Origin of the sequence: Haloarcula salina, from assembly GCF_049603855.1 — an archaeon.
Taxonomy (GTDB): Archaea; Halobacteriota; Halobacteria; order Halobacteriales; family Haloarculaceae; genus Haloarcula; species Haloarcula salina_A.
Genome location: NZ_CP187146.1, coordinates 1,984,476 through 2,203,154 on the forward strand (window position 1 = coordinate 1,984,476; position 218,679 = coordinate 2,203,154).

Annotated in this window: 230 protein-coding genes, 5 tRNA genes and 1 other RNA gene (2 of these 236 running past the window's edge); 120 read left to right on the forward strand and 116 right to left on the reverse strand. The window is 65.5% G+C overall.

Going from position 1 to position 218,679, the window contains the following annotated elements:
• Positions 1-125, reverse strand: partial view of a formate/nitrite transporter family protein gene (locus ACOZ4I_RS10090; protein WP_423999101.1) — the 5' end (the start) only. Its footprint begins 727 nt before the window's first position; only the first 125 of its 852 coding nucleotides appear in the window; the start codon lies at positions 123-125; its stop codon lies off the left edge, out of view.
• A 321-nt stretch (positions 126-446) separates the two neighbouring features.
• Here ACOZ4I_RS10090 and ACOZ4I_RS10095 point away from each other — a divergent pair, with 321 nt between their 5' ends.
• Complete coding sequence (locus tag ACOZ4I_RS10095) at positions 447-989, forward strand: hypothetical protein (protein ID WP_423999103.1); 543 nt, start codon at positions 447-449, stop codon at positions 987-989.
• Between the two features lie 38 nt (positions 990-1,027).
• Here the strand turns inward: ACOZ4I_RS10095 and ACOZ4I_RS10100 are convergent, their stop codons facing one another.
• The 3 genes from ACOZ4I_RS10100 to gvpA form a co-directional block, all read right to left on the reverse strand.
• Positions 1,028-1,684 carry a helix-turn-helix domain-containing protein gene (locus ACOZ4I_RS10100; protein ID WP_423999105.1) on the reverse strand — a complete coding sequence of 219 codons (657 nt, stop codon included), beginning with the start codon at positions 1,682-1,684 and terminating at the stop codon, positions 1,028-1,030.
• A gap of 79 nt (positions 1,685-1,763) precedes the next feature.
• Positions 1,764-2,276 (reverse strand): gas vesicle protein GvpO, halophile-type, encoded by a 513-nt coding sequence (gene gvpO, locus ACOZ4I_RS10105; protein WP_423999107.1) that lies wholly within the window; start codon positions 2,274-2,276, stop codon positions 1,764-1,766.
• 23 nt (positions 2,277-2,299) lie between these two features.
• Positions 2,300-2,581 (reverse strand): gas vesicle protein GvpA, encoded by a 282-nt coding sequence (gene gvpA / locus ACOZ4I_RS10110; RefSeq protein WP_423999109.1) that lies wholly within the window; start codon positions 2,579-2,581, stop codon positions 2,300-2,302.
• A gap of 182 nt (positions 2,582-2,763) precedes the next feature.
• Between gvpA and ACOZ4I_RS10115 the strand changes: the two genes are divergently transcribed.
• The 9 genes from ACOZ4I_RS10115 (at position 2,764) to ACOZ4I_RS10155 (ending at position 8,997) form a co-directional block, all read left to right on the forward strand.
• Entirely contained in the window at positions 2,764-3,411 is a 648-nt protein-coding gene (locus ACOZ4I_RS10115) for a GvpL/GvpF family gas vesicle protein (protein ID WP_423999111.1), read from the forward strand.
• The gene (gene gvpG / locus ACOZ4I_RS10120) at positions 3,412-3,663 is read left to right on the forward strand and encodes a gas vesicle protein GvpG (protein WP_423999113.1); all 252 of its coding nucleotides are present in this window, start codon (positions 3,412-3,414) and stop codon (positions 3,661-3,663) included.
• Positions 3,664-3,685: 22 nt separating this feature from the next.
• Positions 3,686-4,534, forward strand: a complete 849-nt coding sequence (locus ACOZ4I_RS10125) for a hypothetical protein (protein WP_423999115.1) — start codon at positions 3,686-3,688, stop codon at positions 4,532-4,534.
• Complete coding sequence (gene gvpJ, locus ACOZ4I_RS10130; protein WP_423999117.1) at positions 4,527-4,946, forward strand: gas vesicle protein GvpJ; 420 nt, start codon at positions 4,527-4,529, stop codon at positions 4,944-4,946. The genes ACOZ4I_RS10125 and gvpJ overlap by 8 nt, the downstream gene beginning before the upstream one ends.
• Entirely contained in the window at positions 4,933-5,298 is a 366-nt protein-coding gene (locus ACOZ4I_RS10135; protein WP_423999119.1) for a gas vesicle protein K, read from the forward strand. Before gvpJ ends, ACOZ4I_RS10135 begins: the two co-directional genes overlap by 14 nt.
• On the forward strand, positions 5,291-6,148 hold the full coding sequence (gene gvpL, locus ACOZ4I_RS10140; RefSeq protein ID WP_423999121.1) for a gas vesicle protein GvpL: 858 nt from the start codon (positions 5,291-5,293) through the stop codon (positions 6,146-6,148). The genes ACOZ4I_RS10135 and gvpL overlap by 8 nt, the downstream gene beginning before the upstream one ends.
• Before the next feature lie 39 nt (positions 6,149-6,187).
• Positions 6,188-6,472, forward strand: coding sequence for a gas vesicle protein GvpM (gene gvpM / locus ACOZ4I_RS10145; protein WP_423999123.1), 285 nt, complete (start codon positions 6,188-6,190; stop codon positions 6,470-6,472).
• A gap of 104 nt (positions 6,473-6,576) precedes the next feature.
• Complete coding sequence (locus tag ACOZ4I_RS10150) at positions 6,577-8,058, forward strand: hypothetical protein (protein WP_423999125.1); 1,482 nt, start codon at positions 6,577-6,579, stop codon at positions 8,056-8,058.
• Between the two features lie 192 nt (positions 8,059-8,250).
• Positions 8,251-8,997, forward strand: a complete 747-nt coding sequence (locus tag ACOZ4I_RS10155) for a GNAT family N-acetyltransferase (RefSeq protein WP_423999127.1) — start codon at positions 8,251-8,253, stop codon at positions 8,995-8,997.
• A 604-nt stretch (positions 8,998-9,601) separates the two neighbouring features.
• On the opposite strand, the gene ACOZ4I_RS10160 is transcribed toward ACOZ4I_RS10155, so the two are convergent.
• The 3 genes from ACOZ4I_RS10160 to ACOZ4I_RS10170 are packed head-to-tail and all read right to left on the reverse strand — an operon-like array spanning position 9,602 to position 12,347.
• Positions 9,602-10,267, reverse strand: a complete 666-nt coding sequence (locus ACOZ4I_RS10160; RefSeq protein WP_423999129.1) for a PHP-associated domain-containing protein — start codon at positions 10,265-10,267, stop codon at positions 9,602-9,604.
• A 2-nt stretch (positions 10,268-10,269) separates the two neighbouring features.
• Complete coding sequence (locus ACOZ4I_RS10165) at positions 10,270-11,214, reverse strand: diacylglycerol/lipid kinase family protein (RefSeq protein WP_423999131.1); 945 nt, start codon at positions 11,212-11,214, stop codon at positions 10,270-10,272.
• Between the two features lie 8 nt (positions 11,215-11,222).
• Positions 11,223-12,347: a CBS domain-containing protein gene (locus ACOZ4I_RS10170; protein ID WP_423999133.1), complete on the reverse strand. Its 1,125-nt coding sequence runs from the start codon at positions 12,345-12,347 to the stop codon at positions 11,223-11,225.
• 358 nt (positions 12,348-12,705) lie between these two features.
• On the opposite strand from ACOZ4I_RS10170, the gene ACOZ4I_RS10175 reads away from it, so the two are divergent.
• The 4 genes from ACOZ4I_RS10175 to ACOZ4I_RS10190 all read left to right on the forward strand — a co-directional run bounded on the left by ACOZ4I_RS10175 (position 12,706) and on the right by ACOZ4I_RS10190 (position 16,689).
• Positions 12,706-13,032 (forward strand): amphi-Trp domain-containing protein, encoded by a 327-nt coding sequence (locus ACOZ4I_RS10175; protein ID WP_423999135.1) that lies wholly within the window; start codon positions 12,706-12,708, stop codon positions 13,030-13,032.
• A gap of 548 nt (positions 13,033-13,580) precedes the next feature.
• On the forward strand, positions 13,581-14,516 hold the full coding sequence (locus tag ACOZ4I_RS10180; RefSeq protein ID WP_423999137.1) for a CPBP family intramembrane glutamic endopeptidase: 936 nt from the start codon (positions 13,581-13,583) through the stop codon (positions 14,514-14,516).
• Positions 14,513-15,754, forward strand: coding sequence for a serine hydrolase domain-containing protein (locus tag ACOZ4I_RS10185; protein ID WP_423999139.1), 1,242 nt, complete (start codon positions 14,513-14,515; stop codon positions 15,752-15,754). Before ACOZ4I_RS10180 ends, ACOZ4I_RS10185 begins: the two co-directional genes overlap by 4 nt.
• A gap of 68 nt (positions 15,755-15,822) precedes the next feature.
• Positions 15,823-16,689, forward strand: coding sequence for a CPBP family intramembrane glutamic endopeptidase (locus tag ACOZ4I_RS10190; RefSeq protein ID WP_423999141.1), 867 nt, complete (start codon positions 15,823-15,825; stop codon positions 16,687-16,689).
• Between the two features lie 275 nt (positions 16,690-16,964).
• Here ACOZ4I_RS10190 and ACOZ4I_RS10195 read toward each other — a convergent pair whose 3' ends face one another.
• From ACOZ4I_RS10195 to ACOZ4I_RS10235, 9 genes are all read right to left on the reverse strand, one after another.
• Entirely contained in the window at positions 16,965-17,726 is a 762-nt protein-coding gene (locus tag ACOZ4I_RS10195) for a plastocyanin/azurin family copper-binding protein (protein ID WP_423999144.1), read from the reverse strand.
• Between the two features lie 20 nt (positions 17,727-17,746).
• The gene (locus ACOZ4I_RS10200; protein WP_423999146.1) at positions 17,747-18,055 is read right to left on the reverse strand and encodes a thioredoxin family protein; all 309 of its coding nucleotides are present in this window, start codon (positions 18,053-18,055) and stop codon (positions 17,747-17,749) included.
• 123 nt (positions 18,056-18,178) lie between these two features.
• Positions 18,179-18,532 carry an SHOCT domain-containing protein gene (locus ACOZ4I_RS10205; protein ID WP_423999148.1) on the reverse strand — a complete coding sequence of 118 codons (354 nt, stop codon included), beginning with the start codon at positions 18,530-18,532 and terminating at the stop codon, positions 18,179-18,181.
• A 6-nt stretch (positions 18,533-18,538) separates the two neighbouring features.
• Entirely contained in the window at positions 18,539-18,955 is a 417-nt protein-coding gene (locus ACOZ4I_RS10210; RefSeq protein ID WP_423999150.1) for a DUF302 domain-containing protein, read from the reverse strand.
• Between the two features lie 92 nt (positions 18,956-19,047).
• Positions 19,048-19,398, reverse strand: a complete 351-nt coding sequence (locus ACOZ4I_RS10215; protein ID WP_423999152.1) for an SHOCT domain-containing protein — start codon at positions 19,396-19,398, stop codon at positions 19,048-19,050.
• 62 nt (positions 19,399-19,460) lie between these two features.
• On the reverse strand, positions 19,461-19,757 hold the full coding sequence (locus tag ACOZ4I_RS10220; protein ID WP_423999154.1) for a hypothetical protein: 297 nt from the start codon (positions 19,755-19,757) through the stop codon (positions 19,461-19,463).
• A gap of 197 nt (positions 19,758-19,954) precedes the next feature.
• Positions 19,955-20,242, reverse strand: a complete 288-nt coding sequence (locus ACOZ4I_RS10225) for a hypothetical protein (RefSeq protein WP_423999156.1) — start codon at positions 20,240-20,242, stop codon at positions 19,955-19,957.
• A 7-nt stretch (positions 20,243-20,249) separates the two neighbouring features.
• On the reverse strand, positions 20,250-20,771 hold the full coding sequence (locus tag ACOZ4I_RS10230) for a DoxX family membrane protein (RefSeq protein ID WP_423999158.1): 522 nt from the start codon (positions 20,769-20,771) through the stop codon (positions 20,250-20,252).
• 82 nt (positions 20,772-20,853) lie between these two features.
• Positions 20,854-21,714, reverse strand: a complete 861-nt coding sequence (locus ACOZ4I_RS10235) for a cupredoxin domain-containing protein (RefSeq protein ID WP_423999160.1) — start codon at positions 21,712-21,714, stop codon at positions 20,854-20,856.
• 131 nt (positions 21,715-21,845) lie between these two features.
• Here ACOZ4I_RS10235 and ACOZ4I_RS10240 point away from each other — a divergent pair, with 131 nt between their 5' ends.
• Genes ACOZ4I_RS10240 through ACOZ4I_RS10250 form a run of 3 tightly spaced genes read left to right on the forward strand, consistent with a single transcriptional unit; the run spans position 21,846 to position 22,774 of the window.
• A complete protein-coding gene (locus ACOZ4I_RS10240; RefSeq protein WP_423999162.1) occupies positions 21,846-22,196 on the forward strand; it encodes an ArsR/SmtB family transcription factor in 351 nt (116 codons plus the stop codon).
• Between the two features lie 6 nt (positions 22,197-22,202).
• Positions 22,203-22,502 (forward strand): DUF7521 family protein, encoded by a 300-nt coding sequence (locus tag ACOZ4I_RS10245; RefSeq protein WP_423999164.1) that lies wholly within the window; start codon positions 22,203-22,205, stop codon positions 22,500-22,502.
• On the forward strand, positions 22,499-22,774 hold the full coding sequence (locus tag ACOZ4I_RS10250) for a DUF7521 family protein (RefSeq protein WP_423999166.1): 276 nt from the start codon (positions 22,499-22,501) through the stop codon (positions 22,772-22,774). The genes ACOZ4I_RS10245 and ACOZ4I_RS10250 overlap by 4 nt, the downstream gene beginning before the upstream one ends.
• Positions 22,775-23,285: 511 nt before the next feature.
• Here the strand turns inward: ACOZ4I_RS10250 and ACOZ4I_RS10255 are convergent.
• Both ACOZ4I_RS10255 and ACOZ4I_RS10260 read right to left on the reverse strand, forming a co-directional pair.
• The gene (locus tag ACOZ4I_RS10255; protein WP_423999168.1) at positions 23,286-23,882 is read right to left on the reverse strand and encodes a DUF7343 domain-containing protein; all 597 of its coding nucleotides are present in this window, start codon (positions 23,880-23,882) and stop codon (positions 23,286-23,288) included.
• Positions 23,883-24,013: 131 nt separating this feature from the next.
• The gene (locus ACOZ4I_RS10260) at positions 24,014-25,417 is read right to left on the reverse strand and encodes a permease (protein WP_423999170.1); all 1,404 of its coding nucleotides are present in this window, start codon (positions 25,415-25,417) and stop codon (positions 24,014-24,016) included.
• Positions 25,418-25,998: 581 nt separating this feature from the next.
• On the opposite strand from ACOZ4I_RS10260, the gene ACOZ4I_RS10265 reads away from it, so the two are divergent.
• Positions 25,999-26,196 (forward strand): CopZ family metallochaperone, encoded by a 198-nt coding sequence (locus ACOZ4I_RS10265; protein ID WP_423999172.1) that lies wholly within the window; start codon positions 25,999-26,001, stop codon positions 26,194-26,196.
• Positions 26,197-26,389: 193 nt separating this feature from the next.
• Here ACOZ4I_RS10265 and ACOZ4I_RS10270 read toward each other — a convergent pair whose 3' ends face one another.
• On the reverse strand, positions 26,390-26,629 hold the full coding sequence (locus tag ACOZ4I_RS10270; RefSeq protein ID WP_423999174.1) for a hypothetical protein: 240 nt from the start codon (positions 26,627-26,629) through the stop codon (positions 26,390-26,392).
• 33 nt (positions 26,630-26,662) lie between these two features.
• On the opposite strand from ACOZ4I_RS10270, the gene ACOZ4I_RS10275 reads away from it, so the two are divergent.
• On the forward strand, positions 26,663-28,651 hold the full coding sequence (locus ACOZ4I_RS10275) for a heavy metal translocating P-type ATPase (RefSeq protein WP_423999176.1): 1,989 nt from the start codon (positions 26,663-26,665) through the stop codon (positions 28,649-28,651).
• A complete protein-coding gene (locus ACOZ4I_RS10280) occupies positions 28,648-28,869 on the forward strand; it encodes a hypothetical protein (RefSeq protein ID WP_423999178.1) in 222 nt (73 codons plus the stop codon). Before ACOZ4I_RS10275 ends, ACOZ4I_RS10280 begins: the two co-directional genes overlap by 4 nt.
• Positions 28,870-29,289: 420 nt before the next feature.
• Here the strand turns inward: ACOZ4I_RS10280 and ACOZ4I_RS10285 are convergent, their stop codons facing one another.
• Entirely contained in the window at positions 29,290-29,784 is a 495-nt protein-coding gene (locus tag ACOZ4I_RS10285; protein ID WP_423999180.1) for a hypothetical protein, read from the reverse strand.
• A gap of 2 nt (positions 29,785-29,786) precedes the next feature.
• Positions 29,787-30,470: a nucleotidyltransferase domain-containing protein gene (locus ACOZ4I_RS10290; RefSeq protein WP_423999182.1), complete on the reverse strand. Its 684-nt coding sequence runs from the start codon at positions 30,468-30,470 to the stop codon at positions 29,787-29,789.
• Between the two features lie 266 nt (positions 30,471-30,736).
• On the opposite strand from ACOZ4I_RS10290, the gene ACOZ4I_RS10295 reads away from it, so the two are divergent.
• The 3 genes from ACOZ4I_RS10295 to ACOZ4I_RS10305 all read left to right on the forward strand — a co-directional run bounded on the left by ACOZ4I_RS10295 (position 30,737) and on the right by ACOZ4I_RS10305 (position 33,011).
• On the forward strand, positions 30,737-30,967 hold the full coding sequence (locus ACOZ4I_RS10295) for a hypothetical protein (protein ID WP_423999184.1): 231 nt from the start codon (positions 30,737-30,739) through the stop codon (positions 30,965-30,967).
• Positions 30,968-30,975: 8 nt separating this feature from the next.
• Complete coding sequence (locus ACOZ4I_RS10300) at positions 30,976-31,392, forward strand: PIN domain-containing protein (protein WP_423999186.1); 417 nt, start codon at positions 30,976-30,978, stop codon at positions 31,390-31,392.
• A 380-nt stretch (positions 31,393-31,772) separates the two neighbouring features.
• On the forward strand, positions 31,773-33,011 hold the full coding sequence (locus tag ACOZ4I_RS10305) for an ABC transporter substrate-binding protein (RefSeq protein ID WP_423999188.1): 1,239 nt from the start codon (positions 31,773-31,775) through the stop codon (positions 33,009-33,011).
• A gap of 427 nt (positions 33,012-33,438) precedes the next feature.
• Here the strand turns inward: ACOZ4I_RS10305 and ACOZ4I_RS10310 are convergent.
• Both ACOZ4I_RS10310 and ACOZ4I_RS10315 read right to left on the reverse strand, forming a co-directional pair.
• Positions 33,439-33,513: transfer RNA gene (locus ACOZ4I_RS10310), tRNA-Arg, on the reverse strand.
• Between the two features lie 131 nt (positions 33,514-33,644).
• Positions 33,645-33,917: a DUF5798 family protein gene (locus tag ACOZ4I_RS10315; RefSeq protein ID WP_423999190.1), complete on the reverse strand. Its 273-nt coding sequence runs from the start codon at positions 33,915-33,917 to the stop codon at positions 33,645-33,647.
• 79 nt (positions 33,918-33,996) lie between these two features.
• Here ACOZ4I_RS10315 and ACOZ4I_RS10320 point away from each other — a divergent pair, with 79 nt between their 5' ends.
• The 3 genes from ACOZ4I_RS10320 to ACOZ4I_RS10330 all read left to right on the forward strand — a co-directional run bounded on the left by ACOZ4I_RS10320 (position 33,997) and on the right by ACOZ4I_RS10330 (position 35,874).
• Complete coding sequence (locus ACOZ4I_RS10320) at positions 33,997-34,410, forward strand: DUF7548 family protein (protein ID WP_423999192.1); 414 nt, start codon at positions 33,997-33,999, stop codon at positions 34,408-34,410.
• 92 nt (positions 34,411-34,502) lie between these two features.
• Positions 34,503-34,815, forward strand: an RNA gene (ffs, locus tag ACOZ4I_RS10325) — signal recognition particle sRNA.
• A 336-nt stretch (positions 34,816-35,151) separates the two neighbouring features.
• A complete protein-coding gene (locus tag ACOZ4I_RS10330; RefSeq protein WP_423999194.1) occupies positions 35,152-35,874 on the forward strand; it encodes a hypothetical protein in 723 nt (240 codons plus the stop codon).
• Positions 35,875-35,942: 68 nt separating this feature from the next.
• Here ACOZ4I_RS10330 and ACOZ4I_RS10335 read toward each other — a convergent pair whose 3' ends face one another.
• Genes ACOZ4I_RS10335 through ACOZ4I_RS10345 form a run of 3 tightly spaced genes read right to left on the reverse strand, consistent with a single transcriptional unit; the run spans position 35,943 to position 37,398 of the window.
• The gene (locus tag ACOZ4I_RS10335; RefSeq protein ID WP_423999196.1) at positions 35,943-36,809 is read right to left on the reverse strand and encodes a mechanosensitive ion channel family protein; all 867 of its coding nucleotides are present in this window, start codon (positions 36,807-36,809) and stop codon (positions 35,943-35,945) included.
• Positions 36,809-37,057: a YhbY family RNA-binding protein gene (locus ACOZ4I_RS10340; RefSeq protein ID WP_162413104.1), complete on the reverse strand. Its 249-nt coding sequence runs from the start codon at positions 37,055-37,057 to the stop codon at positions 36,809-36,811. The genes ACOZ4I_RS10335 and ACOZ4I_RS10340 overlap by 1 nt, the downstream gene beginning before the upstream one ends.
• 53 nt (positions 37,058-37,110) lie before the next feature.
• Complete coding sequence (locus ACOZ4I_RS10345) at positions 37,111-37,398, reverse strand: ribonuclease P protein component 4 (protein ID WP_423999199.1); 288 nt, start codon at positions 37,396-37,398, stop codon at positions 37,111-37,113.
• A 94-nt stretch (positions 37,399-37,492) separates the two neighbouring features.
• On the opposite strand from ACOZ4I_RS10345, the gene ACOZ4I_RS10350 reads away from it, so the two are divergent.
• On the forward strand, positions 37,493-38,542 hold the full coding sequence (locus ACOZ4I_RS10350) for a glycosyltransferase family 4 protein (RefSeq protein ID WP_423999201.1): 1,050 nt from the start codon (positions 37,493-37,495) through the stop codon (positions 38,540-38,542).
• A gap of 21 nt (positions 38,543-38,563) precedes the next feature.
• Here ACOZ4I_RS10350 and ACOZ4I_RS10355 read toward each other — a convergent pair whose 3' ends face one another.
• A complete protein-coding gene (locus tag ACOZ4I_RS10355; RefSeq protein WP_423999203.1) occupies positions 38,564-39,889 on the reverse strand; it encodes an MFS transporter in 1,326 nt (441 codons plus the stop codon).
• A 113-nt stretch (positions 39,890-40,002) separates the two neighbouring features.
• Here ACOZ4I_RS10355 and ACOZ4I_RS10360 point away from each other — a divergent pair, with 113 nt between their 5' ends.
• A complete protein-coding gene (locus tag ACOZ4I_RS10360) occupies positions 40,003-41,106 on the forward strand; it encodes a glycosyltransferase (RefSeq protein ID WP_423999205.1) in 1,104 nt (367 codons plus the stop codon).
• Between the two features lie 17 nt (positions 41,107-41,123).
• On the opposite strand, the gene ACOZ4I_RS10365 is transcribed toward ACOZ4I_RS10360, so the two are convergent.
• Positions 41,124-41,456 carry a DUF7344 domain-containing protein gene (locus ACOZ4I_RS10365; RefSeq protein ID WP_423999207.1) on the reverse strand — a complete coding sequence of 111 codons (333 nt, stop codon included), beginning with the start codon at positions 41,454-41,456 and terminating at the stop codon, positions 41,124-41,126.
• Positions 41,457-41,728: 272 nt separating this feature from the next.
• On the opposite strand from ACOZ4I_RS10365, the gene ACOZ4I_RS10370 reads away from it, so the two are divergent.
• Together ACOZ4I_RS10370 and ACOZ4I_RS10375 are read left to right on the forward strand one after the other, a co-directional pair.
• Positions 41,729-45,583, forward strand: a complete 3,855-nt coding sequence (locus ACOZ4I_RS10370; protein ID WP_423999209.1) for a PAS domain S-box protein — start codon at positions 41,729-41,731, stop codon at positions 45,581-45,583.
• A 94-nt stretch (positions 45,584-45,677) separates the two neighbouring features.
• Positions 45,678-46,001 (forward strand): HalOD1 output domain-containing protein, encoded by a 324-nt coding sequence (locus tag ACOZ4I_RS10375; protein WP_423999211.1) that lies wholly within the window; start codon positions 45,678-45,680, stop codon positions 45,999-46,001.
• A gap of 17 nt (positions 46,002-46,018) precedes the next feature.
• Here ACOZ4I_RS10375 and ACOZ4I_RS10380 read toward each other — a convergent pair whose 3' ends face one another.
• The 4 genes from ACOZ4I_RS10380 to gatC all read right to left on the reverse strand — a co-directional run bounded on the left by ACOZ4I_RS10380 (position 46,019) and on the right by gatC (position 49,186).
• Positions 46,019-46,213: a hypothetical protein gene (locus tag ACOZ4I_RS10380; protein WP_423999213.1), complete on the reverse strand. Its 195-nt coding sequence runs from the start codon at positions 46,211-46,213 to the stop codon at positions 46,019-46,021.
• Between the two features lie 41 nt (positions 46,214-46,254).
• On the reverse strand, positions 46,255-47,397 hold the full coding sequence (locus ACOZ4I_RS10385; RefSeq protein ID WP_423999215.1) for a M48 family metallopeptidase: 1,143 nt from the start codon (positions 47,395-47,397) through the stop codon (positions 46,255-46,257).
• Positions 47,398-47,628: 231 nt separating this feature from the next.
• A complete protein-coding gene (gene gatA / locus ACOZ4I_RS10390; protein ID WP_423999217.1) occupies positions 47,629-48,906 on the reverse strand; it encodes an Asp-tRNA(Asn)/Glu-tRNA(Gln) amidotransferase subunit GatA in 1,278 nt (425 codons plus the stop codon).
• A 1-nt stretch (position 48,907) separates the two neighbouring features.
• Entirely contained in the window at positions 48,908-49,186 is a 279-nt protein-coding gene (gene gatC / locus ACOZ4I_RS10395; RefSeq protein ID WP_423999219.1) for an Asp-tRNA(Asn)/Glu-tRNA(Gln) amidotransferase subunit GatC, read from the reverse strand.
• A 226-nt stretch (positions 49,187-49,412) separates the two neighbouring features.
• Between gatC and ACOZ4I_RS10400 the strand changes: the two genes are divergently transcribed.
• The 3 genes from ACOZ4I_RS10400 to ACOZ4I_RS10410 all read left to right on the forward strand — a co-directional run bounded on the left by ACOZ4I_RS10400 (position 49,413) and on the right by ACOZ4I_RS10410 (position 51,447).
• Positions 49,413-50,387 (forward strand): transcription initiation factor IIB, encoded by a 975-nt coding sequence (locus ACOZ4I_RS10400; RefSeq protein ID WP_162413092.1) that lies wholly within the window; start codon positions 49,413-49,415, stop codon positions 50,385-50,387.
• Between the two features lie 55 nt (positions 50,388-50,442).
• A complete protein-coding gene (locus tag ACOZ4I_RS10405; RefSeq protein WP_423999222.1) occupies positions 50,443-50,919 on the forward strand; it encodes an NUDIX hydrolase in 477 nt (158 codons plus the stop codon).
• 117 nt (positions 50,920-51,036) lie between these two features.
• Positions 51,037-51,447 carry a universal stress protein gene (locus tag ACOZ4I_RS10410; protein ID WP_423999224.1) on the forward strand — a complete coding sequence of 137 codons (411 nt, stop codon included), beginning with the start codon at positions 51,037-51,039 and terminating at the stop codon, positions 51,445-51,447.
• On the opposite strand, the gene ACOZ4I_RS10415 is transcribed toward ACOZ4I_RS10410, so the two are convergent.
• The 6 genes from ACOZ4I_RS10415 to ACOZ4I_RS10440 form a co-directional block, all read right to left on the reverse strand.
• Positions 51,448-52,542, reverse strand: a complete 1,095-nt coding sequence (locus ACOZ4I_RS10415; protein ID WP_423999226.1) for an asparagine synthase-related protein — start codon at positions 52,540-52,542, stop codon at positions 51,448-51,450.
• Complete coding sequence (locus ACOZ4I_RS10420; protein WP_423999228.1) at positions 52,542-53,228, reverse strand: PHP domain-containing protein; 687 nt, start codon at positions 53,226-53,228, stop codon at positions 52,542-52,544. Before ACOZ4I_RS10420 ends, ACOZ4I_RS10415 begins: the two co-directional genes overlap by 1 nt.
• 257 nt (positions 53,229-53,485) lie before the next feature.
• On the reverse strand, positions 53,486-54,709 hold the full coding sequence (locus tag ACOZ4I_RS10425) for a TIGR04347 family pseudo-SAM/SPASM protein (protein WP_423999230.1): 1,224 nt from the start codon (positions 54,707-54,709) through the stop codon (positions 53,486-53,488).
• A complete protein-coding gene (locus ACOZ4I_RS10430; RefSeq protein ID WP_423999232.1) occupies positions 54,706-55,020 on the reverse strand; it encodes an Htur_1727 family rSAM-partnered candidate RiPP in 315 nt (104 codons plus the stop codon). Before ACOZ4I_RS10430 ends, ACOZ4I_RS10425 begins: the two co-directional genes overlap by 4 nt.
• 128 nt (positions 55,021-55,148) lie before the next feature.
• Positions 55,149-55,487: a DUF7521 family protein gene (locus ACOZ4I_RS10435; RefSeq protein WP_423999234.1), complete on the reverse strand. Its 339-nt coding sequence runs from the start codon at positions 55,485-55,487 to the stop codon at positions 55,149-55,151.
• Complete coding sequence (locus tag ACOZ4I_RS10440) at positions 55,487-55,834, reverse strand: transcriptional regulator (protein ID WP_423999236.1); 348 nt, start codon at positions 55,832-55,834, stop codon at positions 55,487-55,489. The genes ACOZ4I_RS10435 and ACOZ4I_RS10440 overlap by 1 nt, the downstream gene beginning before the upstream one ends.
• A 334-nt stretch (positions 55,835-56,168) precedes the next feature.
• On the opposite strand from ACOZ4I_RS10440, the gene ACOZ4I_RS10445 reads away from it, so the two are divergent.
• The 5 genes from ACOZ4I_RS10445 to ACOZ4I_RS10465 all read left to right on the forward strand — a co-directional run bounded on the left by ACOZ4I_RS10445 (position 56,169) and on the right by ACOZ4I_RS10465 (position 65,706).
• Positions 56,169-58,109 (forward strand): COG1361 S-layer family protein, encoded by a 1,941-nt coding sequence (locus ACOZ4I_RS10445; RefSeq protein ID WP_423999238.1) that lies wholly within the window; start codon positions 56,169-56,171, stop codon positions 58,107-58,109.
• The gene (locus tag ACOZ4I_RS10450) at positions 58,109-60,586 is read left to right on the forward strand and encodes an efflux RND transporter permease subunit (protein WP_423999240.1); all 2,478 of its coding nucleotides are present in this window, start codon (positions 58,109-58,111) and stop codon (positions 60,584-60,586) included. Before ACOZ4I_RS10445 ends, ACOZ4I_RS10450 begins: the two co-directional genes overlap by 1 nt.
• 266 nt (positions 60,587-60,852) lie before the next feature.
• The gene (locus ACOZ4I_RS10455) at positions 60,853-61,332 is read left to right on the forward strand and encodes an Lrp/AsnC family transcriptional regulator (RefSeq protein ID WP_423999242.1); all 480 of its coding nucleotides are present in this window, start codon (positions 60,853-60,855) and stop codon (positions 61,330-61,332) included.
• A gap of 464 nt (positions 61,333-61,796) precedes the next feature.
• Complete coding sequence (locus tag ACOZ4I_RS10460; RefSeq protein WP_423999244.1) at positions 61,797-63,284, forward strand: proton-conducting transporter membrane subunit; 1,488 nt, start codon at positions 61,797-61,799, stop codon at positions 63,282-63,284.
• Positions 63,274-65,706 (forward strand): DUF2309 domain-containing protein, encoded by a 2,433-nt coding sequence (locus tag ACOZ4I_RS10465; protein ID WP_423999246.1) that lies wholly within the window; start codon positions 63,274-63,276, stop codon positions 65,704-65,706. Before ACOZ4I_RS10460 ends, ACOZ4I_RS10465 begins: the two co-directional genes overlap by 11 nt.
• A 30-nt stretch (positions 65,707-65,736) precedes the next feature.
• Here ACOZ4I_RS10465 and ACOZ4I_RS10470 read toward each other — a convergent pair whose 3' ends face one another.
• Entirely contained in the window at positions 65,737-66,891 is a 1,155-nt protein-coding gene (locus tag ACOZ4I_RS10470; RefSeq protein ID WP_423999248.1) for a multicopper oxidase domain-containing protein, read from the reverse strand.
• A gap of 213 nt (positions 66,892-67,104) precedes the next feature.
• On the opposite strand from ACOZ4I_RS10470, the gene ACOZ4I_RS10475 reads away from it, so the two are divergent.
• The 3 genes from ACOZ4I_RS10475 to ACOZ4I_RS10485 all read left to right on the forward strand — a co-directional run bounded on the left by ACOZ4I_RS10475 (position 67,105) and on the right by ACOZ4I_RS10485 (position 68,139).
• A complete protein-coding gene (locus tag ACOZ4I_RS10475; protein WP_423999250.1) occupies positions 67,105-67,482 on the forward strand; it encodes a helix-turn-helix domain-containing protein in 378 nt (125 codons plus the stop codon).
• Between the two features lie 2 nt (positions 67,483-67,484).
• Entirely contained in the window at positions 67,485-67,784 is a 300-nt protein-coding gene (locus ACOZ4I_RS10480; RefSeq protein WP_423999252.1) for a DUF7521 family protein, read from the forward strand.
• A 61-nt stretch (positions 67,785-67,845) separates the two neighbouring features.
• Positions 67,846-68,139 (forward strand): DUF7521 family protein, encoded by a 294-nt coding sequence (locus tag ACOZ4I_RS10485; RefSeq protein ID WP_423999254.1) that lies wholly within the window; start codon positions 67,846-67,848, stop codon positions 68,137-68,139.
• Between the two features lie 4 nt (positions 68,140-68,143).
• Here the strand turns inward: ACOZ4I_RS10485 and ACOZ4I_RS10490 are convergent, their stop codons facing one another.
• Positions 68,144-69,463, reverse strand: coding sequence for a hypothetical protein (locus ACOZ4I_RS10490; protein ID WP_423999256.1), 1,320 nt, complete (start codon positions 69,461-69,463; stop codon positions 68,144-68,146).
• Positions 69,464-69,551: 88 nt separating this feature from the next.
• Between ACOZ4I_RS10490 and ACOZ4I_RS10495 the strand changes: the two genes are divergently transcribed.
• Complete coding sequence (locus ACOZ4I_RS10495; protein WP_423999258.1) at positions 69,552-69,836, forward strand: DUF2249 domain-containing protein; 285 nt, start codon at positions 69,552-69,554, stop codon at positions 69,834-69,836.
• The gene (locus tag ACOZ4I_RS10500; RefSeq protein WP_423999260.1) at positions 69,833-70,114 is read left to right on the forward strand and encodes a glutamyl-tRNA reductase; all 282 of its coding nucleotides are present in this window, start codon (positions 69,833-69,835) and stop codon (positions 70,112-70,114) included. Before ACOZ4I_RS10495 ends, ACOZ4I_RS10500 begins: the two co-directional genes overlap by 4 nt.
• 9 nt (positions 70,115-70,123) lie before the next feature.
• Here the strand turns inward: ACOZ4I_RS10500 and ACOZ4I_RS10505 are convergent, their stop codons facing one another.
• The 3 genes from ACOZ4I_RS10505 to ACOZ4I_RS10515 are packed head-to-tail and all read right to left on the reverse strand — an operon-like array spanning position 70,124 to position 71,088.
• A complete protein-coding gene (locus ACOZ4I_RS10505) occupies positions 70,124-70,435 on the reverse strand; it encodes a cupin domain-containing protein (protein WP_423999262.1) in 312 nt (103 codons plus the stop codon).
• Positions 70,432-70,665, reverse strand: coding sequence for a DUF2249 domain-containing protein (locus ACOZ4I_RS10510; protein WP_423999264.1), 234 nt, complete (start codon positions 70,663-70,665; stop codon positions 70,432-70,434). Before ACOZ4I_RS10510 ends, ACOZ4I_RS10505 begins: the two co-directional genes overlap by 4 nt.
• Positions 70,666-70,716: 51 nt before the next feature.
• A complete protein-coding gene (locus tag ACOZ4I_RS10515) occupies positions 70,717-71,088 on the reverse strand; it encodes a cupin domain-containing protein (RefSeq protein ID WP_423999266.1) in 372 nt (123 codons plus the stop codon).
• Positions 71,089-71,176: 88 nt separating this feature from the next.
• Between ACOZ4I_RS10515 and ACOZ4I_RS10520 the strand changes: the two genes are divergently transcribed.
• The 6 genes from ACOZ4I_RS10520 (at position 71,177) to ACOZ4I_RS10545 (ending at position 75,218) form a co-directional block, all read left to right on the forward strand.
• Positions 71,177-71,731 carry a hypothetical protein gene (locus ACOZ4I_RS10520; protein WP_423999268.1) on the forward strand — a complete coding sequence of 185 codons (555 nt, stop codon included), beginning with the start codon at positions 71,177-71,179 and terminating at the stop codon, positions 71,729-71,731.
• Positions 71,732-71,992: 261 nt separating this feature from the next.
• A complete protein-coding gene (locus ACOZ4I_RS10525; RefSeq protein WP_423999270.1) occupies positions 71,993-72,598 on the forward strand; it encodes a TasA family protein in 606 nt (201 codons plus the stop codon).
• A gap of 94 nt (positions 72,599-72,692) precedes the next feature.
• Positions 72,693-73,292 carry a TasA family protein gene (locus ACOZ4I_RS10530; protein ID WP_423999272.1) on the forward strand — a complete coding sequence of 200 codons (600 nt, stop codon included), beginning with the start codon at positions 72,693-72,695 and terminating at the stop codon, positions 73,290-73,292.
• Positions 73,279-73,818 (forward strand): signal peptidase I, encoded by a 540-nt coding sequence (locus ACOZ4I_RS10535; protein ID WP_423999274.1) that lies wholly within the window; start codon positions 73,279-73,281, stop codon positions 73,816-73,818. The genes ACOZ4I_RS10530 and ACOZ4I_RS10535 overlap by 14 nt, the downstream gene beginning before the upstream one ends.
• The gene (locus tag ACOZ4I_RS10540; protein WP_423999276.1) at positions 73,815-74,207 is read left to right on the forward strand and encodes a hypothetical protein; all 393 of its coding nucleotides are present in this window, start codon (positions 73,815-73,817) and stop codon (positions 74,205-74,207) included. Before ACOZ4I_RS10535 ends, ACOZ4I_RS10540 begins: the two co-directional genes overlap by 4 nt.
• Before the next feature lie 141 nt (positions 74,208-74,348).
• Positions 74,349-75,218, forward strand: coding sequence for a hypothetical protein (locus ACOZ4I_RS10545; protein ID WP_423999278.1), 870 nt, complete (start codon positions 74,349-74,351; stop codon positions 75,216-75,218).
• A gap of 1 nt (position 75,219) precedes the next feature.
• On the opposite strand, the gene ACOZ4I_RS10550 is transcribed toward ACOZ4I_RS10545, so the two are convergent.
• A complete protein-coding gene (locus ACOZ4I_RS10550) occupies positions 75,220-75,585 on the reverse strand; it encodes a hypothetical protein (protein ID WP_423999280.1) in 366 nt (121 codons plus the stop codon).
• Positions 75,586-75,827: 242 nt separating this feature from the next.
• Between ACOZ4I_RS10550 and purL the strand changes: the two genes are divergently transcribed.
• Positions 75,828-77,993: a phosphoribosylformylglycinamidine synthase subunit PurL gene (purL, locus tag ACOZ4I_RS10555; protein ID WP_423999282.1), complete on the forward strand. Its 2,166-nt coding sequence runs from the start codon at positions 75,828-75,830 to the stop codon at positions 77,991-77,993.
• Positions 77,994-78,017: 24 nt separating this feature from the next.
• Here the strand turns inward: purL and ACOZ4I_RS10560 are convergent, their stop codons facing one another.
• The 3 genes from ACOZ4I_RS10560 to ACOZ4I_RS10570 all read right to left on the reverse strand — a co-directional run bounded on the left by ACOZ4I_RS10560 (position 78,018) and on the right by ACOZ4I_RS10570 (position 80,696).
• Complete coding sequence (locus ACOZ4I_RS10560) at positions 78,018-79,235, reverse strand: sensor histidine kinase (RefSeq protein ID WP_423999284.1); 1,218 nt, start codon at positions 79,233-79,235, stop codon at positions 78,018-78,020.
• A 3-nt stretch (positions 79,236-79,238) separates the two neighbouring features.
• Positions 79,239-80,438 carry an FIST signal transduction protein gene (locus tag ACOZ4I_RS10565; protein ID WP_423999286.1) on the reverse strand — a complete coding sequence of 400 codons (1,200 nt, stop codon included), beginning with the start codon at positions 80,436-80,438 and terminating at the stop codon, positions 79,239-79,241.
• A gap of 66 nt (positions 80,439-80,504) precedes the next feature.
• Positions 80,505-80,696: a DUF7550 family protein gene (locus tag ACOZ4I_RS10570; protein ID WP_423999288.1), complete on the reverse strand. Its 192-nt coding sequence runs from the start codon at positions 80,694-80,696 to the stop codon at positions 80,505-80,507.
• A 132-nt stretch (positions 80,697-80,828) separates the two neighbouring features.
• Between ACOZ4I_RS10570 and hisF the strand changes: the two genes are divergently transcribed.
• From hisF to ACOZ4I_RS10585, 3 genes are read left to right on the forward strand one after another with little or no spacing between them, the layout of a single operon-like run.
• Positions 80,829-81,644 carry an imidazole glycerol phosphate synthase subunit HisF gene (hisF, locus tag ACOZ4I_RS10575; protein ID WP_423999290.1) on the forward strand — a complete coding sequence of 272 codons (816 nt, stop codon included), beginning with the start codon at positions 80,829-80,831 and terminating at the stop codon, positions 81,642-81,644.
• A 54-nt stretch (positions 81,645-81,698) separates the two neighbouring features.
• Positions 81,699-82,106, forward strand: coding sequence for a hypothetical protein (locus ACOZ4I_RS10580; RefSeq protein WP_423999292.1), 408 nt, complete (start codon positions 81,699-81,701; stop codon positions 82,104-82,106).
• Between the two features lie 55 nt (positions 82,107-82,161).
• Positions 82,162-83,010 carry a hypothetical protein gene (locus tag ACOZ4I_RS10585; protein WP_423999294.1) on the forward strand — a complete coding sequence of 283 codons (849 nt, stop codon included), beginning with the start codon at positions 82,162-82,164 and terminating at the stop codon, positions 83,008-83,010.
• 22 nt (positions 83,011-83,032) lie between these two features.
• On the opposite strand, the gene ACOZ4I_RS10590 is transcribed toward ACOZ4I_RS10585, so the two are convergent.
• The 3 genes from ACOZ4I_RS10590 to ACOZ4I_RS10600 all read right to left on the reverse strand — a co-directional run bounded on the left by ACOZ4I_RS10590 (position 83,033) and on the right by ACOZ4I_RS10600 (position 85,078).
• Positions 83,033-83,317: a DNA-directed RNA polymerase subunit L gene (locus ACOZ4I_RS10590; protein ID WP_423999296.1), complete on the reverse strand. Its 285-nt coding sequence runs from the start codon at positions 83,315-83,317 to the stop codon at positions 83,033-83,035.
• 64 nt (positions 83,318-83,381) lie between these two features.
• Positions 83,382-83,702: a C2H2-type zinc finger protein gene (locus tag ACOZ4I_RS10595; RefSeq protein WP_423999298.1), complete on the reverse strand. Its 321-nt coding sequence runs from the start codon at positions 83,700-83,702 to the stop codon at positions 83,382-83,384.
• Positions 83,699-85,078, reverse strand: a complete 1,380-nt coding sequence (locus ACOZ4I_RS10600; protein WP_423999300.1) for a hypothetical protein — start codon at positions 85,076-85,078, stop codon at positions 83,699-83,701. Before ACOZ4I_RS10600 ends, ACOZ4I_RS10595 begins: the two co-directional genes overlap by 4 nt.
• Positions 85,079-85,191: 113 nt before the next feature.
• On the opposite strand from ACOZ4I_RS10600, the gene ACOZ4I_RS10605 reads away from it, so the two are divergent.
• The 4 genes from ACOZ4I_RS10605 to ACOZ4I_RS10620 are packed head-to-tail and all read left to right on the forward strand — an operon-like array spanning position 85,192 to position 88,122.
• Entirely contained in the window at positions 85,192-86,055 is an 864-nt protein-coding gene (locus ACOZ4I_RS10605) for a cytochrome c oxidase subunit 3 (RefSeq protein ID WP_423999302.1), read from the forward strand.
• 43 nt (positions 86,056-86,098) lie between these two features.
• Positions 86,099-86,341: a DUF7385 family protein gene (locus ACOZ4I_RS10610; protein WP_423999304.1), complete on the forward strand. Its 243-nt coding sequence runs from the start codon at positions 86,099-86,101 to the stop codon at positions 86,339-86,341.
• 55 nt (positions 86,342-86,396) lie between these two features.
• The gene (locus ACOZ4I_RS10615; RefSeq protein ID WP_423999306.1) at positions 86,397-87,032 is read left to right on the forward strand and encodes a PGF-CTERM sorting domain-containing protein; all 636 of its coding nucleotides are present in this window, start codon (positions 86,397-86,399) and stop codon (positions 87,030-87,032) included.
• Between the two features lie 49 nt (positions 87,033-87,081).
• Entirely contained in the window at positions 87,082-88,122 is a 1,041-nt protein-coding gene (locus ACOZ4I_RS10620) for an NAD(P)-dependent alcohol dehydrogenase (RefSeq protein ID WP_423999308.1), read from the forward strand.
• A 51-nt stretch (positions 88,123-88,173) separates the two neighbouring features.
• Here the strand turns inward: ACOZ4I_RS10620 and ACOZ4I_RS10625 are convergent, their stop codons facing one another.
• The 11 genes from ACOZ4I_RS10625 to ACOZ4I_RS10675 form a co-directional block, all read right to left on the reverse strand.
• Positions 88,174-88,476 (reverse strand): DUF7562 family protein, encoded by a 303-nt coding sequence (locus tag ACOZ4I_RS10625; RefSeq protein WP_423999310.1) that lies wholly within the window; start codon positions 88,474-88,476, stop codon positions 88,174-88,176.
• A gap of 360 nt (positions 88,477-88,836) precedes the next feature.
• A tRNA-Thr gene (locus ACOZ4I_RS10630) sits at positions 88,837-88,911 on the reverse strand.
• A gap of 77 nt (positions 88,912-88,988) precedes the next feature.
• Positions 88,989-89,402, reverse strand: coding sequence for a universal stress protein (locus ACOZ4I_RS10635; RefSeq protein WP_423999312.1), 414 nt, complete (start codon positions 89,400-89,402; stop codon positions 88,989-88,991).
• A 3-nt stretch (positions 89,403-89,405) separates the two neighbouring features.
• Complete coding sequence (locus tag ACOZ4I_RS10640) at positions 89,406-90,155, reverse strand: ABC transporter ATP-binding protein (protein WP_423999314.1); 750 nt, start codon at positions 90,153-90,155, stop codon at positions 89,406-89,408.
• A gap of 2 nt (positions 90,156-90,157) precedes the next feature.
• Entirely contained in the window at positions 90,158-90,943 is a 786-nt protein-coding gene (locus tag ACOZ4I_RS10645; protein ID WP_423999316.1) for an ABC transporter ATP-binding protein, read from the reverse strand.
• On the reverse strand, positions 90,936-91,994 hold the full coding sequence (locus tag ACOZ4I_RS10650; RefSeq protein WP_423999318.1) for a branched-chain amino acid ABC transporter permease: 1,059 nt from the start codon (positions 91,992-91,994) through the stop codon (positions 90,936-90,938). The genes ACOZ4I_RS10645 and ACOZ4I_RS10650 overlap by 8 nt, the downstream gene beginning before the upstream one ends.
• On the reverse strand, positions 91,991-92,878 hold the full coding sequence (locus tag ACOZ4I_RS10655) for a branched-chain amino acid ABC transporter permease (protein WP_423999320.1): 888 nt from the start codon (positions 92,876-92,878) through the stop codon (positions 91,991-91,993). The genes ACOZ4I_RS10650 and ACOZ4I_RS10655 overlap by 4 nt, the downstream gene beginning before the upstream one ends.
• 5 nt (positions 92,879-92,883) lie before the next feature.
• Complete coding sequence (locus ACOZ4I_RS10660) at positions 92,884-94,224, reverse strand: amino acid ABC transporter substrate-binding protein (RefSeq protein WP_423999322.1); 1,341 nt, start codon at positions 94,222-94,224, stop codon at positions 92,884-92,886.
• 231 nt (positions 94,225-94,455) lie between these two features.
• Positions 94,456-96,003: an SLC13 family permease gene (locus ACOZ4I_RS10665; RefSeq protein ID WP_423999324.1), complete on the reverse strand. Its 1,548-nt coding sequence runs from the start codon at positions 96,001-96,003 to the stop codon at positions 94,456-94,458.
• A 52-nt stretch (positions 96,004-96,055) separates the two neighbouring features.
• A complete protein-coding gene (locus tag ACOZ4I_RS10670; RefSeq protein ID WP_423999326.1) occupies positions 96,056-96,307 on the reverse strand; it encodes a helix-turn-helix domain-containing protein in 252 nt (83 codons plus the stop codon).
• A 46-nt stretch (positions 96,308-96,353) separates the two neighbouring features.
• Complete coding sequence (locus ACOZ4I_RS10675) at positions 96,354-97,334, reverse strand: class I SAM-dependent methyltransferase (RefSeq protein WP_423999328.1); 981 nt, start codon at positions 97,332-97,334, stop codon at positions 96,354-96,356.
• Positions 97,335-97,409: 75 nt separating this feature from the next.
• Here ACOZ4I_RS10675 and dph5 point away from each other — a divergent pair, with 75 nt between their 5' ends.
• A complete protein-coding gene (gene dph5 / locus ACOZ4I_RS10680; RefSeq protein ID WP_423999330.1) occupies positions 97,410-98,189 on the forward strand; it encodes a diphthine synthase in 780 nt (259 codons plus the stop codon).
• A gap of 23 nt (positions 98,190-98,212) precedes the next feature.
• Here dph5 and artA read toward each other — a convergent pair whose 3' ends face one another.
• Both artA and ACOZ4I_RS10690 read right to left on the reverse strand, forming a co-directional pair.
• The gene (artA, locus tag ACOZ4I_RS10685; protein WP_423999332.1) at positions 98,213-99,214 is read right to left on the reverse strand and encodes an archaeosortase A; all 1,002 of its coding nucleotides are present in this window, start codon (positions 99,212-99,214) and stop codon (positions 98,213-98,215) included.
• A gap of 148 nt (positions 99,215-99,362) precedes the next feature.
• Entirely contained in the window at positions 99,363-102,068 is a 2,706-nt protein-coding gene (locus tag ACOZ4I_RS10690; protein WP_423999334.1) for a DUF7282 domain-containing protein, read from the reverse strand.
• 400 nt (positions 102,069-102,468) lie between these two features.
• Here ACOZ4I_RS10690 and ACOZ4I_RS10695 point away from each other — a divergent pair, with 400 nt between their 5' ends.
• On the forward strand, positions 102,469-103,116 hold the full coding sequence (locus ACOZ4I_RS10695) for a hypothetical protein (protein ID WP_423999336.1): 648 nt from the start codon (positions 102,469-102,471) through the stop codon (positions 103,114-103,116).
• Between the two features lie 128 nt (positions 103,117-103,244).
• On the opposite strand, the gene ACOZ4I_RS10700 is transcribed toward ACOZ4I_RS10695, so the two are convergent.
• The 4 genes from ACOZ4I_RS10700 to ACOZ4I_RS10715 form a co-directional block, all read right to left on the reverse strand.
• Complete coding sequence (locus tag ACOZ4I_RS10700) at positions 103,245-105,992, reverse strand: DUF7282 domain-containing protein (protein WP_423999338.1); 2,748 nt, start codon at positions 105,990-105,992, stop codon at positions 103,245-103,247.
• Between the two features lie 390 nt (positions 105,993-106,382).
• Positions 106,383-107,135 (reverse strand): VOC family protein, encoded by a 753-nt coding sequence (locus tag ACOZ4I_RS10705; protein WP_423999340.1) that lies wholly within the window; start codon positions 107,133-107,135, stop codon positions 106,383-106,385.
• A 72-nt stretch (positions 107,136-107,207) separates the two neighbouring features.
• Positions 107,208-107,648 (reverse strand): TIGR04206 family protein, encoded by a 441-nt coding sequence (locus tag ACOZ4I_RS10710; protein ID WP_423999342.1) that lies wholly within the window; start codon positions 107,646-107,648, stop codon positions 107,208-107,210.
• 78 nt (positions 107,649-107,726) lie between these two features.
• Complete coding sequence (locus ACOZ4I_RS10715) at positions 107,727-108,836, reverse strand: OBG GTPase family GTP-binding protein (RefSeq protein WP_423999344.1); 1,110 nt, start codon at positions 108,834-108,836, stop codon at positions 107,727-107,729.
• 138 nt (positions 108,837-108,974) lie between these two features.
• Here ACOZ4I_RS10715 and ACOZ4I_RS10720 point away from each other — a divergent pair, with 138 nt between their 5' ends.
• The 5 genes from ACOZ4I_RS10720 (at position 108,975) to rpl12p (ending at position 112,066) form a co-directional block, all read left to right on the forward strand.
• Positions 108,975-109,175, forward strand: coding sequence for a hypothetical protein (locus ACOZ4I_RS10720; RefSeq protein ID WP_423999346.1), 201 nt, complete (start codon positions 108,975-108,977; stop codon positions 109,173-109,175).
• A gap of 113 nt (positions 109,176-109,288) precedes the next feature.
• Positions 109,289-109,777, forward strand: coding sequence for a 50S ribosomal protein L11 (locus ACOZ4I_RS10725; protein ID WP_423999348.1), 489 nt, complete (start codon positions 109,289-109,291; stop codon positions 109,775-109,777).
• A 239-nt stretch (positions 109,778-110,016) separates the two neighbouring features.
• Entirely contained in the window at positions 110,017-110,655 is a 639-nt protein-coding gene (locus ACOZ4I_RS10730) for a 50S ribosomal protein L1 (RefSeq protein ID WP_423999350.1), read from the forward strand.
• A 1-nt stretch (position 110,656) separates the two neighbouring features.
• A complete protein-coding gene (locus ACOZ4I_RS10735) occupies positions 110,657-111,703 on the forward strand; it encodes a 50S ribosomal protein L10 (protein ID WP_423999352.1) in 1,047 nt (348 codons plus the stop codon).
• Positions 111,704-111,721: 18 nt separating this feature from the next.
• Positions 111,722-112,066 carry a 50S ribosomal protein P1 gene (gene rpl12p / locus ACOZ4I_RS10740; RefSeq protein WP_423999354.1) on the forward strand — a complete coding sequence of 115 codons (345 nt, stop codon included), beginning with the start codon at positions 111,722-111,724 and terminating at the stop codon, positions 112,064-112,066.
• Between the two features lie 150 nt (positions 112,067-112,216).
• On the opposite strand, the gene ACOZ4I_RS10745 is transcribed toward rpl12p, so the two are convergent.
• On the reverse strand, positions 112,217-115,984 hold the full coding sequence (locus ACOZ4I_RS10745) for a DUF7289 family protein (RefSeq protein ID WP_423999356.1): 3,768 nt from the start codon (positions 115,982-115,984) through the stop codon (positions 112,217-112,219).
• 513 nt (positions 115,985-116,497) lie between these two features.
• On the opposite strand from ACOZ4I_RS10745, the gene ACOZ4I_RS10750 reads away from it, so the two are divergent.
• Positions 116,498-117,496: a tyrosine-type recombinase/integrase gene (locus ACOZ4I_RS10750; RefSeq protein WP_423999358.1), complete on the forward strand. Its 999-nt coding sequence runs from the start codon at positions 116,498-116,500 to the stop codon at positions 117,494-117,496.
• Positions 117,497-117,507: 11 nt separating this feature from the next.
• Here the strand turns inward: ACOZ4I_RS10750 and ACOZ4I_RS10755 are convergent, their stop codons facing one another.
• On the reverse strand, positions 117,508-118,086 hold the full coding sequence (locus tag ACOZ4I_RS10755; RefSeq protein WP_423999360.1) for a hypothetical protein: 579 nt from the start codon (positions 118,084-118,086) through the stop codon (positions 117,508-117,510).
• A gap of 473 nt (positions 118,087-118,559) precedes the next feature.
• Here ACOZ4I_RS10755 and ACOZ4I_RS10760 point away from each other — a divergent pair, with 473 nt between their 5' ends.
• The 4 genes from ACOZ4I_RS10760 to ACOZ4I_RS10775 all read left to right on the forward strand — a co-directional run bounded on the left by ACOZ4I_RS10760 (position 118,560) and on the right by ACOZ4I_RS10775 (position 126,784).
• Complete coding sequence (locus tag ACOZ4I_RS10760; RefSeq protein ID WP_423999362.1) at positions 118,560-119,567, forward strand: tyrosine-type recombinase/integrase; 1,008 nt, start codon at positions 118,560-118,562, stop codon at positions 119,565-119,567.
• Between the two features lie 184 nt (positions 119,568-119,751).
• Complete coding sequence (locus ACOZ4I_RS10765; protein ID WP_423999364.1) at positions 119,752-121,611, forward strand: winged helix-turn-helix domain-containing protein; 1,860 nt, start codon at positions 119,752-119,754, stop codon at positions 121,609-121,611.
• A gap of 310 nt (positions 121,612-121,921) precedes the next feature.
• Positions 121,922-125,674, forward strand: a complete 3,753-nt coding sequence (locus tag ACOZ4I_RS10770; RefSeq protein WP_423999366.1) for an Eco57I restriction-modification methylase domain-containing protein — start codon at positions 121,922-121,924, stop codon at positions 125,672-125,674.
• A 42-nt stretch (positions 125,675-125,716) separates the two neighbouring features.
• The gene (locus tag ACOZ4I_RS10775) at positions 125,717-126,784 is read left to right on the forward strand and encodes a type I restriction enzyme HsdR N-terminal domain-containing protein (RefSeq protein ID WP_423999368.1); all 1,068 of its coding nucleotides are present in this window, start codon (positions 125,717-125,719) and stop codon (positions 126,782-126,784) included.
• Between the two features lie 635 nt (positions 126,785-127,419).
• Here the strand turns inward: ACOZ4I_RS10775 and ACOZ4I_RS10780 are convergent.
• Positions 127,420-127,491, reverse strand: a tRNA-Ala gene (locus ACOZ4I_RS10780).
• Between the two features lie 271 nt (positions 127,492-127,762).
• Between ACOZ4I_RS10780 and ACOZ4I_RS10785 the strand changes: the two genes are divergently transcribed.
• Genes ACOZ4I_RS10785 through ACOZ4I_RS10805 form a run of 5 tightly spaced genes read left to right on the forward strand, consistent with a single transcriptional unit; the run spans position 127,763 to position 131,022 of the window.
• Complete coding sequence (locus ACOZ4I_RS10785) at positions 127,763-128,257, forward strand: DUF7287 family protein (protein WP_423999370.1); 495 nt, start codon at positions 127,763-127,765, stop codon at positions 128,255-128,257.
• A 1-nt stretch (position 128,258) separates the two neighbouring features.
• Entirely contained in the window at positions 128,259-128,846 is a 588-nt protein-coding gene (locus ACOZ4I_RS10790; RefSeq protein ID WP_423999372.1) for a DUF7288 family protein, read from the forward strand.
• On the forward strand, positions 128,834-129,856 hold the full coding sequence (locus ACOZ4I_RS10795; protein ID WP_423999374.1) for a DUF7261 family protein: 1,023 nt from the start codon (positions 128,834-128,836) through the stop codon (positions 129,854-129,856). The genes ACOZ4I_RS10790 and ACOZ4I_RS10795 overlap by 13 nt, the downstream gene beginning before the upstream one ends.
• Complete coding sequence (locus ACOZ4I_RS10800) at positions 129,849-130,286, forward strand: DUF7266 family protein (RefSeq protein ID WP_423999376.1); 438 nt, start codon at positions 129,849-129,851, stop codon at positions 130,284-130,286. Before ACOZ4I_RS10795 ends, ACOZ4I_RS10800 begins: the two co-directional genes overlap by 8 nt.
• Positions 130,279-131,022, forward strand: a complete 744-nt coding sequence (locus ACOZ4I_RS10805) for a DUF7289 family protein (protein ID WP_423999378.1) — start codon at positions 130,279-130,281, stop codon at positions 131,020-131,022. Before ACOZ4I_RS10800 ends, ACOZ4I_RS10805 begins: the two co-directional genes overlap by 8 nt.
• A 12-nt stretch (positions 131,023-131,034) precedes the next feature.
• On the opposite strand, the gene ACOZ4I_RS10810 is transcribed toward ACOZ4I_RS10805, so the two are convergent.
• Both ACOZ4I_RS10810 and ACOZ4I_RS10815 read right to left on the reverse strand, forming a co-directional pair.
• Positions 131,035-132,828 carry a DUF7289 family protein gene (locus tag ACOZ4I_RS10810; RefSeq protein WP_423999380.1) on the reverse strand — a complete coding sequence of 598 codons (1,794 nt, stop codon included), beginning with the start codon at positions 132,826-132,828 and terminating at the stop codon, positions 131,035-131,037.
• Positions 132,829-132,900: 72 nt separating this feature from the next.
• Complete coding sequence (locus ACOZ4I_RS10815) at positions 132,901-134,652, reverse strand: DUF7289 family protein (protein WP_423999382.1); 1,752 nt, start codon at positions 134,650-134,652, stop codon at positions 132,901-132,903.
• Between the two features lie 295 nt (positions 134,653-134,947).
• Here ACOZ4I_RS10815 and ACOZ4I_RS10820 point away from each other — a divergent pair, with 295 nt between their 5' ends.
• The 5 genes from ACOZ4I_RS10820 (at position 134,948) to ACOZ4I_RS10840 (ending at position 138,004) form a co-directional block, all read left to right on the forward strand.
• Positions 134,948-135,418, forward strand: a complete 471-nt coding sequence (locus ACOZ4I_RS10820) for a 30S ribosomal protein S15 (protein ID WP_423999384.1) — start codon at positions 134,948-134,950, stop codon at positions 135,416-135,418.
• Positions 135,419-136,528, forward strand: a complete 1,110-nt coding sequence (locus tag ACOZ4I_RS10825; protein WP_423999386.1) for a hypothetical protein — start codon at positions 135,419-135,421, stop codon at positions 136,526-136,528.
• Entirely contained in the window at positions 136,525-136,755 is a 231-nt protein-coding gene (locus ACOZ4I_RS10830; RefSeq protein ID WP_423999388.1) for a KEOPS complex subunit Pcc1, read from the forward strand. Before ACOZ4I_RS10825 ends, ACOZ4I_RS10830 begins: the two co-directional genes overlap by 4 nt.
• Positions 136,748-137,389 carry a 30S ribosomal protein S3ae gene (locus tag ACOZ4I_RS10835; protein WP_423999390.1) on the forward strand — a complete coding sequence of 214 codons (642 nt, stop codon included), beginning with the start codon at positions 136,748-136,750 and terminating at the stop codon, positions 137,387-137,389. Before ACOZ4I_RS10830 ends, ACOZ4I_RS10835 begins: the two co-directional genes overlap by 8 nt.
• 132 nt (positions 137,390-137,521) lie before the next feature.
• Positions 137,522-138,004: a universal stress protein gene (locus ACOZ4I_RS10840; RefSeq protein ID WP_423999392.1), complete on the forward strand. Its 483-nt coding sequence runs from the start codon at positions 137,522-137,524 to the stop codon at positions 138,002-138,004.
• Positions 138,005-138,024: 20 nt separating this feature from the next.
• Here ACOZ4I_RS10840 and ACOZ4I_RS10845 read toward each other — a convergent pair whose 3' ends face one another.
• From ACOZ4I_RS10845 to ACOZ4I_RS10855, 3 genes are all read right to left on the reverse strand, one after another.
• Positions 138,025-138,468 carry a plastocyanin/azurin family copper-binding protein gene (locus ACOZ4I_RS10845; protein WP_423999394.1) on the reverse strand — a complete coding sequence of 148 codons (444 nt, stop codon included), beginning with the start codon at positions 138,466-138,468 and terminating at the stop codon, positions 138,025-138,027.
• 62 nt (positions 138,469-138,530) lie between these two features.
• Positions 138,531-139,676, reverse strand: a complete 1,146-nt coding sequence (locus ACOZ4I_RS10850) for a 5-(carboxyamino)imidazole ribonucleotide synthase (protein ID WP_423999396.1) — start codon at positions 139,674-139,676, stop codon at positions 138,531-138,533.
• A gap of 25 nt (positions 139,677-139,701) precedes the next feature.
• The gene (locus ACOZ4I_RS10855) at positions 139,702-141,675 is read right to left on the reverse strand and encodes a flippase activity-associated protein Agl23 (RefSeq protein WP_423999398.1); all 1,974 of its coding nucleotides are present in this window, start codon (positions 141,673-141,675) and stop codon (positions 139,702-139,704) included.
• A 142-nt stretch (positions 141,676-141,817) separates the two neighbouring features.
• On the opposite strand from ACOZ4I_RS10855, the gene ribH reads away from it, so the two are divergent.
• The 3 genes from ribH to ACOZ4I_RS10870 are packed head-to-tail and all read left to right on the forward strand — an operon-like array spanning position 141,818 to position 143,901.
• Positions 141,818-142,231, forward strand: a complete 414-nt coding sequence (ribH, locus tag ACOZ4I_RS10860; RefSeq protein WP_423999400.1) for a 6,7-dimethyl-8-ribityllumazine synthase — start codon at positions 141,818-141,820, stop codon at positions 142,229-142,231.
• On the forward strand, positions 142,228-143,388 hold the full coding sequence (locus tag ACOZ4I_RS10865) for a pyridoxal phosphate-dependent aminotransferase (RefSeq protein ID WP_423999402.1): 1,161 nt from the start codon (positions 142,228-142,230) through the stop codon (positions 143,386-143,388). The genes ribH and ACOZ4I_RS10865 overlap by 4 nt, the downstream gene beginning before the upstream one ends.
• A 48-nt stretch (positions 143,389-143,436) precedes the next feature.
• Positions 143,437-143,901 carry a hypothetical protein gene (locus ACOZ4I_RS10870; protein WP_423999404.1) on the forward strand — a complete coding sequence of 155 codons (465 nt, stop codon included), beginning with the start codon at positions 143,437-143,439 and terminating at the stop codon, positions 143,899-143,901.
• Between the two features lie 12 nt (positions 143,902-143,913).
• Here the strand turns inward: ACOZ4I_RS10870 and ACOZ4I_RS10875 are convergent, their stop codons facing one another.
• Both ACOZ4I_RS10875 and ACOZ4I_RS10880 read right to left on the reverse strand, forming a co-directional pair.
• Positions 143,914-144,342, reverse strand: a complete 429-nt coding sequence (locus ACOZ4I_RS10875) for an adenylyltransferase/cytidyltransferase family protein (protein ID WP_423999406.1) — start codon at positions 144,340-144,342, stop codon at positions 143,914-143,916.
• A complete protein-coding gene (locus tag ACOZ4I_RS10880) occupies positions 144,339-144,836 on the reverse strand; it encodes a Mov34/MPN/PAD-1 family protein (protein ID WP_423999408.1) in 498 nt (165 codons plus the stop codon). The genes ACOZ4I_RS10875 and ACOZ4I_RS10880 overlap by 4 nt, the downstream gene beginning before the upstream one ends.
• A gap of 93 nt (positions 144,837-144,929) precedes the next feature.
• Here ACOZ4I_RS10880 and ACOZ4I_RS10885 point away from each other — a divergent pair, with 93 nt between their 5' ends.
• Complete coding sequence (locus ACOZ4I_RS10885) at positions 144,930-146,843, forward strand: DHH family phosphoesterase (protein ID WP_423999410.1); 1,914 nt, start codon at positions 144,930-144,932, stop codon at positions 146,841-146,843.
• 18 nt (positions 146,844-146,861) lie between these two features.
• On the opposite strand, the gene ACOZ4I_RS10890 is transcribed toward ACOZ4I_RS10885, so the two are convergent.
• Both ACOZ4I_RS10890 and ACOZ4I_RS10895 read right to left on the reverse strand, forming a co-directional pair.
• Positions 146,862-148,520 (reverse strand): phospholipase D-like domain-containing protein, encoded by a 1,659-nt coding sequence (locus tag ACOZ4I_RS10890; RefSeq protein ID WP_423999412.1) that lies wholly within the window; start codon positions 148,518-148,520, stop codon positions 146,862-146,864.
• 42 nt (positions 148,521-148,562) lie between these two features.
• The gene (locus tag ACOZ4I_RS10895) at positions 148,563-149,834 is read right to left on the reverse strand and encodes a HEAT repeat domain-containing protein (RefSeq protein ID WP_423999414.1); all 1,272 of its coding nucleotides are present in this window, start codon (positions 149,832-149,834) and stop codon (positions 148,563-148,565) included.
• 129 nt (positions 149,835-149,963) lie between these two features.
• On the opposite strand from ACOZ4I_RS10895, the gene ACOZ4I_RS10900 reads away from it, so the two are divergent.
• Genes ACOZ4I_RS10900 through ACOZ4I_RS10910 form a run of 3 tightly spaced genes read left to right on the forward strand, consistent with a single transcriptional unit; the run spans position 149,964 to position 152,715 of the window.
• Positions 149,964-151,610 (forward strand): uracil-xanthine permease family protein, encoded by a 1,647-nt coding sequence (locus ACOZ4I_RS10900; RefSeq protein ID WP_423999416.1) that lies wholly within the window; start codon positions 149,964-149,966, stop codon positions 151,608-151,610.
• 6 nt (positions 151,611-151,616) lie between these two features.
• Positions 151,617-152,009, forward strand: coding sequence for a hypothetical protein (locus tag ACOZ4I_RS10905; RefSeq protein ID WP_423999418.1), 393 nt, complete (start codon positions 151,617-151,619; stop codon positions 152,007-152,009).
• Positions 152,010-152,058: 49 nt separating this feature from the next.
• On the forward strand, positions 152,059-152,715 hold the full coding sequence (locus ACOZ4I_RS10910; protein WP_423999420.1) for an AIR carboxylase family protein: 657 nt from the start codon (positions 152,059-152,061) through the stop codon (positions 152,713-152,715).
• A gap of 39 nt (positions 152,716-152,754) precedes the next feature.
• Here ACOZ4I_RS10910 and ACOZ4I_RS10915 read toward each other — a convergent pair whose 3' ends face one another.
• Complete coding sequence (locus ACOZ4I_RS10915; protein ID WP_423999422.1) at positions 152,755-153,291, reverse strand: cob(I)yrinic acid a,c-diamide adenosyltransferase; 537 nt, start codon at positions 153,289-153,291, stop codon at positions 152,755-152,757.
• Between the two features lie 187 nt (positions 153,292-153,478).
• Here ACOZ4I_RS10915 and ACOZ4I_RS10920 point away from each other — a divergent pair, with 187 nt between their 5' ends.
• Entirely contained in the window at positions 153,479-154,528 is a 1,050-nt protein-coding gene (locus tag ACOZ4I_RS10920) for a lysylphosphatidylglycerol synthase transmembrane domain-containing protein (RefSeq protein ID WP_423999424.1), read from the forward strand.
• Positions 154,529-154,566: 38 nt separating this feature from the next.
• Here ACOZ4I_RS10920 and msrA read toward each other — a convergent pair whose 3' ends face one another.
• Positions 154,567-155,235 carry a peptide-methionine (S)-S-oxide reductase MsrA gene (gene msrA, locus ACOZ4I_RS10925; protein ID WP_423999426.1) on the reverse strand — a complete coding sequence of 223 codons (669 nt, stop codon included), beginning with the start codon at positions 155,233-155,235 and terminating at the stop codon, positions 154,567-154,569.
• 89 nt (positions 155,236-155,324) lie between these two features.
• On the opposite strand from msrA, the gene ACOZ4I_RS10930 reads away from it, so the two are divergent.
• The 3 genes from ACOZ4I_RS10930 (at position 155,325) to ACOZ4I_RS10940 (ending at position 156,182) form a co-directional block, all read left to right on the forward strand.
• Complete coding sequence (locus tag ACOZ4I_RS10930; protein ID WP_423999428.1) at positions 155,325-155,495, forward strand: hypothetical protein; 171 nt, start codon at positions 155,325-155,327, stop codon at positions 155,493-155,495.
• Between the two features lie 70 nt (positions 155,496-155,565).
• Positions 155,566-155,775 (forward strand): DUF7511 domain-containing protein, encoded by a 210-nt coding sequence (locus ACOZ4I_RS10935; protein WP_423999430.1) that lies wholly within the window; start codon positions 155,566-155,568, stop codon positions 155,773-155,775.
• Positions 155,776-155,813: 38 nt separating this feature from the next.
• The gene (locus ACOZ4I_RS10940) at positions 155,814-156,182 is read left to right on the forward strand and encodes a response regulator (protein WP_423999432.1); all 369 of its coding nucleotides are present in this window, start codon (positions 155,814-155,816) and stop codon (positions 156,180-156,182) included.
• 170 nt (positions 156,183-156,352) lie between these two features.
• On the opposite strand, the gene gcvPB is transcribed toward ACOZ4I_RS10940, so the two are convergent.
• From gcvPB to ACOZ4I_RS10965, 5 genes are all read right to left on the reverse strand, one after another.
• Complete coding sequence (gene gcvPB / locus ACOZ4I_RS10945) at positions 156,353-157,771, reverse strand: aminomethyl-transferring glycine dehydrogenase subunit GcvPB (RefSeq protein ID WP_423999434.1); 1,419 nt, start codon at positions 157,769-157,771, stop codon at positions 156,353-156,355.
• A gap of 82 nt (positions 157,772-157,853) precedes the next feature.
• Positions 157,854-159,209, reverse strand: a complete 1,356-nt coding sequence (gene gcvPA, locus ACOZ4I_RS10950) for an aminomethyl-transferring glycine dehydrogenase subunit GcvPA (protein ID WP_423999436.1) — start codon at positions 159,207-159,209, stop codon at positions 157,854-157,856.
• A gap of 97 nt (positions 159,210-159,306) precedes the next feature.
• Positions 159,307-159,690, reverse strand: a complete 384-nt coding sequence (gcvH, locus tag ACOZ4I_RS10955; protein ID WP_423999438.1) for a glycine cleavage system protein GcvH — start codon at positions 159,688-159,690, stop codon at positions 159,307-159,309.
• A complete protein-coding gene (gene gcvT / locus ACOZ4I_RS10960; RefSeq protein ID WP_423999440.1) occupies positions 159,687-160,778 on the reverse strand; it encodes a glycine cleavage system aminomethyltransferase GcvT in 1,092 nt (363 codons plus the stop codon). The genes gcvH and gcvT overlap by 4 nt, the downstream gene beginning before the upstream one ends.
• A gap of 136 nt (positions 160,779-160,914) precedes the next feature.
• The gene (locus tag ACOZ4I_RS10965) at positions 160,915-161,580 is read right to left on the reverse strand and encodes an HD domain-containing protein (protein ID WP_423999442.1); all 666 of its coding nucleotides are present in this window, start codon (positions 161,578-161,580) and stop codon (positions 160,915-160,917) included.
• Positions 161,581-161,749: 169 nt separating this feature from the next.
• Here ACOZ4I_RS10965 and ACOZ4I_RS10970 point away from each other — a divergent pair, with 169 nt between their 5' ends.
• Both ACOZ4I_RS10970 and ACOZ4I_RS10975 read left to right on the forward strand, forming a co-directional pair.
• Complete coding sequence (locus ACOZ4I_RS10970) at positions 161,750-162,202, forward strand: NYN domain-containing protein (RefSeq protein WP_423999444.1); 453 nt, start codon at positions 161,750-161,752, stop codon at positions 162,200-162,202.
• Positions 162,203-162,277: 75 nt separating this feature from the next.
• Positions 162,278-163,123, forward strand: coding sequence for a TatD family hydrolase (locus tag ACOZ4I_RS10975; RefSeq protein WP_423999446.1), 846 nt, complete (start codon positions 162,278-162,280; stop codon positions 163,121-163,123).
• Positions 163,124-163,163: 40 nt separating this feature from the next.
• On the opposite strand, the gene pstB is transcribed toward ACOZ4I_RS10975, so the two are convergent.
• From pstB to ACOZ4I_RS10995, 4 genes are all read right to left on the reverse strand, one after another.
• Positions 163,164-164,042: a phosphate ABC transporter ATP-binding protein PstB gene (pstB, locus tag ACOZ4I_RS10980; RefSeq protein WP_423999448.1), complete on the reverse strand. Its 879-nt coding sequence runs from the start codon at positions 164,040-164,042 to the stop codon at positions 163,164-163,166.
• Complete coding sequence (gene pstA / locus ACOZ4I_RS10985; RefSeq protein ID WP_423999450.1) at positions 164,042-165,688, reverse strand: phosphate ABC transporter permease PstA; 1,647 nt, start codon at positions 165,686-165,688, stop codon at positions 164,042-164,044. The genes pstB and pstA overlap by 1 nt, the downstream gene beginning before the upstream one ends.
• Entirely contained in the window at positions 165,689-166,699 is a 1,011-nt protein-coding gene (gene pstC / locus ACOZ4I_RS10990) for a phosphate ABC transporter permease subunit PstC (protein ID WP_423999452.1), read from the reverse strand.
• Positions 166,700-166,784: 85 nt separating this feature from the next.
• A complete protein-coding gene (locus ACOZ4I_RS10995) occupies positions 166,785-167,831 on the reverse strand; it encodes a PstS family phosphate ABC transporter substrate-binding protein (RefSeq protein WP_423999454.1) in 1,047 nt (348 codons plus the stop codon).
• Positions 167,832-168,072: 241 nt separating this feature from the next.
• On the opposite strand from ACOZ4I_RS10995, the gene ACOZ4I_RS11000 reads away from it, so the two are divergent.
• Positions 168,073-169,071 (forward strand): PhoU domain-containing protein, encoded by a 999-nt coding sequence (locus ACOZ4I_RS11000; protein WP_423999456.1) that lies wholly within the window; start codon positions 168,073-168,075, stop codon positions 169,069-169,071.
• A gap of 82 nt (positions 169,072-169,153) precedes the next feature.
• On the opposite strand, the gene ACOZ4I_RS11005 is transcribed toward ACOZ4I_RS11000, so the two are convergent.
• Positions 169,154-169,525 (reverse strand): 30S ribosomal protein S8e, encoded by a 372-nt coding sequence (locus ACOZ4I_RS11005; RefSeq protein ID WP_423999458.1) that lies wholly within the window; start codon positions 169,523-169,525, stop codon positions 169,154-169,156.
• 96 nt (positions 169,526-169,621) lie between these two features.
• Here ACOZ4I_RS11005 and ACOZ4I_RS11010 point away from each other — a divergent pair, with 96 nt between their 5' ends.
• Together ACOZ4I_RS11010 and ACOZ4I_RS11015 are read left to right on the forward strand one after the other, a co-directional pair.
• Positions 169,622-170,062: a DUF2240 family protein gene (locus ACOZ4I_RS11010; protein ID WP_423999460.1), complete on the forward strand. Its 441-nt coding sequence runs from the start codon at positions 169,622-169,624 to the stop codon at positions 170,060-170,062.
• A complete protein-coding gene (locus ACOZ4I_RS11015; RefSeq protein ID WP_423999462.1) occupies positions 170,062-170,406 on the forward strand; it encodes a hypothetical protein in 345 nt (114 codons plus the stop codon). Before ACOZ4I_RS11010 ends, ACOZ4I_RS11015 begins: the two co-directional genes overlap by 1 nt.
• Here the strand turns inward: ACOZ4I_RS11015 and ACOZ4I_RS11020 are convergent.
• Positions 170,403-170,882, reverse strand: coding sequence for a hypothetical protein (locus ACOZ4I_RS11020; protein WP_423999464.1), 480 nt, complete (start codon positions 170,880-170,882; stop codon positions 170,403-170,405). The genes ACOZ4I_RS11015 and ACOZ4I_RS11020 overlap by 4 nt on opposite strands.
• Positions 170,883-170,996: 114 nt before the next feature.
• On the opposite strand from ACOZ4I_RS11020, the gene pyrF reads away from it, so the two are divergent.
• Positions 170,997-171,848, forward strand: a complete 852-nt coding sequence (pyrF, locus tag ACOZ4I_RS11025) for an orotidine-5'-phosphate decarboxylase (protein WP_423999466.1) — start codon at positions 170,997-170,999, stop codon at positions 171,846-171,848.
• 57 nt (positions 171,849-171,905) lie between these two features.
• On the opposite strand, the gene ACOZ4I_RS11030 is transcribed toward pyrF, so the two are convergent.
• Positions 171,906-172,106, reverse strand: a complete 201-nt coding sequence (locus ACOZ4I_RS11030) for a hypothetical protein (RefSeq protein ID WP_423999468.1) — start codon at positions 172,104-172,106, stop codon at positions 171,906-171,908.
• Between the two features lie 99 nt (positions 172,107-172,205).
• On the opposite strand from ACOZ4I_RS11030, the gene ACOZ4I_RS11035 reads away from it, so the two are divergent.
• Positions 172,206-173,309 carry a site-2 protease family protein gene (locus tag ACOZ4I_RS11035; protein WP_423999470.1) on the forward strand — a complete coding sequence of 368 codons (1,104 nt, stop codon included), beginning with the start codon at positions 172,206-172,208 and terminating at the stop codon, positions 173,307-173,309.
• A gap of 27 nt (positions 173,310-173,336) precedes the next feature.
• Here the strand turns inward: ACOZ4I_RS11035 and ACOZ4I_RS11040 are convergent, their stop codons facing one another.
• The 4 genes from ACOZ4I_RS11040 to ACOZ4I_RS11055 all read right to left on the reverse strand — a co-directional run bounded on the left by ACOZ4I_RS11040 (position 173,337) and on the right by ACOZ4I_RS11055 (position 175,425).
• The gene (locus ACOZ4I_RS11040; protein WP_423999472.1) at positions 173,337-173,987 is read right to left on the reverse strand and encodes a hypothetical protein; all 651 of its coding nucleotides are present in this window, start codon (positions 173,985-173,987) and stop codon (positions 173,337-173,339) included.
• Between the two features lie 87 nt (positions 173,988-174,074).
• Complete coding sequence (locus ACOZ4I_RS11045) at positions 174,075-174,317, reverse strand: hypothetical protein (RefSeq protein WP_423999474.1); 243 nt, start codon at positions 174,315-174,317, stop codon at positions 174,075-174,077.
• Positions 174,318-174,533: 216 nt separating this feature from the next.
• Positions 174,534-174,947 carry a hypothetical protein gene (locus tag ACOZ4I_RS11050; protein ID WP_424004803.1) on the reverse strand — a complete coding sequence of 138 codons (414 nt, stop codon included), beginning with the start codon at positions 174,945-174,947 and terminating at the stop codon, positions 174,534-174,536.
• Between the two features lie 40 nt (positions 174,948-174,987).
• The gene (locus tag ACOZ4I_RS11055) at positions 174,988-175,425 is read right to left on the reverse strand and encodes a pyridoxamine 5'-phosphate oxidase family protein (protein WP_423999476.1); all 438 of its coding nucleotides are present in this window, start codon (positions 175,423-175,425) and stop codon (positions 174,988-174,990) included.
• 176 nt (positions 175,426-175,601) lie between these two features.
• Here ACOZ4I_RS11055 and ACOZ4I_RS11060 point away from each other — a divergent pair, with 176 nt between their 5' ends.
• The 6 genes from ACOZ4I_RS11060 to ACOZ4I_RS11085 all read left to right on the forward strand — a co-directional run bounded on the left by ACOZ4I_RS11060 (position 175,602) and on the right by ACOZ4I_RS11085 (position 183,874).
• Positions 175,602-176,186 (forward strand): HalX domain-containing protein, encoded by a 585-nt coding sequence (locus tag ACOZ4I_RS11060; RefSeq protein WP_423999478.1) that lies wholly within the window; start codon positions 175,602-175,604, stop codon positions 176,184-176,186.
• 245 nt (positions 176,187-176,431) lie between these two features.
• Positions 176,432-178,486, forward strand: coding sequence for a hydantoinase/oxoprolinase family protein (locus ACOZ4I_RS11065; protein ID WP_423999480.1), 2,055 nt, complete (start codon positions 176,432-176,434; stop codon positions 178,484-178,486).
• Positions 178,483-180,198: a hydantoinase B/oxoprolinase family protein gene (locus ACOZ4I_RS11070; protein ID WP_423999482.1), complete on the forward strand. Its 1,716-nt coding sequence runs from the start codon at positions 178,483-178,485 to the stop codon at positions 180,196-180,198. The genes ACOZ4I_RS11065 and ACOZ4I_RS11070 overlap by 4 nt, the downstream gene beginning before the upstream one ends.
• Positions 180,199-180,575: 377 nt before the next feature.
• Entirely contained in the window at positions 180,576-181,352 is a 777-nt protein-coding gene (locus tag ACOZ4I_RS11075; RefSeq protein ID WP_423999484.1) for a glycosyltransferase, read from the forward strand.
• An 88-nt stretch (positions 181,353-181,440) separates the two neighbouring features.
• Positions 181,441-181,809, forward strand: coding sequence for a GtrA family protein (locus ACOZ4I_RS11080; RefSeq protein ID WP_423999486.1), 369 nt, complete (start codon positions 181,441-181,443; stop codon positions 181,807-181,809).
• A complete protein-coding gene (locus ACOZ4I_RS11085) occupies positions 181,802-183,874 on the forward strand; it encodes an ArnT family glycosyltransferase (protein ID WP_423999488.1) in 2,073 nt (690 codons plus the stop codon). The genes ACOZ4I_RS11080 and ACOZ4I_RS11085 overlap by 8 nt, the downstream gene beginning before the upstream one ends.
• A gap of 63 nt (positions 183,875-183,937) precedes the next feature.
• On the opposite strand, the gene ACOZ4I_RS11090 is transcribed toward ACOZ4I_RS11085, so the two are convergent.
• Positions 183,938-184,082, reverse strand: a tRNA-Met gene (locus ACOZ4I_RS11090).
• A 154-nt stretch (positions 184,083-184,236) separates the two neighbouring features.
• Here ACOZ4I_RS11090 and ACOZ4I_RS11095 point away from each other — a divergent pair.
• Positions 184,237-185,244, forward strand: a complete 1,008-nt coding sequence (locus ACOZ4I_RS11095; protein ID WP_423999490.1) for a DUF7115 domain-containing protein — start codon at positions 184,237-184,239, stop codon at positions 185,242-185,244.
• Between the two features lie 224 nt (positions 185,245-185,468).
• On the opposite strand, the gene ACOZ4I_RS11100 is transcribed toward ACOZ4I_RS11095, so the two are convergent.
• Positions 185,469-185,837: a DUF5830 family protein gene (locus ACOZ4I_RS11100; RefSeq protein WP_423999492.1), complete on the reverse strand. Its 369-nt coding sequence runs from the start codon at positions 185,835-185,837 to the stop codon at positions 185,469-185,471.
• A 74-nt stretch (positions 185,838-185,911) separates the two neighbouring features.
• Here ACOZ4I_RS11100 and ACOZ4I_RS11105 point away from each other — a divergent pair, with 74 nt between their 5' ends.
• On the forward strand, positions 185,912-186,574 hold the full coding sequence (locus tag ACOZ4I_RS11105; RefSeq protein ID WP_423999494.1) for a TVP38/TMEM64 family protein: 663 nt from the start codon (positions 185,912-185,914) through the stop codon (positions 186,572-186,574).
• Here ACOZ4I_RS11105 and ACOZ4I_RS11110 read toward each other — a convergent pair.
• Complete coding sequence (locus tag ACOZ4I_RS11110) at positions 186,549-189,089, reverse strand: PAS domain S-box protein (protein WP_423999496.1); 2,541 nt, start codon at positions 189,087-189,089, stop codon at positions 186,549-186,551. The two genes, ACOZ4I_RS11105 and ACOZ4I_RS11110, sit on opposite strands and share 26 nt — an antisense overlap.
• A 78-nt stretch (positions 189,090-189,167) precedes the next feature.
• On the reverse strand, positions 189,168-189,290 hold the full coding sequence (locus tag ACOZ4I_RS11115) for an HVO_2523 family zinc finger protein (protein WP_423999498.1): 123 nt from the start codon (positions 189,288-189,290) through the stop codon (positions 189,168-189,170).
• Positions 189,291-189,395: 105 nt separating this feature from the next.
• Between ACOZ4I_RS11115 and ACOZ4I_RS11120 the strand changes: the two genes are divergently transcribed.
• Positions 189,396-190,916: a molybdopterin-dependent oxidoreductase gene (locus ACOZ4I_RS11120; RefSeq protein ID WP_423999500.1), complete on the forward strand. Its 1,521-nt coding sequence runs from the start codon at positions 189,396-189,398 to the stop codon at positions 190,914-190,916.
• Between the two features lie 42 nt (positions 190,917-190,958).
• Entirely contained in the window at positions 190,959-191,249 is a 291-nt protein-coding gene (locus ACOZ4I_RS11125; RefSeq protein ID WP_423999502.1) for a DUF7526 family protein, read from the forward strand.
• A gap of 92 nt (positions 191,250-191,341) precedes the next feature.
• Here ACOZ4I_RS11125 and ACOZ4I_RS11130 read toward each other — a convergent pair whose 3' ends face one another.
• The gene (locus tag ACOZ4I_RS11130; protein ID WP_423999504.1) at positions 191,342-194,467 is read right to left on the reverse strand and encodes an adenosylcobalamin-dependent ribonucleoside-diphosphate reductase; all 3,126 of its coding nucleotides are present in this window, start codon (positions 194,465-194,467) and stop codon (positions 191,342-191,344) included.
• 526 nt (positions 194,468-194,993) lie between these two features.
• On the opposite strand from ACOZ4I_RS11130, the gene ACOZ4I_RS11135 reads away from it, so the two are divergent.
• Positions 194,994-195,182 (forward strand): hypothetical protein, encoded by a 189-nt coding sequence (locus tag ACOZ4I_RS11135; RefSeq protein ID WP_423999506.1) that lies wholly within the window; start codon positions 194,994-194,996, stop codon positions 195,180-195,182.
• Here the strand turns inward: ACOZ4I_RS11135 and trpG are convergent.
• Genes trpG through trpD form a run of 4 tightly spaced genes read right to left on the reverse strand, consistent with a single transcriptional unit; the run spans position 195,179 to position 199,078 of the window.
• Positions 195,179-195,802 carry an anthranilate synthase component II gene (gene trpG, locus ACOZ4I_RS11140; protein WP_423999508.1) on the reverse strand — a complete coding sequence of 208 codons (624 nt, stop codon included), beginning with the start codon at positions 195,800-195,802 and terminating at the stop codon, positions 195,179-195,181. The genes ACOZ4I_RS11135 and trpG overlap by 4 nt on opposite strands.
• Positions 195,799-197,445 carry an anthranilate synthase component I gene (trpE, locus tag ACOZ4I_RS11145; RefSeq protein WP_423999510.1) on the reverse strand — a complete coding sequence of 549 codons (1,647 nt, stop codon included), beginning with the start codon at positions 197,443-197,445 and terminating at the stop codon, positions 195,799-195,801. The genes trpG and trpE overlap by 4 nt, the downstream gene beginning before the upstream one ends.
• A complete protein-coding gene (locus ACOZ4I_RS11150) occupies positions 197,442-198,086 on the reverse strand; it encodes a phosphoribosylanthranilate isomerase (RefSeq protein ID WP_423999512.1) in 645 nt (214 codons plus the stop codon). Before ACOZ4I_RS11150 ends, trpE begins: the two co-directional genes overlap by 4 nt.
• Positions 198,083-199,078 carry an anthranilate phosphoribosyltransferase gene (gene trpD, locus ACOZ4I_RS11155; protein WP_423999514.1) on the reverse strand — a complete coding sequence of 332 codons (996 nt, stop codon included), beginning with the start codon at positions 199,076-199,078 and terminating at the stop codon, positions 198,083-198,085. Before trpD ends, ACOZ4I_RS11150 begins: the two co-directional genes overlap by 4 nt.
• 179 nt (positions 199,079-199,257) lie before the next feature.
• Between trpD and ACOZ4I_RS11160 the strand changes: the two genes are divergently transcribed.
• From ACOZ4I_RS11160 to ACOZ4I_RS11170, 3 genes are all read left to right on the forward strand, one after another.
• A tRNA-Val gene (locus ACOZ4I_RS11160) sits at positions 199,258-199,332 on the forward strand.
• A 586-nt stretch (positions 199,333-199,918) separates the two neighbouring features.
• Positions 199,919-200,662 carry a class I SAM-dependent methyltransferase gene (locus tag ACOZ4I_RS11165; protein ID WP_423999516.1) on the forward strand — a complete coding sequence of 248 codons (744 nt, stop codon included), beginning with the start codon at positions 199,919-199,921 and terminating at the stop codon, positions 200,660-200,662.
• A 58-nt stretch (positions 200,663-200,720) separates the two neighbouring features.
• Positions 200,721-201,080 (forward strand): hypothetical protein, encoded by a 360-nt coding sequence (locus tag ACOZ4I_RS11170; RefSeq protein ID WP_423999518.1) that lies wholly within the window; start codon positions 200,721-200,723, stop codon positions 201,078-201,080.
• Here ACOZ4I_RS11170 and ACOZ4I_RS11175 read toward each other — a convergent pair.
• Both ACOZ4I_RS11175 and ACOZ4I_RS11180 read right to left on the reverse strand, forming a co-directional pair.
• Entirely contained in the window at positions 201,077-201,568 is a 492-nt protein-coding gene (locus tag ACOZ4I_RS11175; protein WP_423999520.1) for an HTH domain-containing protein, read from the reverse strand. The genes ACOZ4I_RS11170 and ACOZ4I_RS11175 overlap by 4 nt on opposite strands.
• A 169-nt stretch (positions 201,569-201,737) precedes the next feature.
• Positions 201,738-202,070, reverse strand: a complete 333-nt coding sequence (locus tag ACOZ4I_RS11180) for a lycopene cyclase domain-containing protein (RefSeq protein WP_423999522.1) — start codon at positions 202,068-202,070, stop codon at positions 201,738-201,740.
• A gap of 107 nt (positions 202,071-202,177) precedes the next feature.
• Here ACOZ4I_RS11180 and ACOZ4I_RS11185 point away from each other — a divergent pair, with 107 nt between their 5' ends.
• A complete protein-coding gene (locus ACOZ4I_RS11185; protein ID WP_423999524.1) occupies positions 202,178-203,320 on the forward strand; it encodes a CBS domain-containing protein in 1,143 nt (380 codons plus the stop codon).
• A gap of 66 nt (positions 203,321-203,386) precedes the next feature.
• On the opposite strand, the gene ACOZ4I_RS11190 is transcribed toward ACOZ4I_RS11185, so the two are convergent.
• The gene (locus tag ACOZ4I_RS11190; RefSeq protein ID WP_423999526.1) at positions 203,387-204,400 is read right to left on the reverse strand and encodes an NADP-dependent oxidoreductase; all 1,014 of its coding nucleotides are present in this window, start codon (positions 204,398-204,400) and stop codon (positions 203,387-203,389) included.
• Positions 204,401-204,529: 129 nt separating this feature from the next.
• Positions 204,530-205,180, reverse strand: coding sequence for a YIP1 family protein (locus ACOZ4I_RS11195; RefSeq protein WP_423999528.1), 651 nt, complete (start codon positions 205,178-205,180; stop codon positions 204,530-204,532).
• A gap of 97 nt (positions 205,181-205,277) precedes the next feature.
• Between ACOZ4I_RS11195 and ACOZ4I_RS11200 the strand changes: the two genes are divergently transcribed.
• From ACOZ4I_RS11200 to ACOZ4I_RS11215, 4 genes are all read left to right on the forward strand, one after another.
• Positions 205,278-205,598, forward strand: a complete 321-nt coding sequence (locus ACOZ4I_RS11200; protein WP_423999530.1) for a hypothetical protein — start codon at positions 205,278-205,280, stop codon at positions 205,596-205,598.
• Between the two features lie 36 nt (positions 205,599-205,634).
• A complete protein-coding gene (locus tag ACOZ4I_RS11205; protein ID WP_423999532.1) occupies positions 205,635-205,892 on the forward strand; it encodes a hypothetical protein in 258 nt (85 codons plus the stop codon).
• Complete coding sequence (locus tag ACOZ4I_RS11210; protein WP_423999534.1) at positions 205,892-206,407, forward strand: stage II sporulation protein M; 516 nt, start codon at positions 205,892-205,894, stop codon at positions 206,405-206,407. The genes ACOZ4I_RS11205 and ACOZ4I_RS11210 overlap by 1 nt, the downstream gene beginning before the upstream one ends.
• Positions 206,408-206,501: 94 nt before the next feature.
• Complete coding sequence (locus ACOZ4I_RS11215; protein WP_423999536.1) at positions 206,502-207,860, forward strand: hypothetical protein; 1,359 nt, start codon at positions 206,502-206,504, stop codon at positions 207,858-207,860.
• A gap of 33 nt (positions 207,861-207,893) precedes the next feature.
• Here the strand turns inward: ACOZ4I_RS11215 and ACOZ4I_RS11220 are convergent, their stop codons facing one another.
• The gene (locus tag ACOZ4I_RS11220) at positions 207,894-210,119 is read right to left on the reverse strand and encodes a CDC48 family AAA ATPase (protein WP_162412924.1); all 2,226 of its coding nucleotides are present in this window, start codon (positions 210,117-210,119) and stop codon (positions 207,894-207,896) included.
• A gap of 261 nt (positions 210,120-210,380) precedes the next feature.
• Here ACOZ4I_RS11220 and ACOZ4I_RS11225 point away from each other — a divergent pair, with 261 nt between their 5' ends.
• A complete protein-coding gene (locus ACOZ4I_RS11225; RefSeq protein WP_423999538.1) occupies positions 210,381-210,797 on the forward strand; it encodes a universal stress protein in 417 nt (138 codons plus the stop codon).
• Between the two features lie 35 nt (positions 210,798-210,832).
• Entirely contained in the window at positions 210,833-212,152 is a 1,320-nt protein-coding gene (gene larC, locus ACOZ4I_RS11230; protein ID WP_423999540.1) for a nickel pincer cofactor biosynthesis protein LarC, read from the forward strand.
• Here the strand turns inward: larC and ACOZ4I_RS11235 are convergent, their stop codons facing one another.
• The gene (locus ACOZ4I_RS11235) at positions 212,153-212,935 is read right to left on the reverse strand and encodes a hypothetical protein (protein ID WP_423999542.1); all 783 of its coding nucleotides are present in this window, start codon (positions 212,933-212,935) and stop codon (positions 212,153-212,155) included.
• A 169-nt stretch (positions 212,936-213,104) separates the two neighbouring features.
• Between ACOZ4I_RS11235 and ACOZ4I_RS11240 the strand changes: the two genes are divergently transcribed.
• On the forward strand, positions 213,105-213,932 hold the full coding sequence (locus ACOZ4I_RS11240) for a hypothetical protein (protein ID WP_423999544.1): 828 nt from the start codon (positions 213,105-213,107) through the stop codon (positions 213,930-213,932).
• 41 nt (positions 213,933-213,973) lie between these two features.
• Positions 213,974-214,681 (forward strand): DNA repair and recombination protein RadB, encoded by a 708-nt coding sequence (gene radB, locus ACOZ4I_RS11245; RefSeq protein WP_423999546.1) that lies wholly within the window; start codon positions 213,974-213,976, stop codon positions 214,679-214,681.
• A gap of 207 nt (positions 214,682-214,888) precedes the next feature.
• Here radB and phoU read toward each other — a convergent pair whose 3' ends face one another.
• The 4 genes from phoU to trkA all read right to left on the reverse strand — a co-directional run.
• A complete protein-coding gene (phoU, locus tag ACOZ4I_RS11250; protein WP_423999549.1) occupies positions 214,889-215,569 on the reverse strand; it encodes a phosphate signaling complex protein PhoU in 681 nt (226 codons plus the stop codon).
• A gap of 104 nt (positions 215,570-215,673) precedes the next feature.
• A complete protein-coding gene (locus ACOZ4I_RS11255) occupies positions 215,674-216,000 on the reverse strand; it encodes a hypothetical protein (RefSeq protein WP_423999551.1) in 327 nt (108 codons plus the stop codon).
• Positions 216,001-216,054: 54 nt separating this feature from the next.
• Positions 216,055-217,590 carry a TrkH family potassium uptake protein gene (locus ACOZ4I_RS11260; protein ID WP_423999553.1) on the reverse strand — a complete coding sequence of 512 codons (1,536 nt, stop codon included), beginning with the start codon at positions 217,588-217,590 and terminating at the stop codon, positions 216,055-216,057.
• A gap of 88 nt (positions 217,591-217,678) precedes the next feature.
• Positions 217,679-218,679: the 3' portion of a Trk system potassium transporter TrkA gene (trkA, locus tag ACOZ4I_RS11265; RefSeq protein ID WP_423999555.1), read on the reverse strand. The gene runs 331 nt beyond the window's last position; 1,001 of the gene's 1,332 nt are visible here — the last part of the coding sequence; the start codon falls outside the window, past its right edge; its stop codon occupies positions 217,679-217,681.

The following is a 218,679-nucleotide window of genomic DNA, read 5'->3' on the forward strand; positions in this document are numbered from 1 at the left end:
TCCGCGGGCCGGTTGAGTTCACTCAGTCCCTCACGGATCTGCACGCGGAGGATGTTCTCCTGGTCCGCTCGCGTGTCGCTCGCCGCCCCCACATCCTCGACCCCCTCCGACCCGGTGTCCGTCATCGGTCCGCTCCCGCCTCGGTCGAGGGTCCTGTCACTGTCGCGAGCGTGCGCGGTCCTGACGAGTCAGCGTCCGGCCGGGACCACTGCGGGTTCGTTCCAGCCGCTCCGATCGTTTCGCGGCAGGCAACGATGACGGCGGGGCGAGTCGACGGCATCGGAGGGACGTACACCCGCGGGTGCCAACCCTCCCGTGGTTGCAGGCGCAAGCCAGTCACCCCGCCGCGGACGCTTCCCGGTCCCGGTGCGTTCCGGTCGGGCCGCGACTGCGTTGCACTCGAAGGCCACAGCAGTATCCGCGTGGCACTCCTCTGGTGTCTCGTAATGAGCGATTCCACTGTCGATGCGCGACTCGAACACGTCGAACGAACGCTCGATTTCGTCTTTGCGGCCGACGTGGCCAAAGAGGTCCTCAGCGCGGTCGATTTCGAGGCGATCCTGGCCGACGAGCCGGCCGAGAACCCCGTCGACGTCGACGCCCTCACGAAGGCGGTCGGTCGACCCGTCGGACGCATTATCGTGTCCCGGATGATCGACGGAACGGGTGTCGGGGGGCTCGCCAAGCGGACGCTCGGGAGCGAAGTCGGGAGTCGTGTCGCCAGCAAGACGTTCCGCGTGGCCGTCGAGACCGTCGACGTGAACGCCGCCACCGAGCGGCTCGTCGAACTCGACGAAGAGACTCTGCCCGGCCCTGCCCTACGAGAGACGCTCGAACCGGTGATCGGGGACAGCGACGTGTTCGACTCGGAACTCGGTGACGCCCCCGCGGAGGCCGGCGCGGACGGGACCGGTATCCGGGACGCGAGCGGTGACGATCACAGCGGCGCGGTGGACGGGACCGACTCACCGGACGGTTCGTCGTCCTGACGGCGAAGCGGCGTCTTCGCGACACTCGCCCGCTCCACTCACGTCGAGTCGGTGCCGACGAGGAGCGTGTCTTCGACGAGCGCCTCGGTGCCCCGGTGGAGCCGCTCGGAGAGGGCCTGGTGGGTGATGCCGAGTTCGTCCGAGAGGTCTTCGAGTGTCCGCTCCTGGGGCACCGAATAGTACCCCTCTCTCGCCGCCAGCACGAGCGCGTCGTACTGCCCCTCGGTGAGACCGAACCGGCCGGCCGGCTGACCGTCAAGCTCTCGAATCGAATCGATGTCGAACGTGAGCCCGTGCTCCGCACAGAAGTCGTGCGTCTCCGAGAACTTGTCCCGCGTCGGGAACATCACCCGGAGACACCACTCCTCTCGTTTGCCGTACGCGTCGAGGATCGTCGCTTCGCCGTTCGTGAGCATCCCCACCAGGAGCTGCACGTGGTCCACCCAGTCCATCCGGTAGAGGTACTCGTCGTCGAAGTCGGCGAGCAGTCTGACCCTGTCGACGGTCGAGTCCCCATCGAACGCGTCTTCCAGGGCCAGGCGGTCGACGTTGCGCGCCCACAGTAACGGCATGACCGCGTCTTCGCCGCTCTTGATGATTCGCTCGCACTCGAATCGGGTGTCCGGTTCCTTCTCGAGCGTGTGGACGAGGGCGAACTCTTCGGCCGGGATCGTTCCGGTAACGATTGTCGCCATTCGTTATCTCACCCCTCCGAACAGGTCCAAAACGCCGTTCGGTATCTATGCGTCGTCGGTCGGAGTGGTTGGCGTGTCGTCATTCGAATCCCTCCTGTCGATCGGTGTCGAGTCTGCGGTATCGCGAGCGGCGACGGTACCCGGTCACCGTTCCGTCGCTATCGAAGGTGAGTTCGTAACAGCCCAGGATGTCCTGGGTGTCCGGGACCGCGCGTCGCTCGACCACTTCGACGACCGCGATCCACTCGTCGTCGTCCTCGTAGGCCTCGACGACGCCGTCGAGCGGTCGCTCGATCAGTTCCGCGGCGACGGACTCCGCTTTTCGACGGATCTCGACGAGCGGTGCGACGTCGCTGATAGCGTCCGCCTCGTCTCCGCCAGTCGATTCGCCGTCCGCGGACGAGTCGTCGGTCTCGGACGAAGCCTCGCCGCGATCGGCTCCCTCGGCCGCCTCGTCACCGCTGTCGACGGTCGGATCGGACTCGTCGTGCTGATGGCAGAACGTACCGTCGGGTGCCGAGTGTTGACAGCGGTCGCCCTCGCTGGTGAGCGCGCGACACTGGTCGGTGGTCTCTGCATCTGTTTGTGACATGGGTTCAGGCTATCATCCGAGCGTTACTGGGAGGGCGCTTGCTGGTAGTTGTCCGGGCGAGCGGGCTTCTCGATCTCGATGTCTTTCATCTCCTCCAGGTCGCCGGACTGGCTCGCCTGCTCGATCTTCGTGATGTTCTCCGCGTAGTGGAGGAACGTGTCGACGGAGGCGGCGACGACGCGCGCCTCGACCGTGAGGATCTCGATACCCACGACGGAGATTCGCGCCCAGATGTCGACGACGAGCCCTTTGTCGAGGATTCGGTCGAGCACTGCTGCCAGGCTACTGGAATCGGGATTTGCCATACCACTCACGAGGAGAGAACCACACCTGTCACTGGCGCTTGCAGTTGCAGGCTCCTGACAGCACCAGAGAGGGGCGCTGTGGCGCGATTCGCTCAGTCAGTCAGAGAGGTGCCCCCTTCGACCACCAGGGCCTTGCGACTGCCAGCAGTAACGCTTCGTCACTATGAAGCGGTGTTCCGCACATGAGCGCCGACCAGTCCGTCGCCGAGGAAAAGCTGTACGTGTACGGGATTGTCGAAGACGAAGCGGTCGAGGTGTCGACAACGGGCGTCGAAGCGGCGAGCGACGTCTACACGGTCAGTCACCGGAACCACGCCGCCGTCGTCAGTGATATCGACACGCTCGACCCCGACGAGAGCGACGAGAACGCACGCGCTCACGACGACGTCCTTCGCGAGGTGATGACTGCTGGCGACGGTCGGCCGGTCGTCCCGATGCGCTTCGGGATGGTGTTCGACTCCGAGCGCGCGCTGAAGAACGTGCTCCGAAACAGTCGGGTCGAACTCACGGGGTCGCTCCGGCAGGCCGCCGACCGCGAGGAGGTCGGGATCAAAGTGCTCGTTCCCGAGGACGGCCTGACCGACCCCGAGGAGACGCGCGCGTCCATCGAGGCCGAACTCGACGACAGCGCCGAGGACGTGGCAGACGGCGACCTGTTCAGCGACCGACTGCTGGTGAACCGCGCCTACCTCGTCGCCCGCGACGACCGCGAGCAGTTCGACGATGCCGTCGACGCCGTCCGCGAGGCCCATCCCGACCTCACTGTCCAGTACTCCGGGCCGTGGGCGCCCTACAGCTTCGTCGACTTCACCATCGCGGCGGAGGCCTGAATGTTCCTCCTCGACGATCTGTTCCTCAGACCGATCACGTCCCTGCTGACGGTCATCCACGACATGGCGCTCCAGGAGCGCTACGACGTGGAACGGATCCGCGACGACCTCAAGGAGGTCCGTCTGCTCTACGAGGTCGGCGAACTGGACGCGGACGCGTACGACCGGCGCAAAGCGACCCTCGAATCCGAACTCGAAGTCGCCGAGACCGCCCGCGAGCGCCTCAGCGGGAGAGTCGAGGTCAAACGATGACGAAACCGACGGCGATCCCACAATGACACAGAACGCACACGGCCAGACGGCCGACGCGCTCCTCAGTCGTATCGACGACCTGCTATCGAGTGCCGAACGAGCCGCGGCCGGCCACGACTCGGTCGAGGGTGCGATAGATTCGCTCGACGACGCACACGACGTCGCCGACTCCGTCGAGGACCTGCTCGATACGGTCGATCTGACGGACCTCCTCGGCGAAATCGAGTGGGAGTCCCTCCCCGAAGCGATCGAACTGGAGAAGGTCCCCGATGCGATCGAGGACCGCAATCCAACGGCCGCGGTGAAGTTACGCAAACTCCTCTCGGTGACCGATATGTCGGAGGTCTGGGACACGGTCGACGCCAGAGCGTTCTGGCGGCAGTCCCGGGACCTCGACGACGAACTCGACGACTTCGACGAGGAGTCCGACGACGGGTTCTTCGAGGGGGTTTCGCTCGACGGTCCCTTCTCAGACGACGACGGCTCCGGCGACGAGACGGCCGACGAGGCGTCCGCCACCGACGGCCTGGAGGGGCTGGGTCCGAACGACGACGGATTCGACCCCGAATCCCTCGAAAACGCCATCCAGTCTCAGATCAGCGACTCGGTCGGGGCGTTCCGCGAGCGCATCCTCGAGGCCCGAGAGCGCCTGAAACAGCTGCGAGAGGCGAACATCGAACAGAGCGAGCAGCGACACTCGAAGACATCGAACTCGCGAAACCCGACGGCGGTGTCGACCATCTCGTCGCACCGCCCGCGATCCGGCCGCGCCGCGTTCTCGACGGTTCCAGAGGAGACGCGGTACTCGACCGCCCCGAACAGACGGCGTATCTACGGAAGCCGATTCGACGAGGAGGACAGCGATGAGTAGTCCGGGACCGACCCGCTCCTCCGCCGACCTCGCCGACGTCGTCGAGTTGCTGCTCGACAAGGGCCTCGTCATCAACGCCGATATCGCCGTCTCCGTCGGCGATACCGAGTTGCTGGGGATCCAGATTCGCGCCGCCGTCGCGTCCTTCGAGACGGCCGCGCAGTACGGCCTCGAATTCCCCGACGGGACCGACCAGGAACGGATCGAGCAGGTCGCCAACAGGAATCGGCTCGGGCCGGCACACGAGGGCCGATTCGAGAGCGGTGGTGACGGCGGCCGAGCCACGTCGCCGACCGACGTTCCCGACGGCGACCGGGCCGAGCGACCCGCCACCGAGGTGGCCGACGACCCGGGCGGCGATGGGGGCGCTGCGGAGCCGACGAACGGAGGTGCGGACGGTGACGACGATTGACGTCGACGGCGAGGACGCCGGCGACGGGCTCCTCGCGCTGGTCGTCGCCGTCGTGGAGTTGCTGGTCGAGGCGATGGAGCGGGAGGCGATCCGGCGGATGGAATCCGGCCGTCTGACCGACGAGCAGGTCGAGCGACTCGGCGGACAGCTACAGGCCATCGAAGCCCAGGTCGAGGAGATCAAGGCGACCGCCGGGATCTCGACGGAAGTCGATCGGATCCGCTCGGACCTCGACGGCCTGGTCGCCGACGCGCTCCAGTCCGTCGATCCCGAGAATCCGTCCGCCGGCGTCGCCGCAGAACCGGGTCCGGCGACCCAGCCGAGAGCCGACGACGGGGGAAGCCGTGACTGACGCCACCGAGACGGTCGGCGACGGCGAACGCACCGGTGAGGGCGCGGGGACGGGCCGGTATCTCTACTGCGTGGCCGATCTCACCGACGCGGGCGAGATGACGGACGGAACCGAATTGGGGACCGACGGTGTCGACGGCGAACGACCCTACCTCGTCCCCGTCGACGGGCTCGGGGCGGTCGTGCACCGCCGGGACGACCCGTACGACTCGAACGACGGAGCGACGGTGAAGCGATGGCTGCTCGAACACCAGGGCGTCGTCGACGCCGTCCACGACCGCTTCGGGACCCCGCTGCCGGTCCGGTTCGACACCATCGTCGAGGGCGACGACGAGGCGGTGGCGGCGTGGCTGGAGCGAACCGGTCCGACGCTTCGGTCGGCACTCGACGACCTCGCCGGACACAGCGAGTATCGAATCGAACTCCGCTGTGACGCCGATCCGTTCGGGGCGAGCGCGGTCGACGCGGACGCTCGCCTCGACGAGCTTCGAGAGGATGCGACCGGGGCCGACACCGGCACCGCCTTCTTGCGCGAGAAGCAGGCCCGGCAGCGTGAACGGTCGCTGGTCGCAACCGAGTGGCAGGAGACGGTGGCCGCGGTCCGCGAGTCCCTCGCGTCCCACGCGACAGAGGTCGAGTCCGTCGACCGAACCGTCTCCGCGCTCGTCGAGACGGACCGGGCCGACGACGCGGACTTCGAGACGACCTTCGCCGCGCTGGCCGACGACGCCGCGGCGAGCGCCATCGGAGAACGCCTCGACGAAGTCGCGGCGACCCCCGGCCTCGAAGTCCGGTACACCGGCCCCTGGCCACCGTACACCTTCGCACCGACGCTGGAGACCGACCCATGACTGCCGAACGCCGCCGTCACGGCGCCTTTCCAGTGACCAATGGACCCCACCCGTGAGGGCGACGCGGTCGTCGACCTGCTCGACGTGCTCCTGCGCGACGGTGTCATCGTGCAGGCGGACGTCGTCGTCACCGTCGCAGACGTTCCGCTCATCGGAATCAGTCTCCGTGCGGCGATCGCGGGCATGACGACGATGCGGGACTACGGCTACTTCGAGGACTGGGACGACGACGCGAGAGCGGCCATCGACGGGAGCGAGGCGGCCGACGGACGCGGTGACCGTCCGGGTTCGGGCCCGCCCGGAGACGGCGGGAACGGGCTGTAGCGGCAGGTCAAATCGGGCGCAAACGGGACTGAGGATCCTCCTGAGGCGAAGACCGCGTATATACAAGCTCTACACTCAGGGAGGTGGGCCGTCTGTAAATTACTATGCAGGAAACAGAACTGGCGTCACAGGTCGCCTCGCTCTGTACTCGCGATCCGACCGAATTCGACGACCGCGTTCGCGAGGAGGCCTCGTGGCTCGTCAGCGCTGTCGAAGACGGGGCGTTCGACAGCGAACTGGCGACGACCGGCCTGGAGTACGAATGTTACGTGGTCGATCGGGAGAACGCGCTCACGACGCTTCCGCGGTGCACGGACGAGATACTGGGCTGTGAGAAGGAGATCGGTCGCCACCAGATCGAGTTTCGGTCGTCGCCCCAACCCTTTTCGGCCACCGGGCTCCAGACCATCGAATCCGAGATGCGGGCGCGATTCGAGGCGGCGAGCGACGCGCTCCTCGACCCCGAGGAGCGACTGGTCAGCGACGGGTTCTGGACGATCTCGCCCCAGACTGAGACGGGGGTCGAGTACCTCACCGACCACACCACGACCGACGACACGGTGCTCGCGACGAACATGTGCGACACCGCGAGATACCACGCACAGGGGCAGTCCGCGGCCACCAGGATCGATGCCCCGAACGCGACGTACGAGGGCAAGACGGCACTGCTGAACAGCCTCACGACGTCGATCCAGCCCCACTTCGTCGTCGAGCAGGCGAGCGAGCTGCCGACGTACTTCCGGTACGCGCTCCGCGCCGCCGGGCCGATCCTCGCGCTCGGCGTCAACTCGCCGCTCTTCCCGCCGGCGTTCTACGACGACGTCGACGGCGAGACGATCGTGGACGCCGCCCGACTGGAAAACCGGATCGGGGTGTTCGAATCCGTGATGAACGACGACGACGGGCCCGCGAAGGTCGCGTTCCCGGAGGACGTCGAGTCCGTCGCCGACGCCGTCGAGTCCATCGCCTCGGACCCGACGATCGTCCCCAGGCTGTTCGACGATCAGTCGGCGCTGCGGCACTTCTCGCACAAACACGGCTGTTACTGGCGGTGGATCCGGCCGGTGTTCGACGCGGGGGCCATGGGAGAACCGAACGTCCGCATCGAATTCCGTCCGTTACCCGGTCAGCCCACGCTACAGGACACCATCGCGTTCGTCGGTCTCTTCGCCGGGCTGCTGACCGACTTCACCCGTCGGGACCACCCGGTCAGCAGTCTCGACTGGGCGGACGCACGGCACAATTTCTATGCGGCAGCAGCCGACGGGCTGTCGGCCGACCTCCGGTGGATCGACCGCTCGGGCGACCGAATCACCGACACCGACGCGCTCTACGCGGACCTGTTCGCGTGTGCACGCGCCGGACTCGAAACGGCCGGATTCGACGCCGAGTACGCGGACGACCTGCTCTCACCGCTCGAATCGCGCGCTCGAACCCGGCGGACCCCTGGCAAGTGGAAACTCGATCAGGTACGTGACCGACTCGACGAGGGGGAACCGTTCGACCGCGCGGTACGGGGAACCCAGCGACGCTACATCCGTCGACAGGCGGCGACCTTCGAGACGGACCGGTTCGCCGCGTGGTGACCGGAAGCCGGCAGACGAGGCGGTCGCCTTCGCTCGCCCAGTTGTCCCGCTCGTTCTGGCCGCCAGGGCCCCGCCGCCCGTGGGGCGAACCACCAGTCAGAAGCACCGACACACCGCGATCCGACGGCGTGACGGGGGCGCCCCTTCACCTGCAGGGACGCCGCCTATCACCACAGAAGACCGACACGTGGTATGGAGATACGCCCCGCGACGGCCGACGACAGCACCGCCATCGAATCGGTCGCCCGGCGCTCGTTCCGCGCCTCGTACGTTCTCAGTCCGGGGGAGATCGCGACCATCGTCGAAACCACGTTCGCACCGGACCCGGTCGGCGAGCGGATCGAGAACGAAGACGACGACTTGCTGGTCGCAGAAGAGTCCGGTTCCGCGGATGGGACTCGCCTCGTCGGGTTCGGCGAACTCGGTGACGGGACGACGATCGAGTGGCTCCACGTCCACCCGAAGGCCCGTGGCCGCGGGGTCGGTCGGGCGCTCGTCGAGGAACTCCGCAGCGAGGCGGAGACGACGGCGCCGCAGTTCACCGCCCGAGCGCTGGAGAGCGCCCGAGAGGGCGCACCGTTCCTGGAACGGTTCGGGCTCTACGCGAGCGAGCAGTACACCACCGAAGTCGGCGGCGAGCGGTTCACCGTCGAGGTGTACACGCGGCACAGAGCGAATCCCGAGCGCACCGAGCAAGTGGAGAGCGTCCCGGACGAGGCCACGCTCGACGGGGACCGACAGTCAGTCGCGACCGACGAGTCGCTCCAGGGGGAACGCGGGCCGTTCTACGCCGTTCGCGACGACGGCGGGACCCGCGTCGGCTTCCTCTGTTCGGTGTGTGAGAGCACGTCGGTGACCTCCGACGGACTCGAACGCCTCCAGTGTACGGACTGTGGAAACACGCACCGGCCGGACGAGTGGGATCCGGCGTACCTCTGAGGCGGCGGCGACGCCACGTCGACCATCCGCCACACCGGCCGACGCCGTTGTCTCACCCGACTCAGGGACACACCGATCGTACGACGGCAGTTCGATTGGGTGTGCAGTAGCAGTGGTCTTTTGACCTCGGCCGACGCGACTCTGCAGTGACAGTCGGTAGATACAGGTGGTGGACTCACCGCGTCACAGTACTTCGTCACCCCCATACCATCGCCACAGGTCGAGCCCACACCAGCAAGTGTACAGTAGCGAGAGCGGAGCGAGCAGAAAGAACGGGTCCACAATGGCGATAATTAGGTTCCACGAGTGAGTCCCGGGCGGAGTGTACAGGACCGCTCCAAGAAAGGTGACGGCACCAGCAACGACGTTGGTCAGATGCCAGAGCCATCCGTCAGCACGTATGATAGCATCCCCCGACTCCATACGATCAGTTCCAGACGGAACTGTATAACAACACTGTTCAGCGAGACGGTCTCAGACAAGGAGACCAGCGGCTACGCCAGAGAGTGGACGATAGAACCGAAGTCCGTCTTGCTGACTGCGGCCTCTGTCTGCGACACGTCGTCCGCGTCGAGCGACACGGGGCTTCACCGCAGTCGAGCCTTCAATCGCTCTGCTCGTCGTGGCCTTTCGCGCGGTGAATCCGAGCGTACACCTCGCGGAGGAGGCGATCCGAGAGGCGGTCGTCGACGCGCGGTTCCACGCGCCCGTCGCGGATGGCGTCCACGACGGCCCCGGGCGTCCGCTCGTTCGCGTCGACGACGGTGTACGCCCGTCCCGCCTCGATCGGGTAGTGGGCGTCGCTCCCGCCGACCAGCGGCAGGTCGAGTTCGGCCGCGAGTCGCTCGACTTTCGCCCGGCGCTGAGGGTGCTTGCCGTTGACCTCGACGGCGTCCAGTGCGGCATCGCTCTCGGCGACGGTGCTGTTCCGATAGGGGTGTGCGAGAATCGCCGCGCAACCGTGGTCGTGTGCCGCGTCGGCCACCGCCGCCGGCGTGTGTTTGTCGGGCACGGTGTCAGTCGGCGGGTCCGGGCCGACGACCAGAACGTGGCCGCGCGTCGTCGAGACTTCGATCCCGGGAAGCGTCACGAGCGAGGGTCCGGGGTCGTACGGTCGGTAGTAGTCGTGGTTCGTCAGCGCCATCCCGTCCAAGTTTCTGTGGCGTGCGGCGCGCCCGAGCAGGCGAGCGCCGAGCGGGTCGAACCACGTCGGCGATCCCTCGTTCCAGTGGAAGAATCGGGTGTGCGTGTGCAAGTCGAGTCTGAGCATCGCTAGTCCCCCGTCCCGTCCGGTGTCGGCTCGTAGCCCGGCCCGACGGCGACTTCGAGCGCCTGCTGGCGAGCGCGAACCGAGAGGGCCGTCCGCTCGACGACCTCCCCGTCGAGGCTGAACGCCGCGTGCTCGTCCGCGTGGACCTCGATGTCGAGCGACGGGACCGTAAAGCGGTGCGTGCGTTCGCTCTCCCGGGTGAAGAGTCGCTCGACGGTCCCGGTTTCAAGCAGGCCCACCGAGCCGTCACCCTCGACGACTGTGACGTCGAACCGGCCGTCCTCGACGTCGGCCGCCGTGCTGCCGCCCGGCGGGAACCGGCGGGCGTTTCCGATCAGGACGGCGATGGCCGACCCCGACCAGACCGACGGCTCGTCGGGGCCGTCCGAGAGCGTCACCGTCATACGGATCCCGTCGAACGACGGGATGGTCTTGAGCGTCGTGATCACGTAGGCCAGCGACCCGAACCGATCTTTCATGTCCGGGTCCGTCTCCGCGCTCGACTCCGCCGTCAGCCCGCCGACACAGGAGTTCACGAACGGCGCCTCGTCGGCAAATCCGAGGTCGATCCGTCGGCGCTCGCCCGTTTCGATGGCGTCGAATCCCTGCCCGATATCGCTGATGCCGACGTTCTCGGCGAAATCGTTGCCCGTCCCACAGGGGAGGACGCCGACGGTGACTGCGTCGAGCGCGTCCGCCTCGACGACGCCCCGGACCACGCCGTTTACGGTCCCGTCACCGCCGGCGGCGAGGATCTCGGTCGCGCCCGCGTCGATCGCCGTCTTCGTCATCGACACCGTGTCGCCCGCCGATTCTGTCTCGCTGACGCCGTAGCCACGCACGGCGGACTGTTCGCGGACCGGCTCGACGTGCGTGCCGTCGCCACTCACCGGATTGAGGACGACGACCGACTCGGCGCTCGTCTCGGACCCCGATTCGCGCACCATCGAACTGGCTAGGGCTTTCGGGGGACCGTCTCGTTCCGATCCCTATCGGTCTGTTTGCCTTTCAGTTCCAGCACGTTCTTTTCGAGCGTCTCGAGCGCCGCGTCGAACGCGTTGGCCGCTCCGTACTCCTCGCCGGTTCCCGCCACTCGGTCCTCGTCGGTGAACAGTCGTACCTCACACCGCATGAGCGACTCCCCGCGGTGGTTCTCCTCGTGTTTCTGGACTGTTACGCGAGCGTCGAAGACGTCCAGCTCCTGGTATTTCTCAGTGACGCCCTCGATGCGCTCGGTAATCGCCGTCCAGTCGATCTCCCGGAAGTACTCCGGATTGACGACCTGGACGTCGAGGTCGGGCGTGTCGGAGTCCGTGATCGCCCGAAGCACGTCCGTCTTCGTGAGGACACCGAGCGGGCGCTCCACGCTGGATCCGTCGGCGACGACGAGCCCGTCGTATCCCTTCTCGAACATCGTCTCCAGGGCCGATCCGACTGTCGCCGAAGGCGTCGTCGTCTCCGCCGGCCGGCTCATCACGTTCTCGACCGGGAGATCGACGAGGTGGCGCTTCTCACCGCGCCGGTCGCCCTTCGTCGCGGTGTCGGTCCCGCGAACGACGAACTCGACGAGGTCGTCCGTCGTCGCGATACCGACGAGTTCGTCGTCGTCGACGACCGGAACCCGAGAGATCCCGTTTTCCCTGACGATGTTGACGACCTTCCCCATCTTCGTCTTGCGGTCGACCGTGACCGGGTCCTGCGTGTAGATCGATTCGACGTTGATCGCGTCGAAATCGGTGTCGACCGCTCTGAGGAGACTGTCTCGGGTGACGATGCCCCGGACGCCCGCCTCGTCGACGAGGGGAGCGACCGTCGATTCGGACTCGACGAGCACGCGAGCGATTTCGCTCGTCTCCGCCGTCGGCGCTGGCTTCGGGACCGTCCCCATGACGGTCTGTGCCTGTGCGTCGTCGCTGAGGCGCGATCGAAGCAGGTCTCTGGGGAGGACTGCGCCCTCGATCTCGTCGTCGCCGACGAGGACCGCCGCGGTGGAATTGGTCTGCAGGTCGGATCTGAGTTTGCCTGCACGCGTCTCCGGCGTCACACTCTCGAACTCCTGTGTCAGTATCGATCGGTTCATCTGTCAATTCATGCGAGTGGACGGGCAATCAGCGACCGGCCTGCGACTACAGGCCCGAGGAGCGATTCGCCCCTGCGGCTTGCAACCCGACAGAGCGGTCACTCGCTCGTCGAAGAGATGCCACTCCGTGTCCGTAACGATACGGTCGGCCAGTGGCACGTCCAAGACGAGCGAGAGCGCCACCGCTATCGTACTCCGTTTCACGACCCTCTCACGTCCCCGGTTTCGGTTCTGGCTCTCCTCATTCGACCTGCACAGGCACGGCAAATGCGTGCGGTCGCCGACTCCGAATCACTCCGCTGGTATTTGCAAGCAGACACACGATAGCGTTGCGACACGAACACTGAACCGGTTCAGCATGACCACACTCGAATCAGAACGACAGATGACGCGCGACGAGATCGCAGACTACCTCCGCGAGTTCGCAGCGCAGCTAGACGGAGACTCGACGACGTCGGCCCCGACGCTCAGCGGCGGTTCGGACGAGGACGACACCCGAATCACGTTCATGGTCGGCAACGAGAGCCAGACGATCGACCCGCCCGAGGCGATGACGTTCGAAGTCGAGGTCGAATCGGACTCGTCGCTGGTCGGCACCGGAACCGAGAACGAGGTCGAGTTCGAACTTCGCTGGACGAGCGAGACGAGCGACGAGGACGAACGCGACGAGATGGAGATCAGGTAAGCTCGGTTTCGCCGGGGTAAATCTGAACGCCGGTGGCGAGCACTCTTTCCTGGCTCACCGGAAATTCGTATGCCCTGATCTTCGACTCACACCCCTCAGTCCTCGCTCTCGTAGGGCTCGCCGAGTGCACTGGGCATCCGAGTCGACCCCCAGACGGTGAGGACGAGAACGACGGCCGCGACGAACGGGCGACCAGCCCGATGATCCCGTCGATCAGTTACACCCGGCGGCGGTACACGGCACCTGGATGTCGCTGTCGACGATGCCTTGCTTGGCCACCTGGAGGCGTTGATAGACGACGTTGGACAGTTGGTCCTGGAAGGGCTGTCGATCACGCAGTCGATGGCTTGTCCGGCCTGACCGAGGAGGCGACGATAGATCGACTGAGTGACAATCTGCCGAGAGTTGCCCCAGCGAGCATCGGGACGCCCGCATCTGAGGGTCCCTCGTGGGCAAACCGTTCGTATCCACCGGGTCCGTCTCGTTGTGTGCCCTCGCAGGAGGAATCGACGGCAGATATTAACCGCCCCATTCAGTATTGTTGTCACATGGCGCTCTCCGTACGCGGGTGGATCGACCGCCACCGCATCGCGAGTTTCCTGGCGGTCACCTACGCCTTTACGTGGACGATACAGGGGATCGTCGCACTTTCGGGGATGACCGCATCGTGGACGATGTCGATCATCATCGGCTTCGGTGGCTTCGGTCCGCCCGTGGGAGCCGCCGTCGTCGTGTGGGCGTCGGAAGGCAGTCTCCGGTCCTGGGTCGGCCAGTTCTTCAGGTGGCAGATCGGCGCGAAGTGGTGGACGGTCGCGCTATTACTCCCGCTCGTCGTCCTCGCGATCGGCAGCGGACTCTACGTCGCACTCGGTGGCCCGATCGACCTCTCGGCGCTGCCGTTTCCGGGTATCTACCTGTTCGTCATGGCCTGGGGAACCGTCTGGGGCGGCGGCCAGGAAGAACTGGGCTGGCGCGGGTTCATGGTGCCGGTGCTCCAGGAGCGCTACAGCGCGCTGGTCACGAGTCTGCTCGTTGGGGTGGCATGGGCCGGCTGGCACCTTCCACTGTTCCTGAACGCCAACACCACCCACGGCAGCTGGCCGGTCTCCCAACAACTCATCTGGGGGGTGACAATCCTCGCGGGGTCAGTCCTCTGGACGTGGATGTACAACAACACGGGGAGTGTCCTCGCGGTCGCGGTGTTTCATGCCGGCATGAACAGCATCGGCGTCTATCACCCCGCGGACCGGGCGGCACTCGTCCCCGGCGGAATTCCAGATCCGTGGTTGAACTTCCTCGCGGAGGTCTCTTCGGCCGTCGTGCTGGTCGGGTTCGCCGTGGCCGTCGTCCTCGCGTTCGGGGCCGACCGCCTCTCGAAACACGAGGTGCCGGATACCAGCGTCCTCGGACTGGACGACGACGAATCGCGAGCAACCGAGACGGCAGGTCGAACGCCGGATGTCGGACAGGAACAGCAGGGATGAGCGACGGCCAGTCGAGCAGCGAGGCCCACAGACACACTCGGCGGCGTTTTCTCAAGACCGCCGGCGGCGCAGGAGTGGCCGGTGCACTCGGACTCGCTGGCTGGACGGGGCGAGTGCTCTACCTGCACGGCGAGAACGAGCGGACGAGCATCGAGACGGCCGATCCGGTTCAGAGTAGTAGCACAGGACCCAGCGAAGCTGACGTCCCCGCGGAGCGACTCCTGACCGTTCTCGACCGGTACAGTGCCGACCGTTCGAACGTCGGCCTCCAGGCGTGTGCAATCTTCGAGGACGGAACGCGGTGGTGCGGCGTCGCCGGAACTGCTGACCACGACGACGAGGTCCCGCTCTCGTTCGCACATCAGCTGTACGTCGGCAGCGTGACGAAACTCTACACGGCGACGCTCGTGCTGGGGCAGGTCCAGCAGGGCGCACTGGGGCTGTCGGATACCATCGACGAGTGGGTCGATATCGACGGCGCGAGCGAGGTGACCGTCGAGATGGTGCTGAATCACACGAGCGGCGTCCCGAACTACACGAGCGATGTGTGGTTCCTCGCGCGGTATCTGGGGTTCCCGACCCGAACGTGGGACCCGAGCGAACTGCTCGACGTGATTCGCGGCTCCGAACTCCGCTTCGAACCCGGCGCTCGACACGAGTACTCGAACTCGAACTACGTGTTGCTCGGGATGATCCTCGAGCGAGTGATCGGACAGCCATACGAGACGCAGATCCGCCGCCTCGTCCGCGAGGAATTCGGGTTCGACCGAACGTACTACCTCGACTATCCACGGGACGCACGTATCGCGAATGCCTACGACGAGTCCATCTTCAATCTCGGCCGGCGCAACCTGACTGGATTCCGTGATTCACTGGAGACGGGTGCCTACGCTGCGGGCGGCATCCTCTCAACCGCACCCGATGTTGCTGGCTTCGTTCGAGCACTGTTCTCCGGCGACGTGCTTTCCGAACGCATGATCGCCGAAATGCAAACCTTCGTTGATGCACCCGACACGGACGTTCCGGCACAGCGTGGCTACGGACTCGGTGTTCGGAACCTCGTCATCGACGGCCAGGAGCTCGTCGGCCACACTGGGACGATTCCCGGCTACTCCGCCATTGCGATGCATCACGACGACCCCGAATACACCATCGCGGTCCTCAGCAATCTCTCGACGATCGACCAGACGTTCGTGTTCGATCACCTCCAGCGGGTCGTGCTGGAGGAGTTTTACTGACTGATCGCGATTCCCTCCGGGAGAGAATCTTGACAATGTTGAAATGGATATGATTCCTCCTCTACACTATGGCGTTCCGCATCCGCAGACACATCAGTACGTATCCCGTGACGACATTCTTCGTCGTCGCGTACCTGCTCTCCTGGACAGCGTGGGTGCCGCTTGTCTTCAGCGACTGGTGGGCGACGTGGGCTCCGCTGGTGCTCGCCAACGACCTCCAGACGATGCTGTTCATCATGGTCGGCGGGTTCGGACCGCTCGTGGCCGCAGCACTGGTCACGTGGGCCATCGGCGACAGCCTTCGTGAGTGGGCTGGACAGCTCCTCCGGTGGAGGGTTCCCATCAGGTACTGGGTGTTCGCACTGCTGTTCCCCGCCATCGCCGTCATCGTGGCGAGTGCCATCCACATCGTCGTGTTCGATGGCCAGTTCGACCCCCCGTCCACCAGCGTTCTGCTGCTCTACCCAGTGCTGTTCCTCCAGGTGTTCCTCGTCGGTGGTGGCAACGAGGAACTCGGGTGGCGCGGATTCGCGCTGCCTCGCCTCCAGGAATCGTACTCGGCACTCGCTTCGAGCCTGCTCATCGGCGTCGGCTGGTTCGCCTGGCACCTGCCCCTGTTTCTGGTATCGGGGTCCTCACAGGCCGGCGACCCGGTCTACTACTACGCGCTCGCGGTCATCGCACTCTCTGTCGTGTTCACCTGGGTCTACAACGAGACCGGTGGCAGTGTCCTGGCGACCATGGTGTTGCACGCCTCCGTGAACACCAGTGGCATCCTGTACCTCGTCGGCGGTGGTACCGCGCTCCAGACCGCCCTGCCGAACGGGCTCCTCGCAATCGTGTTCTTCGTCGCGGCGCTGGTCGTCGTCGCCGTCTACGGCAGCGAGCGCCTCGCCGACATCGACACTCCGGAACGATCGCCCGGTGGCCAGTGAGTACGGGCGGAGACGTTCCGACCGACTGTCCGGGATCTCCGTCGATCACCGTCGATACCATGGTCGGTCATTCGGGGCGGTAGGAAAAGACGGTCGATGACTCGACGCCGTTGGGAAGGCGGTCTGAAACGAGGATCAACACGAGGAGGATCGACGTCGACGCGGTTGGCCTAGCACCATCGGATTTGCTGTCAGTAGCGGTGTCTCTCGGCGTTGGAATACGCTCTCAACGGGCCCCGAGCGAACAGCCACCTATAGAACGCCCGACGCGCGCCTTACCGAGGTTCGTCTTCTCCCCCAGTCTCCAGCCGTTCACGGCGACGCTGGAACTCCGCTTCGTCGACCTCACTTCGTGCGTATCGCCGTCGCAGGGTTTCCATGGCGGAATCGTCACTCTCGGGAGATGCATCACCTCGACCGAGTGCCCAGTAGAGGAGTCCGCCGACCAGGCCGAGCAGTCCGAGTGCCCCGCCGAGGAACGGCAGTCCGCCGAACAAGCCCCCGTTCCGGCCGTTCGTCATTCCGGGACCAGACCCCATCCCATGGCCCATCATTCCGCCACCGGAGTTCCCACCTCCTCCGGTGCTGGATCCATACGCTATCGCGCCCTGTTCGACGATTGCGTCGCTATCGGGCACGTCACCGTCTGGAATCGGACTCGCTTCGGCTGGCCCGCCAGGGCTGCCGACGACGATGCGACCGACCATTCCGACCGATCTGTGCGGGATGCAGTAGTAATCGTACGTGCCCGATTCTTCGAACGTGTACTCGAACCCGCCCGACGAGATGACCGCACTATCGAATGCGCTGGCGTCGGCCGGAAGCCGGTTCTCGTAGGCGGTCGCCGAGTGTGTTCCGGCCGCGATCTCGAACCGGACGGTCGTGCCGGGTTCGACGTGGAGGCCGATCGGGTCGAAGTAGTTGTTCCCCATCCTGACGACGGGCTGCTCCTGGGCAGTGGCTGTCCGGGTGAGTCCCGCTGTCGCGACTGTGCCAGCCCCGAGCGCTCCCAGAAACTGGCGTCTCCTGTAGTTCATTATCTGAGAATTTGTTTCCGTCATCCGCGGACGATGTTGGTGAGCCGTTGTGCGAGTGCTGCCGATTGCTGGTCGGTGTCTTCGATAGCCGTCTCCAGCTCGTCTCGATCGACGATGGCGATGAACTCGGCAGTCCGCTCCCCGTTCGCGTACACGAGCGTCGTCGGCGTCTTCCGGACGCCGTACTCCTCGGCCGTCTCCAGATCGGTCTGGATGTCGACCTCCCGGAACTCGACGTCCGGATACGCCCCCTCAATACCGTCGTTTTTCTCTCGCTGCGTCGCACATGCTCCGCACGTCTTTTGCGTGAAGAGGAGTACTTCGGTCATAGTAGCTTGTATGGTATTGTACTTTTAGCACATTCTCATTCATATCCGAAAGCTGTGGGAGGCTCAGTTTTCGGATTCCAAGGAAGCGTACGTGGCCAACCCCCGTGTTGGTGGTCGAATCGGTTACTCCGAACTTTCGAGCGTCTCCCGACGGGCCTCGAACTCGTCGTCGGTGAGATCGCCACGGGCGTACGCCATACGCAACGCTTCCATCGCGGGATTTCGAGGCGACTGCGAGTCCGTTACGCGGCGGAAGACGAGGTAGCCCCCACCGAGGAGCACGAGAAGGAAGACCAGCTGGACGAGCATCCCGACGAGTGGCCACCAGCCGCTGGTCGTCCCGTATCCGCCCATCATTCCGCCGTAGCCCGTCATCCCGCCGAATCCCATCCCCATCGTGAGCAGGGGAAGGACGATAATCGCCCCGAGGATGAGGAGGACGATGGTCGTCGTGTCGAGTTGGTTCGACGAGGGCATTGTCACTCAGGCCTCCGACGAGGATTCGAGGTCTTCGGTGATGCTGGCGAGAACACGCTCGAATCTGTCGTGGACCTCGGTCGCGATCGAGTCGAGCGCTTCGTTGTCGGCCATCCCGACGAGCTGTTGTGGGTCGACGGCACTCACCATGATCTCGCCGTCGTCGGTTTCGTAGACGATGACATTACAGGGGAGGAGCGCGCCGAGTTCGATCTCGTCGGTCAGCCCTTCGTGCGCGAGGGATGGGTTGCACGCTCCGAGGATGCGGTACTGGCGAAACTCTTCGCCGAGTTTCTCCTCGAGCGTCGCCTGCACGTCGATGTCACAGAGGACGCCGAAGCCTTCGTCTTTGAGCGCGTCGATAGTCGTCTCGACGACATCGTCGAACTCGCCGGATACTGACTGTTGTATTGTGTACTTCATGCAATATAATTCTGTATTGGTGGGGTTAAGGGTTGGGGTCCGAAGAGGTCGCTCCGAATGGGCTCACCAGCGTCGGAGGTCTCCGAGGGGACTCATCCAGCACGTTCCAGTTGTTCGCGGCGCCGTTCGAACTCGTCGTCCGAGAGTTCGCCACGCGCGTAGCGCTCTCGGAGGACTGCCAGCGGCCGTTCGTCGGACCGGTCTCCGTCACGTCCCGCGAGCGCGAAGACGAGATAGAGCGGGACTGCGATGAGCAACCCCATCCAGAGGAGCCCCCAGAGACCCATCGCGCCGCCGATGAGTCCCCAGCCGCCGCCCATCATGCCGCCGCCGTAGCCGCCGCCCATGGCGGCTGCCGTCCCGGTCGTCGCGATCAGCAGTGGGACGGCGAGTAGCGTGAGTCGACGGGCGATGCGTCCGACCTGCGTCGTGAATTGAGTCATGATCGTGAGTTGGGTGGTGTGTTTCAGTGTTCGTTCGATGCGTTCGGGACGGTCAGGGGCCGTCAGCAGTGGCCCTGTCCGTACATCCCGCCGTCGTAGTCGTCGTCAGCCATGTCCTGGGCCATCTCGTCGACGGTCACACCCATGTGCGACTCCATCCACTCGACGCTACCAGGGCCCATGTGCTCGGTCATGTGCCCCTCCATCCAAGCCGCCCAGTCGTCGGCGGTCCCATCGTACGGGGGCGCGTCGTCAACAGTCGTGTCAGTACCATGTGCGCTGACCAGAGGCGCGGCGAGCGCGAGACCGACGATCGCGAGCACCACGAGCAGCCAGCGTCCGATTCTGAAGTTGGTCATTGTCGTTCTCCTCGGTTACTCGTAGGACCGCTCGGGAGTTATCCCGCTGGGTGTGAATCCGCGCAGGAGAACGTTCGAGAACGTGTATAGAGCGTTCTAACCGTTTTTCATCAATAGGATCGTTCATCTGCACCGAATTCGGCAGTCGTGAGGGAAACGACGTCAAACTGTACGTGCATGCGGATGTCCGGATACTCTCACGGTTCGGCAGGTGATGCAATTATGGCACGACCCACACGGGAGACGCCCCACACGAGGAGGATGAGAAAGCCGAGCGCGATGATGTAGGCTCGGAGGTGAGGCGTGAACGAGGTGTGGACGATGACGACGCCGACTCCGGGGATGCGCTCGGTAAAGTGAGCGCTTCCGGCGAGCGTCTCGAAAAATCCCATCACCACCAGACCAAGAAGGACGAGCCCGAGGCCGGTGGCGAGCGCCGCGTCATCGAACCAGCCGTACGCTGAACGTGGTGGTAACATGTCCATTATCCCATCACCCGAGCAGATACCGCAGCCATGGTCTGGCTTGCACGAGGTCGGTCCGTTCGAGATACGAATCGATACCCCAGACGCGTCCGGCACCGAAGACGAGAATCGTCACGAACAGGACGAGTCCTAGCAGATCCCCGTTGACGAGCCCGCGTCGCCAGTGCTCGCCGCCGAAATAGAAGAAGAACATCATGAACGCGCCGAAAAAGGCGGCCGTTCGCGTCAACGCACCGAGGAGCAACCCGAAACCGATCAGTAGCTCGCCGATCGGGATGACAACGTTGACGGCCGCCTCCGTCGCACCGCCTGCAAACGCGTTGAGTACGGGCGATACGATCGTCCCTGTCTTCTCGAGAAACCAGCCAGCACGGAACGACCCCGGCGTGGCGTACTTGTTCAACCCTTCGTGGAGGAACAACCAGCCCACGAGCAACCGAAGGAATACGAGCCAGTAGCCCGTCAGCGTTCCCGATAGATCGAGCGTGTACTCTCGGCCAAGTACCGTCGTCGTGAGCTGTTGTACCATGGATAGCGCGGTCGTCATTCAGCGACAAAGAATCAGTCCAATCGTCCTGGGTAGTTCCGCATAGACTCGTACGTACTGCCGATTACTCGCTGTGAGTCTCCTCTTCGTGATGGCCGTCTTCGGTACTGGTGCTTTCCTCGTGGTGGCCCCCTTCCTCAGTGTGGGCCTCTTCTTCGTGGTGGCCGTCTTCGGTACTGGTGCTTTCCTCGTGGTGGCCCTCTTCCTCGGTGTGGGCCTCTTCTTCGTGATGGCCGTCCTCGGTACTGGTGCTTTCCTCGTGGTGGCCCTCTTCCTCTTCGTGGCTCCCACTCAAGATCTCTCGACACATCCCGTTGAGTTCCTCGAGTTTCTTTTGGACTTCCTCGGGCTTGTCGTCCGGGATCGTTTGGAGTGCCTGCTGATCCTCGAGGTGAGGTTCGCCCACGATGACGGTAGCCATCATCCCGAACTGCTCGTGGGGCGTACAGAGGTAGTGATAGACCCCCTCGGTCTCGAAGGTGTGCGAGAAGGTCTCGCCTTCTTCGGACATCGTTCCGCTGTCCCAGGCCTCCGTTCCCTCGGGGACCAGTCTGGGCTGGTCGTTGTCCGGGTGGTACGCAGTTGCAGTGTGCGTGCCACTCTCGAGCACCCACGTGACCGTCCCGCCGGGCTCGACCCACGTGACGTGGGGGTCGAAGTGGTACTCGGTCGACCCCTCGTTTCGCGCGGTGTTGACCGCTACCTCGCGTTCGGCTTTGGGTTCGCTCACCGTGTCGTGACCGTGCGCTTCGTCCCCGTGGCCAGCGTGGTCGTCGCCACCGGACTGTTCTTCGGTTTGTTGGCTGCCTCCGACTTGTTGCTGGCTCGATCCAGCCGGTGCGCCAGTGCACCCGGCCAGTCCAGCAACAGTCAGGCCAGCAGTTCCTGCAAGCAGTTCCCGTCGCGTGAGTCGTGATTCGTTCATAGCCCAGGTCACCGTACAGGTAGAGATAGGTGAGCCGGGGAAATAGGGGGGGTGCCTGTTTTGCACGCGACGCAAAACGATCTCTCTTTTAAGTGTCTTCGGGGACGTAGCTGGTAGTGCGAGGAACTGCCGTGTCCAACGACGACCACGCTGATGAACTCCTAGAACTGCTCGGACAGGAGCGAGTCCGACAGATCCTGGGCGCGACGAGCCGCGATCCCAGGTCGGCAAAGGAGCTCAGCGAGGAGTGTGACGTCGCCCTGTCGACGATCTATCGCCGGGTCGAGGACATGATCGAAAGCGACCTGCTCGTCGAACGGACACGGATCGAATCAGATGGGAGCCATCACAGTGTCTACGAGGCGAACGTCGACCACCTCGACGTCGATATCGAAGACGGAACTATCGACGTCAGCGTCCACATTCGAGAGGACGCCGCCCAGCGGTTCTCGCGTATCTGGAGCGACATCCGGGAGAGTTGAACAAGAATGCACATCGAACTCGTCATCGCGAAGATTATCACGGTCGGACTGGGGTTATTGATAACGTACCAGGCTTACAAGGGGTATCGTACGTATGGAAGTGAGCCGATGCTGTACGTCGCCATCGGCTTCCTGTTCATCAGTGTCGGTTCGGTCATCGAGGGAGTTCTGTTCGACGTCGTCGGCTTATCGATATTCCTGGCGGGGACCATCCAGACGGCCATCGTTGCCATCGGCATGCTCGTCATTCTGTACTCGCTATACGGCCAGATCCCACAGCAAGCGAACCGGGAGAAAGGTCCATGACCGGCCACTGGGATCTCGTGTTAGTCGGCGTTCGTGTCCTCTTGCTCCTGATGGGACTTGCGACGACTGTCATTAGTTTCCGTGCGTATCGCCGAGACAAAACCCGATATCTCCGTGACGCGACGATCGGATTCGGATTGATCACGATCGGTGTGTTGATTGAAGGGTTCCTCTATCAGTTCACTGGGTTAACGCTCACGCAGGTCCATATTGCCGAGTCCGTGGCGCTCGTCGTCGCGCTCGGTGTGCTTCTCCGGTCGTTCCTTGATTAGCCCGGCAGTCAGAAGTCGCCGTATGACGTATGCACCTTCCACTGAGGAGGACGCCAGCGACGAGCGCGTACACGCCTACCGTCGTTATTCGTGCGAGCGGGGTGGGTAACGGCTGGTTGCGCGACTCATCTCCGCCACTGTCGTCGAATGGATCGGAGTGGAGGGCGTCCGCTTCCATACGATGAGTGACGCTGGCGTGACTGATTGCAGTTATTCGTTCGAATCAGAAGCCGTCGGCCTCGAACGATTAGATACCCTACCCCGGATTTCGGGACTGCGAGTGAGGGCGACCTGGTAGGGTTTATCGAGCGAAGCGGCTTCTGAGTGTCGCGAGCAATCCACGCTGCGCTCTCGCCGTCTGTTCCGCATCGCGAGACGCAGATCCTTCGGTCCCCTCCTCTTCTTCGTCGAGCCTCGCCGCTTCGTAATCTGCAATCATGTGAGCGACGTGGCGATTGCACATGAACGGAGATACGATGTCCAGCTACAAAACTGTTCGACAGGTGCTAGCTTAGCTCTGCGTCTGTTTCAGGTCGTCACTCGGATAGATCCGGTACGTCCGTCCCTGCCGCTCACGATAGAGCAGGCCACGCTTCTCGAGGGCGCTGACCGTCTGGCTCACCTTGCTCTTCGAGAAGTCCGACCGGTCCCTGAGTTCGATCTGCGTGATGCCCGGTGAGGAGAGGACCGGTTCGAGGATGCGGCGTTCGTCGTCCGGCAACAGGTCCAGCACGCGGGCCCGTGGCTGGGTCTCTGGATTGATGCCGTCACTCGGGTGAGCGGTCTGAGTCGATGGTTCGGATTCAGAGCGGTCCTGGTCGGTTTGCTCCGAGGCTTCATTCCCTTGCCGCTCGACCGCCACCGTGTCGGTGATCTCGTCGCGAATCATCAGATATCCTCCGCCGATGACGACCGAGACGAGGATGGTTCCGAGGACGTACCAGAGTGGGTTCGTTCCGTGAACTGCTCCCATCGAGGTTCCCATCATCGATCCCATCTGCTCGAACGCTTGCTGTTGCTGGTACGCTTGCCAGCTGAGCGCACCCCCGATGACGACGACAGCCGCGACGATGAGACCGACGATCCCATCGGCTCGTCGTCGGTTCATTCGCCCCACCTCGATTCGCGGTGATACTCGTTCATGCCGGTGAATTGGCCAGACAGGGGTGTACCAGTTGTGATTGGGCTTCCCAAGAACCCAGAATCCGGCACACGCGACTCGATACCGAGATGCGGTGTTCAGTGATGCTCATGGCTCTGTGATGATCCCGCTCCGGCAACCTCTGGATGCTGGTGGGCGAACTCGGCTGGTTCCTCCTCGAACGAGCGCTTGCACCGCTTCGAGCAGAAGTAGTACGTCTCGCCGTCGTGGGTTATACTCGGCCCGCTCTCGTCAGTTCGCATTCCACAGACCGGATCGCGGTACTGCCCGGGCGCGCCGAGTCCACGTCGGTAGATGTAGAGGAGGAACCCGGAGAGGGCGAACGCGATTACGTTGAGGTAGAACGTGTAGTTGACCTCGAAATAGGTCTGTTCTGAGGCGGTCTGGCCCCCGGCGAGGTTCGGGACGATGCCGAGGGCGTTGAACAGTTCCTCCATGAGAAAGCCGGTGAAGGCCATCGTCACGAAGAAGATGCCGAGAATGTAGAGCATCACCTTCCAGCCGTAGTACTTCCGGTAGACGTTCAACACGGGAACCGTGATGAGGTCGGCGTAGACGAACGCGATGACGCCCGCGAAGCTGATGCCACCGCCCCACAGCGCGACGGCGAACGGGACGTTCCCCATACTGCCGACGAAGCTGAGGACCGCGATGGCCACGCCCATGATCGCATTCTCCGCGCTTACCAGGAGTCCCTCTCCCTGGAGGAAGAGCGCGTTCCACACCCACTGGGGGACGAACACGATGACGAAGCCCGAGATGAGAAAGCCCGCGATGACGTCCTTCCAGATCATCGACCACTCCTTGCGGTACTGGTTCCCGACCTTGTACCAGCCGCCCCACGACATGAGTTCGTCGCGCCAGCCGCCGCTACTGGCGGCTTCCTGCTGATAGGTCTCCATGCAACCCTCCGAACAGAACTTCAGCGTCTCGCCGCCGTCGGTCGTTAGCGAGTACTCGGCTTTGCCCTCCATCCCACAAGTCGGGTCCTCGGTGACACCGTGTTCCTGATCACGGTGATTCAGCTCCTGTCGAATCTCGTCGAAGAGGTTCTCTGGGAGCGTCAGGTGAACGAGCAGGGCCATCACTGCGATGAGGATGACGCCACCGAGGAGCTCGGCGACCAGGAATTCCCAGCCCAGCAAGATGAGGATCATCAGTCCGAGCTCGACGATGAGGTTCGTCGAAGCGAACATGAACGCGAGGACGTTCACCGCGTGAGCGCCCTTCTTGAACAGGCCCTTCCCGATGGCGACGGCCCCGAAACTACAGCCGGAACTCGCCGCACCGAAGACCGTCGCCTTCGTGAGCCCACCGAGGTCGTCGTCTCCGAGGACCTGAGCCATCCGCTCTTTCGAGACGTAGACCTGAACGAGACTCGTGACCATCAGTCCCATGATGATTGCCCAGGCCGCCGTCCAGAGGAAGCCGACACCGATCCGGAGGGATTCGAGGATTCCATCGACGAGGGCGGCTTGCATACCTAGACTATCGCTGGCATCTGTTTTGTTAGTTGTTCTTACGGTTCTGAGGTCAGGGTCCACGTTTAATTCGTATTCGAAAGTACCCTTCGACGGAGACGACAGCCGTCCGTTCAAAACCGGTGTGTCCGCTCATCGTTCCCCGAGCGGTTCTTGTTCCCCTCCGTGAACCGCTTGGCTTCTTCGAACGATCAGACACACAGGGGAGATGCAGCGTCGACTCGTCGATGTTCGAGGAGAAGACCGCGGAGGTGTTCGAAGGAGACGAGTGTTGGGAGGCGCTCGGCCTCGACGGTTCCGAGCGAAGCGCGATTCACGGACTTGACGACGGCCTGGACGTGAACGACAATCTCATAGTCGTTGCAGAACGTGCCGACGGTTCAACCGTCGAATTCCCGGTTCCATCAGTAACTGCAGAATTTCGAGATCGGTTTTCGTCGAGGTCGCGCGTGGGAGGACAATACGAGCAGAGAGCTAAAGCACGCGACGAGACAGAGATTCGATTCCAAAGTGTATCGCTTCAATTCCCGACGATCCAACGGAGAAATTCGCATAAGAGAGGGATGCGTACGTACTATCGTATGACGACGACCATCACCGTCGAGGGCATGACTTGCGGCCACTGTGAACAGACAGTCGAAGAGGCGCTTCGGGATGTCTCCGGCGTGACTGACGCCACCGCCGATCGGGACGCCGAGCAGGCGAGCGTCGAGGGTGATGCAGACGCGACGGCGCTCGTGCAGGCCGTCGAGGACGCCGGATACACCGCCGACGCCTGAGACGTTCACGGACGAGCAGCCCGCCGTTGTCTTCCGAGTCTGTTCCCTCACTGGGTAGTCCCGTGCCCCGGACAGAATAATGGGTGACGGTACCAACATGTAAGATATGAACAATTCAACCCACGATCATGCCGAAGCATCTCCGCCGGAAGGTCAGTCCGAGGAGACTGTCTCCTGCTGCCGAATTTGCCAGTTAGAAGCAGATGGCGGACGACGACCGACCGCTCACTCGCCCGAACAGAGAGGCCACGATTCGACCAGCGAGAGCGCCCCAGCGTCTGAACAGACAGCCGAACACGCACCCCACGAGCACGAGTCCGCGTCCGGGCACAGTCACGCCGACCATGAACACGGTCACAGCAGGGAGGGCGAGCACGACCGCGACGACCACGATCACGGTGGGCACGGCCACGAAGGAGAGCACGAGGATCACAAGGCCCACACCGACCATTCGGGGCACGAACAGATGTTTCGGCGGCGGTTCTGGGTCTCGCTCGTCCTCTCGGTCCCGGTCATCTACTTCAGCGAATTCATCCAGGGCGTCTTCGGGTACACGGCACCGACGTTCCCCGGAAGCGTCTGGATCACGCCCGTTCTCTCGGTGATCGTCTTCGCGTACGGTGGCGTGCCGTTCCTCTCGATGGCTCGCACCGAACTCCAGAACCGCGAGCCGGGGATGATGATGCTCATCTCGCTGGCGATCACCGTCGCGTTCGTCTACTCTATCGCCAGCCTGTTTCTCGAAGGGACGACGCCGTTCTTCTGGGAACTGGTCACGCTGATCGACATCATGCTGCTGGGCCACTGGATGGAGATGCGCTCGGTTCGGCAGGCCTCCGGCGCCCTCGACGAGCTGGCGAAACTGATGCCCGACACCGCCGAGCGCGTCACCGAAAGTGGGGATACCGAAGAAGTCCCCGTCGCCGAACTCTCCGAGGACGACGTCTTGCTCGTCCGTCCCGGTGCCTCCGTTCCCGCCGACGGCGAAGTCGTCGAGGGCGAGTCCTCGGTCGACGAGTCGATGATTACGGGCGAATCGCGGCCCGTCGACAAGGACCCCGGTTCGGAAGTCGTTGCGGGCACGGTCAACCAAGACGGCAGCCTGCGTGTCCGGGTAACCAAGACAGGTGACGAGACGACCCTCGCAGGCATCATGCGACTCGTCGACGAGGCCCGGAAATCGAAGTCCCGCACGCAGTTGCTCGCCGACCGCGCAGCTGGGTGGCTGTTCTACATCGCACTGGGAGTCGCCGCAATCACGGCCGTCGCGTGGGTCGTCGCTGTCGGATTCAGCATCGGCGTCCTCGAACGCGTCGTCACGGTCCTCGTCATCGCCTGTCCCCACGCGCTCGGCCTCGCGGTTCCCCTCGTCGTCGCAATCAACACCTCCACCGCTGCCCAGAACGGGATGCTCGTCCGCGACCGCATCGCCATGGAAGAGGCCCGAAACCTCGACACGGTGATGTTCGACAAGACCGGGACGCTCACGAAGGGTGAACAGGGCGTCGTCGGCATCCGCGTCGCGTCGGAGACGCGACAGGAAGGCGGTGAAACCGCCGGGGCAGATGAGTGGGACGAAGAGCGAGCGCTCGAGGTCGCCGCCGGCGTCGAGGGCGACTCCGAGCACATGATCGCCCGTGCTATCCGAAGTGCCGCCGAGGAACGGGGCGTGCAGCGAGCCAGCGTCTCGAACTTCGAAAACCTCCGTGGACTGGGTGTCGAGGCGACCGTCGACGGCGAGACAGTTCACCTCGGCGGGCCGAACCTGCTCGAGACACTCGGTATCGATCGACCCGACGACATCGCTACCTTCGCCGAGGAGGCCGGGGCGAACGCCCAGACCGTCATCTACCTCATCCGAGACGAATCCGAGGTCGTGGCGGCGTTCGCGCTCGCGGACGTGATTCGAGAGGAGAGCCGCCAGGCCATCGAGGCCCTCCACGGGATGGGCATCGAGGTGGCCATGCTGACGGGTGACTCCGAAGACGTCGCCCGCGCGGTCTCCGAAGAACTCGGTATCGATCAGTACTTCGCCGAGGTGCTGCCCGAGGAAAAAGACACCAAAGTGGAGCAGCTCCAGTCGGAGGGAAAACTCGTCGCGATGGTCGGCGACGGCGTCAACGACGCGCCCGCCCTGACCAGGGCTGACGTCGGTATCGCCATCGGTTCCGGGACCGACGTCGCCATTGAATCGGGCGACATCATCCTCGTCGACAACAATCCGCTCGACGTCGTGCGCCTCGTCCGCCTCTCGAAGGCGAGCTACCGGAAGATGCAGGAGAACCTCGTCTGGGCGACCGGCTACAACGTGATCGCTCTGCCGCTCGCCGCCGGGGTTCTCGCGCCCATTGGGATCCTGCTGTCGCCAGCGATCGGTGCGGTGTTCATGTCGCTGTCGACGATCATCGTCGCGATCAACGCCCGCCGGCTCAGAGGGGTCGATCTGTCCGCATGAGGGCGCTGACCGTCGGCGACTACGGGTCGGTCGACCACACGATTGCGGAGGAACTAGCCACAGCATTCGATGGACCGGGCTCGGTGGTCGTCGCTGGCCGTGATGGAACGAAGGCGAACGCCGTCGCGGCCGAATTCGGTGAGCACGTTTCCGGTGTTGCGTTCGACCTTCAGGAGACGAAGTCGTACGCTCGTGTCCTCGAAGACGTTTGGATGTAGATAACCGCCAGACAGCAAGTCGATGAGGCAAAATCGTTCGCCCGGTGAACGAAATGGATCGAGACCGCAGTAGCTATCGTAGCCACTGAAAGTCAGTGTACACCAGATCGGATTGCAGTGCGATCAGTGTGTAAACCGTTTCAATTGTTACTATAGTATATAACCACCACACTCCCGTCTGTCGAATTTACATCGTTCGGAAAACGAGCGGGCGCTGAGGGATGTGAACCACGGTCGGAGCAAGCTCCTCCCTGATTCAAATCCTCAGATGGCGAATTTGCGGCTCACGACCTGTTCGCCGCAAAATTCTACGGGCGCTGAGGGCGCTCGCTCGACTGGTGAACGAATCCCCTTGTTAGGCGTGGATTGCCCCAAATCGTGCAGTTCCATACGACTGCACTAGTTGTGTGAAGCGCTGTGTCAAATACAGACGCACTCGTGCCGAACGCCGACGAGGTCGACGACTAACGTATGTATTCGATTGGCGAGTGCGACCATCACCTCGGCACGCTCCCGTGTCGCCTTTCCGTCCTGGTAGTAGGTCTGTGCTCGGTTCTCAGTCCAGAGCTCTTCGAGTCGCTCGGCCGGTTCAGTACCGATAAATCCGACAGTCGCGCTGCGTTTGATAGCTGTCGTGTGGGACTGTGGTGGATTGGCCGGGTCTTGGTGTCCCTCTGCGATGAGCCAGAACATGAACGTCTTCTCTACCGACGTGAATGCGGCTTCGATAGCGAGCGTGTAGAATCCGTCAGCCAGTAGCTGGTCCCCACCAGTGAGGGACCGACAGGCCTTCCGTAGCTGTACGAATCCGGCATCTGAAACATCGAGTCCGTCTTCCGTCTCTTGTCCACCTCGTCGGAACGCTGTTTCGGCGTCCGATAGGAGTGGTTCGATATCGTCGAGGTCGAGTGGCACGTTCACGCACCTCCGTCAGTGGTTTCGTATGCCGAGTCTCGTATCTCGCGCAAGCGGTCGTTCTGTAGCAGGACGATGCCCTCGTCGAATATCTCTTTCAGATTTTCTGCACGAGACTTCGCACTACTGGGTGTTTCGACCAGAACTTCGAACTGATAGCGGTCACCGTCGAACGATTGGGTCTCCAGTTCCCGTGCGAGTTTCGTCCCGAGACGGCGACCGTGCGTGCCGTCGCCGTCAACGACGACCAGGAGGTCGATGTCACTGCTTCGGTCGGCATCGCCACGAGCGACACTACCGAAGAGAACGACCCCGACGACACCAGACATTTTGTCCGCTGTGTCGATTCGGTCGCGGAGTTCGTCGAGGAATTCACGGACAGGCTTTCTGAACTGCTGCTGTGGAATCGCAAACAGGGGGTCAGCCCGTTCAACGTGGTTCTGGTCGATACTGATCCGGGACGGGACGCCGTCTTCGATGGCAACGACACCGACCTTGTCGAGTAGATCGACCGCTCGGGAAACCGATGACACGTCTGCGCCAGTCATCGTGGCTAGTTCCTTTTGTGAGAAGCTTTCGAATGGATTGTTGACGAGGTGGTGAAGGATGTCCTGCATCGCCTGATACCGGAAGATACGCTCCGCTGGAAGCGGAAAGTCGAGACACACTCGCGCATCTTCTTGCATATTACGCAATATCTTGTGTAATGTGCAAAAAGATTGCGCAACGCGTGAGACCGTTCGGAGTTTGAACGAAAGTACTCTTCCACCTCTCTCGGATAGGAGATTAATCCGACGCTATCGGGCGGTTTGGAACGTAAAAATCCGCGACGGGGCTGAGGGCGCTTGCTCGACTGGTGAACGAATCCCTTTGTTGAGCCTGAGGAGACCGAATTCGAGCGTCCTATCATACACCGAAAGACACAGGAATCTGTGTACCTATAGGTTTCTGTATGCCTAGTATCACCGTCAATGTGGACGACGACCTCAAAGAGCGAATGGAGAGCCATCCGGAAATCAACTGGAGCGAGGTTACGCGACAGGCCATCGAAGAAAAAATAGAGGCACTCGAAGTGATGGACGAACTCACCAGCGAGAGTACTCTCACCGAGAGCGATGTACAGGAGATCGTTGACAAAATAAACGAGCGTGGACGGAAGCGCGTTGACGAGGAATCGGCGTAGACCGACGAATGATGCTGGTTATCGACGCCAACGTCGTCATCTCTGCACTCATCGCTGATTCGAAAACACGCGAGCTCATCGTCACGCTTGAACCCAATCTCCTGACACCCACCTTCGTCCAAGACGAAATCGAGAACTACGATGATCTGATTGCGGAGAAGTCAGGGATGGAGCCAGATCGAGTGGCACAATTCATGGACCTCCTCTTCCAGTATATCGAGGTTGTTCCTGCTGACGACTTCTATCCAGCTATCGAACGGGCCCAGGGAGCAATCGGTGACACCGACCCGGACGATGTTCTCTACCTGGCGTGTGCGATTGCCAACGATACAGCTATCTGGAGTGATGATTCCGACTTCGACGACCAGAATCTGGTCGAGACGTACTCGACGAGCGACGTGATCAACTCGTTCGATACCCGCTAAACGCGTGAGTACATTTCTCAGCGGCCGCGGTGATAATGGAGGAAAATCCCGGAAGGAACAAGTTCCGTTCCAGACCATTCGACTAGCGAACGAAAGCAACAACATTGCACTTAAGAGCAATACCGATCCTTCGCAGTCTGTCGATTTGCCCCTCAAAAATCCGCTACGGGCGCTGAGGGGCTCGCTCGTCTGTCGAACGAATCCCCTTGTTGGGCGTGAAATGGCTGAATTCGCGGGTTTGAGTTCTTCCAAATCTATCAGAATGCAGACCATATTTTTGACTCATGCTGAATATAGGGGGCGAGTCGGTCACGGAGGCGATCGGGTAAGGTTGTCTGGAGACCGAAGGAGTTTTGATTGTTTAGGTGTGCCTAAAACGTATGTCCGAAGATAGCGGTGGACACGAGGCACCGACGCGCAGAGACTACATGAAGTACGGCGGGGCGGTTGTTGGTGGAGGACTGCTCGCCGGCTGTGCGGGCGACAGCGATTCAGGCGACGAAGGTGAGGCGAAGAATACCCCAAGCTCGACCGAAATGCCGACTGCGACTCCGACGGAAGCGGACGCAACGGATACGTCGTACTCGGTGACGATGTCGCCGATGGGTACCGTCAATTTTGAGAGCCCCCCGGAGAACGTGTTTACGATCCTCGCACACCACGCCGACATGGTACTCGCAATGGGCCGTGGGGAGGATCTCAACGCGATATTCAATCCGGAACTGTTCGATGGTCTCTACAATCGAGTGCTCGAACACGTCGACGGGGTCAGCGTCGATTGGGCCGATCTGCAAGGATCCTGGAATCCGGCCAAAGAGTCTCTCTATGAACTCGAAAGTGACATTCACCTCGCCGATCCGGCGAACGTCGCGACGATGGGGAACCTGGACACGGCGGACATCGAGGAAGTCCGTGAAAATCTTGCCCCCTGGTTCGGAAACTCTCTGAGCGGGCCGCGCGACGAACCACCGGAGCAGTGGTCGAACGACTACCAATACTACGGCCTCTGGGAGATCTTCGAAAAAGTCGCACAGGTGTTCCAGGAAGAAGATCGGTACCAAGCGTTGGCTACGATGCACGCGAACGTGTTATCGACTATCGAGTCGAATCTACCGCCAGCAGATGAACGCCCGCGTGTCGCTCGTATCCTCATCTCCCCATCCGGTGTAGACGAGGGAATCTGGGCCTATAGTATGAACGACGAGGGATTCTATCAAGCGCATACGCGACCAATGCAGGCCGAAGACGCTTTTGGCGACATGGACATCGACGGACAGATCGACCTCGAAACGCTGGCCGAAGCAGCCCCGGACGTCATCCTCCGGACGGGTGGAATGTCCCCCGGAGCGAACTGGACGGAGATCAAATCCGAACTCCAAGAGGATCCGGTCGCAGGAGAAATACCCGCCGTCAAGAACGGACGAGTCCACCCTCTCGCCGTTCGATTCGGCGGTCCAATCATGAACCTATTCCAACTCGAGATGTCCGCGAAAGCGCTCTACCCCGAGCGGTTCGGTGCGTGGCCGATCTACGACGGCGGCGCTTATCCGGAGTTTTCGGACGCAGATCAGTTGTTCGACCGCCAGCGCGCCGCGGACATCATCAACGGCGATATCTGAGCGAGGAAGCCATTCGGAAGTTGAAATTTCACTGTCCGATATTTTCCGGCTTGCCTGATGTATACACGCCCTATATTCAGCACGAACTACTTGACGGAGTTTAGGAAGGTTCTTGAGCGTCGTAAGTTACCCGACACAAGCGATGGTAGCGTCGCAATTGGCGGTTGATTTCCCCGGTGAGGTCCGTGTAGAAGTACGCGAATCACCAGATGACACCGCTCCAACTCAGAACCGTTCGATTGTCGAACGAAAGAAATCGAGGTAATAAAATCATATTTGGGGTTTAAGCGCCTTTACGCGGAAAATTCGGATGGATTAAGCGATACGGGCGCTGAGGGATGTGAACCACGGTCGGAGCAAGCTCCTCCCTGATGCAAATCCTACAGCGACCGCTCTTTACTCGTCACGTCCGTTCCTCGCAAAATCACGGGCGCTGAGGGATTTGAACCCCCGACGGTTTGGTCCGAAGCCAAGCACTCTGTCCAAGCTGAGCTAAGCGCCCTACGTCTTCTGGTAAGTCGGCGTTGTGGTTTAAACCATCCGGTTCAGTCCGGCAGTGTCACGGTCTCGGATGGGACCGAGTGTCCCACCGAACGCCGGTGAAACCGAACGAGACCGAGCCGATTGCGGCGTCTACGCGTCCGTCTGGGTCCCCGACTCGCCGGTTTCCGTCGTCACGTCCTCGACGACCGCGTCAGTGTCGATGTCCTGTTGCTCGGCCAGCGCTTCGATGAGCGCGCGCTGTTCGGCCAGTTCCCGGTCCATTCCGTCGACGCGGTCGTTGGTCTCTTCGACCGTGTCCCGCAGGGCTTCGAGTTGCGCCTTCAGCTCGTTGACCTTCGTGTAGAGTTCGTCGGCGATCTCGGCGACCTTCTGGATCTTTTTGGCGGTCGAGCCCAGTCCCATGTGTCGGGCTACGGCGAGGCGACATTTCGTCGTTTCGCTCGAACGTCGGTGTTAAGACGCCGCCGGACGGAGCGCCGATATGGACGACTTGCGGCTCGCTCCGACCGTCGGTATCGTCGGCTGCGTTCTGTACCTCGCCGCGCTCGCCGTTCCGTACGCGCTCGTCGAGACGCCGAGCGCCGTCAGCGCCTACTACAGCGCCGGGGCGTTTTCCCCGCTCATCCCCGGCGTGTTCGCCCTGATCAGTATCATCGTCCTCGCGGCCGGCCGGGAGGGGCGGTCGGATCCGAGCGTCGCCGCCGGCGCGAGCATCGGCATCGGCGTGTTCATCGTCGCACTGAGCGCCGTCTGGGCGCTGACCGTCCCCGAGAGTCTCGTCCTCGGGCTGACCGAGTCGACGCTGATGGAACACCACCGCTGGGCGGTCGTCGCCGCCGGCTGTCCCATCCCGCTGGGATCGGCCTGGTTCGCCCGCGCGCTCGGACTGCTCTGAGCGGTGCGGGGCCGTCACGCCGCGGACTGGCTCGTCGTCCCGCGGTCTGGTGGCGCTTCCGAAAGGCCCTTATGGGGCGGCGGCGGACTTCGAGATGGACTAGGTCGGGGGGCTAGGCCCCCCTCCTCGCCCGCACTGTGGTCTTGAGCGGGGACCGAACATCGGGGGCGTCCGGTCAGACGGACGTGGACCCCGTGAGCCAACGTGGAAGCCTCGTCCCACGGGGACGGCGGTCCACGTGGTCGCACCTGCAGGGGTGCGCTCACGTGGTTAAACGGCGGCACTCCGTCAGGCACGGAAGTGAGCAGCGGACCGCCGAACACCCGTCGCTCGTGGGGTCGCGGGGTGGAGGAGGCAAACGGGATTACCCGCGCCCGAACGCCGGGCAATCCCGACTGTCCGTCTATTCATACCTCACCACCTTTTTCGACGGGGGGTTCGGCGAGCGCACCAGCGCTCGCCTCAACCCCCGCCCAAAAACCTGGACGAAAAAGAGCCGGACGCTCGCTTCGCTCGCGTCCGGTGAAACCGCTCGCCGACGGCGAGCGGTACGCTCGACTGCTCGGCCTGCCCTTCCCCGGGGAGTGACACAGAGGTCACTCCCGGCCGGAATTGCGTGCCAGTGATCGCAGTTCGGCAAAACTCGGCTATCGGCGCGATGCGAACTGGCTCCCGAAATTCAGTTCGCACTGGCACGGAGCGGTCATAACTGTCTTCACCGGCGATTCGGTTATTGCTAGTATGGCTGACGACTTTCGAGAAGCCCTCCCTGCCCTCCTTCTGGCTGTTGTCGTCCTTTCGGCCGGCTGTTCCGGGTTGCCTGCCACAGACCGCCAGACATCGACACCCAAACCGACAGTTGAGAACGCTTCGTATCCGTCGGGGTGGTCACAGGAAGGGATTTCAGACGTCTCTGTCGCGCTGCAGACACACCGTGCGACGGTGAATGGCACCTCCCGAAAGAGTCGAATGTCCGTCACCGCCGACGACAGGAATCGCACGGTAGTGCGGACAGTAGATCCCGACGCTGGAACCGCTTCAGTGCAATTGATCGACACCGAATTCGACACTGACGTCCACGTGTACTACAGCGCGGAGGGCGTCTTCGAGTACGACCGAACGACGGATGAACTGACCCGGAAGCCCGACCAGAATTGGACAGCGGTCCGCGTCGCCTCACACGAAGGGGTGCGTCGACCGTTGTCGAATCTCGAACTGAACGCCACCGAGGTCGTCATCGTCGAGGGGACGACCGGTGTCAGGTACACCGTGACTGGCATCAGAACCCCCGACTCGGTCCCGGCGAATACCGCGAGTGGGCACGTCATCGTCGCCGAGGACGGATTTATCGCGGAATACGACATCACAAGATCGAACGACGAGTTCACCCGGCAGACGAGATACGACGTGTCTGCGTTCGGAAACGCCACGGTGGCCCGGCCAGCGTGGATGCCAGAGGAATAACCAGGTCGCCTGTCGGAGTTACCGCGGCGAGGGACGGCCAAACAGTGTCGAAAGACGGGAAAACGCGCTCAGTCGTCGGCCGGTTCGACGAGGCCCTCGACGTTCGAGAGTTCGAGGCCGCCGCCGATGGTGCGGTTCGGGTAGGGGATGTTGATGTCCTCCTCGTCGAAGCGCTCCTTGACGGCCTTGACGTACTCGGCGCGGGTCTTGACGAAGTCGGCGCGGCTCGGGTCGGCGATCCAGATGCGCGACTGGAGGCCGACGGAGGAGTCGCCGAGTTCGACGAGACGCACGGACGGCGCGGGGTCGTCGAGGATCTCGGGGTGGGCGTCGGCCTCCTCGACGATGATCTCGGTGGCCTTGTCGATGTCGTCCTCGTAGCCGATGCCGAAGACGAACTTCAGGCGGAGCTGGTCCTTGGCGACGGGGTTCTTGATGACGCCGTCGGTCAGCTGCGAGTTCGGCACGGTCAGGAGTTCGTTGTCGAAGGTGCGCACGCGAGTGACGCGGAGACTGATGTCCTCGACGATGCCGGCGTTGTCGTCCCACTCGATCCAGTCGCCGATCCGGAACGGCTTGTCGGTGTAGATGAACACGCCGGCGACGAAGTTCTGGACCACGTCCTGCATCGCGAAGCCGATGGCGAGCGTGGCCGCGGCGGCGACGGTCGCCAGCGACTGAAGGAAGTTCCCGAACCCGGCCATGCCGAACGCAACGGCCACCGCAGCGAAGACGACGAGGATGCTGACCAGTTTCTTCAGCGGCTTTCGCGCGTGGGTGTCCAGGTCCCGCGACTTCAGCGAGCGGTCGACGACGGGGAGCAAGATCGCCTTGCCGGCGATGTAGATGAGGACGAAGACGACGACGAAGATGGCGGCCGAGACGACCGCCCCGGTGACGCTCCCGACCAGGTTCGGGAACGGTCCGACCTGCATCATTTCTCGAACACCGCGGTGTGCCCGCGCACCTGGACCACGTCCGCGCCGACGAGGTCGGCGAGGTCGTCGGCAAGTTCCTCGGCCGTCGTGCCGCCGCGGGACGAGCGGAGGAACTTGACCTTCACGAGGTCGGTGTTCTCCAGCTGTGTGTCGAGTTCGTCGGCGACGGACTCGATACCGCTTTTCCCGACGCGCAGCGTCGCGTCGAGGTCGTGGATCCGTTGCTGCCTAGAAGCGTCGCTCATACACACCGCGTAACGGCGTCGCGACCTTAAAACCAGTAGTCGTAAAGAAACGCCTACTCGTACGGATAGCGAGACTGCGCGCCGCAGTCGCAGGTGACGACGACGTGGCCCGACTGGGTCCGGGACCGGGCGTTGTACCCGTATCTGAGGTAGGTGTCACAGGCGTCGCACGTCGAGCGCTCGAACGAGCGCGGGAGGCGCAGGCGGTGGCGCTCGGCCACCCGGCGGGCGCGGCGGACGTACGAGCGGGCGCGGTCCTCCTCGCCGGCGGCGACGGCCTCGCGAGCCAGCGACTCGAGGCGCTCGATCCGCTCGCGGGCGATCGTCTCCCCGTCGGCCATCGTCGGTACTGGGGCGGCGGCGGGAAAATGCCTTCCGACCGAGCGCCGGGGGAAGTCGGTAGGGTTTTCGGCGCGGCCGAAGGAGCCACCGAACGTGCGCGTCCTGAACTACCTCGAACTGGCGTCCCGGCTGGATCGGTCGGGAATCGGCACGGCCGTGGACCACCAGCGGGCGGCGCTCGCCGACACGGCCGTCGAGGTTGAGACGACGCCGTGGCGCGACGGCCACCCGGGCTGGGCCGTCGGCGGCAACGTCGCCTTCGACGACCCGGTGTTCTCCGAGTTCGACGTGGCCCACTGCAACATGATCGGGCCGGGGTCGGTCGCCGTCGCCCGGCACGCAAAGCGCGCGGATATCCCACTCGTTCTCCACGCTCACGTCACGCGCGAGGACTTCCGGGACAGCTTCCGCGGGTCGAACCTCGTCGCGCCGGCGCTCGGCCGGTACCTGCGGTGGTTCTACTCGCAGGCCGACCTCGTGCTCTGCCCCTCCGAATACACGAAGGGCGTGCTCGAATCGTATCCGGTCGAGGCACCCATCCGGCCGATGACGAACGGAGTCGACATCGACGCGCTCGCCGGCTTCGAAGAGACCCGCGAGGAGTACCGCCGGCGCTACGACCTCGACGGCATGGTCGTCTTCGCCGTCGGGAACGTCTTCGAGCGCAAGGGGCTGACGACGTTCTGCGAACTCGCCCAGCGGACCGACTACGACTTCGCGTGGTTCGGACCCTACGACGCCGGCCCGCAGGCCTCGAAGACCGTGACGCGGTGGGTGAACGATCCGCCCGAGAACGTCACCTTCACGGGCTGGATCGAGGACATCCGCGGCGCGTTCGGGGCCGGCGACGTGTACCTGTTTCCGACGAAGGCCGAGAACCAGGGCATCGCCGTCCTCGAAGCGATGGCCTGCGGGAAGGCCGTCGTCCTCTCGGACATCCCGGTGTTCCGGGAGTACTACGAGGACGGCCACGACTGCCTCATCTGCGAGGACGAGGCCGAGTTCGAAGCGGCGCTGTCGCGACTGGCCGACGACCCGGACCTCCGCGATCGACTGGGCCAGAACGCCAGAGAGACGGCCCGCGAACACGGGCTGGACCGGGTGGGCCGGCGGCTCGTCGAGACGTACGAGGAACTGGTCTAGGGGACTGTTCTACGGTCGAGCTTATTGGGCCGAGAGCGATCCGTCCGCGAGCGACGCGGCCGACGAGCGTCGCCAGACGACCCCGACGAGGACCGCGCCGACGAGCACCAGCGCCCCGGCGACGGCGAAGGCCAGCAGGAAGCCGATGCCGCCGAGCCAGCCGCCGAGGACGGCCCCGACGCCGTTCGCCAGACCGGAGATGGCGGTGTACAGCCCCAGCGCCTCGCCGCGGATGGCTGCAGGCGCGAGGCGCGTGACGAGGCTCGCGGCGGTGACGGCGATGACCGCCCAGGCCACGCCGATGAGGAGGAAGAGGACGCCGTTGACGACCGTTCCGGCGAGGGTGGCCGGGAACCAGAGCCCGACGACGGCGACCGCCGGATGCAGGCCGGCGCGGGCAAGCAGGCCACCGACCTGCAGGCCGCTCGGGGAGTACCGCTCCGCGAGCGCCCCGGCGCGGTCGTAGAACAGCGCCGAGCCGACGCTGGAGACGAGGTAGAGCGCGAAGACGACGCTGGAGTCGAATCCAAGCGTTCGGGAGAGATACAGCGGGAGCGGCCCCCAGAACACGCCGAACCCGAGGAAGAACGCGACGACACCGGCGAAGTAGACGGTCAGCTTCGGCGAGAACCGGGCGACCACCTCCCGCGGGTGCATCGAACGAGTGAGCCAGTACAGCCGGCCGGGGCCGACGGGGAACGTGGCGCTTCGGACTGGGAGCCGGCGCGAGCGGGCGACGGCCCGGGCGATACGACTGCCGCGCGGCCGGTCGAGCGTCGGCGGGTCCGAAGGAAGCCACCCGCCCGCGAGCACAGCGGCCGCTGCGGTCGCGAGGGCACACACCCACAGGAGCGTCTGCTGGGCGACGAGCGGGCCCAGCGGTCCCGTGAGGAGCGTGGTCCAGAGGAGTCCGAGAACGAGACCGCCGGCCCAGCCCCACCCCTGGTAGCGGTTCAGGAGCGCGAATCGGGCCGACCAGTCCCGCTCGGCCGCCCCGACGGTCACCAGCAGCGTCAGGACCGGCGCGACGGCCCCGGAGGCGAACCAGAGCAGGCCGTTGCCGGCGATGACGAGCCACGCTCGCTCGGTGAGCGAGACGAGCACGAGCGCCGCGGTGGCGAGCCCCAGCGCGAGCAAGACGAGCGAGCGACGCCTCCCGGTGCGGTCGGCGACGCGGCCGAAGACGAGTGCGCCCGGCGCGCCAGCGGCGGCGGCCACGCCCGCGAGGACGCCGAGCATGAGCGTCTCGCCGCCGATGGCGACGAAGTACAGTGGGACGAGCAGCGACGCCGCCCCGAGGGCGACTGACGCGAGCGCCCAGGCCGACAGCCAGCGGGTTCCTGCCATTGTCTGTCCCTCACGCCAGCGGTCAAAAAGTCCCCTGACAGCGGACGGGCACGTTCGCCCCGCCGAGGGCGTAATGGCAAGGGTTTACCCACTGGTCGTGTTACGCCGCGGCGATGGCACTGCCGCACGTCGCGACGTTCACCGACACGTACCTGCCGACGGTCAACGGCGTGACCTACACGGTCAAGACGTGGCGGGACCGCTGGCGCGACCGCGGCGGCCGCATGGACGTGGTCTACCCCGAGAGCGACCACGACCCGACCTCGGACGAGTACCCCGTCCGGAGCCTCCCGTTCCCGTTCTACGAGGGGTTCCGGCTCGGGATGCCACAGATTCCGGCGGGCGTGCGGGACGCGGGCCTGGTGCACGCCCACACGCCCTTCAGCCTCGGGATGGCCGGCCAGCGTCTCGCCCGCAAGCTGGACGTGCCACTCGTGGCCTCCTATCACACGCCGACGAGCGAGTACGCCGAGTACGTCTCGTTCAACGGCGCGGTGGAGTCGGCGGTCCGGTCGAGCGCCGAGCACTACGAGCGGTGGTTCCTGAGCCGGGCCGACACCGTCATCGCGCCCAGCGAGCGGGCGGCGACGCACCTCCGCGAGTCGGTCGACATCGACACAGACGTCACGGTCATCCCGAACGGGGTCGACACGACCGTGTTCGAGCCGGTCGACGCGTCGGGCTTTCGCGAGCGCTACGACCTCCCGGACGGTCCAATCGTCGGCTACACCGGTCGGCACGGCTACGAGAAGTGCCTCGACGACGTCATCGCGGCCTGCGAGGGGCTCGACGTGACCGTCGTGCTCGGCGGCGACGGACCGGCCCGCGAGGCGCTCGAAACCACGGCCGAACACAGCGACGTGGACGTGCGCTTTCTCGGCTTTCTCGACCGCTCCGAGCTCCCGGAACTGTACTCGGCGCTCGACGTGTTCGCGTTTCCCAGCCCCGTCGAGACCCAGGGGCTCGTCGCGCTGGAGGCGAACTGCTGTGGGACGCCCGTCGCCGGCGTCGACGCGGGCGCGCTCAGCGATACGATCGACGACGGCGAGACGGGCTACACCTACGAGGAGGGCGATATCGACGGCTTCCGGCGGGCTATCGAGCGCGTCCTCGACGAAAACGCGGCGCTCAGAGACACCTGTCTGGCCCGTCGTGAGGTAGTGAGCGTCGACCACGCCATCGACCGGCTGATCGACGTGTACGAGAACGTGTTGTAGGGCAGCCCGACACCCAGTCAGGCGTTTCGGAGGGGCGTCAGCGAGGGATCGACGCGGTTCGCGTCGGCGTCGTACTCCAGAACACCGTGGTCGGCCATCTTCGGGAGATGCGTGTGGTGGAGAGAGACGGCGATGGTCCGCACGGTGCTGTCGTCGTCCGGGTCGGCCTCCGGTTCGAGGGCGGCGACGGATCGGGACAGGCTGTCGAGCGAGACCGGGCCGGAACGGTCCGCGAGTGCGTCGATCACCGTTCGCCGTCTGGACGACGACAGCACCTCGTATCTGTCACCGTCGGTCAGCTCAGTCAGTTCGGCTAGCTCGCCCGCATAGTCGATGGTCGCGTTGGACATGTGTTGTGGCACCAGTTGGCTCGTGGTCGCGTGTCGATACGGCTGGCCCCGTCAGAGGCCAGTGTCTACTACGACGAAACGTACCAGCAGGGGTAAGCTACATGCATAAAGACTTAGGCACATCCCTCAGATGTACAGCAGTCCGTCCGGTGCCATTTCCATTCATATAGATATATTTGAATTCAATTACGTACCAATTGGGCCCAGCTATCGCGACCAGACCAGCACTCCGCCGGCGGAGTCTTGATACGGCTCGGCCGATGAACGAGACTATGGCCAGCTCTTCGCTGACCGAGACGCTTCGTGAGACGCTCGCGGTCTTCGACGCGTCCGGGACGCCACTGACGACGAGCGAAGTCGCCGACCGGCTCAACCTTGGGCGACGGAGCACCTACGACCGACTCCAACGGCTGGCAGAGCACGACCTGGTGGCGACGAAGAAAGTCGGGGCGAGCGCCCGCGTGTGGTGGCGACCCGCCGACACAGAGCGAGAGGCCGTGGCAGACGCCGCCGTGACTGAGGGGCTCTTCGTCGCCGACCTGCTCGACGATGTCGGCGTCGTCGTCCTGGACGAAGACGACACGGTCGTCTGGACGAACGACGCGCTTGACCGGTTCTTCGGTCCGACCGCAGAGCAGTCCGTCGGCAGTGACCACCGCGAGTTCCTCGACGCCGTCGTCGCGCCGGCGGTGGCCGACCCCGAGACGGTCGTCGAAGGGGTACGTGCAGCGACGGACGCGGGGAGCGAGGGGCGCGTCCTGTGTCACGTCGAGGCCGACGGCGAGCGCCGGACCCGCTGGCTCGAACACCGGTGTAAGGCCGTCGACGGAGAGCCGCTCGCGGGCGGGTCCGTCCACCTGTACCGCGACGTCACCGAGCAACGTCGGTCGGATCCCTCCAGCCAGGAGTTCGATTCGCTCGTCGGGGCGGTTGAGGAGTACGCGATCTTCCGTCTTGACGCGGCTGGTCGGATCAGGACGTGGAACTCGGGCGCACAGGCGATCAAGGGATACGACGCCGACGAAGCGATCGGCGAGCACGTCTCGCTGTTCTACACTGACGGGGACCGAGCGGCCGGAGTGCCCGACGCGAACCTGGCGACCGCAGCGAGCGACGGGGTCGTCCACACCGAGGGGTGGCGCGTTCGCGCCGATGGGTCGCGGTTCTGGGCGAACGTCACGCTCCGGGCGCTCTACGGCGACGACGACGAGCTACGGGGCTACGTCAAGGTCACGCGGGACATGACCGAGCAGCGAGAGCGAGAGCGCCAGCTCCGTCGCGAGCGCGACCTCACCGAACTGTTCCTCGAAACCGCACCGATCCGAATGGCGGTCTTCAGCCCAGACGGGACGGCCGAGCGTATCAATTCGCGCGCTCGCGCCCAGCTCGGCATCGACGAATCGGCCGTCCCCGGACTCCACGTCTCGGAGCTCCCGATGCGAGACGAGGCCGGCGAGTCCCTCGGCGACGGCGAACACCCCGTCGAGACGGTGATTCGAACGGGGGAACCGGTTTCGAATCGGCTCCTCCAGCACGACGGTCCCGACGGCGGACAGCACTGGGTACGGGTCAACGCGAGCCCCGTGACGGACGACGACGGCCGTCTCGAATGCGTCGTCGCGACCGGCGAGGACGTGACCGAACTCCAGCGCAAGACCCGGGCCCTGGAGCGCCAGCGCAACGATCTCGAACGGGAACTCGACGACGTGTTCGACCGGATCGACGACGCGTTCTTCGCGCTCGACGACGACTGGCGGTTCACGCACGTCAACGAGCAGGCGGCGAGCGCTCTGGAGCGGTCGGTCGGTGACCTCGTCGGCCAGCCCATCTGGGAGGTCTTTCCCGAGGCTCGCGACACCACGTTCCAGGCGGAGTACGAGCGCGCGCTCCGAGCGCAGGAGACGGTCTCCTTCGAGGAGTACTTCGCGCCGCTGTCGACGTGGTTCGAAGTCACGGCGTACCCCTCGGAGAGCGGGCTCTCGGTGTACTTCCGCGACATCACCGAGCGAAAGGAACGCGAGGAGCGACTCAGGCGCTACCGGACGGTGGTCGAGACGATCGACGACGGCGTGTACATCGTCGACGGTGAGAACCGGTTCGTCCTCGTCAACGAGGCGTTGACGGACCTGACCGGCTACGACCGCGAAGAACTGCTGGGGTCCCACGCCTCGATGGTCACGACCGACGACGACCTCGGCCGCGCCGAGGACCGACGAGACGCGCTCGTGACATCGGACGCGACAGCGACGACCATCGAGACGGAACTGGTGACCAGCGAGGGGCAGACGGTGCCGATTGAGACGCGGTTTTCACTCCTCGATCTCGGGGACGACGACCCGGCTCGCGTCGGTGTCGTTCGCAACGTCGGCGATCGGAAAGAGCGCCAGGAGCAGTTACAGCGCCGGATGCGCCAGCAGGAAGTGATCACCGACCTCGGACAGCAGGCGCTGGAGCGGCCCGACCTCGACGCGCTGTTCGCCGCGGCGACGCGACTCGTCGCCGACACGCTCGGAATCGAGTACTGCAAGGTGCTCGATCTCGACGCAGACCGCGAGGAACTCCTGCTCCGGGAGGGCGTGGGCTGGCAGGAGGGACTCGTCGGCGAGGCGACCGTCTCGGCGGTCGAAGCGGACTCGCAGGCGGCCTACACGCTCTCGGTCGAGGGCCCGGTCGTCGTCGAAGACCTCACGACGGAGTCGCGCTTTAGCGGTCCCGACCTGCTCAGAGACCACGACGTTCGCAGCGGAATCAGCACGATCATCGGTCCGCGGTCTGAGCCGTGGGGCATCCTCGGGACGCACAGCACCGAGTCCCGGACGTTCTCGGAAGAGGACGCCCGGTTCGTACAGTCGGTCGCGAACATCCTCGCGACGGCGATCAACCGCCGCGACTACGAACGAAGACTGCTCGATCAGCGCGAGCAACTCGCGGCGCTGAACAGCCTCAACGCCGTGATCCGGGAGACGACGAGTGCGGTCATCGAACAGCCGACCCGGGAGACGATCGAGTCGACGGTGTGTGAGCACATCGCCAGTTCGCCGTCGTACCTCTTCGCTTGGATCGGAGACGTGGACCCCGAGACGGAGACGGTGAACCTCCGTACCGAGGCCGGCGTCGACGGCTACCTCGACGGGATCACCATCTCTGTCGACCCGGACGACGAGCGCAGCGACGGACCGACGGGTCGTGCCATCCGAACCGGAATGGTCCAGACGACGCAGGACGTGACGTCCGACTCCAGACACGACCCGTGGCGCGACCACATCGAGGGCCACGGCGTCCGGTCGTCCGCCGCGATTCCGCTCTCGTACGAGGGGACCACCTACGGCGTGTTGAACGTGTACTCCGATCGCCCGAAGGCGTTCGAGGGGCGTGAGGGGGACCTGCTCGGTCGGTTCGGCGAAGTCGTCGGCCACGCCATCGCGTCGACCGAGCGAAAGCGAGCGCTCCTGAGCGACGAGGTGGTCGAACTGCAGTTCCGCATCGACGACGTGTTCGGTGCGTTCGGCGTCGACGCCCGCGCTACCGGCCGGATCACGCTGGATCACGTCGTCCCGATCGACGACGAGCAGTTCCTCGTGTACGGAACGGTCGACGCCGACGCCAGAGCGGACCTGATCGCCCTCACCGAGACCGTCCCCGTCTGGGACGGAGTGTCGTTCCACGACGACGCGGGGACGACGAGCTACGAACTCCGCCTCACCGAGCCACCGATGCTCTCGGAACTGGCCAGCGTCGGTGGACTCGTCCACGAGGCGGTCATCGAAGACGGTGACCTCTCACTGACGGTCCATCTCTCCCCGAGTACAGAGACACGCCACGTCGTGGACGCCATCCAGGAGACCTATCCGTCAGTCACGCTCCTGAAACGGCGACAGCGATCGGCGACCAGCGACGGTTCCTGGGATCGGGACCCTCTCGAACCCCTGACCGACCGCCAGCGGACGACGCTCAGGGCCGCCTACCACTCCGGGTTCTTCGAGTGGCCCCGGGCCGCGACGGGCGAGTCGATCGCCGACAGCCTCGGCGTCGCTCCGCCGACGTACCACCAGCACCTTCGCGCCGCCGAGCGGAAGATCTTCGACTCGCTGCTCGGCGGGAACGCGAACCGGTTCACCGATACCTGAATACTGCCTGTTTCGTCATTCTGAGGCGGTCTGCCTGATAATTCCAGGGCGGCTAGCCATCAAACGTTTATCCGTGCAGTCGAAACGCTGACACATGGTCGAGGAGTCTTCGTCCGACGACGAGGCGCCCGAGCGTTCGCTCATCAAGCGGGAAGTGGAACCGGTAGAAGACGAGGCAAACTTCCGCGTCCTGGAAACGATCGCCGACGTGGAGGGCGTCGAGGTCACTGACCTCCCCCCGCTGTACGAGCGGATCGACCACATCCTGGACCATCTCTTCGACAACCCACCCGCGCCCGAGGCGCAGGTCGTCATCACCTTCTCGTACCACGGCTACCGCGTCAGAGTCGATCAGGATGGGCACGTCGAACTGGCGCGCCTCAACGGCGCTCCCGAGGAGTGGAACGGGCAGCACTGACCGGCCGCTCGCTCGGCTCAGCGCCGTCGTGAGCGCGACCAGCCGATACCGAAGGCCACCCCGTTGAGCGTCCCGAGAACCAATCCGAGATAGAAGTCGCCGAGCGTCACCGCCAGGACCAGCCCCACGCCGACGCCGAGCGCCAGGCTCTTCGCCATCGTGGGCCAGTGGACCCAGTCGAACCGACCGCCCGCTGTCGTCTCGTCGCTCATAGCTGGCCTCTGGGGGCCGGAGAGTAAACTGTTTGCGACCGTCACCGCGGGCCGCTCTCGGACCGCTCCATCGACGCCTGCTGTCCCCGGAGGGCGTCGATGCGGTCCTCGACGGACGGATGGGAGCCGGGGAGGAGTCGCTCGCTTCCGACGCGCCAGCGGCGTGCAAGTCGGTCGCCGCGGCTCGACGGCTCATGGTCGTCGTCTCGCTCCGCAATCGCGTTTGGAACCACGCACAGTTCGCGGACGCCGGTCTCAGCGGTTCGGATGTCCGTCTCGGGTCGGCGGTCCTCGGTGAGCGTCTCCAGCGCCCCGGCCAGCGCTGCGGGAGCGCCACAGATAGCGACCCCGCCCGCGTCCGCGGCGTACTCCCGGATGCGCGAGAGCAATCGGTAACAGGCCGTGCTGGCGAGGTACAGCGCCGCTGCCACGGGCATAGCGACGACTGCGAACAGGACGACCGCGATGCTGACCTGTCCGTTCCCGGCCCACGAACTGTCGTCGTCCGCGTCGAAGAACCATCCCAGCAGGATCGAACCGCGGACCGCCCGCCCGACCGCGCCGAGGAAGCGGGCGCTCACCGTCGGCAGGAACGCCGCCGCGGTCATCACGAACGCGTCGCCGTTCTTCAGGTGAGCGAGTTCGTGGGCGAGCACGGCGTCCAGTTCGTCGCCGTCGAGACGCTCGACGAGCGCCGTCGTCGCGAACAGCGTGCGCTCGCCGGGGCGGCTGGCGACGAAGCTGTTGGGCGTCTCCGAGTCGAGCACGGTCACGTCCGGCGGCGTCATGTCCGCCGTGTGCGCCAGTCGGTCGACCCGGGCGCGCAAGCGCTGGGCGGTCTCGCTGCGCTCGATCTTCCCGCGCATCTCCGCGACGCTGTCGGGGTCCGATTCCAGCGTCTCTTCGGAGAGCGCGTCACGGAGCGTCGTCCGGTAGCCGAAGACGGACTGGCCGACCAGGACCAGCGGCGTCCCGACGAGCACGACGGGCCACAGCGGGACGATGTCGAAGCTCATCGACCAGAACAGGTGCTCGTACTGGTAGGCCAGCAGGGGAACGAGGCCGGCGGCGACGTGTGCCAGCACGTAGGCGGCGGCGACGGCGACCGCGTCGAAGGCGACCAGCACCGCCACGAGGGCGACCAGCCGCAGGCGGCTGCGGGCAGAGGTGTGGAGGGCTGCCATATCCGTCGCTTCGTCGCACTGTTCAAAAAACGTGTTGGAGGGTCCAGATGCGGGTCAGAGCCCAGTGTCGTGAACGCCTACGCCAGCGCGCTTCCGGCGCGGATAATCTCGCGCTCGCCAACCACCTTTTTCTTCCTCGGGTGTCCTCGCTCACTGCGTTCGCTGCGGGCACCGTTCGTCGAAAAACGTGGGCGAAAAACCGCTCGCTTCGCCTGGCGCTCGCTCGCGTCCCTACGCCAGCGCGCTTCCGGCGCGGATAATCTCGCGCTCGCCGAAGGCCGGCCCGACGAGCTGGAGACCCACCGGGAGCCCGTCGTCGGTCTCGCCCGCCGGAACGGAGATGGCGGGGAGGTTCGCGAGGTTGACCGGGGTGGTGTTGGCGTCCGCGAGGTACATCGTGAGCGGGTCGTCGAGGCTCTCGCCGCGCTTCATCGGCGGGACGGGCATCGTCGGCGACGCGAGCACGTCGGCATCCGAGAGGGCCTCGTCGAAGTCCTGTTTGACCCACGCGCGAGCGTCCTGGGCCTTCTTGTAGTACTTGTCGTGGTAGCCCGCCGAGAGCGCGTACGTGCCCAGCAGGACGCGGCGCTTGACCTCCTCGCCGAAGCCCTCCTCGCGGGCGTTGGCGAACGACTCGTTCCAGTTGCCGTCGTAGCCGCCGGACTGCCCGTAGCGGACGCCGTCGAACCGGGCGAGGTTCGAGGACGCCTCGGACATGGCGATGACGTAGTACGCCTCGACGGCGTGCTCGACCGAGGGGAGGTCGACCTCGTGGTAGGTCGCGCCCTTCGCTTCGAGGTCCTCGATCGCCGCCCAGAACGTTTCGACGACGCTCTCGTCGGCCCCGTCGAGCAGTTCCGTCGGGACGCCGACGGAGAGCCCGTCCACGTCGCCGTCGGCGGCGTCGGCGTAGGAGCCGTCGGCCTCGGGGGCCTCCTGGGTCGTCGCGTCGCGCTCGTCGGGTCCGGCGATGACCTCCAGCAGTTCGGCGGCCTCTTCGACGCTCGGCGCGATGGGGCCGACCTGTTCGAGACTGTTGGCGTAGGCGACGAGGCCGTACCGGGAGACGAGCCCGTAGGTGGGCTTGATGCCGACGACGCCGCAGAACGCGGCCGGACAGCGGATGGACCCGCCGGTGTCGGTCCCGAGCGCCATGTCGGCGTCGCCGGCGGCGACGACGGCCGCAGACCCGCCGGACGAGCCGCCCGGGACGCGACCCTCGGCGACGGGGTTCTCGACGGGGCCATACGCCGATGTCTCGGTGGTCGTCCCCATCCCGAACTCGTCCATGTTGGTCTTGCCGGGGATGGTCGCGCCGGCGGCCTTCAGGCGCTCGACGACCGTCGCGTCGTACGGCGGCACGTAGTCTCCGAGCATGGCCGACCCGCAGGTCGTCCGCACGCCCTCGGTCGAGATGTTGTCCTTGACCGCGACGGTCCGGCCGGCGAGCGGGCCGTCGTCGGCCCCCTCGATTTCCTCCTCGGTGACGTAGCCGTTGTAGTCCGTCATCTCACGACACCTTCGGCCCCTTGAACTGGCCGTCTTCCGTGTCGCTCGCGTTCTGTAGCGCCTCCTCCTGTGAGAGGCTCTCACGGACTTCGTCCGGGCGCATGACGTTCGAGAGGTCGGCCTCCCGGTCGGTCTCGGGGACGTCGTCGAGCGCCTCGAAGGCGGCGAGGATCTCGCCGAACTGGTCGGTGAAGCGCTCGATCTCGTCGTCCCCGAGGTCCACACGGGCGAGATCGGCGACGTGTCGGACCTCCTCGGGATCGACGGCGGGGTCGCTCATGTCGGGCCGGAGTGCTGGCGACGCGGTAAGCGTTTCGAATCCCCTGACCCGAACCTATGGGGTGTGTTGACGCACTATGAACTTCTGTCGGGACTGTGGGGAAGTCTCGTTTTGCTATCGGAAAGAATGACTTTCGAAATTGGCAAAAGTTTTAAGTCGCCGTGGACACAACAGTATACTACAATCACGTTTTTCGGGTACGATACCCGGCTGTCCCCCCAACAAAATGACCGATACCAGCATCCGCCGATACTCGAACGAGCGCGAAACAGAGACCGAGCAGACGGCCGACGAGGAGAGCGAGACACTCGTCTGTCCCGAGTGCGGTGGGTCGCTGCACTCTGACAGCGAGCGCGGCGAGACGGTCTGTGAGGACTGCGGCCTCGTCGTCGAGGAGGACGAGATCGACCCCGGCCCCGAGTGGCGCGCGTTCGATTCGAAGGAGAAAGACGAGAAGTCCCGCGTCGGCGCGCCGACGACGAACATGATGCACGACAAGGGACTGTCGACCAACATCGGCTGGCAGGACAAGGACGCTTACGGCAACTCCCTGTCCTCGCGCCAGCGCGAGAAGATGCAGCGCCTGCGCACCTGGAACGAGCGGTTCCGGACACGGGACTCCAAGGAGCGCAACCTCAAGCAGGCCCTCGGTGAGATCGACCGCATGGCGAGCGCCCTCGGTCTCCCCGAGAACGTTCGCGAGACGGCGAGCGTCATCTACCGTCGCGCGCTCGACGAGGATCTGCTCCCCGGCCGCTCCATCGAGGGCGTCTCGACGGCGTCGCTGTACGCCGCAGCGCGACAGGCCGGCACGCCCCGCTCGCTCGACGAAATCTCCGCCGTCTCCCGCGTCGAGAAGGACGAAATCGCGCGGACCTACCGCTACGTCGTCCGCGAGCTGAGCCTCGAAATTCAGCCCGCCGATCCCGAGAGCTACGTGCCACGGTTCGCGTCGGACCTCGACCTCTCCGAGGAGGTCGAACGGCGCGCCCGCCAGCTCCTCCAGAACGCCAAGGAGGAGGGCGTCCACTCCGGGAAGTCGCCGGTCGGCCTCGCCGCCGCCGCCGTCTACGCTGCCTCGCTGCTCACCAACGAGAAGGTGACCCAGAGCGAGGTCAGCGAGGTGGCCAACATCTCCGAGGTCACCATCCGCAACCGCTACCACGAGCTGCTTGAGGCCGAGGACAACATCCACCCCTGAACGGCGGACGGACCGCATCGTAACCTAGACGGCCGACGACGCCTTCCGCGTCGGCATGGAAACGACTCGTCACTTCGTCGCGACTGTCTACGTCGTCAGCGACGGCGCCGTCGCGCTGCACGAACACGACAAACTGGAGATGTGGCTGCCCGCCGGGGGCCACGTCGACCGCGACGAACTCCCCCACGCCGCCGCGCTGCGCGAGACGCGCGAGGAACTGGGCCTCGACGTGGAACTGGTCGCGCCACAGGAAGGAATCGAGAGCGAGACCGTCCGGTCGATTCCCCAGCCCCAGCACTTCTTGCTGGAGGACATCAACGTCGACGCGGACGGCGAGGTGGGCCACCAGCACGTCGACTTCATCTTCTACGGGGAGGCATCGAGCCGCGACATCGACCCAGCGCCGGGCGAGCAACCCGCCGCAGACTGGTCGTGGTTCACGCCCGCGGAGCTCCGGGACCGGGCCGACCAGTTCCCGGCCGACGTGGTCGAGATCGGGAGACGGGCGATAGAGACTGTCAGCGAGCGGTAACGGCCGATTAACCGATCTATCGCGTCCACTCGCCCCCTCGCATTCCGAGTCGTATCGCTCTGCTTTCGCAGACATAGTTAATTGTTAACTATACCCATACGTCACGTACGTGCCGGTATGTACGAGGTGTTACTCCCGGTCGACGCGAGCGAGGAACGGGGCCGCGCACAGGTCGACGCGACGACGGCGCTCCCCCACGCCGAGGACTCGGTGCGGGCGACCGTCCTCCACGTCTTCGGCGACGAGGAGACGGCGGAGAAGACCTCGGTCGAGCAGACGCAGGCGGGGAAAGTCGTCGTCGAGGGCCTGCGCGAGACAGGTATCGCCATAGAGACGGAGACCCGCCACGGCGACCCCGAGGAAGTGATCGTAAAGGTCGCCGACGAGCGAGACGTGGACATGCTCGTCCTCGGCGGCCGCAAGCGCTCGCCGCTGGGCGCGCTCGTCTTCGGGAGCGTCAGCCAGAGCGTCATCCTCGATTCGGAGCGGCCCGTGGCGGTGACCGGAAGCGGCCACGCTCCCGAGTGATCAGTCGAGTAGTGACTCGACGTACTGCGTGACGTGGTCGTCCATCCGGCGCTTGTAGCCGGCCTGCCGTGCCAGGCGGTCGAGTTCGCGGGCCGCGAGCGAGCCGTACTGCGCGGCCTTCTTGTCCCGGGTCGCGACGGCCTCGGGGAGCGAATGACGGGCGGCCGCCCGCAAGGCGACCTTCCGCGTCTCGCCGTCGACGAGCAGGTCGCCGTCCAGTCGCAACGCGGCCGCGACGACGCGGTCGTGCAACAGCGGCGTCACCGGTTCGACGCCCGCGGCTCGCAGCGCGAGCACGTCCCGCTCTAGCTGGTCGGGGAGCGTAGCGACGACCTCTCGCTGTGCGCCCCGGACGGTATTGGCCTCGACGCGAGGGTCTTCAGGAGCCTTCGCGACCTTCGCGTAGCCGCCGAACAGCTCGTCGGCCCCCTGACCGAGCGCGAGGCGGTCGAAGCCGTCCGCCGCGACGCGTTCGGCGACCAGGGACAGCGGGAGCGCGATCTGCACGTCCATCGCGTTCGTCCGCCCCGTCGCGCGGGCGATTTCGGGCACGGCCCGCTCGATGGCGTCGTGGGTGAGTTCCACGACGCGCACGTCGGTCCCCAGCAGGTCAGCGGCCGACCGCGCCGCCGCCACGTCGTGGCTGTCCGGGAAGCCCGCGACGTACAGCGGCACGTCGATGCGGGCCGCGAGCAGCGCCGAGTCCACACCGCCGGAGAAGGCGATTGCGAGGCCGTCGGTGTCGACGGCGTCGACGCTGTCTTCGATGGCCGTGCGAACCGCCTCGATCGCGGTCTCGCGGTCGCCAAAGGGGTCGGGCGACGGCAGCGTCCAGCGGCGTCTGGTCCCGTCGCCGTCGCGGACGTGTCCGGCGGGGAACGACTGGGGGTCGGCCAGCGCCGTCGGGTCGTGGCTCCACTGTTCGGGGTCGAGCCGCTCGTCGTCAGAAGCGGCGCGCTCGACGAACAGCGGGTAGCGGCCGAGCACGTCCCGGACGAGCGTCCCGTCGAGGTCGCCGGCGAAGCCGCCGGTCCCCGGAAGCGGGTCGCCGCTGTCCAGCGCGTCGGCCACGACCGACGGGTCGGCCCCCTGCATCACTGAAAGAGGTCGGCGATGCCGTTCTTCACGCGTCGTTTCGCCCCGCCAGCGGCCTGTCGGAAACTGATGCGCCACGGCGTCCGCTTGCCCTCGACGGTGGTCCGCCCCTCGCGGATCGCGTCGAGGATGGCCGCCGCCGAGCGCTCGTCTGTGTCGACGTTCGTGACCGCCTGCCCCACCATCTCGGCGATGTGGGCGTCGCTCCCGGCGGTCATCGGGAGCCCCTCACGGCGCGCGAACCGCTCGGCCTGCCGGTTCGACCGGCCGGTCAGGAGCCGAGAGTTGTACACCTCGATGGCGTCGGCCGTCGCCAGTTCCGCCTTCGAGATGTGCTCGAGGACGCCGTGACGCGACTCCTGAAACGGGTGCGGGACGACGGCGAGGCCGCCCTGGTCGCGGATGCGGTCGAGCGTCTCACCGAACGGGAGGCCCCGCGGAATCGCCTCGTCGATCCCGAGTGCGAGGACGTGTCCGGCGGCGCACGTGACCTCCATGCCGGGAATGCCGACGAGGCCGTACTCGGGGGCCAGTTCGACCGCCCGGAGGCTGGCGTCGATCTCGTCGTGGTCGGTCACCGCCAGCGCGTCGAGGCCGACGGCGCTGGCCTGCTCTAAGAGGAGTTCGACCGGGTCTCGGCCGTCGTGCGACAGCGACGAGTGCGTGTGAAGCTCGACCGACTGCACGCTCACGAGTAGCGGGGGGCGAGGCAAAAGCGCCCCGATTCCGTCACCGCCGCTCCGCGTCACTCGAAACAGAGAACGGTTCGACCGCCTGTCCCCGGGGCGGTCGAACGCCCGAATATGCCACCTGTCTGTCCCACGAGACTGGAAGCGGGTCGATCGCACGGCCGCCAATCGACGGCCGCAAGTGAACGATGACGCCGGACGGGAATGAGCGACGGCCCCCAGCGTGACGGGCATTGAAGTGGGACTCGACGGAATCAGTCGGCCGACATCGGCTCGTCGCCCGCGCCGAACGGCGTCGGCCCCTCGATCTCGCCGTCCTCCAGGTAGCACTGCGGGTCCGGGGCGAAGAGGTCGTCCTCGACGGTGAGCGCGCGGAGGCGCGACGCGCCGCGACAGACCTCGGCGTACCGGCAGTCGGCGCACTTCCCGGAGAGGTGGTCGTCGCGGTTCCGGAGCGCCCCCAGCAGCGGGTTCGACTCGTCCTCCCAGATGTCGCCGAAGGGGCGGTCGCGGACGTTCCCCAGCGAGTAGCCCTGCCAGAACTGCGTCAGGTGGACGTTGCCCTGGTAGTCCACGTCGGCGACGCGCTCGCCGGTCGGGTCGCCCCCGTTGACCCGCAGGTACTCGTAGACGCGGCGGGCCTGGGCCTCGCCCATGTGCTCGCGGGCGTACTCGACGAGGTAGGCCGCGTCGGCGTAGTTCCCCACCAGCAGCGTCTCGATTTCCTCGCCGCTGTCGTGGTACTCTCGGGTCATATCGCAGACGCGCTTGACGGCGGTTCGACGGTCAGCGGGCGTGAGGTCGGCGTCGACGATTTCGGTCCCGCGCCCGCCGTAGTCCAGGTGGTAGAAACAGAAGCGGTCGACGCCCACGTCGGTCAGCAGGTCGACGACGCCCTCCAGGTCGGCGGCGTTGCGCTCGGTGATGGTGTAGCGCAGACCGGTCTTGAGCCCCGCGTCGAGGCAGTTCTCGATGCCCCGGACCGCGCCGTCGAACGCGCCCTCCAGCCCGCGGAAGTCGTCGTTTCGCTCGGGCAGGCCGTCGACGGAGACGCCGGCGTACTTCAGGCCGGCCGCCTTCAGCGACTCGGCGCGCTCCGCGGTGATGAGCGTCCCGTTCGTCGAGAGCACGGGGCGGACGCCAACGTCGTTCGCGTAGGCGATCAGTTCCTCGAGGTCGTTGCGGACGAGCGGTTCGCCGCCGGAGAACAGCACGACCGGCGCGCCGTAGTCGGCCAGGTCGTCCAGTAGCGCCTTCCCCTCGGCCGTCGAGAGCTCGCCGTCGGCGATGTCGGTGTCGGCGGCCGCGTAGCAGTGGTCGCAGTAGAGGTTGCACTGCTTGGTGACGTTCCAGACGACCACGGGCCGGCGCTGCTTCTCGTCGCGGATTTGGCGCTTCGTCGACTCGTCGGCCGCGTCGTACCGGAGACCGTCGCCCTCGGCGTCGAGGTCACAGAGCAGTTTCGAGACGGATATCATCCGTCCTCACCCCGAAGCGTCTCCGACTGCATCTCGGCGACGGACATCGTCGCGTCCTCGCCCGACGCGCCCGCGCCGAGCGTCGCCGCCTCGGTCTGATATCGTCGGGTCTCGTCGGCGGGACACAGCCACAGCGAGACGGCGGTCCGGCCGAACAGCGAGGCCGCCTGTTCGCGGGCCACATCCGCCGAAGGCGCGCTCACGCTGCCGACGTGCGTGAGCGGGTCCGCGGTGTCCTCGCGGACGAACACCTCCCACTCGCGACTCGTCGCTCCGCGCGGGGCGTCTACTTCGTGATCGAACGCTTCCATACGGCCCCATTAGTGGCCCCGAAAAAAACGGGCCCAGTGTGTTCTCAGTTGCTGGGAACCACGTCGAACTGAGCGGAAAATCTCACCGAGCGATGAGCGAATTATCGGTCAGCACTCGTCCTCACGTCTCACGAATGGCTCCGCAGGGAGAGCGAATAGATGATGACCGCGATACCGACGATTTTGATGATATTACTCACCAACGGCGCGTAAAACGTATAGACGATCAGTTCGAATTTGAGGGGGATCCCAATGGACGGGACGAGGAGCGATACCAGCGGTGAAATGACGGTGATGAGTGCGAGTCCGATCGCGAGGAACAGCATCTGTCGCCGGTCACTTCGACGGTATCCCTGGTACGCCTGGTAGACGAGAAACAGCCCCATCGCAGCGGCGAGTAACCCAACCAGTAGCAAAACGAGATAGTACGAGGGAATCAAGGAGGGATTAATTTGAAGCGGTTGCATCAGATTTCCCCCCACATGTTGGTGAACCGGTCCGCCATCTTCTCCGCTGGTCGTTCTTCGACGTCGATTGTGAGTTCATTGTTCTCCAGTTCGATCGTGAGTCGCTTGAGCCGCGCCTTGTAGACACTGTGGTGGTGGCCCTCGTCTTCGAGTTTGGTTTGCTCCTCGAGGAGACCGCAGTCGATCAGGCGCTCAGTGCGCCGGTAAATCGTCGGGAGCGACGCGTTACACTCGTCGCTGAGCTCCTTCGCGGATTTCGCAGTCGTCTCGGTCGACGTGAGGATCGCACGAGCGTACTCGTCGTCGAGGAGGGCGTAAATCTCGCTCGACTGTGGATCCTCACTCACACGTAATTATTCTCGCGGGCATGCTTGGTATGGTTGCCGATTTTCTGACTCTGAAAATGTGTTCGTACTATTTGCTCACTCAGAATACCAGCCATCTCAGCAGCTGTCAGCGTGAGTTCTCTCCGTTTGTGGTGGACTGTCAAACGAACGATTTGTGGGCCTCTTACGCAGTTTTTCTGGCGCAGAAAATCTGGGTCCCTGTTTACCACTCCTCTCTCCATCTGTTCTCTCGTGAAACGAGAACCATCGTGGCACACACCCCTCAGTCACCACCGACGTTTGCACTGTTTCTGCAGACTGCGAACCAGCTCACGGACCCACGGGAGGAGACGCAATGGAGCGTAGCAGTATCGCGAGCCTCCTCTTCGCTGCCGCCGTGGTTTCGGCCGCGAGTGGCACTGCCGTCGCCGCCGTGACCGGAAGCCCGGACATCGAGGTTGCACTCGCGGACAACACCGTCTCACCGGGCGAGGAGACGACGCTCGACGTCGTGCTCTCGAACAACGGTGAGCTCGATTCCGGTTCCAGTACGAACCCGAGTCTGAACAGCGAGGTGACTACCGCGCGTGGCCTGACGGTCGATGTCAAGGACGAAGACGCTCCGATATCGATAACGACCTCGCGGCAACTCACCGGTGATCTGGCCACGGGCTCACCGCGGACAGTGTCGTTCGACATCAGCGTCGACGACGACGCTAAATCCGACACTTACCGCGTTCCCGTCAGGCTGAAGTACGACCACTACAGCTACATCTCCGAGGGGACGAGCGCTCGTGATTACGAGAGCGCCTCCCGGACGAAGTACGTCACCGTCCGGGTGACCGACGACGCGACCTTCGACGTGGTAGACGTCGACTCCAGCGCGCGGGTCGGCTCGACTGGCAGCGTCGAACTCACCGTCCAGAACACCGGAGAATCTGCCGCCAGCGACGCCGCAGTGACGCTGCAGACCCAGAACAGCGAGTTCACCGTCGGCGACGGCGAGCAGAGCTCCCGGTTCGTCGACTCGTGGGCAACCGGCGAAAACCGCACGTTCCAGTACCGCATCGGCGCGAGCAGCGACGCCGAGCCCGAACCGTACAACTTCGAGCTCTCGGTGGCCTTCGACGACGCCGACGGCGTCCGAACGGAACCGGTCGGCAACACCGTCGGCATCGCCCCCGCACCCGAACAGTCGTTCGCGGTCGTCGACACCTCCAGCGCGGTGGCCGTCGGCAACACCGGTGAGTTCGAACTGACGCTGCGCAACGACGGGCCGGTCACCGTCGACGACGCGTCGGTGACGGTCACCGCACAGAGCAGCGACATCACCTTCGGCGAGGCCAGTTCCACCTCGCAGTTCGTCGGGGAGTGGAGTCCCGGCGAGGTTCGAACCGTGACCGTCGACGCGACGGCGGGTTCGAACGCCGAGGTTCGCTCGTACGCGCTGTCGGCGTCGGTCCAGTACGACGACCCCGAGGGCGACGCGGGCACCGACGACACCCTCTCGCTGGGCATCGAGACCGCGCCGAAACAGACGTTCTCGCTGTCGGACGTCTCCGGGACGCTGCAAGCAGGCCAGGACGGCACGCTCGAAGCCACGCTGGTCAACGACGGCCCCCGGACCGTCGAGAACGCCGTAGTCAACTGGGAGAGCGACCACGCCAGTCTCTCCCCGCAGGGAACGCAGTACGCCGTCGGCACCCTCGAACCCGGTGAGTCGACGACCGTGGATTTCGGAGTCGACGCCTCTGATAGTGCCCGCCAGGGAGCGCGTCAGTTCGACTTCACCGTCGGCTACGAGGACGACAACGGCGACCAGCAGACGAGCGACACGCTGTCTGTCCAGTCCGACGTCGCCGCAAGCGAGGACGAGTTCGACCTCGCGGTCGCAGACCGGACGATTGCCGTGGGGAACTCACGGGTCGTCTCGGTCGAAGTGACGAACAACCTCGACGAGACGGTTTCCGACGTCGAGGCGCGGCTGTTCGCCGACGACCCACTCAGCATCAGTGGGACGGACACCAGTTACATCGAGTCCCTGGAGCCCGGTGAATCCGCGACGCTGGCGTTCGAGGTGTCGGCGGCGTCCTCCGCGACAGCGGGGAGCACGTATCCGATGTCGTTCGACTTCCGGTATACGGATAGCGACGGTAACACCCACCTGTCCGATACGTTCAGGAAGCCAGTCGATGCGGCTCCGCAGACCGGCGGCGGGCTGCCTGTCCCACTCATCCTGGGGCTGGGAGCGGCTGTCATCGGTGGTGTCGCAGTCGTCTACTGGAGGCGCGACTGATGTCACTGGCGGAGCGAGTCGAAACGGCGACAGAACGCCTCAACACGACGATCGTGGACCGACCACGAGCGGTTATCGTCGTCTTTCTGCTCGTTACGGGGGTCTTCGTCGGCGGTTTGGGGTCTGTCCAAGTGAGCGCCGGAGGACTCGACGCGTTCACCGAGGGACTCCCGGAACAGGAGGCCGAAGACGAAGTCACCCAGAAGTTCGAAGGGGCCTTTCAATCGGACACGCAAGACACGACGCAACTCATTCGGACGGACAGCAACGTCCTGACCAAAGAAGCGCTCGTCCGTGACGCACGCCTGCTCGAACGCGTCGCGGAACGTGAGGACCTTCGGATGGAGTCGGCCAGTGGTCCGGCCCCAATTATTGCACAGCACCTGAACCCATCAGCGACGACCCCGGAAGACTACCGGCGAACGCTCGAACGTGCGCCCCGGTCCGAAATCAGACAGGCCGTTCGAGACCTCGAAGAGGAGTCACGACTGACCGGATCAGTATCGAATGACTTCAATCCCACGAGCGTCTCGGCGTCTGCGTCAATCACGACGATCTCGCATGATTTCCCCCAGAGTTTCGACGGTCTGACCGCTGTCCAGACGGACATTCAGGCGATCGCTGACGAGACCTCCGGCGACGTTCGCGCGTTCGGCTCGGGGACCACCGAATCGGAGATACGCCAGTCGATGTCGGATTCGCTTCTGGTTGTGATGCCAGTGGTGATACTCCTGTTACTGTTCTTCCTGGTGGTCGCGTACCGTGACCCCATCGACGTCCTGCTGGGGCTGGTCGCGCTCGTGATGACGATTATCTGGACCTTCGGATTCCTCGGGTACGCCCGGATTCCGTTCAGCCAACAGATGATCTCGGTCCCGGTGTTACTGCTCGCCGTTGGTGTCGACTTCGGTATCCACATCATCAATCGCTATCGAGAAGAGACGGCGCGCGGGTTCACCGCGGTCGAAGCGATGCGAGAAGCGAACAACCAGCTCATCGTCGCGTTCGTCATCGTGACCGTGACCGCAGTGTTCGGATTCGGTGCCAACGTAATCTCGACCCTGACACCGATTCGGAACCTGGGCATCGCCTCAGCAGTCGGTATTCTCTTTACGTTCCTCCTCTTCGGGATATTCTTACCCGCGGCCAAGTTGGTGAGCGACGACGTACGCACGCGCCTCGGCGTTCCGGAGTTCAACTCCACCCCGATTGCCTCGGAGGACTCGGCTCTCGGACGACTGCTCGCGTTTCCCGCACAGGTGAGCCAGCACGCTCCGGCGTTGATCGTCGTCGGGTTACTCCTGTCAGGCGGCGTCATGGGCGCGTACGGGTCGGGTGTCGGCACCTCGTTTGAGAACGAGGACTTCCTGCCGCCCGAGGAGATTCCGGCCTACCTCACAGAGTTGCCCGAGCCGTTCAGTCCAGGTGAGTACACCGTCACCTCGACCATCAATTTGCTCGATGATAAATTCGGAAGCAGTCAGGGGAGTACGGTGAAAATATACGTTCAGGGGAATCTCAAGCAAGATCACGCTCTCGAAGCCCTCGCCGCTCCGAACGACAATCCGCCGGAGTCTCTTGCAGTCGGACCCGGCGGGCAGGCAGAGGCACGGAGCATCGTCACTGTAATCAAATCCCACGCGAACCAGAACGAAGAGTTCGCCGCCCTGGTCGCCCGAAACGACCAGAACGACAACGGAATCCCCGACCAGAATCTCGAACTGATTTACGACGAACTGTTCTCGTCCTTGGCGAGTGACCGGGCCGAACAGTACCTCACTGACGACTACCGGTCCGCTCAGATCGAATATCGGACTGATCCCGATGCCACACAGACAGAAGTGACCGCTGGTGGTGCGAAACTGGCCGAGCGGCTCCAGTTCGAAGCGACGGCCACGGGGAGCGTCGTCGTCCTTGCGGCGGTAATGGACCGTATCTTCCAGTCGGCGATCCAAGGGCTCGTCATGGCGGTCGGACTGACCGCCGCGTTCCTCGTGATTATCTACGGCATCCTGGAACGGAAGCCGCTGCTCGGTGTGGTCAATATCTTCCCGATACTGGTGGCAATCGCGTTCTTGCTCGGGACGATGCGATACCTGAACATCACGCTGAACGCACTGACAGCGACGATCCTCTCTATCTCGGTGGGGGTTGGAATCGCCTATTCGGTACACACGACCCACCGGTTCATCGACGAGTACGATGCGAATACCAGCGCCCACGAAGCGATGATGGTGACGCTGACAGGCACTGGCGGCGCACTGTTCGGGAGCATGCTGACGACTGCGCTGGGCACTGGCGCGCTCGCACTCGCCATCACCCCGATCCTCGGCAACTTCGGGGTCCTGATTGGCCTGAGTGTCACCTACTCGTTCCTCGCGGCGGTGGTCGCACTCCCACCCGCAGTGTTGCTCTGGGAACGAATCCATCAGTGGGACCACGATATCGTGGCGCGTCTCCGTCCGACCATTCAATAGGACGGCGGCGAGCGTTCGCTTCGAGACCGTGACCCTCTGCAAAAAGCACCTCCTCCAGAGACACCCGACAGATTTCGCTGCTGCTACTCTGTCGGGCTTGATTCGTGCGGTCGCGTGCCGGCGAGTCGAACATTCGATATAGCGACTTAGTGTTTATCGAGACGGTGGGCGTCGATAGCCCCGAACCCGTGCTGACGCCGAATGTATGGGCGACAGCGCCGTCCGACGAGGTAAGGACCTTTACCGACGGCGGGAGACGGGCCACCATGGCCGAGGAAGCTATCGACGACGTGGACAAGGCGATCCTGTACGCCCTGCAGGAAGACGCCCGGAACATGTCGTCAGGCGACATCGCCGAGCGGACCGACACGTCCGACAGCACCGTTCGCAAGCGAATCCAGCGACTCGAGTCCGACGAGGTTATCAAGGGCTACAGCGCGGAGGTCGACTATCAGCAGTCTGGCTACCCGCTTCGGATGTTGCTGTTCTGCACCGCCTCGATCCCCGAACGCGGGAAGATCGTCCCGGACATACTGTCCATCGACGGGGTCGTCTCGGTGCAGGAACTGGTGACGGGCGAGCAGAATCTGCTCGTGACGGCCGTCGGTGAGACCGACGACGACATCACGCCGGTCGCACAGGCGCTCCTGGAGATGGGGCTGGAAGTGGCCGACGAGGTCCTCGTCCGAAGTCACGAGACGACGCCCTTCGACGGGTTCGACGGCAACCACACCGACGAGGCGTAGCGACTCCGAGAAAACCCGTCACGCGACCGCCGTCGGGTCGCCGACCGGGAATCGTGGACCCGCGCGGGCGAGTCGATCAACACAGGGTGTGGGAAGCCCCGACTCCACAGCTCCAGTCGGGTCTGCGGGGAAGCCAACGACCGATTCGTGCGCGTTCGGCTGATCACATCGCCCCGCAGTTGTGTTCTTTTCGTCCGCGAACGGCGTCGAAGCAGAGCAGGGAACGGTGACGAATCGACAGTATACGGTCTTCACACGGTCGTTCTTCGGAATCGGCTGTCGTCCCGGGGACCCATGCCAACGATAACCATAATGTTCTATAATCGGCGTCTTTTGGAACAATTTGGTAATTTAGACAGATTTAATAACCACTCTGTTCGTTATGGTGAGTGAAGACGACCGATACCGGCTCCGGCCCGTCCGAGCGGGCTGATCGTCGGTGATCGGTTGCAGAATGACAAACGATGACCGGACAAGAGCAGTCGACGACCGTTGGAGCGCTTCCAGAGCCGACGACCGAGGAATCGAGCGTGCCGAAAACGCTGACACGACTCGTGTGGCTCCTGTGGGCCGCGAGCCTCGGCACGCTGGCCCTGCGAGGCCTGGGCGGCGACCCGTGGACCGTCGACGGCGTCGTAGCCATCGACGGGCTGACGGCCGTGATGTGGGTCGCCGTCACGTTCTTCAGCGGCGTCGTCCACAGCTACTCCCGGCGCTACATGGCTGGCAGCCGGACGATGGACCGGTTCTTCGGCCGCGTGTTCGCGTTCACGCTCGCCGTGATGGTGCTGGTCGCGGCCGACCACCTCGTCCTGTTCGCGGCCGCCTGGCTGGCGATGGGGGTCGTGATGGCCGAACTGATCGGTCACGTCGACGGCTGGCCACAGGCCCAGGCCTCGGCCTCGCTCGCTCGCCGGTACTTCCTCCTCAGTAGCGCGCTGCTGTCGGTCGGTCTGGCGACGCTGTGGTGGGCCACCGGTGCGACGACGGTCAGCGGCGTCGCGGCCGCCATCGGAACGGTGTCCCCCACTGTCGCCCTGGTGGCCGCGGGGGCGCTGCTGCTTGCCGCGATGGTCCAGTCGGCACTGGTCCCGTTTCACACGTGGCTGCTCTCCTCGATGACGGCGCCCACGCCGGCCTCCGCGCTCATGCACGCGGGCTTCGTCAACGCCGGCGGCATCCTCCTGACGCGGTTCGCGCCGGTCGTCACCGTCGAACCTGAGTTCCTCCTGCTGATCCTGGTGGTCGGCGCGGGCAGCGCGCTGACCGGGAAGCTCCTGAAGACCGTCCAGACGGACGTCAAACGCAAACTCGGGTGCTCGACGGTCGGCCAGATGGGGTTCATGATCATGCAGGTCGGCCTCGGGTTCTTCGGGGCCGCGGTCACGCACCTCATCCTGCACGGCTGCTACAAGGCCTATCAGTTCCTCTCGACCGGGAGTAGCGTGGAACAGCGCGGGCCGACGGACGAGGGGGCGAGACGCTCGACGGGGGTCGTCGAAGTCGCCGTGACCGCCGTGACTGCCCTCGCAGGCGGAGCGGTGTTTGCCCTCCTCACCGGCAAGGGGACGGCGCTCGACGGCGGCCTCCTGCTCGCCGGCCTCGTCACGCTGACGACGCTGCACGCCGCCCGCGAGACTGTCTCCCGCACCGCGCTCCCGTCGACGGTTCGCTACGGGGCGGTCCCGCTGATCTTCCTGCCGGCGATCACGGCGTACGCGATGGTCTACCGCCTCATCAGCGCCCTCCTGGCCGGACTCCCTGCCGTCGGGACGCACGCGGCGCTGACCCCGGTTCACGGGCTCGTCGCCGCGGCGTTCGTCCTCGCCTACGTTGCCATCGAGACCGGCGTCTATCGCCACAGCCAGCGCCTGTACGTGGCGCTCCTGAACGCGACCCAGCCCCCATCTGAGACCCTGCTGACAGCCACGGAGGACTACAATGAGTACTGAGTCAGACATCGAGGAGCGCATCGAATCGGCGGCTGAAGCGGTCGGCTCCGCCTGGCCGCTGCACTCGTTCGTCACGTCGAACCCGCTCTCCGGGTTCGAAGACCGCCCGTTCCACGAGGCGGTCGCGGAGGCGGAACGGCTGCTCGGCGGCGATGGCTATCCGAGCGCCGACGTGTTCCGCCGCGCCTGGGAGACCGGACAGATAGACGACGACGTGCTCGCGACGCACCTGTCCGACCACGGGTTCGACGCGGACCCCGAGGCGGCCCTCGACCGCATGGCCGAGCGGGATTCGGCCGGGTCGACCGACGCCGAGGCGCCCGCGACCGAGCGCGTGGACGCCGTCGTGACGAAGTGGCTCGCGGCCTTCCTCGACCAGGGAACGGCGGAGTGGCCGATGCCGAACCGCGAGGCGGGGTTCTACGAGGCGTTCCGGACCGTCGCGCCGCACGACGGCGACATCCCCGACGGCGAAGCGATCGCTTCGCTCCCCGAGCGCCCCGTCGACGCCATCCGCGAGCGTCTCGACGGCTACCCCGACGAGCGGTGGACCGACATCTTCGAGCACCAGTTCGCGGCGCTCCCGGGCTGGACCGGCTACCTCAAGCAGCGCGCCGCCGACGAGGACGCCTGGCAGTCGACGTACCCGATCTCCCTGTCGGGCTACCTGGCGGTGCGGCTCGCGCTCGCCGACCTGTTCGACGCGCCCATCGCGCCGCCGAAGACCGACGAGGAGCGGACCGCGGCCGAGGCGGCCGACGTGCCGCTCCCCGAGGTCTGGCTGTCCGCCTGGGAGGCGACCTACCGCGAGGAACTGGTCGAGTCGCTCACCGACGCGAGCCGCGCGCTGGAGGAGACCGAGGACGAGACCCGGCCCGACGCCCAGCTCGTCTTCTGCATCGACACGCGCTCAGAGGTCATCCGCCGCCACGTCGAGGCGGCCGGGAACTACGAGACCTACGGCTACGCCGGGTTCTTCGGCGTGCCGATGCGCTACGAGGGGTACGAGTCCGAGGTGGCCGTCGACGCGTGTCCGCCCATCGTCGACGCGCAACACCGCATCGCGGCGCGCCCGTCCGAGGAGAAAGACGAGGACCCGGCCGCCTACGACCGCTGGAACCGCGTCGTAGAGGCCGGGCGCTCGGCGGTCGAGAGTCTGGAATCGAACGCCGCGACGGCGTTCAGTTTCGTGGAGAGCACCGGCGTCGGCTACGGGGCCGCGCTGGCCGCCCGGACGCTCCTCCCCGCTCGCGTCTACGACGCCGCGAAAGCGGCCGACGAGCGCACCCCCGCCGAACACGAGGTCTGCGAGCCGGAAGTCGATTACAACCCCGACGGCGTCCACGACCTCCGCGCGGGCCTCACGCTCGAGGAGAAGGCGGAGTACGCGGCGACGGCCTTCGAACTGCTCGGCATCGAACAGTTCGCCCGCGTCGTCGCCTTCACCGGCCACGCGAGCCAGACCACGAACAACCCGTTCGATTCGAGCCTCGACTGCGGCGCCTGTGCCGGGAACCCCGGCGGCCCGAGCGCCCGCGTCCTCGCGGCAATCTGTAACGACGAGGCGGTCAAAGCGGAACTCCGCGACCGCGGAATCGACGTGCCAGAGGACACCGTGTTCGTCGCCGGCGAGCACAACACCACGACCGACGAGGTGGAACTGTTCGCCGACGACGTGCCCGAGAGCCACGCAGCAGACATCGAGCAGCTCCGCGAAGACCTGGCTACCGCACGCGCCGGGGCGGCCGCGGAGCGGACCGGCGACGGAACCGCTGACGCCGAGTCGGCGCTCCGCGAGACCGAGCGCCGCGCCGCCGACTGGGCGGAGACGCGCCCGGAGTGGGGGCTGGCCGGGAACGCCGGCTTCGTCGTCGGCCCGCGCGAACTGACGGACGGACTCGACCTCGACGGCCGCTCGTTCCTGCACACCTACGACTGGCGGACCGACTCCGAGGACGGCGACGCGCTCGAGGCCATCATGACCGGGCCGCTCGTCGTCACCCAGTGGATCAACGCCCAGTACTACTTCGCGACGGTCGACACCGCGGTCTTCGGGAGCGGGTCGAAGGTGACCCACAACCCAGTCGGCAACGTCGGCGTCTACCAGGGCAACGGCGGTGACCTGATGACCGGGCTCCCGACGCAGTCGCTCAAGCAGACCGACGACGATCCGTATCACCAGCCGCTCCGCCTCTCGACCGCGATTCACGCCCCGGTCGAGCGCGTGACCAGAATCCTCGCCGATCACGCGGAGCTGACCGAACTGCTCGACAACGGGTGGCTGTCGCTGACGGTCGTCGACCCGGAACAGGACCACCGCGCGTTCCGCTACGAGTCCGACCTCAGCTGGTCGCCCGTCTCGGAGCCCGTGGACGCGAAGCCGCCGGAACCCGAGATGAAGGCGGCCGTGGCCGACGACTGATCCGGGCTCTGTCGATTCAGCAGGGGGCTTTCAGCCCTCGTAGCCCGCGTATTCCATCAGCTGTTTGAAGATGTCGGTGTCCATCGCCTCCTTGTAGACGACGGCCGACACCATTCCGCCGGGATAGGCGCGCCCGTTCATGACGTGGTTGACCTTGTGGCAGTGCATGAGGTAGATGCCGGGGTCGGCGTCGGCCTCGAACTCGAGCGTGTGGCGGCCCGCCGGCGGGATACTGGTCACGTCCTGGTCGTGCCGGGCGGCCTCGGGGATGACGCCGCCGTCCTTGGCGACGACCTGGAAGCGGTGGTTGTGGATGTGCATCGGGTGGTCCATGTAGCCGCCGTTGACCAGGTGGACGCGGACGGTGTCGCCCTGCTCGACGATGATAGGCGAGCCGTCCTCGGGGTGGAGCGTCCGGGGCGCGGACTTGCCGTTGATGGTGAACGTGTCGGGGTTGCGGTTGCGGGGGTCGTAGGTCGCGTCCATGCCGGCCATCTGGCGGTTCAGCCGGGAGTCCCACTCCTTCAGCGTCATGAAGTACTCCTTGTCGGCTGGCTCGTACCCCTTCGGGTCGACGCGGAAGATGCCGTACATCCCCATGTCGAGGTGCCGTGGCGTCTGGTAGTGGCAGTGATAGAGGTGGGTCCCCGGGACGTTCGCCGGGATCGTGTAGGTATGTTTCTCGCCGGGGTCGACGCGGATGCCGGTGGTCGTGGGGACGCCGTCGTCCTCCCACTTCTTCTGGACGGCGTGGAAGTGCAGCGTGTGCGGGCGCATCCCGCCCGTGTTGTCCAGCGTGACCTCCATGTCCTCGCCCTCCGTCGTCCGAAGGATGGGGCCGGGGACGCTCGGGTCGCCGTCGTCGGCCTTGAACGCCCAGACCTGCGGGAGTTCGACGGGGCCGCCCATCGACTCGCCGGGGTGAGCGTCGTGACGAGCGGGGAGAGAGGAGATGGTGACCTCGCCGCCCTGCTCGTCGACGTTGACGACCTCCGGCGGTGACGTGGTCGGGAGGTCGCTACTCTGGGCGGGCGTCGTTGCGCTGTCGCCCATCTGCTGTTGAGTTGAGCCGTCACCGGGTGCGCTACAGCCCGCGAGCGCGAGCGTGCCGCCGAGACCGGATGCTTTCACGAAGTCGCGACGAGAGATACCGGAGCCAGGTGCGCCGATCGGAGAGTCTTCCATGTGCAAGTGGACCTAATGACCCGCAGTATAAACCCCCGTGAGCGTGTTCTCAGGGAGGCAGAACCGTTCTCATCGGCTGGGAACGCGAGTATACGTTCTTCATAATAGCCCCGAATACTGGGGGCACCAGTCCGCTATCGGGCGGTGAAACGGTGAGCCAGAGAAGCCGAGTCGGTTAGATTAAAGGTGTCCGGCCGGCAGTTCGGGACAAGGATGGTCCGGGACCCGTTCGCTGACGAGGAGACGCCGGAGTTGCAGACGGTCCTCGACGCGCTCGACGACGAGGACTGCCGGGCTATCGTCAGCGTGCTCGACGAGCCACTGACGGCGAGCGAGATCTCCGAGCAGAGCGACGTACCGCTGTCGACGACCTACCGAAAGCTCGAACTGCTGACCGAGTCGTCCCTGCTGTACGAGGGCGTGGAAGTCCGCTCGGACGGCCAACACGCCAGCCGGTACGCCATCGACTTCGAAGAGGTCGTCATCGCCCTCGACGAAGAGCGCTCGCTCACCGTCGACATCACACACCGGGCCCGGACGCCGGACCAGCGGCTCGAGAACCTCTGGTCGGAGGTCCGAAAGGAGACCTAATCATGCCACACATCATCAGTTCCCAGGTCGGTATCGTCGTCTCGAAGACGCTCATCCTCATCCTCGGTGGGTTGATCACCTACTACTCCTACCAGGCGTACACCCGGACGGGGAGCCCACAACACAAGTGGCTGACGTACGGTTTCGGCGTGGTGACACTGGGCGCGGTCACCGGCGGTGTCCTCGACATCGCCGTCAGCCAGTTCGTCGGCCAGGACCTGCTCTCGATCAGCGTCTTCACGTCGAGCGCGCTGACGGCCATCGGGCTGGGCATCATCCTCTACTCGCTGTACGTTCAGTGAGCGTTCCCAGCGGCTGGTAACGCGCTGGTCCGTATATCCCGGATCCGGTCCGAGTCGCTGTATGCTGGGTGCGAACGCGGTTCTGCTGGTCGCCGCAAAGACGGTCACACTGTGCTGTGGGGCAGTTCTGACGACGATGACGTATCGAGCCTACAGACGGACGAAGGCACCGGCCATGCGGGCGCTCTGGGTCGGCATCGGACTGGTGACGGCCGGGGCGATCCTCGCCGGGACGCTCCACCAGGTCGTCGGCCTCCCGGTGACAGTGAGCGTCACGATCGAGTCGCTGTTCACCGCGGCCGGCTTTCTGGTGTTGACGTACTCGCTGTACACGGAACAGCCCGCAGCGGAGTGACCGGCTACGGGTCCTCGGCGTCGGCCGACCGGCCGTCGCCACCGATCAGCACCGACGCTAGCGATCGCGGGCTGTGTTCGACGAGAACGCCCACGAGGTTGCCGGCGAACAGCGCCACGCCGACGAAGGCTACCACACCAGTCCCCATCACGAGAGGTCCTCCGAGCCCGATCCACTGTTCTGCGAGCAGGAGCGCGTACGCCAGCGCGAGCGCCGCCCCGTCAGCGGCGGCGACGCGGCCGTCGTAGAGGTCGTCGATCATCGGCACGTCCTCGAAGCCCAGCCGGTCGCTGTAGCGGTGGACCCAGACGATGAACGGGACGACGTGGTACAGCGTCCCGAGGACGACGAAGCCGACGCCGCCGACGAGCAAGACGAGCGCCGGCCACCCGAACAGCCCGCCGTACGACAGCGGGTCCCGCCACCAGCGAAGTGCCGTCAGCGCCGCCCAGGCGAGCAGCGACACGGCCGCGACGGCGTACCGGGTCAGCATCGGCGTCCAGTCCACGCGCGCGCTGGCGAGCCGTCGTGCCAGGACGACCGCCACCACTGCGAGCCCGGCGACGACCACCACACCACCCACGCGGGCGAGGGCCTCAGTTCCGAGGAGCCGTCCGCCCGCGAGCGCCAGCACGCCGAGCGGGTAGGCGACCGTCTCAGCCCGCAGGAGGACGGACTCGAACCGTCTGTCCTCGGCCTGCGTGAACATCGGGGCGAGCTGGGCGAGCGCTCCGGCGACGGTCGTCAGGACGACGCCGAACACCGCGAGCGTGGCGTGAGAGAGGAGCAGACTGCCGCGAGAAAACCCAACAGCAGAGAGTAGCCCGGCCGCGTGATCCAGTGCGAGTCCGAACCCCGCAACAGTGACCAGCAGGAAGAACACGAGGGCCCAGCCGAAGTGCACCGTCGTCACGTCCAGATCGACGCCGAGCAGCGTCCGCCCGACGTTGTACGCGAAGGTCCACACACCGGCGAGCGCGAGCGCGCCGGCGACCGGAAGCAGTACCGGCCAGTCGCCGAGGAACCCCGCCGCCAGTCCGGCGAACCCGAAGGCTGCGAGCGGTAGCTGGACGACCGCGAGCCGTCGCGAGTGCAGCGCGACGCCACCCCAGACCGGCACGAACTGCGTCATCGCGCCCATGATGGTGAGACAGACCCAGCCGGCGAGCAGGAGGTGGACCTGCGCGAGGTGGCCCGCGCGGCCGTCGACCGCGCCGACAGCGACGCCGGCGACGAGGAACGCCAGCCCGACCACGAAGTGTCGCAGCGGGACGGTCATCGGCGGACCGCTCGACGCGTCGATGTCTCCGGGGATTCCGCTCATTACCGGGACGTACGCCGTCGAGATTGCTGGCAGTGCGGCCGAACGTGTTCGGGACAACGCTGGGCGCGCCCGAGTCCGAACTGCCGGTATGGCACCGACCCAGGGAGAACCGGCCGACGTAGCCTCCGTCATCGCCGAAACCGGCGCGCCGTCAGACGCCCCGGCCGACCGCCTCGACGTGCGGTCGCTGGGGCCGCCGGGACCGCTCAAGGAGACGCTCGAACGCCTCGCCGAACTCGACAACGACACCGTCCTCGTCCAGTACAACGACCGCGCCCCCCAGCACCTCTATCCGAAACTGGAGGACCGCGGCTACGACTCCGAGACCGTCGAGACCGACGAGGCCACTGTCACCGTCATCTGGTCCCGATGAGCGTGAACACCGAGCAGGTCGAAACGCGGCCGGACGTCGAAGAGGCTATCGCCCGGATCGACGAGCGTGGCGCGGAGATCAGCGCCGAACAACTGGAACAGGCCCTGTCGCGACTCGAAGCGACCAGCGAACTGACGCCGGAACAGCGTGCGGCGGTCGAACGACTCGCTGACCGACTGGTCGAGCGGTTGCTCGCTGTCCCCCACGAGAGCCTCCGCGACGCGGAGCAACGGGGCAACGGGGAGGCCGTCGCCACCGCGCTATCGTTGTTCGAGTGAAGCGGCGACCTACGCCGACGGCGCGAGGACGAGCAGCGCCTCGCTGTCGGCCGTCGCCGCCGGCGAGATGTCCTGCTCGCCGTCGAAACGGACGACCTCGCCCGCGGTGAGCGAGAGCGTCTCGTCGCCGAGCGTCAGGTCGACCGCACCCGAGAGGAGGTGAAAGGCGATGTCGCGGTCCGGGTGCTGGTGGCGGGGAATCGACTCGCCGGCGTCCAGCGACAGGTGAACCGTCTTCGGTTCCCCCTCGAACAGCCGCGTCCGGCCGCCCTCGCCGTCAGAGAGCGACGCCAGCTCTGTCCCCGTAGACTGCTCGCTCATTGTTTCGGGAGTTCGGCGACGTACTTCTGTGGCTCCTCCTGTCGACACTGGTAGTTCGCCGCGTCGAAGGCGTCGACCTCGGCCTGCATCTCGTAGAACAGCGGTTTGGGCTCGTGGTCGTTGACGATCTGTAGCGTCTCGCCGGAGTCCAGCGCGTCGAACGCACTGTGGATCATCGGGTGGCGCTCCGGCGGCGGAATCTCACGCAAGTCGAGAGTCGTCTCTGGCATCGTTTGACGATTCGACGGTGACGGTGGAGGGGATTGCGCCGAACACGTTCGCTACGCCGGGTCGAAGGTCCCCTCACGAAGCCCGCGGCGCACGGGGTCGTGCTCCGCGTCCGTCGGCGGCGGCGCGGTCACGAGCGTGGCTTCCAGGCGCTCTCCCTCCGCGCGGACGCCGCGCGCCTCGCCGGCGGGGACGGCCACCACGTCGCCCGGTCCCACGCTGTGTTCGTCCGCCCCGTCGCGTACGGTTCCAGTCCCTGAGACGACGGTGATCGCGACGGCGCTGTCCGGGCTGTGGACGGGGATGAACTGTCCGGGCTCGAAGTAGCCGAGCACCACTTTCTGTTCGTCCGTCTCGTGGATCGTCTGTGCGGAGAACCGCTCGTCGTCGTACGCGCGCTCCGCGTCGAGGCTGGTCGTGACCATGTCGTGACGGTCGCTCGGCCTGGTGGAGCCGTTTGCTCCGAACACGTTCGGGGACACGCCCCCGTGGCTGGCCGACGAACGCTCTCCTATGAGCTTCCTCTCCGGCCTGCGCGGCGGCACGGACGTCGGCTTCGACGGGTACGACGAGTTCGTTCCCGACCACCTCCCCGAACCGGGACCGTTCCTCACCGACGCGGACGTACTGACCGGGACCGACCACGCCGCGTTCCACCGGCTCACGATGGACCTGTTCGACGAGCGAGGGGTTTACGACATGACCTTCGGGTACAATCTGGCGCAACTGAACCTCGACCAGCGACACCCCGATTCCGGGTTCCGCTACGCCCGCGACGGCGACGTGCTCCGGGCGGCGTTCACGCCGACGACCGAGTTCTGCCCGCAGAGCGACACGCTCACCGTCGGCGCGTTCCGGGCCTGGAACGGGCTGTCGGACCGCCACGAGTACGACGTGGTGAGCGTCCGCGTCGACGCGATGCACCACCAGAGCGAGGCGATCAACGAGCGACTCATGGACCTCGAATCCAGGTACCGGGAGACGGGCGAACTCGTCGACGCCGAGAGCGACGCGGCCGCAGAGGGACCGCAGTCGGACGTCGATCCGAGCGACGACCTTCCGTTCTGACTGCCGTTGACTCGCGGCGAGTTCGAGAGTAATGACATCCTACCGTCCGATTTTGGCGTGGTGATTCTCAGTACCGGTCCGCCGGAGAAGTCCCGAAATCGGCCGTATCGCCAGTCGAAAAGCAATAAACACTTATACGACACCTCACAGTATCTTCAGTAGACCGAGCTTACTGGATGGGGGAATCCGATTGGGCTTGGTGGGCTGGTGGAGCCTCTCAATCTCCACGATGAGAGACATATGTCAGACAAGAATATCGCAGTGACACGACGCAGAGTACTGGGTGGTATCGTTACGGTCGGTGCGGCGAGCGCTGCAGTGGGTGCCGGGACGTTCGCGTTCTTCAGCGACACGGAGACGAGTTCGAACAATCAGGTGACCGCCGGGACGCTCGACCTGACCGGCGCTGCCAACGGCGCGATCAGTATCTCGAACGCCGCTCCGGGAGATACGCTCCCGAACACCGGCACCTACGAGATCAGCGCGACCTACGACGCCGACAGCACGATCGACCCGGTCGAGGTCGACCTGAGCGTCACCAACTCCGAACCGAGCAGCGAGCCGTCCGAGCCGAGCAACAGCACGGACCAGTCGGCGTCCGCGTTCGCCGAGCAACTGACCGTCGACACGGCGAACCTGCGCAAGGACGGGTCGGTACACGAGGATCTCACGTCGACACAGAGCGTGTCGACGGCGGACGACCTCGGCGGGCTGTCGCTCGACGACGCCTTCGGCGACGTCAGCCCGGGAACGACGGTCGGTCTCGAACTCGCGTTCACGTTCGACTCCGGCGCCGGCAACGCGTTCCAGGCCGACGGTCTGGCGATGGACGTGCAGTTCGTCGGCCAGCAGCCCGGCGAGGACTGACGCGGGCGTATCGCGAGCGAGACGCGACACGACCGACGTGGGGGGCCCGGCGGACCGAGCGTCCCCGGGAACACGTCGGGTGTAGCTACTACCGGTGGACGAAACACGACTCACGCGCAGGCGGGTGCTCGGCGGCCTCGTTACCGTCGGTGCCGCAAGCGCCGCCGCGGGGGCCGGGACGGCGGCGTACTTCACCGATACCGAGGCGAGTGCTGATAACGGGGTGTCGACCGGCACGCTGACCCTCGGCTTCGGCGGAACCGCCGCCTTCGATTTCAGCGCGTCGCTCGCGCCCGGCGAGACCACGCAGGGGACTGTCACGCTGGTCAGTCGCGGATCACTCTCGGGTTCGCTCGACGTAGACTTCGAATATACGAACAGCGACGCGCGGAACAACTCGAAGAGGACCGCCCGGGAGGTCGCAGAGCGACTCGACGTCACGACGCTTACCTACGACGGGATTGATCGACTCGGACAGATTACCGATGGCTCTCCGCCGACGTTGCACGACCTCGCGACGAACGACCTGAGCGGGGGCGAGACGACGCCAAACGACCTCCTCGACCTGCCGGACCCCGCCGGCGGGACGGACTTCACCGTCGGCTTCGAGTTGCAGAACGTCGGCAATCAGTTCAAAAAAGAGGGCGTTGCGATCACCGTCACTTTCCATCTCAATCAGCATGACTCACAGTAGCGAGACGGGCGTCGACTGGCGTCGAATCGGCAACTGGCTGGGCCTCTGTATCCTGGTGCTCGTCGTCGGCGTGTTCGTCGTCGCGGCCGTCCCGCAAGCAGTGGGCGCAGACGAGAGCTACGTCGTCCTGTCGTCGAGCATGTCGCCGACCATCGACGCCGGGGCGGTGGTGTTCGTCAGCAGCGTCCCGACGGACCAGGTTTCCGAGGGCGACGTGGTCACCTACGACCGCTCGCCCGGCGGAGAGAACACGCGGGTCACGCACCGGGTCGTCGACGTCGTCGAGCGAGACGGCCAGCGACGATTCGAGACGCAGGGCGACGCGAACGAGGACCCGGATCCGTCGCTCGTCGCGCCTAACGACGTCATCGGCATCGTCACGTTCAGCGTCCCCTACGTCGGCTACGTCATTTCGTTCTCGCAGACGAAGCTGGGCCTGCTGACGCTGGTCATCGTCCCCGCGCTGTTGCTCGTCGTCCTCGAACTGCGTGACTTGCTCTCGGCGACGGCCGGTGACGAGCCGTGACCGAACCGGTCTCGCGGCTCACCACCGTGGTCGTTATCTGGGTCTTTCTGGCCGGCACGTTCGGCGGCGGTTCCGCGTCCTACGCGCTGTTTACCGACGCGGAGACCACCGAGTCGGCGCCCATCACAATTGAGAAGACGACTGGTGGCAGCGGGAGCGACGGCCCGGTCGCGTTCAACACCCAGTGCGATAGGGTTGACGTGACCGTCTCGGGGTCGACGTACGAGTTCACTGTCACTACAGCGAACGGCGACAGCAGGCAGTTCTCCGGGGAGTCACCGAGCGACAACGAGGTGTCTATCAACGGGAACAACAAGAACAGGAACGGCTTCGGGCGGAAAGTGACGTTCGCGTCGGTGACTATCGACGGGACAGAATACACGTGTTAACATGAACCTGACTTCACCTGTGGTCGGCGAACACGCCCTGTCACTGGCCAACGGACCGACCAACACAGCCGTCCGAAGAGGTGTCCGGGGCGAAACGCGGGCCCCGGAGATCGACACCGGCTCCGACCGGGAGGATGGCTGATGCGCGACGAGGTCATCCGGGACGAGGACGGCGACTACAACAAACGCATACTGGCGTTTCTCGTCCTCATCGTGCTCGTCGTCATCGGTACGGGTGTCGGGACGCTCGGTCTGACGAGCGACGGGTCAGCACCACCGCCGACGCCGGAACAGCCGGTCATCGAAGCGACGCCGGTAGCGGTCGACGGCACACCGTCCCCGACGCCCACGCAGACGGTGTCCGATACCGGATCGAGCGGAGCGGAGACTGACGAGCCCGACGACACCGGCAAACCAGACTCGCGTGAGACGCCGACACCGACGCCGCTCCCCGACGATTCCGACGGGGCAGCCGTCGATGCGGGCCCAGTCCCCTCTGATGGTGGTTCGGCAGGTGGTTCATCGGGCGTCGACGGCGGCCGCGGTGCGGACTCGCTCGATCTCGCCGTCGACGGGGGTTCGGTGCTCATACGCGTCGCTGACCTCGCGCCCGGCGGCGGATCGACAGGCTCGGTCGTCGTCCGAAACAGCGGCACAATATCTGGGACCGTCGGCGTTTCGAACGCGTCCGTGTCCGACGACGAGAACGGACTGCGAGAGCCCGAACGGGCGGCGGGCGACACCAACGCGACCGGTGAGCTGTCCGCACACCTCCGCGTCCGCCTGTGGGCCGAGTACCCCGACGGGACGCGCGAGTACCTGTTCGGTTCGGCGAACTCGACCGTCAGCGCGTCGTCGCTAGCCGGGGCATCCGTCCGCGGGAGCGAGACGCTCGACGCCGGTAGTCAGGCGACGGTCGCGATAACAGTCTCACTCCCGGAATCGGCCGGCAACGAGGTACAGAGCGATCGGATGGATTTCACGGTCCCGATCGTCCTGCGGGAAGCGTGACTCAGGAGAACAGGAGCCCGAGGTTGAGCCACGTCACGGCCAGCCCCATCGCGGTCAGTAGCGCCGGCGGCCCGTAGTACAGCAACGGGTCCTCGTCGAGCACGCCGCCCCAGATGCTCACGCCGATACAGCAGTAGATGACGAGGAGCTTCAGCGCCAGGAATCCGCCGCCGCCGAAGGACTCGATCGCCCACCGGACCGCAGGGTTCGCCTCGGTGAACATCGGCACGAAGTAGACGATGGCGATCGTCGTGACGATGTCGCCGACGCCGTAGGTCCCCAGCGCGAGCAGCCACGCCCCCGAGAAGGATCGCTCCGAAAAGGAGCTTCCCTCCAGCGTCAGCCAGTTCACTTCCGCAGATGCCATTACGTGATTGTCGCCCGGCGACCACATATAGCTCTAGTATTCATTCTCGATTTTGATATTTTTGAGGTGGAGTCTGAGTCCAATCCTCCCGAGAAACCGACACTATGAGCAATATTGGCCCAAGATTCCGAGAAGAACTTGGTAGTATTTGAAATCGATATTAGTAAACGGAACCCGGACCGCTCGCACAGTCGAACGGCGCATGGAAAGGGACTTATCCGGCCGGTGGCCAGGGGGAGGTAATGAGCCTGTCCGACGCGGACCACGAGATCGTGGTCGACGAGATCGGTCGGGAGCCGACGCGAGCGGAGGCCGCTCTCTTCGAGAACCTCTGGAGCGAACACTGCGCGTACCGCTCCTCGCGGCCGCTGCTCTCGGCGTTCGACTCCGACGGCGACCAGGTCGTCATCGGCCCCGGCGACGACGCCGCCGTCGTCTCCCTGCCGGCCTCCGACGACGGCGAGGAGATGTACATCACGATGGGCGTCGAGTCCCACAACCACCCGTCCTACGTCGACCCGTTCGACGGGGCGGCGACGGGCGTCGGCGGCATCGTCCGCGACACCCTCTCGATGGGCGCGTACCCCATCGCGCTCGCCGACAGCCTGTACTTCGGCGACTTCGAGCGCGAGCACTCCCGGTACCTCCTCGAAGGGGTCGTCGAGGGCATCTCACACTACGGCAACTGCATCGGCGTCCCGACCGTCGCCGGCAGCGTCGCCTTCCACGAGGACTACGAGGGCAATCCGTTGGTGAACGTCTCCTGTATCGGCCTGCTGGAGCCCGAGCGAACCATCACCGCCGAGGCGCAGGAACCGGGCAACAAGCTCGTCCTCGTCGGCAACGCCACCGGCCGGGACGGCCTCGGTGGCGCGTCCTTCGCCAGCGAGGACCTCGCCGAGGACGCCGAGACCGAGGACCGGCCTGCGGTCCAGGTCGGCGACCCCTACGCCGAGAAGCTCCTCATCGAGTGCAACGAGGCGCTCTTGGACGAGGAACTCGTCGAGTCGGCCCGCGACCTCGGCGCGGCGGGCCTGGGCGGCGCGTCGTCCGAACTCGTCGCGAAGGGCGGCCTCGGCGCGCGCATCGAACTCGACCGCGTCCACGAGCGCGAGCCCAACATGAACGCCATGGAGTACCTGCTCGCCGAGAGCCAGGAGCGGATGGTGTACGAGGTCGCGCCGGAGAACGTCGACCGCGTGGCCGAACTCGCCGAGCGCTTCGACCTGGGCTGTTCGGTCATCGGCGAACTCACCGAGGCCGGAACGAACTACGTCTGCACGTTCGAGGGCGAGACGGTCGTCGACGTGGACGCGGCGTTCCTCGGCGACGGCGCTCCGATGAACGATCTCCCGAGCGAGGAGCCGACCGAACAGGAGCGCGACCTCCCGACGGTCGCGCTGGAGGAGGCCTTCGAACGGATCGTCGGCAGCCCGAACTGCGCGTCGAAGCGCTGGGTGTACCGCCAGTACGACCACGAGGTGCAGGTCCGAACCAGCGTCCTGCCGGGCGACGACGCGGCCCTGCTCGCCGTCCGCGAGGCCGGGACCGGTCTCGCCTTCTCGGCCGGCGCGGACCCCAACTGGACCGACGCCGCCCCCTACGAGGGCGCTCGCGCCGTCGCGCTGGAGAACGCCACGAACGTCGCCGCGAAGGGCGCGACGCCCCACGCGGCCGTGGACTGCCTGAACGGTGGAAATCCCGAGAAGCCGGACGTCTACGGCGGCTTCAAGGGCATCGTCGACGGGCTGGCCGACATGTGCGCCGACCTCGACGTACCGGTCGTCGGCGGCAACGTCTCGCTGTACAACGACTCCCAGACCGGCCCGATCCCGCCCACGCCGACGCTCGCGCTCGTCGGTGTCAAGGAGGGCTACGACGCCCCGCCGATGTCGCTCTCGGGAGAGGGGACGCTCGTCGTCGTCGGCGACGCCGCGCTCGAAGGCGAGGCCGACCCGTGCCTCGGCGGCTCCGAATACACCGCCCAGTTCGGCGGCACTGACCGCTTCCCGGAACTCCCGAGCGACCCGACGGCGCTCGTCGAGACCATCGCCGAGGTGGCCGACGCGGACCACGTGCTCGCCAGCCACGACGTGAGCCACGGGGGCCTCGCGGTGACCCTCGCCGAGATGGTCCACGAGGACGCCGGCGCGACCGTCGAGATCGAGACGGTCGAGCGCGGGACCAAGAAGCGCCTCCTGTTCAACGAGCGGCCCGGCCGCGTCGTGTTCGAGACGACCGACCCGTCGGCCGTCCGCGAGGCCTTCGACGGCGTCGCGCCGGTGACGGAACTCGGCGAGGCCAACGGCTCGAACCATCTCGATCTCACTGTCAACGACGAGCGGGTGCAGTACCACGCCGAGGAGATCGCCGACCTGCGGTCGGTCATCGACGACGAACTGGCCTGAAGACGGCCGGCCCGCCCGCGCGAGTCACCAGCGGATCTCGAACTTCGCCCCGCCGGACTCGCTCTCAGTGGCCGCGACCGACCAGCCGTGGGCCTCGGCGATGCTCTGGACGATGGAGAGGCCAAAGCCCGTGCCGTCAGAGTCCGTCGAGTACCCGTGTTCGAACACCCGTCCGCGGTCCTCCGCGGGGATTCCGGGGCCGTCGTCGGCGACGGAAAAGCCGTTTTGTCCGGCCGTCTCGGCGTCGGTGACCACGATTTCGCTGTCCGGGCCGGCGTGTTCGACGCTGTTCCGGTAGAGGTTCTCGAACAGCTGCTGGAGGCGGTCGGGGTCGGCCTCGACGGTCGCCTCAGCCTCGACCGCGAGCGTCGCCTCGGCGGTCTCGACCTGCTGCCACGCGTCGGTGGCGACCGTCGCGAGGTCGACCGTCGTCGGTTCGCCGACCACCTGTCCCTGCCGAGCGAGTGTCAGCAGGTCGTCGAGCAGGCGCTCCATCCGTTCGTGAGCGTCGGAGATCGCTTCGAGCCCCTCGCACACCGCGTCGTCCTCGGCGGTGTCGAGCAGGAGTTCGGCACGCCCCGAGGCGACGCTCAGGGGATTGCGGAGGTCGTGGCTGACGATGCTCACGAACTCGTCGAGCCGCTCGTTCTGGTGTTCGAGCTGCTGTTCTCGGCGCTTGCGCTCGGTGATGTCGGTGTAGATTCCGTAGCCTTCCACGTCACCGGTGTCGCGGCTGACGATGACGCTCCGAAACAGGTAGGTCCGCGCCTCGCCCGTGGCAGTCACCCGCGTCACCTCCGTCTCCGACTTCCCGGTGTCCCGAAACCAGTCGGCCGCGACGCCCCCCGGCTCGTAGTCGGGCGGCGCGACGAGTTCCCGGAGGCGCTCGCCGACCGCGGCGCTCCGGTCGTACCCGAACGCCGCTTCGAAGGCCTCGTTGACCGACGTGATGCGGGGGTCGCGCTGATCGAACTCGACGACGACGGCCGGGTTCGGGATGTTTTCGAGTAGCGCGTCGAAGCGCTCTTCTGCCGCTAGCCGGACGCGGAGCTCGCTGGCGACGAGCGCGATGTACCCCTCGCTATCGTGCTGGACGACCTCACAGACGTCCCGAGCGTCCGTGTTGGTCAGCGTCGTCTCGTCCGCGATGCCGATGTCGGCCATCGCCTCGTCGACGATAGCCGTCGCTTTCTCGACGCCGACCGTCTCCGCGAACTTCGAGACGAGTTCTGTCTTGTCCATGTGTCACTCGGGGAACGCGAACAGCACCGTCGACGTGTTGTGAAAGCCGCTCAACTGTCCCGTCTGCATACACAGTTCGCCGTAGGTCTCGAACCCGGCGAACGGGGCCGAGAGCGCGCCGTCGATGGCGTCGACCGCCTCCGGGAACGCCTCCTGAAGGACGAACTCGCGGCACGCACAGTCGTAGACGAACCCGCCGGCGATACCGCCGTCGCTCTGTTCGAGCGCGTCGCGCGCGGCCCGTTCCGCCGAGTCGACCTGGGCCGCTCGGCCGCCGTACATCACCCGGAGGACGGTCCCCTCGGGGATGTCGACCGCAAATTCGAGCGCGTCTTCCTCCCCGACCGCGACCCGCGGCCACCGGATCTTGTACGCGTCGCCCTGGTCGATGCCGAACTCGTAGGCTCCGAGCAGCATATTCAGCCGGTCGGACCCGGGTTCGAGCGCGTCGACGGAGAGGCCGAATCGCTCCGCGACAGGGTCACGCACGGCGTCTTTCCACACCGCGAACGCCGGCCGTCCGCCGAGTTCGCGGACGATGTTCCCCGACGCGTCGGTCACTTCCCAGGGCCCCGAGACCGGTTCGTGGCCGTGGTCGATGGAGATGATCGCCCGCTGTTCGCCAGAGACGAGCACCAGCACGAGGGCGTCATCGGCGACTGTCTCTCCGCAGAACACCGGCGTGGACTCCATCCGATAGTCGTCCGAGGCTGCGCCGCCTGCGATCCCGACGTGGGGTCCGAGTCGCCGCTGAAGCGCGAGCGCCAGTTGCTCGCCGATGCCGGACAGTCCGTCGTGGAGCGCGATGGCCGACTGGTAGGGGCACTCGACGTCGTCAGGGAGGGCGCGGGCCGCGTCTCTGACCGTCCCCTGAACGTTCTCACGGAGGCCGGTCGCCATCGCAGTATCGAAGCGAAACGCGTCGCTGCTGACGAGCGCGACAGCGACGCCGTCGTCCATGGTCCGTTCCTCGGTGAACGCCCCCGTCGCAGAACAGCCGACGACGGTCGTTTCCTCACCGACGACCTCGTTGACCGCTGCGAGGACCGCATCGGGATCGAGTGCCGCCGTGGCGAACACCTGACAGAAGTCGATTCGGTCGGCGGCGAGCCGGTCCCGGGCTGCGGTCGCCGCCTCGCGACCGGCACGGCGACCCGCTGTTGCCGTCGACGTTCCCGTCGAGACCGTCGTACCGGCTGACAACTCGGACGACACACTACTCGGCTTTTGTCACGGAGGAACTTATACATCCCTCCCAGAACTGGTAGTTCAGGCCAGCGCCAGCGCGATACCGAACGTCAGCGCCAGTCCCACGAGCGTCACGACGATGCCGGTCCCGACCTGCGACATCGTGAAGTCGCTCTGGGGGGCCGTCGAGCGCAGCGGCGGCTCCCTCGCGGGGAGTTCGACGTGTTCGGGGTCGTAGTCCGGGCGCTCCTCCTCGTGGTGGTCGTCTGCCATGCGCGAGGGTTTTCGAGCGACCTACCTGTAACTGTCGGATTTCACCGCACCACCGGGCGATCACGCGCTCGTGCCGCCGCTTGCGCCAGCCGAAACCGTCAAACGGCCCTGCGGCGAACCCACCGATATCAGATGACTCTCACCAAGCGCATCATCCCCTGTATCGACGTGGACGTGGACGAGAACGGGGACGCGGCCGTCTACACCGGTGTCAACTTCGAGGACCTGGAGTACACCGGCGACCCGGTCGAGATGGCCAAAGCCTACAACGAGTCCGGGGCCGACGAGTTCGTCTTCCTCGACATCACCGCCTCCGCCGAGGGCCGAGAGACGATGCTCGACACCGTCTCGGCGGTCGCCGACGAGGTGTTCATCCCGCTGACCGTGGGCGGCGGTATCCGCACCCGCGAGGACATCAAGGAGACGCTGCGGGCCGGCGCGGACAAGGTCTCGATCAACTCCGGGGCCATCGCCGAGCCCGACCTCATCGACGAGGGCGCGGCCGCCTTCGGCAGCCAGTGCATCGTCATCTCCGTCGACGCCCGCCGGCGCTTCGACGACGAGGGCGAGTACTACGCCGAGGTCGACGGCGAGTCCTGCTGGTTCGAGTGCACGGTCAAGGGCGGCCGCGAGGGGACGGGCCTCGACGTGGTCGAGTGGGCCACCGAGGCCGAGGGCCGCGGCGCGGGCGAACTGTTCGTCAACTCAATCGACGCCGACGGAACCAAGGACGGCTACGACATCCCGCTGATGAAAGCCGTCTGCGACACCGTCTCGACGCCGGTCATCGCCTCCTCCGGCTGTGGCAGCCCCGCCGACATGGAGGAGGTGTTCGTCGACGCCGGCGCGGACGCCGGCCTCGCCGCCTCCATCTTCCACTTCGGCGAGTACTCCATCGAGGAGACGAAAGAGTATCTGGACAGCAAGGGGATCCCGGTGCGGTTGTAGCCGAGACAGTTCGTGGCCGACAAGATTTAGGGTCGGTCGTGTCGATGATCGTGTATGAAGCAGTCTACCTATCGCTATCTCGGCCTCTTCGACCTGGCCCTCCTCGGCGCGTTTCTCGCCTTCTTCGGCGTCGGCGCGCTCGTCGTGAGTCCTGTCCTCGTCGGGATGCTAGTCGCTGGCGTCGGGCTCCTCCTCGCCGGCACCGTCGCGGCCGTGTCGGTCGGTCCGGTGACGGTCACCTGGCGTCTGTTCGTCAGCGTCTCGTACGCGATTTTCGCTCTCTCCTGGCCGGCGATGTACGGCCCGGCGGTGGTCGCCGGGACCGCCACGCAGACCGAAGTCGTCCTGTTCCTCGCAATGACAGTCGGTTCACTCTCGCTGCTGGCGTACGGCTACGACATGTTCCGCGACGGGCAACACTTCGACGTGGACGCCGACGTCACGCGGACCGTGGAGGTGTGACCGTGGCGGGGTCGGTATCGGGCAGGCTTTGTGTCCGCGTCGTCGAGTTAGCACAATGAAATGGCGGTGCGAGTGGTGCGGCAAACCACACGAGGAGAACGACCCACCCTGTGACAACTGCGGGCACGGAACCTTCGAGGAAGCGGTCACGCAGGTCAATCACGAGGTGGTCGAGGGCGGGCCCCGGTGGGTCTGTCTCGACTGCGGGCGCCAGCACCAGAAGAACTCGCCGCCGTGCAACCGCTGTGGTGGCAGCAACTTCGAGCGCCGGACGGGACCGCCCGAGGACGACCCCCTCGACGAGATCAAGACCGGCTGGCTCGACGTGCTCGAAGCCAAGTACGTCCTCGGCTACGTCACGGTCGCGCTGGTCATCGGCATCGTCCTCCTCGGACTCGTCGCCGGCGTGCCGCTCCCGGGCTTCCAGAGCGAGACGCCCGCCGGCCCGCCGCCGATTCCAGACGCCCCCGGACAGGCCGACACCGTCAACTCCCTCTCGCTCGCCGAGGTGGAAGACATCTACGTCGAAGTGTACAACGTCCGGCGGTCGAGCATCAGCGGTGGGACCGTGACCCGGAACGCCACGGCCGACGACGCCGCGACCTACTACAACAGGGGCCGGGTTGCGGCCCACTACGAGAACGCGGATCCGCCGACTCGTGACGGCGTCTCGCGGTTCGCGCTGTCCTGTGACCGGCCCGCGACCGTCCACTACGAGGTGGCCTACGACCGCACGCCCATGTCAGTCGAACAGTTCGGGAACGAGACCGCGTTCGCGACGGCGCTCGTCGACAGTTACTTCGAACGCGGACAGCCGGTTCGCCAGACCGACGACAGAACGATCGGCGTCGACGTGCACGTCGGCCCGGACGGGCGCGTGTTCGTCACGCACGTACTGTGCTGAAAGAGACCGAAAGCGGAGCGGCTTACGCGGCGGACTCGAAGGCCGCTGAGAAACTGTCGGCTTTCTCGATGACGCGATCCGTCCCGTCTTCCAGCGCGTCGAGCGCGTCGACGTCTTCCTCGGTCTTGATCGTCAGCACCGGGTCCGTCTGGCCGCCGGACTGCTCCGGGTTCACGTCGTAGGTCGCCGCCGTGACGCCGTCGGTCTCCAGCAGCGCCCCCTTGATGACGTTCATGAACGTGTGGTCCTCGCCGGCGATCTCGATAGAGAGTTCCGTGTCAGACTTGTCGATGACGCGAAGGTCCATACCCACTGTTTGGTCGCCTGCGCTCCATCAACGTGTCGCTTCCGAGCGCGGGACGCGGGCGCTCTCAGACGAGGGCGTAGACCATCAGCAGGCCGAAGTAGAGCAAGACGAGCGCGCCGAGCGCCCGCAGGCGGAAGGTGGCGAGCGCCTCCTCCTCGGCCTCGTAGGCGGTTCGGAACGCCTCGACCTCGTCGTCGTCGAGGTCGCCGGGGTGATCGAGGCCGCGGTGAAGCTCGAGCCGAGACTCGGTGGCGAACGGGCGGCCGCAGTACCGGCAGTCGTACGTCTCCGCACCGGGGGGAACGTCGTAGTCGCCGGACGGTGCATCGGCCGTGGACGGTGACTTCCGCTCTCGGTCGGTCGTCGCGGGTTCGGTGTCGGTCATAGGTGTGGGAGTGGCACCTCCGGTCGGGAGACGACCCAGAGGCTCGTCATCGTGTAGAACACCATGACGGCGATGAACGGGTACTGCGAGCGCACGGCCTGCAGGCGCTCCGGAAAGAGGTCGTAGGCGGCGGCGTGAGCCACCCAGATGGCGACGAGGTGGCCGACGATCACCGACGCGAGCGCGACGCCGCCGAACCAGCCCGGGAGGTCGACGACTGGGACCGTCGCCGGGTTCGAAAACGGTGCAGAGAGCGCGACGGCGAGCGACGGCGCGAGGACGAGGAAGTAGCCCAGGTAGTGCGCGAAGTGGTAGCCGACGGCGATGGCGATCAGCGGCGGTGCGAACCGCTGGGCGAGCACCGACGGGGCGAGGAACGTCTCGGCGGCGTCGCGCGAGCGGCGGACCGCGAGCCGGTACACCCCCAGGAAGCCGGCGAAACCGACGACGAGCGCGACCGGATAGATGAGGTGCGCCGGGACGCCCGCCTCGACGAGCGGCGTGGTCAGATCCCGCCAGGCCGGCGTCGTGACGAGGCCGTCGTAGGTCGTGACCCACAGCAGGGCGACCACGAACGCCACCTCGTCCGGGCCGTCGACGAGCCGCGGCGTCGAGAGGTCCATCCCCGGCAGGCGGAGTCGGAGCCCGTCCTCGGTTCGGCCGATCGGCGCGAAGCGGCCGTAGTAGCGGAACACGCGCTCGACGGGGTCGGCGCGGTCGAACCACGCGTCGGGACCGAACACGACCGCCCCGGCGAGCGTCGCGACGGAGTAGCCGACGACTGCCGTCGCGAGCAAGCGCGGGTCGTCCGCCAGCGGGCTGACGACTTCGAGCCACACCAGCGCGAGCAGGCCGACGACCGCCGGCCACGCTCCGACGCGGTCGGGGTAGGGCCGGTCGAGGGTGGGCAGCAGTCGCGCCAGCGTCTTCAGCGGATTGAGCGTCGCCCAGGCGTTGCCGACGAGGTACGTCGTCATCGCCAGCCCGGCCCACCAGCCGACCCAGACCAGCAGTATCGCGAGGTTGGTTCTGGCGGTCGTCGGGCCGGCGAAGCCGACGACGAAGACCGCAGCGAGACCCACGAGACCGAGGAGGCGGCCGGCCAGCGCGAGCGCGCCGGTCCCGTCCTCGACCAGCGGCCTCCCCCAGCCGTGGACCCGCTCGACGAAGGCCCGGTCCGTGACGAACGAGGCCAGCAGGAAGGACGCGCCGACGGCCGCGCCGCCGGTCGAAAGGAACAGCCACGTCGGAATCGTCAGCGACTCGCGGCCGCCCCCGGCAAGACTGCCGCCGTGGGCGCTTGCGGTCCCCGTCATCGCGAGCCAGACCAGCGCGCCCAGCGCCAGCGCGGCCCCGCGGCGTCTCCCGGATGTCATCGTCGGGGGTTGGAACTTCGCCCCCGTGTAGCTTCCGGGATCGGTCGACGAGCGGGCCGCGGGCCCGCGACGAATTGGATGGGCTTTTAGTATTCGACTCGTAAGCGTGCTGTATGAGTCTCTCCGACGAACACGCGGACGACGGGCACGGGGACCACCACCTCCCGGCGACGGAGGACTGGCCCCACGGATTCGGCGAGGCCAGCTGGTGGCCGTTCGTCACAGCAATCGGCGCCTCGGGAATCTACGTCAGCATGGCGCTGTTCGTCCTCTCGATGGGCGAAAGCGCGCTCGTCAGCCAGACCGTCGGCGCGGGAGCGCTGGTCGGCAGCGTCGGTATCTTCCTCGCCGGACTGTACGGGTGGCTGTACCACGCCTTCGTCTCCGACTTCTGGGAACGGGGCACCGACCACCACTCTGGCAAGACGCTGAAGTTCGCCATGCTGCTGTTCCTCGGGACCGAACTCGCGACCTTCGGGGCCGGGTTCGTCTACTACTTCATCGTCCGCGGCGGCGAGGTCTGGACGCAGGCGTCCATCCCGCACGTCTTCGGCTCGCTCGTCATCGTCAACACGATCATCCTCGTCATCAGTTCCGTGACGCTGCATATGAGCCACGCCGCGCTCCGTAACGGCGACCGCGGCCGCTTCATGCAGTGGCTCGCGGCCACGCTGCTGCTCGGAATCGTCTTCATCGGCGGCCAGGTCTACGAGTACTACGAGTTCATCGTCCACGAGGGCTTCACCATCACGGGCGGTATCTACGGCTCGGCCTTCTACGGCCTGACCGGTCTCCACGGCCTGCACGTCACCATGGGCGCAGTCCTGCTCGGCATCGTCTTCGTGCGCGGCTACTACGGCCAGTACTCCGCCGAGCGCCACACCTCGGTCTCGACTGCCTCGATGTACTGGCACTTCGTCGACGTCGTCTGGATCTTCCTCGTCGTCGTCCTCTACATGGGCGCGAACCTCGTCTGAAACCGGCCGACGTTTTTTACCCCACCGACGTCCTGTCGTCCCCATGGAACACCTCGACGTGAGCGGGCGCTTCGACGTCCACGAGTACCGCCACGGGCTCAAGCTGCTGAAAGACGACCGCGAGACGATGACGCTGTCGAACCGCAAGGGATTCGCCTGTCCGGCCTGCGGAGACGAGTTCGACACGCTCCTCGTCAGCGAGAAACGCACCAACACGTTCGGAAACCCCGGCACGCCGTTCTGTGTCGTCCGTACGGACGACCAGCTCCTCGTTCTGACACATTGACTCGGTCCCGTCGTGGACGACAAAGCTTATTGCAACCAGTCGGCGCGTAATACTAATGACGCGCACACTGCCGGCGGTGGCACTCGCCGCCCTGATCGTCCTCTCAGGCTGTATGACAGCATCCGTCGACGCGACGGTCGGAGGAGACGGGACCGTCACGTCGTACGACCTCTCCCTCCAGATGTCGCCGACGGTGTACGACGGACTCCAGGCACAGGCCGAGGACAGCGGCTACGACTCCGTCGAGGGATACCTGCTTTCCGACGTGAACACGAGTCGAATGGCGAATCACACCTACGAGCAGTCGCTGGACGGCGACAACGTCACGATCAACGTCTCCTTCACCGACTGGAATCCCGGGCCAGAGAGCGCCGTCTCGACGAACGTCTCCGACGGGAACGTCACCTTCGAGGACCGGACGTTCGTCACCGTCCAGGAGAACGACGGCGCGGCCCTCGGAGACGGCGTCGCCGTCAGGTACGAACTGACGATGCCGGCCGACATCACCGAGTCGAACGCCGACCTCGTCAGGAACGACACCGCCGTCTGGGAGTACGCCGCTGACGAACCCGTCGAGGAACCGATGCGTGCGACCAGTCTGGCCCCGTCCGGCGTGTTCGGCCCCGGGTTCGGCGTGACTGCCGCCGTCCTCGCCCTCCTCTCGATGGGCGTCCTCGCCCGCCGGTCGTAGCCGTCGCCGCGCCGAGTCTTTTTGCCCCAGTGTCAGGTACTAGCACGGGATGCGCGCAGCCAGACTCCACGAGTACACCCACGACATGGCGAACGGGCTCTCGATCGACGAGGTGGACGCACCACAGATCGCCTCGGACGGCGACGTGATCGTCGAGGTCGAGGGCGCCGGATGGTGCCAGACGGACAACCACATCATCGAAGGGATGTGGACGGAGTACGTCGACCAGGACCTGCCGCTGACACTCGGCCACGAGAACGCCGGGACCGTCGTCGAGACGGGCGCCGAGGTCGACGTGGTCTCCGAGGGAGACCAGGTCATCTGTCACCCGGTCCAGGCCTGCGGGACCTGTCGGCCCTGTCGCCAGGGCGAGACGATGTACTGCGAGAACGACGCGTTCAACGGCCTGACGACCGACGGCGGCTTCGCCGACCAGTTGCTGACCAGCGAGCGCGCCGTCGTCCCGCTGCCCGACGGCGTCGACCCGGCCGACATCGCGCCCCACGCCGACGCCGGCATCACCGCCTACCACGCGGCCAAGCGCGCCGTCGACGGGGTCAATCCCGGCGACACCGCCGTGGTCATCGGCGTCGGCGGCCTCGGCCACATCGGCCTCCAGTGCCTCGACGCGATGTGCGCCGCCGACATCGTCGCCGTCGACCTCAAGCAGTCCGCCTGCGACCTCGCCGCCGACCTTGGGGCGCACTACACCATCGACCCCGAGAGTGAGGACGTGGCGAGCGTAATCGAAGACATAACCGACGGGGCCGGGGCCGCGCAGGTGCTCGACTTCGTCGGGGCCGACGAGACCACCGCGCTCGCGCCGGACATCTGTGCCGCCGGCGGCGATCACCAGATCATCGGCTACGGCGGCCACATCCACGAACCCGCGCAGGCACTGGTCAACGGCGAGTTCGCCTATCAGGGCAACATCGTCGGCCGTTACACCGAACTCCAGGAGCTGGTCGCGCTGGTCGAACGCGACGCGGTCTCGCTCCACACGACCCGCTACGACCTCGACGAGGTGAACACCGTCGCCCGGAAGCTCGAAGCCCGAGAAATCGACGGCCGGGCAGTCATCACGCCCTGAGCGGTGCGGCAATCCGAGCGGCCGAACGGGCGTCCCGAACAGGCGCGCCGGTCAGCGCCGCTCGGTCCGGGTGCGTTCCCCGTCGGCCAGGTCGTGATACCGTCGGAGGAACTCGCCTCGGCTCACGGTCCCGGCCCCGGCCGCAACGAGGCGGTCTTCCAGCCCGGCCCGGTCGAAGTGACAGTACTCCCCGTAACAGGGCTTACAGAGGTACTCGAAGGACTTGTCGTCGCGGTCCCAGCGGTCGCCGTGCTTGTCGTACTCCCGCGCGTCCGACCGTGAGACGGTCTCGCCGCAGGCGATGCACTCCACCGCCGCGTCGGCGTCGCGATGACAGCGGTCTCGAAAGCCCATCACCGATCACCGCCGCTAGCGAGCGGGAAGGCCGGTCGCCGAGCGATCCGTCGCCGTGTCGGGAGCGCACTGTCGCGTGCCAGCATCGTGTACGGTCGAGTCTTGGCCTCGCGTCGCCGAGGCGGTGTCGCCCCATCAGTGAGGATCGTTTATTACGTCATCAGAAGTGCGAGCCCCTGGATTCCGAGTGTTGGGACAGAAATGGTCGACGACGTTCGCTCTTCACGTCCGCTCGTCACAGAACGCCGGTGGAGTGAGTGTGAACCACGTGAACACGGTCACTCGCCACGCTCGCGCTGCGCGTTCTCTCGTTCAAATCCCACAACAGCGTTTGCTGCTCACGATTTGTTCGCAGCAAAAAGCCGGTGGAGGGATTTGAACCCTCGGCCTAATCCTTACGAAGGATTCGCTCTAGCCAGTCTGAGCTACACCGGCGCGCGGTTCGCGTACTTCGTTCTTGGACCGATAACCGCAATAAGGATTGCGAATCGGACCCGGCGAGGGAGTGCCTCTCACTCCTCGCGAGCGCCGACCACGGTGACCGGCACGTCGGCTTCGAGCAGGACCTGCTGTGAGACGCTGCCGAAGACGGCCTTGCCGGTCGGAGACCGCTTTCTGGATCCCATCGCGATGTGGTTGGCGTCGAACTCCTCGGCGAGGGAGAGGATCCCGTCGGCCGGGGGCTGTTGCCCCTCCGCGAGCCGGACGTCGACGTCGCGCTCTTCGAGGTAGTCGCGGACGAGGCGGACCGTCGCAATCCGCTCGACGTTGCGGATCTCCTCGGGCGCGTCCACCTCTTCGCCGGTGAGCGCGTGGGTGATCACGGCCTCGATGTCGGTATCGGCGGCCGGCAGTTCAGAGACGAAGGCGGCCTGTCCGCGGGCGCGATCTTCGTCGGCGTCGACGGGGACCAGTATCGTGTACATCAGTCAACCTCCCAGGTAGAGTCGTCCGACTTCCTCGTCGTTAAGCAGTTCGGTCCCGGTGCCGGTGAACTTGATCTCGCCGCTTGCGAGGACGAAGCCGCGGTCGGCGACGGACAGCCCCTTCTCGGCGTTCTGTTCGACCAGCAGGATGGTCGTCCCGAGGTCGTTGAGCTGTTCGATGCGCTCGAACACGTCGTCGATAAACCGGGGTTCGAGCCCGATAGACGGCTCGTCGAGCATCATCACGTCGGGGTCGACCATCAGCGCCCGGGCCAGTTCGAGCAGGCGGCGCTGGCCGCCCGAGAGCGTCCCGGCCTTCTGGCCGCGGATGTCGCCGAGCACCGGGAACTCGTCGTAGAGTTCCTCGGCGCGTGCGGCGGCCCGGTCGTCGTCGTTGAACACGTAGCCCCCCATCAGCATGTTCTCGTGGACGCTCATCCCCGGGAAGACGCTGGCGTCCTGCAGGACGTAGCTCATCCCGTTGGCGAGGTTGTCCTGCGGGGAGCGGCCGGTGATGTCGTTCCCGCGGAGCGTGACCGTCCCGGACTGGACGTCCGCGAAGCCGTAGATGCTCTTCATCAGCGTGGACTTCCCGGAGCCGTTGGGGCCGATGAGGCAGGCGATCTGTTCGTCCTCGACGGCGATACTCACGTCGTGGAGCACGGTCGTGTTGCCGTAGCCGGACGTGACGTTCTCCATCCGGAGGATGGGATCCGTCGTCGTCTCGACGGCGTCGTCTGGTGTCGTCGCCATGCTCATTCCCTCCCGAGGTAGGCGTCGAGGACGCGCTGGTCGTTCTGTATCTCCGCGGGCGTCCCCTCGGCGATGCGTTCGCCGTGTGCCAGGACGTAGATTCGGTCTGCGATCTCCATGACGAAGTCCATGTTGTGTTCGATGAGGAAGATGGTCGTCTCCTCGTCCTCGTTGGCGTTGCGGATGTAGTCGATGAGGTTCTCCAGCATCGATGGGTTGATTCCCCCGGCCGGCTCGTCCATCAGCAGGATCTCCGGCTCGGACATCAGCTCCATCGCGAACTCCAGCAGCTTCTGCTGGCCGAAGCTCATCCGGCCGGCGCGGGTGTCCGCGAGGCCGGCGAGGTCGACGTAGTCGAGGAGTTCGTCGGTCCGGGAAAGCAGCGAGTCGTCCGGGCGACGCAGGAGGTTCCCCACGTCGGCCCCGCCTTCCTGGGCGGCCAGCAGCAGGTTCTTGCGGACGGACATGTCCCCGAAGATACGCGTCTCCTGGAACATCCGGCCGAGGCCGGCCCGGGCGATCTTGTGCTCGGGCCAGGCCGTCACGTCTTCACCCTGCAGATAGACATGCCCCTCGTCGGGGGTCAGCGTCCCGGTGATGCAGTTGAACAGGGTCGACTTCCCGGCCCCGTTCGGGCCGATGAGGCCGACGATCTCACCGCGGTGGATCTCCACGTCCACGTCGCTGACGGCGGTGAGGCCGCCGAACCGCTTCGTGATACCGTCGGTTCGGAGTACCGCTCGGTCGCTGTCGACGGCGGTCTCGGTACCGGACGTCGCTTTACTCATCCGCGCTCACCTTCGTGTCGTCGTTCGTGGCGGCCATGCCGCCGTGCTTGTAGTACTCCATCTCGCTGCCGTACTCGCGCAGGGTTCCGACCAGTCCGTTGGGGAAACCGATCACCGTGACGATGACGGCCAGGCCCAGCAGGACCAGCTGCCACCCGACGGCGTACGATTCGACGAGTTCGATGATGGTGTGGAGGCCGAACGCTCCGATGACCGGGCCGGCGACGGTGCCGGACCCGCCCAGCAGCGCCATGGCGATGAGTTCGACGTTCCACGCGCCGTTGTAGGCCGTCTGCGGGTCGATAAACGTGTTGAACAGGCTGTACGCGCCGCCGGCGAAGCCGGTGAACAGCGCGGCCAGCATCCAGGCAGCCGTCTTGTAGTAGGTGGTGTTGAACCCCATCGCGGTCGCCTTCTCCTCGTCGTCGCGGATGGCGTTGAGGACGAAGCCAAAGCGCGTACTGGAGAGGTAGTACACCACGCCCATCTCGACGATCAACACTGCGAGGAAGAGATAGTAGAAGGTCTCTCCCGACGGCGTCTGGAGCAGTATCTTCCCGCTCGCACCGCCAGTGATGTCGAGGATGCGCGAGACCTGCTGTGCGGCCAGCAGGACGCCGAGCGTCGCGATGGCGAAGTAGTGCCCGCGCAGTCTGAGCACGACCGCGCCGATGACAGCGGCGAGCGTCACGGCGACGAGCCCCGCGAGAACGAAGGCGACCGGGAAGGCGAACGCGAAGTCCTTCGTCAGGATTGCGGTGGTGTACGCGCCGATGCCGAAGAAGGCCATGTTCCCGAAACTCGGGTAGCCGGTCTGTCCGCCGACGATGTCCCACGACAGCGCCAGGATGGCGAACAGGAACATCTCGGTGATGACAGTCATGAAGTAGCCGGCCTCCAGGCCGAGCAGGGGAAGCGAGACCGCTGTGGCCGTCCCGAGGCCGAGCAACAGCCACCCGTGCTCGTTGCACGTGTCGAGGAACCGATCGACCGACTCCGGCGGGAGGATCGACCTGAGCGCGCCGCGAGAGTCCTCGTCGCTCGTACTCATTGCTCTGCCCCCTTGCCGAACAGGCCCTCGGGCTTGACCACGAGGAGCACGATGAGCGCCGTGAACGTCACCGCGAGCGTCCACTGCGAGGAGACGAACCCGGCGACGAGTTCCTCGACGGAGCCAAGCAGGAGGCCGCCGACGAGCGCGCCGGGAATGCTCCCGACGCCGCCGAACACCACGATGACGAAGCTCTTCAGCGTGTAGATGAGCCCCATCTGCGGCTGGATGTTCAGGATGACGGCGATGAACGAACCGACGCCGCCGGCGATGGCCGACGAGACGCCGAAGGTCACCGCGCGGGTGTGCTCCACGTCGATCCCGACCAATGCGGCCGCCTCGGGGTTCTGCGAGACGGCGCGGATGGCGCGTCCCGTGCGCGTCTTCTGGAGGAAGACGTACAGCAGCGCGGTCAGCACGATCGCGCCGACGAAGGCGACGAGCTTCATCTTCGGCACGACGATCCCGCCGAGCGTCATCGACGGCTCGGCGAATCGGACCTGGATGGAGCGCGGGTTCGCCGACCACGCCTGGATCGCCAGCTGCTGGATGGCGATGCTCGCGCCGAAGGTCACCAGCAGGGTCAGGAAGATGTCGGTGCCGATGACTCTGGAGACGAGCGTCCGCTGGAGCGCGTAGCCGACGACGAACAGCACGGCGATGGCGACCGGGATCGTCGCCAGGAACAGCACCGGCGACCCCTCGGCGTTCCCGGTCACGAACGACAGGACCCAGTAGGACGTGTAGCCGCCGAGCATGACCATCTCGCCGTGGGCGAGGTTGATGATGTCGACGACGCCCCAGATGAGCGCGAATCCGACCGCCACGGCTGCGAACAGCGCACCGACGAGCAGTCCGTTGACGACGAATTGGGTGGCGGCCATGTGTCTCAGCGCTCGCTCCAGGCGGGCATCGGGTAGACCGGGTCCGACTGAGCCACGTTGCTCGGGTGGACGATCTGGAGACCGGGATCGGGCTGCCACTGGTAGACCAGCATGTTCTTGTTGATGACCCCGCTGTCGTCGAAAGCGACCGTCCCGTACACCGAGGAGAACTCGGCCTGGCGGATGTGGTCGCGCACCGCCGTCGGCCCGAGCTCGGAGACGTTCTGGAAGGCGTTCATGTAGGTGAGAATGACCGCCTCACCGGCCGCGCTGTGGTAGTCCGGCGTGTAGTCGTAGTTCTCCTCGATAGCGGCGACGAAGTCGCCGGTCTTGCCGTACACCGGGTCGTCGAAGTTCGCGTTGACTGCCCACGAGGACGGCCCGTACATGTAGTTTCCGTTGGCTCCGACCTCGTTCTTGAAGGAGTCGTTGAGGCTGCCGACCGTCCCCATCACGGCGTCGGGGTTGACGTTCTGGCTCTCCATCTGATTCGCCAGGATGATGTTGTGCTTCTGGTGGGCACACAAAAGCAGGACGTCGGCGTCGTTGTCTCGCACTCGGCCGAGGTTCGTCGAGAGGTCGGACGTGTCCGAGGGGAACGTCTGGTCGACGACCAGTTCGAGGTCCGTCTGCTGGATCTTCTGGCGCGCACCCTCGGCGGTCGACTGACTGAACGTCCCGTCCTCTGCGAGGATGGCGATGGACTCCGGCGCGGAGTCCTGGGCCGTACACATGTCGATGAAGCTCTTCGCGTACTTGTTGGCCGTCGGGAGCAGGCCGAAGATCCACTCGTTGCCCTGCGCGAAGATCTCCGGGCTCGCGCCGCCGCCCTCGACCATCGGCTTCTGGTTCTGCGCGGCGACTGCGCTGGCCGGCAGCGTCACCGTACTGGAGTAAGGGCCGAGCAGGTAGTCGACGCCCTCGCGGTCGATGAGCTCCTGGTAGATGGACTTCGACTGGGAGGCGTCGGTCCCGTCGTCCCGCAGGATCATCTCCAGCTCGTAGGTGTTGCCGTCGCCGGCCTCGATGCCGCCGGACTCGTTGATGCGCTGGATCGTCAGTTCGTACGCGTCCTTGTACAGCTTGCCGAGGTCGGCGTTGTCGCCGGTGAGGCTCATCGAGCCGCCGAGCGTGATGACGCTCGTACCGCTCCCGCTCTCGCCGGTCGAACCACCGTCGTTGCTGCCGCCGTCACTACCGCTGCCGCCGTCGCTTCCACCGTCACCGCCGTCACCGCCACCGCCGTCGCCACCGTCACCGGAACAGCCTGCGAGGCCGGTGAGCCCCAGGACACCTGTGCTTCCCGCGACCTTCAGAAACGTGCGTCGGTCTTGTGTTCCCGTCATAGGTTTCGAGCCGGTCGTGTATCAGTGATACACGGCCTATACTGACCGTTGTGATTTACCCTAATAAATGTTAAGGATAGTTGTTCGTGATAGTTTCCGCGTTGTCACTTGTCCCGTAACCGGCGGCGGGCGTGGGTGCTGGAGTAGCCATTGAAAGTCAACGCACACCCGATCGCACGAGGGCAGTGCGATCGGTGTGTAAATCGCTTCAATTGTTACTCTAGCGAACCGTTACCACAAAACGTGCGGCCAGAACAGCGAGAAGGAGACGACGACGAGCGCCGTCAGGACGAGAGTCATCAGGACGTTCAGCACGAGGCCCGCGCGGATCATGTCCCGCTGGTCCAGGTGGCCGCTGCCGAAGACGATGGCGTTTGGCGGGGTGGCGACCGGGAGCGCGAAGGCGAAACTCGCGGCTATCGCGCCGGTGATCGCCAGCGTGATAGCCGCGTGCACCGGGTCGACGCCGAGCGTCCCGGCGAGGACGCTCCCGAGGCTGATGAGGACCGGCGCGAGGATGGTCGTCGTCGCCGTGTTCGAGGACAGTTCCGTCACGAGCACGGTGAAGACGATGACCGCGAGGACGACGAGCGCGAGCGGCGCGTTGACGACCGCATCGAAGACGGAGCGGGCCAACCACTGGGTCGCATCCGTCTCGGCCAGCGCGTCCGCGAGCGAGAGACCGCCGCCGAACAGGACGATGGTCCCCCAGTCGATGTCGATCAGGTTCTCCCAGTCGTCGGCCCCCGAGAGCACCAGTGCGGGGATGGCGAGCAGACCGACGACGACGAAGTAGAGGATTCCGCGGTGTCCCTCCAGTCCGAAGACGGTCGGTCCCGCGCCGCCGAACAGCGTCACGAACACCGTCTCGGGGAGCACCCCCTCGAACAGGAAGCCGAGGCCGCCGAGCATCCACAGGACGGCCGTCGCTGCGAAGATGTACGCCGCGCGGCGGCCGCTCTGTGAGAGCGCCCCCTCCTCCTCCAGATACTTGCTGGCCTGTGCCTGCGCGTCGCTCACGTCCTCGACCTCCGGCGGGTACAGCCAGAACGTCAGGACGTACCAGGTGAGCGGCAGGGTCAACACCACGATCGGCAGGCCGACCACCAGCCACTGGGCGAAGGAGATCTCGACGCCGGCGAGGCGGTCGAGGAAAGCCACGGCGACCACGTTCGGCGGCGTCCCGATCAGTGTCCCGACACCGCCGACGCTCGCCGCGTAGGCCGTCCCGAGCAGGGTCGCGATCCGCATGTTCGACGCCTCGCCGTCGGGAATCTCTCTGCCGACGACCTCTGCGAGAACGCCGAGCGCGACCGGCGTCATCATCGCCGTCGTCGCCGTGTTCGACACCCACATCGAGAGAAACGCCGTCGCGACCATGATCGCGAGGATGAGTAGCCTGGGCGAGCGTCCCATCCAACCGATGAGGTACAGCGCGATCCGCCGGTCGATGTTGTGAGTCTGGAGCGCCTCGGCGAGCATGAACCCCGCGACGAACAGGTAGATGAGCGGGTCCGCAAAGCCCGACAGCGCCGGCTCCATCGTGTCGTAGATGCCGAAGACGGTCAGCGCGACGGGGATGAGCAGCGCCGTCACCGACAGCGGGAGCGCGTTCGTCACCCACAGGATCGCCGCCAGCGCCATCGTCGCGAGCGCGTACTGGGCCGCCACGTCGAGTCGCGCCGGCGTCGGTGCGGCGGCGATGGCTCCCGTCACGACGAGCGCGAGCACGAGCGACGCCGCCGTCCGCCGTGGCGTCGCACGACCGGCCCACGTCACGGTCGCCCCCTCCGCCGTCGTTCCGCTCTCTCGTCTCGTTGTTCGGTCATAGTTAGAAGTTCGCTACCAGCACGCAGACCTGCTCGTCCGTCAGTTCGGAGCGATACAGGTCGAACAGCACGTCGAGTCGCTCCTGTGAGAGACTCCGATTGTTGTTCTCAAGCATGGAGATGTGAGCCTGCATGATGTCGTCGATCTCGACCTCGACCTCTCGCTGCCCGAAGCCCGCGGCGACCCGCAGGAGTCGCCACGCCATCGGCGAGATGTCGTGGACGTCTATCTCGTCTACCTCGCTCACACCCATCTGCCACTACGTTCCATCATCGGAGCAATGTACATAATTGTTCGTCTTATTCTGTCAAACGAACGTCCAGAACGACGTTGTGCTCATGCGGTGCGTACGACCGAACGATGTGTCGCGTCTCGACCGTCACGTCGTAGGTGGGTTCGGCGGCCGCCCGGATGGCTCGCTCGCCCGGCCCGAACGGGTCGTCTTCGTGCTGGATGTCGTAGTAGTGAAGCACGCACTCGGACCCCGCCAGTCGGACGGCGGTGTCGAGGAACTCGTCGGCGCTGTGCGGGAGGTTCATCACGAGTCGGTCGGCCCACCCCTCGTAGTCGTCGGCCACCTCGCGCACGTCGCCACAGATGCCCGTCACTCGGTCGGCGACGCCGTTTCGCTCGGCGTTCGCCCGCAGGTACTCGATTGCCGTCTCGTTGATGTCGGTCCCGACGCAGGTCGCCCCGCGCTTCGCAAAGGGGACGACGAACGGGCCGACGCCGGCGAACATGTCGAAGGCCCGCTCGCCCTCGATGACCTGCTCGACGACGCGGTGTCGCTCGGTCGCCAGCCGGGGCGAGAAGTACACCTCGGCGAGGTCCAGCGCGAACTCACAGCCGTACTCCCGGTGAACGACTTCCGTGCTCTCGCCGACCAGCACGTCCCACTCGCGGACGCGCTGCTCGCCCTTGACTTTCGACGCGCGGTTCAACACCGTCCGCACCGGCAGGTCTGACGCGGCGATAGCGTCGGCGATCTCCCTCGCCCGCTCGTTGTCGTCCTCGTCGACGATCACCACGTCGCCGATGCGCTCGTAGCTCGGGTCGAAGCCGAGTTCGTCGGCCGGCATCGTCTGGCCCTCGCGGACCGGCGGGTCGAACTCGACCACGTCGAGGTCGTCCGGCACTGCCGCCGGGTCCGTCACCGGCACGTACAGGCTGCCGTCCGCCGCGGTGATATCGTATCCGTCGTCGACGAGATCCGCCGCTGCGAGCCGACTGCGCGTCGACTCGCCGTCCTCGCGCGGCACGCGAACGCAGGGAACGCCCATACTACGTCTCCCCGACCGCGGGCGGTAAGCCTGACGCTTCGCGCCCTTTATGCCCGGCGCTACCCCACTGCCGGTATGCTCACCTTCGTCGGACTCGGGCTCTACGACGAACGCTCCGTCACGGTCGCCGGCCGCGACGCCATCCGCGACGCCGACCGCGTCTTCGCGGAGTTCTACACCAGTCGACTGGTCGGAACCGACCTAGAGACGCTCGAATCGACGCTCAACACGACCATCGAGGTCCGCGACCGCGCGGGCATCGAGCAGGACCCGGAGCCGATCCTCTCGGCCGCCGAAGGCGAGGACGTGGTGTTCTGCACCGCCGGCGACACGATGGTCTCGACGACGCACGCGGACCTCCGGCTTCGCGCCGAGGAGTGCGGCATCGAGACGCGAATCGTCCACGGGACCACCGCCCAGACCGCTGCCGGGTCGCTGACCGGCCTGCAAAACTACCGCTTCGGCAAGGCCACGACGCTCCCATTCGAGGACGCCCACGGCGGCGACGGCGTCCCCGACAGCGTCGTCGCCACCATCGAGGACAACCGCGAGCGCGACCTCCACACCCTCGTCTACCTCGACATCAAGGTGGACGACCCCCACTGGGACGACAGCGACGACACGTACATGACCGCCGACGCCGCGGCCACCCTTCTCGCGGAGTCGTTCCCAGACACGCTCGGTGTCGTCGTCGCCAGAGCCGGCAGCCCAGACCCGCTAGTCGTCGCCGACACGCTCGACGAACTCGCTACGCGGACCTTCGGCGACCCGCTCCACTTACTGGTCATTCCCGGGTCGCTGCACCCCCTCGAACGGGACGCGCTGGCGGCGTTCGCTGGTGCTCCGGTCGAGTGAATCGCTGCGTCGTTCTCACACCGTCAGTCGTCGCCGGGCGTCGGCGTCCCCGGGTCCGTCTCGTCTGCCTCGAACGTCGCTCCGAGGTCGTACTCCGTTCCGGTCACCAGGTACAGCAGGTCCTCGACGATGACCGCTAGCTCGGGGAGTTCGCGCATGAGCACCCACGTGAGTGCGACGAGCACGAGGACGGAGCCGGTCTGGGCGAGGATGCGGTCGACGATGTAGTACGACACCAGACGCGGATCGCTGATGCCGAACAGCGTCATGATCGCCCCCTCGAAGAACTGCGCCTTCTGGAGGCCGAACGCGAGGCCGATGATGACGTTTCGGAACAGGTTCAGGACGTAGATGATGCCGACCGTCACCGCAAGCGTCCTGAGTTTGCGCCGCCACGGCGCGTCGACGGCGAGGATGCCGCCCGCGAAGATGGAGATGCTCCCGATGCCCGTACAGGCGAGGATGATCGTGTAGGTGATCGGCCTGCCCTCGCCCTCGAACCAGAACGTGTTCTCGTAGGGGTACTGTTTTCCCGTGATCTCGATTCCGCTGTGCGATAGCCCGTCGACCACGAGCGGGTCGTGGCCCACGAGCGTCATCAGGAACGCCACCTGATCGGTGACCGACTCGATGATCGCCTCCCGGAGCGGGGCGATCGTCAGGAACGGTACGTAGATGAGCCCCATGACGCCGATTGCCCGCGTCAGAACGAGCAGCGACTCGCGCCCGTTCCACAGCAGGTAGCCGGCGTACAGCGACAGCGGAACCGCGGCGACGCTTCCGAGTCCCTCGATGACGCTCTTCTGTATCAGGATGAAGTGTGGCGCGAGGACGAGCCAGTACGCGCCGAACAGGACCCAGCCCGCGGTCGCGACGGGGCGGGCGAGTCCGTCGTCGTACACGGCGACCAGCGAGCTCCCGAGAAACGCCGCGAGAACGAGCCACATCAGCGGCTCGGAGACGGCGACTGGCTCGAACGACAGCCCCGCCACGTCGACGCCCGCCTGCAGCACCGTCTCGCTCATTTGCTGTACGTTAGCCAAACCGTCCTATATGTTTTGTCGTTGCGCCCGTGTGCGGTCTCGGTACCAGATCGGATCGGTCGGTACAGCGGGCGCTACCGACGTAGCGCGCGAAGAAAAAACGGATGTTCAGGGACTGGAGCTGCTCCAGTTAGTTGTCGCGTCGAACGGCCAGGAGCGCCGCAGCGACGAGCGCGATGAGCGCGATGGCGGCCGTGAAGCCGGGACCTTCAGAGGCCGTCGTGCCTTCTTCGGTCGGCTCCTCGGTCGCTTCGTCAGTGGCCTCAGAGGTCGGCTCCTCCGTCGGTTCGGAGGTCGGCTCCTCGGTCGGCTCCTCGGTCGGCTCCTCGGTCGTCGTTCCACCGACGGTGACGTTCGCGGACACGGTCACGGCAGAGCCGTTGGACGTGTACGGACCGTCAGCACCGGGGAAGTCGTAGGCCTCGTTGCCGTTCGTGTCGAGGTGCGGCATTGCAACAGCCGTGAAGTCGCCGTCCTGCGGCGTGTCGAGGGTCACCGTGATGTCCTCGTGGCTGCCTGCCTCGAGGTACTCGGAGTGCCCGATCACGTCGCCGGAGGCGTTCCCGGCGTGGATCGCGATGAAGCCACCGTCGGACAGCTGCGCGCTGTCGACGACGACTTCGCTACCGTCGGATTCCTGGTCGCTGATGCTCACAGTTCCGGTGGCCGCAGCGGTAAGCTGTCCGTCTTCCTCGTCGCCGAGGTCGTCACCGTCGACGTCGAGCACCTGCGCCGTGAAGTTCGTGCCGGCGGAGTACTCGCTCATGTCAGCCGTGGCAGTGAACGTGCCGTTCGGCGTGACAGTCGTCTCGGGGCGGAGGATGAACGGGTTCGCGTCGCTCTCGGAGTCGAGGCGGACCTCGAGCTCGGAGCCGGGCGCAACCGTCGTCGTGCCGGTGACAGGCTGGTCAGCAGCAGCCTGCAGCGTCACGAGACCGTTGGCCGTGTTGATCGTCGCGTCGCGGTCCGTGATCGTGTAGTCGTCTTCCACACCGTCGTTTTCGTCACCCAGGCCGCTGTCCTTCGACACCGTGAAGTTAGCGGTGATCTGGTCGTCTTCGTCGTCCTCGCGGACCGGAGTCGTGCTGTTGTACTGGTTGACGTTATCCAGTTCGACAGCGACGAAGTACGTGTTGTTGTCGGGGTCGTCGACAACGGTCACGTTGTTCGAGGTGAGGACCATGTCGTCCTCGTCAGCGTTCGCGCCCACGTTCGTCCGGTTGACCGTGAAGTTGAACGCCTCGTCCTCACCGTTCGAGCGGAGGAATGCCTGCGTGACATCGGACGCACCGTTGGCCTCCTCGTAAGCGAGGACACCCTCGATACCGGAGGCAGTGATCTGGTGGACGACGATGTCGCCGTCAGCGATATCGTTGGACTCGGTCAGGTTCGTACCGACGCGGTCGTAGATGTCGATGTCCTCGTCCGTGAGGTCAGCGTCCTGCGGGGCGACCCAGCTGCGGATGCTCTCGGTCGAGCGCTCACTCAGGCGGAGCGTCCCGACGTTGTCCGGGCTGTCGCTCTTACTCGTGCCCGCGGTGACGTTCATGTTGTAGCTGGACGCGTCGAGCGTCTCCTCGTCGAGGTTCGCTCGCTCGAACGTACCGTGCTCGGTGACGCCGCTGATGTCGTCGTCACCGGGGACGGAGAGGACGTCGCTCGCGTCAACGTTACCGACGTTGGCGGACGAGCCAGCCAGGTAGCTGTTGAACTGGACGGTGACTTCGCCGTCATCGTCGTCGTCAGTGATCTGGCCGGAGATCGCGTAGTTGTCGTCGTCTTCGTCACCGATGAAGATGTAGCCGTCGTCGGTGTTGTCGAGCTGCACCGTGACGTTGACCACGTCACCGCGCTGGTCGGAGATGACGCTCTCCTCGAAGCTCGCTTCGCCGTCTTCGGCTTCGGAGACGTTGATCTGGTCGGAGGACACCGTGACGCCGGTCTGGTTGTCCGTCACGTTGACGGTGTACGGAGCGTCGTCGGCGGTGTGGTTCCCGAAGTTGAACTGGACGACGTCGTTACCCTTGAGGTTCTTGACGATGGAGTCGACCTTCTCGCCCTCGTCGTTGAACAGCGTCGCGTTGGCCGGCTGGCCACCGCGCTTGACCGTGACGTTGGCGATGATGTCGTCCTCGTCAGTGACGTCGTTGTCGTCCATCTCGACGGCGAGGCCGAGGTCGCTGACCTTGAAGCCAGCGGTGTCGGACCCGGACGTGATGTTGTACTTCTGACCAGTGTCGAGGTCCTCAGTGTTGAAGACGTAGACGTCGCTGTACTGAGTGTAGCTGTCGTCAGTAACAACGCTACCCTTGTCTTCCTCGACGAGGACGCTCGTGCTGGAGGACGCGTCAGTGTCTTCGATGGCGATGACCTCGCCGCGGTAGACGTTCGTGTACGACCGGGCGCTGGAGTCCGGCGTGAACGTCCGCGAGGTTACGTCGATGTCCTTCGCGGTGACGGTGGTCGTGACGCTGTTACGGGTAGCGTCGAACTGAACCGTCAGGTTCCGGTTCGGCGTCACGTCCTTGTCGATGTCGATGGCGACTCGACCGTTCTGGCCGTCAACCCCACCAGCAATGGAAGGGGTGTAGCCGGTCGGGTTCTTGTTCCCGTCGATCCAGATGTCGATGTTCGAGACACTCTGGTCGGTAGATTGGTTCAGTGCCAGTTCAACTGTATGAGTACCGCTGTTAGCGGTATACTCCACTGCCTGATCGACGCCCACGTTCGCGGCGGCGGCTGCGCCACCGGAGAACGCGACGGTGCCGGCGAATACCGAAAACACCATCAGCGCCGTGAGGAACAGACTGCGGAGCTTCTCGTTAGTTCCTGTCATAGTTTGTGTTGTGTTGCTATCGGGCGACACCAGCAGTTTTCCGCGTGGTCGGAACGCGGTCACCGCGACCACGCGTAGACCGAACCGGCGTACTCACTTCTGGCGTCATGGGTAGGGGTATCCACACATTTCCCGAAGTAAGGTAAATGCTTTGTGGAATAAATGTGGTAAGTAAGACACAAATATGACAACTGAAAGTGTCTTTTAGAATTAATTAGACATGCCCTTCCTTGACATGTCTCCGCTCTAAACGGTGCCAAGACGGTGTCACAGAGGTGGTTTGAGCGATTCCCTCCTCACAGTCCTAGTGCACGCCACGGCCGGATTCGATAAAGTGAGATTTCACTGATTGGTACGTAACCGATACCTAAATGTCTACTAATCCTTGTCTATTCAAGTAATGACGAGAGCGTACGAGCAACTACGGCGGTGCCCGCAGACGGGTATCTCTCGGTCCGACCTGAACTTCGAGGAGCGGTCCGAGGTGCGAGCGATTCAGGTCAAGGGAACGGCTGGGCTCTCACAGACGAACAACCCGGGGAAGTTCACCGACGTGTTCTATCTCGACGGCGAGGAGCAAGCGGCCGCGGAGACGTTCGCGGCGGAGAACGCTGACCTCATAGCGCAACTCGACCTGTCTGCGCGGAACGTACTGCAGACGAGCCTCGCACGCGAGATGTACGATCTGATTCTCGACGCCGCCGGCCGCCGCGACATCGAGACGTTCCCGACCGTCGTCGCGGAGACACACGAGGACGGGACCCAGTGGGTGATCAACCGAGACCGATACGAGACGCAGGTCGACCGCCGGTACACGACGAGCGAAACCGGGAGCGCACGCATCCCCGCGGAAACGTCACTGCACGACGTCTACGACTCGTTCGGTGAAACAGTCGCCGAGGCGGACCTCCGGGAGACGGCGATCAGCGGCGACGTTCGGCAGGTACTGGATTACTACCGCGTCTCGTCGGCGTTCGACTGCGTTCCGGTCACGACCGACGACCAGCAGTTGGCCGTCCGCAAGCGAGTCCCGACCGCGCAGGGTTGACCAGTCGTCGTCGAATCTCTGTCGTCGGATGACGGACGTATGCGCGACAGGGCTGTGATCCCGACGCTGTCGCTATCGACGTAGCGCGCGAAGAAAAAACGGATGTTCAGGGACCGGAGCGGTTCCGGTTAGTTGTCGCGTCGGACAGCCAGGAGCGCCGCGGCAACGAGCGCGATGAGCGCGATGGCGGCCGTGAAGCCGGGACCTTCAGAGGCCGTCGTGCCTTCGTCGGTCGGCTCGTCGGTGCCGGCCATCGTGGTCGGCTCTTCCGTCGGCTCGTCGGTCGGCTCGTCGGTCGGCTCGTCGGTCGGCTCCTCAGTCGGCGTCTCGCCACCGGTGACGGTGACGTTCGCAGACTCGACTACGGCAGAGCCGTTGGACGTGTACGGAGCGTCCGTGGAACCGCCGTCGAAGTCGTAGGCCTGGTTGTCGTTGGTGTCGAGGTGCGGCATCGCGACAGCCGTGAAGTCGCCGTCCTGCGGCGTGTCGAGGGTCACCGTGATGTCCTCGTGGCTGCCTGCCTCGAGGTACTCGGAGTTCCCGATCACGTCGCCGGTGGCGTTCCCGGCGTGGATCGCGATGAAGCCACCCTGGGACAGCTGCGCGCTGTCGACGGTGACTTCGCTACCGTCGGATTCCTGGTCGCTGATGCTCACCGTGGCGGTCGGGGCAGACGTGATCCGACCGTCTTCCTCGTCGCCGAGGTCGTCACCGTCGACGTCGAGCACCTGCGCCGTGAAGTTCGTGCCCGAGGAGTAGTCGCTCATGTCCGCCATGGCAGTGAACGTGCCGTTCGGCGAGACGGTCGCCTCGGGGCGGATGATGAACGGATTCGCGTCGCTCTCGGAGTCGAGGCGGACCTCGATCTCCGAACCGGGCGCGATCGTCGTCGTGCCCGAGACGGGCTGATCCGCGGCGGCCTGGACAGTCACGAGACCGTTGGCCGTGTTGAGCGTCGCGTCGCGATCCGTGATCGTGTAGTCGGTTTCGACACCGTCGTCGTCGTCAACGAGAGCGCTGTTGCCGGAGACGGTGAAGTTGGCGGTGATCTGGTCGTCTTCGTCGTCCTCGCGGACATCAGTGCCGCTCTCGTACTGGTCGACGTTGTCCAGTTCGACGGCGACGAAGTACGTGTTGTTGTCAGGGTCGTCGACAACGGTCACGTTGTTCGAGGTGAGGACCATGGAGTCCTCGTCGGCGTTCGCACCGACGTTCGTCCGGTTGACCGTGAAGTTGATCGGGTTACCGGGGTTGGACGAACGGAGGAACGCCTGCGTGACGTCGGACGAGCCGTTGACGTCTTCCTCGTAGGCGAGGACACCCTCGACACCAGAGGCAGTGACCTGGTGGACGATGATGTCGCCGTCAGCGATGTCGTCGGACTCGGTCAGGTTCGTGCCGACGCGGTCGTAGATGTCGATGTCCTCGTCCGTGAGGTCAGCGTCCTGCGGGGCGACCCAGCTCTGGATGCTCTCCGTGGAGCGGTCTTCGAGTCGGAGCGTCCCGACGGAGTCGGGGTTGTCGCTCGGGTTCGTACCCGCGGTCGCGTTCATGTTGTAGCTGGACGCGTCGAGCGTCTCCTCGTCGAGGTTGGCTCGCTCGAAGGAACCGTGCTCGGAGACACTCTCGATGTCGTCGTCACCGGCGACAGAGAGAACGTCGCTGGCGTCGACGGCGCCCACGTTAGCGGACGTACCAGCCAGGTAGCTGTTGAACTGAACGGTGACTTCGCCGTCGTCGTCGTCGTCAGTGATCTGGCCGGAGACTGCGTAGTTGTCGTCGTCTTCGTCACCGATGTAGATGTAACCGTCGTCGGTGTTCGAGAGCTCGTACGTGATGTTGACCACGTCACCGCGCTCGTCGGAGACGACGCTCTCGTCGAAGCTCACTTCGCCGTCCTGTGCTTCAGAGACGTTGATCTGCTCGGAGGTGGCAGTGACGCCGGTCTGGTTGTCCGTCACGTTGACGTAGTACGGACCGTCACCGGCATCGAAGCCACTGGCGTCGCTGATGTTACCGAAGTTGAACTGGGTAACGTCGTTACCCTTGAGGTTCTTGACGATGGAGTCGACCTTCTCGCCGTCGTCGGAGAACAGCGTCGCGTTGGCCGGCTGGCCACCGCGGCGGATCGTCGCGTTAGCGATGATGTCGTCCTCGTCAGTGACGTCGTTGTCGTCCATCTCGACCTGGAGGTTCAGGTCGCTGACACGGAAGCCGGCCTCGTCGGAGCCGTCGACCGTGATGTTGTAGTTCTGGCCGGTGTCGAGGTCGTCCGTGTCGAAGACGTAGACCTCGCTGTTGTCGCCGTAGCTGTCGTCAGCGACGATGGACCCGCCGTCTTCCTCGATCTCGACGCTGGGGTTGTTCGTCGCGTCGGGGTCCTCGATGGCGATGACCTCGCCGCGGTACACGTTCGTGTACGAGCGGTCGGAGCCGGACGGCGTGAACGTCCGCGAGGTCACGTCAATGTCCTTCGCGACGAGCGTGGACGTCTGACCACCGTTGGTCACGTCGACCCGGACCGTCAGGTTCCGGTTCGGCTGGACGTCCTGCCCGATGCCGATGGCGATCCGACCGTTCGTCGCGTCGGATCCATCGCTATCGGGGTCGATGTTCGTCGAGTAGCCGCTCGGGTTCTGGTTGCCGTCGATGAAGATATCGACGTCACCGCTGGTGACAGCGGTGTCAGTACTATCGTTCAGTGCCAGTTCGATCGTGTTGGTACCGCCGTTGGCGGTATACTCCGTGGCCTGGTTGATTCCCACGTTAGCGGCGGCGGCTGCGCCACCGGAGAACGCGACGGTGCCGGCGAATACCGAAAACACCATCAGCGCCGTGAGGAACAGACTACGGAGCTTCTCGTTAGTTCCTGTCATAGTTTGTGTTGTGTTGCTATCGGGCGACACCAGCAGTTTTCCACGTGGTCGGAACGCAGTCATCGCGAGTGCGCATAGACCGGACCGGTGTACTCACTTCTGGCGCCATGGGTAGGGGTACGATCAAAACCACTGCTGTCAATTATAAATGTTTTGTGGTCACGACGACTGTATGACACAATATTGCACGCGACAGAACGGGCAATAGCGACAGTAAAACGCCCTCATAAGGGCTTTGTGGCTCATTTCAGACGTATGTCATTCACCCGTCTGACGGTAGGGGTTTAGGTACGGGAACGACCGGTTCTCGGGAAAAAGGGACGCGATCGATTCCAAAACTCAGTGACATGTGGGCGGTAGCCAGCGGGGGCGAGTCCGAGTGTGACTGTCCTAGTTCGTCACGATCTCGATCTCGCGGCCGTCGGGGTCCTTGGTGAACGCGTACCGGTCGTCGCAGCTCTCGGGATCGCGGTAGTCCTCCGCGTGGCGGTGCATCAGCGTCTCCCAGGTGTCGTGGAGGTCGTCGGTCCGGACGGCGAGGTGCCCCCACGCGTCGCCGAGCTCGTAGGTCCGGCCGTCGTAGTTGTACGTTAGTTCGACGGACATCGCCTCGTCCGGCGCGTCAGCCGGCTTGAGGAAGTACAGCGCGAAGTCGTCGTGTTCCGAGCGGCGGAACAGTTCGTAGTCGAGCTTGCGGGTGTACCACCCGATGGCCTGTTCGGCGTCTTCGACGCGGATCATCGTGTGGTCGAGCGACCACTTCGCGCCGTGGTCGCGCTCGACGATCTCGATCTCGTGGCCGTCGGGGTCAGTAACGAAGGCGTAGGAGCCGCCACAGGAGTCGGGGTCGCGGTAGTCGTCGACGCCGGCCTCCATCAGTTCCTCGTAGGCGTCGTACACGTCGTCGGTGCGGACGGCGATGTGTCCCCACGCGTCACCCATCGTGTAGGACCGGCCGTCGTGGTTGTACGTGAGTTCGAGGAGTGCGCCCTCGTCGTGGGCGTCCTCCGGGCCGAGGAAGACGTTGGTGAACGTGTCGGCCTCCCAGCGGCCCTTCTCCTCGTAGTCGAAGTGTGTCTGGTACCATTCGAGCGAGGCGTCGAGGTCCTCGACGCGCATCATTGTATGATCGAGCGACAACATACGCGGGACTATCGAACGAGCGAGCGAAAAGGGTACCGCCACAGGCGGAAGCGACCGGCTTCGATGCGGGTTTCAGTCGCCCGTGCCGCCACCGCGGAGCGCGGGCCAGTAGTACCACCACACCACCGCCAGCAGGACGACCGTTCCCACCGGGACCGCCGTGGAGCCGAGCCGCCTGTTGAAGCCCAGCGCGACGGAGACCTGCGAGAGCCCGGCGGCCGTGAGCGCGAAGGCGGTGAGGCGGCGGTCCTCGTGCCAGACGACGCCGGCGACGGCGCTCGCCAGACCGAGCAGATACAGCACGACGCCGGTCCCCCAGGCCTCGAGAAAGCGCGGCAGCCCCTGGGTGAACCGGACGAAGTAGTCGTAGACGGTGACGAGCGCGAGCGGATCCGTGTTGACGAGGCCGAACGAGAACACGAGCGTCAGGTCGCGCCCGACCAGTAGTACCGTCCACGGGACGAGACCTGCAACGACGACAGCACCGAGACGGCGGTGCGGCGCGTTGGTCATGGGTGGACTCGGGGTCTGACCGAGATAATAGCTGTTCTTTCCGCACGTGCGTGCGCCGTGAACGGAGCCGGCATACGCTCAGCGGTTCGCGACGATTCGGAGCACGTCCTCGTCGGCGAGTTCGTGGTCCCGTCCCACCTGCTGTTCGTCGTGCTTGGCGCTCGGACCGGTGACGCGCGCGAAGCGGAACCGCTCGTCGAAACTCCCGCCGAGCTTCTCACAGGCGTCGTCGACGGTGTCGCCCTCGCGGAGGATCAGCGGCTCCTCGTAGTCGACGCCGCGGCCCGGCTTGTCCATGTAGATGCGGATGAGCCCGAGTTCCTCCCAGATTCGCTCGGTGAGGCTGTCCAGCCCTTTCTCCTCCTCGGCACTGATGAAGATGGCCTCGTCGGGGTCGATGTCGCGCTCCTCCAGTTCGCTCTCGACCGTCGGGAGGTAGTCCGGCTCGATGAGGTCGGCCTTGTTGACGGCGACGAGCGAGGGGAGGTAGACGCGGTTGTCCATCACACCGTCGACGAGCTGGTCGATGTCGACGTCCGCGCCGACGGTCACGTCGGCGTTGACGTAGCCGTGTTCGCGCAGGACCGCCTTGATGGTGTCCTCGTCGAGCGACACGTCGGAAGCCGTGTTGACGGAGATCCCGTCTTTGCCCTTCTTGCGGATGTTCACCCACGGCGGCTCCTGGTCGAGGCGGATCTTGTTCTCGTACAGTTCCTTTCGGAGGCGGTCGTACTGGTCGATCTCGAAGACAGAGATAAGAAAGACGACGAGATCGGCGGTTCGGACGACCGAGAGAACTTCTTTGCCGCCGCCGCGGCCGCCGGCCGCGCCCTCGATGAGGCCGGGCACGTCGAGGATCTGGATGTTCGCGCCCTTGTGCTTGAGCATCCCCGGATACACGTCGAGCGTGGTGAACTCGTAGGCACCCGTCTCGGACTCGGCGTTGGTCAGCGCGTTGAGCAGCGTCGACTTGCCGACGCTGGGGAACCCGACGAGAGCGACGGTTGCGTCGCCGTGCTTCTCGACGCCGTAACCGCCGCCGCCGCCGGAGGAGGCCTGCTGTTCGAGCTTCTCTTTTTTCTCTGCGAGCTTGGACTTCAGCCGACCGATATGCGCCTCTGTCGACTTGTTGTAGGGCGTGCTGGCGATTTCTTCTTCGAGTTCCTGTATCTCCTCTTCGAGCCCCATTAGGTGTATGTCGGCCGCCCGTGCCGAATAAGGCTTTCCTCCCCGACCGAGACGCGCCCTCCAGAGGCGACCGACCCCGCCGAGTGACACTCAAATAATTCGACACACCTATAGGGTATCCTCCGTCACGTGTCGACAATGGGTGCCGCCGACAGGTTCCGCGACAGTACGCAGATCCTCCTGCCAGCCGGTGCGCTGGACGGGGTCCGCGAGGAACTGGAGCGGCAGTTCACCGTGACGGTCCACCGCGAGGGCGACTGCGTCCGCGTCATCGGGTCGCCGGTCGAGATCAAGGGCGCGAGCGACTTCCTCGCCATGAACGGCGTCGCCGTCGCCTGACGCGGCCCGAGACACACCACGGCCGCGACTGTTCTGAGTTCGAGCGTGTGTGCCCCTCACGCAGCCGTCTGCGAAACGCAATCCTTTAAACCGCCGCGGCGATTTGCCCATACATGGCTGGAACTATCGAAGTCCTCGTTCCCGGTGGACAGGCCAACCCCGGTCCGCCGCTCGGTCCGGAACTCGGCCCGACACCCGTGGACGTGCAGGCAGTCGTACAGGAGATCAACGACCAGACGGCCGCGTTCGACGGCACCGAGGTCCCGGTCACTGTCGACTACGACGACGACGGCTCGTTCAGCATCGACGTCGGTGTCCCGCCGACGGCCGAGCTCATCAAGGACGAGGCCGGCTTCGAGACCGGAAGCGGCGAACCCCAGGAGAACTTCGTCGCCGACCTCTCCGTCGAACAGGTCAAGCAGATCGCCGAGCAGAAGCACCCCGACCTGCTCGCCTACGACCTGAAGAACGCCGCGAAGGAAGTCGTCGGAACCTGCACCTCGCTGGGCGTCACCATCGAGGGCGAGAACCCCCGCGAGTTCAAAGAGCGAATCGACGCCGGCGAGTACGACGACGAGTTCGCCGCCGAAGCCTCGGCGTAGTCCGAGTCGCTTCGAGCGGAGCGACAGGAGTTTTTCGCGGTCTGGCCGACGAGCCGCGGCTGTGGCCCGTCGGGATCGCCGTTTTGTGCCCGCCCCTGAGACGCGGAAACACGGCCGTGAGCCGCCGTGGGGCTGGTTCGACGGGTTTAAGTGTCGCATTAGCGTTGTGCCGGACGAGACAGGCATCCGCCTGTTTCACTGACCCGTAGAAGCCATACGGCGCACTACGGAGGTGAACAATGGCAGATCAGGAAATAGAGAACGCAGTCTCGCGCGCACTCGAGGACGCACCCGAGCGGAACTTCCGCGAAACGGTGGACCTCGCAGTGAACCTGCGCGACTTAGATCTTAACGACCCGTCGAACCGTGTCGACGAGTCCGTCGTGCTTCCTGCTGGCACCGGTCAGGAGACCACCATTGTGGTCTTCGCCGAGGGCGAAACCGCCCTTCGTGCCGAGGAAGTCGCAGACGACGTACTCGACGAGGACGAACTCGAGGAACTCGGTGGCGACGACGACGCCGCCAAGGACCTGGCCGACTCCACTGACTTCTTCATCGCGGAGAAGGACATGATGCAGGACATCGGTCGGTACCTCGGTACCGTCCTCGGTCCCCGCGGGAAGATGCCGGAACCGCTCGACCCCGACGACGACGTCGTCGAGGTCATCGAACGCATGAAAAACACCGTGCAGCTCCGCAGCGGGGAACGACGGACGTTCCACACGCGGGTCGGCGCAGAGGACATGTCTGCCGAGGACATCTCGGACAACATCGACGTCATCCTCCGCCGACTGCACGCGGACCTCGAGAAGGGCCCGCTGAACATCGACACCGTCTACGTCAAGACGACGATGGGCCCGGCCGTGGAGGTGGCCTGATATGAGCGCCGAGTCCGAACGCAAGACCGAGACCATCCCCGAATGGAAACAGGAAGAGGTCGACTCGATCGTCGAGATGATCGAGTCCTACGAGAGCGTCGGCGTCGTCAACATCGCCGGCATTCCCTCGCGACAGCTTCAGGACATGCGCCGTGACCTGCACGGCACCGCGGAGCTTCGCGTCTCCCGGAACACGCTCCTGAAGCGTGCCCTCGACGAAGTCGACGACGGTCTCGAAGACCTCAACGGCTTCGTCACCGGACAGGTCGGCCTCATCGGCACGAACGACAACCCGTTCTCGCTGTTCCAGGAACTCGAGGCCTCCAAGACGCCGGCCCCCATCAGCGCCGGCGAGGTGGCCCCGAACGAGATCGTCATCCCGGAAGGCGACACGGGCGTCGACCCCGGTCCGTTCGTCGGTGAACTCCAGAGCATCGGTGCCGACGCGCGCATCCAGGAGGGCTCCATTCAGGTGCTCTCGGACTCCGTCGTGCTGGACGCGGGCGAAGAGGTCTCACAGGACCTCTCGAACGTCCTCAGCGAACTGGGCATCGAACCGAAGGAGGTCGGACTCGACCTCCGCGCCGTCTTCGCCGACGGCGTCCTGTTCGAACCCGAGGAGCTCGAACTCGACGTCGACGAGTACGAGCGCGACATCCAGGCGGCCGCCAGTCGGGCGTTCAACCTCTCGGTCAACGCCGAGTACCCGACCGCGACGACCGTCACGACGATGCTGCAGTCGGCCCGTGGCGACGCCAAGAGCCTCGCGCTCCAGGCCGCCATCGAGGACCCCGAGGTCGTCCCCGACCTCGTGAGCAAAGCTGACGCACAGCTGCGCGCACTGGCCGCGGAGATCGACGACGACGAGGCGCTCCCCGAGGAGCTCCAGGGCGTCGAGGCTGCGGCTGCGACAGAGGAATCGGCTGACGACCAAGACGACGACACCGCTTCCGAGGACGACGCCGACGAGTCGGCGGCCGAAGACGACGAGGCCGACGACGACGATGACGACGAAGACGCCGGCGACGCGCTCGGAGCGATGTTCTAACAACCTACACAAAGACCAATGGAATACGTATACGCTGCACTCATCCTGAACGAAGCGGACGAAGAGATCAACGAAGACAACCTGACCGACGTGCTCGAAGCCGCCGGCGTCGACGTCGAGGAGTCCCGCGTCAAGGCCCTCGTCGCCGCCCTCGAGGACGTCGACATCGAGGAGGCCGTCGAGCAGGCCGCCGCGGCTCCCGTCCCCGCCAGCGGTGGCGCGGCCGCGCCCGCCGAGGGTGACGCCGACGAGGACGAGGCCGAGGACGAGGCCGAGGAAGAAGCCGCCGACGACGGCGACGACGACGAGGACGATGAGGACGACGACGCCAGCGGCGAAGGCCTCGGCGAACTCTTCGGCTAAGTCACCGGCACACCGAATCAGTCTTTCTTTGCGCTCGACTCCCCAGCGACAGCGACGTCTCTGGCACTCGCCCGATCACAGACGGACGCGACTGTCGACGGGACCTCGAAACTGAAACCGATTCGACGGAGAAGAAGCGCGTTCGGCGGCTTACTCGCCCAGCGTCACCGAGTCCGAGTCGACCGAGATGGGAGCGTTGTCGCCGGACGCCCCCGTCTCGTCGAGTTCCTTGAGGAACAGTTCGCCGGAGGCCGTGTCGTCGACCGGGTCACCGGTCGTCTCGTTGTACACCGTCACCTCGTAGGTGTAGTACCCGGGATCGAGGTCGACGTCGTAGCCCGCCCACGCCGGATACGCTGACACGCCGGTCAGGTCCCCGCTCCCGGCAGTGACGTTTTTCGACGCGGCGAACACTGTCTCGCCGTCGCTCTCGTTCCGGATCGTGAGATTCACGGTTCGCTCGTCGCCGATCGTCCCCCTGTTGACGACCTCGACGGTCATCCGACTGGCGCCCCCGCGGCGCTCGATCAATTCAGAGGTGTTGTACGTCTGTGCGCCGATGTTGATCGACTGGGTGTCGGCAACCGCGACGTCCGAGCGGCCGACGAAGAACGACTGTCCGGGGGACGTCGAGTTCGCCGTCTCGACTTTGACGGTGTAGTTCCCGCGGTCGGTCGGCAGGTCGAGCGTGAACTGCCGCGTGTCACCGGGAGCGAGTATCGTCGACATCGTCACCGAATCGACCGTGGTGAACGACGGACTGGCGTCGTCGTCGTTCTTCGCCTTCAGGACGACCGTGTCGGTCCCGGCCTCGTCGCCGACGTTGGTGACGGTGACGGTCGCGGTCGCGCTGTCGTCGCTGTCGATTGCGCCGGGGACGCGGAGCGAGTCGACCTGCATGAACTGTTCGTCCAGTTCACCGACGTAGACGTTCCCGCTCCAGCGCTCGTCGGATCCGCCCACAGTCACGTTGTACCCGTACGAATTTTCGGGGACCTTGCTGTCGGTGTCCAGTTCGAACGTGACTTCCTCTGTCTCGTTGGCCTCGATCACGACCGACTCGTTGCCGGCCGTCGAGCCGTCGAACGTGGTTTCGACCGTCGCAGTCCCGGCCTGACCGCCGACGTTCGTGACCTCGGCCGTCACCACGGCGTCGGTCGTCTCGTCGACGCGTGCCGGAGCATCGACGTCGCTAATCCGGTACTTCGGTCCCGTGCGAACGTCTTTCTCGATCGCGTTGACCGTGAACAGCACCACGGCGTCGTTGTAGTCTGGGTCTCCTTCCCGGCCCGCGTTATCCGGGTCCGCGTTCGGCTCCGAGAGTTCGTACAGGAACGCTCGCTCGCCGTCGGCCAGTCGGAGATGGCCCGTGTCGTCGACGCGGCTCCCGAGCGTGTCCTGAACGTCGCGCTGATACCACTGAGCCTGTTCGAACGACGGCAGTTCGTCGCCGTCGCCGAGGATCACGAGGTTCCCGCTGTTCTGCGTCTGGCTGACCTCGATGCGCTCGTCACCCCAACCGGAACAGTATTCGGTTTCGTACCCTGCGAGCCAGATCGGCGGGTCGGTCTCGCGCGACCAGTCGCAGTAGTACGACTGCGCGAAGACGGAGATCTCCGTCCCGGGTTCGAACGACGCGGAGTAGGTATACGGATTCTCGTGGTCGTCGGAGACGAGTCGCTGTTCGGCGTGCGGTCCGTTGACGTCGCCGTTCTCGTAATCACGCCAGAGTTCGATCGTCTCCGCCCCGGACTCGTCGCGGACGTACAGCGACATCTGCACGGGCGCGTGGGTGATATGATCGTACCTAGTATCGAAGCCCTCAAGATCAGCGCCCTTCAGCGCGACGGAGGCGTTGACCGACTGCTCGATAGTGATCGTCGAGCCGTTCCCCCCGATCAGCGACTCCGGCTGGACGTTCATCGTCAGCCGTCGAGACCGGTTCGCCGTCGAGAACGTCAGCGGATACTTCCCGGGCTCGTCGGGCGCGGTGACCGTTCGGTTCAGCGTGACGCTCTCGCCCGGATCCAGCGCCTCGGTCTCCGAGACCACGGTCGTTCCGTTGCGCTCGACGCGGAGCGTCTGCTCGCCCTCGGTCCCACCGGTGTTCCTGACGGTGAACGTGGTCGTCGTCTGATTGCCCGGGCGAACCGGGTTCTTCACGTCCGTGGCCGTGATCTCGAACAGCGGCGGCGGTGAGGCGCCGACGACGAACGATCCCGACTCCGTCCGGTCGGGCGTCTCGACGACGTAGCGGTAGTGCGTCGGCTCGGAGACGGTGATCGGACTGCTCGTGACCGAAACCGTCCCGGACTCGGCCCCGCTCTGCGCGCCGTCGAGGTCCAGCGTCGTCGTCTGGGTCGCGATCACGGTGCCGGTCGAGGCGTTCACGATGCGGACTTCGACTGGCGAGATCTTCCGGATGTCACCGGTGTTCTCGATCGTCGCGTCGACAGTCGCCGGATCGCCGCTCTGGAGGCCGCCCGGCGGCGTAATGGACGTTATCTCGAACACGCCCACGCGCCCGACGACGAAGTGGTGCCCGTCGTCGCGGTGCTGGATGTAACTGCTGTCGTTCGTCACCACCGTGAGGTTGTACGTCCCGTTCTCGCCCGTCGGCAGCGACGGTCCGAAGTCGAGCGTCCGGTTGTCGTTCGGGTGGACGGTCACGGCCCGCGTCGCGTTCACCGACCCGTTGACGAGGAACTCGACCCGCTGGGTCGCCGTCATCGCGCCGGTGTTGTTCACCGTCACCGTCGCCGACGGGACCTGATTCAGCCGCGCGCTCGCCGGCATCGTGTTGTCGGTGATCGCGAGGTTCGGCGACCCGCCCGGCGACGTGTAGACGACCGTCACGTTCGCAGCGTCGGCGCTCGTCGAGACGCTGAAGTTGTGCGGCGCGCTGACGGTCACCGGCAACGTTGCGTTGACCGTGGCCGAGTCACCGCCACCGAGCGTGACGGACCGGTTCACCGACGGGGATCCCGACCGGTTGTGAGCCAGCGTCACGTTCTGCGTGTCGCGCAGGCCGCCGACGTTCGTCACGGTCGCCGAGACGTTCGCGCCGGGGCCCGCGTCGTTGGGTGTCACCGAGAGGTTCTCGACTTCGTACCGGGAGTCCGAGACGTCGCCGAGCGCGAACCGGATCCGAACCGTGTCGCCGGGTTCGACGGCCTTCGGCGTCACGGTGACGTACTTGTCGTCGTACGTGTCGCGTGCCCAGTCTGCCCACGCGCGTGCGTACGTGCTGTTGTCCACCGTCAGGGTCGCGTTCTCGATGCGGGACGGGATACACGACTGCGACGGCGACGTCACCGCACCGCTTCGCGCCTGCTCGTACGTTGCGTCCGTGAACATCGCCATCTTCAGTGCGGCCTCGTGGGACCGCTTGCTCGTCGCGTTCGAGCGGACCGTGACCGACTCACCGCCAATGTGGCGGCCGGAGATGTTCGCGAACGAGAGCGACAGCGACCCGTCGTCGTAGGTCACCGCCGGCGGCGCGGACATCGTCGCTCCAGACTCGGTCTGTCGCCACACACCGCCCCCCTCGTAGCCGACCCGCTTGCCGTCCCGCTGGTACTCGATCGTGTGAAGAGTGCGGTTCCCGGTGGAACACGACGGCGACCCGTTCAGAGTCAGGTTGTACGTCGCGTTCACTCGCACGCCGACGTCCGACCGGACCCGGTTCGGAACGACGACCGATTCGTCTGTCTCCGATCGCTGGAAGCTGTTGTCGACGGACAGCATCACTTCTTCGGCTATCTCGACGTTCGCCTCGTTGTTCACGTCCCCGAGCGTCTGCTGCCCCACCTGCACGATCAGAAACGCCCCGATCACCACCACGCTGGCCAGTAGCACGACCCCGAGCACGTGCGACACACCACGGTCTGTTACCCCCTGTTTACCCCACGCTGACATATACATATACATACCAACTGTTGCACAAAAAAGTATTGCTTTACTGTGTGTAAACTATCATATTTCGCAGCGAAAGCGTCTCTCCGGCGGAAATCGTGACACGGAGCAATCGTCGAAGCTGCCACGCCACCTCGGTTGAAAGCGAGGACAGTCCTCCGGGGAAGGCAGGAGTCCGATTCCCTCCCGCGCACCGCCAGACGGCGGCGGGTGCATCCGCATTCCGGATGAACTCTTCTTCGACGGGGAGGTTCCCGAAAACCCGATTCCGCCGATATCGGCGAAAAGCGACGCTCTCGCGTCGATTTAGTTTCCCCGCGTATGGCGGTAAAATGAGGATGGACTCGCCGGGATTTGAACCCGAGCTACGTTCACTGACGCTCACTTCGCTCCAAACCCATGCTAATCCAGTGATAAGAGGAGAATCTCAGAACTCCGGCTTAGTTTACTGGTATGGGGGTCGCCTCGCGGGCCTCAGCTCCCGTCATCCAACTGCTGGTGGCTCGAAAGCAAACAATGGTTGACCCAATCACACCACGCCGGGCGAAAGAACTGTACCTCGAAGACCGCACCGACCTCAGCGACACCTCAAAACAGAATCACGGGTATCGGGTCGAGCGGTTCGTAGAATGGTGCGAAGAAAACGGTATCGACAATCTCAACGAGATGACTGGCCGACGTATCCACGAATTCAAAGTCTGGAGAGCGGAGGAAGTCAACAACGTCACTCTGCAAAACCAACTGGGAACAATCAGACAATTCCTGTCGTTCTGTGAACGGATTGACGCAGTGTCGACTGGATTAAGCAAGAAGGTCGAACTTCCACAGCTCGGCATGAACGAGGACGTGAGCGACACAGCGATTACCCCCGAAGAAGCGGAAGCGATTCTGGATTACCTCGGAAAATACGAGTACGCAACGCTGAGGCACGTCATATTCTATCTACTGTGGCACACTGGTATTCGAACCAGTACGCTCCGTGCCTTCGACATCACCGACCTTCACATCGGAGAGGGCTACATCAAAGCAGTCAACCGAGAATCGACTGGGACGCCCCTGAAGAACCGCCAGCGAGGTGAACGGGAAATCAATCTCGGAAAGGACGTTATCGAAGTCCTCAATGACTGGGTTCACGACCTACACCCTCGCGTTGAAGATGACTCCGGTCGGATGGCACTCATCTGCACGTCATTCGGTCGAGCACACGAAACGACGATTCGCGCTCACGTCTACAAGGCCACCCGACCCTGTTACTACTCAAACCAGTGCCCCCACGACCGAAAAATCGAAGACTGCGAGGCGGTCATGAGTCCGAATGCCAGTCAGTGTCCGTCCTCTGTGAGTCCACACGCAATCAGAAAGGGGTCGATTACCTATCACCGGAACAAGGGCTGGCCGGTCGAAGCGGTCAGCGATAGAGCCGACGTGAGTCGGGAGGTACTGGACAAGCACTACGACAAAGCCTCAAACAGCGAGAAGCGCCAGCGACGGACTGAATTCCTCGACAAGCTTTAAATTCCGTCGTTCTATTTTCTCAGGCCTTGACATTCCAAACAAGGGTGTACAACATCGTATAAAAACCTATTTGAGAAGGAGGTGACTGGTACATAAACTCTTCCGCCATAGGTGTATTCACCTCGATATTCTTCTAAAAGCGGTGGTTCCAAAACTCCATTTCCGGATTTCTTTTCTGCAAAAACATAGTTGACTCCATATTTGCCTGTCATCTTTTCTGTTTTCATAGTCAAAACATCTACCACCGTGATATCATTTTCATCAAATGCTTCTTTGTGGTGTACTGATATCTGTCTAATTCCCTCTTCCCTACTTATTAGTATATCGTACATTTGTTTCTTCGAGTCATCGTCTAACCAATTCTTTATAGCCGTGTATCCCTCTGTCGTCGTAAGAAAATCATTGATTGAGTATAGTGCCCCAGTGAATGCGCTGAAGTTGTATATGAATGAGTCTGGATTGTTATAGACGAGGTTGGGACTGTCCAGCCTAAGATTTTCCACCTCCATATTTCCGAGAAAGAATTTTGCTTCCCCAAATTTATGTTCAATTAGCACCTGTGGGTCGCTTTTTTGGTCACTGTCGCTCATATAATTCCATTGGAGAAATATAATATTAGTTTTATTATAAGATACTTCCCAAATGTTTTTAATTGTCATATTTCGTATGAAGGATTAGGACGCGCTCTGAACGGACTGATTGTGTAGGGGAGTTCTATGACTGATTATACGACACCCTCGAAAAGAGATTGAACTGCCGATAGTGATTTGAAGTCGGAGTCCGACAAATAGCGTGAACCGCCAGCAAGCGGACGCGGGAAGTGAGGGTCGCTCCAAATGCAGAGCGGTGAGCTACGATAGACTCACTCGAAATCAAGAGTGGCGGATAAAAGTGAACGGGAAAACCGGCACAGGGCCGGCTCGTCCACTTTCGCTTCGCTCAAGTGGACTCGCCGGGATTTGAACCCGGGGCCTACGCTCACGGCCGCTACGCGCCCTCCGCGTGGGGAGTGTGCCAACCTGAGTGGATCTATCTGGGTGTACGACTCCGTTGACACCCAACCATGAGTCTCGAACCATACGCGCCACAGGAAGCCGTCACAAGCTTCCTCGAAGACCAGAAAGAAGGACAGGCAAAGAACACCGTACAGAACTATAAGTACGCGCTCCGCCCGTTCGTGGACTTCTGCCACGAAAACCAGATAGAGAATCTCAACGACCTCACCGGCCGACGACTCAAGGAGTTCAAAACGTGGCGTGGTAAGCAGGTGAGTCTCACCACGCTACGAAACCAGATGTGGACGCTGAAGAAGTTCATGCGGTTCTGTCAGGCTATTGAAGCCGTTCCTCACGGGCTTCCGATGAAGGTGGAGAGCCTCGTGCCACAGAAGGACGGTAACGATTCGCGGGCTGAGTTCATTGAGGCGGAGACAGCAGACGTAATTCTCGACTACCTGGAAAAGTACGAATACGCCTCACTCCGACACGTCACGTTCCTCCTCCTGTGGCGAACAGCCGCCCGTCAGGGGAGTATCCACGCTCTCGATGTGGACGACCTCGTGGAAGACCCACCGATGCTGAAGATACGCCACCGACCAGATACCGGAACTCCGCTGAAGAACAAAGCCCACGGTGAGCGTAACGTTCCGCTATCGAAAGAAGACGTGGAAGTGGTACAGGACTATCTCGAAATGAACCATCCCGGCGGAACGGACAAGCACGGACGAGAACCCCTGTTGATGGGCCGATCAGTCCGTGCCCAGAAAACAACGATTCAGCGGAACGTGTACACTCTCACACGTCCCTGTCACTACGGTCAACAGTGTCCCCACGACCGAGACCCTGACGAGTGCGAAGCCACGACATATAACACTGCCAGTAAGTGTCCATCGAGCGTGAGTCCCCACTCGATTCGGAAGGGCCGTATTATGTACCTGCTCGATAACGACGTGTCCATCGAGGACGTCTCCGACCTCGTGAACAGTGGGTACGACACCATCAAGCAGTACTACGACAAGCGCTCGAAGACGGAGAAGTCCGAACAGATTCGACAGACGATGCCAGACTGTTAGACCGCTCACTAAACGGCTTTCGACACTTGACCCCTGGGGTCTGACCAAGAAAATCAGACTCCATATTTTGAAAGAATCGGCCGCCGTCTGTGGGATTTCGGTAGTTATATTCGACTGCGTCCCGTTGTATATAGTAGAGGCTTTTCCCGCGATACTCGACTGATGAGCGGGAGGTATTATTCTCATGTCCACAGACACATCTACAGCGGCAGAACTATCGCAAAATCCCACTCTCGAACAGATTCATATTCAGCTCGATGGCGTGATACGGGAGGCATTCGAATACCCACAAACTGCACTCATTGAGGCGCTACCGGCTTCCGGTAAGAGTTACGGTGTCCTCAAATGGGCGGCCGAAACAGGCAACCAGATTACCATCTTCGCCCCACGGCACGAACTCATGGACGAGTACGAGGGTTGGTGTGCGGAAGATGATCTCGACCTTTCGGTTAAGCGGCTTGCTTCCTTCCACCGCGACTGTCAGAGCGTTTCACTTGACGAGAAGGGAAATCCGGCAGATGAACTGACGGAGAAACTACTCTCGAACTACCGACAGGGGGTCAAAGGCGAAACAATCCATCAGGAGGCCAGAAGGCTACTCGGGGAACAGCTTCCCTGTCAGGAGCATGGTGAATGTCCGTTCATCGAGGGGATTAATATCGACCCCGAGTCGTACGATGTTCTTCTCGGTCACTATCTCCACGCCTACCAGACTGACTGGACTGAGGAACGCTACGTCGCTATCGATGAGTTCCCCGGAGACGCTTTCGTGCAAGAGTACACGGGAAAGGTAGCACCAGCAGTAACCGCATACGTTGAGGAGGAGGACCGACTTCCTTTCCGGGATTACGAGGAGTTGCTCGAACGCCAGTCAGAGTTTCAGGAAGAAGTTGAGCTGTGGAAGCAGGAGGTTTGGTCGTACTACGATTCCAATCACGTACTCCAAGCCAAGAATTCGTCAGCACACGCTCTTGGGCCGCTAATGACGCTCGCAAATCTGGAGAAAGAGCGACTGGATAACCGGTGGCGACACGCTGAATTGGGCAATGGAAAAGTAGCGGTCCGGAACACCGAACACGAATGGTCGTTCCTCCTTCCGCCGAACCTGGGAAAGGCAGAGAGTGTCGTGGCTCTCGATGGGACTCCAGTACTCGAACTGTGGGAACTCGTGATGGGGACGGAGATCGAACGGTTTCCGCTCCTCAATGAGGGGAACAGACAGGTATATCTTGAGGATATTCTCGGACTGGAAATCATACAGACTACTGAGAACTGGAACGCCTATCAGGGTGGAGATGGGGTTTCTCCGACTGTTGACATTCCAGTTGTCGAAAAGATAGGGAAACTTGAAGGAAGAACCCCCGGGGTCATCACCTCCAAGAGGGGCCTCAAACAGTACGAAAGCTATGGATTGGAGTCGCTGGCATCGGAGACTGAGAACTATGGGAACCTGAAGGGTAGCAACGCCTTCGGGACGACACGACTCGGCATCATTCTCGGGAACCCTCATCCCGGTGACGACTTGATCGAGAAGTGGAGCGCACTCGCCGGCCACTCTGCAGAACGGAGAGAAGGAACCGAAGGGAAGGCTACTGATTACGGATTCTTCGGCAACTGCGTGATGAAGGCGCTTGTTCAGAACGAAGTCCTGCAAGCGGTGATGCGCTTCGGACGTGAGGAGCAGAACGGCGAGAAGGGGGCGACCGTGTACGTCCATACCTCAGCACTACCCGATTGGGTGGAGCCGGAGAAGCAGCTCGTCTCGGTTGACTCGTGGATAACCCCAAAGAACGGGATGAGGCAAGTGATTGACGCGATCTACGACCTTGAGGGTTGGCGTAAACGGGAATGGAAGGTGGGAAAGATAGCTGATCGTGTGTCGATCTCCCACAGCTATGCTCGTAAGCACCTCAAGACTCTCGTGGAACAAGGCTATCTCGACAGTCGGAAAGCGGGACGTGGTGGAGGGGGTGGTGCATGGCACTTCTCGAATGTTTGCCTCGAAGAAGCAGCAAAGTACGGCCACGTCGAGTTCTCCGAATAGTTTCGGAAGTCGGGGTATAGTGTTGTATAGGTAGGGTTCCGAAAACTCAATTTGAGATCTTTAAGTGTTCAATATAGAGGTGTTAAGTGTAACTCCCAACGGCTTCAACTAACGAAACTGTGCATTGAGGCGGTTTTTCTCTCGACTGTGAGGGGGACGTAACGATAAGCTGTAAAACTCGAAGGCAAGAGTCCATCGAATCACCGGCCGACTCCATGCGTTATTACACCGACAGGAAACCTGCTAACCGTCTGAATGGAATGACAGTCGGACACCATCCTTTTTGACAGCAGACCGTCTCGGGAAGGATATGTCGGATACGTCTGCGATTCTCGAAACCCTCCACGGAATCGCCTCGCGCCTCGATGCAGATATGAGCGAAAAGGACGTCGAAAACGCCTTTCTCAATGAAAACTTCTACGACAAGCTCGGTTACAAGGGCGCAGGTCACGACCTTCGGAGTGAATGGACTCTTCCCGACGACCGTCGTCCCGATTACGTCACGCTTGACAGCAACGAATCTGTCACTGCCGTCTACGAATTCAAAACGACCGGACGTGACCTCGTCCCCCACGAAGATCAACTGTTCCATTACGTGGACGAACTCAAAGCCGACTACGGTGTGCTGACCAACGGGAAGGCGCTTCGGTTGTATCGTCGGGATGGGCACTCTCGTCTGCTCACCGTTTCACTCGAAGAAGCCACACAGAGCGACGCCGCCGATCTCGGTGCAGCCCTCCAGAAGCCCCGATGGGATATAACCGACCCGAATAGCGTCACCGAATTCCTCGACCGCCTCGATGAAGTGGAACTTGACGGTGAACTTGGCCGCACCCACTTCTTTGAGACGTTCCGCTTGGAGGAGGACAGCCCCTTCGCCAACCTCGTTACGGCGATGATGGACCTCCTCGAAGAGCTCCGAGACGAACAGGAAGCGAAGTTCGTGGAAGGTGCGTATGACTTCTGGGAGGCCAGTTACGCCAGCGAACCAGACAAGACACCCGACTCGTGGGAACCCTTCATCGACGACCAGCAGTCACTCCGCGACTTCATGTTCTGCTTGGAGTCCGGCCACGCACTCCTCGCTCGACTCCTCTTGGCGAAAGCCACCGACGACCACGACTTCTTCCCCAACAGTACGGGTCTCCGGCGGTACTTCGATGAACTCGGCGGCTTCAGCGGCTCCATCGAGTTGGACGCCTACCCGATTGCGGCCAACGGCATGATCGAGGACATGCGTAACCACCTCGTCCAGAGCCTCTTCGAGGACGACATCTTCATCTGGTGGACAGACGGCTACGGCAAAGAAACTGCCAGCCAACACAAGAACCCATACAGCCGCTTCGAGTCTGTCGCCAAAGAGGGGAGCGACGTTAGCCGAGTCAGTCCTTCGACCCGAGAACGGTTCAGTCGCGCTATCGCTCACGTCTCGTTTGCGGTGCTGAAATTCGACTTTGCGCAGGTTGAGGGCGACCCGCTGGGTAACCTTTACCAGAAGTACTTCGACCCGGATACGCGGAAGGCCCTGGGGGAGTTCTACACGCCAGAGCCCGTCATCGACTACATCATGGACGGCGTCGAATACGACGTGGGCGTCTCTGAGGAGCGCATTATCGACCCGTCCTGTGGTTCCGGGACGTTCCTCGTAGAAGCCGTGAACCGTTACCTCGACGACGTGCGCCGGTACAACGACGAGCCCGATTGGTCGGAACACCTCACCGAACTCTGTACGACGCCGCATATCGTCGGGTTGGACATTCACCCGTTCGCGGTGTTGATGGCACAGATTCGCTTCATGGTCGCTATTCTCCCTGAGTACAAGGAGGCGAAACAGGAGGACGATGAGTTCACGATTCGACGGCTCCCGATTTTCCGGACGGACTCCTTGCGAAATGAGCGAGAACTGACGGGCCTCGATCTCGGTGACGACGACCAGACGCAGATGACGTTTGACTCCATCACCGAGGACAATCAAGACGTGAAGATTCCTGTGCCACTTCCAATTGAGGTCGATGAGAGCGAAGTGGCAGACTCGGAATTGGAGGATGGATTCCTCGTTCAACGGGTTCGTATGCCGAAGTACGACACGGCGAAAATGAACGCCGGCGTCCGGAACTTTGGGGAGTACTACGCCGCACTACAGGGCGTCTTGGACGTGGTAAAATTCCACATGCGGGAAGGATGGTGGGAGTACGGTGGAGGCCTCGAAGAGGGTATCCACCGTTATACAACCCGCGATTACGATGGGGTTGAGGATTTCTTCGAGCCATACGTCAACGATATTCTGGCTACGGTACGCTACCTTCGAGAAGACCATGGTGACGGACGGCTGTTCAAAATGTTTGAAGATACAGTCTTGTCTTTAGTCGTGAAAAATTATATGAAGTATGATTATGTTGTGGGGAATCCGCCATGGGGAGGCATTCTGTTAGGTAGTCGGGGAGCATTAGGGAATGAGTCTCTCCGCGATCAGTTGAGAGAACAGTATGACTCTGCCTACGGGAGGTATGATATCTATGTCCCATTTATCGAACGAGGGGTTGATTGGCTACGTGAAGATGGTAATTTAGGATACATTACTCCCAACCGATTTATGAAGCGCAATTACGGGAAGGAGACTCGTCGTATCCTGTTGGAGAACACCAAGTTAGACACTATTGTTGACTTCGGGGATTATGATGAGATGTTCGATAATGCGACTAACTATCCCTGTATCCTGATTACCGAGAAAGAGAGTGTGTCTGAATCAGAGTTTGAATTCGTTACGTTCCAAGACGAAGTTCACGAGCGATCGGTTGATACGGTTATGGAACATCTTCGAGAGAGTTCTGTACCTTGGATTAAACGGCACAGGTTGAATCAGGCAAAACTAACAACAGACTCCTGGTCGCCTGCCAAGGTTCTCGCATCAGATATTGTCCAAAGTGTCAGAGATGGCCCCGGACAGCGGATTGGGGAACTGTACAACGCCAGTCAGGGGTGTACAATTGGCGGGAAAGGGTGCGAAGAGATATTTGTTTTATCGGAGAGGGAGGCGGAGAACCTGAATTTGGAGGAGGACTTGTTGCAGAACGTACTGAAAGGCGGAGATATTGAGAAGTGGTCGGAACCAACACAAGACAAAGTTCTCATATATCCATACGACGACAACGGAGATGTCGTTGATCTGGAGGACTATCCAGAGACGCACACCTATCTATCTGAATACGAGAAACGGTTGGAAAGCAGAGAATTAGACGGGAAGAACATTACTGACTGGAACAAGGAATGGTACGAACTATGGCGACCCCGTGATAGGGCCGTTCTCGGTAGCCAGAAAATCATCACGCCCCGTCTTTCAACAGAAAATTGCTTCGCGGTCGATCTGGAGAAGCATTTCCTGTTAGATTCGGCAGTTGGGATGATGTGTCCAGAGACACATTACGAGTATCTACTTGGATTTCTGAACTCAACTTGGAGTCAGTTGTACGTCAATAGCGAGAGCACGTACGTACAAAACCGATACTGGAACTACAGCCAAACCGTAGTTGAGTCCCTTCCAATAGTGCCGCCTGAAGATGCAGTTGGCTCAGAGGCCTACAATAATATTGAGGCGGCTGTCAAGGAACTCCTCAAATATAGAGATCTGCGGGAGCGTATTGATGGGTTCCCCACCACCTATCTTGATGAGTCAGTAGAGATTGATTGGGTTGATTATACTTGGCAGACAAAGCGGTCGTCGGTTGACCCGACAATCAACGAAGAGGATGGAGTCATCAGCTTAGATGCGGGACGTACTGATAGTATCCGAAACGCCTTGATTAATACTGAGACGAAGGCGAAGTATATCCGAGAATCAGTAGAGGGAATGAACGTAGATAGTGGAGAGAGCATTTCGATTCCTATCCCTATTAGCGATACTGATGTACAGGACGTAATGTCCGAACTGAACGACGATAAAGTCAGGTTTGATACGGAGGAAATAACCAATCTGGAGAATAAGATTGACGAAGCGGTCTATTCACTTCTGGAATTAGACCAAGATGAAAAGCAGACAGTTCAGGACTGTCTTGACTTGTTCTAACTCTCAGTATCTTTATCCGGTTGCCAGAAGGAGATGCACGAAATGACGCTACGTGAGGAGTTATCTGAGTACGCGGAACGCTCCTCGGGCCTGATCGAGGACTCTCCACAAATGGACGAGGAGAACACCAAGCGGAAACTCATCGAGCCGCTAATTGATCTTCTCGGATGGGACATTCTCTCCTCCGCTGTCGAACTGGAGTACTCCGTACAGATGGGATCAACGACGAAACGGGTTGACTATGCGCTCAAAATCGAGGGGACCCCGGTCGTATTCGTTGAGGCGAAAGGGTGTGATACACCACTCGAACAGAGTCACGAAGAGCAACTCAAGAGTTACATGCGACAGGTCGGAGTCGATTGGGGACTCCTATCGAATGGACGTGAGTTCAAGATTTTCCGCCATCACGTTTCAAGCAACCGAGTCAACTTGATTTCTCTCTCAGAGTTCGACGTAGAGGATGTACCGGACAACGAACACCCCCTCAAGGCACTCTCCCGTGAATCTATTGAGTCCGGTGAATCCCGACAGATCGCTGAGAAGATCGAGGCGGTACAGAACGCCGTTAAAGAGCTCCGAGAGAATAAAGAAGACCTCGCTGAGGATGTAACTGGAGTAGTTTCGGAAGTCGCCGGAAATGCAGTGTCACAGCAAGTCGAGGATGAAGCGAAGAGTTTCGTCGATAATCTAATCCGAACATTGGAGGAGCAGGCACATCGAAGAGAGGTCATTCGAGATCCACCCGGAAGTAACGACAAACCCGTGAATGGAGAGTATGAAATTCGTGTCTCCCGGAACGGGGAGGAAATTCACTGTGTAGTTGAGGAATTACAGTCTGAAGCGATGGGTTCGCTTGTGGATTATCTTATTGAGGAGGAGAAACTGTTGAACGAGATTGAGATTCCATATATTCCAGGAACCGGCAAAGGGAGCCGTGCACTTCTCAATGACAAGCCGGAACACACGAATGGCAAAGAAATGAAAACACACCAATCTGTTTCGAAGGGATACTACGTTCACACGAATCTTCCCTCCGATCAGAAACAGAAGTACGTCTCGGAACTTGCCGAAAAAGTGGACGTAGAATTGGAGTTCATCGGGGGGTGGTAATAGGGCTATATCGAATACCCATCTCTGGTTAGAGCGTTGTGGATAATCCTTCCGGGATTCGCAAACCGTAGGGTATCTCACATAGAGACTCTAAGTGTAACACCCAACGATTCATCGAACGTAACTACGCATTGAGTCGGTTTTCTCTCCCAACGAATCGTGATAGCGTAACGACTCGGTAGTATCTCAATGGTTTTGCCTATCAAGCGGGCGGATACACCAATCTGCTTCCATACCGTCGGCTTCGGGACACTCGAAACGGCTAATTTCGACTGATTCAGCGACCAATATATCTCAGCTCATACGAGAAATTTCGGAGAGCGACCTACCTATATATGCAATACGGCCACTCAATGAATGTTCCAACCGGAGACAGAGTGCATAGACGCGGTTGGAACCCGTCCCCTCAATGTACAGTTACGTCCCTATCGGAACTGTGGCTCTACACACTAATACACCGCCTTCCGAAACTCGATTGTACAAAACCCGGATACGGCAGAGGTACGGAGAGGGGACGGTGGGAGGCCACAAGGGAGGATTTTGGCGGGTGAAAGCGGCAAGATACACGCTCAACGGTGTAGGGATTTTATAAAGAAGCCACGCCTTCTGTCGATTGTTGACGGAGAGAACTCAGATGGACTCGCCGGGATTTGAACCCGGGGCCTCTCCCATGCCAAGGGAGTGATCTACCCCTGATCTACGAGCCCGCTTCGTACTTCTGGTATCCGGTGGCTTTTATTAAACCCATCGAAGCGGGCCGGGAGTGAGAACGGCTGGCATCCGGCGTGGCCTGCACAGATCGGCCACAATGGATAAGAGCGTCGGGAGCCTCGACTACGCAGATACGGGCATGCAGCGAGGAGAGGGAGCGTGTTGAGGCGTCGAGTCCGATCGAAGGGTCGACCGTGCAGGGCCGAGAGAGCGACGCGTGGGCAGACCACGCTCGATTTCGCCATTGGGATCAGCGTGTTCCTCGCGGTGCTCATCTTCATCTTCCTGTTCGTCCCCGGCCTGCTGTCCCCGTTCACGGAGGGGGCACAGGAGGAGACGGTCGTCTCGAACCGCGTGGCCGACGGGATCACCAAATCGATGCTGGGGTCGCCGGAGCACCCGTACCGACTCGATCGGTACTGCACGGTGAAGTTCTTCGACGACCAGACCGCTCCGGCGTCCTGTACGGGAACCTGGAGCGGCGGCCAACCCGTCGAGTCGCAACTGGGACTCGATCCGACCAGACAGCACCTGAACGTCACGATCTACGGGAACGTGTCGACGGCTGGGTCGGGATCGGACCGCCTGTGCTGGGACGAGACCGCGGACGCTGTCGTCGAAGAAGGGAACGCGTCCGCGACGTGCTCGGTGCCGTTCAGTCGCGGTGAGGCAGCGCCGACGAACAACGACCAGTCGGTGACGGCCACCCGGGTGGTCTGGCTCGATGGGTACGACGTGACCGTCTCCGTGGAGGTGTGGTGAGATGCGAGGCCAGGCACACACGCTGGAAGCGGTCATCGCGAGTTTGATGCTGCTGTCGAGTCTGGTGTTCGCGCTCCAGATGACGGCGGTGACGCCGCTGTCGGCGAGCACGTCGAGCCAGCACATCGAGAACCAGCAGGCGGCGACGGGGAAGGGTGTGCTCACGGCGGCGGCCGAGGCCGGCGCGCTCAAGCCGGCGCTCCTGTTCTGGAACAACTCGACGCGGCAGTTCCACGGCGTGACCGGCCAGGAGAACTTCTACACCAGCGGGCCGCCAGACAACAGGTTCGGCGAGATGCTCTCGCGGTCGTTCGACGACCGGGGCATCGCCTACAACGTCTATCTCAGCTTCGTCAGCCCGAGCGGCGACATCGTTCCCCGGCGGTACGTCTACAACGGCGTCCCGACCGACAACGCGGTAACGGCGACCTACACGGTGACGCTGTCCGACGACGACCCGCTGTACGACGAGGACGGGACGGCGAACGAGACGACACTCGGGGACCCGGGCTCGACGTATCTGATCCCCGACACGGGGCGAAACCACTACAACACGGTCCGCGTGGAGGTGATCGCGTGGCGGATCTAGCCGGCCGCGAACGCGGCCAGATCATCCTGATCGCGGCGTTCGCCCTCGCGGTGACGTTCGTCTCGCTCGCGCTCATCGTCAACTCCGCCATCTTCACCGAGAACCTCGCGAGTCGCGGGGAGACCGCCGGCGGCGACGGTGCGCTCGACGCGCGAGCGATGGTCGAGACAAGCGTCGAGCGAAGCGTAGCGGCGGCGAACCGCTACAACCACTCCGCGCCCGAGGCGGCGGTCGAGCGCGACGTGCGGGCGGCGAGTCGCCAGCGCGGGAAACAGCAGGCGCTCACCGGCGGTCTGGTGAACACCTCGAACCCGCACGACTACCACTACGGGTCGCGGATCGCGATGAACGACAGCGGCGGCGGGAACTTCACCGCGAACGGGCTGAGCGGCGGCGCTTCGGACTGGCAACTGGTCGAGGGCGTCGACGAAAACGGGCGGCCGCACGCGGTCCGCGCGTTCGAGATGGAAATCAAGAAGGGCGGTGCGCTGGACTCGACCGACCTCGACCCCCTGTCCGGCCGGTTCACCGTCGTCGTGAACAACACGGGATCGCCGAGTCGACAGTGGACGGTCACGCTCTGGCGCGAGGACCTGAATCCGGACCGGATCCACGTGCGAACGGAGCGGCCCGGTGGCGCGGCGCGAGAGTGTGCCAAGACGATTCCCGCCGATGAATTCGCCGTCTCGCTGACCGACGGCACGGTCGACGGACGCCCATGTCATGCGCTCGGGTACGATCAGGCCGCGGACACGTACTTCGGCTACGGCGCGGGCGTCTCGACGCCGTACAACGTCAGCTTCCAGAACGGCGACCAGGTGAAGGGCAACTACTCGTTCGTCACGGCGAACTCGCCGGCGACGACGACGCTCGATTCCGGGCCGAGCGCCGGCCCCGCGCCGTACATGACGAGCGCGGTCTACGAGGTCGAGGTGGCGTTCACGTACGCGAATCCGAGCATCAACTACACGACGCAAATTCGGGTCGCTCCGGGTGAGCCCGATGGATAACCGCGCCGTCTCGACGACGCTGAGCTACACGCTGACGCTCACGATCGCCACGCTGCTGGTGACCGGGCTGGTCGTCGCCGGGAGCGACTTCGTGAACGACCGGCGCGAGGAGGTGGTCCGCGAGGAACTCGCCGTGATCGGTCAGCAGGTCGCCTCCGACCTCGCACAGGCCGACCGACTGGTTCAGGCAGCCCACGGCGGCTCACCCACCGTGACACTCCGGCGGAGCTACCCGGAGCGTGTCGCCGGCAGCGGCTACCGGATCTCGCTGGACGGGCCGAACGACCGCGTCGCGCTCGAATCGGTCGAGCCGTCGCTGTCGGTCACGGTCGACATCGAGACCACGTCGGCGATGGGGACGAGTACGGTCAACGGCGGCGTCGTGGTCGTGACCTACGAGAGCGGCCAGCTGGAGGTGCGCAATGGCTGACCGGGGCGTCAGCGAGGTGCTGAGCTTCATTCTGGTGTTCACGCTGATCATCGCCTCGATTACCCTCGTGTCAGTGGGCGGTCTCGGGACCCTGCAGGACGCCCGGAACGCCGAGCAACTCAACAACGCCGAACGGGCGTTCGACATCCTGACCGACAACGTCGCGGACCTCTACCAGCGCGGCGCGCCGAGCCGGGCCACAGAAATCAGCCTCGGCGAGGCCCAGCTTCGGACGGGCGAGAACGTGACGATGACCGTCGAGGTCGACAGCGGAAGCGGGTACTCGCGGGTCGGCCAGTGGGAGATTCGCCCCATCGTCTTCGAGGGCGACGAAGAGCGACGGATCGTCTACGAGGCCGGCGGCGTCTACCGGACGAACCGCGACGGCGGGCTCAGGATTCGAGACCCGCCGCTGGTCGTAGACGGGAACCACGTGCTTGTCACCGTCGTCGGTCTCAACAGGCCGGATACCCAGAGCCTCGGCGGGTCGACCGTGCTCGTGCGGGCGAACCACCGGGACACGGACATCGCGTTCGAGGACACGAGCGGCGGCGTCGAGGGCGTTCGGATCAACGTCACCGGACCGCGGTCGGACCTCTGGGAAGACTACTTCGAGGAGAAGGGGTTCACGTGTGCCACCGGCAACGACTGGTGTGAGTACCCCGACGGTGCCGGTGGCAGCATCGAGCGGACGTACGTCGTCTACCACGATATCCGAGTCGACATCGACCAGTAGCGTTCGAACTGCTCAGGGCGAGGTCACGTTGATTCGGTTGACGGAGATGTGGAGGTACGTGATGCGGATGATGTTCACTTCTTCCGGGACCGCCCGGGTGTTCCTGAGGCTCCGGTCGTAGTGGATCGCACCGTCCTGCCAGATGTCGACCTCGCCGGTGACGACGCCGCCGTAGATCTCGCTCTGGCGCATCGCGAGCTTGTTCGTCCCCTGGCTGGGTGCGTAGATGATGCCGACGAACTTGGAGTTGGTCCCGTCCTTCGAGAGCGTCGTGTTCACGTGGCTCTTGCCGTAGAAGGCGACCTGCGTGGCGTTCTCGCTCGGGCCGCTCCCGACCGTCACGACCCGTCCGCCGGTGATGTCGATGTGTGAGGTCGTCGTCTCGCCCTTGATCGTCCGGTCGCCCCAGGCGCTCTCGCCCTTGACGAAGAAGCGCGCGTCGTGGGTTCCGTCGACCTCGATGCTCGCTTCGTCGAGGCTGACGTAGTCCCGGACCGCCACGGAGACGTTGCCGCCGCTCGTGTCGACGGTGAGCGTCTCGCCGGAGTCGAGGTCGATGTGCTCGACGTAGTACTGCTTGTCGCCGCCCGCCGAGTCGAGCGTGCCGCTACTGGTGATAGTGTCGTCAGAGTAGTACCCGCTGTCTGGGTTCGAGCGGATGTCGTCCACCCGGCGGTTGACGTAGCCGTCGATGGCCGACACGCTCTCGACGCCGGAGATCTGCTCGGTCTCGACCGACGGCGGCGCAGGCGACGGTGAGAAGCCGTCGGCGTACTCGACCCGTTCGCCGTTGAAATTGTTGCCCCAGTCCTTCATGTCGACGTACCCGCCGGAGGTGATGTTGCCGTGGACGCGGACGCCGTTGTCCTGTATCTGGACGTCGCCGGCGGTGTTGATCGAGGCGTTGTTCCAGCCGTTGGCCGCGCCCTCCCCGGCGTAGCCGTCCCCGTCAGAGGAATTGTAGGCGTCGAAGCCCGGGTCGGTCGACCCCTTGAACTTGATGACGCCGGCGGGCGAGGACGACCTGACTGCGCTTCGGACGGTTCGCGCGCCGACGGGCGTAACGAGCGTGGCGTTGACCATGTTCTTCGAGTGCGTGTAGTTCACCTCGCCCTCGGTTCGCGTCTCGAAGTACTGTCCCCAGCCGCGGTAGTAGTCGCTGCGGACCGACACCGTCACCTCGCCGTTCGCCATCGGATTGACGAACGCGGGGTTCATCGTCTCGTTCGGGAAGTACCGCGTCGTCCCGTTTCGGCTGATGACGCCCCGTCGACCAAGCGACGCGTCGCCACGGACCGTTATCAGCGGCAGGGTCAGCGTCGCCCCGCGGTAGTGGAACTCCGGCGGCGAGATCATCACCGACTGTCCCGCGCCGTCGGAGCGCCAGACGCCGCCGCCCTGGTACGCGATCGTGGTCGCCGTCTCGTCGTCGTTGACGACCGCGCCCATCCGCTTTCGGAACACGACCGTCGTGGCTCCCGTCTCGGGGTCCTTGTAGGAGACGTTCATCCACCCCGCGTCCTCGTCGACGCGGTAGCGCTCTGACCCGCGGGCGGCGAGTTCGACCTGCTGAACGTTCGACTGGCCGAGTCCGACGAGTGCCGCCCGTGAGTCGAACTCCGTCAGCGCCTTCTGCGTGCGCTCCGCGCCGAGATGTGACTCCGTGTCCGTGATCGCGCCGGCCCCGAACGCGACGACCATCGTCGTCGAGACGACCATGATCCCGAAGATCAGCGCCACCCCGAGCGGTGCCGACTGCGCGCGGCACCGCCGCTCTCCGCCGCCCCGACCCAGAGGCATCTTCATGCCCCCTCAATTGCTATCACCGCTGATAACGTCTCTGGCCACGTGTAATTCATCTGTCTCCTCCTGTCGCCGTCAGCCAGCGGTGACGTTCACGTCGTTCGTCGAGGCGTGAACGTAGGTGACGGCGGGTATCTGCGAGTTCTGCTCGACGGTGTCTGCGTTCGCCAGCGCCTCGTCGTAGTGGAACGCGACGTTGTTGATGGTCGTCGCGCCACCGACGAACGCGCCCTTGATCTCACTGCCGCTGGAGGCCGCTGTCAGGACGAGGTCGACACCCTGGTTCGGTCCCTGTCCCGGCCCGTAGATGACGCCGGTGACGCTGAACTTGCTCCCGAACTCGATCTGTCGGTCGGGGTTCATGTACAGCCAGAACTGCGTGGAGTTGTCGCCCGGGGTCGAGATCTCCGTGTTCCCGTTCTGGCCCTCGATGGTCGCGTCACCCTCGAGATAGACGTTCACGCGGTTGGACCCCGTGACCTCGATCTCCCCGCGGTCGATCGTCAGCCCGTTCTCGACGTAGACGTCGACGTCGCCGCCCGAGGTGTCGAGGGTCAGCGTCTTGCCGTTAGGCACGTCGAGCTGTGAGAGGTAGTAGTCGCCGGCGGACAACGTTGCCTCGTCGGACGGCCCGGCGGCTCCGTAGTCGATGGTCCCGCCGTCGACGACGGCGGTCGTGTCGTTGTCGTTGTCGGCCGGGTCCCGGAGGGCATCGCCGCGGTCGCCGATCACGCCGGCGACGGAGTCCGGTGCCGAGACGCTGGCGTTGTCGTTCTTCCAGTTGTTCGGCCCGGGCTGCCAGTTGCTGGCGGACTTCTCGCTGTATCCGCCGCCGTAGGAGATGTTCCCGTCGTAGAGGCGCCCGTTGTTGTGGTCGAAGGTCATGTCGCCGCCGACCTCGACGTTCCCGTGGATCTCGCCCTTCTCGACGACGAGATCGCCGGCGACGACGACTTTCGTGCTCGACCCGCCGCCCGCGTACGGGCCCTCGGAGGAGTTGTAGCTGTCCATCACGACGTTGTTGTCGACGGTGAGCGTCGACCCGGGCGACCCGGAGACGACGCCAGCCTCCAGCGAAGGGTAGTCGGCCGGGACGGTCAACAGCAGCGTCACGCGGTCGTTCGCGTGGTCGTAGCGCACGTCGCCGCCGGTCCGTTCCTCGAAGTACTGCCCCCAGCCGCGGTAGTAGTCGCTCTGGACGGTGACGGTCATCTTCCCGTCCCGGAGCGGGTTCGTGAAATTCCCGTCTCGCGTCGTGTTGGGGTAGTACTGCGTCGAGCGGTTCCGGGTGATGCGGACGCCGTTTCCGACCGTCGGGTCGCCGCTGACGGTCACGAGCGGTAGCGTGATGGTCGCATCGCGGTAGTGGAACTCCGGCGGCGAGACCATCAACGAGCCGTTCGCTCGGGTCGCTCGCCACAGCCCGCCGCCCTGGTACGCGATGCGGTCACCGCCCTCGGCCGTGTACACCACCTCGCCCATCGTCTCGTTGAAGACGGTCTTCGTCTCCCCGGAGGACGTGTTCCGGTAGGAGACGTTCATCCAGCCGGCGCCCTCGTTCACGCGATAGGCGTTCGGTCCGGTCGCAGGCAGTGAAACGCGCTGTGCGCCGGATTGCCCGAGCGCGACCATCGCGGTCCGCGACTTCAGTTGCGTCATCGACTTCTCGGTGCGTTCGAGGTCGAGCTGGTCCTGGGTGGTCTCGATCGCGTCGGAGCCGACGGCCACGACCGCGGTCGTGGTGACGATCATGACCGCGAACACGAGCGCGACCCCGAGCGGTGCGGTCTGCCCGCGCGTTCTCGACCGGGACCCTGCGCTCGCCATATTGCACGACCTTACAGCGACGCGGGTCTTAAGCGAGCGGGGCTGGTTATCAGCGGTAATACTGCCAGTCGGGCGAGCGCCGACGGGAGCGGCTCGTTGGGGGCTGGGCGGCGGTTCGAAACGGAACGGTTTAGTCGCGCCACCGTCGACGGACACACGGGAACAGCACGACCGCAAATCTGACACGTCCTGGGCTTCCAGGACTCGGGATTGCGGCCGTGTTCGGCATCACCAGATGCCAATACGCCTCGCTACCGGTTAGCGACGAGCGGTCTGTGCCGTTCCAATCAGAAACATGGCACGAATGCACACACGCCGCCGCGGTTCGTCCGGTTCGGACAAACCGGCGGCAGACGAACCCCCGGAGTGGAGCGACGTAGACGAAGACGCCATCGAAGAGCGCGTCGTCGAACTCGCCGAACAGGGCCACTCGCCCAGCCAGATCGGCCTGAAGCTGCGCGACGAGGGCGTCCAGGGTACTCCGATCCCTGACGTCTCGCTCGCCACCGGCAAGAAGGTCACCGAGATTCTCGCGGACAACGAGGCCTCGCCGGAGCTCCCCGAGGACCTCCGCAACCTGATGGAGCGGGCCGTCCGCCTCCGCGACCACATGGACGAGAACCCCGGCGACTACCAGAACAAGCGTGCGCTCCAGAACACGCAGTCGAAGATCCGTCGCCTCGCCGATTACTACCGCGGCGACGAACTCGACGCGGACTTCACCTACAGCTACGACGCGGCCGTCGAGCTGCTGGGCGACGAATAGATGTCCGCGACCGGTCGGGAACCGACGCCAGCCACGTCGCCCAGTGCCCTCGCCGGGTCGCTGCGCGAGGCTGCCTTCGTGCGCCTCGTCAGCGACGCGACCGGGGACGCACTGGCCGCGACCGGCTTGCTGGCCCGGGCGCTCGACGACACGCCGTTCCAGGCGAGCGTCGTCCGCCCCTTCGAGGACCCCGACCGGACCACGGAGGCCGACCTCACGGTCGCCGTCGGTCGCACGCAGTCGGCCGCCGACGTGTCGCTGACCGACCGCGCCGCCGCGACGGCGTTCGAAACCGCCCGGGAACTCGGCACGGCGGACCCCGCGCTCGCGCTGGCAGGCACGATCGCCGCCGGCGACGCGGACGGGGCCGTCGCCGAAGCCGCCGAACGGGCAGGCCTCGAACGCCGTCCCGGTGTCGCCGTTCCGGTCGCCGACCTCGCGGACGGCCTGGCCCACTCGACGCTGTTCGTCGCGCCCTTCTCGGGCGAGGCGGACGCCGCGCGGGCTGCCCTGGCCGACCTCGACGTCGCCCCGGACGAAGACCCGTCGACCGACGACCGCCGACGCCTCGCGTCGCTGGTCGCACTGACCGTCACCGAGGACGCACCGCCGCGGGCCGCTGACGCGGTCCAGCGCGCGCTCCGTCCCGCTGTCGGCGGCCCGTTCGAGACGGTCGGCGGCTACGCCGACGTGCTCGACGCCGTCGCCCGGGAACGACCCGGGACCGCCGTCGCGCTCGCGCTCGGCCACGACGCCGTCCGCGAGGACGCGCTGGACGCCTGGCGAACGCACGCCCGGCGCGCCCACGAGGCGGTCACCGACGCGACGACGGGCCGATACGACGGCCTGTTCGTCGCCCGCGGCGACCCGATGCCGACCGGCACCGTCGCCCGACTGTTCGCCGACTTCCGCGCGCCTGAGCCGGTGACGCTCGTCGTCACCGACGGCGAGGCCGCGGCCCGCGCCACCGACGGCCGGGACGTGGCCGCGTCGATCCGCGCGGCAGTCGAGTCCGTCGGCGGCGACGCCGTCGGGACCGGCGACCGGGCGCGCGCTCGGTTCGACGTGTCCACGGCGGACTTCATCGAAGCGTTCCGGGAGGCACTATGAGACGGGCCGAGATCCGCACCACGCACGACTCGCCCGAGCGCGTCGCGAACGCGCTCCGCCCGGACAACACCGACGAGATGACTACCCGCGTCGAAGACGACGCGGTGGTCACGACCGTCGAGCGCGACACGACTGGGGGCCTCCAGGCGACCGTCGACGACTACGTCGTCAACCTCCGCGTCGCAGCACAGCTAGCCAACCACGACATACGATCCAACCATGAGTGAACGAAGCGTATCCAAACGCGCACAGCAGAAGCGGTGGTACACCGTGCAGGCTCCCGAACAGTTCGACCGGGAGGCGCTCGGCAAGACACCCGCAGACGAACCGGACAAGGTGCTCGGACGCACCATCGAAACCACGCTCGGCGAACTGACCGACGACGCCAGCGAGAACAACACCAAGCTGACCTTCAAGATCAACGAGGTCGCCTCGGACTCCGCGTACACGGAGTTCGTCCGCCACGAGCTGACGCGGGACTACCTGCGCTCGCTCGTCCGCCGCGGCTCCTCGAAGGTCGAAGCCTTCGTCACCGTGCTGACCACGGACGACTACCGCGTCCAGGTCCAGCCGGTCGCCGTCACGACGAAGAAGGCCGACGCCTCCCAGGAGAAGGCCATCCGCCGGACGATGATCGACCTCGTCGAGGAGACGGCCGAAGACCGCACCTTCGAGGAACTGATCGACAGCGTCGTCGAGGGCCGACTCTCCTCGGCCATCTACGGCGAGGCGAAGGACATCTACCCCCTGCGCCGCGTCGAGATCCAGAAGACGACCCTCGAGGCCCGCCCCGAGGAAGTCGCCGCCGAAGAGGAGACCGCCGTCGACGTCGACGAGGAAGACGTCGACGTCGAGAGCTAACTCCGTCGACGCTCGTTTCAGCGACCGACTCGATTCGCATTTTTCCGTCGTCACTGACCAGCGGCGCGTCCCCCGGCCGTCGGGTCGCACGCCGAACGTGGGTTTATACTGTGGGAACAGTTAGCAAATAACATGTACGAGTCAGTGTTGATTCCGACGGACGGGAGCGCCGACATGGACGCCGTCGCCGAGCACGGCGTCGCGCTGGCCGTCCAGTTCGGGGCCGAGGTACACGCGCTCCACGTCGTCGACGACCGGGCGTACGGATCGGTCCCGGACGACGTGAAACAGCGCGTCGAGGAGACGCTGACGGCCGACGGGGAGGACGCGACGAAGGCGGTCGCCCAGCGCGCGCTCGACGCCGGCCTCGACGCGACGAGGGAGGTCCGGTGGGGGAACCCGCCCGCTGGCATCGTCGCCTACGCGACCGAGAACGACGTCGGTCTCGTCGTCATGGGAACCCACGGTCGGACGGGCTACGACCGCTATCTGCTCGGGAGCGTCACCGAGAAGGTCGTCCGCGTCGCGCCGATGCCGGTCCTCACCGTCAGCGTCAGTGACGACAATGAGGACACCGCGAGCGTCACAATTCCCGACCCGCCGGCGGAGCACTGACCGCGCGACCGCAGCGCCGATTACTCGCTCTCGGTCGGCGTCGCCGCGTCCTCCGTCACGACGACGGTTCCGACCATGCCGCCGCGCTCGTGGGGGATACAGAAGTAGGGGTGCGTGCCCAGCACCTCGAACGTGTGGGTGTATTCCTGGCCCTCGAACAGCGTGCCCGAGGTGGCGTTCCCCCACGCGTCGCGGGCCGCCTGCTCGCTGTCGAAGTCGCCGCTGGCGAAGAACTCTGCACCGTCGGGGAGTTGCCCCTCGTAGGCGGTGACTGTGTGGCCCTGCTTGCTGGTGTTGCGCCACCGGACGGTCGTCCCCGGTCGGACCTCGATGCTGGGGGGGCGAAACGCCTTGGCCGACATCCCCACGTCGTAGTCGCCGCCCGCGGTCCCGTTCCCGATACAGCCGGCCAGCCCGATGCCGGCGGCCGGTCCGACGGCGCGGAGGAAGTCCCGTCGCTCCATGGTCGAATTCGGAACCGGACGGGCAAAGGCCGCTCGGTTCTCGACGGCCGCCCCGACACGCCTCACTCGAAGGTCAGCCCGTCCCGGAGGTCCCGCGCGTCCGCGAGCAGGGCGTCCGGATCGTCGCCGGTGAGCGTCACGTGGCCCATCTTCCGGAGGTCGTACACCTCGCGCTTGCCGTACCAGTGGAGGTGCGCGCGCGCGGTCTCCAGGACGCACTCCTCGCCGCTGAGTGCCGCGGACTGGCGCTCGGGCACGTCGCCGAGGATGTTCGTCGAGACGGTCGGGAACCGCTGGTCGGTCGTCCCGAGCGGGAGGCCGGCGACAGCGCGCAGGTGCTGTTCGAACTGGGAGGTGTGACAGCCCTCGATGGTCCAGTGCCCGGAGTTGTGCGGCCGCGGGGCGATCTCGTTGAGCAGGATCTCGCCGTCGGCCGTCTCGAACAGTTCGATGCCGAAGACGCCGCGGCCGTCCATCGCGTCGAGCACGTCGTGGGCGACGTCTCTCGCGTGCTCGCGCGTGGCGGCCGACGCGCGGGCGGGGGCGACCGACTCCCGGAGGATCTCGGCTTCGTGTATCGTCTCCGTGACCGGGAAGGCGTCGCGCTCGCCGTCGCCGCGACAGCCCATGACGGCGAGTTCGCGCTCGAAGTCGACCATCTCCTCGACCATCGCCGGGCCGGCGATGTCGTCGATGGCGTCTTCGACGTCGTCTGGGCCTTCGACGGGGACGTTCCCGCGGCCGTCGTACCCGCCGGTGCGGGCCTTGAGCATCGCCGGGTAGCCCAGGTCCGCGCAGGCCTCGCGAAGGTCCTCTGCCGTGTCGACGGCGCGGAACTCGGGGACCGGGACGCCGGCGTCTGCGAGGCGGCGCTTCTGGACGAGCTTGTCCTGAATCGTCCGCAGCGTCTCGGGGGCCGGGTGGACCGGCGTGCCCGTCTCCTCGGCGACGCGTTCGAGCACGTCCGGGCCGGCGAGTTCGATCTCGAAGGTGAGGTAGTCCGAGCGCTCCGCGAGCTCGCGGAACGTCTCCTCGTCCTCGAAGCCGCCGACGAGCTGGTCGCGGACGACCGGCGCGGCCGGGCAGTCCGGCGTCGGGTCGGCGACGAGCAGTTCGAGGCCAAGCGGCGCAGCCGCTTCGCCGAGCATCCGTCCGAGCTGGCCGCCCCCGACGACCCCCACGGTGGGGCCGGGCGAAGTGAGCGTCATACCGCGCGCTTTCACAGCGTCGGGGTTAAGCGTTCGTTTCTCGGGCGTACGACTCGTGGACCCAGACCGTGATCTCGTTGGAGTCGTACTTCGTGCGCATCAGGTGCGTCCGCGGCTCGTAGCCGGCGGCGCGGAGCCGGTCCGCGGGGACCGTCCCGTCGACGGGCTGAGTGATTATCATCGGCGGCGTCTGCCCCTGGGCGCGCTCGCGGAGCGCGGACTCGCTGTTCTCGCAGGCGACGCTCACCTCGTCGGCCGCGAAGTACCACGGCAGGGGCAGGGAGTTGTACCAGTTCATGCATGTCGGTCTGGTGGTCCACCACGACTCGTTCCAGTTGTCGCGGTTCTCTTTGACGTAGGCGTCGTCGCCGTCGTAGGCGTCACCAGACTCGCCGTAGTACACGACCAGGTCGGCCCCGCCGTCGTGGGCGGTCGCGATGCGGTCCATCGTGTGGAGGTCCTCGCGCAGCGACTCCTGTGGCTGGGCGAACTGCACGAGGGAGTTGCCCTCGAGGTGCTCGTTCGAGTACACCCGCGTCGCGGCGGTGTTGACGACGAGCGCGGAGACGAGCAGCAGGATGACGGCCGCGATGGCGACGCCGGTCACGTCGTCGGCCGACAGCGCCTCGCTGCCCCACCGGAAGACGGCGGCCACCCCCACGGCGGCGGGAATCGACAGCGGGACGACGACGTGGACGGCCAGCCACGGCGCGCCGATGTCCGTCCCGATGGGGTAACCGAGGATGGAGACGAACCCGCCGTAGGCGACGAAGGGGACGAGGTGGCGCGGCTCGACCGCCCCGAGGCGGTCGAGGGCGTACCCGAAGACGGAGAAGGCGACCAGCGGCATCGACGTGAACGCGAGGGCCTTCAGCAGCACCTCGTAGTGGCCGTCGACGCTCTCGTAGAAGCCTTCGAGCGACTCGATGAGGCCGGTCTCCGTCGTCGTCGCCTTCTCGGAAGCCGGCGAGAACCACTCGCTGAACTGGTCGACGACGCGCTCCCACGTCACCTGGACGAGTTCGGGGAACAGCGTCGGGTTCGTCACGCCCGACCAGAAGTTCACGTCGCCCTGTGACGCCGGCGTCGGCGGGTACTCGATGCCGGCGACGCCAGCGCCGCGGGGCGCGTAGAAGAACAGCGAGACGAATCCGAACAGCACCACCGCGAGCGCGACGTGGCCGGCGTAGGCCGCGAGGACCGCCCCGGCGCTGTCGTGGCGGTCGCGGAACGACCCGACGACGCCCTTGAGCATGTCGACGTCGCCGCGAACGCGACCCGTGATGCGGTTCCAGACCGCGTCGGCACTCGGGACGGTGCGGAGGAACCCGAGCGCGTCGCGGTAGCCGTTGGGGAGAACGAACACCTTCGCCAGCAACAGACCGGTCGCGCCGAGCCAAGTCAGGACGTAGACGATGGCGTTTTCCTTCGCCGCGAAGCCGAAGGCCACGAACGTCGCCACGGCGTAGAGGTATCGCGGCTTCCGGGTGTCGTGGAACCGGACGAGAAAGCCGAACGCCGTGAACATGAACGCCGCGACCAGCACGTCGCTGCGCATGAACCGCGAGAAGTACAGCATGACGGGGTTGATCGCCAGGAAGACGGCGGCCAGCACCGTCTCCTCGTCCCGGAGGTGCTCGCGGAACAGCAGGGCCGTCAGGGGCAGGAGCCCGCCGACGACCGCGACCGGGAACCGCATCCAGAAGTCGGTGGGCGGGACGACGGCGAACAGCCACGAGTCGACGTGCTGGATGAACGGGCCGTGGATGATGTACCGGTAGGCGAACGACCCGGAGTCGCGGAGATTGAGCGCCCAGTAGGCGACCCGACCCTCGTCGAAGTGTGCGACGCGGTGGCCGAGCGCGACGAGTCTGAGCAGGAGACCAAGCAGCGTCACGCCGACGACGAGCTTCGTCGCGGCGTGGGGATCCTCGTCGACCCAGGACCGGGTCCGGTCTCGGAGACGGCGGAGGGCAGAGAGCGAAGACGGCGCAGCCATGTCTGTGGGAAGCACAGGGGGCATTAGAATCCTTCTGGTTTACAGAAGTGTTCGGACTGAAGCGGTGCCGGTCGACCGCGGGCCGCGCTCGCTCCGAGGACGGAACGGTAGTACTTTATTGACCCCTGCCTGCGAGTCACGTATGGTGCAGCTCGGGCTGGTCGTCGCCCAGTACGACAAACACGGGGAGGTCATCGGCGAAATGGAACGCGGGGCACGCGAAGCGGCCGCGGCCCGCGACGCGAACATCGTGGACACAGTCTCTGTCCCGGGCTCGTACGACACGCCGCTCGCGGCCGACCGCCTCGCTCGCCGGTCGGACGTCGACGCCGTCGCCGTTCTCGGAGCCATCATCAGCGGTGACACCGACCACGACGCCGTCATCGGCCACGCCGCCGCCCAGGGGCTGACCGACGTGTCTCTGGACCGCGACACCCCCGTCACGCTGGGCATCATCGGCCCGGGCATGAGCCAGGACGAGGCCGAGGCCCGGACCGACAAAGGTGGGTCGGCCGTCACGAGCGCCATCGAACTCGCCACGGAACTCGAACAATGACTATGGACTTCGCATCCCGCGTCGAACGTGTAGAACCGAGCGCCACGCTCGCGATCAGCAACAAGGCCGCAGAGCTCGAAGCCGAGGGCAAGGACGTCGTCGACCTGAGCGTCGGCGAGCCCGACTTCGACACCCCGGAGAACATCAAGGATGCCGCCAAGGCCGCACTCGACGACGGCCACACCGGCTACACTCCCTCGAACGGCATCCCCGAGCTCAAGGACGCGCTCGTGGACAAGCTCCACGACGACGGGCTCACCCAGTACGGTACGGACAACCTCATCGTCACGCCGGGCGGCAAGCAGGCCCTCTACGAGATCTTCCAGACGGTCATCGACGACGGCGACGAGGTCGCCCTGCTCGACCCCGCGTGGGTCTCCTACGAGGCGATGGCGAAGCTCGCCGGCGGCACGCTGACCCGCGTCGACACGGCGGCCCACGACTTCCAGCTCGAGGGCGCGCTCGACGACCTCGCCGAGGCCGTCTCCGACGACACCGAACTGCTCGTCGTCAACTCGCCGGGCAACCCCCACGGCGCGGTGTACTCCCGCGAGGCGATGGAGGGCGTCCGCGACCTCGCCGTCGAGCACGATATCACTGTGATCTCCGACGAGATCTACAAGGAGATCACCTACGACGGCGCGGAGGCCATCTCGCTCGGCACGCTCGACGGCATGACCGACCGGACGGTTACGCTCAACGGCTTCTCGAAGGCCTACGCGATGACCGGCTGGCGGCTGGGCTACTTCGCCGGGCCCGAGGAGCTGATCTCCCAGGCCGGCAAGGTCCACTCGCACTCCGTCTCCTGTGCGGTGAACTTCGTCCAGCACGCCGGCGTCGAGGCGCTCACCAACACCGACGACGCCGTCGAGGAGATGCGCCAGGCCTTCGCCGAGCGCCGCGAGTTCCTCATCGACCTGCTGGAGGAACGGGGCGTCCGCGTCCCCGAACCGCAGGGCGCGTTCTACATGATGCCGGAAGTCGCCCCCGACGGCGACGACACCGAGTGGTGCGACGAGGCCATCTCGGAGGCCCAGGTCGCGACCGTCCCCGGAAGCGCGTTCGGGACGCCGGGCTACGCCCGCTTCTCCTACGCGAACAGCAAGGACCGCCTCCAAGAGGCCGTCGACCGCCTCGCCGCGGAAGACCTGCTCTGAGCCGGCCGTCTGACGAACTGTTTTCACCGCTCGGCAGAAAGCATCAGTATGCCAACTCGTCGAGCGATCCTCGCGCTCGCTGCCGGAGCCGCGTCGCTGTCTGGCTGTCGGTCGCCGGACGGCGGCGGCGGTGCGGGCGGCAGTCTCTCGGTCACGGCTTCGGATGCGACGGTCACGCCGGGCGAGACGGCAACCGTCGACGTGCAGGCGTCGCTCGTCGGCGTCCTCACCTGGCGGCTCGGCGACGTGCCCGAGAGCTGGCAGATCACCTACGAAGAGTTCGAACCACAGCCGACCGCCGTCCGAGAGTCGTATCCGCCGCAACTGGTCTGGGACCCGGTCGTCGAGTCGGTGAGCGGTCAGTTGTCGGTCGCCGTCCCGTCGGCGGCAGTGCCCGGAACGTACACGCTCCCCGTCGAAGCGGGTTCGGACACCACGGACGAGCGCGCCGTCTCGGAGGCAGTCATCACCGTCGAGGATCCTGGCACGTCGACGACGGACGCATCTGGCTGAGGAAGCAGCTATTCAGTCTCGTTCTTCGAGTACCTTGTCGATGATCCGTCCGGTCGACAGCAGTCGCTCGGCCGCCTCGGCTTCCAGCGGGCTGGCGCGGCGAATCTCGCAGTCGAGGCCGCGCGCGGCCAGCGCCGCCTCCAGTTGCTCGTCGTCGTGGTGCTGGTCGTAGCCGAGCGCGATGACGTCCGGTTCGATGCGCTCGATGGGCACGAAGATGTCCTCCGGGTGGCCCAGGTGTGCCTCGTCGACCGGCTTGAGCGCGGCGACCATCTCCCGGCGCTGCTCGTCGGGGACCACGGGCGGGGCCTTGTGCGTGACGTTGACCGAGCGGGCGACGATGACGTGGAGTTCGTCGCCCATGTCGGCAGCGTCCCGCAGGTAGTGGACGTGGCCCGGGTGGAGGATGTCGAACGTGCCCTGCGCGACGACGCGGGTCACTGGTCGAACTCCTCCTCACGTAGTTCGGCGTCGATGTCGGACTGGTCGAAGTCGAAGAACGCCTCCTCGGGCGGGTCCACGTCGAGCACCGGCAACTCGACCTCGTTCCCGTCGCTGTCGAAGGCCTGCCAGTCGTCGCGGCCGTACGGATAGCCGACGATGATGTGGACGTCGCCGCGCCCGAACGTGGCGAGGTCGGCGTCGCTCGGCTGGAGGACGCCGTTCGGGTGCGAGTGAATCGACCCGGCCGCTCGCATGTCGTTTGGCACCATGCTCGTCTTGACGGTCGCGCTCACCGGGTTCGACTGCGTGCCCGGAATCACGAGCACGTCGGTCAGGACCGTGCCGTCCTCGTCGAGCCCGAGCTTGCTGGCGTCATCGCCCCGGAGGAACCCCATGTACTCGTTGGGATGGGACTCCTCGGAGGCCGCGAGCGCGAACTCGAGGGCCGACTCAGCGATCCCGAGTATCCCGCTCGTTCGGAACAACCCCATACCCACAGTCCGGTCGGCCGCTTTTTACGCGTTGTGTTCGGACCTCCCTCGATTCCGAAGAGTACAAACCGGGGAGCACCGAAGAAACGGCAAATGTCTTCGCCAACTGGCACCGATGACGGTGCCACGGTCCCCGACGGCGGGACCGTCGTCTACGATCTCGCGGCTCAATGTACGGTAGATGATCTCGAAGAGGGCGCACTGTACCACGCGACCGTCAACGGCGTCGTCGAGTACGGCGTGTTCGTCGACCTCTCGGACGCCGTCTCCGGGCTCGTCCACGACTCGAACCTCATCGGCCCCTACGACGTGGGCGACGACCTCATCGTCGAACTGGGCGAGATCCGCCCCGACGGCGACCTCAGCTTCGAAGAGGTCCGCGTCGACGACTACGAGGAACAGCGCGTCGTCCACGGCGACGCGACGACCGTCGACGACCTCGACGACGCGACCGGCTCGACCGTCGTCCTCGAAGGCCAGGTCGTCCAGATCAAACAGACCGGCGGCCCGACGGTGTTCCAGGTCCGCGACGAGACCGGTATCGTCCCCTGTGCCGCCTTCGAGGAAGCCGGCGTCCGCGCTCATCCCGACGTGGAGATCGACGACATCGTCCGCGTCTCGGGCCGGGCCGAGGAGCGCGACGACGGTCTCCAGGTCGAGGCCGATTCGCTGACAGTCCTCGACGGCGACGCGGCCGCCGACGTGGAGGCCGACCTCGACGCGGCACTCGAAGCCGCCGCCGAGCCGGCCGACGTGGAGCCGCTCGTCGAGTGGCCCGCCTTCGAGAAGCTCTGGGACGACCTCCGAGAGGTCGCGACCGAGCTCCGCAAGACGGTGCTGTCGGGCCGCCCGATCCGGATGCGCCACCACGCGGACGGCGACGGTCTCTGTGCGAGCGTCCCGCTGCAGGTCGCACTGGAGTCGTTCATCGCCTCGCAGTACGAGGACGACAGCGCGCCCCAGCACCTCCTCAAACGCCTGCCGAGCAAGGCCCCCTACTACGAGATGGAGGACGTGACGCGGGACCTCAACTTCGCGCTGGAGGACCGCACCCGCCACGGCCAGAAGCTCCCGATGCTGCTGATGCTCGACAACGGCTCGACCGAAGAGGACACGCCGGCCTACCGGAACCTCCGGCACTACGACATCCCCGTCGTCGTCGTCGACCACCACCACCCGGACCCCGAGGCCGTCGAGCCGCTCATCGAGCAGCACGTCAACCCCTACCTCCACGACGAGGACTACCGCATCACGACGGGCATGCTCTGTGTCGAGCTCGCCCGGATGATCGACCCCGACCTCACCGAGGACCTCACGCACGTCCCCGCCGTCGCCGGCCTCTCGGACCGCTCCGAAGCAGAGGCGATGCGGGACTACGTGGACCTGGCGGGCGAGAAGGGCTACGACGAGAACGACCTGCGCGACATCGGCGAGGCGCTCGACTACGCCACCCACTGGCTGCGCTACAGCTCCGGCGAACAGCTCATCACCGACGTGCTGAACGTCGACTGCGACGATCGCGAGCGCCACGAGGAAGTCGTCGACTTCCTCGCCGAGCGCGCCGAGCGCGACGTGGACGACCAGCTCGACGCCGCGATGAGCCACGTCGACCACGAGCGCCTCGACAACGGCGCGCACCTCTACACCATCGACGTGGAGAACCACGCCCACCGCTTTACCTACCCCGCGCCCGGCAAGACCACCGGCGAGATCCACGACCGGAAGGTCGCGGAGACGGGCGACCCCGTCATCACCATCGGCTACGGCCCCGACTTCGCCGTCCTGCGCTCCGACGGCGTCCGACTCGACATCCCGCGGATGGTCACCGAACTCACCGAGGAAGTCGACGGCGGCGGCGTCTCCGGCGGCGGCCACCTCGTCGTCGGCTCCATCAAGTTCGTGAAGGGCATGCGCGAGACGGTCATCGACGCGCTCGTCGAGAAGATGGCTGAGGCCGAAATCGACGAGGACCTCGGCAGTTCGACGGCGCTCCCCGAGGAAGTGTAGGCCGGCCGCCGTCCGTTCTCACGGTTCGAACCGCACTCGCCGAGCGGCGAGTCCGGCGACGACGATGACGCCGCCGACGGCCGTGGCGAGGCCGACCGGGACTCCGACGCCACCGCCGCCGGCCCAGTCCGCGTCGAACACCTCGCCGAAGTACGCGGCGGCCTCCGGCCCGTGGAGGACGAGGAGGACCTCGCGGTTCGTCGTCGCCGCCTGCTCGTTCCAGTTGAGGCTGCCGACGACGACGCGCTCGCGGTCGACGACGGCCCCCTTCGCGTGAATCTTCTCGTAGCGGCCCTCCGGATCGGCCAGTTTCGCAGACAGCGGCGCGTCAGTTCGGTCGGCCCAGTCGCGAAACCGCTCGACGGTGCGGCGGTTCTCCTCGCGGACGTACCATGCGTCGCTCAGGAGCAAGCGGACCTCGACGCCGCGCGAGGCGGCCCGCCGGAGCGCCCGAAGCAGCGGGCCGTCCCAGTCGCCGACCGTGGGCTGAATCACGTCGACGGAGTCGTTCGCCCGGTCCAAGATCGCGACGAGTTCGCCCTGCGCGTTGTCCGGCGTGACCAGCAGGTCCGTCCGGCGGACGGTCACTGATTCGGCGCGAAACTCGGTCGGGTACGCGCCCGTCGCTCGCTCGCCGCGCTCGAACCGGCGTCCCTGGCGATACCGCTCCCAGGCCGCGCTGTCACGCCACCCGGCGTCCGCGTGGAAGGTCGTCGCGAGGCCGTCGACGATTCGCGGCTGTGCGGTGACGACGCCCCACCCCCGACTGCTGTTGCCGCCGGTCCCCGCGGGCTTCCAGTTCTCGGTCATCACGACGGCACGGTCGTCCGCGACGGCGTACTTCGCGTGGTGGTAGCTGTACCTGGCGCGCGGTCCCGAAATGAGGCGGACCTGGACCCCCGCGTCGGTCAGTCGGTCGAGTGTCCGGGCCTCCGCGGCGGTGCGCTCCCCGACAGGCTCGCCTTCGAGCAGGACGCGGACCGTCGCGCCGCGTCGCTGCGCGTCGAGGAGCGCGTCCGCCACCCTCGGGGAGGAGAGGGTGTAGCCCGCCAGCAGGACGCGCTCGTCAGCGTCCCGTATCGGGCCGAGCGCCGCGCCCGGCGCATCGGGTAGCACGAACGCCCGGACATCGCCGCCGGGCGCGCTGACCACGGGCCGGTCGGTCGCACCGAGCGGTCGCCAGCGGACGACCGACCCGTTTACGACGCCGAGTTCGCCTTCGGTCGCTGCCGAGTACCGAACGGCGTCGACCGTTCGCTCTCCTCGGAGCAGCCGAATCCGCTCGCCGCCGTTGGCCAGCGCGAGATGGCCGTCCACGCCGACGACCCTGCTGTCGGTAAGCCGTCGCGTGTGATCGGGCGCGGTCGAGGCGACGACGCGGCCGCTGCCGGTCGCGTTCGGGAGCGACACCGTGCCGTCGCCGTCCGAGAGGCTGTACTCCCCGAGCGCTGTCCCTGCGGGAACTGAGAGGATGACGAACTCGCCGCGGTCGCCCCCGGCGATCGGATCAGGGTACACCGCGGCTATGGCGGCCGATTCGGCCTCGGCAGTCGCTACGGGAGCGGCAATCGACTCGGACCCTACCGCCTGCGGCGATGGCGCCGACACCGCCGCGACGACCGGGGAGAACACGACGAGTGCGAGTAGACAGCAGACGAGTGAGGCGGGCGGTCGCATCGGGGCATCTGGCCGCCCGCCGGTACAAAAAGGTTCGCGCGTTCAGACGCCGGAGGCCTTCTCGGCCTCGGCCTGGACGAGGTAGGCGCGGTCGTCGGCGTACTTGGCGGCCTCATCGAGGGCGTCCTCGGTGCCGATCTGCCGGAGCGCCCACGCCGCGGAGGCCCGGACGGAGTCGCTGTCGTCGGCTTCGAGCACGTCGGCCAGCGGCTCGATAGCGCGGGTGTCGCCGAGCAGGCCGAGCGAGCGAGCCGCAGCGGATCGGATCTCGTCACTCTCTGCGTCGAGGCGGTTCGCGACCGGCTGGACGGACTCCTCGCTCCCGATGGCTCCGAGCGCGCGCAGGGTGACCTTCTGGAGCGCCGGGTCGCCGTCGCCGTCGATGTAGTCGTGGAGCGTCTCGGCCGCCCGCTCGTCGCCGATCTTGCCGAGCACCGAGATGGGCCCCTTCTCGCGTTTCTGGGCGCGCTGGTGCATGGCGTCGAAGGCCGCCTCGGCGTCGCTGCCGAGGTTGTACAGCAGGTCGACCATGTACTCCTCGAAGAACTCCGAACCCATGTTCTCGTAGGCGTACAGGACTTCTTCGAGATCTCCCTCCTCGGCGTGGAGCTTCGCGGCGTTCCACTCCGGCGGGTAGTCCTTGCGGTTCTCGTTGTTCAGCACGTCGTAGAAGCCCCGCGAGTCGAGTTTCTCCTGGACCGTGAGGTCGTCCCAGACCTCGGCCTCCTCGAGGCCCGTCTCCAGCGCCTCGGCGGCTTCCAGGAGGCCCTCGATGGTCTCCGCGTCCTCGTCGGGGTCGAGGTCCGCGGCCTCGATGGCGTCGGCGACCGTCCCGAGCGCGTCGGCGGCGGCGACGAAGTCCCCGCCGGTGTCGGCGTCGTGGTCGACGTACTCGGCGGACGCATCGAGGAAGTCCTCGACGGCGTCCTGGGCCTCGCCTTCGCCGTCCTCGGTCCACTCGCTGTCGGTGACAGTGTCCTGCGCTTCGGTGACGATGTCGACGACGTCCTCGGAGTAGGGCCCGCGCTGGGATTCGAGGTCGTCGCGGAGGTCCGAGAGCCGTGACTCCAGTTCCTCGCGGGGGTCTTCGGCGTCCTCGTCGTCCTCGTCCGGTTCGGGCAGGTCGGCCGCTTCGAGGTCGCTCTCGACGTCGTCGAGCGTCGCTTCGACCTCGTCGAGGTCCGCTTCCGTCTCGGCGGCTTCCAGGGCCTCGCTGGCCTCGTCGAGCCGCGATTCGAGTGCCTCGCTACTGACGTCCTCGCCGGCGTCCTCGGCAGGGGCGTCCTCGTCGGTCTCGTCGTCCCCGTTGCTCATGTACGCAGATGTGTCGGTCCGGGCTAAGAGCGTTTTCCTTTCCGTATGACGGTCCGAACCCGTACGGACCGACCGATCCAACTGGCAAGAGATTTGAGGGGGCACGGCCACGTCCCCTGTAGTTGGCATATGGGTTCTGACAGCGCAGACGATTTCGAGGAGGTGGAGAAGGACTTCACACCGGAAGGGCCGGACGCCGCGGGCGAGGGGTCGGCCGCCGGATTCGTGGAGTACGGCATCGACGACAGACCGCCGAAGGGCGAGTCGATACTGCTCGGCGTCCAACATTATCTGACGATGATCGGCGCGTCAGTCGCGATTCCGCTCGGGCTCGCGGGCGCGATGGGGATGTTCGAGGCGGCACCGGGACAGGTCGGTCGCCTCATCGGCACGTTCTTCGTCGTCTCGGGCATCGCGACGCTGGCCCAGACGACCATCGGGAACCGCTATCCCATCGTGCAGGGCGGGACGTTCTCGATGCTCGCGCCGGGGCTCGCCATCGTCGGCGTGCTGGCCCAGCAGGGCGCGGACTGGCAGACGATGCTCGTCGAGTTGCAGGGCGCGGTCATCGTCGCCGGCGTCGTCGAGATGCTCATCGGCTACTCCGGCCTGATGGGGAAACTGAAGCGATACATGGGGCCGGTGGTCATCGCGCCCGTCATCGCGCTCATCGGCCTCGCGCTGTTCAACGTCCCGCAGATCTCGAACCCGAACTTCGGCGCGCCCGGGACCGGACAGAACTGGTGGCTCCTCGGACTGACGATGCTCGCCATCGTCGTCTTCTCGCAGTACCTCGACCGGCGTCACCGGGCGTTCAAACTGTTCCCCGTGCTCCTCGGCATCGCCGTCGCGTGGGGCGTCGCCGCCGTCCTCTCGGTGACCGGCGTCTTCGCCGAGGGGTCGGTGAGCTACGTCGCCCTCGGGAGCGTCACGAGCGCGCCCCTCCTCCAGCCCATCTACCCCTTCCAGTGGGGCCTCCCGCAGTTCACGCCGGGCTTCGTCGTCGGGATGCTGGCCGGGATGCTCGCCTCCGTCGTCGAGAGCTTCGGCGACTACCACTCCGTCGCCCGCATCGCCGGCAAGGGCGCGCCGAGCGCGAAGCGCATCGACCACGGCATCGGGATGGAGGGCGTCGGCAACGTCTTCGCCGGCGTCATGGGCACCGGAAACGGCTGTACGTCCTACACCGAGAACGTCGGTGCCATCGCGATCACCGGCGTCGCCTCCCGCTACGTCGTCCAGATCGGGGCCGCGGTGATGATTCTCGTCGGCTACTTCGGCCCGATGGGCGAACTGTTCGCGACCATCCCCGCGCCGATCATCGGCGGCCTCTACATGGTGATGTTCGGGCAGATCGCGGCCGTCGGCCTCTCGCAGTTGAAGTACGTCGACCTCGACGCGAACCGGAACATCTTCATCGTCGGGTTCGCCCTCTTCGCCGGCCTCGCCGTCCCCGAGTACATGAGTCAGGTCGGACAGGGCCTCGACGCGTCGGGCGCGACGGCGCTCCAGCAGGGCCTCGCCGGCGTGCCGGTCCTCGGCGCGGTGCTCGGGACCGACGTGGTCGCGACGACGCTGTTCGTCGTCGGCGGCACCGGCATGGTCGTCGGCGGCGTCGTCGCGTTCGTCCTCGACAACACCATCCCCGGAACCCGCGAGGAGCGCGGCCTGAGCGCGTGGGCGGAACTCACCGAGGACGACGACGAGTTCGTCTCGGCGGTCGACCGACTGCGCGGTCGGGGCGGCGACCGCTCCCGGATTCCGGGTGACGACTGAGACGCGATGCCCGACGAGAGCGAGGCGGTGTACCACGGCGACCTCCGGCGCGGCGGCCGCATCACTGTCACGACCGACCGCGTGGTGGTCGACCGTCCCGCTGACGAGTCAGTCACCGTCCCCCTGACGGGCGTCGTGGACGTGACGCTACAGGACATCGACTGGTTCCTCGTGGTGATGAGCCTCGGTCTCGTCGGGTTCGGTCTCGCCTCCGTCGGGCGAAATCTCCTTCTGGCAGGACTGTTCGTCGTCGCCGGCCTCGTCAGTACGGCGCTCACCTACCGCAAACGAGGGGCACTCAGAATCAGCGTTTCGGGTGAGACGAGCCCGCTCAGGCTGTTTCCCGCTGACCCGACCGCGTGTTACGACGCGCTCGAATCGGTGCTGAGCGAGGACTGACGAACGGAAATCGCCTACACTTACGCCCCCGCCGGTCTGACGGCCTCGTATGACACCCGACAGCGTCCAGTCGCTCATCGACCAGTTGCGCGAGGAAGCCGAGATGGACCGCCCGAACGACCTGACGCCGGACGTGGGCATTGTCATGGGATCGGACTCGGACCTGGCGACGATGGCCGGCGGGAAGGGCAAGCGGCCGGGGGCCTACGCCGCGCTCGCCGACGAACTCGGCTTCGAGGAGCAGACCGACTACACCGACGCGCCGGACGCCCGGTTCACCTTCGAGACGTTCGTCTGCTCGGCCCACCGGACGCCGGAACTGATGTACGCCTACGCCGAGACGGCCGCCGACCGCGGCATCGACGTCATCATCGCGGGCGCGGGCGGCAAGTCCGCCGACCTGCCGAACATGACCGCGAGCATCGCCTACCCGCTGCCGGTCATCGGCGTCCCCGTCCAGGAGAAGTCCGTCGACTCGGTCATCGGGATGCCACAGGGCGCGCCCATCACCGCCGTCGACGCCGGAAAGTCGTTCAACGCCGCGCTCTCCGCCGCTCAGATTCTCGCTCGCCAGCACGACGACCTGCGTGACCGGCTGGTCTCCTACCACGAGGACCTCCAGACCGAGGTCGGCGAGGTGTCGCGTGACCTCCACGAACTCGGAACGCCAGGCTTCAAGGACGAGTACTGGGAGCGAGAGGAGTAGACCCGCTGGTCGGGCCGGACCGCGAGACGGCGGTCCGGCTCAGTACTCGGGGTTCTCCTCGCGGACGCCCTCGCGCTTGTTGACGAGGCGGGCGAGGGTAAACAGCGCGTCGGAGAGCCGATTGAGGTAGACGATGGCCGCCTCGTTGACGCCGGCCTCCTCGGCGGCGAAGGAGACGCAGCGGCGCTCGGCGCGGCGACAGACCGCCCGCGCGTGGTGAAGTTTCGCGCCGGGTTCGGAGCCCGACGGGAGGATGAACGACTCCAGCGGGTCCAGTTCGGCGTCGGCGTCGTCGATGAACGACTCCAGGGAGTCGACGTGTGACTCGTCGATCTGTGGGTCGTCCTCCTCGGGGTTCGGGTTGGCGAAGTCGGCCTGGACGATGTGGAGGTGGTTCTGTATCTCGCGCAGTTTCTCGTCGATGTCGTCGTGTCCGGTCGGTCTGACGACGCCCACCAGCGCGTTCACCTCGTCGACGGTCCCGTAGGCCTCGATGCGGCGACTGTCTTTCGACACCCGCTCCATGTTTCGGAGGTCGGTCTGGCCCTGGTCGCCGCGACCGGTGTAGATGGTCATGGGCGAACGTGACACTGCCAGCGTCTTATAGGCGTGGGCGAATCGTTGGGGCGTGTGACGTACCGCACTGAAGACCGCCGGAACGAACCGCTCAGGGGGCTTCGAGCGGCGGACCGCTCTCGGTCCCGGCGGTCGGGAACGCGGGGTGAATCAGACTTATCTCGCTCCCGGACGCCTGTCGAAGGGAATGGCCCTCCGACGGTGGCGACTTGTGTCCTCGGCCCTGCTGACCTGTGCGCTCCTGGCGGGGTTTCTCTGGCTGGTCGACCTGCCTCGGCTGGGGGCGGCCCTCCGCGGAACTGACCTCCCGGTGTTCGCCGTCGGCGTCGTCGTGACGGCGGTCGGAGCGGTGGCCTGGAGCGAGTCCCAGCGGCACCTCCTGGCGGCGTCCGGGGCGACACTGTCGCCGTGGCGGAACTTCGTCGTGTTCTCCCTGGGGATGGTCACGAAACAGGTCCTGCCGATGGGACACGCCCTCGGGACGGCCGTCGTCGCCTACGGCGTCGGGACGGAACTGGACCGTCCCTACGTCGAGAACCTCGCGCCGGTGTCGGTCACCGAACTGCAGTCGCTGCTCGCCTCGCTCTGTCTCGCCGGTATCGGGTTCGGATTCGTCGTCGTCACGCTTCCGTGGACCCCGGGGCTCCGGTCGCTCGGGAGCGTCCTCGCGGTCGTGGCCGGCGGGACGCTGGTCCTCGCCGTCACCGTCTGGTACCGCCGTCGCGTCGTCGGGCGGTCGTTGCTTGCGGTCGCCTCGCTCGTCCAGGCGACCGCCGGGCGAGTCTCGCCGAGGGTACGGCGACTGTCCCGGCCGGAGGCGCTCACCGCCGAGGTCGAGCGATTCTACGTGACGGTCGGCGCGGTGGCGAGCGACCGGACTCGGGTCCTGCTCGGGTTCGCGTGGGCGCTCGTCGGCTGGGTCGCGTTCAGCGTCCCGCTGGTGACGAGCGCGGCGGCGCTCGGGACCGCCGTCCCCGTCGCGGTCGCGCTCTTCGTCGTTCCGATGGCCGGCTTCGCGTCGCTCGTCCCGGTCCCGGGCGGGCTGGGGAGCGTCGAACTCGTCATGACCGGACTGGTGGTCGTCGTGAGCGGTCTCGACCCGACGCTCGCGGCGGGCGTCACGCTCCTCTATCGCCTCTGTACCTACTGGCTCGTCGTGCTCTGCTGTGGCGGTATCGTCGCCGCGTTCGGCGCGGCCCCCGGAACGGCGCTACGGGCAGTGACGCGCCGGAACTGACACCCGAACGAGCGGGTCGGCCCGCCGTCCGTCGCGGTTCAGAGCCGACGGCGGACCTCGGAGAGGGCGGCCGGTGTGAGGTCCAATTTGGCGAAGACGGCGTCGCGCTTGTCGGGGTCGCCGTGGCCGGCCACGAAGCCGTTGAGCCGCGCGGCGACCGTCGAGTCGACGAACGCGTCGCCGTAGACGCCTTCGAGTTCGTCGGCGACGACCGGCGTCGACCGGAGCTCGTACTTCTGGTGGTAGTCCTCGGCCAGGGAGAAGCGGTCCAGCGACTCGATGGCCGTCTCGACTGCCTTCCCCGTCCGCGTTTCGAGGGCGTCGCGCGACGCCTCGGCGGCCTCGCGCTGGCGCTCGTCGTGTGCGAGGACGACGCCGCGGTACTGGCGTTTGTGCGGGGCCGAGAAGGGAGCGTGGTTCGCCCAGAACACGTCCAATAGGTCCGAGTACGCGAGCCTGTCGGGGTCGTACTCGACCTGGGCGACCTCGGTGTGGTCGCCCAGCGAGTAGTAGCTGGGATCGGGTTCGGTCCCGCCGGCGTAGCCGACGCGGGTTCGGGCGACGCCGTCCATCGCCCCGAATCGGGCGTCCGGCCCCCAGAAACAGCCCATGCCGAACGTCGCCGTCTCGGTGCTGTCGGGCGGCGGCGCGTCGGCGTCCAGAGCGAACGCCGTCGGACGGTCGGGTTCGTACGCTGGCGCGGTCATAAGACGGCTTCGGGCCGGAGCCGTTTGCCTGCTTCGCCGGCGCGAGCGGAACCGGGAAATTCAATTGCCCCCGAGCGAAACGTCAGGGCATGAGCCTGGAACTCGAACACTACTGCCCCGAATGCGAAGAGTACCGCGACTTCTGGAAGGTCGCCAGCACGTCGATGCACCTGGGCACGAAGGTCAAGTGGCACTGCCCCGAGTGTGACTACGGGTTCGTCCGCATCGACGGCGAAGTCGACACCGGTCAGACGGCGTAGCTCTCCGTACCGATATAGAGACCACTTAGCAGCTGTTTTACATGCGCCCGCTGAGGGTCCGAGTACATCGATGAGCCTCGATCCGGACGCGGCGAACGCGGCAGATTCGGCCTCCGACCACCCGGAAGCGCCCCCGACGCTGTCGATGACTGTCGTCGAGTACTCCGGTGAGCCGGATCGGTGTACCGTCTCGCCGGAGGGGCTGTCGGGGCTCGCCCGACTCTCGACGTGGCTCACCGTCGACCGGTCGGTCGTCGTCGACCTGTCTTCGATGCGCTGACCGAGAGTTTTTACCGCGGTATCTCGCACGTAGTCGTAATGAGCATCGAGGTGTTACTGGTGGACGAAGACGCGGACGTGCTGGAGATCGTCGGCACATTTCTCGGGCAGGAAGACGGGTTCGAGGTCACGAGCGAGACGGATCCGGAGGCGGCGCTCGAACGGGTCTTCGAGGAGGAGTTCGACGCCGTCGTGAGCGACTACAAGATGCCGCGCCTGGACGGTGTCGAACTGTGTAACGCCATTCGAGAGCGCGGAGCGTCGATCCCGTTCCTGCTGTTTACCGCCCGCGAGCGCGAGGACGTGGCTGACGTGGCCGCCGAGAACGGTGTCACGGCCGTCGTCCAGAAGGGAACCGGAACCGAGCAGTACGGGGTCCTCGCCGACCGCATCCGCGACGAAGTCTAGACGTCCGTCCGTGGCAGTGCGAGCGTGATGACCGTGCTGCTGTCGTCGCCGCTCTCGCATTTCTCGTATCGCAATCGAAGCCCGTCTCTCGTTTCATCCGGCTCTGTCGCCCGTCCCCGGGATATCGAACTATCCGCACGGGCGCAGTGGTAGGTGTCGAACCCGGCCGGCTACGCGTCGTCGAGTGCCTGCCAGGAGAGCCGGGGGGTCCGGGCGGCGCTGACCTGATCGATGCGCTTGGCTGCGGGCCGAGACGGGGCCGCCGCGAGCGTCTCGTCGTCCTCGGCGGCCACCGCATCGAACGCGGCCGCGAGCTGGTCGAGCGACCGCTTCGTCTCGCCTTCCGTCGGTTCGGTCATCAGCGCCTCGTCGACGATTTCAGGCCACTTCGTCGTGGGCGGGTGGACGCCGTAGTCGAGCATCCGCTTTGCGGCGTCGGCAGCGTCCTGCTCGCCAGCGCTCGCGACGAACTCGTGGTGGAACGGGCCGAAGGGCACGTCGTAGTCGATCTGCTCGGCGAGGTAGTTCGCGTTCAGCACGGCCTTGGCGCTGGCGTCGCGCAGGCCGGCGTCGCCGAGTCGGGCGATGTAGGCGAACGCCTTGACCAGCACCGGCCAGTTGCCGTAGAAGCCGTGGACCTTGCCGATGGACGCCTCGGGCTCGTAGTGCTCGTAGTTCCCGTCGCGCTCCCTGACGTGCGGGGTCGGCAGGAACTTCGCCAGCCCCTCGCGGACGCCGACGGGACCGGCCCCGGGGCCGCCGCCGCCGTGGGGCGTCGCGAACGTCTTGTGGACGTTGTAGTGCATCACGTCGAAGCCCATGTCGCCGGGGCGAGCGCGCCCGAGCAGGGCGTTGAGGTTCGCGCCGTCGTAGTACAGCAGTCCCCCGGCGTCGTGAACGAGGTCCGCGATCTCCTCGATGTCCCGCTCGAACAGCCCGAGCGTGTTGGGGTTCGTGAGCATCAGCGCGGCGGTGTCGTCGCCGACCGCGGCCGCCAGCGCCTCGGTGTCGACGCGACCGTCGTCGCTCGGGAGTTCGACCACCTCGTAGCCGGCCATCGCCGCCGTCGCGAAGTTCGTGCCGTGGGCGGATTCCGGAATGACGACCTCGCGGCGCTCGTCGCCGTTGGCCTCGTGGTAGGCCTTCGCGATCTGGATGCCGGTGAACTCGCCGGCCGCGCCCGCCGGTGGCTGGAGCGTGACGGCGTCCATTCCGCCGATACGGCCCAGGTAGTCCTGCAGGCGGTGACACAGCGCGAGCGTGCCCTGGACCGTCGCGTCGGGGCGGTCCGGGTGAATCGCGGCGTCCTGCCGGGCAGCCACGTCCTCCGTGAACGAGGGGTTGTACTTCATCGTACAGGACCCCAGCGGGAACGGCCCGCTCTCGACGCCGTAGTTCATCTGCGAGAGGCGGGTGTAGTGACGCGCCAGCTCCGGCTCAGCCGGGGCCGGGAGCGTGAGCGAGTCCCGCGTCAGGTCCTCGGGCAGCGCGGAATCTTCGACCTCGACGGTCTCGTTCGCCTTCTCCGAGAGCAGCGGCTCGTAGCGGTCCTCGCTGTCGTCGGTCCAGCGGGCCTGGTCGTATTTCACGCGAGACACCCCCGCGTCGAGCGTGAAAGTCGTGGGACGCGATTCGTCCCACGGCGGTTCGCCGAACGCAGTGCGGCGAGTGTCATTTCGCCACCTCCGATAGCGCCGCCATGAGGCCGTCTTCGGCCTCGGCGGTGGTCTCCGTGGCACACACCTGGATCAGGTGCTCGCCGACCTCGTGGACCGCGTAGCCCTCGTCGAGGAGGTCCCCGGCGACGGCGCTGGCCGGCTGGTCGGTGCTGGCGACGAACTCCCGGAAGTGGTGGCGGTCGTGGACTGGGGCCTGCACGCCGACGATTTCGTCCAATCGGGTAGCGAGGTCGCGAGCGCGTGTCACGCACTCGTTCGCGAGGTCGACCAGCCCGTCGGGGCCGAGCCACGCGGCGTGCATCGCGGTCCGCAGCGCGACCCACGCCTGGTTCGTACAGATGTTCGAGGTGGCCCGTTCCTTGCGGATGTGCTGTTCACGGGTCTGGAGCGTCAGCGTGTACGCGCGCCGGCCGTCGGCGTCCTCGCTGGCCCCGACCAGTCGCCCGGGGACCTGTCGCAGGTACTCCTCGCGCGTGACGAACATCCCGAGGCCGAACCCGTAGGCCGTGCCGGTCCCGAGCGAGGCCGCGTCGCCCACGACCACGTCTGCGCCCACGTCGACCGGGCGCTCCAGCAGGGACAGCGCCACGGGGTCCGACCCGAGACAGAACAGCGCGTCGTGGTCGTCGGCGAGGTCGCCAATCGCCCCGAGGTGCTCCTCGACGACGCCCCTGACCGTGGGCGTCTCGGCGTAGACCATCGCCGTCTCCTCGTCGATCGTCTCCGCCAGCGCGTCGACGTCGACGGCTCCGTCGTCCATCGGATAGGACTCGACCGAGAGCCCCGGGCCGTCCGCGTAGTTCGCGAGCACCGCGCGCTTTCCCTCGCGGAGGTGGCCAGGCACGAGAATTCGGTCGCCCGATACCGACCGCACGCGCTGGGAGAGCGTCGCGGCCTCGCCCAGCGCCGTCGCGTCGTCGTACATCGAGCAGTTGGCGACATCCAGTCCCGTCAGTTCGACCAGTATCGACTGGTACTCGAACAGCGCCTGCAGGAAGCCCTGTGCGACTTCCGGCTGGTACTGCGTGTAGGAGGTCAGGAACTCCGAGCGACCGGCGAGGTCGTCGACCACGCTCGGGACGTAGTGATCGTAGTGGCCTCGACCGAGGAACTCGGTGAGGTCCGCGTTCCGGCGGAGCAGTCGGGCGACTTCGCGCTTCGTCTCTCGCTCGCTCCGGGCGTCGATGCCGAACTCGCCGTCGAAAGCGACGGTGTCGGGCACATCGAACAGCGACTCGATGTCGTCGGCGCCCACTGCGTCGAGCATCGCCGCGGTCTCCGCGGCCGTCTGCGGTGCGTACGGACTGCCGCGCTCGCGTCGGTCGCGCTCTCTCTCACGCTCGCTCATGGGAAATCCACTCACCAGGGCCAAAAGACATGCTACCCGCCCGTAGCGGCCGTGCCTACATTAGGCTACTCCTTCCGCCGATGCAACACGACGCGGCTCACTCGATCTGGTCGCGGTAGTCCGCCGGCGAGAGCAGGTCGTCGAGTTCACCCTCGTCCGCGAGGTCGACTTCGAGCATCCAGCCGTCGCCGTAGGGGTCCTCGTTGAGCAGCTCTGGTTCGTCTCTGAGTCGGTCGTTGACCGCCGTTACCGTCCCGGAGACGGGGGCGTACACGTCCGAGACTGCCTTGATCGACTCGACGACGCCGAAGTCCTCGCCGGCGGTTAGCTCGGCCCCCTCGTCGGGCAGTTCGACGAACACCACGTCGCCGAGTTCGTCCTGCGCGAAGTCCGAGATGCCGATCTCGGCGGTCTCGTCCGTCGCGCGGACCCACTCGTGGGTGTCCAGGTATCGTAGTTCGTCGGGAACGTCGAAGCTCATCTGTCGAGAAATGGCGTGCTCCTGGTACGTGCTTTCTTCGGTTCCCCCCGGACGACGACGCGGACGGGCGTGTCCGGTTCGGCGTGGCCCACGGGCACGTACCCGAGAGCGATCGGCGTCCCGAGCGTCGGGCTCATCGTGCCGCTGGTGACGCGGCCGAGGGGCTCGCCGTCAGGTGTCGTCACGTCGTAGCCGTGTCGCGGGACGCCCCGGTCGATCAGCTCGATGCCGACGAGTTTCTCCTCGGGACCCTCGGCCTCGACGCCCTCCAGCGCGTCCCGGCCGACGAAGTCCGTGTCGAGCTTGACCGTCCAGCCGATTCCCGCCTCGTAGGGGGTCCTCGGTTCCTCGGTCGGGTGAAACTCCTGCCCGGAGAGCAGGAAGCCCATCTCCAGACGGAGGGTGTCACGCGCACCGAGGCCACAGGCCTGACACTCCAGCGCGCCCCAGACCGTTTCGGCGTCGGCCCACGGACAGAGCACCTCGAACCCGCGCTCGCCGGTGTATCCGGTCCGGGCGACGAGCGACTCGACGCCGGCGACCGTCCCCGCCGCTACCTCGAACCGGGAGAGGTCGGCGAGCGCCACGTCCGTCTCGGCCGCCAGCAGGTCGGGTGCGTCGGGTCCCTGTACGGCGATCATCGCGTACTCCTCGGTCCGGTTCGTCACCGCGGCGTCGAGGCCGCGGTCGTCGCGTTCGGTAAGCCACCGCTCGGTCATCTCTCCGTCGTGACCCGCGTTCGGGATGAACAGGTAGTCGTCGTCGATTCCCTCGGGAAGCCGATAGACGATGGTGTCGTCGAGCATGATGCCCTCGTCGTCTGTGATCGCCGCGTACTGTGCCTCGCCAGGGTCCAGCGCGGTCACGTCGTTCGTCGTCAGCCGCTGTGTCAGCGTCGCTGCGTCCGGACCGGAGACGGTGACCTGTCCCATGTGCGAGACGTCGAACTTCCCGACCGCGTCGCGGACCGCCGCGTGCTCGGCCCGGATCGAGTCGAACTCGACGGGCATCTCCCACCCGCCGAAGTCGGTGAACGAAGCGTCTGTGCGCGCGTGCGCCGCCGAGAGCGGCGAAGACCGCAGTGTCATAGGCGGAGGACACACGCCGAGCGGTCTTACCGTTTGGCCTCGACGAGAGCGATAAACTGTATGTGACGATAGCAAATCCGCGGTCGCCGAGAGAGATATCGTTTCGCCAGCGCCGTTCAGACGGGCCAGAGACAGCCTACCGCGTCGCGTCCGGTCCGATTTCCTCGTCGAACCGTTCGAAGAAGTCCGCGACGTACTCCCAGCGTGACGCGCCGAGGCGTTGCGCGGGTTCGGTGTGGAGCGCGGTCAGCCGCTCGCTCGCCCACTCCCGGAGGAGCGACACGTCCCGCTTGGCCGTAGTCACCTCTCGGGTCGCCGCCGTGTCGTCGATGACGGCGCACCGCACTCCCGAGCGCCCCGACCGTTCGCCGACGATTTCGGCGAGACGGACGATACCGACGGCCCCGATCGCATCCAGTTTGTCGGCGTCGAAGAGCAGTTTCGCCTCGATGCTCTCTGGGTCCGGCGAGTTCGACCGAATGCTGTGCGTTCGGAGACAGTGCTGGACCGCGGCGAGTCGGTCCTCCGAGACGCCCTCGGTTGCGAGCAGTTCGCTGACCTCCCGGGCCGCCCACCGACCGTGGTCGTCTACCTCGCCCGTCCGTTCGAGCGGCCGACCGATGTCGTGGAGCCACGCCGCGGCGGCGAGGAGGTCCTCGTCGACGGGGCCGGTCACGTCTGCGGCCAGTCGGAGCGCCAGGTCGCGGACCCGGTTCGCGTGGAACTCGTCGTGGGCAGGGAGGGCGTCCTCGTAGTAGGGCAGTGCCAGCGCTCGCGCGCGCGAACTGAGTTCGGGGGACACGACACGGCGTACGTCCAGCGATTTCAAATCGGTTGTGGGGAGACAGGAGCCCTTCCTGGAAACCGTCTCCCGTCCGGTCGGTCGCCTCTACCCCACCGCTTTGCTATAGCGGTTATCAGTTTACGGCACGAAACGGCACGCATAAACAGCTCAGCGGAAAACAGCGTCTATGAAGCTGCTTCGACGGATTCTCGACACGGACGAGTCGCGGACGCGGGTGGGACTGTTCGTCGACGGCCCAAACGTGCTTCGGGGCGAGTTCGACGTGGACCTAGACGAGGTTCGAGAACTGGCCGAGACGTACGGCCCGCTGGCGCTGACGCGGCTCTACGTCGACCAGAACGCGTCGCCGGGCCTTATCCAGGCCGCCGAGGCACGGGGATTCGAAGTCGTCATCACCAGCGGCGACGTGGACGTTCGGCTCGCCGTCGACGCGACGGACGCGGCCGTCGCGGGACAGATCGACGTGCTGGTCGTCGCCTCGCGGGACACGGACTTCAAGCCCGCGCTGGAGGTCGCCGGCAGAGAGGGACTTCGCACTGTCGCCGTCGCGCCGGGCGAGTACGGACGGTCCGACGCGCTCGGGAACGCCGCCGACGAAGCGGTGACGCTCGGCGAGTGAGCGGCTGAGGGGCGTTCTTGCAAAAGGGCAGTCGAGTCGGCAAGTGTTTTCTCCGGTCGCACCCGTGTGGCGCGTATGGACATCGACGACACGCCGGTGCTCGACAACCACCTGCACCTCGACCCGGTCAACGGCCGGAACGTCGAGGCGGCCGCGGAGTTCGCCGACCACGGCGGGACGCACCTGCTGGTGCTCAACAAGCCCTCCTGGCACCTCGTCGAGAAGGCGACCGACGAGGCGACGTTCCGGGAGGTGTTCGACCTGACCGTCGAGGCGGCCGCCGACGCATCGGACGTGCTCGACGGGCGGGCGTGGCCGGTGCTGGGCGTCCACCCGGCGCTCGTCTCGAAACTGGTCGGCGACGGCCACACACCAGCGGAGGCCCGCGACATCATGCAGGCCGGCCTCGACGTTGCGGCAGAGTACGTCGCCGAGGGGCGGGCGCTCGCGATGAAGTCCGGGCGGCCCCACTACGACGTGGACGACGCGGTCTGGGAAGCCTCGAACGACGTGATGCGTCACGGCTTCGAGCGGGCCGCCGATGTCGGCTGTGCGATCCAGCTCCACACGGAGGGCGGCGAGGACTTCGAGACGGTCGCGCAGTGGGCGGAAGAACGCGGCCTCGACCGCACGCAGGTGGTCAAGCACTACTCGGGTGGCCGGCTCACCGGCCCGGTCAAGTCGGTGCTGGCCGACAAGGACGAACTGGAAATCGCCATCGAGGCAGACGAGCCGTTCCTGATGGAGACGGACTACATCGACGACCCGGACCGCCCCGGCGCGGTCCTCGGGCCGAAGACCGTGCCGCGGCGGGTCCGCTGGCTGCTGGAGAACGGGCACGACGACGCGGTGCGGACGGCCCACGTCGAGACGCCCAAAGCGGTGTACGACATCGACACCGAAGCGACGCTGGAGCGGTGAGTGGCAACCGAAAAGGAGGCGGCAGGTCGGCGGAAAGCAGTTATCCGAACTTGCCGGTGATGTAGTCCTCGACGCGCTGGCTGTCCGGATTTTCGAAGATCTTGTCGGTGTCGTCGAACTCCACGAGTTCGCCGCCGGTGAGGAAGACGGCTGTCTTATCGGAGATCCGGGCCGCCTGCTGCATATTGTGGGTGACGATGACGACGGTGTACTCCGCGGCCAGTTCCTCGATGAGGTCCTCGATCTGCGAGGTGGCGATGGGGTCGAGTGCCGAAGCCGGTTCGTCCATCAGGATGACTTCGGGGTCGACAGCGATGGCGCGCGCGATGCAGAGACGCTGTTGCTGGCCGCCCGAGAGGTCAAGCGCGGAGTCGTTGAGGCGGTCGCTCACCTCGTCCCACAGCGCGGCCTTCTTCAGCGAGCGCTCGACGACCTCGTCCATGTTCTCGGTCTTGTCCTGGATGCGCAGGCCGTAGGCGACGTTGTCGTAGATGCTCTTGGGGAAGGGGTTGGGGTGCTGAAACACCATCCCGATCCGGCGGCGCAGCGCCACCGGGTCCACGTCGGTGTCGTAGACGTTCTTCCCCTTGAACGTGAGTTCCCCCTCGACGCGGGCGATGTCGATGAGGTCGTTCATGCGGTTGATACACCGGAGGAACGTCGACTTGCCACAGCCCGACGGGCCGATCATGGCCGTCACCTGGTTCTCCGGGATGGCCAGGTCGATGTTCTGGAGCGCCTGGGTCTCGCCGTAGAACACGTCGAGGTCCCGCGACTCGATGACGGTCCCGGCGCCCGTCTGCGCGACCGAGCCCCGGTCGTCGTTCTCGTCGAGTCCTCCCTTCCCGGGGTCGGTCGTCACGAGAGAGTCGTCGTCGGTCTCAGCCTCGGTCTCACTGGCCATGTCCTGTGAAGTCATTAGTTTGCCTCCTGTTGATATTTGTTGCGTACGAGTATCGCGACGGAGTTCATCGTCAGCATGACGACGAGCAGCGTCACCACGCCGGCCGCGACGACGCCGTATCGGAAGTCCTCGCCGGGCAGGAACGCCCACGCGTAGATCTGCATCGGCATCGCCGTGAGCTTGCTGAACAGCCCGGCCGGCGGCGAGAACTTCGTCGTCGCGGCCCCGATCATGATGAGCGGGGCCGTCTCGCCGATTGCGCGCCCGAGCGCCAGGATGGTCCCGGTGAGGATGCCCGGCAGCGACCGCGGCAGGACCACGTTCCGAATCGTCTGCCAGCGGGTCGCGCCCATCCCGTACGAGGCCTGCCGTAGCGAGCTCGGCACGGATCGGACCGCCTCCTGCGCGGAGATGACGACGATCGGAAGGATGAGCAAGGAGAGCGTCAGTGCGGCGGTGAACACCGTCCCGACGCCGAACCCGCCGTACGTGAACGGGCCCAGTTGCGCCTCGATGTTCACGAATATTCCGAGGCCCAGCAGCCCGTAGACGACCGACGGGACGCCGGCGAGGTTCGAGATGTTGACGTTGATGATCCGGGTGACCGTGCCGAGGACGCCGCTGTTCGGCGCGTACTCCTCGAGGTAGATGGCCGCGCCGACGCCGAACACGAAGGTGAAGACGCTCACAAGAACGATGAGGAAGATCGAGCCGATGATCGCGGGGTACAGTCCCGCTTCTGCCGCGTTCGAGATCGACGGACTGCTGGTGAGATACTGCCAGTCGAGCCACGGCGAGGGCTTCGTCGCACCGATGACGTCGACGATAGCGCCCCCGGCGAGGAACCCGGCGACGGCGATGACCGGCAGCGCGAACGCCGACCGGCGCTCGCGCGTGCGAGCGGTGTTGGCGACCGCGTAGCCGACCGGGAGGCCGAGCATGACGAGCGCGATGAGCCAGACGGACCGAGAGATTGCGGGGACGGTGTCGACGACCGGGACGGCGACGATGGCCAGGACCGGGACGACGACGCCGATACCGAGGCTCACCCGGCGTGACGCGTCGAATCGCTCGGCGGCAAGATACGCCGACAGCGCCGCGCCCGGGACCACGAGCGAGAGGAAGTACACCCCGGGCGCACCGAGCAGGGCCCCGACCGTGGTCAGAGCGCCCAGTCCGAGCGTGCCGACGACGGGACCGGCGACGAGCGTGACGAGCATCGCCAGCCCGACCCAGGTCGCCTCGCGTTCGTACTGGCCGTAGACGAACAGCGCCAGCAGCGGGCCGACGACGGTCAGGAAGTACGCGAACCACACGGCGGGGCTCGCGATGATGGAGAGGATGATCACCGATGCGACGGTCAGCATGACGCCGGCGAGGGTCAGACTGAACAGCTCGAACGCCCCGGCGACCACGTCAGGCTTCGTTCGCGCGTACGCGAAAAACGCCAACAGCGGGACCAGCAGCGTCCCCGTGTACGCCAGGTACCAGCCGGTTCCAGCGCTCTCTAAGCCGAGCGCGTCCCAGAACACGTACGCCAGCAACACGCCCAGCGCGAGGATACCGACGATGGACGCGACGAACGAGACGTACTTGAAGACGATTCCCTTGATCCTGCTGACCTCGCCGAACTCCGTCTGTGTGGGTGATTTCGTGGCCATTTACTCGTATTCCTCCCGGTAGCGGCTCGCTACGAGGTCGCTGACGACGTTCATCGCGAGCGTGATGACGAACAGCGTCAGGCCGATGGCGAACAGCGACTTGTAGGCGGTCGATCCGCCGGAGATGTCGCCGCTGGCGATGTCGATCATCGCGACGGTCATCGTCGCGGAGCTCTCGGTGAACAGCGAGAGGATGTCCGTCGGCGCGACGTAGGGGACGCCGAAAGCCTGCTGGACCGGCGGGATGTCCGGCGGCTGGGACCCGGCGGCCAGCACGACGGCCATCGTCTCGCCGATCGCTCGCGAGATGGCCAGAATGAACGACGAGGCGATGCCCGAGACGGCCGCGGGAACGACGATCGTCACCGAGACGTTGAACTTCGTCGCCCCGAGCCCGTAGCCCGCCTGGCGAAGCGAGTCGGGGACCGAGTTCATCGCGTCCTCGCTGATAGAGGAGACCATCGGGATGATCATGATGCCGACGACGACCGACGCCGAGAGGCCGTTGAACAGCCCGAGCCGCGATATTTCCGTCCCGAGTGTGCCGTTGAGAACGCCGATAGCGACGTTCAGTGCCGGGGTGATGTAGACGATAGCGAAGTAGCCGTAGACGACGGTCGGGACACCGGCGAGGACTTCGAGCATGGGTTTGAGGACCGACCGCGTGCGCTTGCTCGCGTACTCGCTGAGGTAGATCGCCGTCAGCACGCCGATCGGCAGCGCGATGACGGCCGCACCGAACGTGATGAGGAGCGTCCCGAGGATGAGCGGGAGCACGCCGAAGGCAACCGGTTCGAGATTGGGACTGAACTCCGTCCCGGTCAGGAACTCGAGGATCGGGTACTCGGCGAAGAACTGCGTGGCGTCGAGCACCAGCACCGCGATGATACTGACCGTCGTCAGGACAGACAGAACGGCACAGCCCGCCAGCGCGTACTTGTATGCCGACTCACGGACCGACCTGAATCCCCGGTCCCCCGACAGGTCCGGAGTCTGTCCCTCGCTACTCATCGTGTTGTACGCTCATTTCTTCGCATCTCGGGAAAAAGCACTCGGAATGTATCCGTAACTCTCTATCGTCTATATAGCGGTCTCGTTACTGGGCCTCGGAGATGACCTGATTCAGCGCCTCGAGTTCGGACTGCATCGTCTCCTCGGTCTTCGGGACGTACCCGATTTCGTCGGAGACCAGGTTGGTGTTGGCGCTCTGCTCGACGAAGAAGCGTGCGAACTCCGCGATGTGCTCCTCCGCGAGCGCGCCCTTTCGCGGGTAGGTAAAGAGCGGGCGCGACAGGGGCTTGTACTCGCCGCCCTTCGCCGACTCGATGGACGGCTTCACGCAGCCGTCGCCGTTGTCGATGCCGAGCGCCGTGACCGCGTCCTGGTTGCCCTGGTAGTAGGCGAAGCCGAAGTAGCCGATACCGTACTGGTCCTGCTGGACGCCCTGCAGGATGAGGTTGTCCTTCTCGGTCGCCTCGTAGTTGCCGGTGTGGTTGGCCTCTTCACCGAGGATGGCCTCGTTGAAGTAGTCGAACGTACCAGAGGTGTCCGCCGCGCCGAAGCGCTTGATCGGCTCGTCGGGCCAGTCCGAGTTCACCTCAGACCACGTCGACGCCCCGTCGGCGCGCCAGATCTGTCGGAGCTGCTCCGGCGTCATGCAGTCGACCCAGTCGTTCTGGTTGTTGACGATGACGGTCAGCGCGTCCGTCGCGACGTTGATCTCGTGGTACTCGACGCCGTTCTCCGAACAGAGGTCCTGTTCGGACTGCGTGATCGGTCGCGAGGCGTTGTTGAAATCGGAGTTGCCGACGCAGAAGTGGTTGCTGAAGCCACCGCCGGAGCCGGTCGGCGAGAGACTGATGTCGACCTGCCCGTGTTCCTTCTGGAATTCGTTCGCGATGGCCGTCGCGAGCGGGTAGACGGTGCTGCTCCCGGTGATCGTGATCTCACCCGAGAGCTGCCCACCGGCGCTGTCGGTGCTACCGCCCGTGCTGGTGCCGGTTCCAGAGCCGGAGCCCGATCCCGACCCGGAGCCAGAGCCCGACGACTGTTCCGTACAGCCCGCAAGCGCCAGCGCTCCCAGCGCACCGGAGCTTGTCAGAAAGCGACGACGCGAGAGTCCACCGCTCGGTGAGTCTGTCATCATCTGTACGGAGATGAACGACGGGTAAGTACCCTACTATTAGCGCTATATCCGAGTACAGACACTATATAGTTCTATATATTTAGTTCTTAAACAGATGTGGCTCGTGACCTTGAAGCACAGTACCACGGTGGATGATGAACTGCTGAGAACGTCGTTCGACCCATCTCGAGTTCGAACGTGATCGCCAGTATATAGTTACAGAATTTTTTATGCACCCAGAGCAAATATCGGTAGCAATATGGAGACACGGAAGGTCCAATTGACGGGCGGGTCCACGTACACCGTCTCGCTCCCGAAGGAGTGGGCGACCGAGAACGACGTGAGCGCCGGCAGCGTCGTGGAGTTCTACGCCGAAGACGACCTGCTGTTGGTCTCGCCGGAACACGAGAACGACCACGTCGAGGGGTCACTCGACATCACCGGCATCGAGAACCGTCACGAACTCACGCGCGCGGTGATGACGATGTACGTCAGCGGCTTCGACATCATCCGACTGGAGGCCGCTCGCATCACGGCCGAGCAGCGCCGCATCATCCGCGACGCCACCCAGGGCCTCGTCGGCCTCGAAATGATAGAGGAGACCTCGGACCGCGTCGTCCTGCAGGACCTCCTCGACTCCTCGGAACTCTCTGTGCTCAACGCCATCACGCGCATGCGCCTGGTCTCGCTGACGATGCTCTCGGACGCCGTCGAGGCGCTCATCGAGGACGACGACGACCTCGCCCAGGACGTGATGCAGCGCGACGACGACGTCGACCGCCTCTGGTACATGGTCTCGCGCGTCTTCCGCACCGTCCTCCGCAATCCGACCGCCGCCAACGAGATCGGCTTCCCCCGCGAGACCGTCTTCGACTACCAGTCCAGCGCCCGCCAACTGGAGCGCATCGCCGACCACGCCACAAAAATCGCCAGCCTCGCACAGGAGACCGGCGAGATCACCGGCGAGACCGCCGACCTGCTCGACGAACTCGCCGAGGAGGCCACGTCGGTCTCCGAGCAGGCAATGGACGCGCTGTTGACCGACGACTCCGACGAGGCTATCGAACTCGCCAACGACGCTCGCGCGCGGATTCCCGCCGTCGACGAGACCGCCCGCGAGGTCGACAGCCGAGTCAGGGAGCAAGACCCACAGAGCGCACAACTGCTGGGCCGCGTCGTCGACTCGCTGTCGCGGACCGCCGACTACGGCGGCAACATCGCCGAGAGCGCCCTCCAGAAGGCCGCGCCGCGGCCGTGAGGGGACGAGAGAGGGGCTGCCGCGGATCTGATGGAGCAGCCGCTGTTCACGGTGGGAAGCGGGAGAACGTCGGCAGTTCGGATTACTCGACGAGGACGGCGTTGACCTGTCCGTCCTGTCCGGGTCGGGAGGTCACGCGGGCCTGCCCCTCCGAGGTGTCGACGATAGCGCCCTTCGTGATGATGTTCCGGCGGGCGTAGTTGGGGTTCGAGGGGTTCTCGACGACGTTCTCGATGGTCGCCTCCGTCGTCTCGTCGCCGTCGGCGACGCTCGCGACGTCGGTGGAGACGGCGCGGACCTTCTGCGTGTTACCGCGGGCGTCGACGACCTTCAGGCGCTGTTCGCCGACCTGCGTTTCGGTGGTCTCGTTGCCGAGTTCGTGCTTTTTCTTCTTGTGGTTCGGTCGTCGGCGACCGCCTGTTCGCTTGCGCGGGGAGCGTCCCTGGTCTTTCATACGGGACAGATATCCCAGTAGCTACTTGAACCGTTCGATGCGGACTCGCGGTCGGCATCGTAATCGTTACCCTCGCGCCGCTCGGTCCACCTCACGATGAGTCTCAAGACGGCCGTCGCCGCTCCGTTCCGCCAGCGCGGGACCGACCGGATGGCCGAGAGCGAGTTCGTCGTCGCGCTGTCGCTCGACCGGAACTGGTTCTCGCCGGACCAGGCCAAGACGCTCGTCGACGTGGCGGCCAGCGAGGGCCTCGTCGAACACGACGGCGACGACCTCGTCGTCGGATTCGATGCGAGCGGGACGGAGATTCCCGACGGGTTCGCCCCAGGCGAGGAGATTCTGCAGTCTCGCTCCACGTTCGAGCGGGTGCTCGACGCCGTCGTCGAGACCGGCATCGAGAAGCAGACCGCGGTCGCGGGTATCAATGCTCTCCAGTCCGAGGTCGGCGTGACGCTCGAGGCCGCCGCCGTCGTCTACGCCCGGAGCGAAGGCGTCGAAGTGGCCGACATCGCCGCGGACGCACGGGAGGACCTCTGATGGTCGAGGACCGCATCAGCGACGGGCGGCGCATCGCCCAGTTGCTGGCCTCGGAACTCACTGGCCTCGAACGCGGGCCGCTCGCCGACGTGGCCGTCGTCGACGCGGACACCGACGTGCAACCCACGCCCGAGGGCGCGGTCGCCTATCGCGTGACCCACGACGAGTCGGCGGTGGCCGTCGTCCGCGTGACGCCGGAGACGGCCCGGATTACGGTGCGGGCCGACCTCCGCGGCGTGCCGGACCGCGACGACGTGTCTGTCGAGGATGACACGCTCGTCGCGCACAGCGGCGCGGCGGTGAAAGGAGTGGTGGACGCGCTGGTCGAGACGCTGGACGCCTAACTGGTCGGCTCGGCGAGCGTCGCGGCCGTCCACGCGACGAACCCGGTGAGGATGAGTACGGTCCCGAACACCGCGGACGTGGCCGCGACGACCAGGACCAGCGACGGCAGGCCGAGCGGGGTCCCGACCGCGAGCACGATGGGGGTGAGCGTGACACAGAGCGAGCCGGCCGCGACGGCGCGGCGCTGGGTCTCCGTCAGGTCGATGCCAAGGTGAAACAGCGAACTGGGGTCGGGGTCCGGGGCGGCCAGGCCGAGACAGAGCAGCGGGACGCCGATGAACACGAGCGTCGCGGCGACGGCGTTCGACCAGAACGCCCACCCGCCGGTCGTCGGTGCGAGCGACAGTAGCGCGCCCACGCCAACCAGCGAGACGCCGCCTGTGAGTCCGAATCGCCGTAGCCGCGGGTCCGCCAGCGCCGCTGTCAGATCGGGCAAGGTCTCAGCCACGTGACCGACATCCACGAAACGGTCCATGACCGGCTTTGGGGACGGTCCCGCAAATAGACAGGGGGAATCAGTATCAGATCTGATTCCCCCGCGTGGGACGAGAAGGAAACGCTTGTGTCGCTGCCGGTCCGCGCGGTACCTATGCACTTCTTCGACCGTCTCGCGGCCCGGATCGAGACCGCCGATAGCGTGGTCTCCGTCGGACTGGACCCCGACCCGGACCGCTTGCCCGACGCCGTCCGCGACGCCGACCTCCCGCGCTGGCAGTTCAACCGTCGAATCATCGACGCGACCCACGAGCACGCCGCCTGTTACAAGCCGAACGCCGCGTTCTACGAGGACCCCGACGGCTGGCGGGCGCTCAGGGAGACCATCGCCTACGCCCACGGAAAGGACGTGCCGGTCCTGCTGGACGCCAAGCGAGGCGACATCGGGAACACCGCGCGCCAGTACGCCCGCGCGCTTGACGACGACCACGGACCCGCAGCCGACGCCATCACGGTCAATCCCTTCCTCGGCCGCGACTCCCTGGAACCGTTCCTCCAGCGCGCCGAGAAGGGCGTGTTCGTCCTCGGACGCACCTCGAATCCCGGCGGCGAAGACCTACAGGATCTCGAACTGGCCTCCGGGGAGACGCTGTACGAGCGCGTCGTCCACCTCGCTGACCTGTGGAACCGCAACGGCAACGTCGGCCTCGTCGTCGGGGCGACCAATCCCGACGAACTGGCGTCCATCCGCGAACTGGTCCCGGACATCCCGTTTCTCGTCCCCGGCGTCGGCGCCCAGGGCGGCGACGCGGAGGCCGCGGTCGAGCACGGACTCGCCGACGGGGTCGGCCTCGTCAACTCCTCGCGGGGCATCATCTTCGCCGGCGAGGACGCGACGGCCCGTGGCGGCCGCGGCGACGCCGGCGACGCGTTCTTCGACGCCGCCGGCCAGTCGGCAAAACAGCTGAAACAGCGGCTGAACCAGTTCCGCGATACCGGCGAGTAAGCGGAGCGAGGGACGACCGCACCGCTTCGCGGACGTGGTTTTCCGCCGGTACCCCACTCAGAAGCGGTACGTGTCGACGCCGTCCGGCGCGTCCTCCGGCACTCGCCGATCGTCCGGTCGGCCCGCGTCTGCCGCGCACTCGACGCACAGGCCGGTGTCCTCGCTCCAGTGTTCGTCGCAGACGAGCTGGCCGCACCGGTCACAGCCGTGGTCTACCTCGGGGCGTCCACAGAGTTCGCACAGTCCCGCTACACTCATGCCACTATGTAGCACGGTATCGGGCTTGAGTCTTCGGCTTGCGAACGCGGCCAGGGGGTGGCAAACAGGTTCAAACCGATAGAACACCAACAGGAGGTAATGGCGACCGAGTCCGCGCCGCCGGAGCTCCCCGACCCGGAGACGCTCGCCGACACCTTCCGCGTGTACGAGGTCGACATGTCGGCCGACGACGGCGTGCGGTACTACGGGGAACCGGTGGCCGAGTCCGAACAGGTCCTCCACAGCGTCGCGCCGACGTTCCGGCAACGGGGCTACCGCGTCGCGCTCAGAGAGGAGACGGGCGAGTACGTGCTCGTCGCGCAGGAGCGCTCGCTCGGTGTCGAAGGCGTTCCGTGGACGAACGTCGCGTTCGCCGTCCTCACACTGGTGTCGACGCTGTACGCCGGGACTCGCTGGTACGGACTGTCACCGACTGAGGACCCGTCCGCGCTGCTCGCGGCGTGGCCGTTCGCCGCGGCGGCGCTCGGCATCCTCGCGGTCCACGAGTTCGGCCACTACATCATGAGCCGCCACCACGAGGTGGAGGCGAGCCTGCCGTACTTCCTGCCGTTCCCGAACCTCCTCGGGACGCTGGGCGCGGTCATCCGCATGAACGACACCATCCCGGACCGGAAGGCGCTGTTCGACATCGGCGTCGCCGGGCCGCTGGCCGGCCTCGCCGCGACGGTCGTCGTGACCGCTGTCGGCGTGACGCTCCCCCCGGTAGAGCTGTCGGGCAGCCTCGTCACCCACGTCGAACTCGGCTATCCGCTCCTGTTGCAGAGCGTCGCCGCGGCGATGGGCGAACCGCTAACGTACGCGAACCCGCTCCTCTCGCCGAACCCGGTCGTCATCGGCGGCTGGGTCGGGGCGTTCGTGACGTTCCTGAACCTCCTGCCCGTGGGCCAACTCGACGGGGCGCACGTCGCCCGATCGCTGTTCGGCGACCGACTCTCGGCGATTCAGATCGCCGTTCCGCTCGCCCTGTTCGGCCTCGCCGGGTATCTCGTCGCCTTCGAGGACGGTCGAGGGGCGGGTATGTGGGCGTTCTGGGGACTGCTGGCGCTCGTCTTCGGCCGAATGGGATCGGCGCGGCCGGTCGACGAGACGGGGCTCGGACCCGGTCGGTGGGCGGTCGGCCTGCTGACGTTCGTCCTGGGAATGCTGTGTTTCGTTCCCGTGCCGGTCGTCATCACGATGTGACGCTCGGTCCGGGATGCCCGGCGGCGCTCAGATACCGTAGGGATCGTACGCGGGCCGTGTGTCACCCTCGGTGGGCAGGTCGTATCGGTCCTTGAACGCCGCGAGTCGCTCGTCGGCCTCGGCCGTGAACAGCGCGGCGACGCCGTAGGGACGCGAGTACGCGTCGGCGTCCGGCGGGTCGGGGTCGACGAAGACGGCGTCGGTCGGCGGCGCGCCCACCCCGGGCAGTTCGGTCAGAATCTCCTCCATCGGGACGAGTCCGGTGAGCACGCTCGGGACGAACGCTCCGCCGGGGAGCGGCCCGCGCGGCTGGACGAAACACTCGCCGACCGGCCGGCCGCCCTCGGTGAGCGTGACGCTCGCGGGGCGGTCGAGACCCGGCTCCCAGCAGTCAGTCGCCTCTGGCGGCGGGTCGGCGTCGACGGCGAAGTCCATCGCGACCCGGTCGACGCGCTCGAACTCCAGCAGCGACCACGCCTCCTCGGCGTCGTCGGGGTCGCCGCCGAGCGTCGCCTCAACGAGATCCCCGGTCCGGAGCGCGTCGACGGCTGGTTGGCGCTCGCCGTAGCCGGACTGATACACCGTGTAGAGCCGCGTCGCTTCGGTGTCGAACAGATTGACGTGCGGGACCGCCTCGACGACGCGGTAGACCCGGAACCGACCCGTGCGCTCGTCCATATCCGACCGACGGGCTGGACGGCCAAGACTGGTCGGACTCGACGGTGGGCGCTGGCGGATGGCTCTGGAACGGACCGCGTCGGCGTCTCACTCCCCTCGGTGGGTGTGGCCGACGTAGAGCGCCATCGCGTTACAGGCGACGAGCGCGACGAAGGCCGCTCGGGTCGAGCCGGTGTTCAGGCCGGAGACGAGCAGCGGGACGTAGAGGAAGGGGAGGGCGATCGCCGTCCAGAAGGCGACACCGCGGACGGCGGAGACGACTGACGCGTCGAGACGCGGCAGGGCCGCGTCGAGCAGGGCGAGCAATTCGTGGGCTGACGAACTTGACATGCGAGGGCTGTACCCGACGTTTCTACTGGAGATATCTTATAACTACCAGAGCCTTCCAGCCGTTTCGAGACGTTTCACGGGCAATTACTGACTAACTGCACATTTCACGACGAGCTGAGAAGTGAGTAGACGTTTTATCGACGTCTCCTGATCGGTTTCACGGGGTACCGTCCGGCGAACTCGAGATCTTCCTGTTTCGCCGACGACCGAGCGCGTTCAGGGACCGAGTATCGAGACCGTCACCTCGTGGCCGACCGCCGGCGGGGTGACGCTGTCGACGGCGTAGGATGGGAGCGACTCGCGCCACGTTTCGACGCGCTGTTCGTGGTACGTGCGATGACGCTCGACCGAGTACGTCTCGGTTTCGTCGGCGCGGAGTTCGTCGGCGGTGTCGTCGGGCGTGGGATAGGCAGGTGCGTCCTCGGCCAGTAGCGTCGACGGCTCGAGATGGAGCGTGTCGTCGTCCGTCTCCCCCGACTGAACGAGGTGTAACCGAGCGCGCATGCGTCCGCTGAACGGTGGCGTCACGCGCAACACCGCGTCTGCGCCGTCGGCTCTCGCTTCGGTAGCCGCGACGAGGTCCTGTGCGCTGATGGCGAGCGATCTGAGCTTCGTTGGGTCTGTGTCCATGGTCGTGGTGTCCATCTCACGTCGCTCGGCCGGCAACCGGTCACATCCGGTCGCTGTAGTCCCAGGTGTGGAGGCGGTCGGGGGTGATCGCGAGTCGTACCTCCTCACGGTCGGGCGAGAGGAGCCGTTCGGCGATCGGTGCGTCGGTCCCGTCGAGGTACCGCTCTAGGAGGTCCCTAAGCAGTTCCTTGTCCTCGTCGGTGGTCACCGAAACAGTTCCGTTGCCCCGGACGCCGCGGTAGGGCGGTACGTTGGTGGACACCTCGAAGGACACCGTCGGGTCGTATTCGAGGTACTCGACGACGGCCGCGTCCGCGCCGGTGGCACACTCGAAAACCCCGTCGGTGAATCGATACCACAGCGAGAGCATCCACGGCCGGTCCGCCGGGGTCCGACAGCCGAGTCGGATGGGAACCGTCACCTCGTCGAGGAACCGCTCCGTCTCCGCCAGCGACCACGGCCCGGAGGGTGTCACCATGGCCGGAACGTAGGGCGGCCGCGGTGTTAACCTCTCGGGGACGTGACGCGCTGGCCGTCCGCGACCGCCGAAGGCACCCTGAAAATCACATTTGATAATTTGTCGAGTGGATTTATGTCGACGTGTTGCTCACGAGTCAAGAGAGTCATTGCGGAGACCAAGAGGGAGGGACAACAGTGCACGAGAGTGACGGAACGAAGGAGGCAACGGTCCTCGTCGTCGACGACGAGCGCGACATCGCAGAGTTGTACTCGGCGTGGCTGGTATCGGACCACGAGGTGCGGACGGCCACCAGCGGTGCGGACGCGCTGGAATGCCTCGACGACTCGGTCGACGTCGTCTTCCTCGACCGACAGATGCCCGGCATGACCGGCGACGAGGTCCTCGACGCCATCGACCGGCGATCCGTCGAGTGTTCGGTCGTGATGGTGACGGCGGTGGACCCGGACTTCGATATCGTCGAGATGCCGTTCGACGAGTACCTCACGAAACCGGTCTCGCGGGGCGAACTGCTCGACACCGTCACCGAGATGCTCGCGCGGACGACCTACGACGAACGGATCCAGCAGTACTTCGCGATGGTGTCGAAGAAGGCGACGCTGGAAACGGAGAAGAGCTCCGTCGAACTCCAGGCGAGCGACGAGTACCGCGCCGTGAGCGAGCGCGTCAGAGAGCTCCGCGAGGAGACCGACGCCGTAGTCGAGGAGATCAACGACTTCGAGTCGGTGTTCCAGGAGTTCCCCGGCAGCGGCGTCTCTTGAGCGGACAACTTTTGTGACCGACCGTTGGGTATACGGACTCCCCCGGAGAGGGATGGGTATGCTGACCGACCGGGTGACGATACCGCTTCCCGCAGACGCCGAACGCGCGCCGGCGATGGAACTCCCGTATCCAGTGCGGATTCGGGCACGTCCGGCAGAACAGCGATCCAGTCGCGGGCGACATCGACGCCGACGGCGCGAGACGACACCCGCCGTCACGTCCGATTCCTTCGTCGGTGGTGGCGATGGACGACACTGAGGCGCGGCTCGGCGTCGACGTCGGCGGGACGTTCACCGACCTCGTGACGATCTCGGATGGGACTGTCGAAGTGACCAAGACGCCGTCGACGCCGGCGGCCCCCGAACGCGGCGTCGTCGACGGCCTGGAGCGGATCCGGTCACGGGAGGACCTGCGATTCACAGACGTAGACTTCTTCGGTCACGGGACGACCGTCGCGACCAACGCCGTCCTCGAGGGCGAGTGGGCCGACACCGCGCTCGTCACCACCGACGGCTTCCGCGACGCCCTCGAAATCGGCCGACAGGCCCGCCCCGACATCTACGACTTCCAGGCCGAGAAGCCCGAACCGGTCGTCCCGCGGCACCGCCGCTACGAGGTCCCAGAGCGCCTCGACGAGCGCGGACGGGTCCGCGAGCCGCTCGACGAGGACGCCGTCCGGGCGCTCGGCCGAACGCTCGCCGACGCGGACGTGGACAGCGTCGCCGTCTGCCTGCTGTTTTCCTACGAGAACGCGACGCATGAACGGCGAGTCAGGGAAATCCTGTCGGCGACGGAGGGGCTCGACTGTAGTTTTTCGCTCTCTAGTGACGTGCTGCCGGAGATTCGCGAGTACGAACGGACGCTGGCGACGGCGCTGAACGCCGCCCTCAAGCCCGTGATGGACCGCTACGTCGGGAACCTCGAATCGCGGGTCCGAGAGGCGGGAATCGGTGCTGACCTGCGGATCATGCAGTCGAACGGCGGTCTCATCACCGCCGACGCCGCACGCGAGCGCCCGGTGAATACACTCCTGTCGGGTCCCGCGGCGGGCGTGCAGGGCGCGACGTACGTCGCCGGCCTCGCCGGCGTCGAGGACCTCGTGACGATGGACATGGGCGGGACTTCCTGTGACGTGTCGCTCGTGCAGGGCGGCGACCCGCTGGTGGCGACCGACGTCGAAGTGGGCGAGTACCCCGTCTCGGTGCCCATGATCGACGTCCACACCGTCGGCGCTGGCGGGGGCTCGATCGCCTGGCTCGACGAGGGCGGCGCGCTCCGTGTCGGACCGAAGTCCGCCGGTGCGGACCCCGGGCCGATCTGTTACGGGCGCGGCGGCGAGCAACCGACGATCACCGACGCGCACCTCCTGCTCGGCCGTCTCGACCCGGCCTCGTTCCTCTCCGACGACCTCGACGCCGACGTCGAGACGGTCCGGCAGCGATTCGAGGCCGACCTCGCGGACCCGCTCGGCCGCTCCGTCGACGCCGCCGCACAGGGCGTCCTCGACGTCGCCAACGCGAACATGGAGCGGGCGCTCCGGGTCGTCTCCGTCGAGCGCGGGCACGACCCCCGCGAGTTCGGCCTCGTCGCCTTCGGCGGCGCGGGACCGCTCCACGCGACGACGCTGGCGGCCGAACTGGACATCCCGAGGGTCGTCGTCCCCCGGACGGCGGGGGTGCTCTCCGCGCTCGGCCTGCTCATCAGCGACGCCCTCTACGACTACAGCGCCTCACGCGTCCGCGAGTGGGCTGCCGTCTCGCCGACGGACCTGCAGGCCACCTTCGAGGAGTTCGCCGAGGCCGGCCGGGAGCGACTGACCGCTGAGGGGTTCACCGCGGAGCGGATGCGGTTCGAGCACACCGTCGACCTGCGGTACGTCGGCCAGTCGTTCGAGCTATCGATCCCGGTGTCGGCGGAGACGGTCGACGAGGCGGCGATGGACGCGATCCGCGAGCGGTTCGACGAACGCCACCGCCAGCGGTACGGCCACGCCTCACCGGACGAGTCGGTCGAGCTGGTCACGCTCCGGACGCGGGCGCGCGGCCTCGTCGACCCGCCGGACCTGCGGGCGACGACGGCCGACGGGAGCCTCGACGACGCGATAACGGCGACGCGTCCCGTCACCTTCGACGGCGACGCCGTCGAGACGCGCGTTTACGACCGCGAGCGCCTCCCGGCCGAGGAGCGATTCGAGGGACCGGCCGTCGTCGAGGGGGCCGAAAGCACCGTCGTCGTCCGCCCCGGACAGTCGGTGCGGGTCGACGAGTACGGCAGTCTCGTCGTGGAGGTGGGCCAATGAGCGACGACGGGGCCGTCGACTCGGTGACGCTGGAAGTGACCCGTAACGCCGCCGCCGCGGTCTGCGAGGAGATGAACGCGACGCTCGTCCGGACCGGCTACTCCCCGAACATCAAGGAGCGCCGCGACTGCTCCTGTGCCCTGTTCGACGCCGACGCGGAGATGGTCGCACAGGCCGAGAACATGCCGGTCCACCTCGGTGCGATGCCGTTCTCGGTGCGGGCCGCCGTCGACCGCTTCCCGCCCGAGACGCTCGACCCGGGCGACGCCGTGCTGCTCAACGACCCCTTCGAGGGCGGCGCTCACCTCCCTGACCTGACGCTCGTGACGCCGGTGTTCCACGAGGCCGACCTGGTCGCCTTCGCCGCCAACCGCGCCCACCACGCCGACATCGGCGGATCGCGCGCCGGCAGCGTCGCCGCGGACTCGACCGAGATTTACCAGGAGGGGCTTCGCATCCCGCCGGTGAAGCTGTTCGAGGCGGGAGAGCCCAACGAGGCCGTCTTCGAGCTCATCCGCTCGAACGTGCGCACGCCCGACGAGCGCCGCGGCGACCTCCGCGCCCAGGAGGCCGCCAACGAGACGGGCCGCGAGCGCGTCACCGACCTCGTCGAGCGCTACGGCCCCGACCGGCTCGCCGCCGCCCTCGACGAGGTCACGGACTACTCCGAACGGCGGATGCGCGCCGAGATCGAGTCGCTGCCCGACGGCACGTACCGCTTCGCCGACGTGCTCGACGACGACGGGACCGGCAACGAGGACCTCCCCATCGAGGCCGCGGTGACCGTCGACGGCGACGAGGTGACCGTCGACTTCGACGGGACCGCCCCGCAGACGACCGGTGCGATCAACGCCGTCTTCGCGGTCACGGCGTCCGCGACCTACTACGCCGTCCGCTGCGTCACGGACCCCGACATCCCGCCGAACCACGGCTGTTACCGACCGATACGCGTCGTGGCTCCGGAAGGAACCATCGTCAACCCCGAACCGCCCGCGGCCGTCGTCGGCGGCAACCTCGAGACCTCCCAGCGCGTGACCGACGTGGTGCTTGGCGCGTTCGCCGAGGTCGTCCCCGAGCGGGTCGTCGCCGGGTCCCAGGGGACGATGAACAACGTCACCTTCGGCGGCACGGACCCGCGGGACGGCTCGCCGTACGCCTTCTACGAGACGCAGGGCGGCGGCTTCGGCGGCCGCGCCGGCAGAGACGGCATGGACGGCGTCCACGTCCACATGTCGAACACGATGAACACGCCCGCCGAGGTGCTCGAGACCGCCTATCCCCTCCGGGTCACCCGCTACGAACTCCGGCAGGACTCTGGCGGTGCCGGCGAGTTCCGCGGCGGTCTCGGGCTCCGGCGAGACATCCAGGTCCGCGACCACACGGCCACCTTCAGCCTGCTCGCCGACCGCCACGACCACCGCCCCTACGGCCTGCTCGGCGGCGGCGACGGCGAGTCCGGGAGCGGGGTCCGCATCGACCCCGACGGAACGGAGACGCGACTCCCGCAGAAATCGACCCACGATCTGCCGCCCGGAACGACCGTCAGCATCCGTACGCCCGGTGCCGGCGGCTACGGCGACCCGGACGACCGGGCGACAGACGCTATCGAGCGCGACCTCAAACTCGGGAAGGTGTCGGCGGCGTTCGCGCTGGAGGCGTACGGATACGACGCGCGCAGTGACGAGTCGGAGATGGACGGCGACGCGGAGTGACCGGTTGGCGACAACCGTTAGGAGATCGCGGGTCTATTGAGCCACATCTGTGAAGCACACCAGACTCATTGAAGAACTATCACGACGACCGATCTACTGTCCTCTTGATCGGTACCAACCAGCCACAATACGATATTTTTGTCACTTTTCAATTTCTTGGGCAGTATCGGCCCTGTTTACGTGAGGCGATTCTGAGACTGCTCAATTCACAAGGTTCCAGACCAGCGTTCTTGGCCCTCTTCTCTCTCCGACGGCCACATAGGCTCAGAAGATGATGCTGTCCTAATATTATTAAAATACCAATAGGAATGGGTTTTTGGAATTGTAAGTATATCTGATCATTTGAACGATGGGATCTCTATCATTGGGAGGGAACAATGGGCACTACTGACTCAGTGGGAATCGTCATCCCTGCGTACGACCCGGACATTCTCACGTTAGAGCAGTACGTCCAGTCGATCCGTGACGAACTCGGGCCACAGACAATCCGTGTCGAAATAGACACTCCTCGCCAAGCGCACGTCGACCAACTCGAGGAGACTGCCGATGTGGTGAACGTCGCTACTACCCGCCGCGGGAAAGGCGGAGCGATAATGGCCGGTTTTGATGCCGTCGATACTGATATCCTCGCCTTTGCGGACGCAGATGGATCAGTGCCGCCTGACTCGCTTCGGGATGTGGTGCGGCAGTGTCAAGCGGGGACAGCAGACGTCAGTATCGCCTCTCGACGGCATCCATCGTCTCACATTGTCGCCCATCAGACAGTCGTCCGGAAGTTACTCGGAGACGCCTTCGCGTTCGCAGCCCGAACAGTACTTCCGACGAACTGCCAGGATTATCAGTGCGGTGCGAAGGCCGTCCGGGCAGACGCGTGGTGTTCGATCGGTCACCACTGCTACGAACCCGGTTTCGCGTGGGATCTGGAGTTCGTCAGCGTCGCAGGCTCCCTCGGATACGAGATCGCCGAAGTCCCGGTCGACTGGGAAGACCATCCCGATTCGACAGTTGACCCGATCGCGACATCTCTGGAATTGGCGACCGCACTCGTCGATGTAAAACGCCGTACCGATGCAATTGCGACCAGTCCGAGACACCGGAACGCGACGCCCACCGACCACTCGAAGCTCATGAAAATCGGTAATGATGGCGATTAGCTCTCGGCTCGACTCCCTCCTCCATCGGGCTCGGATTGGTCGGTTCGCTTCCGTCGGCGTTGTCGGGGCAACGCTGGAGACAGCTGTCGTGGCAGTACTCGCTGGGGCACTTGGAATCGGTCCACTTCTGGCCAAGGCGGCCGGGGCGGAACTGTCTATCTCGACGATGTTCGTGATCAACGACCGCTGGACGTTTGCCAACGAGGGTGATTCCGATAAGGTGTCCACTATCAGACGGTGGCAGAAATCTCACTTTGTCCGAATCGTCGGCCTTGCCGCCGCTTTCGCAACGCTGTACGTCTTGACCAGCATCGTAGCAATCACACTCGTATTCGAAGGATTCGACATCTGGCCGGTCGTCGCAAACACGATTGGGATTGGGATCGGGATGACGATCAATTACGTTGCGGAGTGCCTGTTCACCTGGAACGTACTCGAAGGAGCCAGCGATGTCTAATCCCAGAGTCGAGGAAATCGTACAACGAACTGGTCTAACGCGTAAGTCGGGTGAAACGGTACGGCAATACCTCCGACGTATTGGAGACGAACACGGTATCGAAGACGAGAAGGTCGAGGAAATGATATCACGAGTGGCGAAGGTATTTGATCCTCAGGCCGAGTGGACACCGGCCGACGAGGAGGCCTTGACACAGTTTATCGACGCTATCGAAACGGAGCGAGTGGCTGACACTCCCAACTCGAAGTCAAGTGATACGAGAAGCCTGCCGCAGATAGCAAATACAGGAAGGACTGCAACCGATGACTCCCTCACGCAAAGGTCTGATTCGATCACTGAGGGGGCTAATCGAACCCAATGGTTCAACAGGGAACGTCTCCAGTGGCCAGATTCCGTCTGGTTGCGTGAGTATGAGCGTATAGAAATTATCGATTACGGGATTATTGCCGCGCTGATCGCTCTCGGGCTGTACGTGTTTGTTTACAATATTGGAGCGGAACCACTCACGCGATGGGACGAGAGTATTTACGCGAACGTTGCCCGGAACATGGTCACGAACGGTGATTGGCTCATCCCGCACCTGTACATCCATCCACAGAAACCCGGTATCCGGTACCAGCCGTTTCTCGAGAAACCTCCGTTGGTGTTCTGGCTTCAGGGCATTTCCATGTCGGTGTTCGGTGTCACGAGATTCGCAGCTCGGTTGCCGGTCGGTCTCTTCGGAGTACTCTCTGGGGTAGTAGTGTATCGGTTCGGTGCAGTGCTGAGAGATCGGTTGGCTGGGGTTGTCGCCACGACGATCCTGTTTACAACGCCGATTGTCGTCGTTAAGGGCCACGGTGGACGAACTGCTAGTACAGACGTTCCACTGCTGTTTTTCGGCACACTATTTCTGTACCTCACTTGGCGGGCACTCACTGAAGATCGTCCCTCACTACTCCCATACGTTGGAGTGGCCGCTGGGCTCGCCCTACTGACCAAAAGTTTCAACGCCGGAATCTTTGTAATCGCCAGTGCGCCGCTCGCCCTGTCTCGTATCAAGATGTTTCTCTCTCTCGAGGGCGCAAAGATGGTTGGACTGACGATCGCTGTCGTACTCCCGTGGCCGGTATACGCGTGGATCCAGCACGGGGACGACTTCCTCTACCAGATATTTCTGCAACAGGTCCTCCAGCGGGCCACCGGAGAATCTTTCGCCACCTCGTCAAGGACGCTCTTCGAATTTATGCGATATCCGTATTTTGCGGAGTTCCCGGCGTTCTTTGACCCGTGGACGTACCTGCTATTACCGGCAGCCGCTGGGACGGTTCTCTCCGGCAAGCGGTCCGACAGAACTTCCGGGCCACTCTTACTCATCTGGTGGGCGACGACAACGCTCGGGTTCTTTGCAGTCACCGGAAACCATAGCTGGTATATTATTTCGATGTTCGTCCCCTGCGCACTACTCATCGGTCTGGCCGTTAGTGACGCGGCCAGCGGCTCGGTCCTCTCAGGGGCTGGTCTCGGCATCGGACTGGTCACTCTCCTCGCAATGACTGGTGTGTCGGTGATAGGACTCATACTCAGTATCGGCCTTACCACTGTTGTCTGCTTTCCGTACTACGCCGACTCGGCTGACCCTGAACGAACCACTGGCAGTCGGCAAATCAAGCGCGTGACCGTTGCGTTGTTGGTCTCTGTGCTCCTGATTGCAACCGTTGTCGGCACTCCCCCGGCTGGAAATAGCCAGCCGCAGTTCACCGAGACGGAACAGCTCGGTCAAACGGCGAGCAAGGTGACCCCTCCCGACGCGACGATAGCCATCACCCCCGCCGTCGGAAAGGTGTGGAGGTTTACATTTTTCGCGGACCGACATTACGAGGGAGTCCCGCCAACCGAGCTAGCGGACCAGCCGGGAGGAACGTACGTTCTGGCACCGAACGAGACCCTCGAACGATCTGGCCGAAAATACACTGTACTCGACGCAACGACAGGAATGCGACTGGTGCGATTAGACGCTCGTTCGAAGCGACAACGTACGTACCGACATCCACGAGTCACTAGACATCGGGCGCTGACTGGCTAAATCGAACGGCGGCCGAAAACACGCTGTGAGCGAAACTATCGGGAAGTGTCGTTGAAACAGGAATGCCCGGGGAGGGCTCCGAACCCTCGATCTCCGCATGGCCCAGGTCCGGGGCGTGACGAGCGCCCCTGGGTCATGTCGGTGGAAGTGCCGCATGAGTCGAAAGACCCTATGAGTGCGGCGCTATGTCCAGCTAAGCCACCCGGGCGCGGGTGCATTCAGCCGTTGGCCGCTAGCCGTCTTGAAGGTTCTCATCTCCGGTGAGACTGGGTCGCCGTCTCACGGTGTGCGGTCGATTCGGCCGTGATAGCCGCTGATAATCGACCCGCGGATTTAAGCCACCACGCAGGTATGCAGGCAGTATGGAAATACCAGACCTCGTCCGGCAGGAACTCGGGGACGAGGAGGTCCGGTCCGGCGTCAACCTCGGTGACGAGGACGCGGCCTGTTTCACGCCGACGCGGACGCTCGTCTACCGCGGTGAGGGGCTGCTCAGCGACGAGAAGGTCGAGAGCTATCCCCACGACTTCGAACGGCTCACGGTCTCGGAGGGGAGACGAAAGACGAAGTTCACGCTCGTCTACACCAGCGAGAAGCGCGAGCTATCGGTCCCCGGCAGCCGCGGCGACGCCGTCCTCAAGCGTCTGCTCGAAGGGAAACTCACCGCCTCGGGCGGCATCGCCGACGACGAGACGCTCGCCGGCGTCTTCCGGTTCAGCGAACTGACGCTGGTCGTCACCGAGCGCCAGTTGCTCAAACACATCGGGAACGTCACCTGGGACGCCGACTACGAGGCGTTCTCCTTCGACGACGTCACCAGCCTGTCGTTCGAGGAGGGGAGCGTCGCCACTGCGATCGTCCTCTCGTTCAACGACCGCCCCGAGCGGATCAAAGCCCCCTCCGAGGAGGCTCCCGTCCTCCGCAAGACGCTGGAGGGAGCGCTGTTCTCGTACCACGAGGTCGACTCGCTCGGCGAACTCAACGCCGAAGTCGCCGTGGACGAGGCCGACGACGAGAGCGGGAACGGGACCGGTGACGGCCTCGGGCTGAACAGCGGCATCGACCCGCTGGTGAGCGACGACGCCGACGAATCCGGCGACGGTTCTGACCCGCAAACCGCGACGGCACAGCCCGACCGAGACGGGAGTGCCGGCACAGCCGCCGAGGCCAGCAGCCAGGGGGCCGAGTCACTCGGCGTCGCAGGCGACGCAGAGACCGACGCCGTCGAGACCGCATCGGACGGCGACATCGCCGACCTCGAAGCCCAGGTCGCGGAACTGACTGCCGCCGTCGAGCAACAGAACGAGCAGCTCCAGAAGCAAGAGCGGACGATCAAACAGCTCATCAAAGAGCTCCGACAGGGCCGCTAACCGAACGGCAGTCGCACTTTCTCGCCGTGGCGTAGCGCTCAGTGTTCCGTGACCGCGAGTGGCGACGTCTTCCGCGGACCGCGTGCTCGCGGTTCACTTCGTTCACCGCTCGCTATAACGAGGGCCGCTCCCTTCGGTCGCCCCGACCACGGGCCGCTTGCTCGCGGTTCACTTCGTTCGCCGCTCGCTATAACGAGGGCCGCTCCCTTCGGTCGCGCCCCTCGCTACTCCCTCCCCAACACCTTCCGAATACACGTCGAGCCGAACGGCCCGAGTTCGCCGCCCTCGAACTGGACGAAGTGGCCGGTTCCGATTGCGGAGCCGCAGCGCTGGCAGGTAAACTCGCCCTCGCGGACGACCACGTCGGTCTCGAACTCCACGTAGGTTCCCTGGGACCGCGGGCGGACCATGCCGTCCTCGCGCTCGACGATGCCGCGCATCACCGCGGTGTCGAGGATCTCCCGCTGGACCTGGGGGTTCGTGGTCACCGTCTCGATGCGGTCGAGGGCGTCGGCGACCGACAGCTCCCCGTGTTCGAGGTGGGCGAGCAGTTCGACGCCGAGTTCGACCGGGTCGCGTTCGCTCCCGGGCACGAACGCCGATTCGACCTCGCGAACATAAAAGATACCACAAAGCGTTTGTCGCTCGCTACCGCTCCGTAGCATAGATGGACCGCCTCGCGAAGCGACAACTGGTGAGCACGACCGCACTGGTGGTGGTCGTTGCGGCCGCGACGACGCTGCTGACCCCAGAGCGGGTCGTGGCCGAGACCACGCACCTGGCGGACCACCCCGTCTACCTCGCCGGCGTCATCGTGGGGCTGTACCTGGTCCGACCGTTCTTCGCGTGGCCGACGATGCCACTGTCGGCGTTCGTCGGGTTCGTACTCGGTGTCGGGTACGGCTTCCCGGTGGCGTTGATGGGCGCGCTCGTCACCTGTCTCATCCCCTACCGGTTCGCGCTGCGGGCCGGCGAGCAGGGCGGGATGTTCGGCTGGCTGGGCGACTCCGGCCGGCGTATCATCGAAGTGACCGGCGAGACGCGGGGCGTCCTCGCGGCGCGGCTCTCGCCTGTCCCCGCCGACCCCGTCTCCTACGGGGCCGGGTTCGCGCGCGTCTCGCCGCGGTCGTTCGCCGTCGGGACCTTCCTTGGCGAGATTCCGTGGGTCGCCGTCGAAGTGGCCGCCGGTGCGTCGCTGCGGTCGCTGACGCTCACGGGGCTCAGCGTCGACGCGCTCCCGCACGTCCTGTTGCTGTCGGCGGCGCTGGCCGTGCTGGTGCTCGCCGGCCCGGCCTACCGGCACGTCACCGATCGCCCCGGGCCGTCGTGAACGCGAAGCGCGCGCCGCCGGCCTCGCTCTCGGCCAGATCGACCGACCAGCCGTGGGCCTCCGCGATCTCCCGAACGATAGCGAGACCGAAACCGGTCCCACGCTCGCTGGTCGTGTAGCCGCGTTCGAACACCTGGCAGCGCTCCGACGGCGGAATGCCGACACCGTCGTCGGCGACGTAGAAGCCGTCGTCCGTCCGACCGACGGTGATGACGAGCGGATCGGGCGTCTCCCCGCCCGAACCACCGTGTTCGACAGCATTTCGAAAGAGGTTCTCGAACAGCTCTCGGAGGCGGGCCGGGTCGGCCTCGACGGTGACCGACCCCGATTTGCTCAGCGTCGCTTCGCCGGTGTCCACGTCGCCCCAGGCCTGCGACGCCGCGGCCGCGACGTCGACGGCGCTCGTCTCGCCAACCGTCGCTCCCTGTCTGGCAAGCGACAGCAGGTCGTCGATGAGTTCGCTCATCCGGTCGGTGGCGGAGGCCGCCGCGTCGAGGTGTGAGAGGTCACCAGTCTCGCGAGCCAGCGAGATCCGGCCGTCAGCAACGTTGAGGGGATTCCGGAGGTCGTGGCTGACGACGGACGCGAACTCGGCCAGCTGTCGCTCGCGGGCCTTCCGTTCGCTGATGTCCCGGATGACGCCCGCCGTCCCGGCGAACTCCCCCGCGGGCGCGGGCAGGAGCGCCATGTGAATCTCGACCGGTGTTGAGTCGCCCGCGTCGTCGACGAGTTCCGTCTCGAAGGTCACGTTCCGCCGATCAGCGTCGGACAGCATCTCCCGAATGAGTTCGTTGCCGCGGGCGATGTCCTCGTCGCTCATCACAGTCGAGATGTGCGCGCCGACGAGGGCGTCGGGCTCGTGGCCCGTCATGTCCTCGATCGCCTCGTTGACGTAGGTGAACACGCCCTCGTCGTCGAGCGTGTACACCGGGTCGCCGACGGCCTCGATGATCGTCTCGTAGCGCTCGAGTTCGCGCTCGCGCTCCTTTCGCTCGGTCGTCTCGCGCAACACGCCGACCGACCCGACGAACGCTCCGTCATCGTCGAACAGCGGGGCGACCTTGTCCTCGTTGATCCTGATCGTCCCGTCGGCGTCGACGGTCCGCATCTCGAAGGAACCCCACGTGCGCTCGTCGTCGCGGACGAGGTCGCGGATGAGGTCGGTCCCTCGTTGTACGTCTTCGTCGGGCATGAATCGGTTGGGGGGCGAGCCGACAATGTCGTCGCGGTCGTAGCCGAGGTGATCGGCCATCGCCTCGTTGGCCATGCGGATCGTGCTGTCGGGGTCGAGGACGTACATCGGGTCGCCGACGTTCTCGACCAGTGTCTCGTACTGCTTTCGCTTCTGCTCGCGGCGCTTTCGCTCCGTGATGTCTCGGCCGATGCCGGCCACGCCGATTGTCTCGCCGTTCCGGTCGTCGATCGCCGAGCCCCGGAACTCGTACAGCAGTTTGTCGCCGTCGGCCGTCACCAGCGGCACTTCCACGCTCCCGTGGCCGACCGCCAGGGTCCGCTCGATCGCGCGGCCGATCTCGTCGTGATGCGACTCCGCGACGAGGTCCCACACGTCGATCGAGGCCAGTTCCTCGTCGGTGTAGCCGGTCACCTCGTTGACGACGTCGTTCCACCGGATCAGCGAGCCGTCGGTCCCGACGAGGTAGAACGCGTCGTCGATGGCGTTGATGAGCTTCTCGGAAAACTCCCGCTCGGCCGTCAGTTCCCGCTCGCGTTCCTTCCGGGCGGTCACGTCGGTGATGAACCCCTCCAGGAGTTCGACGCCGTCGTCGGTCTCGTCGACGACTCGCCCGCGCTCCCACATCCACCGCGTCTCGCCGTCGGCCGTCTCGACCTGATAGGAGACCTCGAAGGGTTCGCCGGCCTTGATGCACGTCTGAACGGTCTGCCAGAGCCGGTCGGCGTCGGACTCGTCGATGAGGCCGCCCCAGGAGACCTCGCCGCGCTCGATGGCCTCGGAGCGGTACCCGACCAGTTCCGCTGCGCCGTCGCTGACGAACTCCATCGGCCAGTCGGCCTCGTTGCGCGCCCGGTAGACCATCCCCGGGAGGTTCGAGATGAGCGTCGACAGCATCCGTTCGGACTCTTCGAGCGCCGTCTTCGCCCGCCGCTCGCCGACGGCGCGCTCGATGCGGTTCGCCAGCACGGTGTACTGGTCCGTCCCGATCCCCTTCTGGAGGTACTCGGTGACGCCGGCGGAGATGGCGTCGCTCGCGATCTCCTCGTTTCCTTTCCCGGTGAAGAGGATGAACGGGAGGTCACCGTGGTCATCGCGGACGGCCCGCAGGAACTCGAGCCCGCCCATTCCCGGCATGTCGTGGTCGCTGACGACGCAGTCGAACGGCTCGGCCGACAGCCGTTCGAGGCCGTCGACAGCCCGCCGCTCGGTATAGACGGTGAGGTCCTCGTGGACCCGTTCGAGGTGAAGCGCCACGAGGTCGCCGAGATCGGGGTCGTCGTCGACGTGCAGGACGCGGATCTCACCACCGTGGCTACTCATTATCAGTCACGTCGTTGTTCCATCGTAATAAACCCGACAGCGAGTCCGCGGTCGACGTGTCCCGTCGACTCACTGCCTTCAGTAGAACGTGTCCGCGCAGTCGTAGACGACGCCGTGCTCCGGGCAGACGTACTTGCAGTGGCGGTGGTACATCGCCCGCTCGCACAGCGGACACGGGCGACCGCCGGTCTCCTCGGACATATCGGGAGCGACGGCGGCGCGTGGCTTCGCTCTTCCGGTGTTTCGGAACAGAGTGGGACCGAATTTGGAACAACGCCTTTTGACCGAGCGCGCTTCTGTTCGGACATGACCGACGAACTGCTCGACTCGCGCGGCGGTCGCCTCCTCGTCAGCGCCGCCGCAGCGGTCGCCGGACTGGCCGGCTCGTACGCCCTGACCGGCTACACCCCGGCGTTCGTCGTGTCGCCGGTCGAGCGCGCGCTCACGCGGACGATGCCCGGAATCGTCGTCTCGGCCGCCATCTCGACGCTCGGCAGCCTCGGCCAGCAGCTCAATCTCCTGCTCGCGGTCTGTCTCACCGGCCTGCTCGTCGGCCTGGCCGCGAGGGCCGCCATCCTCACCGGGCGGGCCGTGAACAGTCGGCTACTACCGGCCGCCGGGACCGCCGGCCTGACGTGGGGCGTCGCGGTCGTCCTCACGGGCGAGGTCGTCCTGGCCGCTGGGCCGGCCGTCGCCGCGGCCGCCGTCGTCGCGGTCGCACAGGCCCTCGATCACTTCGGCGGGCCGGTCGCGCCCGTCTCCTCGAAGCGGCGGCGGGCGCTCTCGACGACGGGCGTCGCCCTCGGCGCGGCGCTGGTCGGCTACGCGGCCGGCGAGCGACGATCGCCGCGGACCACCGGCGACGACGCGCCGTCGCTCCCGGACGGGAGCGCGGACGTGGCCGACATCCAGCGGAAACTCGCGATCGCACAGGACGCCTCGCTCGATCTCGCCGGCATGGACCCGCTGGTCAGCGAGCGCTTCTACGAGGTCGACATCAACTCCATCGACCCCGACCTGTCGGCCGACGACTGGTCGCTGTCGATCACCGGGGCCGTCGAGGAGGAGATCACCGTCGACTACGACGAGATACTGTCGATGCAGGCCGAGAACCGCTTCGAGACGTTGCGCTGCGTCGGGGAACAGCTCAACGGCCACAAGATGGACACGGCGCTGTGGACCGGCGTCCGCGTGGCCAGCCTGCTCGACGAGGCCGGCGTCCAGAGCGGCTGTGACTGCGTCATGCTCCGCGCCGACGACGACTACTTCGAGGAGTTCCCCATCGAGGCGCTCCGGCGGGGGACGCTCGCCTACGGCATGAACGGCAAAGTCCTCCCCCGCGGCCACGGCTACCCCGTCCGCGCGCTCGTGCCGGGCCACTGGGGCGAGATCAACGTCAAGTGGCTCACCGAGATCGAGGTGCTCGAGCGGGAGGCCGACGGCTACTGGGAGCAACGGGGCTGGCACGGGACCGGCCCGGTGACCCCCGTTGCGAAGCTCCACCACGAGTCGCTGCTCGACGACGGCCGCCGTCGTATCGGCGGTCACGCCTACGCCGGTCTGCGCGGCGTCGAGCGCGTCGAGGTCTCGACTGACGGCGGGGAGACGTGGAGCGACGCGACCCTCTCGGACCCGCTCCCGGCGGTCGACGGCGACGGCCGCGCCGAAGACGCCTGGCGGCAGTGGGAGTACACCTACGACCCGCCCGCGGGCGGCCACACCGTCGTCGTCCGGATGATCGACCGCGACGGGGTGGTCCAGCCCGAGGCCGAGGCCGACCCGTATCCGAACGGCCCGTCCGGGTGGGTGTCGAAGCGGTACGCATAACGAAGCGAGCGACACATACCGGTCCGGCCGCAAGCGACGGGTATGGGCGAGACCATCGCCGGCGAGGTCATCCACGTCGTCGGCCCTGAGGAACTCGACGACTACGACCTCGAACCGGACCTCGCGTCGCTCGCGGAGTCGCGCTACGTCGTCGTCTGCCGGAAGGGCGGGCGGCCGTCGCGGGTCGAGCGCGTGTGGGCCTTCCTCCGCCGCCGGCCCATCGAACCGGTGACGCTCGTCACGGACACAGCGGTCGAGGAAGGCGACGAGATCACGGCGACAGCAGAAGAGACGGCCGTCACCGGCGTCTACGACGTTACCGAACTCCGGTAGCCGACGCTCGGCGCGAGCGACGGAAAAAACGAACCGCGGGCGAAATGCGAACTCAGACTCCGTGTGTCACTGTCCCCAGTTAGTCGGCCGACTCAGCACTCGGACCAGCCACAGGACTCGCAGGTCTTACAGCCCTCCGAGTAGTACAGCGAGAGCGAGCTACACTCCGGGCACTCGGGGCTCTCGCCGGCGTCGATGATGTCCTGCTGATCGCCGGATGCGGCGTCGCTCTGTGCGGTCTTCGCCTGCGGGCCGCCATCAGTCTGAGTCGCGGCGTCGGTCTCCGAGACCTCGCCGTCCTCGTCTTCCGCGGTCTCTTCGAGCGTGACCTGCTGCGGGTAGGCCTTGTCGACCTCGCCGTCGAGGTAGCGCCGCAGGGCCGTGCCGATGGCGTCCGGGATGGACTGGATCTGCTCGCCCTTGTCCCAGGCGACCTTCGGCGACCGGATGCCCTGCAGTTCGTCGGCGATCTCCTCGGGGTCGACGCCCGAGCGCAGCGCCGTCGAGATGGTCTTGGCCAGCGCCTCGGTGAACGAGGCCGTGAAGCCGCCGGAGTTGCCGATGTTGGCGAACAGTTCGAACGGCCGGTCGGCCTCGGGATCCTCGTTGATGTTGACGTAGAGCTTCCCGTAGCCGGTGTCGATGCGCTGGGTGACGCCGTGGAGCACGTCCGGCCGGGACTGCTTCTTGGCGAACTCGGCGTCCGCGTCGCCGTCGGCGACGCTCAGGATCTCCGCGACGGAGTCGTCGATGGCGGCCTGCACGGCCTCGTCTTCGAGGAAGCCCTCGATGCCGCCGAAGACCTCCTCGATCTGAGCGACGACCTCCTCGGCGTCCATGTCGGCGAACTCCGTGTTCTGGGCGCGCGTGGTCAGCACCTGCTTGCTGCGGGTGCCGTCGCGGTAGTAGGTGACGCCCTTGCCGCCGTGGTCGTAGATGTACTCGAACACCGCGGCGGCGTCCTCGATGGTGGAGTCGTTCGGGGCGTTGACCGTCTTGGAGATGGCGGAGTCGACGCCCTCCTGACAGGCGACCTGGATGCCGGCGTGCTGGCGGGCCGAGAGGTCACCCGTGGTGACGAACAGTTCGCCGATGGCGTCCGGGACCGTCGTGAGCCCGTCGACGCCGTCGAACTCGTTGTTCGCCATCTGCTCCTGGGCCTCCTCCTTGACCGCCTCGACGTCGATGTCGTTGTCCTCCAGCGCACGGAGGAAGTAGTCGTCGAACTCGACGAGCATCTCGTCGCCCTGGACGTCGTCGGAGACGTTCTTGTAGTAGGCGACGTTGTAGATGGGCTCACACCCGCCGGTGGTGTTGCCGATCATCGAGGTCGTGCCGGTCGGCGCGATGGTCGTCGTGTTGTGGTTGCGGATCGGGTAGCCGTCTTCCCAGTCGTCGGCGTCCTCGCCGGTCTGCTTCTCGAACCACTCGCGGTACTCGGTCGGGTTCGCGTACTTGGAGTTGTCCCACTCCTCGAAGACGCCGCGGTCTTCGGCGAGTTCGTGGCTGGTCGCCTTCGAGCCGTGGTTGATGTGACGCATCGTCTGGCGCGCGATCTCGTTGGCCTCGTCGGTGCCGTAGGCGACGCCGAGCTGGATGTACAGCTGCGCCAGCCCCATGATGCCGAGGCCGATCTTGCGCATCTCCCGGACCTTCTGCTCGATTTTCTCGACCGGGAAGTCGGACATCGTGACGACGTTCTCGAGGAAGCGCGTGCCGAGTTCGATGCGGCGGTCGAACTCTTCCCAGTCCATGGCGTCTTCGAGGAACGCCTCGATTGCCGCCTCGGTCGAGTCGTACTCGTCGCCGTGCTCGGCGGACCAGACGCGCCAGTCCGGCGCGTCCTCGGCGGCCAGCGTCGAGAGGTTGATGTGACCGAGGTTACAGGCCTCGTACTCCTCTAAGGGCTGTTCGCCACAGGGGTTCGTCGCGAGGATCTGGTGCTCGGGGTGTTCCTCCACGTCGAAGGAGTGCTGCTTGTTGACGCGTTCGAGGTAGATGACGCCCGGTTCGCCGTTCTCGTGGGCGCCCTGCACGATGCGCTCCCAGAGTTTCTCGGCGGGGATGGAGAGCACTTCGCCGGCCTCGACGTACTCGCCGAGGTCGAACATCTCGTACAGTTCCTCGGTCTGTTCCGTCGCGACGTGGGGTTCCTCGGTGCGCGGGTTCGTGAACGTGAACTCCTCGCCGTTCTGGAGCGCGTCCATGAAGTCGTCGGTGATGCCGACGGAGATGTTGAAATTCGAGAGGTGGCCCTCGACGGCGTTGCGGAGGTGCTTGGGGACCTTGCCGTCCTCGTCGATGAGCTCACGGGCCTCTTCCAGGGCCTCGGCGAAGGAGTTGTGCGTGAAGTCGTCGGGGTCGTTCAGACGGAGCGTCTCGGCCAGCGAGACGTCCTTGTTCTTGGCGTGAATGAACTGGATGACGTCGGGGTGGGAGACGCGCATGACGCCCATCTGCGCGCCGCGGCGGGCCCCGCCCTGCGCGATGGTCTCGCACATCTGGTCGTAGGTCCGCATGAACGTGATCGGCCCGGAGGCGATGCCGCCGGTGGAGCCGACGGGGTCGCCGTACGGGCGAAGCTTCCAGAACGCGTAGCCCATCCCGCCGCCGGACTGGAAGACCTGCGCGGCCTCTTTGGCGGTCTGGTGGATGTCGTCGATGTCGTCGCCGGGCGAGTCGACGAAACAGGCAGAGAGCTGCTGGAGTTCGTCGCCGGCGTTCATCAGCGTCGGCGAGTTCGGCATGAACGAAAGCTGTTCCATCTGGTCCTGGAACGCGTCGGCGACGGACTCGACGTGGTCGCGAACGTCGTCGGGGAGCTCCGGGACGACGGTGTCGTAGGCGAACTTGTTGACGTTGTAGACGGAGAGCTCGGTCTCGGCGTCGTCGTCCACGGCCGTCCCTTTCCCGAACACCTCGTCGGCGAGTTCGTCTCGCCGCGGGTGGTCGGGCTTCAGCTGGTCGGGCGTGACGGTCACGTCGACGCCGCGCTTGTTCGCCTCGAAGACGGCCTCGGCGAGCGCGATGTTCTTCGCGACCCGCTCGAAGAGGTCCTCGGGTTCCTCGACGAGGTCGCCGTTGGCGTCCTTCCGGAGATAGCGCGCCGGGAGGATGTTGTGGTAGGCGTTGCCTGTGAGGCGTTCTTCGAGGGTGTCCCCGTCGGTCCGTTTGATCGGAAGCGTGATCTCGTCGGCGGAGAGGTCGCTGTTACTCATCGCCCGCTCCTCCGCCCGGCAGCGGCCCGCTGCCGGTCGATACCCCGTTCAGTAGCTACCCGTGTTCCGGTCATTTCTGGCGGCAGATACGTATTCATCGATGGCGTTTAATCCTTCCTTCTTGACTGCGAGTTCGGCGCGACCGCACTCGCGAGACGGCGTCGCAACTACGGTGTTCGTCAGTCTGTCCGAGCGACGTGGGAGACGATAGTCGCGTACATCGGAATAGATGCGTCGGACTCTTCTTAATAGTGTGTAGACCGGGGTGAAAGTGAAATCGACCTCCGTGGAACCACCAGACGTGAGCGACATATCCAGTCGAAACAGCAGGGGGTTTCGACGCGAGATAGCCGCCGACTAACGGCTGGTAGGAACCGAATATGAGCGCGTCAGACGCACCGCCGTCCTGCGGTTTCTCGGAATAGGGGTCCGGCCCGCGCACCGTCGAAAACGACGGCGTCGACAGCCCCGCCACCGTGCCCTGCCAGCCACGAAGTATTTCCCCCCGGCCGACGTTGTCCCCCGTATGCTCTGGCTCCTGCAACTCGGTGGGGTCCCCTCACTGCCCGCGCTGCTGGCCGGTCTCCTGGTCGTCGCGCTCGTCCTGCTGGTCGGCCGGTTCGTCATGAAAATGGCGTGGCGAATCGTCGTCCTCGCCATCGTCGCCGTCGCCGTCCTCTGGCTGCTCGGAATGCTGGGCTTCCAGATTATCTAGAGCCCGGCGAGGAAGTTCCGGATCACGTCGTGGCCGACCGCGGTCAGGACTGACTCCGGGTGAAACTGGACGGCCTCGATGGGGTGCTCGCGGTGACGCACGCCCATGACCAGTTCCGTGCCGTCCTCGGTCTCCGTGGTCGCGCTGACGACGAACTCCTCGGGCACGTCCTCGGCGATCAGCGAGTGATAGCGCCCGCCCTGAAAGCCCTGTTCGAGGCCGCGGAAGACGCCCTCGCCGTCGTGGTCGATGGGGAAGGCCTTGCCGTGGATGGGTTCCGGCGCGCGACCGATGGTGCCGCCGTAGGCGTACACCGCCGATTCGAGGCCGAGACAGACCCCGAGCGTCGGCACGTCGGGGCTGACCTCGCGGAGCACGTCGAGCGTGACACCGACGTCGCGCTCGTTCTTCGGGTGGCCCGGACCGGGCGAGAGGACGATGGCGTCGGGGTCGAACGCCCGCACGTCGTCGAGCAACGCCGTGTTTCGGACGACTTCGGTCTCGGCGTGCTCGGAGACGTACTCCACGAGATTGTACGTGAAGGAGTCGAAGTTGTCGACGAACAGGACCCGCAGGTCGTCCCTGACCGCGTCCTCGCCGGCCGGCCGCGAGGCGCTCATCTGGGTACCTCCCCGGCGGCGTCCTCGCCGGCGGTCGCATCGGCTTCGTCGCTGTCGGTTCCCTCGGCCCCGTCGGTCGACGGGGGGTCCTCGATCTGCTCCAGAGCAGTCAGCACGCCGTCCATCTTCTGTTCGGTCTCGACGTACTCGCTCTCGGGATCGGAGTCGGCGACGATGCCCGCGCCGGCCTGGACCGTGATGCGGTCAGACTCGTCGGCGTCCTCGATGGTGGCGGAGCGGATGACGATGGCGAAGTCGGCGTCGCCGCCCCAGTCGAAGTAGCCGACGCCGCCGCCGTAGGGACCGCGGGGAGAGCGTTCGAGCTCGTCGATGATCTCCATGGCGCGAATCTTCGGCGCGCCCGAGAGCGTCCCCGCGGGGAACGTCGCGCGGGCGGCGTCGAAGGCGTCCTTTTCGGGCGAGAGTCGGCCCGTGACCGTCGACTCGATGTGCTGGACGTGGCTGTACTTGAGGACGTTCATGAACTCCTGGACGCGGACGCTGCCCGCCTCGGCGACGCGGCGCACGTCGTTGCGGGCCAGGTCCACGAGCATCGTGTGCTCGGCGCGCTCCTTCCCGTCGGCGAGCATCTCGCCGGCGAGGCGGCGGTCCTCGACGGGAGAGTTCCCCCGGGGGCACGTCCCCGCGATGGGGTTCGAGACGACGTGGTCGCCGGCGACGGAGACCAGCGTCTCGGGACTCGCGCCGACGATTGTCAGGTCGTCGTAGCCCAGCAGGTACATGTACGGCGATGGGTTCACCTCCCGGAGCGCCTCGTAGAAGCCCAGCGGGTCGACCTCGCCGTACAGTTCGCGGGTCCGTGAGATGACGCCCTGGTAGATGTCGCCCGAGAGGACGTACTCCTTGGCCCGCTCGACGGCGTCTTCGTACTCGTCCTGCGGGCCGGCCGACTCGCGCTCGCGGCGGAAGCCGCCGGTCGAGAGCGGGTCGAGGTCCGAGAGGACGGCCTCGACGCGCTCGGCCTCGGCGACCAGTTCGTCGTAGCGCTCGCCGGCGTCCTCGTCCTGTCTGACGACGGGCGTGAACACCAGCGAGACGGTCTCCTCGACGTGGTCGAACCGGACCGTCGACGTGGTCAGGACGAACTGGGCGTCGGGGAACCGCGAGTCCGGGCGGTCGAGGCCCACCTCGTCGAGCCAGAGGTCGTAGACGGCGTCGTACGAGAGGAAGCCGACGAGACCGCCTTCGAGGTGCTGGCGGTCCATCTCCGGGAAGTTCCGGAGGGTCACGTCCGGCATCGCGGCGCGGAGGTCGTCGACCACGTCGCCGCCGTCGGTCGTCACGAGGTCGGCGTAGCGCTCGTCGAGTGCCTGCACCTCGCTGTCGTCGCCGGTGACGGTGACGACCGCCCGCGGGTCGTAGCCGACGAACGAGAAGCGGGCGTGGCGGTCGTCGGTCTCCGGCGCGAACGCGCCGTCCGGGTCGCTGGAGGCGACCTTCTCGGCGCTCTCGAGCAGGAACGTGTAGTCACTCCCGCCGACGTCGTCTGAGCGGCCGCTGAGTGCCGCATACGCTGCGAGCGGTTCCACGTCCGCGTCGAGTTCGGCAGCCGTCCGCACGACGACGGGCCGGTCGGCCTCGGCTTGTTCGACGAACGCCTCGCGGGAGACGTCGAGGCTCACGCCGACCCCTCCGCGGCCCCGGTCGCGTTGCGGACGAACCGCTCCACGGCGTCGTGGTCCTTCCGGCCGCCCTCGGACTCGACGCCGCTGGCCACGTCGACGGCGAACGGGCCGACCGTCTCGACGGCCTCGGCGACGTTCTCGGGCGTCAGTCCACCGGCGAGGACGACGGGCACGTCGAGCGAGTCGACGACCTCGCGCGTGCGCTCCCAGTCGTGGGTCTCGCCCGTGCCGCCGCCGCCATCGGCGTCGACGGAGTCCACCAGCAGGGCGTCGGCGTGGGCCGCGTAGTCCTCGATATCAGGTGCGTTGGCCGCGACGACGGCGACGATGGACTGGGTGATCCGACTGTCCAGCGCGCCCAGTTCCGCCGGCGAGAGCCCGTCGTGGACCTGCACCGCGTCCGGCTCGACCGCGTCGACGCGCGTGACGGCCTCCTGGACCGTCGTCGGCATCGTCACGAGGACACCGGTCACGAGCGGCGGGACGCCGTCGATCAGGGTCGCCGCCGTCGCCTCGTCGACCTCGCGGGGCGTGTCGACGGGGACGCCGTGGATGACGCCGACGGCGTCGGCCCCGGCCGCGACGACGGCGTCGCGGTCCTCTCCTCCGGTGACGCCGCAGATCTTCACGCGCGTCATGCCCCGACCAGATCTTCGAGCTTCGCCGCGGCGTCGCCTGACTCGATCGCCGCTCGCGCCAGCTCGACGCCCTCCTCGTGGGTGTCGGCGACGCCGGCGACGTAGATGGCCGCGCCGGCGTTCGCGAGGATGATATCTCGCTTCGCCCCGGTGATTTCGCCGGAGACGATGCCGCGGAGGTCGGCCGCGTTCTCCGCGGGCTCGCCGCCCGCGATGTCCTCGATGTCGTGGGTCTCCAGGCCGATGTCCTCCGGCGTGATGGTGTACTCCGCGATGCGGTCGCCAGTGACCTCTGCGACGGCCGTCTCGCCGTGGATGGCGATCTCGTCGAGGCCGTCACCGTGGACGACGAGCGCGCGCTCCACGTCCAGGCGGGCCAGCGCCTCGGCCATGATCGGAACGAGGTCGGGGTCGTAGACGCCGAGGACCTGCGCGTCCGCGTCGGCGGGGTTGGTCAGCGGCCCGAGGATGTTGAAGACGGTCCGCATACCGAGTTCCTGGCGCGGGCCGATGACGGCCTTCATCGCCGGGTGGAACACGGGCGCGAGCATGAAGCCGATGCCCTCGCGCTCGATTGTCTCCTCGACGTCCTCCGGTTCGGCCTCGATGTCGACGCCGACCTCTTCGAGCACGTCTGCGCTCCCCGACGGCGACGACACCGAGTAGTTCCCGTGTTTCGCGATCGGCACGCCCGCACCGGCCGCGACGATGGCGCTCGTCGTCGAGACGTTGATCGTGTCGTAGTCGTCGCCGCCGGTCCCGCAGGTGTCGACCAGCCCCTCTCGGTCCGGCCGGATGGTCCGCGCGGCGTCGCGCATCCCTTCCGCGAAGCCGGCGATCTCCGCCTCGGTCTCGCCTTTCGCCCGCAGCGCCGTCAGCAACGCGCCGATCTGGGCCTCGGTCGCGTCCTCGAAGACGGTGGTCGCGACGCGGCGCGCTTCTTCCTGTGTCAGGTCCTCTCCGTCGGTGACGCGTTCGATGTACTCCTTCATTGTATCCACCAATGGACTCTTTCGTGTTGTGATGCACAAATCCGTACATCGACTTAAGCCTATCGGGGCCGACACGACTCCTGCCCGGGTGTGCGGGTAATCAACAGACGCCGTGGCGATACCGAATTCGAAACCTTCAATTATACCCCCGGGATACAATGAGGTGTACCTCGCAGTGAGGGTTCGTGGTCTAGGTCGGTTATGACACCTCCTTGACATGGAGGAGGCCGGCGGTTCAAATCCGCCCGAACCCACTTATTCTGTCGCGAGCAACCCGCGAGCGACGAAATCGTCAGTGAGGGCGATTTGAACCCTGGAAGACGAGCGTAGCGAGTCACGGTCGTCGTTTGGGATGCCAAGGATTTGAACCCTGAGAGTTGCAGCGCCGAGCAAAACGAGTCTTCCTTCGGTTCACAATCCGCCCGAACCCACTTATTCTGTCGCGAGCAACCCCCGAGTGACGAATGTGTTCGTAACGTGGAGTTGAACCTTGGATACGAGCGAAGCGGAACGACCCTGGTTCACGATCCGTCCGAGTTACTTTTCTGTCACGAACGATCTGTGATCCAGAGATGGGGTGCCACTACTCTGTCGCGGTGGCTCGGTAATGGAGCAGATACGGGGTAGTGACGGGCTGTCGACGGCCTCAGCGTCGAGTTCGGCGCGGACGCGATTGCGTTGGCTTAATGGTGGATTTCGCGGTTACGGGCCATTTATCGTCCATCCTTCCCGCGGAGTTTATCACCTGCCTATGCAGATAAGTGACGGATAGTGATAGGGGCTCCCGATAGAGTAGCGTACCAAGCAGCCTGCAGTTGGCGGCTCTCGCTACCCCACGTCATGACATCGACTGTCTTCAAACAGCTATATCGGTCGGCGCTCGCTGATTCCGAGCGACTGGACGAGGACTCAGTGCTCCTCGACATCGGCGCGAAGGACGGCAAGATAGCGTCGGCGCTCGCTGACTCGATCGGTTGTCGGGCGATCGTGCTGGATATCGACTTCACGGAGGAGGCGAGAAGCTGCGACTGCGATCTCGTCAGAGGGGACGGAACGCAGATACCGCTCCCGGACGACAGCGTCGACGCCATCGTCTCGAACATGGTGTTCGAGCACGTCCCCGACGAGGAGGCACTCATCGCGGACACCGCGCGCGTGCTCTCCGACGACGGCGTGTTCATCTCGATCTGTCCGAACCGCGCCTGGCCGGGGGACGGACACGGCTACCCGCTCGGGATGCCGTGGTTACCGGAAGCCATCGGCGATCGGGTGGCGAGGCCGTACGACCAGAAGTACGATCGCGGGGACGACTGGTACAGGGAGGCGTACCACCCGGTGTGGTCGATCACCGTCCGCAGGGAGCTGACCAAGTACTTCGAGACGGTCGAGTACCGATCCGGCGACCTCCTGGACCTCGACCTCGACGCATCGAACGGGAAACAGCGGTTACTGGAGACGTTCGCGGAACCGCTCGAGTTGGCGTTCTCCTCGCGGCTCGGGCGGCGACTCGTCGAGGCCGTGTTTCCGACGCCGGTGTACGTCTCGAAACACCCCAAGCGTGTCAGGCGGCGACCCAACGGATGAGCCACCGCCTCACGTCACGTTCCAGTACTTTCTTGATGGAACCCTGACAGTGACAGGTATGGACACGCTCGATTCGACGGACTCGTTCGAACAGTTCGTCCTGCTCTCGGTCGTCGAACTGACGGTCGCGGGTGAGACCCCGGTCCACTCCTACGACGTGACCCAGGCGGCAAAGGCCCACCTCGACGATATCGACCGCGACCCCTTCGGTGGCGTCGAGCGACAGCGAGTCATCGCGGCGCTACGGACGCTCGCCGACGCGGGCCTGTTGACGAAAGCGAAGACAGAGTCAGCGACTGGGAAGGGGCGACCGGCCTACGAACTGGCGGTCGACCCGGAAGAAGTACTGACGATGCTTGAGGGGGCGGAGTCGTTCGGCCCCTACGTCGAGACGATTCGAGCGAACGCCGCCGATTAGACCACACTGACGCTGCGTCGTTCCTGTTCGAGCGCCGGTGGCTGGCCTGCTTCGAGGCGGTCGAGACGGTCGACGATGGTGTGGACCGTGTCGCCTTTGGTGCAAGGAGCGACGTGGGCGAGTTCGTCCCCGTCGTACTCGGCGAGGCCCATCACCGGGAGCGTCATCGCGTCGTAGGCCGACTCGGTGGCCTCGGAATCCACCTGCGTGCGCTGATAGAACGACTCGAACGAGACGTTGTTCGAGAGCGCCCACTGCTTGAACTCGGCGACGCGATTCAGAATGAACTGGCCCTCCTCAGTGTTTGCGGCGGCCGACTGCGGGGCGATCTGCTTGCCCCAGACGATGACGTTGAAGCTCGCGATCTGGTCGTTCTGCTCGAGCGTATCGAGGCGGTCGATGACCTCCTCCTGGCGTTCGTGGGCACCGTCGGGGAGCATCGAGCGGACGTAGAGCTCGATGTGAGGTGTTGGACTAGTGTCACTCATGGCTGGTCGATGCAACTCTCGGCTGACACATATATCTACTGTGAGAGGTGACGGCATACGCCAGATGGACCGCTCGGGATCCCTATTGTGGGAATTCGTGACATTCTCCGAGTAGTGTTGTTTCCAGTTGTTTGGCGAACCCCCGTGTGGGTTAGGGCTGTAAAACGGGTTAGTGTCCTGACCGTTCCGTGCTATCGTCACCCGCGCGCTCCCGGATCGTCTCGTGGATACCGAGGACGAGTGCCGGAACGACGACGATGAAGATGTGTTCCTCGATGGGGATTCCGAGCAGGTCGACACCGGTTCGGAGTTCGATCGAGAAGACGCCGACGGTGAGGGTGTACCAGTCCCAGACGTACGCGATCGGATAGAGGACCGCGATGGTCCGAGCCGCCTCGCGGACCGCGTCCGCCCGCCACAGCAGTGCGAGGGCGACGCTCCCCCAGGCGACCTCGGTGACGAGGTAGGTGTACGGACCGAAGACGCCGATGTCTGGAAGCATATCCAGTGGTCGGAGCCAGCGGCCTAAAGCTTGGCCCGTCTCCCGATTCGCAGGAACTAAACCAAGGTTGATAACCCTTCACGTAGAACTTCGAACTGTGAAGAACGATGGATATTGCTGATATCGCCACCAGAGAGTTTGTCGAGGTTGACGCCAACAAGCGCCTGGGGAAAGTCCGGTCTATCTTCGAGCGCGAGAACCCCAAGGGCATCATCGTCACGGAGGACGGTGCGTACGCTGGCGTTATCACGCAGAAACAGTTGGTCCAGTCCCACGTCGAGGACAGTGCGAAAGCGGGGGCGATGACGCGCTCGGCCCCGAAGGTCGGGCGCACCGACGACGTGCGCGAGGTCGCGCGCGTCCTCGTCGAGGGCGGGGTAAAACTCGCCCCTGTCTTCGAGGCCGGCGAACTCTGGGGAATCGTCACCGAGGACGACATCCTCGACGCCGTCCTCGAGAACCTCGATGCACTCACCGTCGAGGACATCTACACGCAGGACGTCATCACGGTCTCGGAGGACACCAACGTCGGGCAGGTCGTCAATCTCCTCCGCAAGCACGGCATCTCTCGGCTCCCGGTACTCGACGAGACCGACAGCCTGACCGGCATGGTCACCCGCCACGACATCGTCGACGTGGTCGTCCGCGACATGAACAAGGCGACCCGGGGCGACCGCGCGGGCGAGATCGAGCGAGTTCTCGACCTGCCGGTGTACGACGTCATGAACAGCCCGGTCGAGACGGTCGATATGGGCGACTCCGTCGAGGAGGCCGTCTCCCGGATGCTCGAAAACGACTTCGCGGGCCTCGTCGTCACGCCGGAAGACGACGACAGCGAGGTCGTTGGCATCCTCACGAAGACCGACGTGCTCCGGGCCCTGACCTACACGGAGGAGGACCACATGGACGTACAGATCACCAACATCACCCTCCTCGACACCATCTCCCGGGAGGACATCCGGGCCGACATCGAGACGGTGGCCGACAAGTACCAGGCGATGCAGGTCCAGCACGCCCACGTCCGGTTCCACGAGCACAAGGAGAAACTCCGCGGCACGCCGCTCATCCAGTGCCAGATCCGCCTGCGGACCAACAAGGGCCAGGCCGCCGGCTCCGGTGAGGGCTACGGGGCCGAGACCGCGTTCAACGTCGCGCTCGACAAGCTCGAACGGAACGTCCTCGAACTGAAGGGCGTCCAGGCCGACGAGGAGTACCGCGGCCAGCTCCTCCGCAAGCTCGGCGAACTGTAAGGCGATACCCCCGTTTTCGCGTTCGGTCTCTCTTTTCCCGGCCAACGGGAGTCTCTACTCGCCGACCTATCGCTCCGCCACCTTGACGAGCTGTTTCCCGATGTTCTCGCCCTCGAACAGCCCGAGGAACGCGTCCGGCGCGTTTTCGAGCCCCTCGGTGACGGTCTCGCGATACGTGATCTCGCCGCTTGCGACCCACTGGCCGAGCCGGGTCGCGGCCTGCTCGAACCGGGGTTCGAAGTCGGAGACGAGGAACCCCTCGACGGTCGCCCGGGTCTGGATCACCTGTGCCAGCTTGCGCGGTCCGACGGGCATCTCCTCGGCGTTGTACTGCGAAATCTGGCCGCAGACGGCCACGCGCGCGTCGGTGTTGAGCCGGGTGAACACCGCGTCGGTGATCTCGCCGCCGACGTTGTCGAAGTACGCGTCGACGCCGTTCGGCGCGGCCTCGTCCAGCGCGGCGCGATAGTCGTCGGTCGTCGCGTAGTTGATCCCCGCGTCGAAGCCCAGGTCGTCTTCGAGGAAGGCGACCTTCTCGTCGGAGCCCGCGAAGCCGACGACGCGGGCGCCCCGGAGTTTCGCGATCTGCCCGGCGACCGAGCCGACGGCTCCCGCGGCCCCGGTGACGACGAACGTCTCGCCGGCCGACGGTCGGGCCACCTCCGTGGTTCCGAAGTAGGCGGTCAGTCCCGGCATACCGAGCACGCCCAGAGCGGTCGAGATCGGTCCGCGGTCGGGATCGACGTGCGTGAGCGCCGGCCCTGGCGCGGTGGCGTAGTCCGCCCACTGGAGGTCGCCGGTCACGACGTCGCCGGCGTCGAATCCGGCCCCGTTCGACTCGACGACCTCACCGACGACGGCCCCGCGAAGCGGGTCGCCGACGTCCCACGGCTCCGCGTACGACTCCGCGGCGCTCATCCGGCCGCGCATGTACGGGTCGACCGAGAGGTACAGTGTCTTGACGAGGGCTTCACCGGGTCCGGGCTCTGGTACCGGCTCCTCCGAGAGGTCGAACGTGTCGCGGTCGGGCGTTCCTTTAGGGCGTTTCACCAGTCGGTACACGCGGTGTGTCTGCGACATCGACCTCGTTAGTCGAGTCTCCCGAAAGGGGGCTTCGAAAGGAGAAAGAACCACTGGTTCAAAGTTTATATTGGAGTTCTTGTATTTCGTCGGACGTGTCGGATATGTCTAGACACAGGCACTCGGCCCCTACAGGAGCGTCTGCAGGGACCACGCCACGGCGACACCGACTGGACCGGCGACGGTGAGTACCGTCTCCCGCGTGGAGAGCGCACGGACGTGCTTGACTGCGAAGAACCAGATGAGTCCCTGCCAGAGCGTGAAGACGACACCGAGGGCGTTGGCGAACACGATGAGCGGGTCGTCGCCCGCCGAGCGGAGCGCCGCAGCGACGCCCTCGCCGACCGCCGGGAGCGAGAGATGAGAGAACACGTAGATGGCGGCCCCCGACCCTATGAGCGCGCTGAACAGCGCCGGAACGAACCCCCAGCCGACGGCCGCGACGAGGTCCCGGAAGTCCCCGGTATCACTGAACGTCGCGGAGAGCAAGTAGAGCGTTCCCGACACCGCGATCCAGACCAACACGGTCCCGAACAGGCCGCTGAGAATCGAGACCGCGCTCCCGAGAAACGCGAACGCCCGAACCGTCGCCGGGAACCGACCGAGAACGAGCGACATCGCGTATAGCGTCCCGAGCGTGCTGGCGACGGCCGTGCTCAGCACGATGAGCGCCGCAGAGACCAGGTCCGTCGATTGGGGGTCGTTGGCGTAGAACTCCGCGGGGTCAGTGATGACTGTCGCCAGGTGGGTCGGACTGCGCCGTCGCGTCTCGAACTCCATACTCGTGTGTCAATCTTTATCTGTAAATAAGTATATAATACCAGATAATGTAAACTATTAAGTGACGTCGGCCGCGATAGTGTCACGAAGTCGTCAGATGATCGTGCCAGAACCTATCCGAGACGACTGGGGAATCGCCCTCCTGACCGCCCTGTCTGTTGCCGCCCTGATCGCGTCCTCCCTCGTCGGCGCGCCCGGCGCGTACGCGTACAACGAGTACGTCGGCGAGGGCGGCGACACGCAGACCCGCGACGACGGAACTGCGATGGCCGGAGCCGGCGGTGCGATGGCGACCGGCGGCGGCGCGCTCATCGCCGCCGGTGAATACGCCGGCGCGTCGGCCGCCGTGTACGCGGGTGCGGGCGTCGCGACCGGCGGGACGGCGCTCGCCCTCGCCGGCGGTGCGCTCGTCGCGTAGCGAAACACCGATATCAGCCAGAATGAGACACGCACGATGGTACTGAAACGAGTCCTCCCAACGCTCGTCGTCGGTGCGCTCTACGCGGTGGCCGCCGCAATCGTCCTCTCGCCGGTCGTCAGCCCGATGTTCGGCGTCGGCGGCGGGGCGGTTGCGTACCTCCTCACCCGCCCCGACGTCCTCGACGAGTCGCTGACGCGTTACAGTCCGCGACTGGAGCGAATCGGACTCGCGATCAGCCTCGTTGGCGGGCTGGTCGGATTCCTCGCTGGGGCCGCGGGAACGCTCCTCTGATGCGCGCGGGGAGACGACTGCTTCTCGTCTCGGCGGCGACCACCGTCGCCGGGACGGTGGCCGGCCTGCTGGCGACGCTCTCGTCGCGACTCGGCGTGGCGGAGACGGTCGGCGCCTCGCTGTACGCCCTCTCCTTTGACCCGACGTTCTGGGGCATCCTCCGGAACAACCTCGTCGTCTTCGCCACGACTATCGTCGGGTTCGGCGTGCTCACGCTCGCGAACCTGTTTCTGACCGGCGTTCCGCTTGGCATCGAACTGGTCCACAACGACCACGTCTGGTTGTTCCTTCCCCACGGCGTCCTCGAATTCGCCGCGCTCTGGACCGCCGGCGCGGCGGGCCTGCGAATCCCCCTCGACGTGCTCCGGTACTTCCGTCGGGAGACAGACAGGGTGCTGACGGCCGACGGCGCTCGAATGGTGCTCCGGTACGCGGCCGCCTCGCTCGTGCTCTTCGTCGTCGCGGCGGCCATCGAAGCGACCATCACTCGACACCTCGCGGCGGGAGTCGGCTAGCGACGGGAAGCCGAGAAATGCTCGCTTCGCCGAGAGTACAGCGCCGGTTTGAGTCTTCACTGACTATTTGACAGTTCCCGTGGTGGGGCCACGTATGCCCTCCCCCGGTTCCCGCTCGCTTCCCCTCCTCCTGAGCGTGTTGCTCGTCGGCTCGCTACTCGCTCTCGCAACGCCCGTCGGCGCAGCGCCGCCGCCGCGTCCGCTCTGTGACGCCTGCGGCGACCAGTTCGCGACCACCGCGGAACGCCACGGCGTCTCGCTCGCCGTCGAGCGGAGCACGGCAACGGTGACCGTCCACGGGAACGGCACCGCCACGTGGGTCGTCCAGAACCACCTCGCCGGCGACGGCGCGAGACTGCGCGAGAACGCGACGCTCCGGCGCGCTATCGGCGACCGTGCCATGTGGGACACCGAGTTCCTGAACGCCTCCGTCTCCCGGGACGGCGTCGTCACGCTCCGGTATCGCGAGCCCGAGTTCGCCGAGCCGGCCGTGGGCGGGACGCTCCGCTCCGGCGCGTTCACCGAGACCTACGGCTACCGAAACATCGACGGCCTCGGGGCGGACCGTCTCGTCGTCGTCGCGCCCCCGGGCACTCGCGTCGGGCGGCCCCTGCCGGGCAGCACCGTCTCGGCCGACGGCCGCCGGATGCGCGTGACGTCGTTCGATCGCGGCGACATCGTCACGTTCGTCCCGCGGGAGAGCGCCGTCGGCCCGCTCTTGAGCCTGCTCGCCGTGGTGACGATGCGCGGCCCCGGGCTCCTGGGGTACCTCCTGACGAACGTGGTCGTGCCGGCCGCCGCGTTCGGCGCGCTGGTCGGGGCGGTCGGCGGGGGCCTGTCGACCATACGTCACCGCCTGCCCGCCCGCACGGGGCGAGCGGGTCGCGCGCTCGCCGGCGTCGGCCTCCTCGTGGCGCTCCTGCCGCTGGTCGCCGGTGGGATTTCGGTCCTCAGCAGTTCAATCGCCCCGCTCGTGGGCGTCGGAGTCGCCTTCGTCGCGCTCGGTCTCGGCCTGTCGCTGACGGAACCGGCGTCGCTCCGCTCCTATCCGGCGCTCGCCGGGGTCGCCATCGGGGGACTCGCGGTCGCGGTCCTCGCCACCGCCGTCGGGACTCTCGCCGTCGGTATCCGCGGGCTCACGTTCGCCATGTGGACGAGCGCCAGATTCCTCGTGCCGGTGTTCGCGTTACTCCCCGCGGGGTACGCCATCGGCACCGGCCGGCGCTGGCTCGGCGTCGGGACCGCCGTGGCCGGCTTCGTGCTCGCGGTCGGGCCGACGGCGACGCTGTACTCGCCATTCTACGGGTTCGGCGTGATCGTCTCCGCCCTCGTGCTGGGGCTGGCCGCGGGCGTCGCCGTGCTGGGCGCGCCGCTGTTCGGCGTCGGATTCGTTCTCGCGACGGCGCGACCGGCCGACGAAGGGGAAAACAGCGCCGCTCGCGGGGAGCAGTGAGCAGCGAACGGTGACGAAAACGGGACGCGGTCGTTACTGGAAGCCGATGCGGCCGCCGGTGCCGGCCTGGCGCTGCGGGCTGGAGCCGCCCTTGAACTCCTCTTCCATCTGCTCGTAGTACTCGCGGATGTCGTCGGTGATGGTCGGGCGGACGCTGTCGATGGCCTGTCGGAAGTGGCGCATCTCGACCTCCTCGGCGTCGTCGGCCTCGCGGAGCGCCTCGATGGCGGCCTCGCGGGCGATGGACTCCAGGTCGGAGCCGACGAAGCCCTCGCTGACCTCGGCCAGTTCGCGCAGGCTCACGTCGGGCGACAGCGGCGTGTCGTCGGTGTGAATCTTCAGGATCTGCTCGCGGCCGTCGACGTCCGGCTCGCCGATCATGACCAGGCGGTCGAAGCGCCCCGAGCGGATGAGCGCCGGGTCGATCATGTCCGGCCGGTTCGTCGCGCCGATGACCATCACGTCCTCCATCTCTTCGAGCCCGTCCAGTTCGGTCAACAGCTGGTTGACGACGCGCTCGGAGACGTTCGACCCCATCTCGCCGCCGCGGCCCGGCGCGAGCGAGTCGAGCTCGTCGAAGAAGATGACCGTCGGCGCGACCTGCCGGGCCTTCCGGAAGGTCTGGCGGATGGCCTTCTCGCTCTCGCCGACCCACTTGCTGAGCAGTTGCGGGCCGCGCACCGAGATGAAGTTCGCGTCCGTCTCGTTGGCGACGGCTTTCGCCATCAGCGTCTTCCCCGTGCCGGGCGGGCCGTACAGCAGCACGCCCGAGGGCGGCGTCACCCCCATCCGCTCGAACTTCTCCGGGCTGTTCATCGGCCACTCGACGGCCTCCTGGACCTGCTCTTTGGCCTCGGTCAGGCCGCCGACGCTGTCCCAGGACACCTTCGGGAGTTCGACCAGCACCTCCCGCATCGCCGATGGACTCACCTCGTTGAGCGCGCCCTTGAAGTCGTCCCGTTTGATGATCATCCGGTCGATGAGGCTCGGCGGGATGTCCTCCTCGTCGAGATCGATCTCGGGGAGGTAGCGGCGTAGGGCCTTCATCGCGGCCTCCTTGGTGAGGCTCTCGATGTCGGCGCCGACGAAGCCGTGCGTGTCGGTCGCCAGCTTCGCGAGGTTCACGTCGTCGGACAGCGGCATGCCGCGGGTGTGGATCTGGAGGATCTCCTCGCGGCCCACCTCGTCCGGGACGCCGATCTCGATCTCGCGGTCGAAGCGGCCGGGGCGGCGAAGCGCCGGGTCAACCGAGTCGACGCGGTTGGTGGCGGCGATGACGATGACCTGGCCCCGCGATTCGAGGCCGTCCATCATCGTCAGCAGTTGGGCGACGACGCGCCGTTCGACCTCGCCGGTCACGTCCTCGCGCTTTGGCGCGATGGAGTCCAGTTCGTCGATGAAGATGATCGACGGAGCCTCCTCGCTGGCGTCCTCGAAGATCTCGCGCAACTGCTGTTCGGACTCCCCGTAGTACTTCGAGATGATCTCCGGCCCGGCGATAGAGAAGAAACTGGCGGAGGTCTCGTTGGCGACGGCCTTCGCGAGCAGGGTCTTCCCCGTCCCCGGCGGGCCGTGGAGCAGGACCCCCTGTGGCGGCTCGATGCCGAGCTTCTTGAAGATCTGGGGGTGTTTCATCGGCAGCTCGACCATCTCGCGGACCCGCTGGATCTCGTTCTGGAGGCCGCCGATGTCCTCGTACGTAATTCCGCCGCCGGTCTTCTCGAAGCCGGAGATGGGCTCCTCGCGGAGTTCGACTTCCGTGTCCTCGGTGATGAGACAGACGCCCTCGGGGTCGGTCTCGACGGCGATGAGCGGGATCGCCTGACCGGGCGAGCGCATGAACGGGTGGTTCGTCGAGGACATCACGGGGACGATGTCGCGCTCGACGACCGGCCGCTTGAGGATCTGGCGTTTGACCATGCCGGCGGCGTCGGAGCCGAACTGGACCGACGCCTCCTCCGGCGGCGCGAGGACGAGCTTGTCCGCCTTCTCGGCCTCGGCCTTGCGGATGGTGACGCGCTCGCCGATCCCCACGTCGGCGTTCTGGCGCGTGAACCCGTCGATACGGACGGTGTCCGTGTTCCAGTCCTGGCGGTCGGCGCGCCAGACCTTCGCCGCCGTCGTGTCGCTGCCCTCGATCTCGATGATGTCGCCGGGAGAGAGCTTGAGGTGAAGCAGCGTATCGGGGTCGAGTCGGGCGATGCCGCGCCCCGAGTCGTTGGGGTACGCCTTCGCCACTTCCAATTGAACTTCGTTCATAGTAGAGTCAGCTTATAATGAACTGGGGTAGCCCCGGAGATATGCTTTATGCTACCGGCGGGCAAGACGCCCGGCGACGGATTTATATGTTACCTAATAGCATGGTGTCAGAATCCGTGGCGAACAGCGGGACCACGGGGTGATCGAACGCGGTCGGCGCGGTTCTTCGGGGCCGACAGGTCAGGGTTCGCGTCACCACATCGCACTGCACCGACCGCCGGAATCGCCTCGTTTCATAAGGCTGGACCCGATAGCGCTGATATGGTCTTTCTCGTTCCCTTCGACGGATCGCCGCTCGCAGACGCCGCACTCGACCGCGCTGTCGTCTACGCCGACGCGCTCGGCGAGGACGTGGTCGCTGTCGCCTTTATTCCGACCGGCGACGACTACGCCGAACGCCGCCGCCGCGTGGACCCGGCCGAGGACTTCGCCGCCGAGACCGCGGCCAGCGACCTCCGGCGCAAGATCGAGGAGGCGACCGACGACGCCGAACTCCGCTACGACGACGTGAGCGCCCACTCCACGAGCGAACTGTCGGCGACGATCCGGCAGACCGCCCGCGACGTGGATGCGGGCGTCGTCTTCCTCGGAAGCGACGACAGCGAGAACATCGTCGTCCCCATCGAGGACCTCACCGACGGCGACGGCTACGACATCCACATCGTCCGCCGGAACTGAGTGGGCTTTTACTCGCGGGGCGCGAGGCCCCGACTATGCGAACACTCGCATTCGACGGCCGGACGGGCGCGGCGGGCGATATGCTGCTCGGCGCGCTGCTCGCGGCCGGTGCCGACCGCGACGCCCTGTCACCGGTCGAAGAGGCGCTCGACGTGGAGTACGCCGTCTCCGAGGTCGACCGCTGCGGCGTGTCCGCCACGCGCGTCGACGTGTTGCTCGCCGACGACGACGGGAGTGGCCACCACGACCACGACGACAGTACCGAGGATTCCCATACGCACGGCGACGACGAGGGTCACGACCATCAACACGACGGCGACCACGACCACGCACACGATCACTCCGACCGCACGCCAGCGGAGGGCCACGGTCCCAGCCGGACGTACGAGGAAGTCATCGACATCGTCGAGGGGCTACCTCTGCCGGGCGGGGTCGCGGACGACGCACTCGCTATCTTCGAGATCCTGGGGTCGGCCGAGGCGTCGGTCCACGGGACGGACCTCGAGGGCACGCACTTCCACGAGGTCGGGGCCGACGACGCCATCGCCGACGTGGTCGGAGCCTGCCTGCTGCTAGACGACCTCGGCGTCGAACGGGTGGTGACGACGCCGCTCGCGACCGGCGGCGGGACCGTCGAGATGAGCCACGGGACCTATCCCGTGCCGACGCCGGCCGTCGTCGAGATCGCCGAGCGGGCCGACTGGTCGCTCCGCGGCGGCCCCATGGACGCGGAATTGCTCACGCCCACCGGCGCGGCCATCCTCGCGCACGTCGCCGAGGGCGTGGATTCCCTCCCGCCGCTCCGCATCGACGCGTCGGGCTACGGCGCTGGCGGCTGGAACTTCGACGACCGGCCGAACGTTCTCCGGGCGACGGTCGGCGAGACTGCAGGTCGCCTGCGCCGAGACGACATCACCGTACTGGAGACGAACGTCGACGACGTGTCCCCCGAGGTGCTGGGCGACCTCCAGCGCTCGCTCGGGGAGGTCGGCGCGCGGGACGTGTCCGTCGTCCCGGCGACGATGAAGAAGTCCCGGCCCGGCCACATCGTGAAGGTCATCTGCAAGCCCGAGGACGCAGAGCGCGTCGCCCGACGACTCGCCGAGGTGACCGGCACCCTCGGAGTCAGAGAACACGGCGCGGGCCACCGCTGGGTCGCCGACCGCGAGTTCGAAACCGTAGCGCTCGCTGTCGGCGACGAGACCTTCGAGGTGACGGTCAAGGTCGCGAGCGACGGCGACGGCTCGGTGTTCGACGTGAGCGCCGAGTACGACGACGCGGCGGCCGTCGCCGAGGCGACCGGCCTCTCCGTCAGGGAGGTCAGCCAGCGAGCCGAGCGGATGGTCCGGGAGTAATCAAGCGTCGTCGCTGGGGTTCTCGTCGTCGGTTTCGGTCTCATCGTCGACAACATCGCCGCCGTGTTCCGCGAGCGCTTCCTCGACGGTCAGTTCTCCCGCAGCGACGCGTCGGGCGAGCGCCTCGCTGATGGCGCGGTTCGTGTCGCTGGCCTCCCGCGAGCGGTCCTTGATGCGGGTCAGTTCGCCCGCCGTCGGCTCGATGGTCCGGCTCTCGATCTCCTCGCCGTCGAGGCGGGCGATGTTGACCGCGGCCAGCACGTCTCCCATCCCGCGCGCCCCCGTGCCAAGATAGGGGGTCGTTCCAGTCTCGTCGACCAGTTCCACCGGGACGCTCTGGATGTCGTCGATGATGCGCGCGCCGACGAGCCGAGCGCCGTCGCCGACGCGGACGACCGGGTCGACCGCGTCCTCGACCTCCTGGCGAACGATGTCGCTGGCCTCGGCCGCCGGCACCTGGAACGCGGCGACGACCGTCTCCCCGTGCAGGACGGCGACGCCGGGGCGCTCCCCGGGGTCGATACCGATGACGGTCCGCCCGTCGCCGCCCCGGAGCGTCGAGAGCGCCGACTCGACGGCCCGACGGGGCCGGTTCGGGTCGGCCCTGACCACCTCGACGCCGTCGGGGACCTCGATGGCGTCGCCGTCCGCGACAATCGCCACCCGGGTCCCCTCGGGCCACTCGTCCCCCGGTTCGATGGTGGTAAAGGACACCCCGCGGTCCCGGAGTTCGGTGACCACGCCGTGGTAGACCTCGAAGTCCTCGGTGGCGACGACGATCACGTCTCGATTTCGCGGCCCGCGTACTTACAGGTGTGGGCCCCGCGGCGATACCGTCGCGGGACCATCCGGATAGTTACCAGATGGAGTTGGATAGAACCATTATCACACTGCTATAGATACCTCTTAGAAATAATGGACTTTTTAGTAACAAGTGGGAGAACGGACGGTGATGCATTCGGCACAAGCCGCCGGCACGTGCCGGGAGGAGGACCCGCGGTTCGGGGCGGTCTGTGGGGGGTATCTCGGGCTACTGGCGACGCCGCCGGTGGTGCTGCTCGTCGCGTGGACCGTCTCGCAGAGTGCCCTGGCGCTAGCTGTGACGCTCGTCGGCTCGCTCGTCACGGTCGCGCTCGCTACCGCGTGGTGGCTCCGGCCCCGGCCGTCGCTGGCGGTCGCTCTCGGTGCGACCCGCAAGCGATGGGTGTTCATCGCGCTCGCAGTCGGCTACGCGGTCGCCGGGTTCGCACAGACCGGCGCGGTCGGGCCCGTCGGCCTCGTCGCAGTCGCGTGTGGCCTCCTCGCGTCCGTGTTCGGCATCGCCATCGCCGTCATGTCCCACACGCGATACGCCGTCGCGGCCACGGCCGGGCGCTCTGCGCTCGCCCGCTGGACCGCCAGTTGGCCCGAGCGCGAGCAGCGACGGCGATTGCGCAACGGCGGGACGCTCGCCGGCGTCGCCACCGTCGGCTTCGCCGTCGGCGCGATTCTGGAGTCTTCGCTGTTGCAGTACACCGGCCAGGTGCTGTTCCCGTCGGGGTTCGTCCTCATCACCACGGGCGGGACCCGGACGGCAGTCGCCACCGACGCGGGCCTCGAAGTCCGCCATCCGGGGGCACGTCGCTTCTACGCCTGGGACGATCTCTCGGGGTACGACCTCGACTCCGAGGCGCTCGTGCTCACCCGCGAGTGGGGGGCCGACCTCCGGTTCGCCACGGCCGACATCGACGACGTGTCGCTCGTCGAGTGGACGCTGGCCGAGCGGCTGGACGACGCGTGAGAGTGCCAGCGTTTTTATCTGAACCTGACTAACGCTCGGTCGTGAGCGAGTACGTCCCGACCGGGTGCGACGCGATCGACGGCCTGCTGGGTGGTGGGCTCGAACGCGGCGCGGTGACGCAGGTGTACGGGCCGCCGGCGGCCGGGAAGACCAACTTCGCGCTGTCGGCGGTGATGGAGGTCGCCGCCGCTGGCGACGCGGCCCTGTACATCGACACCGAAGGGCTCTCGGCGGACCGCATGGAGCAGGTCGCGCGCGGTCGGGCACGCGGGACGGCCCAGACGGTCGACGACCTCGCCGGCCGGCTCATCGTCACCGACGCGCTGGACTTCGACGAGCAGGCCGAGGCCGTCCAGGACGCCGCCGAGTTCGCCGCCGAGGTCGAACTCATCGTGCTCGACAGCGCGACCGGCTTCTATCGGCTCCGACGCGACGACGAGGACGGCGGCGAGACGCTCCGCGACGTGGCCCGCCAGATCACGCACCTGCTATCTTTGGCCCGCAAGCACGACGTGGCCGTCCTCTTCACGAATCAGGTGTTCACCGATCCCGACAGCGACCGCTCGACGGCGCTGGGCGGCCACACCCTCAACCACTGGTCGGGCGCGATTCTCCGCCTCGACCGCTTCCGCGGCGGCAACCGCCGCGCCACGCTCGAGAAGCACCGCGCCAAGCCCGCCGGCGACACCGTCCAGTTCCGCATCACCGACGACGGCCTCGCGGGCGACGACACGGTCGAGCCTGCGTAAGGAAGTCGGTGCGGATTCGCCAGCCCTGCTGGAAACGCCCGAGTAGGTGCTGTGCGGTCACAGAGGCATACGGCGAGCGCAGCGAGCCGTTTCACCTGAATCGAGGCCGGAGGCCGAGATTCCGGCCTTTTTAGCGTAGATTTTTGCGCCGAGCGGTACCCGCAGGCCGCCGCCGGCGGCCGAGGATACCCGAGGCGGAAAAAGGTACTAGTAGATGAGGTCGTCGTCGTTCTCGACCATGTACAGCGTGCGGGCGGCGATGTTGACGGCGTGGTCGCCGACCCGCTCGATGTCGCGAATCGTCAGCAGCAGCCGCGAGACGTCGGCCATCAGCTGTTCGATCTCCTGCTCGCTGGAGTCGGCGTCGATCTCGCGCTCGATGAGGTCGCGCACGACGGTCTCGGAGGCGCGCTCACAGCGCTCGTCGACCTCGTCGTCGATGTCGGCGATGGCGTAGCACTGCTCGGGGTCCTCCTCGGCGTAGGCGTCCATCGCGGACTCGACCATCTCCAGCGTCACGTCGGCGACCTCCTGGATGTCGACCTCGGGGAACACGTCGCGTTCGGCCTCCATCGAGTACTCGCCGAGGTTCGTTGCGAGGTCGCCCATCCGCTCTAAGTCGGTGATGATCTTGAACGAGGCGGCGATGAACCGCAGGTCGGAGGCGACGGGCTGTTGCAGCGCCAGCAGGTCGATGCAGTCCTGTTCGAGGTCGAGATACAGCTGATTGATCTCGTGGTCGCCCTCGATGACTTCTCGGGCCATCTCATCGTCTTTCTGCTCGATGGCGTCGAGTCCGAGCCGGAGCCGTTCGAGTACGACCTCGGACATGTAGAGTACGTCTTCGCGGAGCGTTTCGAGTCGCTCCTGATACGATTCGCGTGGCATGGTCCGAACTGTTGCCGGTGGTATGTATCAGCCTTTCCCTTGTCCCAATATCTCCCGATACCGGACCGGGATGTCGACGGGCGAAAAACGGCGCGCCGCTCGCGTCACTCGGAGGCAGACGGGACCGACCGGGCGGTCTCGGCCTCGCGGACTTCGATGGTCAGCGTCGTCTCCTCGCCGATTGCGTCCCCGCCCTCGACGCGCTCGACGCGCAGGAGCACGTCCTGTGGCGTCGCACAGCCGCAGTTGACGAACTCGTCCCACTCCTCGCCGACGGCGACACGCCCATCGTGAGCGCGTTTGAGATACGTCTCGTAGGTGTCCTTTCGGAGTTCACCCAGAAGCCACTCGGTGTCGACGTGTTCCCACGGGTCGTCGCCCTCGGCGGGGGCGACGGAGACCGTGACGCGTGAGGCCACTGTACTGGTCATGCAGAACGTACGCGCCGAACCGCTATATCCGCTGGGGTGGGGCTGGCGCGACGCTCACTCCTTCCAGAACGGACCGGTGAAGATGACGAACACGGGGATGATCTCCAGTCGACCGAGCCACATCAGGAAGATCATCAGGAGCTTGCTGGTGGTCGGGAATTCCACGTAGCTGCCAAAGGGCCCCAGGAATCCGAAGCCGGGGCCGATGTTCCCGAGCGTCGCCAGGCCCGCGCTGACCGATTCCAGAACCGTCAGTTCGAGACCGACGCGTGTCGCATCGAGCATGAGCAGTATCGACGACGTCCCCAGGACGAGCAGATACAGCAGCGTGAAGCCGTAGATCGCGCTGATGACCCCCTCGTCGATGACCTGCCCGCCGAGGCGGACGGGCCGGACGGCGTCGGGGTGGGCCGTCGTGAACAGCTGTCGGCGGAGGCTCTTGAAGACGACGAGCCAGCGGACGACCTTGATCCCGCCGCCGGTCGACCCGGCGGAGCCGCCGACGAACATCGCGAACAGCAACACCGCCCGCGAGGTTGCGTCCCACTGTGCGAAGTTGCTGGTGGCAAAGCCCGTCGAGTTCACCAGTGACGCGATCTGGAACGTGGCCTGCCGGAGGGAGTTTTCGAGCGCGCCCTGCGTGACGCCGCCGAGTTCAAGCGGCGGCGCGGCACCGGTAAAGAGCAGCCCCCACAGGAGTACCGCGAAGCCCGCGTTGGCCCCGAGATACGCCTGGAACTCACGGTCTCTGAAAAACGAGAGGTAGTCGTCCCGGAGCATGAAGTAAAACAGCGCGAAGTTGGTCCCGGCGACGAGCATGAACGGGATGGCGAGCCACTGGACGGCCGGTGAGAACGCGGCCATGCTCTCGGCCTCCGGCGAGAACCCACCCGTCGGGAGCGTCGTGAAGCCGTGTGCGACCGCGTTGTACACGCCCATGTTCGGGGCCGCGCCGACCGCGTGGAGCGCGAGCAGCAAAACCACGTACAGCACCGTGAAGCCGATGTAGAACAGCCAGAGCAGGCGGGCCGTCTCGGCGATCTTCGGCGTCAGCTTCTGGAGTTCCGGGCCGGGGGCCTCCGACTCGATCAACTGCGCCCCGTTGACGGCGGCTTCCGGGAGGATCGCGACCATCAGCACGATGATCCCCATGCCACCGAGCCACTGGCTCAGCTGCCGCCACATCAGCAGGGCGTGAGAGTGCCGTTCGAAGGATATCTCGTCGGTCGCGGTCGCGCCGGTGGTCGTGAACCCCGACATCGACTCGAAGAGAGCGTTGACCGGATCGCCCAGCGCCGACTCCGTTCCGTAGCCGGCGAGGACGTACGGAATCGCGCCGACCAGCGCGACCGCGCCCCACGAGAGCGCGACGAGCAGCAGCCCCTCACGCGGGCCGAGTTGCGGATCGTCGTCCAGGCGTTCGAGCCCGAACCCGATCGCGACGGTGATCGCGATCGACGCCAGGAAGACGGCGGTGTCGTCCCCGTAGACGAGGCTGATCCCGAGCGGGACGAGCATCGTCGCGGCGAGGTACTTCAGTATCGTTCCAGTGAATGCGACGCTCTGCTGCCAGGCTACGCGGACCGACACGGCGGGTCACCCATTGGACGACCGTGACGCGCCGAGCGCGAAAAATCTCCCGTTCCGTGCCGGCGTGGTCGGCAGCGACGGGGCGCGCTCAGAGCATATCGCTTACGGTGTCCAGGCACTCGGCGTCGACGAAGACGACGACGTGGTCGTCGGGCTGGACGACCGTATCTCCGCGCGGGATGACCAGTTCGCCGCCGCGGCTGATCGCGCCGACGACGACGCCGGCCGGGAACTCCTGAATCGACTCGCGGATCGGGCGGCCGGCCAGGACGCTCTCCTCGGTGACCTCGATTTCGAGTACCTCGGCGCGGTCGGACTCGATGATGGCGACCTTCTCGGCGTCGTACTCGCGCGTGAACCGCGTGATCTCCTCGGCGGTGGCCTCGCGCGGGTTGACGGCCACATCGACCCCGACGGCTTCGAACAGGCCGACGTACTCACCGGCGTTCACGACCGAGACGGTTCGCTGGGCCCCGAGCCGTTTGGCGAGCAGCGCCACCAGGAGGTTCTTCTCGTCGCTATCGAGCGCCGCGACGACCGCGTCGGCGTCGGCGACGTGCTCGCGCTCTAAGAACTCGCGGTCCGTCGCGTCGCTCTCGAGGACCGTCGTCCCCTCGAGTTCTTCGGCGAGTTCGCGGGCTCGGTCGTGGTCGTGTTCGACGAGGCGCGGCTTGATCCCGCGGTCCTGGAGCAGCGAGGCGGTGTGATAGCCCACGTCGCTCCCGCCGATGACCACGACGTTCTGGGTCGCGTTCGAGTCCGGCGCGATCGCGGCCGCGAACGTCCGGACACTCTCGGGACTCCCGATGACGACGATGTCGTCGCCCGCCCGAATCACCGTCTCCCCGCGCGGAATAATCACGTCGTCGTCTCGCAACACGGCGGCGAACGTCAGCGACTCGTAGCGGTCGGCCTCGGCGACCGTCTGGTCGGCGATGGGACTCGACCCCTGGATCTCGAACTCCGCCATCTGGACCATGCCGTTGACGAACGTCTCCACGTCGCGTGCGCCGGGGAGTCCGATGACGCGCGCGATGTTCTCGGCGGTGAGCAGGTTCGTCGCCACCATGTGATCGACGCCGAAGGCCC

Excerpts from the sequence above, each read along its gene's own strand:
- ACOZ4I_RS10095 (WP_423999103.1), top strand. The coding sequence starts at position 447 with ATGAGCGATTCCACTGTCGATGCGCGACTCGAACACGTCGAACGAACG.
- ACOZ4I_RS10100 (WP_423999105.1), bottom strand. The coding sequence starts at position 1,684 with ATGGCGACAATCGTTACCGGAACGATCCCGGCCGAAGAGTTCGCCCTC.
- gvpO (WP_423999107.1), bottom strand. The coding sequence starts at position 2,276 with ATGTCACAAACAGATGCAGAGACCACCGACCAGTGTCGCGCGCTCACC.
- gvpA (WP_423999109.1), bottom strand. The coding sequence starts at position 2,581 with ATGGCAAATCCCGATTCCAGTAGCCTGGCAGCAGTGCTCGACCGAATC.
- ACOZ4I_RS10115 (WP_423999111.1), top strand. The coding sequence starts at position 2,764 with ATGAGCGCCGACCAGTCCGTCGCCGAGGAAAAGCTGTACGTGTACGGG.
- gvpG (WP_423999113.1), top strand. The coding sequence starts at position 3,412 with ATGTTCCTCCTCGACGATCTGTTCCTCAGACCGATCACGTCCCTGCTG.
- ACOZ4I_RS10125 (WP_423999115.1), top strand. The coding sequence starts at position 3,686 with ATGACACAGAACGCACACGGCCAGACGGCCGACGCGCTCCTCAGTCGT.
- gvpJ (WP_423999117.1), top strand. The coding sequence starts at position 4,527 with ATGAGTAGTCCGGGACCGACCCGCTCCTCCGCCGACCTCGCCGACGTC.
- gvpM (WP_423999123.1), top strand. The coding sequence starts at position 6,188 with ATGGACCCCACCCGTGAGGGCGACGCGGTCGTCGACCTGCTCGACGTG.
- ACOZ4I_RS10150 (WP_423999125.1), top strand. The coding sequence starts at position 6,577 with ATGCAGGAAACAGAACTGGCGTCACAGGTCGCCTCGCTCTGTACTCGC.
- ACOZ4I_RS10155 (WP_423999127.1), top strand. The coding sequence starts at position 8,251 with ATGGAGATACGCCCCGCGACGGCCGACGACAGCACCGCCATCGAATCG.
- ACOZ4I_RS10160 (WP_423999129.1), bottom strand. The coding sequence starts at position 10,267 with ATGCTCAGACTCGACTTGCACACGCACACCCGATTCTTCCACTGGAAC.
- ACOZ4I_RS10165 (WP_423999131.1), bottom strand. The coding sequence starts at position 11,214 with ATGGTGCGCGAATCGGGGTCCGAGACGAGCGCCGAGTCGGTCGTCGTC.
- ACOZ4I_RS10170 (WP_423999133.1), bottom strand. The coding sequence starts at position 12,347 with ATGAACCGATCGATACTGACACAGGAGTTCGAGAGTGTGACGCCGGAG.
- ACOZ4I_RS10175 (WP_423999135.1), top strand. The coding sequence starts at position 12,706 with ATGACCACACTCGAATCAGAACGACAGATGACGCGCGACGAGATCGCA.
- ACOZ4I_RS10180 (WP_423999137.1), top strand. The coding sequence starts at position 13,581 with ATGGCGCTCTCCGTACGCGGGTGGATCGACCGCCACCGCATCGCGAGT.
- ACOZ4I_RS10185 (WP_423999139.1), top strand. The coding sequence starts at position 14,513 with ATGAGCGACGGCCAGTCGAGCAGCGAGGCCCACAGACACACTCGGCGG.
- ACOZ4I_RS10190 (WP_423999141.1), top strand. The coding sequence starts at position 15,823 with ATGGCGTTCCGCATCCGCAGACACATCAGTACGTATCCCGTGACGACA.
- ACOZ4I_RS10195 (WP_423999144.1), bottom strand. The coding sequence starts at position 17,726 with ATGAACTACAGGAGACGCCAGTTTCTGGGAGCGCTCGGGGCTGGCACA.
- ACOZ4I_RS10200 (WP_423999146.1), bottom strand. The coding sequence starts at position 18,055 with ATGACCGAAGTACTCCTCTTCACGCAAAAGACGTGCGGAGCATGTGCG.
- ACOZ4I_RS10205 (WP_423999148.1), bottom strand. The coding sequence starts at position 18,532 with ATGCCCTCGTCGAACCAACTCGACACGACGACCATCGTCCTCCTCATC.
- ACOZ4I_RS10210 (WP_423999150.1), bottom strand. The coding sequence starts at position 18,955 with ATGAAGTACACAATACAACAGTCAGTATCCGGCGAGTTCGACGATGTC.
- ACOZ4I_RS10215 (WP_423999152.1), bottom strand. The coding sequence starts at position 19,398 with ATGACTCAATTCACGACGCAGGTCGGACGCATCGCCCGTCGACTCACG.
- ACOZ4I_RS10220 (WP_423999154.1), bottom strand. The coding sequence starts at position 19,757 with ATGACCAACTTCAGAATCGGACGCTGGCTGCTCGTGGTGCTCGCGATC.
- ACOZ4I_RS10225 (WP_423999156.1), bottom strand. The coding sequence starts at position 20,242 with ATGGACATGTTACCACCACGTTCAGCGTACGGCTGGTTCGATGACGCG.
- ACOZ4I_RS10230 (WP_423999158.1), bottom strand. The coding sequence starts at position 20,771 with ATGGTACAACAGCTCACGACGACGGTACTTGGCCGAGAGTACACGCTC.
- ACOZ4I_RS10235 (WP_423999160.1), bottom strand. The coding sequence starts at position 21,714 with ATGAACGAATCACGACTCACGCGACGGGAACTGCTTGCAGGAACTGCT.
- ACOZ4I_RS10245 (WP_423999164.1), top strand. The coding sequence starts at position 22,203 with ATGCACATCGAACTCGTCATCGCGAAGATTATCACGGTCGGACTGGGG.
- ACOZ4I_RS10250 (WP_423999166.1), top strand. The coding sequence starts at position 22,499 with ATGACCGGCCACTGGGATCTCGTGTTAGTCGGCGTTCGTGTCCTCTTG.
- ACOZ4I_RS10255 (WP_423999168.1), bottom strand. The coding sequence starts at position 23,882 with ATGAACCGACGACGAGCCGATGGGATCGTCGGTCTCATCGTCGCGGCT.
- ACOZ4I_RS10260 (WP_423999170.1), bottom strand. The coding sequence starts at position 25,417 with ATGCAAGCCGCCCTCGTCGATGGAATCCTCGAATCCCTCCGGATCGGT.
- ACOZ4I_RS10265 (WP_423999172.1), top strand. The coding sequence starts at position 25,999 with ATGACGACGACCATCACCGTCGAGGGCATGACTTGCGGCCACTGTGAA.
- ACOZ4I_RS10275 (WP_423999176.1), top strand. The coding sequence starts at position 26,663 with ATGTTTCGGCGGCGGTTCTGGGTCTCGCTCGTCCTCTCGGTCCCGGTC.
- ACOZ4I_RS10280 (WP_423999178.1), top strand. The coding sequence starts at position 28,648 with ATGAGGGCGCTGACCGTCGGCGACTACGGGTCGGTCGACCACACGATT.
- ACOZ4I_RS10290 (WP_423999182.1), bottom strand. The coding sequence starts at position 30,470 with ATGCAAGAAGATGCGCGAGTGTGTCTCGACTTTCCGCTTCCAGCGGAG.
- ACOZ4I_RS10295 (WP_423999184.1), top strand. The coding sequence starts at position 30,737 with ATGCCTAGTATCACCGTCAATGTGGACGACGACCTCAAAGAGCGAATG.
- ACOZ4I_RS10300 (WP_423999186.1), top strand. The coding sequence starts at position 30,976 with ATGATGCTGGTTATCGACGCCAACGTCGTCATCTCTGCACTCATCGCT.
- ACOZ4I_RS10305 (WP_423999188.1), top strand. The coding sequence starts at position 31,773 with ATGTCCGAAGATAGCGGTGGACACGAGGCACCGACGCGCAGAGACTAC.
- ACOZ4I_RS10315 (WP_423999190.1), bottom strand. The coding sequence starts at position 33,917 with ATGGGACTGGGCTCGACCGCCAAAAAGATCCAGAAGGTCGCCGAGATC.
- ACOZ4I_RS10320 (WP_423999192.1), top strand. The coding sequence starts at position 33,997 with ATGGACGACTTGCGGCTCGCTCCGACCGTCGGTATCGTCGGCTGCGTT.
- ACOZ4I_RS10330 (WP_423999194.1), top strand. The coding sequence starts at position 35,152 with ATGGCTGACGACTTTCGAGAAGCCCTCCCTGCCCTCCTTCTGGCTGTT.
- ACOZ4I_RS10335 (WP_423999196.1), bottom strand. The coding sequence starts at position 36,809 with ATGCAGGTCGGACCGTTCCCGAACCTGGTCGGGAGCGTCACCGGGGCG.
- ACOZ4I_RS10340 (WP_162413104.1), bottom strand. The coding sequence starts at position 37,057 with ATGAGCGACGCTTCTAGGCAGCAACGGATCCACGACCTCGACGCGACG.
- ACOZ4I_RS10345 (WP_423999199.1), bottom strand. The coding sequence starts at position 37,398 with ATGGCCGACGGGGAGACGATCGCCCGCGAGCGGATCGAGCGCCTCGAG.
- ACOZ4I_RS10355 (WP_423999203.1), bottom strand. The coding sequence starts at position 39,889 with ATGGCAGGAACCCGCTGGCTGTCGGCCTGGGCGCTCGCGTCAGTCGCC.
- ACOZ4I_RS10360 (WP_423999205.1), top strand. The coding sequence starts at position 40,003 with ATGGCACTGCCGCACGTCGCGACGTTCACCGACACGTACCTGCCGACG.
- ACOZ4I_RS10365 (WP_423999207.1), bottom strand. The coding sequence starts at position 41,456 with ATGTCCAACGCGACCATCGACTATGCGGGCGAGCTAGCCGAACTGACT.
- ACOZ4I_RS10370 (WP_423999209.1), top strand. The coding sequence starts at position 41,729 with ATGGCCAGCTCTTCGCTGACCGAGACGCTTCGTGAGACGCTCGCGGTC.
- ACOZ4I_RS10375 (WP_423999211.1), top strand. The coding sequence starts at position 45,678 with ATGGTCGAGGAGTCTTCGTCCGACGACGAGGCGCCCGAGCGTTCGCTC.
- ACOZ4I_RS10380 (WP_423999213.1), bottom strand. The coding sequence starts at position 46,213 with ATGAGCGACGAGACGACAGCGGGCGGTCGGTTCGACTGGGTCCACTGG.
- ACOZ4I_RS10385 (WP_423999215.1), bottom strand. The coding sequence starts at position 47,397 with ATGGCAGCCCTCCACACCTCTGCCCGCAGCCGCCTGCGGCTGGTCGCC.
- gatA (WP_423999217.1), bottom strand. The coding sequence starts at position 48,906 with ATGACGGACTACAACGGCTACGTCACCGAGGAGGAAATCGAGGGGGCC.
- gatC (WP_423999219.1), bottom strand. The coding sequence starts at position 49,186 with ATGAGCGACCCCGCCGTCGATCCCGAGGAGGTCCGACACGTCGCCGAT.
- ACOZ4I_RS10400 (WP_162413092.1), top strand. The coding sequence starts at position 49,413 with ATGACCGATACCAGCATCCGCCGATACTCGAACGAGCGCGAAACAGAG.
- ACOZ4I_RS10405 (WP_423999222.1), top strand. The coding sequence starts at position 50,443 with ATGGAAACGACTCGTCACTTCGTCGCGACTGTCTACGTCGTCAGCGAC.
- ACOZ4I_RS10410 (WP_423999224.1), top strand. The coding sequence starts at position 51,037 with ATGTACGAGGTGTTACTCCCGGTCGACGCGAGCGAGGAACGGGGCCGC.
- ACOZ4I_RS10415 (WP_423999226.1), bottom strand. The coding sequence starts at position 52,542 with ATGCAGGGGGCCGACCCGTCGGTCGTGGCCGACGCGCTGGACAGCGGC.
- ACOZ4I_RS10425 (WP_423999230.1), bottom strand. The coding sequence starts at position 54,709 with ATGATATCCGTCTCGAAACTGCTCTGTGACCTCGACGCCGAGGGCGAC.
- ACOZ4I_RS10430 (WP_423999232.1), bottom strand. The coding sequence starts at position 55,020 with ATGGAAGCGTTCGATCACGAAGTAGACGCCCCGCGCGGAGCGACGAGT.
- ACOZ4I_RS10435 (WP_423999234.1), bottom strand. The coding sequence starts at position 55,487 with ATGCAACCGCTTCAAATTAATCCCTCCTTGATTCCCTCGTACTATCTC.
- ACOZ4I_RS10445 (WP_423999238.1), top strand. The coding sequence starts at position 56,169 with ATGGAGCGTAGCAGTATCGCGAGCCTCCTCTTCGCTGCCGCCGTGGTT.
- ACOZ4I_RS10450 (WP_423999240.1), top strand. The coding sequence starts at position 58,109 with ATGTCACTGGCGGAGCGAGTCGAAACGGCGACAGAACGCCTCAACACG.
- ACOZ4I_RS10455 (WP_423999242.1), top strand. The coding sequence starts at position 60,853 with ATGGCCGAGGAAGCTATCGACGACGTGGACAAGGCGATCCTGTACGCC.
- ACOZ4I_RS10460 (WP_423999244.1), top strand. The coding sequence starts at position 61,797 with ATGACCGGACAAGAGCAGTCGACGACCGTTGGAGCGCTTCCAGAGCCG.
- ACOZ4I_RS10465 (WP_423999246.1), top strand. The coding sequence starts at position 63,274 with ATGAGTACTGAGTCAGACATCGAGGAGCGCATCGAATCGGCGGCTGAA.
- ACOZ4I_RS10470 (WP_423999248.1), bottom strand. The coding sequence starts at position 66,891 with ATGGAAGACTCTCCGATCGGCGCACCTGGCTCCGGTATCTCTCGTCGC.
- ACOZ4I_RS10475 (WP_423999250.1), top strand. The coding sequence starts at position 67,105 with ATGGTCCGGGACCCGTTCGCTGACGAGGAGACGCCGGAGTTGCAGACG.
- ACOZ4I_RS10480 (WP_423999252.1), top strand. The coding sequence starts at position 67,485 with ATGCCACACATCATCAGTTCCCAGGTCGGTATCGTCGTCTCGAAGACG.
- ACOZ4I_RS10485 (WP_423999254.1), top strand. The coding sequence starts at position 67,846 with ATGCTGGGTGCGAACGCGGTTCTGCTGGTCGCCGCAAAGACGGTCACA.
- ACOZ4I_RS10490 (WP_423999256.1), bottom strand. The coding sequence starts at position 69,463 with ATGAGCGGAATCCCCGGAGACATCGACGCGTCGAGCGGTCCGCCGATG.
- ACOZ4I_RS10495 (WP_423999258.1), top strand. The coding sequence starts at position 69,552 with ATGGCACCGACCCAGGGAGAACCGGCCGACGTAGCCTCCGTCATCGCC.
- ACOZ4I_RS10500 (WP_423999260.1), top strand. The coding sequence starts at position 69,833 with ATGAGCGTGAACACCGAGCAGGTCGAAACGCGGCCGGACGTCGAAGAG.
- ACOZ4I_RS10505 (WP_423999262.1), bottom strand. The coding sequence starts at position 70,435 with ATGAGCGAGCAGTCTACGGGGACAGAGCTGGCGTCGCTCTCTGACGGC.
- ACOZ4I_RS10510 (WP_423999264.1), bottom strand. The coding sequence starts at position 70,665 with ATGCCAGAGACGACTCTCGACTTGCGTGAGATTCCGCCGCCGGAGCGC.
- ACOZ4I_RS10515 (WP_423999266.1), bottom strand. The coding sequence starts at position 71,088 with ATGGTCACGACCAGCCTCGACGCGGAGCGCGCGTACGACGACGAGCGG.
- ACOZ4I_RS10520 (WP_423999268.1), top strand. The coding sequence starts at position 71,177 with ATGAGCTTCCTCTCCGGCCTGCGCGGCGGCACGGACGTCGGCTTCGAC.
- ACOZ4I_RS10535 (WP_423999274.1), top strand. The coding sequence starts at position 73,279 with ATGACTCACAGTAGCGAGACGGGCGTCGACTGGCGTCGAATCGGCAAC.
- ACOZ4I_RS10545 (WP_423999278.1), top strand. The coding sequence starts at position 74,349 with ATGCGCGACGAGGTCATCCGGGACGAGGACGGCGACTACAACAAACGC.
- ACOZ4I_RS10550 (WP_423999280.1), bottom strand. The coding sequence starts at position 75,585 with ATGGCATCTGCGGAAGTGAACTGGCTGACGCTGGAGGGAAGCTCCTTT.
- purL (WP_423999282.1), top strand. The coding sequence starts at position 75,828 with ATGAGCCTGTCCGACGCGGACCACGAGATCGTGGTCGACGAGATCGGT.
- ACOZ4I_RS10560 (WP_423999284.1), bottom strand. The coding sequence starts at position 79,235 with ATGGACAAGACAGAACTCGTCTCGAAGTTCGCGGAGACGGTCGGCGTC.
- ACOZ4I_RS10570 (WP_423999288.1), bottom strand. The coding sequence starts at position 80,696 with ATGGCAGACGACCACCACGAGGAGGAGCGCCCGGACTACGACCCCGAA.
- hisF (WP_423999290.1), top strand. The coding sequence starts at position 80,829 with ATGACTCTCACCAAGCGCATCATCCCCTGTATCGACGTGGACGTGGAC.
- ACOZ4I_RS10580 (WP_423999292.1), top strand. The coding sequence starts at position 81,699 with ATGAAGCAGTCTACCTATCGCTATCTCGGCCTCTTCGACCTGGCCCTC.
- ACOZ4I_RS10585 (WP_423999294.1), top strand. The coding sequence starts at position 82,162 with ATGAAATGGCGGTGCGAGTGGTGCGGCAAACCACACGAGGAGAACGAC.
- ACOZ4I_RS10590 (WP_423999296.1), bottom strand. The coding sequence starts at position 83,317 with ATGGACCTTCGCGTCATCGACAAGTCTGACACGGAACTCTCTATCGAG.
- ACOZ4I_RS10595 (WP_423999298.1), bottom strand. The coding sequence starts at position 83,702 with ATGACCGACACCGAACCCGCGACGACCGACCGAGAGCGGAAGTCACCG.
- ACOZ4I_RS10600 (WP_423999300.1), bottom strand. The coding sequence starts at position 85,078 with ATGACATCCGGGAGACGCCGCGGGGCCGCGCTGGCGCTGGGCGCGCTG.
- ACOZ4I_RS10605 (WP_423999302.1), top strand. The coding sequence starts at position 85,192 with ATGAGTCTCTCCGACGAACACGCGGACGACGGGCACGGGGACCACCAC.
- ACOZ4I_RS10610 (WP_423999304.1), top strand. The coding sequence starts at position 86,099 with ATGGAACACCTCGACGTGAGCGGGCGCTTCGACGTCCACGAGTACCGC.
- ACOZ4I_RS10615 (WP_423999306.1), top strand. The coding sequence starts at position 86,397 with ATGACGCGCACACTGCCGGCGGTGGCACTCGCCGCCCTGATCGTCCTC.
- ACOZ4I_RS10620 (WP_423999308.1), top strand. The coding sequence starts at position 87,082 with ATGCGCGCAGCCAGACTCCACGAGTACACCCACGACATGGCGAACGGG.
- ACOZ4I_RS10625 (WP_423999310.1), bottom strand. The coding sequence starts at position 88,476 with ATGGGCTTTCGAGACCGCTGTCATCGCGACGCCGACGCGGCGGTGGAG.
- ACOZ4I_RS10635 (WP_423999312.1), bottom strand. The coding sequence starts at position 89,402 with ATGTACACGATACTGGTCCCCGTCGACGCCGACGAAGATCGCGCCCGC.
- ACOZ4I_RS10640 (WP_423999314.1), bottom strand. The coding sequence starts at position 90,155 with ATGGCGACGACACCAGACGACGCCGTCGAGACGACGACGGATCCCATC.
- ACOZ4I_RS10645 (WP_423999316.1), bottom strand. The coding sequence starts at position 90,943 with ATGAGTAAAGCGACGTCCGGTACCGAGACCGCCGTCGACAGCGACCGA.
- ACOZ4I_RS10650 (WP_423999318.1), bottom strand. The coding sequence starts at position 91,994 with ATGAGTACGAGCGACGAGGACTCTCGCGGCGCGCTCAGGTCGATCCTC.
- ACOZ4I_RS10655 (WP_423999320.1), bottom strand. The coding sequence starts at position 92,878 with ATGGCCGCCACCCAATTCGTCGTCAACGGACTGCTCGTCGGTGCGCTG.
- ACOZ4I_RS10660 (WP_423999322.1), bottom strand. The coding sequence starts at position 94,224 with ATGACGGGAACACAAGACCGACGCACGTTTCTGAAGGTCGCGGGAAGC.
- ACOZ4I_RS10670 (WP_423999326.1), bottom strand. The coding sequence starts at position 96,307 with ATGGGTGTGAGCGAGGTAGACGAGATAGACGTCCACGACATCTCGCCG.
- ACOZ4I_RS10675 (WP_423999328.1), bottom strand. The coding sequence starts at position 97,334 with ATGGGCGTTCCCTGCGTTCGCGTGCCGCGCGAGGACGGCGAGTCGACG.
- dph5 (WP_423999330.1), top strand. The coding sequence starts at position 97,410 with ATGCTCACCTTCGTCGGACTCGGGCTCTACGACGAACGCTCCGTCACG.
- artA (WP_423999332.1), bottom strand. The coding sequence starts at position 99,214 with ATGAGCGAGACGGTGCTGCAGGCGGGCGTCGACGTGGCGGGGCTGTCG.
- ACOZ4I_RS10690 (WP_423999334.1), bottom strand. The coding sequence starts at position 102,068 with ATGACAGGAACTAACGAGAAGCTCCGCAGTCTGTTCCTCACGGCGCTG.
- ACOZ4I_RS10695 (WP_423999336.1), top strand. The coding sequence starts at position 102,469 with ATGACGAGAGCGTACGAGCAACTACGGCGGTGCCCGCAGACGGGTATC.
- ACOZ4I_RS10700 (WP_423999338.1), bottom strand. The coding sequence starts at position 105,992 with ATGACAGGAACTAACGAGAAGCTCCGTAGTCTGTTCCTCACGGCGCTG.
- ACOZ4I_RS10705 (WP_423999340.1), bottom strand. The coding sequence starts at position 107,135 with ATGTTGTCGCTCGATCATACAATGATGCGCGTCGAGGACCTCGACGCC.
- ACOZ4I_RS10710 (WP_423999342.1), bottom strand. The coding sequence starts at position 107,648 with ATGACCAACGCGCCGCACCGCCGTCTCGGTGCTGTCGTCGTTGCAGGT.
- ACOZ4I_RS10715 (WP_423999344.1), bottom strand. The coding sequence starts at position 108,836 with ATGGGGCTCGAAGAGGAGATACAGGAACTCGAAGAAGAAATCGCCAGC.
- ACOZ4I_RS10720 (WP_423999346.1), top strand. The coding sequence starts at position 108,975 with ATGGGTGCCGCCGACAGGTTCCGCGACAGTACGCAGATCCTCCTGCCA.
- ACOZ4I_RS10725 (WP_423999348.1), top strand. The coding sequence starts at position 109,289 with ATGGCTGGAACTATCGAAGTCCTCGTTCCCGGTGGACAGGCCAACCCC.
- ACOZ4I_RS10730 (WP_423999350.1), top strand. The coding sequence starts at position 110,017 with ATGGCAGATCAGGAAATAGAGAACGCAGTCTCGCGCGCACTCGAGGAC.
- ACOZ4I_RS10735 (WP_423999352.1), top strand. The coding sequence starts at position 110,657 with ATGAGCGCCGAGTCCGAACGCAAGACCGAGACCATCCCCGAATGGAAA.
- rpl12p (WP_423999354.1), top strand. The coding sequence starts at position 111,722 with ATGGAATACGTATACGCTGCACTCATCCTGAACGAAGCGGACGAAGAG.
- ACOZ4I_RS10745 (WP_423999356.1), bottom strand. The coding sequence starts at position 115,984 with ATGTCAGCGTGGGGTAAACAGGGGGTAACAGACCGTGGTGTGTCGCAC.
- ACOZ4I_RS10750 (WP_423999358.1), top strand. The coding sequence starts at position 116,498 with ATGGTTGACCCAATCACACCACGCCGGGCGAAAGAACTGTACCTCGAA.
- ACOZ4I_RS10755 (WP_423999360.1), bottom strand. The coding sequence starts at position 118,086 with ATGAGCGACAGTGACCAAAAAAGCGACCCACAGGTGCTAATTGAACAT.
- ACOZ4I_RS10760 (WP_423999362.1), top strand. The coding sequence starts at position 118,560 with ATGAGTCTCGAACCATACGCGCCACAGGAAGCCGTCACAAGCTTCCTC.
- ACOZ4I_RS10765 (WP_423999364.1), top strand. The coding sequence starts at position 119,752 with ATGTCCACAGACACATCTACAGCGGCAGAACTATCGCAAAATCCCACT.
- ACOZ4I_RS10770 (WP_423999366.1), top strand. The coding sequence starts at position 121,922 with ATGTCGGATACGTCTGCGATTCTCGAAACCCTCCACGGAATCGCCTCG.
- ACOZ4I_RS10775 (WP_423999368.1), top strand. The coding sequence starts at position 125,717 with ATGACGCTACGTGAGGAGTTATCTGAGTACGCGGAACGCTCCTCGGGC.
- ACOZ4I_RS10790 (WP_423999372.1), top strand. The coding sequence starts at position 128,259 with ATGCGAGGCCAGGCACACACGCTGGAAGCGGTCATCGCGAGTTTGATG.
- ACOZ4I_RS10800 (WP_423999376.1), top strand. The coding sequence starts at position 129,849 with ATGGATAACCGCGCCGTCTCGACGACGCTGAGCTACACGCTGACGCTC.
- ACOZ4I_RS10805 (WP_423999378.1), top strand. The coding sequence starts at position 130,279 with ATGGCTGACCGGGGCGTCAGCGAGGTGCTGAGCTTCATTCTGGTGTTC.
- ACOZ4I_RS10810 (WP_423999380.1), bottom strand. The coding sequence starts at position 132,828 with ATGAAGATGCCTCTGGGTCGGGGCGGCGGAGAGCGGCGGTGCCGCGCG.
- ACOZ4I_RS10815 (WP_423999382.1), bottom strand. The coding sequence starts at position 134,652 with ATGGCGAGCGCAGGGTCCCGGTCGAGAACGCGCGGGCAGACCGCACCG.
- ACOZ4I_RS10820 (WP_423999384.1), top strand. The coding sequence starts at position 134,948 with ATGGCACGAATGCACACACGCCGCCGCGGTTCGTCCGGTTCGGACAAA.
- ACOZ4I_RS10825 (WP_423999386.1), top strand. The coding sequence starts at position 135,419 with ATGTCCGCGACCGGTCGGGAACCGACGCCAGCCACGTCGCCCAGTGCC.
- ACOZ4I_RS10830 (WP_423999388.1), top strand. The coding sequence starts at position 136,525 with ATGAGACGGGCCGAGATCCGCACCACGCACGACTCGCCCGAGCGCGTC.
- ACOZ4I_RS10835 (WP_423999390.1), top strand. The coding sequence starts at position 136,748 with ATGAGTGAACGAAGCGTATCCAAACGCGCACAGCAGAAGCGGTGGTAC.
- ACOZ4I_RS10840 (WP_423999392.1), top strand. The coding sequence starts at position 137,522 with ATGTACGAGTCAGTGTTGATTCCGACGGACGGGAGCGCCGACATGGAC.
- ACOZ4I_RS10845 (WP_423999394.1), bottom strand. The coding sequence starts at position 138,468 with ATGGAGCGACGGGACTTCCTCCGCGCCGTCGGACCGGCCGCCGGCATC.
- ACOZ4I_RS10850 (WP_423999396.1), bottom strand. The coding sequence starts at position 139,676 with ATGACGCTCACTTCGCCCGGCCCCACCGTGGGGGTCGTCGGGGGCGGC.
- ACOZ4I_RS10855 (WP_423999398.1), bottom strand. The coding sequence starts at position 141,675 with ATGGCTGCGCCGTCTTCGCTCTCTGCCCTCCGCCGTCTCCGAGACCGG.
- ribH (WP_423999400.1), top strand. The coding sequence starts at position 141,818 with ATGGTGCAGCTCGGGCTGGTCGTCGCCCAGTACGACAAACACGGGGAG.
- ACOZ4I_RS10865 (WP_423999402.1), top strand. The coding sequence starts at position 142,228 with ATGACTATGGACTTCGCATCCCGCGTCGAACGTGTAGAACCGAGCGCC.
- ACOZ4I_RS10870 (WP_423999404.1), top strand. The coding sequence starts at position 143,437 with ATGCCAACTCGTCGAGCGATCCTCGCGCTCGCTGCCGGAGCCGCGTCG.
- ACOZ4I_RS10880 (WP_423999408.1), bottom strand. The coding sequence starts at position 144,836 with ATGGGGTTGTTCCGAACGAGCGGGATACTCGGGATCGCTGAGTCGGCC.
- ACOZ4I_RS10885 (WP_423999410.1), top strand. The coding sequence starts at position 144,930 with ATGTCTTCGCCAACTGGCACCGATGACGGTGCCACGGTCCCCGACGGC.
- ACOZ4I_RS10890 (WP_423999412.1), bottom strand. The coding sequence starts at position 148,520 with ATGCGACCGCCCGCCTCACTCGTCTGCTGTCTACTCGCACTCGTCGTG.
- ACOZ4I_RS10895 (WP_423999414.1), bottom strand. The coding sequence starts at position 149,834 with ATGAGCAACGGGGACGACGAGACCGACGAGGACGCCCCTGCCGAGGAC.
- ACOZ4I_RS10900 (WP_423999416.1), top strand. The coding sequence starts at position 149,964 with ATGGGTTCTGACAGCGCAGACGATTTCGAGGAGGTGGAGAAGGACTTC.
- ACOZ4I_RS10905 (WP_423999418.1), top strand. The coding sequence starts at position 151,617 with ATGCCCGACGAGAGCGAGGCGGTGTACCACGGCGACCTCCGGCGCGGC.
- ACOZ4I_RS10910 (WP_423999420.1), top strand. The coding sequence starts at position 152,059 with ATGACACCCGACAGCGTCCAGTCGCTCATCGACCAGTTGCGCGAGGAA.
- ACOZ4I_RS10915 (WP_423999422.1), bottom strand. The coding sequence starts at position 153,291 with ATGACCATCTACACCGGTCGCGGCGACCAGGGCCAGACCGACCTCCGA.
- ACOZ4I_RS10920 (WP_423999424.1), top strand. The coding sequence starts at position 153,479 with ATGGCCCTCCGACGGTGGCGACTTGTGTCCTCGGCCCTGCTGACCTGT.
- msrA (WP_423999426.1), bottom strand. The coding sequence starts at position 155,235 with ATGACCGCGCCAGCGTACGAACCCGACCGTCCGACGGCGTTCGCTCTG.
- ACOZ4I_RS10930 (WP_423999428.1), top strand. The coding sequence starts at position 155,325 with ATGAGCCTGGAACTCGAACACTACTGCCCCGAATGCGAAGAGTACCGC.
- ACOZ4I_RS10935 (WP_423999430.1), top strand. The coding sequence starts at position 155,566 with ATGAGCCTCGATCCGGACGCGGCGAACGCGGCAGATTCGGCCTCCGAC.
- ACOZ4I_RS10940 (WP_423999432.1), top strand. The coding sequence starts at position 155,814 with ATGAGCATCGAGGTGTTACTGGTGGACGAAGACGCGGACGTGCTGGAG.
- gcvPA (WP_423999436.1), bottom strand. The coding sequence starts at position 159,209 with ATGAGCGAGCGTGAGAGAGAGCGCGACCGACGCGAGCGCGGCAGTCCG.
- gcvH (WP_423999438.1), bottom strand. The coding sequence starts at position 159,690 with ATGAGCTTCGACGTTCCCGACGAACTACGATACCTGGACACCCACGAG.
- gcvT (WP_423999440.1), bottom strand. The coding sequence starts at position 160,778 with ATGACACTGCGGTCTTCGCCGCTCTCGGCGGCGCACGCGCGCACAGAC.
- ACOZ4I_RS10970 (WP_423999444.1), top strand. The coding sequence starts at position 161,750 with ATGAAGCTGCTTCGACGGATTCTCGACACGGACGAGTCGCGGACGCGG.
- ACOZ4I_RS10975 (WP_423999446.1), top strand. The coding sequence starts at position 162,278 with ATGGACATCGACGACACGCCGGTGCTCGACAACCACCTGCACCTCGAC.
- pstB (WP_423999448.1), bottom strand. The coding sequence starts at position 164,042 with ATGACTTCACAGGACATGGCCAGTGAGACCGAGGCTGAGACCGACGAC.
- pstA (WP_423999450.1), bottom strand. The coding sequence starts at position 165,688 with ATGGCCACGAAATCACCCACACAGACGGAGTTCGGCGAGGTCAGCAGG.
- pstC (WP_423999452.1), bottom strand. The coding sequence starts at position 166,699 with ATGAGTAGCGAGGGACAGACTCCGGACCTGTCGGGGGACCGGGGATTC.
- ACOZ4I_RS10995 (WP_423999454.1), bottom strand. The coding sequence starts at position 167,831 with ATGACAGACTCACCGAGCGGTGGACTCTCGCGTCGTCGCTTTCTGACA.
- ACOZ4I_RS11000 (WP_423999456.1), top strand. The coding sequence starts at position 168,073 with ATGGAGACACGGAAGGTCCAATTGACGGGCGGGTCCACGTACACCGTC.
- ACOZ4I_RS11005 (WP_423999458.1), bottom strand. The coding sequence starts at position 169,525 with ATGAAAGACCAGGGACGCTCCCCGCGCAAGCGAACAGGCGGTCGCCGA.
- ACOZ4I_RS11010 (WP_423999460.1), top strand. The coding sequence starts at position 169,622 with ATGAGTCTCAAGACGGCCGTCGCCGCTCCGTTCCGCCAGCGCGGGACC.
- ACOZ4I_RS11015 (WP_423999462.1), top strand. The coding sequence starts at position 170,062 with ATGGTCGAGGACCGCATCAGCGACGGGCGGCGCATCGCCCAGTTGCTG.
- ACOZ4I_RS11020 (WP_423999464.1), bottom strand. The coding sequence starts at position 170,882 with ATGGACCGTTTCGTGGATGTCGGTCACGTGGCTGAGACCTTGCCCGAT.
- pyrF (WP_423999466.1), top strand. The coding sequence starts at position 170,997 with ATGCACTTCTTCGACCGTCTCGCGGCCCGGATCGAGACCGCCGATAGC.
- ACOZ4I_RS11030 (WP_423999468.1), bottom strand. The coding sequence starts at position 172,106 with ATGAGTGTAGCGGGACTGTGCGAACTCTGTGGACGCCCCGAGGTAGAC.
- ACOZ4I_RS11035 (WP_423999470.1), top strand. The coding sequence starts at position 172,206 with ATGGCGACCGAGTCCGCGCCGCCGGAGCTCCCCGACCCGGAGACGCTC.
- ACOZ4I_RS11040 (WP_423999472.1), bottom strand. The coding sequence starts at position 173,987 with ATGGACGAGCGCACGGGTCGGTTCCGGGTCTACCGCGTCGTCGAGGCG.
- ACOZ4I_RS11045 (WP_423999474.1), bottom strand. The coding sequence starts at position 174,317 with ATGTCAAGTTCGTCAGCCCACGAATTGCTCGCCCTGCTCGACGCGGCC.
- ACOZ4I_RS11050 (WP_424004803.1), bottom strand. The coding sequence starts at position 174,947 with ATGGACACAGACCCAACGAAGCTCAGATCGCTCGCCATCAGCGCACAG.
- ACOZ4I_RS11055 (WP_423999476.1), bottom strand. The coding sequence starts at position 175,425 with ATGGTGACACCCTCCGGGCCGTGGTCGCTGGCGGAGACGGAGCGGTTC.
- ACOZ4I_RS11065 (WP_423999480.1), top strand. The coding sequence starts at position 176,432 with ATGGACGACACTGAGGCGCGGCTCGGCGTCGACGTCGGCGGGACGTTC.
- ACOZ4I_RS11070 (WP_423999482.1), top strand. The coding sequence starts at position 178,483 with ATGAGCGACGACGGGGCCGTCGACTCGGTGACGCTGGAAGTGACCCGT.
- ACOZ4I_RS11075 (WP_423999484.1), top strand. The coding sequence starts at position 180,576 with ATGGGCACTACTGACTCAGTGGGAATCGTCATCCCTGCGTACGACCCG.
- ACOZ4I_RS11085 (WP_423999488.1), top strand. The coding sequence starts at position 181,802 with ATGTCTAATCCCAGAGTCGAGGAAATCGTACAACGAACTGGTCTAACG.
- ACOZ4I_RS11095 (WP_423999490.1), top strand. The coding sequence starts at position 184,237 with ATGGAAATACCAGACCTCGTCCGGCAGGAACTCGGGGACGAGGAGGTC.
- ACOZ4I_RS11105 (WP_423999494.1), top strand. The coding sequence starts at position 185,912 with ATGGACCGCCTCGCGAAGCGACAACTGGTGAGCACGACCGCACTGGTG.
- ACOZ4I_RS11110 (WP_423999496.1), bottom strand. The coding sequence starts at position 189,089 with ATGAGTAGCCACGGTGGTGAGATCCGCGTCCTGCACGTCGACGACGAC.
- ACOZ4I_RS11115 (WP_423999498.1), bottom strand. The coding sequence starts at position 189,290 with ATGTCCGAGGAGACCGGCGGTCGCCCGTGTCCGCTGTGCGAGCGGGCG.
- ACOZ4I_RS11120 (WP_423999500.1), top strand. The coding sequence starts at position 189,396 with ATGACCGACGAACTGCTCGACTCGCGCGGCGGTCGCCTCCTCGTCAGC.
- ACOZ4I_RS11125 (WP_423999502.1), top strand. The coding sequence starts at position 190,959 with ATGGGCGAGACCATCGCCGGCGAGGTCATCCACGTCGTCGGCCCTGAG.
- ACOZ4I_RS11130 (WP_423999504.1), bottom strand. The coding sequence starts at position 194,467 with ATGAGTAACAGCGACCTCTCCGCCGACGAGATCACGCTTCCGATCAAA.
- ACOZ4I_RS11135 (WP_423999506.1), top strand. The coding sequence starts at position 194,994 with ATGCTCTGGCTCCTGCAACTCGGTGGGGTCCCCTCACTGCCCGCGCTG.
- trpG (WP_423999508.1), bottom strand. The coding sequence starts at position 195,802 with ATGAGCGCCTCGCGGCCGGCCGGCGAGGACGCGGTCAGGGACGACCTG.
- ACOZ4I_RS11150 (WP_423999512.1), bottom strand. The coding sequence starts at position 198,086 with ATGACGCGCGTGAAGATCTGCGGCGTCACCGGAGGAGAGGACCGCGAC.
- trpD (WP_423999514.1), bottom strand. The coding sequence starts at position 199,078 with ATGAAGGAGTACATCGAACGCGTCACCGACGGAGAGGACCTGACACAG.
- ACOZ4I_RS11165 (WP_423999516.1), top strand. The coding sequence starts at position 199,919 with ATGACATCGACTGTCTTCAAACAGCTATATCGGTCGGCGCTCGCTGAT.
- ACOZ4I_RS11170 (WP_423999518.1), top strand. The coding sequence starts at position 200,721 with ATGGACACGCTCGATTCGACGGACTCGTTCGAACAGTTCGTCCTGCTC.
- ACOZ4I_RS11175 (WP_423999520.1), bottom strand. The coding sequence starts at position 201,568 with ATGAGTGACACTAGTCCAACACCTCACATCGAGCTCTACGTCCGCTCG.
- ACOZ4I_RS11180 (WP_423999522.1), bottom strand. The coding sequence starts at position 202,070 with ATGCTTCCAGACATCGGCGTCTTCGGTCCGTACACCTACCTCGTCACC.
- ACOZ4I_RS11185 (WP_423999524.1), top strand. The coding sequence starts at position 202,178 with ATGGATATTGCTGATATCGCCACCAGAGAGTTTGTCGAGGTTGACGCC.
- ACOZ4I_RS11190 (WP_423999526.1), bottom strand. The coding sequence starts at position 204,400 with ATGTCGCAGACACACCGCGTGTACCGACTGGTGAAACGCCCTAAAGGA.
- ACOZ4I_RS11195 (WP_423999528.1), bottom strand. The coding sequence starts at position 205,180 with ATGGAGTTCGAGACGCGACGGCGCAGTCCGACCCACCTGGCGACAGTC.
- ACOZ4I_RS11200 (WP_423999530.1), top strand. The coding sequence starts at position 205,278 with ATGATCGTGCCAGAACCTATCCGAGACGACTGGGGAATCGCCCTCCTG.
- ACOZ4I_RS11205 (WP_423999532.1), top strand. The coding sequence starts at position 205,635 with ATGGTACTGAAACGAGTCCTCCCAACGCTCGTCGTCGGTGCGCTCTAC.
- ACOZ4I_RS11210 (WP_423999534.1), top strand. The coding sequence starts at position 205,892 with ATGCGCGCGGGGAGACGACTGCTTCTCGTCTCGGCGGCGACCACCGTC.
- ACOZ4I_RS11215 (WP_423999536.1), top strand. The coding sequence starts at position 206,502 with ATGCCCTCCCCCGGTTCCCGCTCGCTTCCCCTCCTCCTGAGCGTGTTG.
- ACOZ4I_RS11220 (WP_162412924.1), bottom strand. The coding sequence starts at position 210,119 with ATGAACGAAGTTCAATTGGAAGTGGCGAAGGCGTACCCCAACGACTCG.
- ACOZ4I_RS11225 (WP_423999538.1), top strand. The coding sequence starts at position 210,381 with ATGGTCTTTCTCGTTCCCTTCGACGGATCGCCGCTCGCAGACGCCGCA.
- larC (WP_423999540.1), top strand. The coding sequence starts at position 210,833 with ATGCGAACACTCGCATTCGACGGCCGGACGGGCGCGGCGGGCGATATG.
- ACOZ4I_RS11240 (WP_423999544.1), top strand. The coding sequence starts at position 213,105 with ATGCATTCGGCACAAGCCGCCGGCACGTGCCGGGAGGAGGACCCGCGG.
- phoU (WP_423999549.1), bottom strand. The coding sequence starts at position 215,569 with ATGCCACGCGAATCGTATCAGGAGCGACTCGAAACGCTCCGCGAAGAC.
- ACOZ4I_RS11255 (WP_423999551.1), bottom strand. The coding sequence starts at position 216,000 with ATGACCAGTACAGTGGCCTCACGCGTCACGGTCTCCGTCGCCCCCGCC.